At 70.4% G+C, this 226,217-nt stretch carries 212 protein-coding genes, 4 tRNA genes and 2 pseudogenes (2 of these 218 cut by a window edge); 130 read left to right on the forward strand and 88 right to left on the reverse strand.

Features of this window, described 5'->3' with window-relative positions; translation table 11 throughout:
• A protein-coding gene (locus DEJ49_RS20820; RefSeq protein ID WP_150185518.1) for an HAD family hydrolase crosses the window boundary here: on the reverse strand, positions 1-226 show its 5' end (the start). The gene continues 728 nt to the left of window position 1, outside the view; only the first 226 of its 954 coding nucleotides appear in the window; the start codon lies at positions 224-226; its stop codon lies off the left edge, out of view.
• Positions 227-329: 103 nt separating this feature from the next.
• On the opposite strand from DEJ49_RS20820, the gene DEJ49_RS20825 reads away from it, so the two are divergent.
• The 7 genes from DEJ49_RS20825 (at position 330) to DEJ49_RS20855 (ending at position 8,006) form a co-directional block, all read left to right on the forward strand.
• Positions 330-605, forward strand: a complete 276-nt coding sequence (locus tag DEJ49_RS20825; protein ID WP_150185519.1) for a glutaredoxin family protein — start codon at positions 330-332, stop codon at positions 603-605.
• A gap of 326 nt (positions 606-931) precedes the next feature.
• Positions 932-1,687: a redox-sensing transcriptional repressor Rex gene (locus DEJ49_RS20830; protein WP_150170720.1), complete on the forward strand. Its 756-nt coding sequence runs from the start codon at positions 932-934 to the stop codon at positions 1,685-1,687.
• On the forward strand, positions 1,684-3,210 hold the full coding sequence (locus DEJ49_RS20835) for a glutamyl-tRNA reductase (RefSeq protein ID WP_150185521.1): 1,527 nt from the start codon (positions 1,684-1,686) through the stop codon (positions 3,208-3,210). Before DEJ49_RS20830 ends, DEJ49_RS20835 begins: the two co-directional genes overlap by 4 nt.
• Positions 3,207-4,166, forward strand: coding sequence for a hydroxymethylbilane synthase (gene hemC / locus DEJ49_RS20840; RefSeq protein WP_150185522.1), 960 nt, complete (start codon positions 3,207-3,209; stop codon positions 4,164-4,166). Before DEJ49_RS20835 ends, hemC begins: the two co-directional genes overlap by 4 nt.
• Positions 4,163-5,818: a uroporphyrinogen-III synthase gene (locus tag DEJ49_RS20845; protein WP_150185523.1), complete on the forward strand. Its 1,656-nt coding sequence runs from the start codon at positions 4,163-4,165 to the stop codon at positions 5,816-5,818. The genes hemC and DEJ49_RS20845 overlap by 4 nt, the downstream gene beginning before the upstream one ends.
• Positions 5,819-5,944: 126 nt before the next feature.
• Positions 5,945-6,934, forward strand: a complete 990-nt coding sequence (gene hemB, locus DEJ49_RS20850) for a porphobilinogen synthase (protein ID WP_150188359.1) — start codon at positions 5,945-5,947, stop codon at positions 6,932-6,934.
• Between the two features lie 91 nt (positions 6,935-7,025).
• Positions 7,026-8,006, forward strand: a complete 981-nt coding sequence (locus tag DEJ49_RS20855; RefSeq protein ID WP_150185524.1) for a zinc-binding dehydrogenase — start codon at positions 7,026-7,028, stop codon at positions 8,004-8,006.
• Positions 8,007-8,023: 17 nt separating this feature from the next.
• Here the strand turns inward: DEJ49_RS20855 and DEJ49_RS20860 are convergent, their stop codons facing one another.
• Positions 8,024-8,497 (reverse strand): carboxymuconolactone decarboxylase family protein, encoded by a 474-nt coding sequence (locus tag DEJ49_RS20860; protein ID WP_150185525.1) that lies wholly within the window; start codon positions 8,495-8,497, stop codon positions 8,024-8,026.
• Positions 8,498-8,601: 104 nt separating this feature from the next.
• Positions 8,602-8,817, reverse strand: a complete 216-nt coding sequence (locus DEJ49_RS20865; RefSeq protein WP_150185526.1) for a hypothetical protein — start codon at positions 8,815-8,817, stop codon at positions 8,602-8,604.
• Positions 8,818-9,002: 185 nt separating this feature from the next.
• Here DEJ49_RS20865 and DEJ49_RS20870 point away from each other — a divergent pair, with 185 nt between their 5' ends.
• A complete protein-coding gene (locus tag DEJ49_RS20870) occupies positions 9,003-10,268 on the forward strand; it encodes a helix-turn-helix domain-containing protein (RefSeq protein ID WP_150185527.1) in 1,266 nt (421 codons plus the stop codon).
• A gap of 99 nt (positions 10,269-10,367) precedes the next feature.
• The gene (locus DEJ49_RS20875; protein WP_150185528.1) at positions 10,368-11,600 is read left to right on the forward strand and encodes a PLP-dependent aminotransferase family protein; all 1,233 of its coding nucleotides are present in this window, start codon (positions 10,368-10,370) and stop codon (positions 11,598-11,600) included.
• On the opposite strand, the gene argS is transcribed toward DEJ49_RS20875, so the two are convergent.
• Positions 11,578-13,338, reverse strand: a complete 1,761-nt coding sequence (argS, locus tag DEJ49_RS20880; protein WP_150185529.1) for an arginine--tRNA ligase — start codon at positions 13,336-13,338, stop codon at positions 11,578-11,580. The genes DEJ49_RS20875 and argS overlap by 23 nt on opposite strands.
• A gap of 145 nt (positions 13,339-13,483) precedes the next feature.
• Between argS and lysS the strand changes: the two genes are divergently transcribed.
• The gene (lysS, locus tag DEJ49_RS20885) at positions 13,484-15,265 is read left to right on the forward strand and encodes a lysine--tRNA ligase (protein WP_150185530.1); all 1,782 of its coding nucleotides are present in this window, start codon (positions 13,484-13,486) and stop codon (positions 15,263-15,265) included.
• A gap of 88 nt (positions 15,266-15,353) precedes the next feature.
• Positions 15,354-15,563 carry a hypothetical protein gene (locus DEJ49_RS20890; protein ID WP_150185531.1) on the forward strand — a complete coding sequence of 70 codons (210 nt, stop codon included), beginning with the start codon at positions 15,354-15,356 and terminating at the stop codon, positions 15,561-15,563.
• Positions 15,564-15,596: 33 nt separating this feature from the next.
• Here the strand turns inward: DEJ49_RS20890 and DEJ49_RS20895 are convergent, their stop codons facing one another.
• From DEJ49_RS20895 to DEJ49_RS20905, 3 genes are all read right to left on the reverse strand, one after another.
• The gene (locus DEJ49_RS20895; RefSeq protein WP_150185532.1) at positions 15,597-16,949 is read right to left on the reverse strand and encodes a DUF2637 domain-containing protein; all 1,353 of its coding nucleotides are present in this window, start codon (positions 16,947-16,949) and stop codon (positions 15,597-15,599) included.
• 230 nt (positions 16,950-17,179) lie between these two features.
• Positions 17,180-18,067, reverse strand: coding sequence for a DUF3558 domain-containing protein (locus tag DEJ49_RS20900; RefSeq protein WP_150185533.1), 888 nt, complete (start codon positions 18,065-18,067; stop codon positions 17,180-17,182).
• Between the two features lie 143 nt (positions 18,068-18,210).
• Positions 18,211-19,170, reverse strand: a complete 960-nt coding sequence (locus tag DEJ49_RS20905) for a DUF3558 domain-containing protein (RefSeq protein WP_317850459.1) — start codon at positions 19,168-19,170, stop codon at positions 18,211-18,213.
• A gap of 180 nt (positions 19,171-19,350) precedes the next feature.
• On the opposite strand from DEJ49_RS20905, the gene DEJ49_RS20910 reads away from it, so the two are divergent.
• Positions 19,351-20,544: an RtcB family protein gene (locus DEJ49_RS20910; protein ID WP_150185534.1), complete on the forward strand. Its 1,194-nt coding sequence runs from the start codon at positions 19,351-19,353 to the stop codon at positions 20,542-20,544.
• 3 nt (positions 20,545-20,547) lie between these two features.
• Here DEJ49_RS20910 and DEJ49_RS20915 read toward each other — a convergent pair whose 3' ends face one another.
• The 5 genes from DEJ49_RS20915 to DEJ49_RS20935 form a co-directional block, all read right to left on the reverse strand.
• Positions 20,548-20,757, reverse strand: coding sequence for a hypothetical protein (locus DEJ49_RS20915; RefSeq protein ID WP_150185535.1), 210 nt, complete (start codon positions 20,755-20,757; stop codon positions 20,548-20,550).
• Positions 20,758-20,759: 2 nt separating this feature from the next.
• The gene (locus DEJ49_RS20920) at positions 20,760-21,530 is read right to left on the reverse strand and encodes an SDR family NAD(P)-dependent oxidoreductase (protein ID WP_150185536.1); all 771 of its coding nucleotides are present in this window, start codon (positions 21,528-21,530) and stop codon (positions 20,760-20,762) included.
• A gap of 59 nt (positions 21,531-21,589) precedes the next feature.
• On the reverse strand, positions 21,590-21,925 hold the full coding sequence (locus tag DEJ49_RS20925; RefSeq protein WP_150185537.1) for a YnfA family protein: 336 nt from the start codon (positions 21,923-21,925) through the stop codon (positions 21,590-21,592).
• A 75-nt stretch (positions 21,926-22,000) separates the two neighbouring features.
• Positions 22,001-22,519, reverse strand: coding sequence for a GNAT family N-acetyltransferase (locus DEJ49_RS20930; protein ID WP_150185538.1), 519 nt, complete (start codon positions 22,517-22,519; stop codon positions 22,001-22,003).
• Positions 22,516-23,403, reverse strand: coding sequence for a helix-turn-helix domain-containing protein (locus DEJ49_RS20935; RefSeq protein ID WP_150185539.1), 888 nt, complete (start codon positions 23,401-23,403; stop codon positions 22,516-22,518). Before DEJ49_RS20935 ends, DEJ49_RS20930 begins: the two co-directional genes overlap by 4 nt.
• 89 nt (positions 23,404-23,492) lie before the next feature.
• Here DEJ49_RS20935 and DEJ49_RS20940 point away from each other — a divergent pair, with 89 nt between their 5' ends.
• The 3 genes from DEJ49_RS20940 (at position 23,493) to DEJ49_RS20950 (ending at position 25,926) form a co-directional block, all read left to right on the forward strand.
• Positions 23,493-24,143, forward strand: a complete 651-nt coding sequence (locus DEJ49_RS20940) for a TIGR03086 family metal-binding protein (protein WP_150185540.1) — start codon at positions 23,493-23,495, stop codon at positions 24,141-24,143.
• A gap of 89 nt (positions 24,144-24,232) precedes the next feature.
• Positions 24,233-25,336: an LLM class flavin-dependent oxidoreductase gene (locus DEJ49_RS20945; protein WP_150185541.1), complete on the forward strand. Its 1,104-nt coding sequence runs from the start codon at positions 24,233-24,235 to the stop codon at positions 25,334-25,336.
• Positions 25,333-25,926 (forward strand): FMN reductase, encoded by a 594-nt coding sequence (locus DEJ49_RS20950; protein ID WP_150185542.1) that lies wholly within the window; start codon positions 25,333-25,335, stop codon positions 25,924-25,926. The genes DEJ49_RS20945 and DEJ49_RS20950 overlap by 4 nt, the downstream gene beginning before the upstream one ends.
• A 27-nt stretch (positions 25,927-25,953) precedes the next feature.
• Here the strand turns inward: DEJ49_RS20950 and DEJ49_RS20955 are convergent, their stop codons facing one another.
• Positions 25,954-26,391 (reverse strand): hypothetical protein, encoded by a 438-nt coding sequence (locus tag DEJ49_RS20955; RefSeq protein WP_016640275.1) that lies wholly within the window; start codon positions 26,389-26,391, stop codon positions 25,954-25,956.
• 335 nt (positions 26,392-26,726) lie between these two features.
• Between DEJ49_RS20955 and hemL the strand changes: the two genes are divergently transcribed.
• The 10 genes from hemL (at position 26,727) to DEJ49_RS21005 (ending at position 36,618) form a co-directional block, all read left to right on the forward strand.
• The gene (gene hemL, locus DEJ49_RS20960; protein WP_150185544.1) at positions 26,727-28,052 is read left to right on the forward strand and encodes a glutamate-1-semialdehyde 2,1-aminomutase; all 1,326 of its coding nucleotides are present in this window, start codon (positions 26,727-26,729) and stop codon (positions 28,050-28,052) included.
• The gene (locus DEJ49_RS20965) at positions 28,049-28,741 is read left to right on the forward strand and encodes a histidine phosphatase family protein (protein WP_150185546.1); all 693 of its coding nucleotides are present in this window, start codon (positions 28,049-28,051) and stop codon (positions 28,739-28,741) included. Before hemL ends, DEJ49_RS20965 begins: the two co-directional genes overlap by 4 nt.
• A 214-nt stretch (positions 28,742-28,955) precedes the next feature.
• Positions 28,956-30,176 carry a hypothetical protein gene (locus tag DEJ49_RS20970; protein WP_150185548.1) on the forward strand — a complete coding sequence of 407 codons (1,221 nt, stop codon included), beginning with the start codon at positions 28,956-28,958 and terminating at the stop codon, positions 30,174-30,176.
• A gap of 89 nt (positions 30,177-30,265) precedes the next feature.
• Positions 30,266-30,901 (forward strand): TlpA family protein disulfide reductase, encoded by a 636-nt coding sequence (locus DEJ49_RS20975; RefSeq protein ID WP_150185550.1) that lies wholly within the window; start codon positions 30,266-30,268, stop codon positions 30,899-30,901.
• Entirely contained in the window at positions 30,901-31,665 is a 765-nt protein-coding gene (locus DEJ49_RS20980; RefSeq protein ID WP_150185552.1) for a cytochrome c biogenesis CcdA family protein, read from the forward strand. The genes DEJ49_RS20975 and DEJ49_RS20980 overlap by 1 nt, the downstream gene beginning before the upstream one ends.
• 3 nt (positions 31,666-31,668) lie before the next feature.
• Positions 31,669-33,384 carry a cytochrome c biogenesis protein ResB gene (locus tag DEJ49_RS20985; RefSeq protein ID WP_150185554.1) on the forward strand — a complete coding sequence of 572 codons (1,716 nt, stop codon included), beginning with the start codon at positions 31,669-31,671 and terminating at the stop codon, positions 33,382-33,384.
• Positions 33,381-34,478 (forward strand): c-type cytochrome biogenesis protein CcsB, encoded by a 1,098-nt coding sequence (gene ccsB, locus DEJ49_RS20990; protein WP_150185555.1) that lies wholly within the window; start codon positions 33,381-33,383, stop codon positions 34,476-34,478. Before DEJ49_RS20985 ends, ccsB begins: the two co-directional genes overlap by 4 nt.
• Positions 34,479-34,560: 82 nt before the next feature.
• Entirely contained in the window at positions 34,561-35,148 is a 588-nt protein-coding gene (locus DEJ49_RS20995; protein ID WP_150185557.1) for an RNA polymerase sigma factor, read from the forward strand.
• Complete coding sequence (locus DEJ49_RS21000; RefSeq protein ID WP_150185559.1) at positions 35,145-36,056, forward strand: CU044_5270 family protein; 912 nt, start codon at positions 35,145-35,147, stop codon at positions 36,054-36,056. The genes DEJ49_RS20995 and DEJ49_RS21000 overlap by 4 nt, the downstream gene beginning before the upstream one ends.
• A gap of 52 nt (positions 36,057-36,108) precedes the next feature.
• The gene (locus DEJ49_RS21005; protein ID WP_150185561.1) at positions 36,109-36,618 is read left to right on the forward strand and encodes an SRPBCC domain-containing protein; all 510 of its coding nucleotides are present in this window, start codon (positions 36,109-36,111) and stop codon (positions 36,616-36,618) included.
• Here the strand turns inward: DEJ49_RS21005 and DEJ49_RS21010 are convergent.
• Positions 36,605-37,552, reverse strand: coding sequence for an isopenicillin N synthase family dioxygenase (locus DEJ49_RS21010; RefSeq protein WP_150185563.1), 948 nt, complete (start codon positions 37,550-37,552; stop codon positions 36,605-36,607). The genes DEJ49_RS21005 and DEJ49_RS21010 overlap by 14 nt on opposite strands.
• A gap of 122 nt (positions 37,553-37,674) precedes the next feature.
• Between DEJ49_RS21010 and DEJ49_RS21015 the strand changes: the two genes are divergently transcribed.
• Positions 37,675-38,640: a DMT family transporter gene (locus DEJ49_RS21015; protein ID WP_223832923.1), complete on the forward strand. Its 966-nt coding sequence runs from the start codon at positions 37,675-37,677 to the stop codon at positions 38,638-38,640.
• On the opposite strand, the pseudogene DEJ49_RS21020 reads toward DEJ49_RS21015, so the two are convergent.
• Positions 38,543-39,433: pseudogene (locus DEJ49_RS21020) on the reverse strand (LysR family transcriptional regulator); the annotation flags it as partial. The gene DEJ49_RS21015 and the pseudogene DEJ49_RS21020 overlap by 98 nt on opposite strands.
• A 5-nt stretch (positions 39,434-39,438) precedes the next feature.
• The gene (locus tag DEJ49_RS21025; protein WP_150185564.1) at positions 39,439-39,783 is read right to left on the reverse strand and encodes a PLD nuclease N-terminal domain-containing protein; all 345 of its coding nucleotides are present in this window, start codon (positions 39,781-39,783) and stop codon (positions 39,439-39,441) included.
• An 89-nt stretch (positions 39,784-39,872) separates the two neighbouring features.
• On the opposite strand from DEJ49_RS21025, the gene DEJ49_RS21030 reads away from it, so the two are divergent.
• From DEJ49_RS21030 to DEJ49_RS21040, 3 genes are read left to right on the forward strand one after another with little or no spacing between them, the layout of a single operon-like run.
• Positions 39,873-41,333, forward strand: a complete 1,461-nt coding sequence (locus DEJ49_RS21030) for a menaquinone biosynthesis decarboxylase (protein ID WP_150185566.1) — start codon at positions 39,873-39,875, stop codon at positions 41,331-41,333.
• A complete protein-coding gene (gene mqnP / locus DEJ49_RS21035) occupies positions 41,330-42,232 on the forward strand; it encodes a menaquinone biosynthesis prenyltransferase MqnP (RefSeq protein ID WP_150185568.1) in 903 nt (300 codons plus the stop codon). The genes DEJ49_RS21030 and mqnP overlap by 4 nt, the downstream gene beginning before the upstream one ends.
• A gap of 25 nt (positions 42,233-42,257) precedes the next feature.
• On the forward strand, positions 42,258-42,932 hold the full coding sequence (locus tag DEJ49_RS21040; protein WP_150185569.1) for a UbiX family flavin prenyltransferase: 675 nt from the start codon (positions 42,258-42,260) through the stop codon (positions 42,930-42,932).
• On the opposite strand, the gene DEJ49_RS36760 is transcribed toward DEJ49_RS21040, so the two are convergent.
• Positions 42,929-43,051: a hypothetical protein gene (locus DEJ49_RS36760; RefSeq protein WP_263398811.1), complete on the reverse strand. Its 123-nt coding sequence runs from the start codon at positions 43,049-43,051 to the stop codon at positions 42,929-42,931. The two genes, DEJ49_RS21040 and DEJ49_RS36760, sit on opposite strands and share 4 nt — an antisense overlap.
• A gap of 133 nt (positions 43,052-43,184) precedes the next feature.
• On the opposite strand from DEJ49_RS36760, the gene DEJ49_RS21045 reads away from it, so the two are divergent.
• From DEJ49_RS21045 to DEJ49_RS21080, 8 genes are all read left to right on the forward strand, one after another.
• The gene (locus DEJ49_RS21045; RefSeq protein WP_150188362.1) at positions 43,185-43,643 is read left to right on the forward strand and encodes an Lrp/AsnC family transcriptional regulator; all 459 of its coding nucleotides are present in this window, start codon (positions 43,185-43,187) and stop codon (positions 43,641-43,643) included.
• A gap of 100 nt (positions 43,644-43,743) precedes the next feature.
• Positions 43,744-44,907, forward strand: a complete 1,164-nt coding sequence (gene mqnE / locus DEJ49_RS21050) for an aminofutalosine synthase MqnE (protein WP_150185571.1) — start codon at positions 43,744-43,746, stop codon at positions 44,905-44,907.
• Between the two features lie 23 nt (positions 44,908-44,930).
• Positions 44,931-45,455, forward strand: coding sequence for a GNAT family N-acetyltransferase (locus DEJ49_RS21055; protein WP_150185573.1), 525 nt, complete (start codon positions 44,931-44,933; stop codon positions 45,453-45,455).
• Positions 45,456-45,548: 93 nt separating this feature from the next.
• On the forward strand, positions 45,549-45,854 hold the full coding sequence (locus DEJ49_RS21060; RefSeq protein ID WP_150185575.1) for a DUF4229 domain-containing protein: 306 nt from the start codon (positions 45,549-45,551) through the stop codon (positions 45,852-45,854).
• Between the two features lie 372 nt (positions 45,855-46,226).
• Positions 46,227-47,630, forward strand: a complete 1,404-nt coding sequence (locus tag DEJ49_RS21065) for a dicarboxylate/amino acid:cation symporter (protein WP_223832924.1) — start codon at positions 46,227-46,229, stop codon at positions 47,628-47,630.
• Positions 47,631-47,881: 251 nt separating this feature from the next.
• On the forward strand, positions 47,882-48,655 hold the full coding sequence (locus DEJ49_RS21070; protein WP_150185576.1) for a hypothetical protein: 774 nt from the start codon (positions 47,882-47,884) through the stop codon (positions 48,653-48,655).
• Between the two features lie 4 nt (positions 48,656-48,659).
• Positions 48,660-49,352, forward strand: a complete 693-nt coding sequence (locus DEJ49_RS21075; RefSeq protein WP_150185578.1) for a hypothetical protein — start codon at positions 48,660-48,662, stop codon at positions 49,350-49,352.
• Positions 49,353-49,508: 156 nt separating this feature from the next.
• Positions 49,509-50,168: a TetR/AcrR family transcriptional regulator gene (locus DEJ49_RS21080; RefSeq protein WP_150188363.1), complete on the forward strand. Its 660-nt coding sequence runs from the start codon at positions 49,509-49,511 to the stop codon at positions 50,166-50,168.
• Here the strand turns inward: DEJ49_RS21080 and DEJ49_RS21085 are convergent.
• The gene (locus DEJ49_RS21085) at positions 50,125-50,970 is read right to left on the reverse strand and encodes a MaoC/PaaZ C-terminal domain-containing protein (protein WP_150185580.1); all 846 of its coding nucleotides are present in this window, start codon (positions 50,968-50,970) and stop codon (positions 50,125-50,127) included. The genes DEJ49_RS21080 and DEJ49_RS21085 overlap by 44 nt on opposite strands.
• A gap of 1,152 nt (positions 50,971-52,122) precedes the next feature.
• Positions 52,123-53,445 (reverse strand): 3-oxoacyl-ACP reductase, encoded by a 1,323-nt coding sequence (locus DEJ49_RS21090; RefSeq protein WP_150185582.1) that lies wholly within the window; start codon positions 53,443-53,445, stop codon positions 52,123-52,125.
• 72 nt (positions 53,446-53,517) lie between these two features.
• On the opposite strand from DEJ49_RS21090, the gene DEJ49_RS21095 reads away from it, so the two are divergent.
• Positions 53,518-54,816 carry an acetyl-CoA C-acetyltransferase gene (locus tag DEJ49_RS21095; RefSeq protein WP_150185584.1) on the forward strand — a complete coding sequence of 433 codons (1,299 nt, stop codon included), beginning with the start codon at positions 53,518-53,520 and terminating at the stop codon, positions 54,814-54,816.
• Between the two features lie 107 nt (positions 54,817-54,923).
• Positions 54,924-56,492: an alpha/beta hydrolase gene (locus tag DEJ49_RS21100; RefSeq protein WP_223832925.1), complete on the forward strand. Its 1,569-nt coding sequence runs from the start codon at positions 54,924-54,926 to the stop codon at positions 56,490-56,492.
• 23 nt (positions 56,493-56,515) lie between these two features.
• On the opposite strand, the gene DEJ49_RS21105 is transcribed toward DEJ49_RS21100, so the two are convergent.
• The 8 genes from DEJ49_RS21105 to DEJ49_RS21140 form a co-directional block, all read right to left on the reverse strand.
• Complete coding sequence (locus tag DEJ49_RS21105; RefSeq protein ID WP_150185586.1) at positions 56,516-57,541, reverse strand: transaldolase family protein; 1,026 nt, start codon at positions 57,539-57,541, stop codon at positions 56,516-56,518.
• Positions 57,542-57,627: 86 nt separating this feature from the next.
• Positions 57,628-58,638: a ketoacyl-ACP synthase III family protein gene (locus DEJ49_RS21110; RefSeq protein ID WP_150185588.1), complete on the reverse strand. Its 1,011-nt coding sequence runs from the start codon at positions 58,636-58,638 to the stop codon at positions 57,628-57,630.
• Between the two features lie 38 nt (positions 58,639-58,676).
• Complete coding sequence (locus tag DEJ49_RS21115) at positions 58,677-59,798, reverse strand: VOC family protein (RefSeq protein ID WP_150185590.1); 1,122 nt, start codon at positions 59,796-59,798, stop codon at positions 58,677-58,679.
• Positions 59,799-59,832: 34 nt separating this feature from the next.
• On the reverse strand, positions 59,833-60,618 hold the full coding sequence (locus DEJ49_RS21120; RefSeq protein ID WP_150185592.1) for an SDR family oxidoreductase: 786 nt from the start codon (positions 60,616-60,618) through the stop codon (positions 59,833-59,835).
• Between the two features lie 101 nt (positions 60,619-60,719).
• Positions 60,720-61,817 carry a zinc-dependent alcohol dehydrogenase gene (locus tag DEJ49_RS21125; protein WP_223832926.1) on the reverse strand — a complete coding sequence of 366 codons (1,098 nt, stop codon included), beginning with the start codon at positions 61,815-61,817 and terminating at the stop codon, positions 60,720-60,722.
• 16 nt (positions 61,818-61,833) lie between these two features.
• Positions 61,834-62,253 carry a hypothetical protein gene (locus tag DEJ49_RS21130; RefSeq protein ID WP_223832927.1) on the reverse strand — a complete coding sequence of 140 codons (420 nt, stop codon included), beginning with the start codon at positions 62,251-62,253 and terminating at the stop codon, positions 61,834-61,836.
• On the reverse strand, positions 62,250-63,056 hold the full coding sequence (locus DEJ49_RS21135; RefSeq protein WP_150185593.1) for a cupin domain-containing protein: 807 nt from the start codon (positions 63,054-63,056) through the stop codon (positions 62,250-62,252). Before DEJ49_RS21135 ends, DEJ49_RS21130 begins: the two co-directional genes overlap by 4 nt.
• The gene (locus tag DEJ49_RS21140) at positions 63,049-64,359 is read right to left on the reverse strand and encodes a sedoheptulose 7-phosphate cyclase (RefSeq protein WP_150185594.1); all 1,311 of its coding nucleotides are present in this window, start codon (positions 64,357-64,359) and stop codon (positions 63,049-63,051) included. The genes DEJ49_RS21135 and DEJ49_RS21140 overlap by 8 nt, the downstream gene beginning before the upstream one ends.
• Before the next feature lie 202 nt (positions 64,360-64,561).
• On the opposite strand from DEJ49_RS21140, the gene DEJ49_RS21145 reads away from it, so the two are divergent.
• From DEJ49_RS21145 to DEJ49_RS21160, 4 genes are all read left to right on the forward strand, one after another.
• Positions 64,562-65,473, forward strand: coding sequence for an NADP-dependent oxidoreductase (locus tag DEJ49_RS21145; RefSeq protein WP_150185595.1), 912 nt, complete (start codon positions 64,562-64,564; stop codon positions 65,471-65,473).
• 6 nt (positions 65,474-65,479) lie between these two features.
• Entirely contained in the window at positions 65,480-66,721 is a 1,242-nt protein-coding gene (locus DEJ49_RS21150) for an MFS transporter (RefSeq protein ID WP_150185596.1), read from the forward strand.
• Between the two features lie 88 nt (positions 66,722-66,809).
• Positions 66,810-68,450 carry an FAD-binding oxidoreductase gene (locus DEJ49_RS21155; protein ID WP_150185597.1) on the forward strand — a complete coding sequence of 547 codons (1,641 nt, stop codon included), beginning with the start codon at positions 66,810-66,812 and terminating at the stop codon, positions 68,448-68,450.
• 135 nt (positions 68,451-68,585) lie between these two features.
• Positions 68,586-69,389, forward strand: a complete 804-nt coding sequence (locus DEJ49_RS21160; RefSeq protein WP_150185598.1) for an alpha/beta fold hydrolase — start codon at positions 68,586-68,588, stop codon at positions 69,387-69,389.
• A 108-nt stretch (positions 69,390-69,497) separates the two neighbouring features.
• Here the strand turns inward: DEJ49_RS21160 and DEJ49_RS21165 are convergent, their stop codons facing one another.
• From DEJ49_RS21165 to DEJ49_RS21185, 5 genes are all read right to left on the reverse strand, one after another.
• The gene (locus DEJ49_RS21165) at positions 69,498-69,947 is read right to left on the reverse strand and encodes a MarR family transcriptional regulator (RefSeq protein ID WP_150185599.1); all 450 of its coding nucleotides are present in this window, start codon (positions 69,945-69,947) and stop codon (positions 69,498-69,500) included.
• 199 nt (positions 69,948-70,146) lie between these two features.
• Entirely contained in the window at positions 70,147-71,325 is a 1,179-nt protein-coding gene (locus DEJ49_RS21170) for an acyltransferase family protein (protein ID WP_150185601.1), read from the reverse strand.
• 42 nt (positions 71,326-71,367) lie between these two features.
• Positions 71,368-72,639, reverse strand: a complete 1,272-nt coding sequence (locus DEJ49_RS21175; RefSeq protein WP_150185603.1) for an MFS transporter — start codon at positions 72,637-72,639, stop codon at positions 71,368-71,370.
• Between the two features lie 135 nt (positions 72,640-72,774).
• Positions 72,775-74,079 (reverse strand): sulfotransferase family protein, encoded by a 1,305-nt coding sequence (locus DEJ49_RS21180; RefSeq protein ID WP_223832928.1) that lies wholly within the window; start codon positions 74,077-74,079, stop codon positions 72,775-72,777.
• A gap of 84 nt (positions 74,080-74,163) precedes the next feature.
• A complete protein-coding gene (locus DEJ49_RS21185) occupies positions 74,164-74,775 on the reverse strand; it encodes a TetR/AcrR family transcriptional regulator (protein ID WP_150185605.1) in 612 nt (203 codons plus the stop codon).
• A gap of 244 nt (positions 74,776-75,019) precedes the next feature.
• Here DEJ49_RS21185 and DEJ49_RS21190 point away from each other — a divergent pair, with 244 nt between their 5' ends.
• Positions 75,020-76,216, forward strand: a complete 1,197-nt coding sequence (locus tag DEJ49_RS21190; protein ID WP_150185607.1) for a transposase — start codon at positions 75,020-75,022, stop codon at positions 76,214-76,216.
• 39 nt (positions 76,217-76,255) lie between these two features.
• Here the strand turns inward: DEJ49_RS21190 and glpX are convergent, their stop codons facing one another.
• The 4 genes from glpX to DEJ49_RS21210 form a co-directional block, all read right to left on the reverse strand.
• Positions 76,256-77,293: a class II fructose-bisphosphatase gene (gene glpX, locus DEJ49_RS21195; protein WP_223833206.1), complete on the reverse strand. Its 1,038-nt coding sequence runs from the start codon at positions 77,291-77,293 to the stop codon at positions 76,256-76,258.
• Positions 77,294-77,523: 230 nt separating this feature from the next.
• On the reverse strand, positions 77,524-78,312 hold the full coding sequence (locus DEJ49_RS21200) for an SDR family NAD(P)-dependent oxidoreductase (RefSeq protein ID WP_223832929.1): 789 nt from the start codon (positions 78,310-78,312) through the stop codon (positions 77,524-77,526).
• Between the two features lie 72 nt (positions 78,313-78,384).
• Entirely contained in the window at positions 78,385-79,083 is a 699-nt protein-coding gene (locus DEJ49_RS21205; protein ID WP_150185611.1) for an HAD family hydrolase, read from the reverse strand.
• A 105-nt stretch (positions 79,084-79,188) separates the two neighbouring features.
• The gene (locus DEJ49_RS21210) at positions 79,189-79,818 is read right to left on the reverse strand and encodes a ScbR family autoregulator-binding transcription factor (protein WP_150185613.1); all 630 of its coding nucleotides are present in this window, start codon (positions 79,816-79,818) and stop codon (positions 79,189-79,191) included.
• A gap of 115 nt (positions 79,819-79,933) precedes the next feature.
• On the opposite strand from DEJ49_RS21210, the gene DEJ49_RS21215 reads away from it, so the two are divergent.
• Positions 79,934-80,995, forward strand: coding sequence for a ScbA/BarX family gamma-butyrolactone biosynthesis protein (locus tag DEJ49_RS21215; RefSeq protein WP_150185615.1), 1,062 nt, complete (start codon positions 79,934-79,936; stop codon positions 80,993-80,995).
• Between the two features lie 149 nt (positions 80,996-81,144).
• On the opposite strand, the gene DEJ49_RS21220 is transcribed toward DEJ49_RS21215, so the two are convergent.
• From DEJ49_RS21220 to DEJ49_RS21235, 4 genes are all read right to left on the reverse strand, one after another.
• Complete coding sequence (locus tag DEJ49_RS21220; RefSeq protein WP_411757182.1) at positions 81,145-82,032, reverse strand: aminoglycoside phosphotransferase family protein; 888 nt, start codon at positions 82,030-82,032, stop codon at positions 81,145-81,147.
• A 38-nt stretch (positions 82,033-82,070) separates the two neighbouring features.
• Positions 82,071-83,165: a molybdopterin-dependent oxidoreductase gene (locus DEJ49_RS21225; protein WP_150185617.1), complete on the reverse strand. Its 1,095-nt coding sequence runs from the start codon at positions 83,163-83,165 to the stop codon at positions 82,071-82,073.
• Positions 83,162-83,350, reverse strand: a complete 189-nt coding sequence (locus tag DEJ49_RS36010; protein ID WP_190329396.1) for a hypothetical protein — start codon at positions 83,348-83,350, stop codon at positions 83,162-83,164. The genes DEJ49_RS21225 and DEJ49_RS36010 overlap by 4 nt, the downstream gene beginning before the upstream one ends.
• Positions 83,351-83,470: 120 nt before the next feature.
• On the reverse strand, positions 83,471-84,676 hold the full coding sequence (locus DEJ49_RS21235; protein ID WP_150185620.1) for a lipase family protein: 1,206 nt from the start codon (positions 84,674-84,676) through the stop codon (positions 83,471-83,473).
• A gap of 188 nt (positions 84,677-84,864) precedes the next feature.
• Here DEJ49_RS21235 and DEJ49_RS21240 point away from each other — a divergent pair, with 188 nt between their 5' ends.
• Together DEJ49_RS21240 and DEJ49_RS36460 are read left to right on the forward strand one after the other, a co-directional pair.
• A complete protein-coding gene (locus DEJ49_RS21240; protein WP_150185622.1) occupies positions 84,865-85,374 on the forward strand; it encodes a hypothetical protein in 510 nt (169 codons plus the stop codon).
• 273 nt (positions 85,375-85,647) lie between these two features.
• Positions 85,648-85,941, forward strand: a pseudogene (locus DEJ49_RS36460) (tetratricopeptide repeat protein); the annotation flags it as partial.
• Positions 85,942-86,378: 437 nt separating this feature from the next.
• Here DEJ49_RS36460 and DEJ49_RS21250 read toward each other — a convergent pair.
• Positions 86,379-87,530, reverse strand: coding sequence for an AraC family transcriptional regulator (locus DEJ49_RS21250; protein ID WP_150185626.1), 1,152 nt, complete (start codon positions 87,528-87,530; stop codon positions 86,379-86,381).
• Positions 87,531-87,658: 128 nt separating this feature from the next.
• Between DEJ49_RS21250 and DEJ49_RS21255 the strand changes: the two genes are divergently transcribed.
• Complete coding sequence (locus DEJ49_RS21255; protein WP_150185628.1) at positions 87,659-89,455, forward strand: AMP-dependent synthetase/ligase; 1,797 nt, start codon at positions 87,659-87,661, stop codon at positions 89,453-89,455.
• Between the two features lie 12 nt (positions 89,456-89,467).
• Here the strand turns inward: DEJ49_RS21255 and DEJ49_RS21260 are convergent, their stop codons facing one another.
• Together DEJ49_RS21260 and DEJ49_RS21265 are read right to left on the reverse strand one after the other, a co-directional pair.
• Positions 89,468-89,782, reverse strand: coding sequence for an AzlD domain-containing protein (locus DEJ49_RS21260; RefSeq protein ID WP_150185629.1), 315 nt, complete (start codon positions 89,780-89,782; stop codon positions 89,468-89,470).
• A complete protein-coding gene (locus DEJ49_RS21265) occupies positions 89,779-90,552 on the reverse strand; it encodes an AzlC family ABC transporter permease (RefSeq protein ID WP_150185631.1) in 774 nt (257 codons plus the stop codon). Before DEJ49_RS21265 ends, DEJ49_RS21260 begins: the two co-directional genes overlap by 4 nt.
• Positions 90,553-90,648: 96 nt before the next feature.
• On the opposite strand from DEJ49_RS21265, the gene DEJ49_RS21270 reads away from it, so the two are divergent.
• Positions 90,649-91,218, forward strand: coding sequence for a helix-turn-helix domain-containing protein (locus DEJ49_RS21270; RefSeq protein WP_150185633.1), 570 nt, complete (start codon positions 90,649-90,651; stop codon positions 91,216-91,218).
• 122 nt (positions 91,219-91,340) lie between these two features.
• Here DEJ49_RS21270 and DEJ49_RS21275 read toward each other — a convergent pair whose 3' ends face one another.
• The gene (locus DEJ49_RS21275; protein WP_006138897.1) at positions 91,341-91,544 is read right to left on the reverse strand and encodes a cold-shock protein; all 204 of its coding nucleotides are present in this window, start codon (positions 91,542-91,544) and stop codon (positions 91,341-91,343) included.
• Between the two features lie 354 nt (positions 91,545-91,898).
• Between DEJ49_RS21275 and DEJ49_RS21280 the strand changes: the two genes are divergently transcribed.
• Positions 91,899-92,735, forward strand: coding sequence for a menaquinone biosynthetic enzyme MqnA/MqnD family protein (locus DEJ49_RS21280; RefSeq protein WP_263398829.1), 837 nt, complete (start codon positions 91,899-91,901; stop codon positions 92,733-92,735).
• A gap of 206 nt (positions 92,736-92,941) precedes the next feature.
• A complete protein-coding gene (locus DEJ49_RS21285; protein WP_150185635.1) occupies positions 92,942-94,567 on the forward strand; it encodes a protein kinase domain-containing protein in 1,626 nt (541 codons plus the stop codon).
• Here the strand turns inward: DEJ49_RS21285 and DEJ49_RS21290 are convergent.
• Together DEJ49_RS21290 and DEJ49_RS21295 are read right to left on the reverse strand one after the other, a co-directional pair.
• Positions 94,539-95,162: a hypothetical protein gene (locus DEJ49_RS21290; RefSeq protein ID WP_150185637.1), complete on the reverse strand. Its 624-nt coding sequence runs from the start codon at positions 95,160-95,162 to the stop codon at positions 94,539-94,541. The genes DEJ49_RS21285 and DEJ49_RS21290 overlap by 29 nt on opposite strands.
• A gap of 31 nt (positions 95,163-95,193) precedes the next feature.
• The gene (locus DEJ49_RS21295) at positions 95,194-99,978 is read right to left on the reverse strand and encodes an FtsK/SpoIIIE domain-containing protein (protein ID WP_150185639.1); all 4,785 of its coding nucleotides are present in this window, start codon (positions 99,976-99,978) and stop codon (positions 95,194-95,196) included.
• Between the two features lie 315 nt (positions 99,979-100,293).
• On the opposite strand from DEJ49_RS21295, the gene DEJ49_RS21300 reads away from it, so the two are divergent.
• The gene (locus DEJ49_RS21300; RefSeq protein ID WP_150185642.1) at positions 100,294-100,593 is read left to right on the forward strand and encodes a WXG100 family type VII secretion target; all 300 of its coding nucleotides are present in this window, start codon (positions 100,294-100,296) and stop codon (positions 100,591-100,593) included.
• 170 nt (positions 100,594-100,763) lie between these two features.
• Here the strand turns inward: DEJ49_RS21300 and DEJ49_RS21305 are convergent, their stop codons facing one another.
• The 13 genes from DEJ49_RS21305 to DEJ49_RS21365 all read right to left on the reverse strand — a co-directional run bounded on the left by DEJ49_RS21305 (position 100,764) and on the right by DEJ49_RS21365 (position 114,471).
• The gene (locus tag DEJ49_RS21305) at positions 100,764-101,333 is read right to left on the reverse strand and encodes a hypothetical protein (protein WP_150185644.1); all 570 of its coding nucleotides are present in this window, start codon (positions 101,331-101,333) and stop codon (positions 100,764-100,766) included.
• Entirely contained in the window at positions 101,330-102,034 is a 705-nt protein-coding gene (locus DEJ49_RS21310) for a hypothetical protein (RefSeq protein ID WP_150185646.1), read from the reverse strand. Before DEJ49_RS21310 ends, DEJ49_RS21305 begins: the two co-directional genes overlap by 4 nt.
• Positions 102,034-102,618 (reverse strand): hypothetical protein, encoded by a 585-nt coding sequence (locus DEJ49_RS21315; protein ID WP_223832931.1) that lies wholly within the window; start codon positions 102,616-102,618, stop codon positions 102,034-102,036. The genes DEJ49_RS21310 and DEJ49_RS21315 overlap by 1 nt, the downstream gene beginning before the upstream one ends.
• A 26-nt stretch (positions 102,619-102,644) precedes the next feature.
• Positions 102,645-103,772, reverse strand: coding sequence for a hypothetical protein (locus tag DEJ49_RS21320; RefSeq protein ID WP_263398812.1), 1,128 nt, complete (start codon positions 103,770-103,772; stop codon positions 102,645-102,647).
• Between the two features lie 95 nt (positions 103,773-103,867).
• Entirely contained in the window at positions 103,868-104,182 is a 315-nt protein-coding gene (locus tag DEJ49_RS21325) for a type VII secretion target (RefSeq protein WP_150185649.1), read from the reverse strand.
• A 743-nt stretch (positions 104,183-104,925) separates the two neighbouring features.
• A complete protein-coding gene (locus DEJ49_RS21330; protein ID WP_223832932.1) occupies positions 104,926-105,972 on the reverse strand; it encodes a hypothetical protein in 1,047 nt (348 codons plus the stop codon).
• Positions 105,973-106,013: 41 nt separating this feature from the next.
• A complete protein-coding gene (locus DEJ49_RS21335; RefSeq protein WP_150185651.1) occupies positions 106,014-106,688 on the reverse strand; it encodes a hypothetical protein in 675 nt (224 codons plus the stop codon).
• Between the two features lie 433 nt (positions 106,689-107,121).
• Positions 107,122-107,751: a hypothetical protein gene (locus tag DEJ49_RS21340; protein WP_150185652.1), complete on the reverse strand. Its 630-nt coding sequence runs from the start codon at positions 107,749-107,751 to the stop codon at positions 107,122-107,124.
• On the reverse strand, positions 107,748-108,443 hold the full coding sequence (locus DEJ49_RS21345; protein ID WP_223832933.1) for a hypothetical protein: 696 nt from the start codon (positions 108,441-108,443) through the stop codon (positions 107,748-107,750). The genes DEJ49_RS21340 and DEJ49_RS21345 overlap by 4 nt, the downstream gene beginning before the upstream one ends.
• A 422-nt stretch (positions 108,444-108,865) precedes the next feature.
• Complete coding sequence (locus tag DEJ49_RS21350; RefSeq protein ID WP_150185654.1) at positions 108,866-110,215, reverse strand: putative T7SS-secreted protein; 1,350 nt, start codon at positions 110,213-110,215, stop codon at positions 108,866-108,868.
• Between the two features lie 49 nt (positions 110,216-110,264).
• A complete protein-coding gene (locus DEJ49_RS21355) occupies positions 110,265-110,561 on the reverse strand; it encodes a hypothetical protein (RefSeq protein WP_150185655.1) in 297 nt (98 codons plus the stop codon).
• A 135-nt stretch (positions 110,562-110,696) separates the two neighbouring features.
• Positions 110,697-112,208 carry a hypothetical protein gene (locus DEJ49_RS21360; protein WP_150185656.1) on the reverse strand — a complete coding sequence of 504 codons (1,512 nt, stop codon included), beginning with the start codon at positions 112,206-112,208 and terminating at the stop codon, positions 110,697-110,699.
• Positions 112,198-114,471, reverse strand: a complete 2,274-nt coding sequence (locus DEJ49_RS21365) for a hypothetical protein (RefSeq protein ID WP_150185657.1) — start codon at positions 114,469-114,471, stop codon at positions 112,198-112,200. Before DEJ49_RS21365 ends, DEJ49_RS21360 begins: the two co-directional genes overlap by 11 nt.
• A 619-nt stretch (positions 114,472-115,090) precedes the next feature.
• Here DEJ49_RS21365 and DEJ49_RS21370 point away from each other — a divergent pair.
• Both DEJ49_RS21370 and DEJ49_RS21375 read left to right on the forward strand, forming a co-directional pair.
• Complete coding sequence (locus DEJ49_RS21370) at positions 115,091-115,669, forward strand: DinB family protein (RefSeq protein WP_150185658.1); 579 nt, start codon at positions 115,091-115,093, stop codon at positions 115,667-115,669.
• Positions 115,670-115,779: 110 nt separating this feature from the next.
• A complete protein-coding gene (locus DEJ49_RS21375; RefSeq protein ID WP_150185659.1) occupies positions 115,780-116,421 on the forward strand; it encodes a hypothetical protein in 642 nt (213 codons plus the stop codon).
• Between the two features lie 129 nt (positions 116,422-116,550).
• On the opposite strand, the gene DEJ49_RS21380 is transcribed toward DEJ49_RS21375, so the two are convergent.
• Complete coding sequence (locus DEJ49_RS21380) at positions 116,551-117,429, reverse strand: S1 family peptidase (RefSeq protein ID WP_150185660.1); 879 nt, start codon at positions 117,427-117,429, stop codon at positions 116,551-116,553.
• 509 nt (positions 117,430-117,938) lie between these two features.
• Between DEJ49_RS21380 and DEJ49_RS36015 the strand changes: the two genes are divergently transcribed.
• From DEJ49_RS36015 to DEJ49_RS21430, 10 genes are all read left to right on the forward strand, one after another.
• On the forward strand, positions 117,939-118,121 hold the full coding sequence (locus DEJ49_RS36015) for a hypothetical protein (protein WP_190329397.1): 183 nt from the start codon (positions 117,939-117,941) through the stop codon (positions 118,119-118,121).
• 382 nt (positions 118,122-118,503) lie between these two features.
• Complete coding sequence (locus DEJ49_RS21390; RefSeq protein WP_150185661.1) at positions 118,504-119,220, forward strand: hypothetical protein; 717 nt, start codon at positions 118,504-118,506, stop codon at positions 119,218-119,220.
• Between the two features lie 17 nt (positions 119,221-119,237).
• Positions 119,238-120,074, forward strand: coding sequence for a hypothetical protein (locus DEJ49_RS21395; RefSeq protein ID WP_150170901.1), 837 nt, complete (start codon positions 119,238-119,240; stop codon positions 120,072-120,074).
• Entirely contained in the window at positions 120,071-121,381 is a 1,311-nt protein-coding gene (locus DEJ49_RS21400; RefSeq protein WP_150185662.1) for a CpaF family protein, read from the forward strand. The genes DEJ49_RS21395 and DEJ49_RS21400 overlap by 4 nt, the downstream gene beginning before the upstream one ends.
• A gap of 7 nt (positions 121,382-121,388) precedes the next feature.
• Positions 121,389-122,462, forward strand: a complete 1,074-nt coding sequence (locus tag DEJ49_RS21405) for a type II secretion system F family protein (RefSeq protein WP_223832935.1) — start codon at positions 121,389-121,391, stop codon at positions 122,460-122,462.
• On the forward strand, positions 122,459-123,388 hold the full coding sequence (locus DEJ49_RS21410) for a type II secretion system F family protein (RefSeq protein WP_190329398.1): 930 nt from the start codon (positions 122,459-122,461) through the stop codon (positions 123,386-123,388). Before DEJ49_RS21405 ends, DEJ49_RS21410 begins: the two co-directional genes overlap by 4 nt.
• An 85-nt stretch (positions 123,389-123,473) precedes the next feature.
• The gene (locus DEJ49_RS21415; protein WP_150185664.1) at positions 123,474-123,719 is read left to right on the forward strand and encodes a hypothetical protein; all 246 of its coding nucleotides are present in this window, start codon (positions 123,474-123,476) and stop codon (positions 123,717-123,719) included.
• 151 nt (positions 123,720-123,870) lie between these two features.
• Positions 123,871-124,248, forward strand: coding sequence for a TadE family protein (locus DEJ49_RS21420; RefSeq protein WP_223828450.1), 378 nt, complete (start codon positions 123,871-123,873; stop codon positions 124,246-124,248).
• A complete protein-coding gene (locus tag DEJ49_RS21425) occupies positions 124,248-124,685 on the forward strand; it encodes a TadE/TadG family type IV pilus assembly protein (RefSeq protein WP_150185666.1) in 438 nt (145 codons plus the stop codon). The genes DEJ49_RS21420 and DEJ49_RS21425 overlap by 1 nt, the downstream gene beginning before the upstream one ends.
• Positions 124,682-125,164 carry a TadE/TadG family type IV pilus assembly protein gene (locus DEJ49_RS21430; protein WP_150185667.1) on the forward strand — a complete coding sequence of 161 codons (483 nt, stop codon included), beginning with the start codon at positions 124,682-124,684 and terminating at the stop codon, positions 125,162-125,164. The genes DEJ49_RS21425 and DEJ49_RS21430 overlap by 4 nt, the downstream gene beginning before the upstream one ends.
• Before the next feature lie 27 nt (positions 125,165-125,191).
• On the opposite strand, the gene DEJ49_RS21435 is transcribed toward DEJ49_RS21430, so the two are convergent.
• Both DEJ49_RS21435 and DEJ49_RS21440 read right to left on the reverse strand, forming a co-directional pair.
• Positions 125,192-125,545, reverse strand: a complete 354-nt coding sequence (locus DEJ49_RS21435) for a hypothetical protein (protein WP_150185668.1) — start codon at positions 125,543-125,545, stop codon at positions 125,192-125,194.
• Positions 125,546-125,562: 17 nt separating this feature from the next.
• A complete protein-coding gene (locus tag DEJ49_RS21440; RefSeq protein ID WP_190329400.1) occupies positions 125,563-128,676 on the reverse strand; it encodes a DUF6531 domain-containing protein in 3,114 nt (1,037 codons plus the stop codon).
• A gap of 240 nt (positions 128,677-128,916) precedes the next feature.
• Here DEJ49_RS21440 and DEJ49_RS21445 point away from each other — a divergent pair, with 240 nt between their 5' ends.
• The 6 genes from DEJ49_RS21445 (at position 128,917) to DEJ49_RS21470 (ending at position 138,434) form a co-directional block, all read left to right on the forward strand.
• Positions 128,917-131,997 (forward strand): bacterial transcriptional activator domain-containing protein, encoded by a 3,081-nt coding sequence (locus DEJ49_RS21445; RefSeq protein ID WP_150185670.1) that lies wholly within the window; start codon positions 128,917-128,919, stop codon positions 131,995-131,997.
• Positions 131,998-132,056: 59 nt separating this feature from the next.
• Positions 132,057-132,785 (forward strand): prepilin peptidase, encoded by a 729-nt coding sequence (locus DEJ49_RS21450; protein WP_150185671.1) that lies wholly within the window; start codon positions 132,057-132,059, stop codon positions 132,783-132,785.
• A gap of 80 nt (positions 132,786-132,865) precedes the next feature.
• A complete protein-coding gene (gene mqnC, locus DEJ49_RS21455) occupies positions 132,866-134,065 on the forward strand; it encodes a cyclic dehypoxanthinyl futalosine synthase (RefSeq protein ID WP_150185672.1) in 1,200 nt (399 codons plus the stop codon).
• 17 nt (positions 134,066-134,082) lie between these two features.
• Complete coding sequence (locus tag DEJ49_RS21460) at positions 134,083-134,682, forward strand: imidazolonepropionase-like domain-containing protein (RefSeq protein ID WP_150185673.1); 600 nt, start codon at positions 134,083-134,085, stop codon at positions 134,680-134,682.
• A gap of 349 nt (positions 134,683-135,031) precedes the next feature.
• A complete protein-coding gene (locus DEJ49_RS21465; RefSeq protein ID WP_150185674.1) occupies positions 135,032-135,727 on the forward strand; it encodes a demethylmenaquinone methyltransferase in 696 nt (231 codons plus the stop codon).
• 199 nt (positions 135,728-135,926) lie between these two features.
• Positions 135,927-138,434 (forward strand): zinc-ribbon domain-containing protein, encoded by a 2,508-nt coding sequence (locus DEJ49_RS21470; RefSeq protein ID WP_150185675.1) that lies wholly within the window; start codon positions 135,927-135,929, stop codon positions 138,432-138,434.
• A 113-nt stretch (positions 138,435-138,547) separates the two neighbouring features.
• Here DEJ49_RS21470 and DEJ49_RS21475 read toward each other — a convergent pair whose 3' ends face one another.
• On the reverse strand, positions 138,548-139,099 hold the full coding sequence (locus tag DEJ49_RS21475; protein WP_223832936.1) for a GNAT family N-acetyltransferase: 552 nt from the start codon (positions 139,097-139,099) through the stop codon (positions 138,548-138,550).
• A 97-nt stretch (positions 139,100-139,196) separates the two neighbouring features.
• Here DEJ49_RS21475 and DEJ49_RS21480 point away from each other — a divergent pair, with 97 nt between their 5' ends.
• The gene (locus tag DEJ49_RS21480) at positions 139,197-140,483 is read left to right on the forward strand and encodes a geranylgeranyl reductase family protein (protein ID WP_150185676.1); all 1,287 of its coding nucleotides are present in this window, start codon (positions 139,197-139,199) and stop codon (positions 140,481-140,483) included.
• A gap of 79 nt (positions 140,484-140,562) precedes the next feature.
• On the forward strand, positions 140,563-140,892 hold the full coding sequence (locus tag DEJ49_RS21485; protein ID WP_150185677.1) for a putative quinol monooxygenase: 330 nt from the start codon (positions 140,563-140,565) through the stop codon (positions 140,890-140,892).
• A 101-nt stretch (positions 140,893-140,993) separates the two neighbouring features.
• On the opposite strand, the gene DEJ49_RS21490 is transcribed toward DEJ49_RS21485, so the two are convergent.
• The gene (locus DEJ49_RS21490; protein ID WP_150185678.1) at positions 140,994-141,812 is read right to left on the reverse strand and encodes a C40 family peptidase; all 819 of its coding nucleotides are present in this window, start codon (positions 141,810-141,812) and stop codon (positions 140,994-140,996) included.
• Between the two features lie 729 nt (positions 141,813-142,541).
• Here DEJ49_RS21490 and DEJ49_RS21495 point away from each other — a divergent pair.
• The 15 genes from DEJ49_RS21495 to recQ all read left to right on the forward strand — a co-directional run bounded on the left by DEJ49_RS21495 (position 142,542) and on the right by recQ (position 160,763).
• A complete protein-coding gene (locus DEJ49_RS21495; protein WP_003992243.1) occupies positions 142,542-142,901 on the forward strand; it encodes an NADH-quinone oxidoreductase subunit A in 360 nt (119 codons plus the stop codon).
• Between the two features lie 21 nt (positions 142,902-142,922).
• The gene (locus DEJ49_RS21500; protein ID WP_150170935.1) at positions 142,923-143,477 is read left to right on the forward strand and encodes a NuoB/complex I 20 kDa subunit family protein; all 555 of its coding nucleotides are present in this window, start codon (positions 142,923-142,925) and stop codon (positions 143,475-143,477) included.
• Positions 143,474-144,196, forward strand: coding sequence for an NADH-quinone oxidoreductase subunit C (locus DEJ49_RS21505; RefSeq protein WP_150185679.1), 723 nt, complete (start codon positions 143,474-143,476; stop codon positions 144,194-144,196). Before DEJ49_RS21500 ends, DEJ49_RS21505 begins: the two co-directional genes overlap by 4 nt.
• Positions 144,196-145,530 carry an NADH-quinone oxidoreductase subunit D gene (locus DEJ49_RS21510; RefSeq protein ID WP_150185680.1) on the forward strand — a complete coding sequence of 445 codons (1,335 nt, stop codon included), beginning with the start codon at positions 144,196-144,198 and terminating at the stop codon, positions 145,528-145,530. The genes DEJ49_RS21505 and DEJ49_RS21510 overlap by 1 nt, the downstream gene beginning before the upstream one ends.
• Entirely contained in the window at positions 145,527-146,378 is an 852-nt protein-coding gene (gene nuoE / locus DEJ49_RS21515; RefSeq protein ID WP_150185681.1) for an NADH-quinone oxidoreductase subunit NuoE, read from the forward strand. The genes DEJ49_RS21510 and nuoE overlap by 4 nt, the downstream gene beginning before the upstream one ends.
• Positions 146,378-147,739: an NADH-quinone oxidoreductase subunit NuoF gene (gene nuoF, locus DEJ49_RS21520; RefSeq protein WP_150185682.1), complete on the forward strand. Its 1,362-nt coding sequence runs from the start codon at positions 146,378-146,380 to the stop codon at positions 147,737-147,739. Before nuoE ends, nuoF begins: the two co-directional genes overlap by 1 nt.
• Entirely contained in the window at positions 147,736-150,249 is a 2,514-nt protein-coding gene (locus DEJ49_RS21525; protein WP_150185683.1) for an NADH-quinone oxidoreductase subunit G, read from the forward strand. Before nuoF ends, DEJ49_RS21525 begins: the two co-directional genes overlap by 4 nt.
• Positions 150,250-150,287: 38 nt before the next feature.
• Positions 150,288-151,628 carry an NADH-quinone oxidoreductase subunit NuoH gene (gene nuoH / locus DEJ49_RS21530; protein ID WP_223833207.1) on the forward strand — a complete coding sequence of 447 codons (1,341 nt, stop codon included), beginning with the start codon at positions 150,288-150,290 and terminating at the stop codon, positions 151,626-151,628.
• Entirely contained in the window at positions 151,621-152,280 is a 660-nt protein-coding gene (nuoI, locus tag DEJ49_RS21535; RefSeq protein WP_150185684.1) for an NADH-quinone oxidoreductase subunit NuoI, read from the forward strand. The genes nuoH and nuoI overlap by 8 nt, the downstream gene beginning before the upstream one ends.
• A complete protein-coding gene (locus DEJ49_RS21540) occupies positions 152,277-153,116 on the forward strand; it encodes an NADH-quinone oxidoreductase subunit J (protein ID WP_150185685.1) in 840 nt (279 codons plus the stop codon). The genes nuoI and DEJ49_RS21540 overlap by 4 nt, the downstream gene beginning before the upstream one ends.
• Positions 153,113-153,412 carry an NADH-quinone oxidoreductase subunit NuoK gene (gene nuoK / locus DEJ49_RS21545; protein ID WP_003974374.1) on the forward strand — a complete coding sequence of 100 codons (300 nt, stop codon included), beginning with the start codon at positions 153,113-153,115 and terminating at the stop codon, positions 153,410-153,412. The genes DEJ49_RS21540 and nuoK (DEJ49_RS21545) overlap by 4 nt, the downstream gene beginning before the upstream one ends.
• 14 nt (positions 153,413-153,426) lie before the next feature.
• On the forward strand, positions 153,427-155,373 hold the full coding sequence (gene nuoL / locus DEJ49_RS21550; protein WP_150185686.1) for an NADH-quinone oxidoreductase subunit L: 1,947 nt from the start codon (positions 153,427-153,429) through the stop codon (positions 155,371-155,373).
• A 5-nt stretch (positions 155,374-155,378) separates the two neighbouring features.
• Complete coding sequence (locus DEJ49_RS21555; protein ID WP_150185687.1) at positions 155,379-156,950, forward strand: NADH-quinone oxidoreductase subunit M; 1,572 nt, start codon at positions 155,379-155,381, stop codon at positions 156,948-156,950.
• Positions 156,947-158,596: an NADH-quinone oxidoreductase subunit NuoN gene (nuoN, locus tag DEJ49_RS21560; RefSeq protein ID WP_150185688.1), complete on the forward strand. Its 1,650-nt coding sequence runs from the start codon at positions 156,947-156,949 to the stop codon at positions 158,594-158,596. Before DEJ49_RS21555 ends, nuoN begins: the two co-directional genes overlap by 4 nt.
• Positions 158,597-158,765: 169 nt before the next feature.
• Entirely contained in the window at positions 158,766-160,763 is a 1,998-nt protein-coding gene (gene recQ / locus DEJ49_RS21565) for a DNA helicase RecQ (RefSeq protein ID WP_150185689.1), read from the forward strand.
• A gap of 55 nt (positions 160,764-160,818) precedes the next feature.
• Here the strand turns inward: recQ and DEJ49_RS21570 are convergent, their stop codons facing one another.
• The 4 genes from DEJ49_RS21570 to fahA form a co-directional block, all read right to left on the reverse strand.
• Positions 160,819-161,427, reverse strand: a complete 609-nt coding sequence (locus tag DEJ49_RS21570; RefSeq protein ID WP_150185690.1) for a Uma2 family endonuclease — start codon at positions 161,425-161,427, stop codon at positions 160,819-160,821.
• Positions 161,428-161,552: 125 nt separating this feature from the next.
• A complete protein-coding gene (locus DEJ49_RS21575) occupies positions 161,553-161,945 on the reverse strand; it encodes a GntR family transcriptional regulator (RefSeq protein ID WP_150185691.1) in 393 nt (130 codons plus the stop codon).
• On the reverse strand, positions 161,942-162,751 hold the full coding sequence (locus tag DEJ49_RS21580) for a hypothetical protein (protein ID WP_223832937.1): 810 nt from the start codon (positions 162,749-162,751) through the stop codon (positions 161,942-161,944). The genes DEJ49_RS21575 and DEJ49_RS21580 overlap by 4 nt, the downstream gene beginning before the upstream one ends.
• Before the next feature lie 170 nt (positions 162,752-162,921).
• The gene (fahA, locus tag DEJ49_RS21585) at positions 162,922-164,211 is read right to left on the reverse strand and encodes a fumarylacetoacetase (protein ID WP_150185692.1); all 1,290 of its coding nucleotides are present in this window, start codon (positions 164,209-164,211) and stop codon (positions 162,922-162,924) included.
• A gap of 319 nt (positions 164,212-164,530) precedes the next feature.
• On the opposite strand from fahA, the gene DEJ49_RS21590 reads away from it, so the two are divergent.
• The gene (locus DEJ49_RS21590) at positions 164,531-165,361 is read left to right on the forward strand and encodes an HAD family hydrolase (RefSeq protein ID WP_150185693.1); all 831 of its coding nucleotides are present in this window, start codon (positions 164,531-164,533) and stop codon (positions 165,359-165,361) included.
• A gap of 10 nt (positions 165,362-165,371) precedes the next feature.
• Here DEJ49_RS21590 and DEJ49_RS21595 read toward each other — a convergent pair whose 3' ends face one another.
• Together DEJ49_RS21595 and DEJ49_RS21600 are read right to left on the reverse strand one after the other, a co-directional pair.
• On the reverse strand, positions 165,372-167,363 hold the full coding sequence (locus DEJ49_RS21595; protein ID WP_150185694.1) for a CocE/NonD family hydrolase: 1,992 nt from the start codon (positions 167,361-167,363) through the stop codon (positions 165,372-165,374).
• Positions 167,364-167,391: 28 nt separating this feature from the next.
• Positions 167,392-168,906 carry a peptide MFS transporter gene (locus DEJ49_RS21600; RefSeq protein WP_150185695.1) on the reverse strand — a complete coding sequence of 505 codons (1,515 nt, stop codon included), beginning with the start codon at positions 168,904-168,906 and terminating at the stop codon, positions 167,392-167,394.
• A gap of 315 nt (positions 168,907-169,221) precedes the next feature.
• On the opposite strand from DEJ49_RS21600, the gene DEJ49_RS21605 reads away from it, so the two are divergent.
• From DEJ49_RS21605 to DEJ49_RS21620, 4 genes are all read left to right on the forward strand, one after another.
• Entirely contained in the window at positions 169,222-170,232 is a 1,011-nt protein-coding gene (locus tag DEJ49_RS21605) for a polyprenyl synthetase family protein (protein WP_150185696.1), read from the forward strand.
• A gap of 267 nt (positions 170,233-170,499) precedes the next feature.
• The gene (locus DEJ49_RS21610) at positions 170,500-171,798 is read left to right on the forward strand and encodes a LolA family protein (RefSeq protein ID WP_150185697.1); all 1,299 of its coding nucleotides are present in this window, start codon (positions 170,500-170,502) and stop codon (positions 171,796-171,798) included.
• A 217-nt stretch (positions 171,799-172,015) separates the two neighbouring features.
• Complete coding sequence (locus tag DEJ49_RS21615; protein WP_150188374.1) at positions 172,016-172,984, forward strand: ABC transporter ATP-binding protein; 969 nt, start codon at positions 172,016-172,018, stop codon at positions 172,982-172,984.
• Positions 172,971-173,903 (forward strand): ABC transporter permease, encoded by a 933-nt coding sequence (locus DEJ49_RS21620; RefSeq protein WP_150185698.1) that lies wholly within the window; start codon positions 172,971-172,973, stop codon positions 173,901-173,903. The genes DEJ49_RS21615 and DEJ49_RS21620 overlap by 14 nt, the downstream gene beginning before the upstream one ends.
• Positions 173,904-173,938: 35 nt before the next feature.
• Here DEJ49_RS21620 and DEJ49_RS21625 read toward each other — a convergent pair whose 3' ends face one another.
• The 4 genes from DEJ49_RS21625 to DEJ49_RS21640 all read right to left on the reverse strand — a co-directional run bounded on the left by DEJ49_RS21625 (position 173,939) and on the right by DEJ49_RS21640 (position 177,978).
• The gene (locus tag DEJ49_RS21625; RefSeq protein ID WP_150185699.1) at positions 173,939-174,532 is read right to left on the reverse strand and encodes a flavodoxin family protein; all 594 of its coding nucleotides are present in this window, start codon (positions 174,530-174,532) and stop codon (positions 173,939-173,941) included.
• 123 nt (positions 174,533-174,655) lie between these two features.
• The gene (locus DEJ49_RS21630) at positions 174,656-175,612 is read right to left on the reverse strand and encodes a M28 family metallopeptidase (protein WP_150185700.1); all 957 of its coding nucleotides are present in this window, start codon (positions 175,610-175,612) and stop codon (positions 174,656-174,658) included.
• Positions 175,613-175,957: 345 nt separating this feature from the next.
• Positions 175,958-177,439, reverse strand: coding sequence for a hypothetical protein (locus DEJ49_RS21635; RefSeq protein ID WP_223832938.1), 1,482 nt, complete (start codon positions 177,437-177,439; stop codon positions 175,958-175,960).
• An 86-nt stretch (positions 177,440-177,525) separates the two neighbouring features.
• Positions 177,526-177,978: a VOC family protein gene (locus DEJ49_RS21640; RefSeq protein WP_150185701.1), complete on the reverse strand. Its 453-nt coding sequence runs from the start codon at positions 177,976-177,978 to the stop codon at positions 177,526-177,528.
• Between the two features lie 280 nt (positions 177,979-178,258).
• Here DEJ49_RS21640 and DEJ49_RS21645 point away from each other — a divergent pair, with 280 nt between their 5' ends.
• Positions 178,259-179,299, forward strand: a complete 1,041-nt coding sequence (locus DEJ49_RS21645) for a hypothetical protein (protein WP_150185702.1) — start codon at positions 178,259-178,261, stop codon at positions 179,297-179,299.
• A 92-nt stretch (positions 179,300-179,391) separates the two neighbouring features.
• Here DEJ49_RS21645 and rarD read toward each other — a convergent pair whose 3' ends face one another.
• Both rarD and DEJ49_RS21655 read right to left on the reverse strand, forming a co-directional pair.
• Entirely contained in the window at positions 179,392-180,324 is a 933-nt protein-coding gene (gene rarD, locus DEJ49_RS21650; protein ID WP_411757243.1) for an EamA family transporter RarD, read from the reverse strand.
• Between the two features lie 175 nt (positions 180,325-180,499).
• Complete coding sequence (locus DEJ49_RS21655) at positions 180,500-181,369, reverse strand: SDR family oxidoreductase (protein ID WP_150185704.1); 870 nt, start codon at positions 181,367-181,369, stop codon at positions 180,500-180,502.
• Positions 181,370-181,470: 101 nt separating this feature from the next.
• On the opposite strand from DEJ49_RS21655, the gene DEJ49_RS21660 reads away from it, so the two are divergent.
• Positions 181,471-181,842: a winged helix-turn-helix transcriptional regulator gene (locus DEJ49_RS21660; RefSeq protein WP_150185705.1), complete on the forward strand. Its 372-nt coding sequence runs from the start codon at positions 181,471-181,473 to the stop codon at positions 181,840-181,842.
• 37 nt (positions 181,843-181,879) lie between these two features.
• On the opposite strand, the gene DEJ49_RS21665 is transcribed toward DEJ49_RS21660, so the two are convergent.
• The 5 genes from DEJ49_RS21665 to DEJ49_RS21685 form a co-directional block, all read right to left on the reverse strand.
• On the reverse strand, positions 181,880-182,971 hold the full coding sequence (locus DEJ49_RS21665; RefSeq protein ID WP_150185706.1) for a 2-oxoacid:ferredoxin oxidoreductase subunit beta: 1,092 nt from the start codon (positions 182,969-182,971) through the stop codon (positions 181,880-181,882).
• Positions 182,964-184,895, reverse strand: coding sequence for a 2-oxoacid:acceptor oxidoreductase subunit alpha (locus tag DEJ49_RS21670; protein WP_150185707.1), 1,932 nt, complete (start codon positions 184,893-184,895; stop codon positions 182,964-182,966). The genes DEJ49_RS21665 and DEJ49_RS21670 overlap by 8 nt, the downstream gene beginning before the upstream one ends.
• Positions 184,896-185,461: 566 nt before the next feature.
• Entirely contained in the window at positions 185,462-186,121 is a 660-nt protein-coding gene (locus DEJ49_RS21675) for a response regulator transcription factor (protein WP_317850484.1), read from the reverse strand.
• 394 nt (positions 186,122-186,515) lie between these two features.
• A complete protein-coding gene (locus DEJ49_RS21680) occupies positions 186,516-187,880 on the reverse strand; it encodes a sensor histidine kinase (protein WP_150185709.1) in 1,365 nt (454 codons plus the stop codon).
• A gap of 160 nt (positions 187,881-188,040) precedes the next feature.
• Positions 188,041-189,243 (reverse strand): sensor histidine kinase, encoded by a 1,203-nt coding sequence (locus DEJ49_RS21685; RefSeq protein WP_150185710.1) that lies wholly within the window; start codon positions 189,241-189,243, stop codon positions 188,041-188,043.
• A gap of 220 nt (positions 189,244-189,463) precedes the next feature.
• Here DEJ49_RS21685 and DEJ49_RS21690 point away from each other — a divergent pair, with 220 nt between their 5' ends.
• The 15 genes from DEJ49_RS21690 to DEJ49_RS21760 all read left to right on the forward strand — a co-directional run bounded on the left by DEJ49_RS21690 (position 189,464) and on the right by DEJ49_RS21760 (position 202,627).
• Positions 189,464-189,853, forward strand: a complete 390-nt coding sequence (locus tag DEJ49_RS21690) for an NADH-quinone oxidoreductase subunit A (protein ID WP_150185711.1) — start codon at positions 189,464-189,466, stop codon at positions 189,851-189,853.
• Positions 189,844-190,503 carry an NADH-quinone oxidoreductase subunit B gene (locus DEJ49_RS21695; protein WP_411757183.1) on the forward strand — a complete coding sequence of 220 codons (660 nt, stop codon included), beginning with the start codon at positions 189,844-189,846 and terminating at the stop codon, positions 190,501-190,503. Before DEJ49_RS21690 ends, DEJ49_RS21695 begins: the two co-directional genes overlap by 10 nt.
• Positions 190,500-191,636, forward strand: a complete 1,137-nt coding sequence (locus DEJ49_RS21700; RefSeq protein WP_190329402.1) for an NADH-quinone oxidoreductase subunit C — start codon at positions 190,500-190,502, stop codon at positions 191,634-191,636. The genes DEJ49_RS21695 and DEJ49_RS21700 overlap by 4 nt, the downstream gene beginning before the upstream one ends.
• Entirely contained in the window at positions 191,633-192,601 is a 969-nt protein-coding gene (locus tag DEJ49_RS21705; RefSeq protein ID WP_150185712.1) for a complex I subunit 1/NuoH family protein, read from the forward strand. The genes DEJ49_RS21700 and DEJ49_RS21705 overlap by 4 nt, the downstream gene beginning before the upstream one ends.
• Positions 192,601-193,182, forward strand: a complete 582-nt coding sequence (locus DEJ49_RS21710) for a NuoI/complex I 23 kDa subunit family protein (RefSeq protein ID WP_150188377.1) — start codon at positions 192,601-192,603, stop codon at positions 193,180-193,182. The genes DEJ49_RS21705 and DEJ49_RS21710 overlap by 1 nt, the downstream gene beginning before the upstream one ends.
• On the forward strand, positions 193,179-193,754 hold the full coding sequence (locus tag DEJ49_RS21715) for an NADH-quinone oxidoreductase subunit J (RefSeq protein WP_190329403.1): 576 nt from the start codon (positions 193,179-193,181) through the stop codon (positions 193,752-193,754). Before DEJ49_RS21710 ends, DEJ49_RS21715 begins: the two co-directional genes overlap by 4 nt.
• The gene (nuoK, locus tag DEJ49_RS21720) at positions 193,754-194,161 is read left to right on the forward strand and encodes an NADH-quinone oxidoreductase subunit NuoK (RefSeq protein ID WP_150185713.1); all 408 of its coding nucleotides are present in this window, start codon (positions 193,754-193,756) and stop codon (positions 194,159-194,161) included. The genes DEJ49_RS21715 and nuoK (DEJ49_RS21720) overlap by 1 nt, the downstream gene beginning before the upstream one ends.
• Positions 194,158-196,167 carry an NADH-quinone oxidoreductase subunit L gene (locus DEJ49_RS21725; RefSeq protein WP_150185714.1) on the forward strand — a complete coding sequence of 670 codons (2,010 nt, stop codon included), beginning with the start codon at positions 194,158-194,160 and terminating at the stop codon, positions 196,165-196,167. The genes nuoK (DEJ49_RS21720) and DEJ49_RS21725 overlap by 4 nt, the downstream gene beginning before the upstream one ends.
• A gap of 6 nt (positions 196,168-196,173) precedes the next feature.
• On the forward strand, positions 196,174-197,871 hold the full coding sequence (locus DEJ49_RS21730) for an NADH-quinone oxidoreductase subunit M (protein WP_150185715.1): 1,698 nt from the start codon (positions 196,174-196,176) through the stop codon (positions 197,869-197,871).
• Positions 197,868-199,409, forward strand: a complete 1,542-nt coding sequence (locus DEJ49_RS21735) for an NADH-quinone oxidoreductase subunit N (RefSeq protein ID WP_150185716.1) — start codon at positions 197,868-197,870, stop codon at positions 199,407-199,409. The genes DEJ49_RS21730 and DEJ49_RS21735 overlap by 4 nt, the downstream gene beginning before the upstream one ends.
• Positions 199,410-199,557: 148 nt before the next feature.
• A complete protein-coding gene (gene htpX / locus DEJ49_RS21740) occupies positions 199,558-200,421 on the forward strand; it encodes a zinc metalloprotease HtpX (RefSeq protein ID WP_150185717.1) in 864 nt (287 codons plus the stop codon).
• Positions 200,418-200,813 (forward strand): YccF domain-containing protein, encoded by a 396-nt coding sequence (locus DEJ49_RS21745; RefSeq protein ID WP_150185718.1) that lies wholly within the window; start codon positions 200,418-200,420, stop codon positions 200,811-200,813. Before htpX ends, DEJ49_RS21745 begins: the two co-directional genes overlap by 4 nt.
• A 408-nt stretch (positions 200,814-201,221) precedes the next feature.
• The gene (locus DEJ49_RS21750; protein WP_150185719.1) at positions 201,222-201,656 is read left to right on the forward strand and encodes a barstar family protein; all 435 of its coding nucleotides are present in this window, start codon (positions 201,222-201,224) and stop codon (positions 201,654-201,656) included.
• 54 nt (positions 201,657-201,710) lie between these two features.
• The gene (locus DEJ49_RS21755) at positions 201,711-202,241 is read left to right on the forward strand and encodes an SMI1/KNR4 family protein (RefSeq protein WP_150185720.1); all 531 of its coding nucleotides are present in this window, start codon (positions 201,711-201,713) and stop codon (positions 202,239-202,241) included.
• Positions 202,242-202,360: 119 nt separating this feature from the next.
• On the forward strand, positions 202,361-202,627 hold the full coding sequence (locus DEJ49_RS21760; protein ID WP_150185721.1) for a GlsB/YeaQ/YmgE family stress response membrane protein: 267 nt from the start codon (positions 202,361-202,363) through the stop codon (positions 202,625-202,627).
• A gap of 92 nt (positions 202,628-202,719) precedes the next feature.
• On the opposite strand, the gene DEJ49_RS21765 is transcribed toward DEJ49_RS21760, so the two are convergent.
• Positions 202,720-203,208 carry a YajQ family cyclic di-GMP-binding protein gene (locus tag DEJ49_RS21765; RefSeq protein ID WP_055564526.1) on the reverse strand — a complete coding sequence of 163 codons (489 nt, stop codon included), beginning with the start codon at positions 203,206-203,208 and terminating at the stop codon, positions 202,720-202,722.
• Between the two features lie 197 nt (positions 203,209-203,405).
• Here DEJ49_RS21765 and DEJ49_RS21770 point away from each other — a divergent pair.
• Positions 203,406-203,487, forward strand: a tRNA-Tyr gene (locus DEJ49_RS21770).
• A gap of 86 nt (positions 203,488-203,573) precedes the next feature.
• Here the strand turns inward: DEJ49_RS21770 and DEJ49_RS21775 are convergent.
• Positions 203,574-206,294: an NACHT domain-containing protein gene (locus DEJ49_RS21775; protein ID WP_190329404.1), complete on the reverse strand. Its 2,721-nt coding sequence runs from the start codon at positions 206,292-206,294 to the stop codon at positions 203,574-203,576.
• A gap of 197 nt (positions 206,295-206,491) precedes the next feature.
• On the opposite strand from DEJ49_RS21775, the gene DEJ49_RS21780 reads away from it, so the two are divergent.
• On the forward strand, positions 206,492-206,704 hold the full coding sequence (locus tag DEJ49_RS21780) for a hypothetical protein (protein WP_150185722.1): 213 nt from the start codon (positions 206,492-206,494) through the stop codon (positions 206,702-206,704).
• Positions 206,705-206,772: 68 nt separating this feature from the next.
• Here the strand turns inward: DEJ49_RS21780 and DEJ49_RS21785 are convergent, their stop codons facing one another.
• Together DEJ49_RS21785 and DEJ49_RS21790 are read right to left on the reverse strand one after the other, a co-directional pair.
• On the reverse strand, positions 206,773-207,429 hold the full coding sequence (locus tag DEJ49_RS21785; RefSeq protein ID WP_150185723.1) for an SDR family oxidoreductase: 657 nt from the start codon (positions 207,427-207,429) through the stop codon (positions 206,773-206,775).
• Between the two features lie 160 nt (positions 207,430-207,589).
• The gene (locus tag DEJ49_RS21790) at positions 207,590-208,885 is read right to left on the reverse strand and encodes an amidohydrolase family protein (RefSeq protein ID WP_150185724.1); all 1,296 of its coding nucleotides are present in this window, start codon (positions 208,883-208,885) and stop codon (positions 207,590-207,592) included.
• A 243-nt stretch (positions 208,886-209,128) separates the two neighbouring features.
• On the opposite strand from DEJ49_RS21790, the gene DEJ49_RS21795 reads away from it, so the two are divergent.
• The 8 genes from DEJ49_RS21795 to DEJ49_RS21830 all read left to right on the forward strand — a co-directional run bounded on the left by DEJ49_RS21795 (position 209,129) and on the right by DEJ49_RS21830 (position 214,023).
• Positions 209,129-209,201, forward strand: a tRNA-Thr gene (locus tag DEJ49_RS21795).
• Positions 209,202-209,249: 48 nt separating this feature from the next.
• Positions 209,250-209,322, forward strand: a tRNA-Met gene (locus tag DEJ49_RS21800).
• A gap of 88 nt (positions 209,323-209,410) precedes the next feature.
• Positions 209,411-209,575 carry a 50S ribosomal protein L33 gene (gene rpmG, locus DEJ49_RS21805; RefSeq protein WP_004571794.1) on the forward strand — a complete coding sequence of 55 codons (165 nt, stop codon included), beginning with the start codon at positions 209,411-209,413 and terminating at the stop codon, positions 209,573-209,575.
• A gap of 103 nt (positions 209,576-209,678) precedes the next feature.
• Positions 209,679-210,143, forward strand: a complete 465-nt coding sequence (locus DEJ49_RS21810; RefSeq protein WP_150185725.1) for a MaoC family dehydratase N-terminal domain-containing protein — start codon at positions 209,679-209,681, stop codon at positions 210,141-210,143.
• Between the two features lie 4 nt (positions 210,144-210,147).
• Complete coding sequence (locus DEJ49_RS21815) at positions 210,148-210,576, forward strand: MaoC family dehydratase (protein ID WP_150185726.1); 429 nt, start codon at positions 210,148-210,150, stop codon at positions 210,574-210,576.
• Positions 210,577-210,747: 171 nt separating this feature from the next.
• Positions 210,748-211,305 carry a TetR/AcrR family transcriptional regulator gene (locus DEJ49_RS21820; RefSeq protein ID WP_190329405.1) on the forward strand — a complete coding sequence of 186 codons (558 nt, stop codon included), beginning with the start codon at positions 210,748-210,750 and terminating at the stop codon, positions 211,303-211,305.
• Positions 211,306-211,378: 73 nt separating this feature from the next.
• Entirely contained in the window at positions 211,379-212,845 is a 1,467-nt protein-coding gene (locus tag DEJ49_RS21825) for an MFS transporter (RefSeq protein WP_190329406.1), read from the forward strand.
• Between the two features lie 59 nt (positions 212,846-212,904).
• Positions 212,905-214,023 (forward strand): UDP-N-acetylmuramate dehydrogenase, encoded by a 1,119-nt coding sequence (locus DEJ49_RS21830; RefSeq protein WP_411757244.1) that lies wholly within the window; start codon positions 212,905-212,907, stop codon positions 214,021-214,023.
• A 17-nt stretch (positions 214,024-214,040) separates the two neighbouring features.
• Here the strand turns inward: DEJ49_RS21830 and DEJ49_RS21835 are convergent, their stop codons facing one another.
• Positions 214,041-214,679: an NAD(P)-dependent oxidoreductase gene (locus DEJ49_RS21835; protein ID WP_150185728.1), complete on the reverse strand. Its 639-nt coding sequence runs from the start codon at positions 214,677-214,679 to the stop codon at positions 214,041-214,043.
• 88 nt (positions 214,680-214,767) lie between these two features.
• Here DEJ49_RS21835 and DEJ49_RS21840 point away from each other — a divergent pair, with 88 nt between their 5' ends.
• Positions 214,768-215,370 carry a TetR/AcrR family transcriptional regulator gene (locus DEJ49_RS21840; protein WP_150185729.1) on the forward strand — a complete coding sequence of 201 codons (603 nt, stop codon included), beginning with the start codon at positions 214,768-214,770 and terminating at the stop codon, positions 215,368-215,370.
• Positions 215,371-215,373: 3 nt separating this feature from the next.
• Here the strand turns inward: DEJ49_RS21840 and DEJ49_RS21845 are convergent, their stop codons facing one another.
• Both DEJ49_RS21845 and DEJ49_RS21850 read right to left on the reverse strand, forming a co-directional pair.
• Entirely contained in the window at positions 215,374-216,432 is a 1,059-nt protein-coding gene (locus DEJ49_RS21845) for an adenosine deaminase (protein ID WP_190329408.1), read from the reverse strand.
• Positions 216,433-216,556: 124 nt separating this feature from the next.
• The gene (locus tag DEJ49_RS21850; protein WP_150185730.1) at positions 216,557-217,783 is read right to left on the reverse strand and encodes a pyridoxal phosphate-dependent aminotransferase; all 1,227 of its coding nucleotides are present in this window, start codon (positions 217,781-217,783) and stop codon (positions 216,557-216,559) included.
• Positions 217,784-217,964: 181 nt separating this feature from the next.
• Between DEJ49_RS21850 and DEJ49_RS21855 the strand changes: the two genes are divergently transcribed.
• From DEJ49_RS21855 to rpoB, 10 genes are all read left to right on the forward strand, one after another.
• Positions 217,965-218,037, forward strand: a tRNA-Trp gene (locus DEJ49_RS21855).
• A gap of 107 nt (positions 218,038-218,144) precedes the next feature.
• Positions 218,145-218,432: a preprotein translocase subunit SecE gene (gene secE / locus DEJ49_RS21860; RefSeq protein WP_150185731.1), complete on the forward strand. Its 288-nt coding sequence runs from the start codon at positions 218,145-218,147 to the stop codon at positions 218,430-218,432.
• Positions 218,433-218,509: 77 nt separating this feature from the next.
• A complete protein-coding gene (gene nusG, locus DEJ49_RS21865; protein ID WP_150185732.1) occupies positions 218,510-219,412 on the forward strand; it encodes a transcription termination/antitermination protein NusG in 903 nt (300 codons plus the stop codon).
• A 167-nt stretch (positions 219,413-219,579) separates the two neighbouring features.
• Complete coding sequence (gene rplK, locus DEJ49_RS21870; protein WP_030782612.1) at positions 219,580-220,014, forward strand: 50S ribosomal protein L11; 435 nt, start codon at positions 219,580-219,582, stop codon at positions 220,012-220,014.
• Between the two features lie 88 nt (positions 220,015-220,102).
• Entirely contained in the window at positions 220,103-220,825 is a 723-nt protein-coding gene (gene rplA, locus DEJ49_RS21875; RefSeq protein WP_055564539.1) for a 50S ribosomal protein L1, read from the forward strand.
• A gap of 157 nt (positions 220,826-220,982) precedes the next feature.
• Positions 220,983-221,879 (forward strand): hypothetical protein, encoded by an 897-nt coding sequence (locus tag DEJ49_RS21880; RefSeq protein WP_150185733.1) that lies wholly within the window; start codon positions 220,983-220,985, stop codon positions 221,877-221,879.
• Positions 221,880-222,000: 121 nt separating this feature from the next.
• The gene (locus DEJ49_RS21885; protein WP_223832940.1) at positions 222,001-222,990 is read left to right on the forward strand and encodes a hypothetical protein; all 990 of its coding nucleotides are present in this window, start codon (positions 222,001-222,003) and stop codon (positions 222,988-222,990) included.
• A gap of 262 nt (positions 222,991-223,252) precedes the next feature.
• Positions 223,253-223,783, forward strand: a complete 531-nt coding sequence (gene rplJ / locus DEJ49_RS21890; protein ID WP_062780303.1) for a 50S ribosomal protein L10 — start codon at positions 223,253-223,255, stop codon at positions 223,781-223,783.
• 113 nt (positions 223,784-223,896) lie between these two features.
• Positions 223,897-224,280: a 50S ribosomal protein L7/L12 gene (gene rplL / locus DEJ49_RS21895; protein ID WP_150171067.1), complete on the forward strand. Its 384-nt coding sequence runs from the start codon at positions 223,897-223,899 to the stop codon at positions 224,278-224,280.
• Positions 224,281-224,854: 574 nt separating this feature from the next.
• On the forward strand, positions 224,855-226,217 hold the beginning of the coding sequence (rpoB, locus tag DEJ49_RS21905) for a DNA-directed RNA polymerase subunit beta (protein WP_150185734.1). 2,123 nt of this gene lie beyond the right edge of the window; the window shows 1,363 of its 3,486 coding nt (coding positions 1-1,363); it begins with the start codon at positions 224,855-224,857; the stop codon falls past the right edge of the window.

Consider the following 226,217-nt stretch of genomic DNA (forward strand, 5'->3'; position numbering starts at 1 on the left):
TCACGGTGTTGTCGAGGTCGAAGAAGGCGGCGGCCTTGTCGTCGCCCACGACGGGGAACTCCGGTTCCCGCTCGCCTTCGTCGGGCGCGGCCTGCGCGGCGAGGGCGTCGAGCTCCTCCTGCTCCTGGGAGGACTTGCGCGCTGCCTCAGCCGAGGCCTCGCCTGCCAACACGCTCCGCGCCGTGGCGGAGCGCCTACGGGGGGTGAGCCATCCGAGAGCGGCCATGCCGTGAGCATAGCCAGTTTGTTCGGTGGTTCCGGAGTCGGGTGGAATCGGGCCTGTGAACTCTCCGTGTCCGGGCCGTTGGAGGGCGGGCGAGAATGGCGGCATGAGCCCGATTTTTCGCCGTACGAAGAGAAAACCGCAGGAGCGTCTTGTCACCCTCATCGGGAAGCCGGGGTGCCATCTGTGCGATGACGCACAGTCGGTGATCGAGAAGGTCTGCGGGGAGCTCGGCACTCCGTGGGAGAAGAAGGACATCACGCAGGACGAGGAGCTCCATCGGGCCTACTGGGAGCAGATCCCGGTCGTTCTGGTGGACGGGGAGCAGCACACCTTCTGGCGCGTGGACGAGGCGCGGCTGCGTCGCGAGCTGGCGGAGTAGGGCCTGTGCCGGAGTCCCCGGGGAGCTCCGGCACTGACCGACCAGTCCAAAGTGCCCGCGAAGTCGATTACCCTTTAGGGCGGTTTTGGTCTCGGGGGCGACGATCGTGAGGAGAGTGTGCGGTTTTGCCCCCATCAAATGAGCAACGATGCCGCCCGCGCGCCGGTTCCACGATCGTGCGCCGGGAGCGCGTGACCCCGGTCACGTTGGCCGGGCAAATCGGACACCATCTTTGTGCACGCGTTCACAAAGACATAGCCTGCATTCGACGGGGCGGTCTGGGGACGAGTGACCGCCTGCAGCCCCGCTCTACCCGCAGGAGCACCGTGGCAACTGGCCGAACTCACCGACCGGCGACCCGCAGCCGAGGGATTCCCGAGGCCACCGTCGCCAGGCTTCCGCTGTACCTCCGAGCCCTCACCGCACTGTCGGAGCGCTCGGTGCCCACGGTCTCCTCCGAGGAGCTCGCGGCCGCCGCGGGGGTCAACTCCGCGAAGCTGCGCAAGGACTTCTCGTACCTGGGTTCCTACGGGACGCGCGGCGTCGGCTACGACGTCGAGTATCTCGTCTACCAGATCTCCCGTGAACTGGGCCTCACCCAGGACTGGCCGGTCGTCATCGTCGGCATTGGCAACCTCGGTGCCGCGCTCGCCAATTACGGCGGGTTCGCCTCGCGCGGGTTCCGTGTCGCCGCGCTCATCGACGCCGACCCCGCGATGGCGGGCACCCCGGTCGCCGGCATGCCGGTGCAGCACACCGACGAGCTCGAGAAGATCATCAGCGACAACGGCGTCTCGATCGGCGTGATCTCGACGCCCGCCGGCGCGGCCCAGCAGGTCTGCGAGCGGCTCGTCGCCGCCGGTGTGACCTCCATCCTGAACTTCGCGCCGACGGTCCTTTCCGTGCCGGACGGCGTCGACGTGCGCAAGGTCGACCTCTCCATCGAGCTGCAGATCCTCGCCTTCCACGAGCAGCGCAAGGCCGGTGAGGACGCCGCCCCCGAGGGCCCCGTCCCGCCCGTCTCCGCCAAGCAGCAGCGCAAGGGACCCGACGGGGACGTCCCCGCCGTGATGCCGGCATGAGTCTCCTGGTCGTGGGGCTGAGTCACCGCAGCGCCCCGGTGAGCGTCCTGGAGCGCGCCGCGCTGTCCGTCGACGCGCAGGCCAAGCTCCTGCAGGACACCCTGGCCGCCGAGCCCGCCGCCGAGGCGGCCGTGCTCGCCACCTGCAACCGCATCGAGCTCTACGCCGACGTGGACAAGTTCCACGCGGGCGTCGCCGAGCTGTCCACGCTGCTCGCGCAGCACAGCGGCGTCGGCCTGGAGGAGCTCACCCCTTATCTGTACGTCCACTACGAGGACCGCGCCGTCCACCACCTGTTCTCGGTGGCGTGCGGACTCGACTCGATGGTCGTCGGCGAGGGACAGATCCTCGGCCAGATAAAGGACGCCCTGGCGCGCTCGCAGGAGCTGCACACCGCGGGCAAGCTCCTCAACGACCTCTTCCAGCAGGCCCTGCGGGTCGGCAAGCGCGCCCACTCCGAGACCGGCATCGACCGGGCCGGACAGTCGCTCGTGACCTTCGGCCTCGAACAGCTCGCCGCGGGTGCGCCCGTGGAGGCCTGGGCCGAAGGCAAGCGCGCGCTGGTCATCGGCGCCGGTTCGATGTCCTCGCTGGCCGCCGCGACGCTCGCGCGCGCGGGCGTCCGCGAGCTGGTCATCGCCAACCGCACCGAGGAGCGGGCCCGGCGCCTCGCCGAGATCCTCGCGGACTCCGGCACCGACGCCCTGGCACGCGCCGTCCCCATGGCCGACGTGGGCGACGAACTGACACGTGCCGACGTGGTCGTCTCCTGCACCGGCGCGACCGGACTCGTCCTCACGGCCGAGGCCGTCGCCGCGGCGGTGGGCCGTGCGACCCCGGCACCGGCCGTGCGGGACACCCCCGCGCCCGCCGCGGACCATGCCGATGTCACCGGAGGCGACGCCACCGGCTTCGAACAGCACGCCGCGTGGCTGGAGAAGGCACAGGGCGAGGGCCCGGCGCCGGCCGCCGCGCGGGACGGCGGCGCCCCCGACGGGCGTACGACGTCACTCGCACTCCTCGACCTCGCCATGCCGCGCGACATCGACGCCGCCGTCCACCGCATCGACGGGGTGCGCCTCGTCGACATCGAGTCGCTCGCCGAGGCGTCCGCGGACGCCCCGATGGCCGACGACGTGGAGAAGGTCCGCGGCATCGTCTCCGACGAGGTCGCCGCCTTCGGCGCCGCCCAGCGCGCCGCGCACATCACGCCGACCGTGGTCGCCCTGCGCACCATGGCCGCCGACGTGGTGGCCGGCGAGATGGCCCGGCTCGAAGGACGTCTGCCGGGCCTGGAGGACAAGCAACGCGCGGAGATCACGCAGACCGTCCGCCGCGTCGTCGACAAGCTGCTCCACGCACCCACGGTGCGGGTCAAGCAGCTGGCGAGCGAGCCCGGCGGCGCCGGGTACGCGGACGCGCTGCGCACGCTCTTCGACCTCGACCCGCAGACGGTCGCGGCGGTCAGCAGGGCTGACCACATGAACAACGAGAACGACGACCCGAATAGAGGCCGGGCATGACCGAGAGGGCCTATCGACTCGGGACCAGGCGCAGCAAGCTGGCCATGACCCAGTCCGGCCACGTGGCCGAGGCTGTCCAGAAGCTGACGGGGCGACCCGTCGAGCTCGTGGAGATCACGACGTACGGCGACACCTCGCGCGAGCACCTCGCACAGATCGGTGGCACCGGCGTCTTCGTCGCCGCGCTGCGCGAGGCGCTGGCCAGTGGCGAGGTCGACTTCGCCGTCCACTCGCTCAAGGACCTGCCCACCGCGCAGCCCGCCGAGCTCACCCTCGCCGCCGTGCCGGTCCGCGAGGACCCGCGCGACGCGCTGGTGGCGCGCGACGGCCTGAAGTTCGCGGAGCTGCCCGACGGCGCCCGCGTGGGCACCGGTTCGCCGCGCCGCATGGCGCAGCTGAACGCCTACGCGCGCAGCCACGGCATGTCCATCCGGACCGTGCCGATCCGCGGGAACGTCGACACCCGCATCGGATACGTGCACAAGGGTGAGCTCGACGCCGTCGTCCTCGCCGCCGCCGGACTCAACCGCGTCGGCAGGGCCGACGAGGTGACCGAGCTCCTGTCGGTCGACACCGTTCTGCCCGCCCCCGGCCAGGGGGCACTGGCGGTCGAGTGTGCCGCGCACAACGCGTCACTCGCCGCCGCGCTCGCCGAGCTCGACGACCCGTACACCCGGGTCGCCGTGACCGCCGAGCGGTCCCTGCTCGCCGCCCTGGAGGCCGGTTGCAGCGCACCCGTGGGAGCGCTGGCCGACGTCCTGGCCGACGGGCAGATTGTCAAGGAGATGCGCCTGCGCGGCGTCGTCGGTACGACCGACGGCTCGTCGCTGGTGCAGCTGTCCACCACCGGTCCCGTGCCCGAGACGGAGACCCAAGCCATGGCGCTGGGCCGCGAACTCGCGGCCGAGATGCTCGCCAAGGGCGCGGCCGGTCTGATGGGGGAGCGAGCACTTTGAGCCCCACCTCGAACCTTCCCGGCCTTCCCGCACACGGGCACGTCACCTTCCTCGGTGCCGGACCCGGAGATCCGGGACTGCTGACCCTCCGCGCCGTCGAGGCGCTGGCCCGAGCGGATGTGCTGATCGCCGAGCCGGATGTGCTCGACGTCGTCCGCGTGCACGCCAGGGGAGGTGTGGACACACCCCAGCCTGCGGCTGACGACACGTCAATGAACGCCGACGCGACGCCGTTCCGAGCTGCGGCCAATCTTGTCATGGAGGCCGCGAGGGGCGGCAGGCGGGTCGTGCGTGCGGTGAGCGGCGACCCGGGCCTCGACACGTACGCGGCCGAGGAGATGCTGGCCTGCGCCGCCGCCGGCATCCCCTTCGAGGTCGTGCCCGGCATCGCGGCCGCCGTCGGTGTGCCCGCGTACGCGGGTGTGCCGCTGCGGGACGCGCAGGGCACGGACGTCCGCTTCGTCGACGCCCGTACCGCGTCCGACCGCTGCTGGAGCGAGGTCGGCGTGTCCGACGGGACCGTCGTCGTCTCGACGGCCCTGGACTCCGTGGCCGCGGCCGCCGGTGAACTGGTCGCCGCGGGCCGCAAGCCGGACACCCCGATGACCGTGACCGTCGCCGGTACGACGACGCGCCAGCGCACCTGGACCGCGACGCTCGGCACCATCGCGCAGGTCCTCAAGCAGGCGAAGGTGCTGCCCTCGCCGGACGGCGGCAGGCCCGTCATAGCCGTGGTCGGCGAGTGTTCGGCCCCCGCCCAGCGCGACCAGCTGTCGTGGTTCGAGTCGAAGCCGCTCTTCGGGTGGCGCGTCCTCGTGCCGCGTACGAAGGAACAGGCGGCCTCGCTCTCCGACCAGCTGCGGTCCTACGGCGCCGTGCCCCACGAGGTCCCGACCATCGCGGTCGAGCCGCCGCGCACGCCCCAGCAGATGGAGCGCGCGGTCAAGGGCCTGGTCACCGGGCGGTACGAGTGGATCGCCTTCACGTCCGTCAACGCCGTCAAGGCGGTGCGGGAGAAGTTCGAGGAGTACGGGCTCGACGCGCGTGCCTTCGCCGGGATCAAGGTCGCGGCCGTCGGTGAGCAGACCGCCGCCGCGCTGGTCGCCTTCGGTGTGAAGCCGGATCTGGTGCCGAGCGGTGAGCAGTCGGCCGCGGGGCTCCTGGAGGACTGGCCGCCGTACGACCCGGTCTTCGACCCGATCGACCGGGTGTTCCTGCCGCGGGCCGACATCGCCACGGAGACGCTGGTCGCCGGGCTGATCGACCTCGGGTGGGAGGTCGACGACGTCACCGCGTACCGGACGGTGCGGGCGTCGCCGCCGCCGGCGGACACGCGCGAGGCGATCAAGGGCGGTGGCTTCGACGCGGTGCTCTTCACGTCGTCGTCGACGGTGCGGAACCTTGTCGGGATCGCCGGGAAGCCGCACAACGTGACCGTCATCGCCTGCATCGGGCCTGCCACCGCGAAGACCGCGGAGGAGCACGGGCTGCGGGTGGATGTGATGGCTCCTGAGCCGTCCGTGCACAAGCTGGCCGAGGCGTTGGCGGAGTTCGGTACGGCTCGCCGGGCGGCGGCGCTTGAGGCGGGTGACCCCGTCACTCGGCCCAGTGAGCGTCGGCCCGGGTCCCGTAGACGGCGTGCGGCACCCTGAGAGCCCGGCACCGTTGATCACCGGCTTCGCCGAGTTCGTCCTCAAGCGCCGGACGGGCTGAATATGTCCCGGCCCCGGCTGAGTTCCTCGGCCGGGGCCGGAACATTTCGTGAGGTGAGAGAGACAGTGACGAAGTACGGATCGTTTCCCGGGGCGCGGCCTCGGCGGCTGCGGACCACGCCCGCCATGCGGCGCATGGTTGCCGAGACGCGGCTGCACCCGGCCGATCTGATCCTGCCCGCGTTCGTGCGCGAGGGGATCAGCGACCCCGTGGAGATCGGGGCCATGCCCGGTGTCTTCCAGCACACCCGCGACAGCCTGAAGAAGGCCGCCGTCGAGGCCATGGAGGCCGGGGTCGCCGGGATCATGCTGTTCGGTGTGCCGGAGGAGTCCAAGAAGGACGCCGTGGGCACGGCGGGCACGGACCCGGACGGGATTCTGCAGGTCGCGCTCCGTGACGTGCGCGACGAGGTCGGCGACGACCTCATCGTCATGTCGGACCTGTGCCTCGACGAGACCACCGACCACGGTCACTGCGGTGTCCTGGACGACCAGGGGCGCGTGGACAACGACGCGACCCTGGAGCGCTACGCGGAGATGGCGCAGGTGCAGGCCGACGCGGGCGCGCACGTGGTGGGCCCGAGCGGCATGATGGACGGTCAGATCGGTGTCATCCGTGACGCGCTGGACCAGGTCGGCCACGAGGACGTGTCCATCCTCGCGTACACCGCGAAGTACTCCTCGGCCTTCTACGGCCCGTTCAGGGAGGCCGTCGGGTCGTCCCTGAAGGGGGACCGCAAGACCTACCAGCAGGACCCGGCGAACACCCGCGAGTCCCTGCGCGAGCTGGCGCTCGACCTCGAAGAGGGCGCCGACATGGTGATGGTGAAGCCCGCAGGCCCCTACCTCGACATCCTCGCCCGGATCTCCGACGCGGTCGACGTGCCGGTGGCGGCGTACCAGATCAGTGGCGAGTACGCGATGATCGAGGCCGCCGCCGAGCGGGGCTGGATCGACCGGGACCGGGCGATCATGGAGTCCCTGACGGGGATCAAGCGCGCGGGCGCCAACATGATCCTCACGTACTGGGCGACCGAGGTCGCCCGGCAGCTCTGAGGTTTCCGTCAAGCGCCCTTGACCTCAAGTTTGCTTGAGGTCGGAGGGTGGTGTGCATCGACGTACGTTTCCACGTTCCGAGGAGCACACCATGCGCGCTGTCGTCCTGCACGAGTTCGGTCCCGCCGAGAACCTGCGGTACGAGACCCTGCCCGACCCCGTCGCGGGGCCCGGGCAGGTCCGGATCGCCGTGAGGGCGGCGGGAGTTCACTTCGTCGAGACCGTCATGCGCCGGGGCGAGGCGTCCGACATGGCGCCACCGCTGCCCGAGCTGCCCGCGGTCTTCGGCGGCGAGGTCGCGGGGACGGTGGAGTCCGTGGGGCCCGGCGTCGACACCGCGTGGCTCGGGCGTGCCGTCGTCGTCCCGCGTGCGGTCCCGGGCGGGTACGCCGAGCTGGCCGTCGCCGACGTCGAGCAGGCACACATCGTCCCCGACGGGCTCGGCTTCGAGACCGCCGTGACCATGGTGATGACCGGGGCCACCACCATGGGGCTGCTGGCAGTGGCCCAACTCCGTGCCGATGACGTGGTGTTGGTGACCTCCGCCGCCGGGGGCGTGGGGCGGCTCGTCGTCCAGTACGCGCACGCCCTCGGGGCGACGGTCGTCGGCGCGGCGGGCGGGCCCGCCAAGGTCGACGCCGTACGTGCGCTCGGCGCCGACATCGCCGTCGACTACAACCGGCCCGGCTGGGAGCGCGAGGTCGCCGAGAGGCTCGGCGGCGGGCGGCGCGTCACCGCCGTACTCGACGGGGTGAGCGGCGAAAAGGGCGCTGCCGCCTTCGAGCTGATCGCCGACGGCGGGCGGTACGTCGTCATCGGCTGGTCGTCGCAGAACGCCTTCGAACCGGAGGCGGCAGTGCTGCGGGAGCGGGGCATCACCTTCACCAACGCGCTGCTGCGGTTGATCGAGAACCCCGGCGACGGCCCGGCGCACGAACGGCGCGCCCTGGAGGCCGCCGCCAAGGGGGAGTTGGTGCCCGCCGTCCAGACGTTCCCCCTCGACCGGGCGGCCGAGGCGCACGCCGCCATCGAGCGGCGCGAGACGACGGGCAAGGTGGTGCTGGTCCCGTAGCGGACGCCCGTGCCGGATCAGCCGAACTGGCCGGGCCGGTAGTCGCCGGCGGGCTGCTGCAGCATCACGTTCAGACGGTTGTAGCTGTTGATGAGGGAGATCAGCAGCGTCAGGCCGGCGAGCTGCTCCTCGTCGAAGTGCTTGGCGGCGTTCGCCCAGACCTCGTCCGGGACCCCGCCCGCCGCGTCGGCGATGCGAGTGCCCTCCTCCGCCAGCTCCAGGGCGGCGCGCTCGGCGTCGGTGAAGACCGTGGCCTCGCGCCACGCGGCGACCAGGTGCAGGCGCGTCGCGTTCTCACCGGCGGCGATCGCCTCCTTGGTGTGCATGTCGAGGCAGAAGCCGCAGCCGTTGATCTGGCTCGCGCGGATCCTGACCAGTTCCTGCGTGGTGGCGGGCAGCCCCGTCTCCGAGACGATCCTGTCGACCGCGGTGAGGTGCTTCACGGCCTTGCCTGCGGACGGGCTGGCGAAGACGTTCAAACGGGCTTCCATGATGTGCTCCTGTGCCGTTGGCCGGTGTTTCTCGGTCGTACACAGTGAGGACGGACGAGCCCGGCCGGAATGTGACAGGGACGGGTGTGACCTGCGTTACGCCCTCACCCGCACACCGGATTCCGTTCGGTGCGCCGGTTGGAGCCCGGGAGCGGAACCGTGCTGTGCTGGTCCGTCGGCCGCGTCACGAGCGTCGCGGCGCCCTCGTCCCGCGTGCCGGTTCCGTCGGTGCAGCCCGTCAGGGAGAGGACGCCGATGGCCAGCGCCGTGACCGTGACGCTGCGGACAGCGGGGGCGATCCGGGAACCGGTGAGGGGCATGGCTGGTCCTTACTGTGTGCCGGATGCGGCGTGTTTGGATGGCCTGGAGGGCACAGCCTGTGCCGTCGCGGGCCCTGAGTGCCACGCCTGTGGGGGAGTTGGGGACGCTGGAACGTCCGCACCGGCTCTGAGCTGGGGGAACGACGTCCCCTTGGAACGCGTGAATGGAATGGTGGAGGGCGGAGATGGCGACTCTCGCGGAGCTGCTGCGGGAGCTCAAGGAGCGGTCCGGGCTCAGTTACGGAGTGCTGGCGAAGCGGCTCCACATGAGCACGTCGACGTTGCACCGGTACTGCAACGGGGACGCCGTGCCGACCGAGTTCGCTCCCGTGGAGCGGTTCGCCCGCCTCTGCAAGGCGTCCCCGGAAGAGCTCGTCGAAGTCCACCGGCGGTGGATCCTCGCGGACGCCTCGCGGGGCAAGAAGGCGACGGAACCGGAGCGCGCGGAACCCGGTCCTGAAACCCCCGCCCGCGAGCCCGAGTTGGTCGCCGACCGGCCGCGGTCCTCCCCGGCGTCGCGCAGGCGGCGCCCTCTCATCCTCGCCGCCGCCGTCGCCGCGGTCGTCGGCATCAGCTCCGTCGCCCTCGCCATGAACGGCGACAGCGACGACGGCAAGAAGCGGGACACCGGCGCGGCGGCCTCGCCCCGCCCCGGCGACTCGCCCGACGACGCCCCCACCGGCAAGAGCAAGGGCAAGGACAAGGGCGACGACGACAAGAAGAAGGACGACGACAAGAAGAAGGACGGCGCCTCCGCCTCGCCCTCCAAGGGCAGCCACCCCGACCCCGAGGCCTCCCGCGGCCCCGGCAAGGGCCCGGCCTCCGCGGGCGGCAACGGCGGCAGCGCCTTCGACGTACCGGTGACGGTGCGCACCAGGCCGTACGCCATGGACGACCCCTGCCTGCAGGACTTCCTCGTGAACCGCAAGGCCTCCGAGGTGCCGGAGCAGCCCGCCGTGCAGGACGCGGCAGGCTGGGTCGGTGACCTCGGCGCCGTCCCGGCGGGCCGGCAGCTCATCGAGGTCACCGTGCAGGGCACGGGCGACGAAACCGTCGTCCTGCAGGACATGAACGTCCGGGTGCAGAGCACCAGCGCGCCGCTTGCCTGGAACAACTTCCAGATGGCGACCGGCTGCGGCGGCGACGTCGACCCCAAGTCCTTCTCCATCGACCTCGACGACGCATCGCCTCAGGTCAAGCCCAGGTCGGGCCAGCGCGACTTCCCGTACAAGGTCAGCGAGAAGGACCCCGAGGTCTTCTTCATCATCGCCAATACCGATCTGCACGACGTGCGGTGGTACCTGGAGCTGGAGTGGTCCAGCGGCAAGCGGCACGACTCCCTGCGCATCGACGACCAGAGCAAGCCGTTCCGCACCAGCGGCAAGAAGGGGCGCCCCACGTACGGCTGGCCGCCCGGCTACGACAAGTGGATCAAGCAGCCGAACGGCTGACCCGGCACGGCCGCGTCCGCATCCCGGAATGGCGTGTGTGGCCCGCACCTGCGTGCTTAGGGTGCGGGCACAGCCGCCAGAGCCGAAGGAGCCGTCGCCGTGACCGTCACCGAGCCCTCCCGCACCGCAGCCCCCCTGCCGCCGCTCGCCGCGCGCGCCGCGGCCGTCGGCGGCTCACCGGTACGGGACATCCTCGCGGTCACCGCGCGGCCCGAGGTCATCAACTTCGCGGGCGGCCTCCCCGCCCCCGGCCTCTTCGACGGCGAGGGCATCGCGGCCGCGTTCCGCGCGGTCCTCGAAGAGACCCCCGAGCGGGCGCTCCAGTACGCGACGACCGAGGGCGAGCCCGCCCTGCGTACCGCCATAGCCGCCCGTACGACCGCCCGGGGCCTGCCGACCGACGCCGACGACGTGCTCGTCACCACCGGATCGCAGCAGGCGCTCTCGCTCCTCGCGACCGCGCTCGTCGAGCCCGGCGACACCGTCCTCGTCGAGAACCCCTGCTACCTCGCGGCCCTCCAGGCCTTCGCGTTCGCCGGGGCCCGCGTGGTGCCCGTGCCCTGCGACGAGGCCGGCATCGACCCGGCCGCCCTCGACGACCTCGTCGCCCTGCACCGCCCCAAGCTCCTGTACACCGTCCCCACCTTCCAGAACCCGACGGGACGCACCCTGCCCGCCGACCGCCGCGCGGCGATCGCCCGGGTCGCCGAGCGGCGCGGACTGTGGATCGTCGAGGACGACCCGTACGGCGAGCTGCGCTTCGAGGGGGAGCGGGCGCCGTGGATCGCCACCTACCCCGGCGCCGGGGACAGGACCGTGCTCCTCTCCAGCTTCTCCAAGGTCATGGCGCCCGGCCTGCGGCTCGGCTGGCTGCGCGCCCCCGCCGGCCTCCTGCGCGCCTGCGCCGTCGCCAAGCAGGCCGCGGACCTGCACACGCCCACCGTCAACCAGCTCGCCGCGGCCCGCTACCTGGCCGACCGGGACCTGGACGCGCACGTCGCCCGCGTGGCCGGCGTCTACCGCGAGCGGCGCGACGCGATACTCGCGGGCCTCGCGGACGCGCTCCCCGACGGGTCCTCCTGGATCCGCCCCGAGGGCGGTATGTTCGTCTGGGCGAAGCTCCCCGACGGCCACGACACGACCGAGCTGCTGCGCACGGTCATCACGCACGACGTGGCCTACGTGCCGGGCGCCCCGTTCTTCGCGGCCGAGCCCGACCGGGCGACCCTCCGGATGTGCTTCGTGACGCAGACACCGGAGGAGATCGCCGAGGGCTTGCGGCGCCTGGAACGGGCGCTCGCGGAAGCCGTCAGAGGCGCTCGGGCGTCCTGATGCCCAGCAGCGCCATGCCCTGGTGCAGGGTGCGGGCCGTGATGTCGCACAGGAACAGACGGTTCTCGACCTGCGCCGGGGTCTCGGCCTTCAGGACCGGGCACTTGTCGTAGAACGTCGTGTACAGCGACGCAAGCTGGTACAGGTACGCCGCCAGCTTGTGCGGCGCGTACTCAGCGGCGGCCTCCGCGACCGTGTCGCCGAACGCGTCCAGGTGCAGGCCCAGCGCCCGCTCCGCCGCGGCGAGTCCGAGCTCCGGGTGCGCGGTGGGGCGCGCGCTGTCGCCCGCCTTGCGCAGGATCGACTTGATGCGCGCGTACGCGTACTGGAGGTAGACCGACGTGTCGCCGTTCAGGGAGACCATCTGGTCGAGGTCGAACTTGTAGTCACGGTTCGCCGACGTCGACAGGTCCGCGTACTTCACGGCACCGATGCCGACCTGGAAGGCCCGCTCCTGGATCTCCTCCTCGGTGAGGTCGCGCGCCTTCTCCCGCACGACGTCCGCCGCGCGCTGCACCGCCTCGTCCAGGAGGTCCTCCAGGCGCACCGTCTCGCCCGCACGCGTCTTGAACGGCTTGCCGTCCGCGCCGAGCACCGTGCCGTAGCCCATGTTGTGCGCGGTGACGTCGTCGTTCAGCCAGCCCATCCGGCGGGCCGCCTCGAAGACCATCTTGAAGTGCAGGGACTGGCGTACGTCCACCACGTACAGCAGCGTCGTCGCGTCCAGGTCGACGACCCGGTTGCGGATCGCCGAGAGGTCGGACGCCGCGTAACCGAAGCCGCCGTCCGCCTTCTGCACGATCAGCGGGACCGGCTGGTCGTCCTTGCCGCGGATCTCGTCGAAGAACACGACGAGCGCGCCCTCGGAGCGGACGGCGACGCCCGACTCCTCCAGGAGACGGGCGGTCTCCGGCATCATGTCGTTGTACGCGGACTCGCCGACGATCTCGTCGTCGCGGACCTCCATGTCCAGCTTCTCGAAGACCGAGTAGAAGTAGACCTTCGACTCGTCGACGAAGCGCTGCCACAGGTCGAGCGTCTCCTCGTCGCCGGACTGCAGGGCGACGACCCGCTTGCGGGCCCGCTCCTTGAACTCCTCGTCCGTGTCGAAGACGGCACGCGACGCCTTGTAGATCCGGTTCAGGTTCGACATGGCCTGCTCGCCGTCGACCTCGTCGGCCGGTGCCAGCTCGCCCGGGTTCTCGATCAGGTACTGGATGAGCATGCCGAACTGGGTTCCCCAGTCGCCGATGTGGTGGCGGCCGATCGTCTTCTCGCCGGTGAAGTCCAGCATGTGGCGCAGCGCGTCACCGATGACGGCGGAGCGCAGGTGGCCGACGTGCATCTCCTTCGCCACGTTCGGCTGCGCGTAGTCGATCACCGTCGTGCCCGCGGCGGGGTTCAGCGGCACGCCGAGCCGCTCGCCGTCGGCGGCACGGGCCGCGAGGGTCTCCGTGATCGCCTTGTCGGTGACCGTGACGTTCAGGAACCCGGGGCCCGACACCTCGACGTCGGCGAGCAGCTCGCCGTGCGTGATCCGCTCGACGACCTGGGCGGCCAGCTCACGCGGGTTCGCCTTGGCCTTCTTCGCGAGCGCCAGGATGCCGTTGGCCTGGAAGTCGGCCCGGTCGCTACGTCGCAGCAGCGGGTCCGCGGCGCCGGCCTCCGGCAGGGCAGCCGAGAGGGCGTCCGCGAGGCGCTGGTGGACGGAAGCGGTGAGGGACGTGACCGAGGCCATGAATGGGTGCCGTTCTGCTCGGGTGCCTGGGCGTGCTGAAGCTACGAAAACCGAGTATCCCACGCGGTGAAAAGCGGTTTTCGCGGTTAGGGGACGACCTGGGAGAATGGCTCCGTCAAGCGGTACTCACGTAGAGAAGAAAGGCGTGCCGATCGTGGCTCAGAGCACCGATACCACCGACTGGGTCTCCCGCTATGCGGATGAGGTCATCGCCGAGTCGGAGCGTCGTGCCCCGGGCGCGAAACAGGACGGCACCGCCGCGCCGGTCGTCGTCGTGGCCTCCGGACTCTCCCCCTCCGGCCCCATCCACCTGGGCAACCTCCGCGAGGTCATGACCCCGCACCTGGTCGCCGACGAGATCCGCCGCCGCGGGTACCAGGTCCGCCACCTCATCTCCTGGGACGACTACGACCGGTACCGCAAGGTCCCGGCCGGCGTCCCCGGCATCGACGAGTCCTGGGCCGAGCACATCGGCAAGCCCCTGACGTCCGTCCCGGCGCCCGCGGGCTCCGCGTACCCGAACTGGGCCGAGCACTTCAAGGCCGCGATGACCGCGTCCCTGGACGAGCTCGGCGTCGAGTACGACGGGATCAGCCAGACCGAGCAGTACACCTCCGGTGCCTACCGCGAGCAGATCCTGCACGCCATGAAGCACCGCGGCGACATCGACGCGATCCTCGACCAGTACCGCACCAAGAAGGACCCCGCCAAGGCCGGCAAGGGCAAGCAGCAGCAGAAGCCCGTCGACGAGGCCGAGCTGGAGGCCGCCGAGGGTTCCGGCGCGGCCTCCGAGGACGACGGCAGCGGCGGCACCGGCGGGTACTACCCGTACAAGCCGTACTGCGGCCAGTGCGAGAAGGACCTGACGACCGTCGTCTCCTACGACGACGAGACCACCGAGCTCGTCTACACCTGCACCGCGTGCGGCTTCGGCGAGACGGTCCGGCTCAGCGAGTTCAACCGCGGCAAGCTGGTCTGGAAGGTCGACTGGCCGATGCGCTGGGCGTACGAGGGCGTGATCTTCGAGCCGTCCGGCGTCGACCACTCGTCCCCGGGCTCCTCCTTCGTCGTCGGCGGCCAGATCGTGCGCCAGATCTTCGACGGCGTACAGCCCATCGGCCCCATGTACGCCTTCGTGGGCATCTCCGGCATGGCGAAGATGTCGTCCTCCAAGGGCGGCGTACCGACCCCGGCCGACGCCCTGAAGATCATGGAGGCGCCGCTGCTCCGCTGGCTGTACGCGCGCCGCAAGCCCAACCAGTCCTTCAAGATCGCCTTCGACCAGGAGATCCAGCGGCTCTACGACGAGTGGGACAAGCTGGAGGCGAAGGTCGCCGACGGCTCGGCGCTCCCCGCGGACGCCGCCGCGCACTCACGCGCGGTCCGCACGGCCGCCGGTGAGCTGCCGCGCACCCCGCGCCCGCTGCCGTACCGCACGCTGGCCTCCGTCGCCGACATCACCGCCGGCGCCGAGGACCAGACCCTGCGCATCCTGCGGGACCTGGACCCCTCCGACCCGATCACGTCCCTCGACGAGACCCGGCCGCGCCTCGACCGCGCCGAGAACTGGATCACCACCCAGGTCCCGGCCGAGGCCCGCACCATCGTCCGCTCCGAGCCGGACACGGAGCTCCTCGGCTCCCTGGACGACGCGGGCCGCGAGTCCCTGCGCCTCCTCCTGGAGGGCCTGGACTCCCACTGGTCCCTGGACGGCCTGACCCACCTCGTCTACGGCGTGCCGAAGGTGCAGGCGGGCTTCTCCGCGGACGCTACGGCGAAGGAACTCCCGGCGGAGATCAAGGTCGCCCAGCGCTCCTTCTTCGCCCTGCTCTACCGCCTCCTGGTCACCCGCGAGACCGGCCCGCGCCTGCCCACGCTGCTCCTCGCGGTCGGCGCGGACCGCGTACGCAAGCTGCTCGGCGCGTAGCCCCCCGGACGAGCTGCATCCTTCGGACTACCTCCGGTTCGGCCGGAGGCAGGACGTGAACGGCCGATTCCCGGCCGATGGTGGACGCATGAAAGAAATCATCGCCATCGTCGGCTGGGTCGTCGGCATCCAGGGAGCACTGGGCGTCGCGGGACGCACCTTCGGGGACGAGCCCTGGGGGATGCTGAAGAAGTGGTGGGACGTGCCCACGCCCCTCTACGCCGCGCTCATCGTGGTGGGCGTCGTGCTCGCGGTCTACGGGGAGACGGCGAAGAAGAGGCAGAGGGCACGGGCCTGAACCCGCGCCCTCCCTGACCTGCTGCTGGGATGACTACGCGATGTGGTCTTCCATCAGCTCGTTGTCCAGGCGGGCCGTGAACCGGTCCATGTAGTTGTTCAGCTCACGGGACTGCAGGCGCAGCCCGAACGCCGCCTCCGCGTTCGCCGCGAACGCGCCAGGCGTCGGCATGCCCTCACCCTCTATCGAGTGCCGGAACACCTGGTACAGGTCCTCGTCCGAGGGGGCCGGAGCGGGGGCGGGGCCCTGGACGGGCGCCTGGGGCTGGTGCTCCGCGCCCTCGCCGAGGGGGCGGGTGCCGCCCGCGCCGTTCGGGACGGGGAACGGCAGCTGTTCCTCCTGCTGCGCGCCCTGCGCGTGGGGCTGCCCGTCGGGCGACTGCTGCCGCTCCTGCTCCGCGTACCACTCGTCGTACGGGGCCACCGGGGCGTACGACGCGTTGTGCGCGGCGAACCAGGGGCTCGCGTGGTTCGCGACCGGGAGGGCTTCCTCCGGGGACGCGGACTGCTCCGTTTCCGTTTCCGGCTCCGGCTCCGGCTGGGCGGGGACGGTGGCGGTGTCGGGCTCCCGCTCCGGGGCCGCCGGGAGTTGGGGCTGCTGCGGGGCCTCCGCCTCGGGTGCCTTCGTCATCGAGACCTGCGGGACCTGAGAGGTCTGCGAGACCTGCGACACCTGCGAGGTCTGGGGGGCCGGCGGGAGCAGGACCGGATCGATGCCCGCCGCCGCCAGGCCCGCCGGAGCCGTCTCGGCGAGCGGGACGCCGTAACGGGCAAGGCGCAGCGGCATCAGCGACTCCACCGGCGCCTTGCGGCGCCAGCCGCGGCCGAAGCGGGCCTGCAGGCGCGCCTGGTAGACGAGGCGCTCCTGTTCGAGCTTGATGACCTGCTCGTACGACCGCAGCTCCCACAGCTTCATGCGGCGCCACAGCTTGAACGTGGGGACGGGGGAGAGCAGCCAGCGCGTCAGGCGCACGCCCTCCATGTGCTTGTCGGCGGTGATGTCCGCGATCCGGCCCACCGCGTGCCGCGCCGCCTCGACGGCCACCACGAACAGCACCGGGATCACCGCGTGCATGCCCACGCCCAGCGGGTCGGGCCAGGCAGCCGCGGCGTTGAACGCGATCGTCGCCGCCGTGAGCAGCCACGCCGTCTGACGCAGCAGCGGGAAGGGGATGCGGAGCCAGGTCAGCAGGAGGTCCAGGGCGAGCAGCACGCAGATGCCCGCGTCGACGCCGATGGGGAAGACCACCGAGAAGTCGCCGAACCCCTTCTCCTCGGCGAGCTCGCGCACGGCCGCGTACGACCCCGCGAAGCCGATCCCGGCGATGACGACCGCTCCGGCGACGACCACTCCGATGAGTATCCGGTGCGTGCGTGTCAGCTGCATCGCGGCCACCCGCGAACCCCTCCCTGTGCAAGACCGTGTGTCGGCTTGTAGCGGCTAGTGGCGCCGTGCGGCGCCGTATTGCGAGCGACAGCCTGGCACATACGTCCGGAACGCTGTGTGCCGGTACGCGTGCCGTTACGTGCCCCGGTACGCCGGGAGCCCGGCCCGTGAGGGGCCGGGCTCCGTCAACCTGCCTGATGAGGGCGCGTGTTGGGCGATGTGCGGGAGCGTCAGGACTTGGCGCTGCTGTGGCTCTTCTTCTTGTCGTCGGAGCCGTCGTCGGACTTCTTGTCGTCCGACTTCTTCTCGTCCGACGTGCCGTCCTCGGACTTCTTGTCGTCCGTCTTCGGCTTCTCGCTCGCGCCCGACGAGGCCTTCCCGCCGCCCTCGTTGGCCGCGACGACCGCCTCGGCGGCCTCCTTCGCTGCCTGCTGCGCGTCCTTGCCCAGCTTGCCCGCGTCCGGCGTCTTGTCGCCCGCGAGGCCCGCGCCGTTGAAGTCGACGGTGACGACCGCGTTCTCCACGCGCGTCACGAACGTCTGCTGCTTGAAGGTGTCCTTGTCCTTCTTCAGGTCGTACCGCACGAGCGTCGCCTGCTGGCCGACACCCTGCACCGGCTCCGCCTTGACGTTCTTCGCGTCCTTCGTCGCCTGCGCGTCGGCGACCTGCTTCGCGAAGCTGTCCTGCGCGCGCTTGGCACCGCTGCCGAGCGACGCGTCCGACTCGAAACGCATCAGCGAGACGCGCAGCCAGCGGAACTGCGAACCGTCCACGCCGTTGTTGTCGAGGCTGTCCCAGGAGCAGCTGCCGCGCAGCGCCGTGTCGCTGGACGTGCCGGCCTTGCCGGACTTGTCCTTCGCCTTCGGCACCAGGTTCTCGAGCGTCTTCTTCGACAGGACGTCGCAGGGCTCCGGCAGCTTGGCGTACGCGGCCTCCTCCACGCTCGCGGCCTCGTCGCCGGACTTGGCCGACGCCGAGGACTTGGCGCCCGAGTCCTTCTTCGACGCGTCGGATCCGGAGTCGGAGGAGCAGCCGGCGACGAGGATCACCGGTACGGCGGCCGCGCAGACGAGGAGGCGGCTGCGGAGCTGTCGCTTTCGCTGTGCAGGTCGGTGCATGGTTCCTTCACTCTGTTCGTCTCGTGACGTCCAGTTCGTCTCGTGACGTCGTCGGGTCCGAGGGGCCACGGTACGCGCATGGGGCGGCGGACGACTCCGCTTCGGGGGGCGGGGGCCCCGCCCGTACCCGCCCCGGCCACCTGCTACTCGTCGAACTCGCCGGCCAGGCTGTCCGCCAGGTCCTGCGCTTTGTCCTGCATTTCCTTGCTGTCGGGGACGTCCGTGCGCCGGCCCGGCTGCTCGTCGTACTCGATGGTCACGATGACGTTCGACGTGCGGAACACCACAGTCACGGTGCGGTGACGGGAGGCGGAGGTGGCGGTGGTGAGGACGTCGTCGAGGAACGCCTCGTCACCGAGGTCGGAGAGGGTGCGGGGCTCCAGGCCGGGGGGCGGGGTCACGGGCTCGGAGGTGGCGGTGCCGTCGAGGAGGGCGCCGGAGTCCCGCGGGGCCTGAGCAGCGCCCTCGCGCTTGCCCTTGCGGCTGCTCTTCTCGCCGCCGCGGTTGTCGTCCGAGCGGGCGTTCTTGCCGCCCTGGGGCTTGGCACCGGCCTTGTCGCCGGCTTCCTCGCCCTTGCCGCCCTTGTCCGTGGCGGAGCTCTTGTCCCCGTCCGGCTCCTTCGTGCTCTCCGTGGGCGCGTCGGACGGGCGGGAGAGGCCGGCCTCGCGCAGCTTCGTCGCGTAGACCTCGGCGGCGCGGGCGTCGTCGCTGACCGAGCCGTCGTACGACACGACGCGCTCGAAGTCGATGAGCAGGTGGTGCGAGGCGCCGGTCGACTCGATCTTCCAGTTGCAGCCCACGCGGCGGTCGGTGTCGTACGTCACCGTGGGGGTGCCCTCGTACGCCTTCTCGCGCTGCTCGGGGTCGTCCATCTCCGGGATGCCGGGCAGCATCGCGTCGAGGGCGTCCTCGCCGACCGCGCCGCAGGGCTCCGGGAGGGTGCGGTACTTGCCGGGCTGCGCCGAGGCGTTCGAACTGGCGCTGCCGCCCGGCTTGGAGTCGTCGCTCCCGTCACCGCTGCCGGACCCGCCGCTGCAGCCGGTCAGCACGACCGCGAGGAGCGCGGCGACGCCCGGTACACAGGCCTTGGCCTTCAGCTGCACCGTATGGCTCCTCTCGCCTGGCTCTGCCTGGTTAATGGGTTGCCGCTGGTGGGCGGCCGGTGGACACAATGTGTATCGCACGCGCTGCCGTGGACGCCGGTCCGTCACCCCTTTCGTTGACCTTGGCGCCGGTATTTGCGCTTCTAGGCTTGTAGTTGTTTTCGGGGGAATGAGGACGTTATGTCGTATGTAGAGGTTCCCGGGGCGAAGGTCCCGATACGGATGTGGACGGATCCGGCCACGGTCGAGGACTCGGCGATGCGCCAGCTCCAGAACGTGGCGACGCTGCCGTGGATCAAGGGCCTGGCGGTCATGCCGGACGTCCACTACGGCAAGGGCGCGACGGTCGGCTCGGTGATCGCCATGCGCGGCGCGGTCTGCCCGGCGGCGGTCGGCGTCGACATCGGCTGCGGCATGTCGGCGGTCAAGACGTCCCTGACCGCGAACGACCTTCCGGGTGACCTGTCCCGCCTGCGCTCGAAGATCGAGCAGGCGATTCCGGTGGGGCGGGGCATGCACGAGGACCCCGTCGGGCCGGGGCGCTTCCATGGGATGGCCACGGCTGGGTGGGATGACTTCTGGGGGCGGTTCGAGGGGGTCGCCGAAGCGGTCAAATTCCGTAACGAACGTGCCTTGAAGCAGATGGGAACGCTCGGATCGGGCAATCACATGATCGAGTTCTGTCTCGATGCGGAAGGTGCGGTGTGGCTGATGCTGCACTCCGGCTCCCGCAACATCGGCAAGGAACTCGCCGAGCATCACATCGGCGTCGCCCAGAAGCTCTCGCACAACCAGGGGCTGGTCGACCGTGACCTCGCGGTCTTCGTCTCGGACACGCCCCAGATGGCGGCATACCGGAACGACCTCTTCTGGGCTCAGGAGTACGCGAAGCACAACCGCGCGATCATGATGGCGCTGTTCAAGGACGTGGTCCGCAAGGAGTTCAAGAAGGCCAAGCCCACGTTCGAGCGGGAAATCTCCTGCCACCACAACTACGTGGCGGAGGAGCGGTACGACGGCGTCGATTTGCTGGTCACCCGCAAGGGGGCCATCCGCGCTGGGTCCGGCGATTACGGGATCATTCCCGGGTCCATGGGCACCAGTTCGTACATCGTCAAGGGCCTCGGCAACGAGAAGGCCTTCAACTCGGCCTCTCACGGCGCGGGGCGGCGTATGAGCCGTGGCGCGGCGAAGCGGCGCTTCACGGTCAAGGACCTGGAGGAGCAGACGAGGGGTGTCGAGTGCCGTAAGGACTCGGGAGTGCTGGACGAGATCCCGGCGGCCTACAAGCCGATCGAGCAGGTGATGGAGCACCAGCGCGACCTCGTGGAGGTCGTGGCGAAGCTGAAGCAGGTCGTCTGCGTGAAGGGCTGACCGTCACTTCGCGTGGGTGACCGCGTAGATCATGATGAACGCGACGATGTGGATGCCGAAGAGGAAGTACGCCAGGTACCACCAGACCAGGCGTTCGTTCTTCGCCTCTTCGGCGAGGGTGCGGGACTCGTGTTCGTGGGTGAGGCGTTCCAGGGGGTCGGGGGAGTCCGCGGAGTACGCGGGGCGGCCGGGGTCGTCGCCGGGGAGGCGCATCGTCAGGACTCCCTGTGGACCTTGCTGTTGGAAGCCTGGGCGCGGGGGCGGACCACCAGGAGGTCGATGTTGACGTGCGGGGGCCGTGTGACCGCCCACGTGATCGTGTCGGCCACGTCGTCCGCGGTGAGCGGCTCGGCGACGCCCGCGTAGACCTTCGCGGCCTTGTCGGCGTCGCCGCCGAAGCGGGTCAGGGCGAACTCGTCCGTCTTGACCATGCCGGGGGCGACCTCGATGACGCGGACCGGCGTGCCGACGATTTCCAGGCGGAGGGTCTCGGCGAGTACGTGCTCGGCGTGCTTCGCGGCCACGTAGCCGCCGCCCCCCTCGTACGTGCCGTGCCCCGCGGTCGACGAGAGGACGACCACCGTGCCGTCGCCGCTCGCGGTGAGGGCGGGGAGGAGGGCCTGGGTGACGTTGAGCGTGCCGATGACGTTCGTCTCGTACATCTGGCGCCAGTCCGCCGGGTCGCTGCTCGCCACGGGGTCCGCGCCCAGCGCGCCGCCCGCGTTGTTCACCAGGACCGCGATCCTGCGGAACGCGGTGGCGAACTCGTCGACGGCCGCGCGGTCGGTGACGTCGAGCGCGTACGCGACCGCGTCGTGACCGGCGTCGGTCAGCTCGGCGGCGAGCGCCTCGATGCGGTCCTTGCGGCGCGCGGTGAGGACGACGCGGTAACCCGCGGCGGCGAGGCCGCGGGCGGTGGCGGCGCCGATACCGCTGCTCGCGCCGGTGACGATCGCGATGCGGGTGGCTGCGGCGGCGGCGGTCATGGGCGCTCCTCGGGCGGGCAGGCAGTCAGGCAGTGGTTCGGTCAGGATATGTGTGCGGTTCAGCGGCCCCTCGGCGCGTACATGATTACGGCCATACCCGCGAGGCAGATCAGTGCCCCCGCGATGTCCCACCGGTCGGGCCGGTAGCCGTCCGCGGCCATGCCCCAGGCGATCGAGCCCGCGACGAAGATTCCGCCGTACGCGGCGAGGATGCGGCCGAACTCGGCGTCGGGCTGCAGCGTGGCCACGAAGCCGTAGATGCCGAGCGCGAGCACGCCCGCGCCGATCCACGCCCAGCCCTTGTGCTCCCGTACGCCCTGCCAGACGAGCCAGGCGCCGCCGATCTCGAAGAGCGCGGCCAGGACGAAGAGTGCGGCGGAGCGTGCGATGAGCATGGTCGACAGGGTGGCAGACGGGGGTGCGTCGTGCGGGCGTCGTACGTGCGTCATAGGTGCGTCGTGCGGACGGTGTCAGCGGTCCGCGCTCAGCGTCACCCGCCAGTCGTTGCACGCGTGCCAGTTCCCCTTCGGGTACTCGACCGTCGACTCGCCCCGCAGCGTGAAGCCCGCCTTGCGGCACACCGCGTTCGACGCGCCGTGGTCCGTCGCCGGGAACGCGTGCAGGTGCGCGTGGCGGCCCGCCATCCTCGCCGCCTCGATGACGAGCCGCGCCGCATCCGCCGCGACGCCCACGCCCTGGAACTCGGGCAGGACGCCCCACCCCGTCTCCCAGACCTGCTCGCCCTGCCAGGTCGTCTCCCAGTACCCGATGGAGCCCGCGGTGCGTCCGTCCAGCGTGATGCGGAACATCTGGCCCTTGCCGTCGCCGAGCGCGAGGTAGCGACGGTGGCGGTCCGCGACCTTCTCGTCCGTCTCGGGGCCGCCCAGGTGTGACGTCATCTCGGGGGTGTTGAGACGGTGGAGGAGTGTCAGGCCGTCCTCCTCGGACCAGGGGGCGAGCCGCAGGTCTCGTGCCGGTGATCGCTTCATGTCCCCACGGTAGGCGGGGGGTCTGACAGTGGCCCGTACGCCGTCGGCGGTACGCCCACCGTCGCCGTGAAGTCCCGTACGAGGTGCGCCTGGTCGGCGTACCCGAGCGTGGCCGCCAGGTCCGCCCAGTCCACGTCCCGCTCCGACTCGGCCCGCTCCAGGGCCTCGTGGATGCGGTACCGCAGGATGATCCATTTCGGTCCGACGCCGACGTACGCGGAGAACAGGCGTTGCAGGGCCCGCACCGACATGCCCTCCGCGCGCGCGAACGCGTCCACGCGCCGGATCGAGCGGTCGCCTCGGATGCGGTCGACGAGGCGCGTGGCCAGGTCCGCCTGCGGGTCCCGCGCGGGGGCGAGGTTCAGCAGGAACGTGTCGAGTGCCGCCACGCGCGCGTGCTCATCGGCGGGGGAGAGGACCTTCGTCACGGCTCCCGCAGCCTGCTCAACCGTGTGCGGGAACACCTCGTCCAGGGGGAGCCTGTGGCCCGTCAGGTCCGACAGGGGGAGGTCCGGTGCGAACGGGCGGAACGCGCCGGGGCGGAACTGCACCCCGCACACCCGCCCGCGCCCCTCCAACTTCTGCGTGAAGAGGCCCGGGCCGATGCCGGCGACCTCGCCGAAGGCGGTCTCGCCGTCCGCGGTGCCGACGGCTTCGGCCGCGTACCGCTGGAAGACGACGTTCACCGACGGGTGCGGGACGACGTGCGTGGCGTAGGGCTCGGGCAGGTCCCAGTCGATCAGCCAGTAGTGCTCCACGTAGGGGCGGAGCGCCTCGGCGGCGGCATGGCGTCGGAAGCGGACCCTGGAGAAGAGACCGGACGCGTCCACGATCCCTCGCGTGTCGCGGCGGGGGCCGTCACCGGCTGCGGGCGCGTCTGGCATGGAGGGATGGTAGAGCCCGCGGGGTCCGGCCGCCCGGAGTGTCGCGTTTCTTCAAGCCGTGGGTTCCCTCCCCTTCGTACCGTCGTCCCATGGACACTTCACGTACCCCCTCTGCCCCCTCCGGCCTCAGGATCAGCGAGCTGCTGGCCCTGGCCGTCGAGCGCGCGGCCCCCGTCGTGCGCGCCCTCCCCGGCGACGCCGGGCGCCTCGGCGCGCCCACCCCGTGCGCCGACTACGACGTGCGCGCGCTGGTCAATCACCTCTTCCACGTCGTCGTCCAGTTCCAGGAGCTGGCGGCCAAGCGCGCCTCGGACTTCTCCGAGACACCCGACTATCTGGCGGAACACGGCGCCGACTGGCGCGAGCGCCTCCTGGGCGAGGCGGAAAGGCTCGTCGTCGCCTGGGGCGAGCCCGGCGCCGACGAGGGCACCACCGGCGCGATGGACATGCCGGCCGAGACCGTCGGCTGCATGGTGCTGCTCGACCTGACCGTGCACGCGTGGGACCTGGCGCGGGCCACCGGGCAGGAGTACGCGCAGGGGGACCCGGAGGGTGACCCCGTCGTCACACGGCTCACCGCCGCCGTCGAGGCCATGGCGCCCATGGCCCGGAAGATGGGCGTCTTCGGAGAGGCCGTCCCGGTGGACGAGGCCCGTGCCTCCGCCTTCGAGCGGCTCCTCGCGTCGACGGGGCGCGATCCGTACTGGATGCCCGGCCGGGTGCGGGCCGCTCGGGAATAGCGAGGGCCGCACCCCTGTTCCGTGGGTATAGTTGAACCGTCAACAACCACGCGGAACAGACACGCGGACCCGCGGAGAGTGAGCCAGCCATGCAGTTCGGGATCTTCAGCGTCGGCGACGTGACCACCGACCCGACCAACGGCCGCACGCCGTCCGAGGCCGAGCGGATCAAGGCCATGGTCGCCATCGCGCTCAAGGCCGAGGAGGTCGGCCTCGACGTCTTCGCGACCGGCGAGCACCACAACCCGCCCTTCGTGCCGTCGTCCCCGACCACGATGCTCGGCTACATCGCCGCGCGGACCGAGCGCCTCGTCCTCTCCACCTCGACCACGCTCATCACCACCAACGACCCGGTGAAGATCGCCGAGGACTTCGCGATGCTCCAGCACCTCGCGGACGGCCGCGTCGACCTGATGATGGGCCGCGGCAACACGGGACCGGTCTACCCGTGGTTCGGCAAGGACATCCGCCAGGGCATCAACCTCGCCGTCGAGAACTACGCCCTCCTGCGCCGCCTCTGGGACGAGGACGTCGTCACCTGGGAGGGCAAGTTCCGTACGCCGCTCCAGTCGTTCACCTCGACGCCCCGGCCGCTCGACGGCGTCGCGCCCTTCGTCTGGCACGGCTCGATCAGGTCCCCGGAGATCGCCGAGCAGGCCGCGTACTACGGAGACGGCTTCTTCCACAACAACATCTTCTGGCCCGCCGAGCACACCGCGAAGATGGTCGAGCTGTACCGCTCGCGGTACGCGCACTACGGGCACGGCACGCCCGAGCAGGCGATCGTCGGCCTCGGCGGCCAGGTGTTCATGCGGAAGAACTCCCAGGACGCGGTCCGCGAGTTCCGCCCCTACTTCGACAACGCGCCCGTCTACGGACACGGCCCCTCGCTGGAGGAGTTCACCGCGCAGACCCCGCTCACCGTGGGCTCCCCGCAGCAGGTCATCGAGCGGACCCTGGCCTTCCGCGACACCGTCGGCGACTACCAGCGGCAGCTGTTCCTGATGGACCACGCCGGACTGCCGCTGAAGACCGTCCTGGAGCAGCTCGACATCCTCGGCGAGGAGGTCGTCCCCGTGCTGCGCGAGGAGTTCGCCAAGAACCGCCCGGCCGACGTCCCGGACGCGCCCACGCACGCGTCGAGGACCGCCGCGGCCCAGCAGGCCACCGCACAGGAAGAGGTCAGCGCATGAAGCTCGTCGTCGTCTCCGCGGGGCTGAGCGTGCCCTCGTCCACCCGGCTGCTCGCCGACCGGCTCGCCGCGGCCGTCGGACAGCACGCCGACGTCAGCGTCGAAGTGGTCGAACTGCGCGACCTCGCCGTCGAGATCGCGCAGAGCCTGACCACGGGATTCCCCGGGCCCGCCCTGGACGCCGCGGTCGGCGCGGTGCGCGGCGCCGACGGCCTGATCGCCGTCACGCCCGTCTTCTCCGCGTCGTACAGCGGTCTCTTCAAGTCTTTCTTCGATGCGGTCAGCGGGTTCGACAAGGACGCGCTGGCGGGGACGCCGGTCCTCGTCGCCGCGACGGGCGGCACGGCGCGGCACTCCCTCGTCCTGGACCACGCCCTGCGGCCCCTCTTCGCCTACCTGCGGGCCGTCGTCGTACCGACCGGCATCTACGCGGCGTCCGAGGACTGGGGCGCGGAAGGCCTCGCGGAGCGTCTCGACCGGGCGGGCGCGGAGCTCGCGCGGCTGATGCGGCCGACGTCCGGGGGCGCGTCCGCCGACATGCCGGTCGTCGTCCCGTTCGAGCAGCAGCTCGCCGCGCTGCGGCAGCGGTAGCCGAAGTCGAAGTCGAAGTTGCAGACGTCAGGGCCACACCAGGCAGTACGCCTGGTGGCCCGCGTCGTGCAGGCGGTGGCTGAAATCCTGCCATTCGTGCAGGAGTTGGTACACGTTGAAGGCGTCGCGCGGGCCGCCGCGGTCCGGGACCGTGGACCAGATGAACGCCGCGGCGCCCACCGACTCCTCGCCGATGCCGCGCAGCGGGTCGACGACGGTCATGGGGAGCTTCACCACGGCGTAGTCGGGGTGGAGGACGACCAGTTCGAGCGGGGGGACCTTGTGCAGGGGTATGCCCTCGATGCCGGTCAGGACCATCGCGGCCATCGTCTCCGGCTTGATCTTCGTGAACATGCCGCCCATGCCGAGCTCGTCCCCGCCGAGCTCCTCGGGCCGCATCGAGATCGGCACGCGGGCGGCGGTCGCGCCGTCCGGGGCGCCGAAGTACTTGTACGTCACCCCCACCCCGCCACTCCTGCTGCTCACCCGGTCCCGCCTGGACTCACCGGAAGCGCCGGGCGTCTGGTCGGACGCCTGCGCCGGATCCGCTTCCGCTTCGCGTCGGTGCTTGCCCCGCCGGGCACGCCGGGGGCCCAGGCCGTCGGTCCCCTCGCCCAGTCCGCCACCGCGATGCATATCTCCACCCGACTGCTTTGCCAGGGCGGCACGGCCCTGTCTTTTCTAGGCCTCGCGGCCCCCGCCACGCAACCCGATCATCGTGTCAGTGACCTCCCCCACGCTCACCCGCTAAAACGTGGAGTGAAACACCTGTCCGCAGGATGTCCGCGCCCTCTGACACCATGGCTCGTGTGAGCTTCCCGTATAGCGCCCCAGTTTCGCAGACTCTTTTCGACCGTGCGGCGGCCGTGACGCCCGGCGGTGTGAACTCTCCCGTGCGCGCGTTCCGCGCTGTGGGTGGTACGCCCCGTTTCATGGTGTCCGGTGCCGGTCCGTACCTGACTGATGCCGACGGCCGCGAGTACGTCGACCTCGTGTGTTCGTGGGGTCCGATGATCCTCGGGCACAGCCACCCCGAGGTGACCGCCGCCGTGCAGGAGGCCGTCGCGCGCGGCACCTCCTTCGGTACGCCCGGTGAGGGCGAGGTCGCGCTCGCCGAGGAGATCGTGGCCCGCATCGAGCCCGTCGAGCAGGTGCGGCTCGTCTCCAGCGGCACCGAGGCGACCATGTCCGCCATCCGGCTCGCGCGCGGCTTCACCGGCCGCGCCAAGGTGATCAAGTTCGCGGGGTGCTACCACGGGCACGTGGACGCGCTGCTCGCCGCGGCGGGTTCGGGCGTGGCGACGCTCGGCCTTCCGGACACCCCCGGGGTCACCGGCGCGCAGGCGGGCGACACCATCGTCGTGCCGTACAACGACCTCGAAGCGGTGCACGAGGCCTTCCACAAGCACCCCGGTGAGATCGCGTGCGTCATCACCGAGGCGGCGCCGGGCAACATGGGCGTCGTACCGCCGCAGCCGGGCTTCAACGCGGGCCTCAAGGCCGCCTGCGCCAAGAACGGCGCCCTCTACATCTCCGACGAGGTGATGACCGGCTTCCGTACGTCGAAGGCCGGCTGGTTCGGCGTCGACGGCGTGGAGCCCGACCTGATGACCTTCGGCAAGGTCATGGGCGGCGGCTTCCCCGCAGCGGCCTTCGGCGGCCGCGCGGACGTCATGGCGCACCTCGCCCCGGCGGGCCCCGTCTACCAGGCGGGCACGCTGTCCGGTAACCCGGTCGCGACGGCCGCGGGCCTCGCGCAGCTGCGGCTCCTCGACGACGCGGCGTACGAGAAGGTGAACGCCGTCTCCGCGGAGATCCGTTCGCTCGTGACGGAGGCGCTGGGCAAGGAGGGCGTCGCCCACCGGGTGCAGAACGCGTCGAACATGTTCACCGTCTTCTTCACCGACCGCGAGGTGCGGAACTACGAGGACGCGAAGGCGCAGGAGTCCTTCCGCTTCACCGCGTTCTTCCACTCGATGCTGGCCCAGGGTGTCTATCTGCCGCCGTCGTCCTTCGAGTCCTGGTTCGTGTCCACCGCCCACGACGAGCGGGCGATCGAGCGGATCGCCGCCGCCCTGCCGGGTGCCGCGCGCGCGGCCGCGGAAGCCACGGAGGTCTCCGCATGACCGGCACCCCGGCGGGCGACGAGCTGACCGTCGTCCATGTGATGCGCCACGGCGAGGTGCACAACCCGGACGGGATCCTGTACGGGCGGCTGCCCGACTACCACCTGTCCGAGCTGGGCCGCCAGATGGCGGACCGGGTCGCCGAGCACCTCTCCCAGCGCGATGTCACGCACGTCGTGGCGTCGCCGCTGGACCGCGCCCAGGAGACGGCCACGCCGATCGCGAAGGCGCACGGCCTGGACCTCGCCACGGACGCCCGCCTCATCGAGGCGGCCAACGTGTTCGAGGGCAAGACCTTCGGTGTCGGGGACGGCGCGCTGAAGAACCCCGACAACTGGAAGCACCTCGTCAACCCCTTCAAGCCCTCCTGGGGCGAGCCGTACGTCGAGCAGGTCGTACGGATGATGGGCGCCCTGGACGCGGCGAAGGACGCGGCCCGCGGGCACGAGGCGGTGTGCGTCAGCCACCAGCTGCCGATCTGGATCGTGCGCAGCTTCGTGGAGAAGCGGCGCCTGTGGCACGACCCGCGCAAGCGGCAGTGCACGCTCGCGTCGCTGACGACGTTCACCTACCGCGGCGACAAGATCGTCTCGGTGGGATACACCGAGCCCGCACGGGATCTGGTGCCCGCGCATCTCCTCGCCGGTGCCAAGCCGGTGAAGGGCAAGGGCAAGGCATTCGGCGCCTGAGGGCACTCGCTTTTCCCTTTGGGGCAACTCGGTGCATCCCCCATTATCGACGTCGCGTAGTCACGCAGCGACTCTATGTCCCCTTCCGGTAAAACAAGATAAATAACCGCGATTTACCGGAACCGCGGTGATCGTCGCGCCCTCTAACTGGTCGTCCGTCTTGCATGGCAGATAGAGCAGGGCCGGACCCAAGGGCGCGACGATTGGGGATGGAATGCGCGACATCAGCCGCAGGGGAATACTCGGACTCGGAGCCGGTACGGCCGCCGCTTTCGGGCTCGCGGCATGCGGCTCCGGGGGCGGCGGCGATGCGTCGGGGCCCGCGGGAAAGGCCGGGGACGAGCAGGGCGGCGCGAGCAAGCAGCCCGCCAAGCCGATCGGTGACGGCTCGACCTCGTACACCGGCAAGCAGCCCCACCAGCCGGGCAAGCCCGTGCCGCTGCAACCGGGCGAGACGCCGCCGCAGTTCGTGATCTTCTCCTGGGACGGTGCGGGCGAAGTGGGGAACGGTCTGTTCCCGCGCTTTTTGAAGCTCGCCAAGGAGCACGACGCGCACATGACGTTCTTCCTCTCCGGGCTTTATCTGCTCCCGGAATCGAAGAAGCGGATGTACCGTCCGCCGAACAACAGCGTCGGCGCTTCCGACATCGGATATCTCACCGACGGTCACATCAAGGACACTCTGAAGTACGTGCGTGAGGCATGGCTCGACGGCCATGAAATCGGCACGCACTTCAACGGCCACTTCTGCGCGGGTACGGGAACGGTCGCCAACTGGACGCCCGCACAGTGGCAGGACGAGATCGACCAGGCCAAGTCCTTTGTGAAGAAGTGGCGTACGAACACGGGTTGGACCGATCTGCCTTCGCTGCCCTTCGACTACGACAAGGAACTCGTCGGCGGCCGCACCCCGTGTCTGCTCGGCCAGGACAACCTGCTGCCGACGGCGAAGAAGCTCGGCTGGCGCTACGACGCGTCCTCGCCCGGTGGTCGCCAGCGCTGGCCCCAGAAGAAGATGGGCATCTGGGACCTGCCGCTGCAGGCGGTGCCCTTCCCGGGGCACTCCTTCGAGGTCCTGTCGATGGACTACAACATCCTCGCCAACCAGTCGAAGAACTCCACGAAGGCCCCTTCGTACAACTACCCGGGCTGGCGCAAGCAGGCCACGGAGGCGTACATAGCCGGCTTCAAGCGGGCCTACGAGTCCAACCGCGCCCCCTTCTTCATCGGCAACCACTTCGAGGAGTGGAACGGCGGCATCTACATGGACGCCGTGGAGGAGGCCCTCAAGCACATCGCGGGCAAGAAGGACGTGCGCCTCGTCTCGTTCCGCCAGTTCGTCGACTGGCTCGACGTGCAGGACCCGAAGGTCCTCGCCAAGCTCCAGGGCCTGGAGGTCGGCCAGCAGCCGGCGGGCGGCTGGAAGAGCCTCTGAGACGGGCTCCCGGTCCGCTCTGAAGAGGGGACTTCGTTCGGTGGAGGGGGTGCGGAAGATCCACGAAATGGACATGCGAAACTTTTCACATGAGTGTCGCCTGCCGCGCCCCACACCGCATCGATAGCAGCAATCACCGTCGCAGCCGCGCCGCCCTGCTCGCCGCAGGTGCCGTCGTCGCCGCGCTGACACTGTCCGCCTGCGGCTCCGGGGGCACGTCGGGGGGTTCCGGCAACACCAACTTCGTCGCCGGGTCCGACGGCATCGCCACCGTCAAGAAGGCGGACCGCAAGTCCAGCCCCTCGCTCGACGGCGAGACCCTCGACGGCAAGAAGCTCAACATCGCCGAGGACTACAAGGGCAAGGTCGTCGTCATCAACGTCTGGGGCTCCTGGTGCGCGCCGTGCCGGGCCGAGGCGCCGAACTTCGTGAAGGTCGCCGCGGAGACGAAGGCCAAGGGCGTCGAGTTCGTCGGCATCAACACGCGTGACCCGCAGCGGGGTCCCGCGGTGCAGTTCGAGAAGGAACACAAGGTTCCCTATCCGAGCCTGCACGACCCGATGGGCAAGCTGATGCTCCGCTTCCCCAAGGGCTCGCTCAACCCGAACTTCATCCCCTCCACGCTCGTCATCGACCGGGACGGGAAGATCGCGGCGCGCTCGCAGCAGCCGCTGAACGAAGAGAAGCTGCGGAAGATGATCGACCCCGTGCTCGCGGAGAAGTGATGTCGACGCTCGCGGCTATCAGCGGACCGAACCAGACCGTGATGAGCGGCGCGCTTCTGCTGGCGTTGCCCATCGCCCTGCTCGGCGGTCTCGTCTCCTTCTTCTCGCCGTGCGTGCTCCCGCTCGTGCCCGGCTACCTGTCGTACGTCACCGGCGTCAGCGGCCAGGACATGGCCGAGGCCAAGCGAGGCCGGATGGTCGCCGGCTCCGGCCTCTTCGTGCTCGGCTTCACCGCCGTCTTCGTCTCTTACGGAGCACTGTTCGGAGAGTTCGGGCGGACCCTGCAGGAGAACCAGAGCATCGTCACCAGGATCCTCGGCGCGGTGATGATCCTGCTCGGGTTCTTCTTCATGGGGCTCATGCCCAAGGTCTCCCAGCGGGAGTTCCGCTTCCACAAGAAGCCGGCAGTGGGCCTGGCGGGCGCGCCGATACTGGGCGCCTTGTTCGCCGTCGGTTGGGCCCCCTGCGTCGGCCCGACACTCGCCGCCGTCAGCGTGCTCTCCCTCAATGAGGCGAGCGCGGGACGTGGGGCTCTGCTGAGCGTCGCGTACTGTCTGGGGCTCGGCGTCCCGTTCATCCTCGCGGCGGTCGCCTTCCGCAAGGCGCTCGGCGCCTTCGGCTGGGTGAAGCGGCACTACGTCTGGGTGATGCGCATCGGCGGCATCATGATGATCGCGACCGGTCTGCTTCTCGTCACCGGTGTGTGGGACAGCATGGTGCAGCAGATGCAGGTCTGGACCAGCGGCTACACGGTGGGGATCTGAACCATGAGCAAGACCGAAGCTCCTGACAGCGCGACCGGGACCACCGAGGACCGGAAGGACTACGAAGCCGCGGGCGCCAAGCTGTCGACCGCCCCACGCGACCGCGACGACGCGCCCAACCTGCCGCGGCTCGGTGTCATCGGGTGGATCCGCTGGTTCTGGCGGCAGCTCACCTCGATGCGCGTCGCGCTCATCCTCCTGCTGCTGCTCTCCCTCGGCGCGATCCCGGGATCCCTGATCCCGCAGAACAACGTCGACGAGCTCAAGGTCCAGGACTTCATGGACCGGCACACCACGCTCGGGCCGTTCTACGACAAGCTGCAGCTCTTCGACGTCTACAGCTCGGTGTGGTTCTCCGCGATCTACATCCTGCTGTTCGTCTCCCTCATCGGCTGCATCGTGCCCCGCACCTGGCAGTTCGTCGGCCAGCTCCGCGGCCGCCCGCCGGGCGCACCCAAGAAGCTGACCCGGCTGCCCGCGTACACGACGTGGCGCACCGAGGCCGAGCCCGAGCAGGTGCACGAGGCCGCGCTCGCGATGCTCAAGCAGCGCCGCTTCCGCGCCCACACCGCCGGTTCCGGCGCCGGCAGCTCCGTCGCCGCCGAGAAGGGCTACCTGCGCGAGGCGGGCAACCTGCTCTTCCACATCGCGCTGATCGTGATGCTGATCGCGTTCGCCGCCGGGCAGCTCTTCAAGTCCGAGGGCGGCAAGCTGGTCATGGAGGGCGACGGCTTCGCGAACACCCTCAGTCAGTACGACGACTTCAAGTCCGGCAGCCTCTACGACACCGACGACCTGGCGCCCTTCAGCTTCAAGCTCGACAAGTTCGTGGGGACGTACGAGGAGTCGGGCCCCAACCGCGGCACGGCCCGCACCTACCGCGCGGACGTCACCTACAGCGAAGGCGCCGACGGCCCCGAGAAGAAGAAGTCCATCGAGGTCAACGAGCCGCTGGAGGTCGACGGCTCGAAGGTCTACCTGATCGGGCACGGCTTCGCGCCCGCCGTCACCGTCCGCGACGGCAAGGGCAAGATCGTCTACCAGGCGTCCGTGCCGGTGCTCCCCATCGACCAGAACGGCACCTCGACCGGCGCCATCAAGGTCATGGACGGCTACCGCGACAAGAACGGCAAGCCCGACCAGCTCGGCTTCAACGCCTTCTTCGTGCCGACCTTCGCCGGTGTCGGCAAGGGCCAGATGTTCTCGCAGTTCCCCGCCGCGAACTACCCGGTCCTCGCCCTGTCCGCGTACCACGGCAGCCTCGGCGTGAACGCCGGTGTCCCGCAGAACGTGTACCAGCTGGACACCCGCAAGATGACGAAGTTCAAGGACGCCAAGGGCGAGCTGCTCAAGCAGCGGCTGCGCCCCGGTGAGACCATGAAGCTCCCCGACGGCGCGGGTTCGATCACCTTCGAGAAGGACCTCAAGGAGTGGGCGACGTTCCAGATCTCGCAGCAGCCCGGCACCGGGTGGGCACTGGGCGGGGCGATCGCCGCCGTCGCGGGCCTCGCGGGATCCCTGTTCATCCAGCGCCGCCGTGTCTGGGTGCGGGCGGTCAAGGGCGCCGACGGCGTCACCGTCGTCGAGATGGCGGGCCTCGGCCGCAGTGAGTCCGCCAAGGTCCCCGAAGAGCTCTCCCAGCTCGCCGCCCACCTGCACGATCAGGCGCCGACCGCGCCCGAACAGGACCCCGAACCTGCCGAAGGGGCTGAGAAGTGAATCTCGCCACCACCCTGGCCGCCGAGCCCAACGAGAATCTCGCGCACATCAGCAACGTGCTGATCTACTCCGCGATGGCCGTCTACCTCCTGGCGTTCTTCGCGCACATGGCGGAGTGGCTCTTCGGCAGCCGCAGCAAGGTCGCCCGCACGGCGGCGGCGCTCACGCCCGGCAGGAAGACGGCCGCCGCGGCCGCGCCCGCCGTCACCGCGCAGGCCAAGGGCGGCACCGCCACCCTGGAGCGCCCCAAGGTCGTCACCCGGTCCGTGACCGGCACCCGTGACGTGCCCGACGGGCCCGGCGCCTCCGCGGGCGACGAGAAGGGCGACCTCTACGGCCGTATCGCCGTGTCCCTCACGGTCCTCGCGTTCCTGCTCGAGTTCGGCGGCGTGCTCACCCGCGCCCTGTCGGTGCAGCGCGCGCCGTGGGGCAACATGTACGAGTTCAACATCACCTTCTCCACCGTCGCCGTCGGTGTGTACCTGACGCTGCTCGCGCTGAAGAAGCCCATCGCCTGGCTCGGTCTGCCGCTGGTCACCTCGGTCCTGCTGGACCTCGGTCTCGCCGTCACCGTCCTGTACACCGACAGCGACCAGCTGGTCCCCGCGCTGCACTCGTACTGGCTGTGGATCCACGTCTCCACCGCGATCTTCTGCGGCGCGGTCTTCTATGTCGGGTTCGTCTCGACGATGCTCTACCTCTTCCGCGACAGCTACGAGACGAAGCTGGCGGGCGGCGGGCAGCCCGGCAAGTTCGCCACGTCCGTCCTGGAGCGGCTGCCCTCGGCGGCGTCGCTCGACAAGTTCTCGTACCGGCTGAACGCCGCGATCTTCCCGCTGTGGACGTTCACGATCATCGCGGGCGCGATCTGGGCGGGCGACGCGTGGGGCCGCTACTGGGGCTGGGACCCCAAGGAGGTCTGGTCCTTCATCACGTGGGTCGCCTACGCCGGTTACCTGCACGCCCGCGCCACGGCGGGCTGGAAGGGCCGCAAGGCCGCCTACCTGGCCCTGATCGCCTTCGGCTGCTGGCTGTTCAACTACTACGGCGTGAACATCTTCGTCACCGGCAAGCACTCGTACGCCGGAGTCTGAGCGACGCACACCGCCTGAAGAAGCCGGTTTCCGTGACCCAGGTCACGGGAACCGGCTTCTTCCGTTCGGACAGGTAGAGGGCGTGGACACGAATCAGGGGGAACTACAGGCACGGCACGGAGCGCTGCGCGGCCGCATCAGGGACGGGGACCCCGACGCGTTCGGCGACCTCTTCGACGCGTACGCGCGCGCCGTCTACAACCACGCCTACCGGCTGACGGGCGACTGGTCGGCCGCCGAGGACATCATGTCCCTCACCTTCCTCGACGCGTGGCGGCTGCGCGGGCGCGTCGACGCGGACGGCGGGTCGCTGCGGCCCTGGCTGCTCGGCGTCGCCACGAACGTCACCCGCAACACGCGCAGGGCCGCACGCCGGCACGCGGCCGCCGTCGCCCGTCTGCCGCGGGACGAGGTCGTCGCCGACTTCGCGGACGAGCTCGCCGGGCGCATCGACGACGGGGAGCAGCTCTCCCTCGTCCGCACGGCCCTGGCGGAGCTGCGCCGCGCCGAGCGGGAGGTGCTGGCGCTGTGCGTGTGGTCGGGGCTCGACTACGGGTCGGCGGCCGCCGCGCTCGGCATCCCCGTCGGCACGGTGCGCTCCCGGCTCTCGCGGGCCCGCGCGAAACTCACAAAAGCGGTGAAATCGCCGATCAGGGAGGGAATCCGATGAACGAGCTTCCCGAGCGCGACCTTCCGCCGGGACGTCATCACCTGCTCAAGGAGCACCTGGTGACCGAGATCCGGCAGAAGCGGGACGAGAAGACGCCCAAGGTGTGGTTCCGCCCCGCGCTGGTGGCGGGAGCGGTCGCCGCGACGGTCGTGGCGGGCGTCCTGGTCGCCTCGCCGTTCGGCGACCGGGCGGCGCAGGCGGACCCGCCGTCGAAGGAGACCGTGCGGATGCTGGAGTCGATCGCGGCGGCGGCGGAGGCGCAGCCCGCGCCAAAGGGGCTACGGGACGACCAGTTCGTGTACATCAAGAGCAAGGGCGCCTTCATGGCGGGCGGTGACGACGGGCCGATGAGACTCGAACCCGTCCACACCCGTGAGTTCTGGCTTTCGGTGGACGGCCGGCACGACGACATGTTGAACGAGCCCGAAGGCGGCTTCCAGAACGAGATCCTGAAGCACGAAGGGTCCTCGCTGCCGTCGGACACCAACTACCGCAACCTGCAGAAGCTGCCCACCGGCCCGGCCGACATGCTCGACTGGATTCACCGGGAGGCCGACGGCGACACCACCGCCGACCAGGCCGCCTTCGTGCTGGTCGGCGATCTCTCCTACGAGTCGCTGATGCCACCGAAGCAAGCGGCAGCGCTCTACCTCGCGGCGTCCAGGATTCCCGGCGTCCAGCTGATCGACGACGCGGTCGACGCCGAAGGGCGGCACGGCGTCGCCATCGCCCGCGAGGACCAGGGCGAGCGCCAGGAACTGATCTTCGACAGGGAGACCAAGCGGTTCCTCGGCGCACGGGAAGTGGCGGTCGAGGACCTGCCGTACGGTCCGAAGAAGGGCGATGTGCTCGGTCACAGCGCGATCCTGGAGCGCGCCGTCGTCGACAAGCTGGGCGAGCGCCCGTAAGTACGCCCGTGTCAGGAGTGCGGAACCGGTCCCGCCGGGCCACGCTTGGGCCATGACCGCGACGATCGGACAGGGCACGAGCCGCACGGACGGCTCCACCCAGCACCTCCAGTACGAACTGCACCTTCCCCACCCCGTGGACAAGGTCTGGGCGGCGGTGGCCACCCCCGGCGGGCTGCCGGGGTGGCTCGCCGCCGCCGACGTGTTCGAGCCCCGGCTCGGCGGCGCCGTCACCCTGCGCTGGCTCAACGGCGGCGAGGACGCCACGCACTCCGGGCGTGTCACCGCCTGGGACCCGGGCGTCGTCGCCGAGTACACGATCGACCTGCACGGCCGGTGCCGGTTCCACCTCGAACGTGTCGGGGCGGCCGGCACCACGCTGCGGTTCACCAACGAGTTCGAGGGCGACGACGCGCTGCGGCTCGACTGCCTCGCCGGCTGGCACGACCACTTCGGGCTGCTCTCGGACGCGCTGGACGGCCGCCCCAAGGACTGGTCGACGTGGACGACGGCCCGCTGGCAGGAGCTCCGCGACATGTACGAGACGGCTACTCCACGGTGATCGCGTCCAGTTGGGCCCGCAGGTACACGTGCGAGTCCACACCGCGTACGTCGGTGCCCGGATCGCACTCGTAGAAGTACACGAGGGACATCAGCTCCTCGGCGGGCAGGTCGGCCGGTGGGGGCAGGACGCGGTGGCGGCCCGACTGCCAGCGGCCGGCGGTCCAGCGGGCCATCAGGTCGCCGATGTTGACCGTGAACGCCTCCGGGGCGAACGGGGCGTCCTGCCAGCCGTCTTCGTCAGTGAAGACCTGGAGACCGCCCCGGCCCGCCTCGCGGTCGAGGACCGTGACCGTGCCGAAGTCCGTGTGCGGGCCGATGCGGAACTGGCCCGGCTCCGGCTCGCCCACGGTCTCGCGGCCCGGATACCAGTTGATGTTGAAGCCCCACGTGGGGTGCCCGGTGTGGCGGGTGAAGTAGTCCTCCGGCTCGCCCAGCGCCACGCCGAGGAGTCCGAGGAGGCGGTCCGAGAGCGTCCGCATCTCCCGCAGATACGTCGTCACCAGGGCCCGCAGTTCCGGCGTCTCCTCCGGCCACGTGTTCGCCGCGAACCACTCCGCGTCGACCGCCGCGTTCCCCGTCGGCTCGTCTGCGGCGAAGGACAGCGACTCCTTGAGGTCCGGGGGAGCGGCCGTGCCCTCCGCGTAGCTGTTCGCCTCGGCGCCCGGCCCCAGCCAGCCGCGACCGCCGACCTTCACCGCGTACGGACGCTTGGCGCGCCGGGGGAGGTGGAAGAAGCCGCGCGCCGAGGAGCGGATCGCCGCACGCAGCGCGGGGTCGACGCCGTGCCCGGTCACCAGGAGGAAACCGGCGCCGCGCAGCGCCTCGTCGACGGTCCGTGCCGTCCGCGCGCGGGCGTCGGCGTCGTCGGAGAGCCAGGGGCGCAGATCGATGGTCGGGATGCGGGACGCGCTGCTCGCGGATGCGCTGCTCATGCTCTGCATCGTGCCCGCCCGAGCCCCCTGTCAGGCCTCATCGACAGCACCGATGGAGCCATCGGAAGGACGCCCCACTGGCGCGTGGACCAGCGCATACGTCCGCTCGTAGCTTCATGGACATGACCTCCACCAAGCTCTCCGAGCGCACGGGCACGGCCCAGCTCACCGCCGCCATGATGTTGTCCGGCACCCTCGGCATCTTCGTCGTCGAGTCCGGCGCCTCCGCCTTCAACGTCGTCTTCTTCCGCGTCCTGTTCGGCGCCCTCGCCCTCGGCGCGTACGCGTTCGCCCGCGGTTACTTCCGCGACCACGGACTCACCCTCAAGAAGCTCGGACTCGCCGCGCTCGGCGGGGTGTTCATCGTCTTCAACTGGGTGTTCCTCTTCAAGGCGTACGAGGCCAGCTCGATCTCCCTGGCCACCGTCGTCTACCACACGCAGCCGTTCTTCCTGGTGCTGCTCAGCGCCCTCGTCCTGCGCGAGCGTCTGTCCCGCTCCCAACTGGGCTGGCTGGTGGCCGCGTTCGCGGGGCTCATCCTGGTCTCGGGGGTGCGGCCGGGTGACGCGGGATCGCTCGCGGGCATCGGCCTCGCGCTCGCCGCCGCCGTCCTCTACGCCCTGTCCACCCTCGTCACCAAGCGCGTCACCGGCGTCCGCCCGCACCTGATCGCCCTCGTCCAGGTCGTCGTCGGCATCCCGCTGCTGCTGCCCTTCACCGACTTCGGCGCGATGAGCGGCACCGGCGCCGGATGGGCCTGGCTCGCCGGACTCGGCGTGATCCACACCGGCCTCATGTACGTCCTGATGTACGCGGCGTACGCCAAGCTCCCCACCGCCAAGATCGCCGTGCTCGCCTTCACCTACCCGGCCGTCGCGATGGTCGCCGACTGGGCGGTCTACGGCCACCACATCGGGCTCGTCCAGGCCCTCGGCGTCCCGCTCATCGTCGCCGCGAGCCTCAAGGTCACGCTGGCCCGGACGGCGAACCCTGCTCCCGCACGAGCCGCACGGCCTGCTCGACGAACAGCCGCACCTGCGGAGCGAGACGCTTCCCCGACCGCCACGCGAGCTGCGTCCACAGTGTGAACGGCGGCTCCCAGTCCAGCCGGACGAGCGTGCCGGCCGCCAGCTCCCTGGCCACTGTCACGGCCGGCAGCAGAGCGACACCCAGACCGCCCGCCACCCCCTGCTTCGTCGCCTCGATGGTGCCGAACTCCATGAAGGGGGGTGGCGTGCCGGTCTGTTCGCGCAGTTCCCCCTCGAAGAGGTCCCGGTACGGACAGCCGGGCTCGGTGCCGACGAGCTGCGCCGAGGCCAGGTCCTCCGTGGTGAGGGCGGCCGCGCCGCGCGCCGCGAGCGGATGGGCGGGCGCGCAGACCAGGACCAGCGGCTCCCGCGCCAGAACCTCGGTCTCCAGACCCTGGTGCTCGGTCTCCGGCTCCATCAGGAAGCCCACGTCGTACGTCCCCTGCCGCAGCGCCTGCCGGGTCTCGTCGCCCAGCGTGGGGCGCAGCGAGAGCCGCACCTTCGGATAGCGGTGGTGGAAGAGTTCGAGGAGCGGCGGCAGCCGGTAGGACGTCAGCGACTCCATGGTGCCGACCGCGATGGCGCCGGAGGGTTCCTCGGCGCCGACGACGGCGGACCGTGCCTCGTCGGACAGCTCGATGATCTGCCGGGCGTAGGGCAGCAGCCGCTCGCCCGCCTCGGTGAGCCGGATGCGGCTGCCGAGCCGGTCGAAGAGCTCCGTGCCGAGGGAGGTCTCCAGGGCGCGGATCTGGCTGGTGACGCTGGACTGCGCGTACTTCAGCTCGGTGGCGGCGCGGGTGAAGCTGAGGACGGTGGCGACCTTCTCGAAGGTCACGAGCAGCCGCAGTTCCACGGCCGTCAGCCCTCGCTGCCCTTGTCGCGCCTGTTCTCGTCGGGCTCGTTCTCGTCGCGTTTGTTCTCGTCCGGGGTCTCGTCCCGCAGGGACTTCAGGAACTCCGGGTTGTCGTCGGGCGCGACCCAGCGGGTCCTGCCGCCGCCTCCCGCACCGCCCGGCGCGTGCCGCTTCTTGCCGGTGACGAACCAGGCGATGGGGCCGAGCAGCACCTCTCCGAAGAGGAGCACGATGATGACCCACACCACCTTGGGCAGATGCCTGACCTCTTTCTCCGGAGTGTTCAGGACATCGATGAAGGCGTAGATCCACACCGCCAGGACCAGCAGGAACGGCAGATACCTGAGCATGGTGGCGCGATCCCCCAAGCGGTTGCGGCGGGTGGCGTGCGTGCCCCCGGTGACGGGGCCAGGGTAACCGGTGCCGGATACTGGAACGCATGGCTTACGACGATCTTCGCTCCCTGCTCCGGGCACTGGACCGCGAGGGCGATCTCAAGCGCATCAAGGCCGAGGTCGACCCGTACCTGGAGGTCGGTGAGATCGTCGACCGGGTGCAGAAGGCCGGCGGTCCCGCGCTCCTCTTCGAGAACGTCAAGGGCTCGGCGATGCCCCTGGCGATGAACGTGTACGGGACGGACCGCCGCCTCCTGAAGGCGCTCGGCCTGAAGTCGTACGACGAGATCAGCGAGAAGATCGGCGGCCTGCTCAAGCCGGAGCTGCCGCACGGCTTCGTCGGGGTGCGCGAGGCGTTCGGGAAGCTCGGCGCGATGACGCACGTACCGCCGAAGAAGGTGAAGTCCGACAGCGCGCCCGTGCAGGAGACCGTCCTCACCGGCGACGACGTGGACCTGGAGCAGCTGCCCGCGCTCTTCACGTGGCCCGAGGACGGCGGTTCCTTCTTCAACCTGGGCCTGACCCACACCAAGGATCCCGACACCGGCGTCCGCAACCTGGGTCTGTACCGCCTGCAGCGCCACGACAAGCGCACCATCGGCATGCACTGGCAGATCCACAAGGACAGCCGCAACCACTACCAGGTGGCCGCCCGCAGGGGCGAGAAGCTGCCGGTCGCCATCGCCTTCGGCTGTCCGCCCGCGGTGACGTACGCCTCGACGGCGCCGCTGCCCGGTGACATGGACGAGTACATGCTGGCCGGGTTCATCCAGGGCAAGCGCGTCGAGATGGTCGACTGCAAGACGGTGCCGCTCCAGGTCCCCGCGCACGCCGAGGTCGTCATCGAGGGCTGGCTGGAGCCGGGTGAGATGCTCCCCGAGGGCCCCTTCGGCGACCACACGGGCTTCTACACGCCGCAGGAACCGTTCCCCGCACTCAAGATCGACTGTGTGACGATGCGGAAGCGGCCGCTGCTCCAGTCCATCGTGGTCGGCCGCCCGCCGACGGAGGACGGCCCGCTGGGCCGCGCGACGGAGAGGTTCTTCCTCCCTCTCCTCAAGGTGATCGTCCCGGACATCGTCGACTACCACCTGCCGGAGTCGGGCGGCTTCCACAACTGCGCGATCGTCTCGATCGACAAGAAGTACCCGAAGCACGCGCAGAAGGTCATGCACGCGATCTGGGGCGCGCACATGATGTCCCTGACGAAGCTGATCATCGTGGTGGACAAGGACTGCGACGTGCACAACCTGCACGAGGTGTCCTGGCGCGCGCTCGGCAACACGGACTACGCCCGCGACCTCACGGTCGTCGAGGGCCCCGTCGACCACCTCGACCACGCCTCCTACCAGCAGTTCTGGGGCGGCAAGGCGGGCATCGACGCGACGAAGAAGCTGCCCGAGGAGGGCTACGTACGCGACGGCGGCTGGCCGAACATGGTCGAGTCGGACCCGATGGTCGCGGCGAAGGTCGACCGTCGCTGGAAGGAGTACGGACTCTCGTGAGTTCAGCATCAGCCGCGATCCCGCAGCCGGGGCGCACCAAGGCCTTTCTTCGGCTCGTGATGATCGAGCACTCCGTGTTCGCGCTGCCGTTCGCGTACATCGCCGCGCTGACCGCGATGTTCCGGCTGGACGAGAACATCCACTGGGGGCGGCTGCTCCTGGTGACGGTGTGCATGGTGGGGCTGCGGACGTTCGCCATGGCGGCGAACCGGATCATCGACCGCGAGATCGACGCCCGCAATCCGCGCACCGCGCACCGCGAGCTCGTCACGGGCGCGGTGTCGGTGAAGTCCGCGTGGACGGGCGCGCTGATCGCGCTCGCCGTGTTCCTCGGCTCCGCGGCGCTGCTCAACCCGCTCTGTCTGGCGCTCGCGCCCGTCGCGGTGGTCCCGATGGTCGTCTATCCGTACGGCAAGCGGTTCACGAACTTCCCGCAGGCGATCCTCGGTCTCGCCCAGGCGATCGGCCCGATCGGCGCCTGGCTCGCGGTCACCGGCGAGTGGTCCTGGCAGGCGGTGATCCTCGGGCTCGCGGTCGGCGTCTGGATCGGCGGCTTCGACCTGATCTACGCCTGTCAGGACGTGGAGACGGACCGTGAGGTCGGCGTGAAGTCGGTGCCCGCGCGGTTCGGCATCCCGGCCGCGATCTGGGGCGCCCGCGCCTGTCACCTGGTGACCACGGCGCTCTTCGTCTGGTACGCGGCGGTCACCGACGCGGGTGCGTTCTTCTGGCTCGGCATCGCGGTCGTCGCCGGAGCGTTCGTCTACGAGCACTCGATCGTGCGCCCGCACGACCTGTCCCGTCTGAACCGTGCCTTCTTCCAGGTGAACGGATTCATCGGGATCGCCCTGTTCGCGTGCGCGCTGCTCGATCTGCTCGTACGCGGCCTCACCGTGTGAACGGCCCGGGGATAGGCTTCACAGCGTGAACCCAGGAGATACAGAGCGTAGGCCTTGGATCGTGGGGGTGTCGGGTGCCTCGGGCACTCCGTACGCCGCCGCCGTGCTGCGTGCGCTGCTCGCGGCGGGGGAGAGCGTGGACCTCGTCGTGTCCCGGGCCTCACGTCTGACGCTGCTCGACGAGACGGGGATCGCCTTCCGGGACGCGCACTGGCGGGACGATCTGCGGCAGTGGCTGGCGCGCGGCGCGGACGGCAAGCCGGGGGTGTTCGACCCGGACGTGTCCGACGTGCGGTACTGGTCGGCCGGTGACCTGGCGGCGGGGCCGTCTTCAGGCTCGTACGCGACGAAGGGGATGCTGATCGTGCCGGCGTCCACGGCGTGTGTGGCCGGGGTGGCGCTGGGGCTCTCGAAGGATCTGCTGCAGCGGTCGGCGAGCGTGACGCTGAAGGAAGGCCGACGGCTCGTGGTCTGCGTACGCGAGACGCCGCTGAACGGACAGACGCTGAAGCACTTGGTGAGCCTGGACGAGGCGGGCGCGATCGTGCTGCCCGCCTCTCCGGCGTTCTACGCGGGGGCGACGCACATCCAGGATCTGGTGGACTTCGTCGCCGGGCGGGTGCTGGACGCGGCACGGGTGCCGCACAGCCTCTACCGCCGGTGGGAGGGAGAGCTGGGCTCCGGCTCCCAGGGGGGTTAGCGCTTCTTGGCGGCGCGCTTCGCGCGGGCCTTGGGCGCGGCGGTCTTGTGGGCACGCGAGCGGTTGGCCATGTCCTGGAGCTCGCGCATGCGGGCGTAGGCCATCTCGATCGAGTACACGGGTGACTCACTCCTGAAGGATCGTCGTTGATCGGCTGAGATTGAGAAAGATTCACAGGGGCTAGACCCTGTTACGCCTTAGATTCTACACATAGACTCGCGGTATCGCTGAATAATGAAAGGCATCGCACCTATGGACGCCGTGGACAGGCAGCTCATCCAGGCTTTGCGGGAGAACGGACGGGCGTCGTACGCCGAACTCGGCCGGCTCGTCGGCCTCTCCGGGCCCAGCGTCACGGACCGGATCAACCGCCTGGAGGCGGCCGGTGTCATCACGGGTTACCGCGCGACCGTCGACTCCGCCTCGCTCGGCCTCGGCGTCATCGCCCTCATCGGCATCTCGCTCTCCGACGCCGCCGACCACGAGGACGTGGCACGGCGCCTGAAGGACCTGCACGAGATCGAGGACTGCTGGTTCATCGCGGGCGACGACTCGTACATGCTCAAGGTCAGGGCCAGCGACGTGGACGGCCTGGAGAAGACGATCCGCCGCCTCAGCGGCACGCGGGGCGTCTCCCGCACGCGGACCACCATCGTGCTCTCCACCAAGTGGGAGAACCGGGTCGGAGAGCTGCCCGAAGGGGAATCCTAGGCGCGGAGCGCCACGTCTGGGGGCACCTCCCGCCCGAAGGGTGGGGGAGTACCGTTGGCGTGAGTTTGTGGCAGGTCGTAGGGAGAGGTAAGGGCGAGGCATGGACGCAGGGCTCAAGCGCGATCTAGAGGACAAGGTCCGGGCCGGTGAGCGGTTGTCCCGCGAGGACGGCATCGCGCTCTACGAGTCGGACGACCTGGCCTGGCTCGGCGGGCTCGCCCACGAGGTGCGCACCCGCAAGAACGGCGACGTCGTGCACTTCAACGTCAACCGGCACCTCAACATGACGAACGTGTGCACCGCGTCCTGCGCGTACTGCTCGTTCCAGCGCAAGCCGGGCGAGAAGGACGCGTACACGATGCGCATCGAGGAGGCCGTCCGCCTCGCCAAGGCGATGGAGGGCGAGAACCTCACCGAGCTGCACATCGTCAACGGCCTGCACCCCAACCTGCCGTGGCGCTACTACCCGCGCTCGCTCAGCGAGCTCAAGAAGGCGCTCCCGAACGTCTCCCTGAAGGCCTTCACCGCCACCGAGATCCACCACTTCGAGACGATCTCGGGGATGCCCGCCTCCGAGATCCTCGACGAGCTGATCGAGGCGGGCCTGGAGTCGCTCACGGGTGGCGGCGCGGAGATCTTCGACTGGGAAGTGCGCCAGCACATCGTCGACCACCGCACCCACTGGGAGGACTGGTCGCGCATCCACCGCCTCGCGCACGAGAAGGGTCTCAAGACCCCGAGCACGATGCTGTACGGCCACATCGAGGAGCGCCGTCACCGCGTCGACCACGTCCTGCGCCTGCGTGAGCTCCAGGACGAGACCGGCGGCTTCCAGGTCTTCATCCCGCTGCGCTACCAGCACGACTTCGTCGACATGCAGGACGGCAAGGTCAGGAACCGCCTCCAGGCGCGCACGAAGATGGCGTCCGGCGCGGAGGCGCTGAAGACCTTCGCGGTGTCGCGGCTCCTCTTCGACAACGTCCCGCACGTCAAGGTCTTCTGGGTCATGCACGGCCTGCACACCACGCAGCTCGCCCTGCAGCACGGCGCGGACGACATGGACGGCTCGGTCGTCGAGTACAAGATCACGCACGACGCGGACAACTTCGGCACGCCGAACAAGCTGACCCGCGAGGACCTCCTCGACCTGATCCGCGAGGCCGGGTTCCGCCCGGTCGAGCGGAACACGCGGTACGAGGCGATCCGGGAGTACGACGGGCCCGACCCGCTGCTGCGGGAGACGCCGCAGGCGATGCGGGTCTGAGGACGGGGCCGGGGATTTCGTCCATGTCGCTCGCTTTTCGGTTGGATCCGCCGGTGGATGCTGCGCTGCGCGACGGTGTCCTCGCCCTGTGGGCCGACGTCACCAACGCCGGCGGGGCCGTCGGGTTCGTGCCGCCGACGACGCCCGAGGAGATACGGCCCGAGTTCGTCCGGCACCTCGCCGCGATGAGCGAGGGCCGGACCCGGCTCCTCGTGGGGTACGACGAGGACGGCGCCGTCGCCGCGACCGCGTTCCTCACCCACAACACGCACCGCCTCATGCGGCACTGGATATGGCTCTACACGGTCATGGTCCACCCCCGGCACCAGGGCAAGGGGTACGGCCGCGACCTGATGGCGGCCGTCGAGGACGCGGCCCGCACGCTGGACGGCACGGACGCGATCCGGCTCACCTGCCGGGGCGGCACGGGCCTGGAGCACTTCTACGCGTCCTGCGGCTACAAGGAGGTCGGGCGGGTGCCCGGCGCCATACGGGTCGCGCCGGGCGACGACCGCGACGACGTCGTGCTGCTGCGGCAGCTGTCGTAGGGATGCCCCCCTTGCCGGGGGCCGAGTTCTCCGTGCTTCACTGGAGAGGCTCGTCCTACTCGGGCCCATTTCGGAACGGAAGAGTGGATTGACATGCTCCGCTACACGCTGATGCGCCTCGGGATCTTCGTGGGTTGCTTCTTGGTCGTCTGGGGCCTCGTCTACTCGGAGATCCTGCCGCGCGGCCTCGGTGAGTCCAACCTGCTCTGGGTGCTGCTGCTCGCGCTGGTCATCTCCGCGCCGATCAGCTTCGTGGTCCTCCGCAAGGAGCGGGACCGCGCCTCGGAGACCGTCGTCGCACGCGTGGACCGCGCCAAGGCGAACCTGGAGGCGAACCGCAGCCAGGAGGACGAGGCGGACGACGTGGCGCGGGCGCGGGCGCAGGCGCAGGGTTCGTAAGGCGCGCGTTCGTAAGTTACGTCACACACTTTCGGGGACCCCGGTTCCGGAGCACCGCTCCGGGGCCGGGGTTCCGTGCGTTGTGGGGCGTCGTGGGGCGCTTGTGCTGCGCGGTCCCTCCTCTTACCTCAAACAAGACCTTTGATGTTCTCAAAGCACGAGTGTTAACGTATTCGACATGAAGACAGCAGCAGCGCACCACAACGCCATGAGCGTCCCGCTCGTGGCGCGCCTGCATGTCGACCTCTGCCGCTGCATGTCCGCGGCCTGTCACATCTGAAAGTGACCCCGCTGCAGTGGCGCCGCTGACCCTTCGCGGTCGCCGCTCCCGTACGTCCCCCTCCCCCTGACTTTCCTCACCGGAGTGTGTCCGTGTCCGCGAATTCCGCGACGCCCGCCGACAAGGCCGGCCAGACCGAGAAGCCCCAGTCCGGCTTCCGGATACCCAAGTTCCTCAAGATCCCGTTCTGGGCGCAGATCCTCGGCGGCCTCGTGCTGGGCGTCCTGCTCGGCTGGCTCGCCCGCAGCCAGGACATCTCGTGGCTGGTCACGACCCTCTCCAAGGTCGGCGACACCTTCATCGGCCTGCTGAAGCTCGCGGTCGCCCCGCTCGTCTTCTTCGCCATCCTGGTGTCGATCACCAACCTGCGTAAGGTCAACAACGCCGCACGGCTCGCCACCCGCACGCTGCTCTGGTTCATGATCACATCGCTGATCGCGGTCGCCATCGGCCTCGCCATCGGCCTGCTCACCAACCCCGGCTCCGGCACCGGCCTCACCCCGAAGGACGGCAAGGCCCCCGACCACACGGGCTCCTGGATCGACTTCCTCACCGGGATCATCCCGACGAACGTCGTCACGCCTTTCACGGATCTGAACGTCCTGCAGATCGTCTTCATGGCCGCCGTCGCCGGTATCGCCGTGCTGAAGATCGGCGACAAGGCGCAGCCGATCCTGGAGCTGAGCGAGTCGGTGCTCGCCCTCCTCCAGAAGGCCCTGTGGTGGGTCATCAAGCTCTCCCCGATCGGCACCATCGGCCTCATCGGCTTCGCCATCGCGGACTACGGCTGGAACCTCATCAGCAAGTACGCGACGTTCACCGCCGACATCTACATCGGCTGCGCGCTCGTCCTCTTCGGCGTCTACCCGCTGCTCCTCGCGTTCGTCGCCAAGGTCAACCCGCTCCAGTTCTTCAAGGGCGCCTGGCCCGCGATCCAGCTGGCCTTCGTCTCCCGCTCCTCGGTCGGCACCATGCCGATCACCCAGAAGGTCACCGAGCGCCTCGGTGTCCCGAAGGAGTACACGTCCTTCGCCGTGCCCTTCGGCGCCACGACCAAGATGGACGGCTGCGCCGCGATCTACCCGTCGATCGCCGCGATCTTCGTCGCGCAGATCTTCGACGTGAACCTGGGCATCAAGGAGTACCTGCTCATCGCGTTCGTGTCCGTCGTCGGCTCGGCCGCGACGGCGGGTCTGACCGGCGCCACGGTCATGCTGACGCTGACCCTGTCGACGCTCGGCCTCCCGATGGAGGGCGTGGGCCTGCTCCTCGCCATCGACCCGGTCCTCGACATGATGCGCACCGCGACGAACGTCGCCGGCCAGGCGCTGGTCCCGGTCATCGTCGCGGCCCGCGAGAAGATCCTCGACCGCGAGGCGTACGAGCGGGCTTCGGCGTCGTCGCTCGAGGAGTTCGACGCGGCGGACTCCTCGTCGGAGTCGTCCGACTCGATGGAGGACGCGCGGCCGTCGCGGAAGGTGCCTGCGGCCGCGTGAGGCGGTTCGAGGCGCTGCGTTTCCTCGCGCCCCTTTGACCCTTGTCGGTCATGAGAACCCCACCCCGGAACAATTCCGGAGTGGGGTTCTTTTGTTTCTGTGCACGGCCTTGACGGCCTCAAAGGTGGGTTTACGATGACCCTCATCAGCGGCCTGAATCAGGCTCAGTTCAGGCTCGGATCAGTTCTGATCCGTAGCTTTGCGCGGGGGGTCGCCCCGTCTTTTACCCGGAATGCGACAGAGGGGGCGTCATGACGTCTTCCGACATCGAGGTCGAGGCAAAACAGAAAGCAGCGGACGCGCTCCAGTTCATCGACAGCCTGGAACTGGACCAGCCCGAATTGCGCTACGTGCCACCCGGCTTGGCGCTGCAGGAAGAGGAGTCCGCCGCGGTCGTCGCGGGCAGCATCGTCGCCTTCACCGACGGCCTGAACGGGCAGCAGAAGTCCGACGTGCTCAACGCGACGCTGCTGGCCCAGCTCGCCGCCAACAAGAAGTTCGACCGCGACGAGAACACGAAGAAGTGGTACGAGTACTACCGCTCCGTCCTCGAGCAGGTCGGCTGGGTCGTCCCCTCCTTCAACTTCGCGAAGCTCACGGTCGCGGGGTCCCGGTTCACCGTCGACCGCGCGGTCATCGCGCTCCTCCAGGCCATCGCGTCCCCCGGCGAGATCTCCGTCGCCAAGGCGGCGATCGAATCGCTCAAGTCCTTGCAGGACAAGGACCGTCGCGTCGTCCTCTTCGAGAGCAACGCGCACAGCGACAAGCTGGGCAACTTCCAGATCGCGGCGTGCGGCGTCTCCTCGGGGGACACCGTGGTCATGAAGATCGGCATGTTCTACTTCAGCACGACGGAACGCGTCACGCGCGTGCTGTTCTTCAGCTTCCCGCGCGCCAGCACGACGATGCAGCAGGCCCGTCAGACGATGACACTCAACGAGGACGTGTACGCGCAGGTCCGCGAGGCCGTCATCAAGAAACTCGGCGACAAGGCGAGTCAGTTCATCGACGACCTGGAGATCTAGGGCCGTGGCCGAGGACCGGGACGGTGAGTCCGCGGCGGTCGTCGACTGCGGCAGTCTCGTCGTCCTGGCGGCCGGGCTTTCCGGGCGGCACCGACAGGACGTCCTGTATTCCTTTCTGCTCGCCCAGCTGGTGGCCGACAGGAAGTACAAACGGCATGCCGATCCTATGCGTTGGTATATGTCCTACGGGGAAACCCTGGAAAGGATCGGCTGGGTCGTCGAGGAACACGAGGGATTTTCGCGCCACCGCTCTGACGAAGTCCCGTACCGTGTCGACTCTTTGATACGGGAAACGCTGGCACGGGTCGCGGACGAACGAATTTCGAATGCGGCGGTGGCCGCGGTCCGTACGCTTGCCGCCGCCGACCCGGTGGACCGCGCCGCGGAACTCTTCGAGCAGCAGACGCACTTCGGGCGCGCCGGTAATTTCCAGGTCGGGGTTGCGGAGGAAGTGGGCGGAGGGGGTGGAGGTGGGGGTGTTGTCGTCGTTCGGGTGGGGCGGGTGTGGTTCCGGGCCGTCGACGACGCCACTGAGCTCGTACGGCTGTTGCACGCGGAGTTCCGCGCCGCGGACGAGGTCGTCCGCGGGGCGCAGGTGCTGCACCTGAACGAGGACGTGCACGGGCCGCTCCGTGACGAGATCGCCGAGAAGCTCGGGGCGAGGGTGGAGGTGCTGATCGCACCGGTGGGCGGCTAGCTTCCGTTAATCGTGCGCCGGTTCCCGGTGACCGTACGCTGACGTGTGAACGGACAGCGTGGGAAGGCGGGGGCCGGGGTGGGCGAGAAGCGACGGCAGAAACAGCCGAGGGAGCCGGAGCGGCCGAAGCAGGCGAAGCAGGCGAAGCAGACGAGGATGCCTCGGGCCGTGCGTGAGCAGCAGATGCTGGACGCGGCGGTGCGGACGTTCGGGCAGCGGGGGTACCGGGCCGCGTCCATGGACGAGATCGCGGAGCTCGCCGGCGTCTCCAAGCCGCTCGTCTACCTGTACCTGAACTCGAAGGAAGAACTCTTCAGCGCGTGCATCCGCCGGGAGGCGGCGGCGTTGGTGGCGGCGGTGCGGGGTGCGGCGGGGCCGGGTGCGGCGGGGCGGGGTGTTGCGGGTGGGGCCGCGGTGCCCGCTGACCGTCAGTTGTGGGACGGGCTCACGGCCTTCTTCACGCACACCGCGGAGCGGCCCGACGGGTGGGCCGTGCTGCACAGCCAGGCGCGGACGCAGGGGGAACCGTTCGCGGCGGAGGTCGCCGCGATGCGCGAGGAGATCGTCTCGTTCGTCACCTACCTGATCGCGGAGGCGGCCCGGTCCGCCCACGGTGACCCGTCCCTGCCCGAGCGGGAGGTCGCCGGTCTCGCGCAGGCGTTGGTCGGCGCGGCGGAGTCCCTGGCGGGGTGGGCCAACGTGGAGGGTTCCGTCTCCGCGAAGGAGGCGGCGGCGACGCTCATGAACTTTGCGTGGGCGGGGCTCGGTGGCCTCATGGAGGGCCGTCGCTGGGTGCCGGTCCCGTCGTCCCCGTGAGGTGCGGTCTGCCCTGGGGGCCGCGGAGTTCGAAGGTGTGGGGCGTGGGGGTGGAGTAGGTGACGGTGGAGGGGAGTGGGACCGGGGCCTTGAAGTCGATGCGGGTGTGGGTGGGGGCGGACGCCCTCTGCGTGCCTTGCTCCGCCAGGCAGCGGGCGGCGGTCCACATGCCGTGGGCGATCGCTCGGGGGAAGCCGAAGGGGCGGGCGGTGAGGGCGTGCAGGTGGATGGGGTTGCGGTCGCCGCTGACGGAGGCGTAGCGGCGGCCGAGGTCGGCGGGGAGTTCCCACGTTTCGCCGTTGGGTGTGGGTGTGGGTGTGGGGGTGGGTGCGGGGGCCGAGGCTGAGGTGGTGGGCGGTGCCGTTTTGTGGCGGGCGAGGTAGGTGCTGCGGGACTGCCAGAGGAGCTCGCCGTGGGCAGTGGAGGCCTCGGTGAGGAGGGTGGCTTCCGTGCCGCGGCGGTGGGGGGTGAGCGCGGTGGTGAGGACGGTGAGGTGCAGCGTTTCGGTAGGTGTGATGGGGCGGTGTTGCTCGATCTCGATGCGGGTGTGTACGAGGCCGAGGAGGGGGAGCGGGAAGTCTCGCGCGGTCATGAGCCGCATGCTGAGGGGGAACGCGAGGACGTGGGGGTAGGTGGGCGGGAGGAAGTGTGGTTCCGGCTCGAAGCCGCAGATGCGCTGGTAGGCGGCGAGGTGGGCGGGGTCGGGGGTGCGGGTGGTGGTGAGGCGGGTCGTGGGGGGTGGGGTGAGGGTGATTGGGCGGGGGCGCCTGAGGGCGGCTCGGAGGAGGGCTAGGGCGGTCATTACGTCCTTCCGGTGGTGGGGGCTGGTGCGCCTGTGCTCTGTCTGTGGGGGCGGGGCCGCGGGGGTATGTGCGTACTCGCCATCCCTGCGCCGCGTCGGACTCTTCCGGCGGTCATGGTTCGCTCGGTGCTCCGTGCGCACATACCCCCACGTCCCCTCTCGTCTCGTACGCGGCTGCGGTCCGGTGGGGGCGGGGGGCAACCACCGGGCCCACCGGATGCTGAGGTTCCGCACCCACCTGCCGGTGAACTACGGCAGACACCCGACCCACCCGCCCCGCTCCGATGGGCACTGACATTTCCCGCCCGCCTAGCCCGGTGGGCCACGGCAGGCACCCAACCCACCCGCCCTGCCCCGGCAGGTACTGATGCTTCCCACCCACCCTGGCCCGATGGACGCCGAGGCTCCCCGCCCACCCAGCCCGGCGGGCTACCGCAGGCACTCAACCCACCCCCTCTGCCCCGGTAGGTACTGAGGCCTCCCACCCACCCTGGCCCGATGGACGCTGACGCTTCCCACCCACTCTGGCCCGATGGGCGCTGAGCCCTCCGCCCGCCCTGGCCCGATGGACGCCGGGGCTCCCCGCCCACCCCAGCCCGGCGGGCTACCGCAGGCACTCAACCCACCCCCTCTGCCCCGGTAGGTACTGAGGCCTCCCACCCACCCTGGCCCGATGGACGCTGACGCTTCCCACCCACTCTGGCCCGATGGGCGCTGAGCCCTCCGCCCGCCCTGGCCCGATGGACGCCGGGGCTTCCCACCCGCCCAGCCGGGGGGGGGTTACGGCAGGCACCCCGCCCCCCCCACGCCAGTGGGTACTGCACCCCCAGCGCCCGCCCTGGCCCGATGGACGCCGGGGTTTCCCACCCACCCTGCCGGGGGCTACGGCAGGCACCCCGCCCCCCCCCCCACGCCAGTGGGTACTGCGCCCCGCCCACCCCACGCCAGTGGGTACTGCGCCCCCACCCACCCCCACCCCCTGCCCCACCCGAGTGAGCACAGCTCCCCCACCCACCCACCCGCCCCTACTCCCGCCGGACGTCGCGGGGCAAACGGGTGGGTGGGTGGGAGTGATCCGCCGCGGAGCGGCGGGGTTGGGGCTCCTGCCCGGGCTGGGCGGTGCGGGGGGAATTCGTGAGGGAGACGGTGCCGTTAGGCGCCGAGGAGGCTTTGGGCGCAGACTCGGATCGTTTGGGCGTTGAGGCCTCCCTGGGCCAGCCAGGACGCCGTCTCGGCGACGTCGACGGGGAGGCCCCCCTGGGAGAGGGAGTTCATGCGGCGGCCCGCTTCGCGGATGAGGAGAGGAACCGCCGCAGTCATCCTCGTCTCGATGAACCCCGGCGCCACCGCGTTCACCGCCACCCCGTGCTCCGCGAGCGCCCGCGGCCCGAGGGCCCGGACGAGACCGATGACGCCCGCCTTGCTCGCCGCGTAGTTCGTCTGGCCCGCGTTGCCCGCGATCCCGGCGATGGAGGCCGTGGCGACGACGCTGCCCCCGCGGCGGATCGTGCCGGTCTTGAGGAGCGTGTCGGTGACGGTGAGGACGGAGGCGAGGTTGACGTCGAGGACCGACGTCCAGCGGTCGCGGTCCATGTTGGCCAGCTTGCGGTCCCGCGTGATGCCCGCGTTGTGGACGAGGACGTCGAGGCCGTCGGGCAGCGCCGCCGCGATCCGTTCGCCCGCGTCGGGCGCCGTGATGTCGAGGGGGAGTGCCGTGCCGCCGTCGAGGCGGTCGGCCAGGCGGGCCAGGTCCGGCCCGGCGGACGGTACGTCGAGGAGCGTGACCCGCGCGCCGTCCCGGGTGAGGACCTCCGCGACCGCCGCGCCGATGCCACGGGCCGCGCCCGTGACGAGGGCGGTGCGGCCCGCGAGGGGCCGGTCCCGGTCGGCCGGGGCGGCCACGGTCTCGGCGGGGCCGGTCTCGATGACCTGGCCGGTGACGTACGCCGACTTGGGGGAGAGCAGGAAGCGGAGCGTCGATTCGGCGGTGGCTATCGGGCCGCTGACGCGGACGAGGTTGGCGGTGCGGCCGCGGCCCAGTTCCTTGGCGAGGGAACGCAGAAAGCCTTCCAACGCCTGTTGCGCCGCAGCCTGGTGGTGGTCTGCCGGGTCGGGCGGTGCACCGAGAATCACGATGCGGCCGTTGTCGGCCACGTCGCGGACCACCGGGTGCAGCGCCTCGTACACCTCGGTGAGGGCCCGGATGTTGGTGACGGCTGTGGCGTCTACGACAACTGCCTTGGGGCGGCGCGATGTTGTGCGGAGCGTGAGTGGCGTGGATGCCAGGAGGGTTTCCAGGTCCGTGGTGTAGGGCGAGGGCGAGGGTGTGGGGAGGGGCGGGAGCAGCAAGTCGCCTGTCAGGGACGGGTTTTCGGGTGACCAGCGGTGCAGCTGGGCGGGGCGGGGCAGGCCTAGGCGGCGGGTGAGGAAGCGGCCGGGGCCGGTGGCGGTGAAGGTCAGGTAGCGGTCGGCCATTGTCCAACTCCCAGCTCGGTCGTAAATTTACTTCGGAGTAAGGTTACTCAAGGGTCAGGAGTTGGTCGAGACATGAGTCTTCCCTCTGTGCGCCGCGTCGCCGTCCTCGGCGGCACCCGGATTCCGTTCGCCCGGTCCGACGGGCCGTACGCCACCTCGTCCAATCAGGACATGCTGACCGCCGTCGTCGACGGGCTCGTCGAGCGGTACGGGCTGCGGGGGCAGGGCGTGGTCGGGGAGTTCGTCGCCGGCGCCGTGCTCAAGCACAGCCGGGACTTCAACCTCGCCAGGGAGGTCGTCCTCGGGTCCGCCATTGATTCCCGTACACCCGCCTTCGATCTGCAACAGGCGTGCGGGACAGGGCTGCAGGCCGTCGTCGCCGTCGCCAACAAGGTCATGCTCGGGCAGGTCGAGTCCGGCATCGCCGGCGGGTCCGACACGGCGAGCGACGCGCCGCTCGGCGTCAACGACGAGCTGCGGCGGGTGCTGCTCGCGGCCCGGCGCGCCAAGACCGTGGGCGGGCGGCTCCGGGCCCTCGGCGGCGTACGGCCGCGGCACCTCGTGCCCGACATCCCGCGCAACGCCGAGCCGCGGACCGGGCTCTCCATGGGCGAGCACGCCGCCGTGACCGCGCGGAAGTGGGGGATCACGCGGGAGGCGCAGGACGAGCTCGCCGCCCTCAGTCATCAGCGGCTCGCGGCGGCGTACGACCGGGGGTTCCTGGACGATCTCGTCGTGCCGTATGCCGGGCTCACGCGGGATCAGAATCTGCGGCCGGGGTCGTCCGTGGAGCAACTGGGGCGGCTCAAGCCCGTGTTCGGGGTGGCGGACGGTGGGGCGACCATGACCGCCGGGAACTCCACTCCGCTCACGGACGGCGCGGCCGTCGTGCTTCTGGGGAGCGATGAGTGGGCCGCGCGGCACGGTCTCGAACCGTTGGCCCACCTCGTCGCCTGTGAGACCGCCGCGGTGGACTTCGTGCACGGAGATGTCGCCCAGGGCGGAGGCGGGGGTGAGGGCGGGGACGGGCTGCTCATGGCGCCCGCTTACGCCGTGCCCCGCATGCTGGAGCGCGCCGGGCTCGGCCTTCAGGACTTCGACTTCGTGGAGGTGCACGAGGCCTTCGCCTCGCAGGTCCTCGCCACGCTCGCCGCCTGGGAGAAGCAGGGGCTCGGCACGGTGGACCGGGACCGGCTGAACGTCGCCGGGTCCTCGCTCGCGACCGGGCACCCCTTCGCGGCCACCGGCGCGCGGATCGTCGCCACGCTGGCCAAGCTCCTCGCCGAGCGGGGACGGCCGGGGCGCGGGCTCATCTCCATCTGCGCGGCGGGCGGGCAAGGGGTGACCGCGATCCTGGAGCGGCAGCAGTGACCCGACGTGGGGAGTGTTACGGAGGGTGAGCGCGGGTCTGCGCCGAACGGGCGAGGTGCGTGGGGCGCGCTTAGGGTGAGCCGAGGGGCACACCCTGGGAGGTTGCCGTGCGCGGAGCTTGTGCAGTCGCCGGCGTCACCGTGCTGGTCGTCGTGGGAGCGGGCATGGCCGCGGGCGACGACAGCGGGCGGCCCGATCTGGCGCGCTACTACACGCAGAAGATCGAATGGGGCCCCTGCAAGGGCGACACCGAGGCCATGGTGGAAGGCACGGGCGGCGCCAAGGACGTCCGGTGCGGGCACGTGAGCGTGCCGCTCGACTACGCGGACCCCGGCGCGGGCGACGTCGACGTCGCGATGATCCGGATGCGGTCCAGCGCGAGCGGCAAGCCGCGCGGCTCCCTGCTGCTGAACTTCGGCGGGCCCGGCGGACCCGGCGTCTCCGCGCTCGCCGGGGCCCAGAAGGACTTCGGCTTCCTCAGCAAGGACTACGACGTCGTCTCCTTCGACCCGCGCGGCGTCGGCCTGAGCGAGCCCGTCAGCTGCGGCGACGCCGACCGGAGCACGGATCCCTCGTCCGGCGGAACGGGCGGCACCGGGGACGCGGCCGCCGTGCTCGCGGAGATGCGCAAGGTCGCCGCGGAGTGCGCGAAGAAGTCGGGGCCCGTCCTGCCGCACATGGGAACCGTCAACGTCTCCCGTGACCTGGACGTCATGCGTCAGGCCCTCGGCGACAAAAAACTCAACTACCTGGGGTTCTCGTACGGCACGCGGCTCGGAGCCGTGTACGCCGCGCAGTTCCCGAAGAACGTCGGGCGGATGGTGCTCGACGGCGTCGACACGCTCACCGAACCCGTCGCCGAGCAGTCCCTCGTGACCGCCGAGGGCCGCCAGACCGCGCTCGACAACTTCCTCACCTGGTGCACCGGGAACGCGGGCTGCGTCTTCGGCACGGACTCGCGCAGCGCCCGCAAGGGCATCGTCCGGCTCATCAGGGACATGGACCAGATGCCGCTGCGCTCCATGGACGGTGCCCAGTTCACCGGGCAGGACGTCGTCGGCGTACTCGGACAGGCCCTGTACAGCAGGCAGGCGTGGCCCGCGCTGTCGCAGGCGCTGGGCGCGCTGCTCGCGGACGGCGATCCCCGGGCGCTGATCCGGATGAGCGGGGGGCTCGCGCACACGCCGGTCCCGGCGGGTGGCCTGTTGGCAGGGGAAGACGTGCCCGCCGACAACATGGCCGCCGCGCTCATGGGCGTGAACTGCGCCGACGACCCCGACCGGCCCGACGCCGCGGACATAGAGAAGGAAGTCGGCAGGCTGCAGAAGCAGTTCGACGACGCGTCGCCCGTCTTCGGCAAGTCGATGCTGATGCCCGTCCTGCTGTGCTTCGGCCGGCCGGCCGGGACGCGGTACATCCGTGAGGACGTACGTGACGTGAAGACGCCGAAGCTGCTGCTCGTCGGCACGCGCGGCGACCCGGCCACGCCCTACCGGTGGACGGAGGAGACCGCGCGCCGACTCGGCCCGCAGGCCGTCGTCCTCGACAACAAGGGGGACGGGCACACCGGTTACCTGGGCTCCACGTGCGTGCAGGACAAGGTGAACGGGTTCCTGCTGTACGGGGAGACGCCCAAGAACGGGGAGTCCTGCGCGGCCGACGACGGCGGACGGTGACGGCGGGTCACCGTGGTGGGTGGTCAGGCCGGGGTCAGCCGCCTGTGGGGGTGGTGCGTCGCGCGGTGCGGGCGGGCGGTCGCGCGGGGTGCCGCTGTCTCCGTGCGCTTCCGCTGTGGGTTTCGCGTCACCGTCTCCACCGAGATGCCGAACCAGTCCAGGTACGCCAGCGTCCGTTCCGCGTCGGCGTAGTGCCGCCACACCCGGTCGCCGCTCACCGTGCCCGCCTCCGCCAGCGCCCGCGCCGCGGCCGGGCGCATCGCCGTGGCCGTGCCCCTGGTCACCAGCTCCTGCACGTAGTGCGCCGAGCGGTACGGGGAGGCGCCGCCCGTCACCCACAGCAGCTTCGGCTCCGGGGTGCCCGCGGCCGCGAGCGCTCCCCAGCGCGCCGAGGAGAACGTCATCTCGTGCGTACGGTGCGCCAGGCGGGCGCATGCCAGGCCGGCGCGGCCGCGGAGCGCCTTGGCCTCGTCGGAGCCGATGAGGTCCAGGCGGGCGTCCACGTGGCGTTCGACGCCGGTCACGTCGAAGGAGAGGAAGGAGGCCGTGCGGGTCGGCCCTTCCGGCGTGGACAGCGCCGACAGGAGGGCCGTGGCCGCCTGGCCGTACCGGCGCGGGGAGCACACCCCTGACACCTCGACCGCGACGTCCAGCGCGAACAGTGCCCGCAGGGTCGCCGTGTCGGCCGCCTCCGCGGGGAGGCGTACGACGAGGTTGGGGCGGTCGACCGCGTCGCGCAGGGCGCGGGCCCGCGCGGTCCAGGCGTCGGCGTCACTCGTCGGGGCCGGGGGGAGGGGGGCGGAGACGAAGCCCTTCGTTCCGCCGCTCGCGCGGTGGTGCGGGAGCAGCTGGTCGCAGGCCCGCCTGAGCTCGTCGGCCGGGGCGTCGCCCGCCGCGGGATCGTCCTGCGGGGCGCCCATGCGGGCCCCGGCCAGCTCGCCCTGCGCGAGCGCGCGGCGGACCTCGCGCGCCGCGCCCTCGGCCGTGGCCGACACGTCGATCCATACGTCGACGCCCTCGGCCCGCAATCGCTTCCAGGCGTGATTCATCGCCCCCACCCTCTCCCCGTGTCCCTCGTGTCTCTCGTGTCTCTCGTGTCGAATGTCGTCATGCGCCGTCACGCGTGTCACCGGAGTCAGCTCCGCTCCAGGACCGCGCAGGTCCAGCTGAAGCCCGCGCCCACCCCCACGAGCAGCACCCGGTCGCCGCTCTTCAACGTGTCGTCCTCCAGGAGCTTCGCGACGCCCGCCGCCTGGTCACCGGCGCCCAAGTGGCCGACGGTCAGACCGAATTCCTGCAGCGTCACCTCCGGCTGGATGCCGAGCGGCGCCAGGCACTGGAGGCGGGAGAGCCGGGCGCCGAAGAACGGGACGACCACGGCCGTCATCTCGTGGATGTCCGCGTCGGCCTCCGCCAGGCACGTCTTGACGGCGCACATCATGCCCGTCTCGTTGCGCGTCGTGATCTCCTCCTGGGAGCGCCCGCGCAGGAAGCCCTTCTTGCGCGCCACCAGGTCGAGCGGGCCCGCACCGCTCCCGCTCGGCAGGAACGGCTCCTCGCCCCGGTGCAGGCCCTCCAGCATCGGCTGCGAGTACGACGACGTGGCGACCAGGCGCAGCGCGCCCGGCGTGGTCGACAGGACGACGGCCGTTCCCGCGTCGCCGAACGCGAGGCCCCGGTCGGTGCTCCAGCGGGGGAACGCCGGGTCCGCGAACCGGTCGCCCGTGGTGACCAGCGCCGCCCGCGTGGCGGGGATCGCGGTGAGGCGGGCCGCCGCGTTCTCCAGGGCGCTCATCCCGCCGTTGGACATCTGCCGCAGCTCGTACGACACACAGTCGCCGTGGCCGAGCACCCGGTCCTGGACGTACGCGGCCGTGTTCCAGAACTCCAGGCCCTGGTACCAGCAGTCCGCGTGGATGAGCAGCCCCACGTCCTGCGCGTCCCTGCCGCTGCGCGCGAGCGCCGTGCGGCCCGCGGCGACGGCGAGCTCGGGCCCGCTGCGCCCGTCGCTCACCGACACGGAGCGCTGCTCGCTCCGCTCGACCTCCTCGGCGGGCAGCAGACCGAGGTCCACCGCCTCCTGACCGGTCTGCGGCGCCCCGAACTCGGCGGCCGCGCTCTCCACGTAGATGTCGGTCCAGCGCATTCCCCCACCCCTTCTCTCTCGCTCGTCCGGCGCGCCGGTCAGCGGTTGGTCCACCGCGGGCTCGGGCCGAACCTGCGGGCCGCGGTGTGCTGCTCGTACGGCATGCCGGGCGGCATGTTGAGCACCTCCAGCTGGAATCCGCCGACGCCGCGGAAGTAGACCCAGCGGTCGCCGTGGATGGGGCCGCCGTCCTCGATGAGCTGCGGCTCGCCGAGCACCTCGGCGCCGTCCGTCGCCGCGAGCCACGCGGCGGCCCGCTCGACGTCGTCGACGAAGAACGCCAGGTGGTGGCCGCCCACGTCGCTGTTGCGGGGGCGTTCGGTGCGGCGGCCCTCGATCTCGTGGCTGCTGAGCTCGACGGTGGTGACCGGGCCGAGGCGGATCGCCGCGGTGTCCTTGCGGAAGGCGGTCGGGACCGCGTACTGGCGCTGTGCCGTCTCCGCGTCCACCGATTCGCTGGTGCGGTAAGCGAGTTCGCCGCCCATCGGGCCCGTGAAGAAGGCGACGGCCTCGTCCAGGTCGGCCACCGAGTAGCCGACGTGGCCGATGCCGAGGGCGCCGGGCAGGCCGCGCGGCCAGTCGGCGGCGGGGCGGTAGACGCGTGCCTCCGTCTCCTTCTCGTACGGCAACTCGGCCGCGAGTTCACGGAGTTCCAGGCGCATGCCCCAGTCGGTGAGCAGGTGGATCCAGCGGTTGCCCGCCGCCGGGCCTCTCGTGACGGTCCGCGGCTCGCCCAGGACGCGGACGTGCGGGGACCGTGCGGCCTCGGCGAGCGCCACGTCCAGGTCGCTCACGTGGATGCCGATGTGGTGGCCGCCGACGTCCGTGAAGGCCGGTGCCTGCGTGCGCTGTTCGGGCGCGGTGTACTGGAAGAGCTCCAGGTTGCTGTCCGGGCCCAGGCGCAGCATCGCGATGTGCGTGCTGGCCCGCGGGTGGACGCCCAGCTGGCGGGCCATCCAGTCGCTGTCCGGCTCCTCGACCGGGCCGAGCCGGTAGAGGACGTCGGCGCCGAGCACCGTGGTGCAGAAGTCCACGGCCGCGTCCAGGTCCGCGACGGTGTAGGCGTAGTGGTCGACGTTGCGGGCGGTGGGGATGGAGAGGGTGCCGGCGGACCGGTCGGTCGCGGTGGCCCGGGTCTTCGGCGGGGCTGTGGGTGACATGCTCTGCTCCAGGGGTGAGGGCGGGCGGCCGGGGTCAGACCGTGCCGGCGTGGGCGGCGTTGGCGACGGCCGCGGAGAGCGCCATGCCGCCGTCGACGAGGATCGACGTGCCCGTGGTGTAGGCGGCGGCGGGTGAGGCCAGGTACGCGACGAGGGCGGCGACCTCGTCGGGGCGGCCGGGGCGGCCCGCGGGGATGGCGGGACGGGCGATGTCGGCGGCGTCCAGGCCGGCCGGCACGTTGTTCATCGGGGTCGCGGTCTCGCCGGGGGCCACGGCGTTGACCGTGATGCCGTGCGCGGCCAGGTCGAGCGCCATGGCCTTGGTGAGCGCGCCGAGGCCGCCCTTCGCGGCGCAGTAGGTGCTGCCCTCGCCGATCGGGATGTGCTCGTGGATGCTGGTGATGTTGATGATGCGGCCGCCGCGGCCCTGCGCGATCATGCGCTCGGCGGCGACCTGGCTCAGCCGGAACGGGCTGGTCAGGTTGACGTCGAGGATGCGCTGCCAGGCGTCGAGGGTCTCCTCGACGACCGAGGCGCGGCGGTTCAGGCCCGCGTTGTTGACCAGGACGTCGATGCCGCCGAACGCGTCGACGCGGTCCCGCAGGGCCTCGCCCGCGGCGGCGGGGTCGGCCAGGTCGAGCCCGAGGGTCTCGGCGCGTACGCCGTGCCGTGCGGCGAGCCCGTCGGCGATCTCCTTGGCGGCGTCCGCCTGCCGTCCGTAGCCGACGACCAGGTCGTGGCCTGCCGCGGCGAGCGCCTCGGCCACGGCCGCGCCGATGCCCGAACTGGCGCCGGTGACAACGGCGATGGGGCGGTTCATGGGGTTTCCTTTCCAGAAGTGGGGCGGGACGGGGTGGGGCCGGGGGCCCCTGACGCAGCCGGGGGAGGAAGCGTCAGGGGCGGTTGCCGGCCACGTCCCCTTCAGGGGCGGGGAGTCAGCGACAGGGCCACCTTGGGAGCGGCCCGACGCCCCCTCTCGAGGAGCTCGAAGGCCTGGTCGACGTCGGCCAGCTCGAAGACGTCGGCGATCATGCCCTTCGCCGAAAGGACGCCCTCGGAGAAGAGCCGCAGCGCGCGCTCGTAGTAGTCGAGCCCGTGCCGTACGCCGGTCATGGTGACGCCGCGCAGCACCAGCTCCGAGGCGTCGACGGCCGGTAGCGGGTCGTTGGGCACGCCGACCGCCGCGATCCGGCCCCCGACGTCGGCGACCCGCAGCGCTTCGAGGAGCGCGGGCACCGCGCCGGACGCCTCGATGACGACGTCGTAGTCGCCGTCACGCGCCTCACCGGGCAGGAAGGCGTGTTCCGCCCCCATGCGCAGCGCGGCGCCGATGCCCGCGTCGTCGATGCCGACCACGTCGACCGTGCCCGCGACGCGGCGCGCCATCTGCACGGCGAGCAGGCCCATCGTGCCGGTGCCGAAGACGAGGACGCGTTCGCCGGGGAAGACCCCGACCTTGTCCAGCGCCGCCAGCACCGTCACCGCGGGTTCCGCGAGGGCCGCCGCGAAGTCGTCGACGCCCGGCGGGACCTTCGTCAGGGACTGGGCGGGGAGCCTGATGAACTCCGCCGCCGCGCCCTGCTGTCCGTAGAGGCCGACCTCCTTGAGCTGCGAGCACTCGTTGCGGTGGCCGCGCTGGCAGGCCCGGCAGCCCCCGCAGGAGAGCATGGTCTGCCCGACGACGCGGTCGCCGATCTCCAGCTGCCGCGAGTACTGGCAGTTCCCGGCGATCGCCACCACGCGTCCGACCCACTCGTGGCCGAACACGTGGGGCATGGTGGCCCTGCCGTCCCGCACGTAACTGGCCGTGCCGTGCAGGAGTTCGAGGTCCGTGCCGCAGATGCCGACCGTGGTGGGGGCGACCAGGACATAGCCGAGCTCGGGGCCCGGTATCTCCACCTCCACCTGGCCGACCTTGTTGACGTCCATGACCGCGGCGGCCTTCATGGAGCCGTTCGGCCAGCGGCCGCACAGGAGGTCGTCCGTGGGCGGCAGCACTTTTTCGTGGTGATCAGCCAACGTGTCTGCTCCTCAATCAGCGCCCGTCTTCGGTCGGCGGGCGGAAAATCGGGGTCTGCTCGCGCGTCGGCAGCTCCGGCACCCGCACGGGGAGCAGGGAGGCGACATCGGCGGGCAGCACGCGTACGGCGAGGAGGTCGAGCCCCTCGGCCCCGGCGGTGACCGTCACCGCGGCGCGCGCCTCGACGAGCAGCGCGCCACCGGCGTCGAGCACGCGCCCGGCACTGTCACCGGCCGCCACCGACGCCGACCCGGCGACTGCGTACAGCGCGGCCTCGGTGCCGTGGGCCGGCTCGTGCGCCCAGGTGGCGCCGGGGGAGAGGCGGATCTGCTCGAAGGACTCGCACTCGCTGTGCAACATGCCGCGGCGGGCGAGGCAGCGCCAGGTGCCGCTGTTGCCGCGCAGGGAGGGCGGGGCGGGTTCGCTGACGATCACAGGGCGGACCCCGGCGACGCGACGGCGACCTCGGCGTGGAAGAACTCCAGGCCGTTTCCGCGGTCCGCGCCGATGCGGGCGCGGGTGCCGAGCGGCAGCGTGACGGCCGTGCCCGGGTTGAGCTCCGCGGTGTCGCTGCCGTTCTCGACCCAGCCCGTGCCGGAGAGCACGAACACCATGTGCTCGCGCCCGTCGGCCGTCAGCTCGACGGTGCCGGCGGCGTCGACCGTCTCCAGGGCGAGCGTGCGCAGCGGCCCCGTGAAGACGCCGGCGGGGGAGACGGTGCGCTCGGCGCGCAGGTCGTGAAGGCGTGCGGTGGGCACGGGGGGCTCCTCCTCGGAGGCGACGGGGGTGGGGGCGGGCGCGGTCGCACCGAGCGCCTCGCTGAAGCGGGGCGACCGCATCTCGATGACCAGCCAGGCCAGGTCGCTGTCGCCCGTGTTGCGCAGGCCGTGGACGGTGCCGAGGCCGGTGAGGACCATCGAGCCGGGCGCGATCGGGTGGGCGGTCCCGTTCAGGTAGATCTCGCCGGTCCCGGAGAGGATGAAGTAGACCTCCTCGGTCCGGGTGTGCAGGTGCTCGCCGCTGACGCCGCCCGGCGGGACGCACGCCCACTCGACGGCCTCCCAGCCGCCGCGCAGGTCCGCGCCGGACGCGAGGGCCTTCCAGCGGGTCACGCCGGTGGTGCCGTGCACGCCGTGGATGTGGGCGGCGCCGCTGACGTCGCCGACGATCACGTCACCGCCGTCGTACGCGGAGAGGGTGTGCGCCTCGGGAGCCGGTGCGTACGCGGTCTCAGACATGCTGACCCTCCACGAGGTCACGGCCGCGCCCGCGTCCCGCGACCCGCAGCTCGGCCACGGCGTCCAGGAGTTCCTGCTCGGTGACGTCGTTGACGAAGGTGACGTCGCCGATGCCCACGGGGAGCGGCAGGCGCTGCTGGCCGTTGCGGTGGCGGACGGTGTCGAGGAGTGCGGCCGTCAGGAGTTCCGGCTGGTCCAGGAGGTCGTCCCAGGCGGGGAGTTCGAGGCCGTGCATCACGTCGTAGACGCGTCGCGCGTCCGCGTCGTCGATCAGGCCGCGGCGGCGGGCGAGTGCGGTGGTCAGCGCCATGTCGACGCAGACGGCCTCGCCGTGCAGGAGTGCGGGCAGGGCGCGCATCTCGACGGTGGGGCTGAAGGTGTGGCCGTAGTCGACCGAGCGCTCCAGCTTGGTCTCCCACAGGTTGGGCTGGAGCTCTTCGAGCATGCCCTGGATGGCGCGGTGCACGACCTCGCGTGCGGCGTCCTCGCCCGCCTCGCTCTCGCCCTGGAACTTCTCGTTCAGGAGGAGCGGTCCGTGGCTCTCCAGGACGTCGAAGAGGCGGGCGTCCTTGATGAGGGCGATCTTGAGGATCTCGGCCAGGCCGTTGCCGATGTGGCGGCGGTCGAGCGTGGCGAGGAAGGTGCGGTCCAGGAGGGTGAGGTCGGCGGGGAAGTAGGTGCCGAGCCGGTTCTTGTGGCCGTTGAAGTTGACGCCGGTCTTGGCGCCGACGCCCGCGTCGACCAGGCCGATGAGGGTGGTGGGGACGCGGATGAACGGGGTGCCGCGGCGGTAGAGGCTGCTCGCCAGGCCGACGATGTCCATGAGGACGCCGCCGCCGATGACGATGAGGGGCTCCCGGCGCCGGTCCACGCCGAACGCGTCGAGTTCCTCGACGATGCGGGCCGCGGTCTCGAAGCTCTTGACGGTCTCGTCGGCGGGGACGACGCAGATGACGTGCTCGACGTCGTGGTAGTCGAAGTAGGCGCGGATGCGGTTGCCGTGGAGCAGGTCGACGTCGGAGTCGAGCACGACGAACCGGCGCAGGCGCTTGCCGGGGGCCGCGGCCGGTTCCAGGAGATCCGTGCGCTCGAAGTCGAACAGGCCGTCGGCGACGCGCACTTCGTAGCTGACGGGCTTTGCGGTGCGGACGACCCACGAGTCGACGCGCTCGCTGTAGGCGTACAGCCCGGCGCCGGGCTGAGCCGCGACGGCTGCGTCACCGGCGGTGCCGGCCGCCCCGTACCCGACGGTCTGGACGCGCTCGCTGGGTCGGCCCAGAAGCGCCGAATTGTTCCCGGACACAAGTCACCTCAACTGGTTCGGAGTGAGCCTCTCGGCTGTGGAGAGCGACTTAATCTATGCATTCTCAAGCAATCAATGGCAAGCGCGATCGGCCATTTCCTGGACTTGGCGAAGTAGGAGTGCGTAGCGCTCAGAGGTGGGAGCGGAGAACAGAACGACTGCTACGTTCTGCCGTAATCACATAACTCGCAGGAGGATCTACGTGCGTGCCAGCACCCTGCCCCGATACGGGGGCCCCGAACTGCTGACCGTGGCCGAGCTGCCCCGCCCCACGCCGGGTCCGGGTCAGATCCTGGTCCGCGTCGCCGCGTCGGCCGTGAACCCGGTCGACCTGGAGGTCCGCTCGGGTTCGCATGCCCGGAACGTCGGCCACGGCTTCCCGATGGTCCTCGGCTGGGACCTCTCCGGCGTCGTCGAGGAGTGCGGCCCCGGCGTGGACCGCTTCGCCGCGGGGGACCGGGTCGTCGCCATGTCGGCGCAGATGGCCACCGGGGTCGGCACCCACGCGCAGTACGTCGCGCTCGACGCGGACCTGGCCGCCGGGGCCCCGCGCACCGCCGAACTCCGCGACGCCGCCGCGCTCCCGCTCGCCGGGCTCACCGCCCACCAGGCGCTCGAAGCCCTCGCACCGCAGGACGGCGGCACCCTGCTCGTCACCGGCGCGACCGGCGCCGTCGGCGGGTTCGCCGTCCAGCTCGCCGTCGCCCGCGGCCTCAAGGTGCTCGCGTACGGGCGGCCCGGCGACGCCGACCGGCTGCACGCGCTCGGCGCCCACGAGGCGTACTCCGACGAGCGGCCCGTGCCGCCCGGCGCCGCCGACAGCCTCCTGGAGACGGCCGGACTGCCCGGCTCCGTCGCCGGGGTGCGGGACGGCGGCCGCGCCGTCTCCATCGTGCCGACGGCACCGCCCGTCGCCGAACGCGGCATCGACGTACGGATGTCGTTCGTGGAGCAGGACGGCCGGCGCCTCGAAGAGCTGTCCGCCCTGGTGGACGAGGGCGTGCTCACCCTGCGGGTCGCGGAGACGTTCCCCCTCGCCGAGGTGGGCGAGGCGCACCGGCGGCTCGCGGCGGGCGGCTCCCGCGGCAAGCTCCTCATCTCTCCCTGGGAGTGAACAGCCATGCCGTTTGCCCTCTTCCCCCTGATGCTCTGCGTCTTCAGCGTCGGCAGCGCGGAGCTGGTCGTCGCCGGTGTCCTGCCGGCCATCGCCGGCGACCTGGACGTCTCCCTGTCCGACGCGGGGCTCCTCGTGACGGCCTACGCGCTCGGCGTCGTGGTCCTCGGCCCGCTCGTCACCCTCGCCGGCAGCCGGGTGCCCCGCACCCCACTGCTGCTCGGCCTGATGGGGCTCTTCACGGCGAGCAACGTGCTCGCCGCGCTGGCCCCCTCGTACGCGGTCCTGATGACCGCACGCGTGCTCTCGGCGATCACCCACTGCACGCTGTTCGCGGTCTGCATCGTCGTCGCGGGATCGCTGGCGGAGAAGGGCAAGGAGGCCTCCGCCGTGTCGAAGGTCGCCGTCGGGCTCAACCTCGCCACCGTGCTCGGCGTGCCGCTCGGCGTCCTCCTGGAGGAGCACTTCGGCTGGCGCTCCGCGTTCTGGAGCATCGCGGGCCTCAGCCTGCTCGCCCTCGCCCTGGTCGCCTGGCGGCCGCCCGTCGCTCCTGTGCCGGGCGCGGGCGGGTCCGACGGCGTGGGTGCCGGTGGCGTCGGGGCCGAGCTGCGGGTGCTGCGCAACCGCACGGTCCAGATCGCCATCCTGCTCACGGCGCTCGCCATGGCGGGCGTCTTCACCGCGTACACCTTCGTGAACCCGATCCTCACCTCGATGGGCGGGTTCGCCGACTCCACGGTGAGCTGGCTGCTGCTGCTCGTCGGCTGCGGCTCACTCATCGGCAACCTCATCGGCGGCAAGCTCGCCGACCGCGCGCTGATGCCCTCGCTCGTCGGCGTCCTCGCGGTGCTCGGCGCCGACCTCGCCCTGATGGCGCTCGGCGGCGACGTGTCCTGGCTCCTGCTCGTCCTGCTCGTCGTCTTCGGCGCCGCCTACTTCGCCGTCATGCCGGGGCTGCAGGCCCGCATCCTCAAGGGGGCCGGGGACGGCGCGCCCACGCTCGCCATCGCCATCAACATCGGCGCGTTCAACATCGGCATCGCCTTCGGCGCCTGGTTCGGCGGACAACTCCTCGGCTGGGACCTCGGGTTGCGCGGCGTCATCGCCGCGTCCGCGGTCCTGTCCTGGCTCGCCATGTCCCTCGCCGCCAACGAGCTCAGGAAGGACCGGCGCGCCGAGCGCACCACCGGCATCCCCACGGCCGCCGACCCCGCCCCCGCCACGCGCGTACCCGCCACGGCCGACTGAGGCCGACCCACCCAGAACGGCCCGCGGTCCGCGGCCCGACCTGCCGCAGCAACCACCTGTGGCACCCGACTTCTCTGGAGTAGCACTGATGAGTGAGCTCACCCGGCGCAAGGTCCTGCGGCGTTCCGCCGCGGCGGGCGGCGTGGCCCTCGGCGCGACGGTTCCCGCCGCGGGCCTCGCCCAGGCCGCGCCCGCCAGGTCCACGACCGTCCGCGCCGCGTCCGCCACCGCCCCGTCGGCCGTCACCGTGCGGCCCGACGACGCCCGCTACCCGGAGCTGATCCGCGGCACCAACCAGCGCTGGGTCGGCAGCCCCGACTACGTACGCCTCGTCACCAGTGCCGACCAGGTCGTCGACGCCGTGAAGGAGGCCGTCGCCGCGGGCAAGCGCGTCGCGGTGCGCAGCGGCGGCCACTGCTACGAGAACTTCACCACCAGCTCCGACATCAAGGTCGTCATCGACCTGTCGCAGCTCGCGTCGGTGACGTACGACGCCGCCCAGCGGGTCTTCGTGGTGGAGCCCGGCGCCTGGCTCTCCGACGTCTACAGCACCCTGTTCAAGCGGTGGGGCGTCACGCTGCCCGGCGGCTCCTGCCCGTCGGTGGCGGCCGGCGGCCACATCGTCGGCGGCGGCTACGGCGCGCTGTCCCGCCTGTTCGGGCTCACCGTCGACCACCTGCACGGCGTCGAGGTCGTGACGGTGGACAAGGACAAGACCGTGCGCAAGGTCGTCGCCACCCGCGACAGCACCGACGCCCGCCTGCGCGACCTGTGGTGGGCGCACACCGGAGGAGGCGGCGGCAACTTCGGCATCGTCACCAAGTACCTGCTCCGCACCCCGGGCGCCACAGGATCCGACCCGGCGAAGCTCCTGCCGAGCCCGCCCGCCGAACTCCTGACGTCCACCGTCACCTGGTCCTGGGACGGGCTGACGCAGACGGCCTTCAAGCGCCTGGTGAAGAACTACGGCGACTGGTTCGTCGCCCACGGCGGCCCCGACGCCGCCCACCTCGACCTGTTCAGCCAGCTCAAGGCGGCCCACAAGGCGGCGGGCGCGATCACGATGGTGACGCAGCTCGACGCCACCCGCTCCGGTGCCGAGGCCGACCTGGACGCGTTCGTTGCCGCCGTCGGCGCGGGCGTGCCCGTCACACCACAGGTCAGCACGCAGCGGCTGCCGTTCCTGCACGCCACCAAGTGGCCCGGGTTCGCGGGCGGCGACCCGACGCTGCGCTTCGAGGACAAGTCCGCGTACATGCGGGCGAGCTTCCCCGACGACCAGCTGTCCGCCGCGTACCACCACCTGACCCGCACCGACTACACCAACCCGGCGGCGCTGCTGCTCATCGCGGGGTACGGCGGCCGCGTCAACGCCGTCGCGCCGGACGCGACCGCGGTGGCGCAGCGGGACTCGGTGATGAAGCTGCAGTACCTCGCGTTCTGGCAGGACGCCGCCGAGGACGAGCGGCACCTGGCGTGGGTGCGCGAGTTCTACCGGGACGTCTACGCCGCCTCCGGCGGTGTCCCCGTGCCGGGCCGCGTCAACGACGGCTGCTTCGTCAACTACGCCGACGTCGACCTCGGCGACCCGGCGCACAACACCTCGAAGACGCCGTGGCACGCCCTCTACTACAAGGACAACTACCCGCGCCTGCAGCGCGTGAAGGCCACCTGGGACCCCCGCGGCATCCTGCGGCACGCCCAGTCCGTCGAGCCCTCCGCGGGCTGACCGGCCGCCCCCCCCTGATCTCCGCGGTCCCTCCCCGGGCCGCGGCGCCGCGCCGGCCACTACCGGCGCGGCCTCCCCCCTCCCGCAGAACAGCAACGCGAACACGACGAGAACGACGAAAACAAGGAGAAAGCGATGCCTTTCGCTTCGACGCACGGCTCCAAGGTGGAGTACTTCGAGACCGGCACGGGCCCCGGCCTCGTCCTGGTCCACGGCACCGGCGGCGACGCGGGAACGTACGACCAGCTGCGGGACACCTTCAGTGACCGCCGCACCGTCGTCGTCCCCAACTACTCGGGCAGCGGCGCCACCGAGGACGAGGGCGGCCCGCTCACCCTCGACCTGCTCATCGCCCAGATCGACGCGGCGATCGAGGACAGCAGCGCCGAGGGCCCCGTCGACCTGGTCGGCTGGTCGCAGGGCGCGCTCGCCGTCGCCGCCTACGCGGCCACGCACCCGGAGAAGGTGCGCCGTCTGGTCCTGCTCACCGGCTGGATCAAGAACGACGCCCGCCAGCAGCTCTACTTCGACCTGTGGCACCGCCTCGACCAGCTCGACCACGAGACGTTCGGCCGGTTCCTCCAGCTGAACGGCTGGACCACGGCGCAGGTCAATTCCTTCGGCGTCGCGGGCGTGGAGGAGATGGTCTCCGGCGGCGTCCCCGCGGGCATCGGCCGGCAGATCGCGCTCAACCTGGAGCTCGACATCACCGAGCACCTGCCGAAGATCACCGCGCCGACGCTGGTGATCGGCGCCACGCACGACAACATGATCCCGGTCCAGCACTCCCGCGCGCTGCACGCGGCCATCAAGGGCAGCCGGTACGCCGAGCTGGACGCCGGACACTTCGCGGTCTTCGAGAAGCCCGCCGAACTGGCCGAGCTGATCGGGGAGTTCCTCGCGGAGGACGAGGCGAAGGGCGGGACCGAGGCGGCCTGAGCCGGCCGCGGCGCGCTTGCGTACGTCCGAACAGAGCCCGGTGGGGGGCGGTGAGAGCCGCCCCCCACCGGGCTCTGTCGCGTGTTCCCGCCAGCGCCAGCGCTACCGCTACCGCGCCGGAGACGACGGAGCGTGCCGGAGCCGGTTCACCAGCGACGCCGTCTCCGGCTCGAAGGAGGCCATGTCGAGGGCGAGTGACAGCTCCTTGGCGAACGTGCCCTGCGCCTGGGCGACCAGCTTCTTGCCCTCGGCGGTGAGGTGGGCGAACATCACCCGCCGGTCCTCCTCGCCGACCGTACGGGCGACCAGGTCCTCGTTCTCCAGGCGGGTGACCAGACGGCTCATCGTGGACTGGCTCGACCCCACCGAGTCGGCGAGCTCCTGCATCCGCAGCGCGCCGCGCCCGAGGACCGAGAGGGCCGTGAACTCCGACGCCGTCACACCGTGTTGGCGCTGGAGCTTCTTGTCGAGTGTCGTGCTCACCCCGTTCACCAGGAGCAGCAGCTGCCTCCACAGTTCGAGTTCGCCGTTGAGCCGTCCGCGCGCGGCAGTCGCCATGCCGTCCTTCACCGTCCTGTTCTCGCCTGCGCCCGAACCCCGGCCCCCTTGGAAGCGGCTCGGCGCCCCACGGTGTCGTCACAGCAGTGTGAAATACTTGCCTTTGCAAGCATAGGTCAAGGTGCGTCACGAGACCAGCATGTGGACGCACGCAAGAGCCGGCGCACCCCCGGGCGGGGCGCGCCGGCTCTCGTCGTCGCTACGGGCGCCGCGCGGCGCGGGGCTTGGCGAACCGGCGCATCATCGGCATCTCGACGCCCTTGTGCAGCAGCCACGCGAAGGCCATGCACACCACGAAGTACAGGGCCATGACGCCCATGCCCCCGGCGAACCCGAACTGCCGTGTCTCGCCGATCAGCGAACGGACGTGCACCAGCAGGACGTTGTGCACGATGTAGAAGGCGAACGACACCTCGCCGAGCCACACCATCACGCGCCCGCGGAACGGCGAGCGGTCACCGCGCAGGTCGGTGGCGGCGACGGCGGGGATGAGCAGGGCGAAGGGGATGAGCGCCGCCGCGTTGAGGCCGAAGAGCCACGGGGTGGCGTTGGCGGCCGCGTAGCCGACGACGACGAGACCGCAGGCGGGCAGCATGCCCAGGTTGATCCAGCGGCCGGTCATGAGGATGCGCGCCATGACGATGCCGAGGACGAAGTCGAGGGTGCGCACCGGCGGCAGCATGTAGACGGCCCAGTACTGGACCTCGGAGACCGGGAAGCCGTTGGACATGGTGCCGTCGGGCAGCAGGAGGTAACCGAGCGCCGGGATCGCGGTGATGGTGGCGATCAGGCCGCCCGCCCACGCCCACAGCCGCTCGGGCCGTATCGCGGAGATCCAGCGGTGCAGCTGGGGGAAGCAGAGGTAGAAGAAGACCTCGCAGGAGAGCGACCAGCTGGGCGGGTTGATGCTCAGGTACGTGTGGTAGTCCGGGATCCACGTCTGCAGCAGGAGCAGGTTGGGCAGCCACTGCTGCCAGGTCGCCGTCGCCGCCGCGAAGAGGACCATCGCGCCGATCCAGCCGACCACGTGGCTGGGGTAGAGCTTGACGAGGCGGCGGCGCCAGAACCTGCGGGGCGTGTCGTCCGGGCGGGCGGAGTACGTGAGGATGAAGCCGCTGAGCAGGAAGAAGAACGTGACGCCCATCCACCCCGTCTTGCTGGCGGCGGCGTGGAAGAAGTCCGAGACGTCGCCGCTGAAGGGGTTCAGGGGCGGTTCGGTGGTCAGGGACGCGTGGAAGAGGAAGACCATGACCGCCGCGATGAAGCGCAGGCCGGTCAGCGAGGGGAGCCGGGCGAAGCCGGCGGGTCTGGTGTCCGGGTCGGGGGCTGTGCCGGTCGTACTCGCCGTACTGCTGAGGGGTGCGACGTTCGTCGCCATGGAGACCTCCGTGAGTGAATAGATTGCATCCTGATGCAAGGACTAGGGCTGTCGTCTCGCGCCTGCCGCCAGCTCCCGCTGGATCTCGTCGAACGAGCGGTTCTTCGTCTCCGGGACCGTGCGCACCACGAAGACCAGCGCCGCGCCGCAGACCGCGGCGAAGAACCAGAAGACGCCCGCCTCGCCGAACAGGTCGGCGGCGGGCAGGAAGAGCTGGCCGACGACAAAGTTGGCGGACCAGTTGACGAGGACGCACAGTGCGACCCCCTTGGCCCGTACGTCCGGCGGGAAGACCTCGGCGGCGAGGATCCAGAACACCGGCCCGATGCCGACCGCGAAGGCGGAGACGTACAGCCCCATGGAGACGAGACTGACCGCGTGCGAGGCCCCGCCGAACGCGCCGTTCAGCGCGCACCCGAGCGGCACGAGCGCCGCCGCCATGCCCACCAGGGAGAGGACGAGCAGCGGCTTGCGGCCCGCCCGGTCGACCAGCGGGATCGCGGCGACCGTCATCAGCAGGTTGGCCACGCCGATGGCGACCGAGTACATGATCGAGTTCGTGGCGGGGAGCCCGGCGCGCTGCATGATGCTGGGGGCGTAGTAGATGATCGTGTTGATCCCGGCGAACTGCTGCACCGCACCGATCGTGACGCCGATCAGCAGCGCGCGCCGTACGACGGGCTCGGCGAGCATCCCGCGCAGGGAGCGGTGGCTCCCGCCGTCCTCCACGGGTGCCGTCACCCCGCCCCGGCGGCGCCGCTCGAGCCACACCGGGCTCTCGGGGACGAAGAAGAGGCCGACCAGCATCAGGACGGACGGGATCAGACCCGCGCCGAACATCGCGCGCCAGTTGGCGTCTTCGGCGAACCAGAGGTTGATCAGGTACGAGACGAGGATGCCCGCGGTGAGCAGGATCTGGTTCACCGTGATGAGGCGGCCGCGCAGCCGGGGCGGCGCCACCTCGGCGAGATAGAGCGGGACGAGCGAGGAGGCGGAACCGACGGCGAGGCCGAGGATCACGCGTGCGGCGACCAGGGTCCAGAAGCCGGTGGCCAGGGTGGCGAGCAGCAGCCCGAGCGTGAAGGTGGCGGCGATGACGATCAGCGTCCTGCGCCGTCCCCAGCGGTCGGCGGGCCCGCCGCTCCACAGGGCGCCTGCCGCCGCGCCGAGCAGCAGCGAGGAGATCACCGCTCCTTCCTGGAAGGACGTCAGGTGGAAGTCCTCCTTGAGGAACAGGAGCGCTCCCGAGATGACGCCCGTGTCGAAGCCGAAGAGCAGCCCGCCCAGGGCGACGACGCCGACGGTGAGCGCCAACCGCCAGGTAGGAATGGCTGATTCCAGTCCTTGGGGAGTCTCAGGACCCGGCGGGGCCAGGGCCCTCGCCTCGTCAGATGTCACGGTCACCGACGGCACTCGCTTTCTTCGGTCTGTGTACGTGAGACGGGTGTGTCACACGCCGTACCTCGTCCGGTACACCGCGAAGCGGCTGTGCAGCTCGCGGCGTGAGAGGTCGAACTCGGCGGGCTGGAAGGGGCGTGCGCGGCGGGCCTCGCGGACCGTCCCCGCGACGAACGTCGTCACGACGCGGTCGAACATCGGCGTCGCCGTCACACCCGCGAAGGCGAGCACGGCACGCACCTGCCCGGCCGGGTCCGCCACCAGGTCGTCGAAGCGCAGGTCGAGCAGGCGCCCGCGCGGGACGTCGAGCCGGGCCCGCTCGGACGCCACGAGGTGGCGCTCGACGCGGTCGGCCCACTCCTGCCCGACGGGCCGCACCTGACGTGCCGTGCGGCCGCGCAGCGCCGTCGCGATCCCGGCGCAGGCGGCGACGGTGTCCGCCGGATCGCGGTGCACCTGGACGACCTTGGCGTCGGGGTAGACCCGCAGGAGCTGCTTCAGATGGCGGGCGTGGAAGGAGTCGCGCAGGACCAGGCGGGAGGCGGGGATGCGCCAGGTGAGGGCCTGGAGCTGGGCGCGGTGGAACGCCAACGCCTCGGTCGGGTCCGCCGTCTCCAGCCACGACGCGTACCCGGGCACCCGCCAGGAGAGCGTCGCCGCCATGCCGTGGAAGGCGTTGCCGAGCAGCCGGTGGCAGCCGCCGGGCCGCGTGGCGCCGACGAGCAGTCCGGAGCCGCGCCCGGCCGTGGCGAGGGCCGCGTCCCGCGCGATGCCTCCGGCCCGGTCGAGGGCGGCGCGCCGCTGGCGGATCGTGGTGGGACGGCCCGCCGGGTCGTGCAGTTCCGCGAGGGTCGGGGCGTCGAGTCCGGGGTGCTCGGCGAGGGCGTTGTGCAGCATCGCCGCGCCGCTGCCCGGCAGTCCGGTGACGAAGACCGGGGCGCGGATGTCGCTCAGGGCGATCTCGGGCCGGTCCCGCAGCAGCCGGATCATCTGTTGCTGCTTCAGGAGGGCCGCCACGAGCGTGGAGCGTGCGGCCGCGCGGCCCACCGCGTGCAGGTCGGCCTCCGTGTCGAGGGAGTGAAGGAGACGGCCGAGCGCGGGCAGGAAGCGCAGCCCGACGGCGTCCGTGCCGCTGTCCTCGCGCACCCGGTCAAGGAGGTCGTCCATGGCGAGCACATCGCGGTCGCGCCGGCCGGGGCGCCTGCCGGGCACCCCGTGTGCCGCCGTCCGCGGCAGGCCGTCGGCGGCCCGTCGCGGGCGGCCGGTGCCGCGCCCCCAGACGGGGCCGCCCCCGGTGCCGCCCCAGGGAACGGCCGACTCGCGTGCGAGGACAGCGGGTTCACTCCGTCTGCTCACCGAATCGCCTTCCTGATACGAGCGTCACTCACCGCTCCCGCCCCCGCTCCTGTGATGTCTTCGCGTACGTGTCCGCGCCCGGCCTCAGTGCTTGGACAGCCCCGGCAGGACGAGCGCCCAGAGGCGGGCGAGGTGCCGCTCCACGCTGTCGTCGCCCTCGCCCTCGCCCCTGCTCGCGGCCCGCGGTCCGTGGAGCCGCTCCCGCAGCCGGGACTCCGCACCCGCCAGGAGGTACTCCGCGAGGAGCACCACGTCGTGTTCGGCGACGGCGGGGCCGAGTCCGGCGCCGCCCGCGCGGTCGAGGGTCTCCGCCACCGCGGGCAGCCAGAGCCCGGACCACGTGCCGTCGCCGTCGGGGACCTCGCGCCACAGGCGGACGGCGGCCCGCACCACCTCGTCCTCCTCGAGGAGCCGCGCGAGCGCGAGAGTGAGGGTGACAACGGTGTCGAGCGCCGGTTCGGTGCCCGTGCCGGACTCCGCCACGCACGCCCGGACCGTCGCGTCGCCGCGTGTCCGCACGGCCTGCGCCAGGCCCGCCTTGGACGAGAAATGGAAGGTGAGGGCGCCGACCGAGATGCCGGCGGCCCCGGCGACCCGGGTGAGGGACGTCCCCTCGTACCCGGTGTGCTCGAACTCGTGGGCCGCCGCACGGACCAGCGCCTCCCGGGTCCTCGCGGCCCGTTCCTGCTTCACCATCTCGCCCTTCCCTGTCCCCGGAGCCGGACAGTCCGCTCCGGTCGTGCACGCCTCAGCCACTGTGGGCACTGGGCGCGTCGCCGACAACGCCGACTTCCGAAAGTCGCCCCTCGTGCCGCACGGCAGGGTCCGGACTTGGCCAAGTAGCGGGTTTTCGCACACTCAACGGCACCCGGGGCTTCAAAAGAAAACGAACGTTCTCTATTCTTGAGGGGGTCAGGCGCCACGACGGGGAGGGAATGCCATGACAGAGCTCCAGGACCACCGGCTGCCCGAGCTGATCGCGGACGGGTCGATCACCTCGTACGCGGAGACCGTCTTCGGACATCTGCGCCGCGCGGACCAGCGGCGCTGGGCCGCCGCCTACGTACTGGGGCTGCTCACCACCCCCGGCCGGAAGTCCGTCAAGCGGCTCGCGGCACAGCTGCACGCGGGCCCCACGGCCGCCCAGTCCCTGCACCAGTTCGCCAACGCGAGCCCCTGGGAGTGGGACCCGGCGCGGCACGAGCTGCTGCGCCTGGCCGAGCGCCGCACCCGGGTCCGTGCCTGGACCGTCGGCGTCGCGGTGCTGCCCAAGCGCGGCAGCCACTCCTGCGGCGTGCACCAGCGGTTCGAGCGGGCCACGGGCCGCACCGTCAACTGCCAGATGGGCATAGGGCTCTTCCTGTCCTCGGACACCGCGCACGTTCCCGTGGACTGGCGGCTGCGGCTCCCCAAGGAGTGGGACGAGGACGAGGAGCTGCGGGCGCGCACACGCATCCCCGACACCGCCCGGCACTGCTCTCCCACGGAGCACGTCCTGGACCTCGTCGACTCACTCGCCCCGCACTCCGGCCGCGAACCCGTCCCGGTGGTCGCCGACACGAGCCACCACCCGACGTCGGGCGCGTACCTCGCCACGGAACTGACCGCGCGCGGACGCCACAGCGTGATCGCCGTGCCGCACGGCCTGCGGGTCGTACCGGAGGGCCAGCGCGTACTCGCCCCCGGCGCCCCCGACGGCGTCCTCACCGCGGGGCGGCTCCTCCAACTCCTCTCGCCCAAGGGGGCGGTGTCGGCCGCGGTCGACTTCCGGCACGGCGCGCCGCGCGCCGACCGGCTGGTCTCCGCGCTGGTGCGGCTGCCCGGGCGGCGCGGCGTCTCCCCGGGTGTCTACCGGGTCTTCGCGCGGCGCCGCCCGGGGTCCCCGGGCGTGGGGCGCATCTGGCTGACCAGCCTGGTCAACCCGCGGCTGCACGACCTGCTGCCGCTGGTGCAGGCGCACTCCGGCACGGTCTCCGCCCTCGCGGACCTCACGGAGAACTACGGCCTACGCGACTTCGAGGGCCGCTCGTTCCCCGGCTGGCACCACCACATGACCCTGGCGTCCGCGGCGTACGCGTACCGGCGGCTCGTCGCGGGGGCCCCGGGGGAGCAGTGGCCGCAGCGCCGCATCGCGTGAGGAGCGCGGGAGCGCGCCCGAAGCCGAGTTGACCTGCCGTCAGCTCGCGCGGTCGAAGTCGATCGCGCTGTACGCGCGCAGCTTCGTGAGCCGGTGCGTGGAGTCGATGCGGCGGATCGTACGGGAGCGGGAGCGCATCACCAGGGACTCCGTGGTGGCGCTCGCCGCGCCGTAGCGCACGCCGCGCAGCAGCTCGCCGTCGGTGATGCCCGTCGCGACGAAGAAGACGTTGTCGCCCTTGACCAGGTCGTCCGTGGCCAGGACACGGTCGAGGTCGTGCCCGGCGTCGACGGCGCGCCGGCGCTCCTCCTCGTCCCTCGGCCGCAGCTTGCCCTGGATGGTGCCGCCCAGGCACTTGATGGCGCAGGCCGAGATGATGCCCTCCGGGGTGCCGCCGATGCCGAGCAGCAGGTCGACGCCGCTGTCCTCCTGGACGGCGAGGACGGACCCCGCGACGTCGCCGTCGGAGATCAGCTTGATGCGGGCGCCCGTCGCACGGACCTCGTCGATCACTTCCCGGTGCCGCGGCCGGTCCAGGACGACGACGGTGACGTCCTCGGGGGCCAGGTTCTTCGCCTTGGCGACGCGGCGGACGTTGACCGAGGCGGGTGCGTCGATGTCGACGTAGTCCGCGGCTTCGGGGCCTGTGACCAGCTTGTCCATGTAGAAGACGGCCGACGGGTCGAACATGGCGCCGCGGTCGGCGGCGGCCAGCACGGCGATGGCGTTCGGCATGCCCTTGGCGGTCAGGGTGGTGCCGTCGATCGGGTCGACGGCGATGTCGACCTCGGCGCCGGTGCCGTCTCCGATGCGCTCCCCGTTGAAGAGCATCGGGGCCTCGTCCTTCTCGCCCTCGCCGATGACGACGACACCGTTCATCGAGACGGTGGAGACGAGGGTCCGCATGGCGCGCACGGCGGCACCGTCGGCGCCGTTCTTGTCGCCGCGGCCGACCCAGCGGCCCGCGGCCATGGCGGCGGCCTCGGTGACCCTGACGAGCTCCAGGGCGAGGTTGCGGTCGGGAGCCTCCGCGGCTACCGCGAGCGGGGAGGACGTCGGGACGGGGGAGGTGAGCAGAGGCACGGGTGAGCCCTTCCGGATCCGTGAACGGCCAGCTTCCATCCGGACGTTACGTTCCCCGCCCGCTCGGGCGCCCGCCCTGCCGCCCGAACCCCCACGCCTTTGGCAACTCCCCGAGGCCACGCCGCCCTCGGCACACGCGGGCCGGGACACCCCCCTCCTGTGCCCCGGCCCGCACGTGAGGCAGCCGTACGACAGCCATACGGCCGCCCGGCGACAGCCGTGCCTCAGGCTGCCGTCCACCCGCCGTCGACCGGCACGGAGCCGCCCGTGACGAACGACGACCGGTCGCTGAGCAGCCACGCGGCGGCCTGCGCCACCTCCACCGGGTCGGCCATCCGCTTCTGCATGGAGCGGGAGACGAAGCTCTCCTCCAGGGACGGCGTGTCCGTGAGCACCTGGTCCATGAGCTCCGTCCGGGTGCTCCCCACCACCAGGGCGTTCACCCGGATCCCGCGCCGCCCGTACTCGTCGCCGCCCGCCTTCGTCAGGCCGAGCACCGCGTGCTTCGCCGCGATGTACGACGCCGTGGCCCCCGTCGCGACCACGCCCGCCGCGCTGGACGTGTTGACGACGGCGCCTCCGCGGCCGTCCGCGAGCATCGCGGTGATCTGCGCCTTCATGCAGTTCCAGACGCCGCGTACGTTGACGTCGATCACCTGGTCGAAGACGGCGTCGTCGGTCTCGTGCAGCGGCGTGCCCGCGGTGGCCCACCCCGCGTTGTTGAACCCGCCGTCCAGCCGGCCGTACGTCTCCACCGCCGCGTCGACCACCCGCCGTACGTCCGCCGGGACCGTCACGTCCCCGGCGACCGCGAGGGCCTGCCCGCCGCCCTCCGCTATCTCCGCGGCGATCTTCTCGATCAACTGCTCACGGCGTGCCGTGAGGACCACGGCGGCGCCCTCGGCGGCGAACAGCCGTGCCGCCGCCGCGCCGATGCCGCTCGAAGCGCCGGTGATCATGATCGTCTTGTCGGCCAGCATGCCGTCTCTGCCGGGCGTCGTGGTGTCGTTCATCGTCTTGCCGTCCCCCTGGTTGTGGTGGTGCGTGTGGTGGTGAGTGTGTGGTGCGTGTGGTGGTGCCGAACCTTAAAGTGTGACGTCCGCGGGCCAGACAGTGCCCGCCGCGGCCTCCGCGTCGAGGGTGCGGAGGAGCTCCTCGTCGACCGCGTCCAGCGAGTCGACGATGTGCCGGACCGACAGCTCCTCCATGAACGTGCGCTGGAAACTGCAGGGATGGCCGATGAACGGCACGCCGAGCCCCTTCGCCGCCTCGGCGACCCGGGCGACGTCGTCCACGAACAGCACCTCGTCGAGGCCCAGCGAGAACACGTCCTCGGCGATCTCCTTGATGCCGGGGCGGAACGAGTCGGTGCAGACGTAACCGGGGCCGTCGAAGAGGTGCGCCCACTGGCCCAGGTGCGTGTCGAAGTGGGGCTTGCTCAGGCCGCCGTAACAGACCACCTGGAGGCCCAGGCCGCGTATCCGCCCGATCAGTTCGGCGGCGCCCGGGTTCGGCCGCACGGGGTGCTCGGCGACGTAGCGATCGCGCTCGGCGAAATAGAGTTCCAGCGCCTCGTCGCCCGTGATGTCGAGGCCGGCCGCGCGGGCCATCTCGCCGCCCGCGACGCGGCGCGGCTGGGACAGGATGCGCCGCTCGGTCGCGGCGTCGTACACGCCTCCGCGGCTGGTGATGAAGTTGCCGATGACGGGGCTGAACGTGTCGTTGAGCAGAACGCCGTCGATGTTGAGCGCGACGAGGCGCAGTCGGTCGAAGTGCTGGTGCATGAAACGTCCTTGGCTGCGGATCGGGCAGGTCGGTGCTGCGGTGCTGCGGTACTCGGTGCTGGGGTACTCGGTGCTGCGGTGCTGCGGGGGTCGGAGGGGGCGCCGTCAGGCGTTGACCGCGGCCTCCCTCGCCTCGCTCACGTCGATGCTGTCGGCGGCGTTCCCCGTGGCGATGGCGGGCATGAGCAGCCGCCACATGGCGCGGGTCCGCTCGGGCAGGTCCTCGCGGCCGCTCGCGAGCAGGGAGTACGCCTGGAGGCCCGTACACGCGGACACGATGAACTCGGCGAGCGTGCGGACGTCGACGTCCGGGCGGACGTCGCCCCGCGTGCGCCCGTCGGCGAGGCACTCCTCCATGATCCTGGACCACTCCCGGTAGGGCGTGGCGTCGTCGAGTCCGAAGCCGGTCTGCTCGCTGGTGAGCCGGACGCCCGCGCGCAGCATCGGGTCCGTCTGGAGCTTGTGCGCCCACACGAACGTGATGTCCACCAGGCGCTGCAGGCCCTGCGACTTCAGGGCGGGCACGATGCTCGCGGGCTGGGCGCGCATCACCGCCAGGGCCAGCGCCTCCTTGTTGGGGAAGTGGAAGTAGACGGCTCCGAGCGTCACACCGGCGCGGTTCATGATCTCCCGCATGCCGGCACCGCTGTACCCGCGTTCGTCGAAGACCTCAGCGGCGGCGCGAAGGATTTCCTCGCGCGTCTTCTGTGCCCGCTCCTGCTTCGGTTCCGGCATCCGGACGCCCTCTCTCGACAAACAAAAAGAACGCACGTTACTTTACGCGTCATGGTTCTGGGTGACCAGAGCTCGCGCACTTCGATCGGGCATCACACATCCCTGGGGGGGACCCATGCCTTTCGTTTCGCATGCACAGAACGCCGCGCAGACCACTGCGCCGGCCACCGCACAGGCCACCGCGCAGGTCGCTGCGCCGACCGCCGCACCATCGGCCGCGTGGACCGTCGCACGGACCGCGCCGACGGCCCGACTCCGGCACGTGCCGCAGGAGTTCGTCCACAAGCGGGTCGGTGCCGAAGTGCTGCTCACCGGCTGGGCGCCCGCCGGTGAGGACCGGGTGACGGTCACCGCCCGGTGGCCGCGCGGTCACGCCTTCTACGCGCCCGTCAGCGGACGGCACGACCCGATGCTGCTCGCCGAGACGCTGCGGCAGAGCATCCCGCTGATCTCGCACGCCCTCTACGACGTGCCGCTCGGCCACCACCTCATCTGGCAGCACTTCACCTTCGAGGTGGCGTCCGGGGCGATGTTCCTCGACGTCGGCCCGATGAACGTCGAACTCCGCATCACCTGCGGCGACATCGCCCGGCGCGGCGGCCGGCTCGCCGCGCTCACGATGGACATCGAGATCCTGCGCGACGGCCGGCGCCTCGGCACCGCGCACACGCGGTTCAGCAGCCACGCACCGGCGATCTACCGCAGACTCCGCGGCGACCGCTGCACGCCTCCCGGCGACACGGCCCCGTTCGCTCCCGCGGTGCGGCCCGCCCTGGTGGGCCGCGTCCACGCCGAGGACGTCGTGCTCGCCCCCGCTCCGATGCCGGTACCGGCACCGATACCGGTACCGGCGCCGCACCAGTGGCAGCTCCGGGTCGACCAGACACACCCCATCCTGTTCGACCACCCCGTCGACCACGCGCCGGGCATGCTGCTGCTCGAAGCGGCGCGCCAGGCGGCCCACGCCGTCCAGAGCCCCCTGGGCGGAGCCGTCTTCCCGATCCGCTTCGAGTCGGCGTTCTTCCGCTACGTCGAGTTCGACGCGCCCTGCCTGATCACCGCCCACGTAGAGCCGACGGCGTACCCGGAAGGCCACTTGAGCGTCTCCGTCACGGCGCTGCAGGAGGACAACGAGGCCTTCTCCTGCCGCGTGACCCTGGCCCGCGCCACCCCGTGACCGCGCCACACGCGCCAGCGTGACCCACCGGGCCCGGCAAAACACAGACCCGCCGGGCCCGGCACCACAACGGGCCGGCACGCACATGCCCCCGGAACACCCGGAGGCAAATCGCCCACTTTCGAGGACCTCGTCGACGCCATGCTGGGCTACCGCCCGATCAGCCTCTGAATCGTGGCCCGGCCCGCATGGCCCCACGTCACCTTTCCGCCGGGCAGCCCCCGTTCGCCGTTGCGGCCGACGTCGATGAGGGCGAGGGACTGGAGGGCCGCCCACCCCTTCGCGCGCCGGATCATCGCGTCGTCGGCGCGTCCGTACGCCGAGAAGAAGCGGGGCGCGGCCCCGCCCGGCAGGAGCAGCCACGCCGCGCCCAGGTCCGTCGCCGGATCGCCCGCGCAGAGTTCCCCGAAGTCGAGGACGCCGGTGAGGGCGCCGTCGGAGACGACGACGTTCGCGGGGTGCAGGTCGCAGTGCAGCCAGCTGGGCGGCCCCTGCCACGCGGGCGCCGCGACGGCGTCCTCCCAGAGGGCGCGCAGCGCGTGGAGGGCGTCCGCGTCGTCCGGACCGACGCCGATGTCGTCGGGCGACAGATCCGCGAGGCGTCCGGGGAAGTCGTCCGCGAGGGGCGCCAACGGGCCGCCCCGCCCCTGGTGCCGCGGTGCCGCCGCGGGCGCGGCCACGTGCAGCGTCCGCAGGAACGCACCCAGGGCATCCGCCGCCTGGGCCCCACGGCCGACCGGCGTGCGGTCCGCCGGCGTGCCCGGCACCCAGGCCGTCACGGTCCACGGCTCCGGGAAACGGGTGGACGGCACACCGAGGCGCAGGGGCGTCGGCACGGGAAGGGGGAGGTCCGTCGCCATGGCGGGCAGCCACCGGTACTCCTTGCGCAGGAGGCCGGGCGCACGCTCCGTGCGCGGCATGCGCAGCGCCAAGTCGTCGCCGAGACGCCACAGTTCGTTGTCCCAGCCCCGGGCGGCGCGACGGATCTCCAGGTGCGCCAGGTCCGGGTGCTGCTCCTTGAGGAGGGCGCGCAGCAAGGGTTCGGTGAGCTGGATCTCGGGGGCCTTGATGACGATTACTCCTCGACGGCCGGGGCGTACGGGTGAGGCGGGCGGCGGTTCGCGGGGGCGCCCACCGTGAACCGGACCTCGTGCTCGGAGTTCCGCGCGCCCGGCGGCGGCTGGACGCGGCCCGCCGCGTCCGTCGCGCGCGAGCGGACCGTGTGCGGGCCCGGCGCGAGCGTGCGGCGCAGGGAGAAGCCCTGCCAGGCCGGGTCGGCGCCCGGGACGTCGAGGGTGGCGGGCTCCCACGGGCCGCCGTCGAAGGAGAGGTCGAGGCGGACGACCGCAGTCGTGCTCCACGTACGCCCTCTGAAAGTCCAGCCCGTGTAGGGAAGTTCGGCATCGCCCTCCGGTGAGAGGATCTTGCTGTTGACGTCCAGCGCGCGGACCGGCTGCGGGGTGTCGTGCCCCGGGAGCCTCCGCGTGTAGAAGGTCGTCGTGAACATGTGCTCCGGGCGCTCGTCCGTCAGGACGATCCGGGTCAGCCACTTCACGGAGTTCGTGCCGAACATGCGCGGGACCACGGCCCGCAGCGGATATCCGTGCCGGACGCGCAGCGGCTCGTCGTTCATGCCGTGCGCGAGGAACACGTCGCGGCGGGCGGTCTCCAGGGGGAGGTCCTTGACGTACGAGAGTCCGTCCTCGCCCTGGAAGGAGCCGGTGTCCGCGCCCTCGAAGAGCACGTGCCGGGCGGCGGGCAGCGGTCCCGCGCGGTCCAGGAGCGCGGCCAGCGGCAGCCCCGTCCACTCGATGTTCGTCACCGCGCGCGTGGGCGTATCCGGCCGGAACGGGCTGCCGAAGCACTCGTGGACGGCGGTGAGCCGGTCGGACGGCAGACCGAGGAGCGTCGCGAGGTCGAGGCGCAGGGGGCGCTCCACCAGGCCCTCGACGGTCAGGGTCCAGGCCGCCGGGTCGATGTCGGGGAAGCCGCCGAGGTGGGTACGGACGAAGACGTTGTCGACCGGAGTGATGAAGTCGGGGCCGGGGTCCGGATCGCCGTGCGAGGGGTCCTCGGGCGGCGGCGCAAGCGGAGGCGTGGAGGCGGAGGTGGGGACGGCGGCGGCGGAGGCAGAGGTGGAGGCAGAGGTGGACGAAGGCGGCGCGGTCATCTGGCGGCTCCCTTTCCGGGGCTACCGGGGCTACCGGGGCTTCGGGGGCCTCCGGGGCAGCCGGGGCCGTCGGGTTCGGCGCCGGGCTCCGTCCCGCCGTGGTGCGGCGCCGCGTCGGACGCCTTCATCGCCAGGACGAACAGGGCGAGCATGGCCAGGGACAGGGCCGTGGGCGCGATGAGCATGACGAGAATTCCCCCCGGTTTCTCGAAGTCGTGCAAACCTCAAGATCCTAGGGGGAGTTCCCGGTGACGTCCCACTCTTTTTACGCCCGGTCGTGCCGCGCGGGTCCCGAAACCCGCCCCTCAGCAGTTGCCGCGTGCCACCTTCCCCGCGAAGCGGTCCGCCAGCCACTGGGCCGCGTAGGGCGAGTGTGTGATCACGGCGCTGACGTGGTCGCCGGCGGGTACCGTGTGCCACTCGACGTTCGCGCCCTGGGCGCACCAGTCCGCGCGGACCTTCCGGCCCACGGCGTACGGGATGAGTTCGTCGGCGAACGCGTGGTACTGGTACACGGGCGCGTCCGGCCTGGCACCGCCGACCCGGGACTCGGTCAGGCGCTGCTTCCAGTCGGGCTGTTCCAGGGGGTTCTTCGTCGTCATGGACGCGATCGTCTTGAACGAGCCGAGCACCGAGCCGTCCGCCACGCAGGATTCGCGCAGGGCGCCGATGAGCTTCTTGCCCTCGGGGTTGAGGTAGGAGTCGAGCTTCAGCTCGGGGAAGGCCGCGTTCTGGCCGATCGCCGCCATGAAGATGAGGCCCGAGCCGTACAGGCCGTCGTTGAACTTCGCGACCTTCAGCAGGTCACCGGGTACGCCGCCGGTCGCCGTGCCCTTGACGTCGAGTTCGGGGGCGTACGTGCCGTGCAGCTCGGCCGCCCACGACGACGCCTGGCCGCCCTGCGAGTACCCCATGATGCCGACCGGTGTGTCCCTGCCGAGCCCCGCAGCGGGCAGCCGGATCGCGGCGCGGGCCGCGTCCAGCATGGCCTGGCCCTCGGCGCGGCCCACGGTGTACGTGTGGTCGCCCGGCGTGCCGAGGCCTTCGTAGTCGGTGACGGCCACCGCCCAGCCGCGCAGGGTGAGCTGCTGGATGAGGTTGCCCTCCAGGGTGGTGCCCTGGGGGAAGCCCGCGCTGGGCGCGCAGCGGTCGGCGACCCCGACGGTCCCCACGGCGTACGTGATCAGGGGGCGGGGGCCCTTCCTGCCGTCCTGGGGCACGATGACCGTGCCGGACACGGTGTTCGGCTCGCCCGTGGCGGTGGTCGAGCGGTAGTGGATCTTCCAGGCCTTGGTGTTGGTCGGCTGGTTGGGGAGCGGGTGGAAGCTGCTCGGCTCGGAGGACACGATGTCGCCGGGGGAGTCGGCGGCGGAGGCGGTCGAGGGGGCCGCGGGGGTGGTCGTGGGGGTGCCGGTGGGCGCGGTGGCGTGTGCCGCGGTGAGCGGGGTGATGGCCGACAGGCCGAGCGCGGCCACCACGGCCCACGCTCGGACGCTGGTACGTGTGTGCATGCGGCTCTCCCAACTTTCCTCAGGGGCAGGGGTGTTCTGTCAACGACCGTAGAGAGCGGCGGGTAATCGCCGGGATGACCGGGACGCTCACCTTCGTTGACCTCGGCTCGCAGGTATCCAGGCCGCCGCCTCGGCGCTACGTTCCCAGAGGGGGAGCCGCGGGGCTCGGAGCGATGGGGGTGTGGCGCATGCGGGACGCCATGACGGCACCGGTGGCGGCGGAGGGCACGGCCGCCGTCGTGCGGGCCGCGGGGACGGGGGCGGGGCGGAGGCGGGGCGGGGCCGTGCGGGGACAGGTGGCCCGGCGGTTCGACCGCGACGACCCGGGGTGCGAGCGGGCCCGCCCGAACGGGACGGACGCCGACCTCACGGGGGCGGAGGACGACCTGACGCGGCGGTGGTGCGGCGACGACCAGACCTCCCGGCGCACGCGCTCCGCACTCGCGCTCGACGCCCTGGAAGACCCGGACGACGGCGTACGCCGGGCGCCCGCCGACGGCCCGCGGAGGCGCGCGAAGGACCTGCGACCCACCCTCGCGCCGGGCGGCCCCATCATCGGAAACCTGACGGCACCCGGCCTCGGCGGCCGGGCCGTCCTCGGCCCCGTCGTGCACCACGGCGGCTCGATCACCATCGGCGAGATGCACGGGGACCTGCGTCCGGACCGCCCTTCCCCGCCGGATCCGGCCGAGGGCTGAGCGGACCGGCGGGCACCAGGCCGTTCACACGGCACAGCCCGCACACCGTCGGAGCGCTGCCCCAGGAGCCGAGCAGCTCCCAGGCCCGCGGCGTGGGCAGACGCCTCGCACGCCGCCCCCCGCACCCCCCACTTGCCGCATCACATCGACCACACCCCCGGGGTCCCCCATCAGGCCCTACGCGTCCACCAACTGGTCCAGCGCAGCATCCGCGGACGGCAACCGCGCACCGGAAACAGCACTCCACCACCCGACCCCGAACGGAGCACCGCCATGTCGGAAGAGACCAGCCAGTCGCGGCCCGCTCGTCTGGAGCAGGCCCTCGCCTGTTTCTACGAGGCGCGCGGTCTGACCGACCCGGAGGAGTCGCCGGGCGTCTACGGGATCATCCTGCACGACATCGCCGACACCTACCGCGACGCCCACGACCTCAAGGAGGCCGTCGAGCACTTCCGGCAGGCGGTCTCGTACAAGCAGCAGGCCGACAATCCGAGCGACCTCGCCACGACGATGACGGCGCTCGCCAACACGCTGGTCTCGATGGGCGAGCGGACCGAGGCGCGGGACGTCCTCGAACAGCTCTCCGCGGAGGTGCCGAAGATCGGGAACACCGAGCGGCGGGCCGCCGTCCTGCACAACATGGCCCTCACCTACGAGGAGTTGGGCCGCATGGGCGTCGAGCGGGCCTACGCCGACGCCGTGTCCGCCTGCCGGGCGGTGCTCGCCCTGATCGACGGCGCATCCGACCCGGGCTGGTACGCGTCCGTGCTCAAGGACATGGGCGACGTCTACGACGCGCAGGACATGCTGCCGCAGGCCCACGCCGCGTACGAGGAGGCCGTCCGCTACACCCGCCGCATGGAGTCCACGTCCGCCTCGCTCATCACCGTCCTGATCGCCCTCGGCCGCACCAGCAGGCGGCTCGGCAAGCAGGAGGGGGAGACGACGGTGTCCGGGGACGGCGGCGCGGCGGTCAACGGCGCGCGCCTCGACGCCGCGCGGTCTCAGCCGCGCGAGGCCTCCGCGGAGACCCCGTCGGACGCGCCCCCACCGCCGCAGGGCCCGCCGCCGCAGGGCCCGCCACCGGAAGGCCCGCCGCCCGAGGCCGAGGCAGAGGCGTCCGGCGAGGAGTCGTAGGAACAAGAGGCAGACGGGCGTTCCGTCTCCGTGCGGTACGCCCCCGGCGTCGTGCCCGTCCAGCGGCGGAACGCCCGGTGGAACGCCGTGTCCTCGGAGAACCCGAGCCGCGCCGCGAGCTCCGCGATCGGCTCGTGGCCCTCCACCAGCCCCGCGATCGCCGCGTCACGCCGCACCGCGTCCTTCAGCTGCTGGTACGACGTGGACTCCTGGGCGAGCCTGCGGCGCAGCGTCGCCGGGCTCACCGCGAGGCGGGCCGCGATCTCGCCGAGTGAGGGCAGCCGCGGCGAGGAGCGCAGGGCGCGGGCGAGGACGCGGCGCACCTGCTCGGCGACCGTCGTGCCGTACTCGCGGCGGCTGAGGAGTTCGAAGGGGGCCCGGCGCAACATCTCGTCCAGCGCGTCCTCGTCCCTGACGAGCGGCGCGTCCAGCCAGTGCGGCGCGAATCCCGCGCCGGTCCGCTCGGCGCCGAACCGCACGGGGCACCCGAAGAGCAGCTCGTACTCGTCCTTGTGCGGAGGCGGCGGGTGCCCGAACTCGGCCCAGCGCAGCGGAATGCGGCGCCCGATCAGCCAGCTGCACAGCCGGTGCCAGATGATGACGAGGCACTCGGCGAGGAAGTAGTCCTGTTCCAGGTCACTGCGCACACCGAACACGGCGTCCCCGCCGCGCCGTTCGAGGACGAGATCGGGCCCGCCCGGGAACAGGCCGTAGAACGTCGCCCCCCGCTCCACCGCCGCGCCCAGATCACGGCAGCCCAGCGCGGCCTGGCACATCATCGCGAACGTCCCCGGCCTGCTGACGGCGGAGCCGAGCCCAAGGAACTCGTCCTGCGTCGCGCGGTACAGCTCACGGAAGAGCCGGGCGAACTGGGGCGCCGTGACCCGCGCCCGGTCGTCCCCGAGGAGCAGCGGCGGTATCTGCGCTCCCCGCAGCAGCGGCACCGTGTCCACGCCGTGCCGCTCGGCGCCGCGCAGCACGGCCCGTACGTGGTGCACGGTGATCGTCCGCCTCGCCATGCCACGACGTTAGCGCCGGGAGGCCCGCCCCAGAACACCGCGGTCCGAGAACGGCTGAGCGCCCCGGCCAGTGGTGCTGACGTTTCCCGTCATCCCCGGGGCCGTGCGGGCTCCCTAGCGTCGTACGCATGCAGCAGACGCGGAAGGACCCGACAGAGCCGCCGCCCGAACTGCCGCGCACCCTCGCGCTCCTGGCCGAGTGGGTGGCGGAGCGCCACACCGAGCTGCCCGCCCTGCGCTTCCGGCGCGACGGGCAGTGGGCCGAGATGTCGTACGAGCGACTCCGCGACGCCGCACGCCGCGTGGGGCGGCAGCTGCTCGCGCTCGGGGTTCCGCCGGGCGGCCGCGTCGCGGTCCTGGCCGAGACGCGGCCCGAGTGGACCTGCACGCATTTCGGCGTCCTCGCGGCGGGCGCCGTCGTGGTGCCGGTCTATCCGACGGCCGGGGACGACGAGGTCGCGTGGGTCCTGTCGGACTCGGGCGCGGAGGTCGTGATCTGCGAGGACGCGGCGCAGGCGGCGAAGGTGGAACGGCTGCGGGACCGGCTCCCCGGGCTGCGCCACGTGCTCCGCATGACGGAGATGCCGGACGCACTCGGCGATCCGAACGATCTGGCTGATCTGAACGATCTGGACGCGCTCCTGGAGCGTACGACCGGGTGCCGGCCCACGGACCTCGCCACCATCATCTACACGTCAGGCACCACGGGACCGCCCAAGGGCTGTCTGCTCACGCACGGCAATTTGCTCGCCGTGCAGGAGGCCACCCTCCCGCTCGTGGACGGCGGCCCCGGCGAGTCCACGTACCTCTATCTGCCGCTCGCCCACCTCCTCGCCCAGCTCATCGAGTTCACGACGCTCATCGCGGGCGGCACGCTCACCTACTTCGGCGGACGCATCGAGGACGTCGTATCCGAACTCGCCGAGGCGCGGCCCACGCATCTGCCGTCCGTGCCGCGGCTGTTCGAGAAGGTGCGGTCCGTGGTGCTGTCCCTCGCCGAGGCGGAGGAGGGCGGGCGCGAACGGTTCGACGAGGCCGTCCGCATCGGCGTCCTCGCCGCCGACGGTGCCCTGCCCGACGAGCTGCGGGACGCGTACGAAGCGGCCGACAAGGCGCTCTACGGCCTGGTCAGGCAGGCGCTGGGCGGCCGGGTCCGGTGGGCGCTGACGGGCGGGGCGCCCATCGCGCCGGACACCGTCGACTTCCTGCGGGCCTGCGGCATCGCGTTCTACGAGGGGTACGGGATGACGGAGTCGGCGGGCGTCCTCACCCTCAACCACCCGGGGTCGGTGCGGTACGGGACGGTCGGCAGGCCCGTCGACGGCGTGGAGCTGCGCATCGCCGACGCCGGGGAGATCCTGGCCCGGGGCGCCATGGTCTTCCCCGGCTACCACAACAACCCCGAGGCCACCCGCGACGTCCTCGACGCCGACGGCTGGCTGCACACGGGCGACCTGGGCGCGCTCGACGAGGACGGGTTCCTCACGATCACCGGCCGTAAGAAGGATCTCATCATCACGTCCGGCGGCAAGAACCTCACCCCCGCCCTGACCGAACTCGCCATCCAGACCTCACGGTTCGTCTCCCGCGCCGTGATGGTCGGCGACCACCGGCCCTACCCGGTCGCCCTCGTCACACTGGACACGGAGGAGGTCACGGGCTGGGCGGCACGCGAGGGCGTGACTCTGACCGTCCCGGCCTCCCGCGATCCGCGCGTGCGCGCCCTGGTCCAGGAGGCCGTGGACGCCGCCAACGCCACGGCCTCGCGGCCCGCCCGCATCCGCGACTTCACCGTCCTCGACGAGGACTTCACGGTGGCGGACGGTCTGCTCACACCGAGCCTGAAGGTGCGCAGGAAGGCGGTGACGGAGCGGTACGCGGAGGAGGTGGAGGAGCTGTACGAGCGGGGGCGCGGGCCCCAGTAGGGGCATCGACGGCTACTGCACCCCGGCCAGCCGCAGCAGCGCCGTCGTCGCCGCCGCGCCCACCACGACCACGGCGAACGGCGCCCTGCGCCAGGCGAGCACCCCGCCGGCCAGCACCCCGGCGGGCCTCGCCCACCCCGCGAAGGCCTGCCCCTCGGTGAGCGCACCGGTGGCGAGCAGCGCGACGAGCAGCACGGTGGCGCCGACGGTCAGCAGTTCCTGGAAGCGGGCGGGGAGTTCCACGCGCCCGTGCAGGACGGGACCGGCGAGCCGGAAGACGTACGTTCCCGCGGCCAGGGCGAGGACGCAGGCGAGCGTGGCGTTCATGAGGCGCTCCTTGAGGAGGCGGTACGGCCCGTACGGGGACGGCGCGGTCCGCGGCGGGCCGCGAGCAGCCCCAGGAGGGCGAGGAGTACGGGCACGCCCGCGGGCAGCAGCGGCGCGGCGACCACCGCGACGACCGCGCCGGCGGCCGAGGCCCGCCGTGCCGCGCTGTCACCGCGCAGGGCGGGCAGCACCAGCGCGAGCAGCACCGCGGGGAACGCGGCGTCGAGCCCGAACCGGTCGGTGTCGCCGAGAGCGGACCCGGCGAGGGCGCCCGCGAGCACGGAGAGGTTCCACGCGACGAACAGGCCGACGCCGGATATCCAGAACGCCGCCTTGCGCTGCCTGCGGCCCTCCTGGGCGAGGACGAACGCGGCGGTCTCGTCGGTGACGAGGTGGGCGCCGATGAGCCGCGCGGTCCAGGACCGGCCGAGGTCGTCGGCGAGTGCGAGACTGAACGCGGCCGTACGGGAGTTGAGCAGCAGCCCGGTCGCGGCGGCGGCCACGGGTCCGCCGCCCGCGGTCAGGACGCCGACCGCGCTGAACTGGGCGGAGCCCGCGTACACGAGCAGCGACATGAGGACCGGCACCCACACGGGCAGCCCTCCGCCGACGGCGATGGCGCCGAAGGAGACGCCGACGACGGCGTCGGCGAGCCAGACGAGGGCGATGTCGCGCAGGACGCCGGGCGGCAGGTCGGAGAAGCGGACGAGGCCGGCGGACCCCTCGCCCGTTCGGCAGGACGGGTCATCTGTTCGGTGTGGCGAACGCATGCGTCGTAGGATGGGCGCAGGGGATCACGTTCGTCAAGCCGAACGATCGGTCCCCTCTGCCGAACGTACGGGGAAGAGGGCGAGGAGAAGCAGCCGATGACCGACGGGTCCGAGGGATCCCGCATGCCGCGCGAGTGGGTGGCAGCGGCGCTGCGCCGTGAGCGCACCAGGGCGGGGCTCTCCCTCTCCGAGCTGGCCAAGCGCGCGGGCATCGCGAAGTCCACGCTGTCCCAGCTGGAGGCGGCCACGGGCAACCCCGGCATCGAGACGCTCTGGGCGCTGGCCGTCGCGCTCGGCGTGCCGTTCAGTGTGCTCGTGGAGTCGCCGGCGCCCGCGGTGACGGTGATCCGCTCGGGCGAGGGTCCGACCATGCACGCGGAGAACTCCTCGTACGCGGGCACGCTGCTCTCGGCGGGCCCGACGGGCGTCCGCCGCGACATCTACCACGGCGCGCTGGAGCCCGGCGCCCCCCGCGAGTCCGACGCGCACATCCCGGGTTCGGTGGAACACCTGGTCATCAGCACGGGCCGCCTCCTGGCGGGCCCCCGCGACGCAACGGTGGAACTGTCCCCCGGCGACTACATGTCGTACCGCGGCGACGTCCCCCACTCCTACGAGGCCCTGGAACCGAACACGACGTTCGTCATGATCATGCAGCACACCTGACAAAAGGCAGGAGCCCCGTCTTCCCCGCTTGCGCGGGGGAGCGGGGCTCCTTGGGTACTGCTATCAATCTCCGGATCTGGTCACCGGAGCAACCACACGCCCCACTCGCGTGGGGCGCCCGATTACATCGGGGTGACGTTCTCCGCCTGCGGGCCCTTCGGACCCTGCGTCACGTCGAAGGAAACGGCCTGGTTCTCCTCGAGGGAGCGGAAGCCGTTCGCGTTGATCGCGGAGTAGTGGACGAAGACGTCCGGGCCGCCGCCTTCCTGGGCAATGAAGCCAAAGCCCTTTTCAGCGTTGAACCACTTCACGGTTCCGGTAGCCATAAGCCCTCCTTGGGCCAAAGGGTTGCCCTGCTCCAGAACCAGCGATTGTTTAAACAACTGCATAAGTCTGAAAACGACGAGAGCCCGCGGAGTTACATGCTCCGCAGGCTCTGTACTGCAAGGGAAACCAAACTGCAACTTGCGGCGAGCTTAGCACGCAGGCAGGGGAATGCAATAGGGGGCAAGATCACGTCACCCGGAGGTTTGACACGTCCCCCAGTGGGGTTGACGGGGCGCGTCCCGGCCCCGGCGCCCCGACCGTACCGCAAGGGGGCTAGCCTCGCCGATGTGGACAATTCTCCCCTGAACGCCTTCGCGGGGGCAGGCGCCGAACAGCCGCACGACTCCCGTCGCATTCCCCGGCCGCGCGTCGGTCACATCCAGTTCCTCAACTGCATGCCCCTGTACTGGGGCCTCGCGCGGACCGGGACCCTCCTCGACTTCGAGCTCACCAAGGACACTCCCGAGAAGCTCAGCGAGCAGCTGGTCAGGGGCGAGCTGGACATCGCGCCGGTCACCCTCGTCGAGTTCCTGAAGAACGCCGACGACCTCGTCGCCTTCCCCGACCTCGCCGTCGGCTGCGACGGCCCCGTCATGTCGTGCGTGATCGTCTCGCAGGTGCCGCTGGACCAGCTGGACGGCGCCCGCGTCGCGCTCGGCTCGACGTCCCGCACCTCCGTGCGGCTCGCGCAGCTGCTCCTCGCCGAGCGGCACGGCGTGCGGCCCGACTACTACACGTGCCCGCCCGACCTGGGGCTGATGATGCGGGAGGCGGACGCCGCCGTCCTCATCGGCGACGCGGCGCTCCGCGCGAACCTCATCGACGGACCGCGCCTCGGCCTGGACGTGTACGACCTCGGGGAGATGTGGAAGGAGTGGACGGGCCTGCCGTTCGTCTTCGCCGTCTGGGCGGCGCGGCGCGACTACGCGACGCGCGAGCCGGAGGTCGTCCGCGCGGTGCACAAGGCGTTCCTCTCCTCCCGTGACCTCTCCCTGGAGGAGGTCGGCAAGGTCGCGGAGCAGGCCGCGCGCTGGGAGTCCTTCGACGCCGGAGTCCTGGAGCGGTACTTCACGACCCTCGACTTCCGCTTCGGCGGCGAGCAGCTGGCGGGCGTGACCGAGTTCGCCCGTCGGGTCGGCCCGACGACGGGCTTTCCCGCGGACGTGCGGGTGGCGCTCCTGGAGCCGTAATCGGGAATTCGCCGCCCACGTTCCCATTCCGGCCGCCCCGGAATAGCGCTGCCGTCGCAATAGTTCTTTGCGTCCGAATTGAGTAAGGCCGGCACCGTGCGGCCGGCCCTCTTCCAATAACTATGGGGACGGCTCGCGCACTACGCTGATCCGCGGTGCCGAGGTGCGCGAGGTGTCCGGCGCCGTGCCTGGGGGAGGCCAACGTCATGCATCCGCTCGAAGCCGACGAACCCACCGCGATCGGGCCCTACCGGCTGCTCGGCCGGCTCGGCTCCGGCGGCATGGGCCGGGTCTATCTGGGCCGCAGCGCGGGCGGCCGCACCGTCGCGGTCAAGGTCGTGCACCCGCACTTCGCGCTCGACGAGGAGTTCCGCGCGCGCTTCCGCCGCGAGGTCGACGCGGCCCGGCGGGTCGGCGGCGACTGGACGGCGCCCGTCCTGGACGCGGACCCGGACGCGTCCGTCCCGTGGGTCGCCACGGGGTACGCGGCAGGGCCCTCGCTCACCGAGGCGGTACGGGACGGCGGGCCGCTGCCCGAGCACTCCGTACGCGTCCTCGGCGCGGGCCTCGCCGAGGCGCTGGCACACGTGCACGGCCTGGGACTCGTCCACCGCGACGTGAAGCCGTCGAACGTCCTGCTCACCCTCGACGGCCCCCGCCTCATCGACTTCGGCATCGCACGCGCCACCGACGGCACCGCCTCCCTCACCTCCACCGGCGTCTCCATCGGCTCGCCCGGCTACATGTCGCCCGAGCAGATCCTCGGCAAGGGCGTGACAGGCGCAGCGGACGTCTTCTCGCTGGGAGCGGTCCTGGTGTACGCGGCGACGGGGGAGTCACCCTTCCCCGGCGACTCGTCGGCGGCCCTGCTCTACAAGGTCGTCCACGAGGAGCCCGAACTGGGCGCGCTGCGCGGCGACTTGCGCGACCTCGCGGCCGCCTGCCTGGCCAAGGACGCGGCCGCGCGCCCCGCCCCCGCCGAACTCGCCCGCCGTCTCGCCCCGCAGGGTGCGGCCCCGCTGGTGGCGGCGGGCTGGCTGCCGGGCCCGGTGGTGGAACGGGTGAGCCGGAGCGCGGTGCGGCTCCTCGACCTGGACACGGGGGCGGGGGCGGCGCCCGCTCCGCAGGACGCGCCCTCGGGCCCGGTGGCGTTCAACTCCCCATCGGTGGGCGGTTCGTTCGGCCCCCCGGACCCGTCGTACGCGCCTGCGCCGCCCCCACCCTCCGTGCCCCCCTCCGCCGCGCCCGGCAAGTTCTCCGTCTCCGTGGCCGCGACCTCCGTGCCCGAGGGCGCGAACGGGCGCGGCCGCAGGGTGAGTTGTACGGTCGCGCTCGCCGTGGCCGGAGCGCTGGCGGCCGTCACGGTCGGCTCGGTGTTCGTCCTCGGGATGCTGCGGCAGGACGACGACTATTCGGGAGCCGGTCAGCCGCCGGTGTCGTCCGGCAAGCCGAGCGCCCCGGGGGACTCCGCGGCCTCGGGCAAGGTTCCCGAGGCCTACCTCGGCACCTGGCGCGGCGACGCCGACGCGAGCGACGGGCGGGTCCCCCTCGGCACGTTCACGGTCACCCTGCGCCAGGCGAAGCCGGGGGGCCGGCTCGGCACGGTCCTGCAGCGTGACCCGATCGGCAACACGTGCAAGGACGTCCTCACCCTCAAGTCCGTCAAGAAGAAGGAGGTCGTGGCGGTCGGCAAGGGTGCGGAGGGCAACGGCGGCCAGTGCGCGCAGACACCCCACACGGTCCACCTGCGCCTGGACGGCAAGTCCCTCGTCTACACGTCGGACGACCCCGACGCGGGCGATCCTAGGGCGCGGCTGTCCCGGGTGGAGTGAGGGCGGCGCGGCGCCGCTTCACGTACCGGTGCACGAGCCAGCCGCCCGCCACCGCGCAGAAGACGGCAGCCGCGACGCCCGGCAGCCACAGGTAGGGGTACTGCTCGTGCACCCAGCAGGGCTCGCCGTGCGCGAAGCACTCCGGGCCGCGGCGGCGTCGCTTGGGCCTGGTCGCCCCGAAGCAGAGCAGGAGCAGCAGGCAGGTCAGCGCCACGCCGGGAAGGGCGGCTGCCGCCCATCCAGCCGACCGCACCGGTTCCTTCTTCCGGTTCGCCCGCGTCAGCGGCACGATGATCGCCGCGACGGCGGGCGGGGCGAGGAGCCCGATGGTGATCGCGAAGCCGTAGCCGCCGCCGGGCCAGCCGGGCGCGACCTCGCCCCACAGCGTCTCGCCCCAGGCCAGGTCCGCCAGGCCGAAGAGGACGGCCACGGCGAGGACGGCCAGGAACATCAGGATCCCGAAGCCCCAGCTGACCCGCTCCCCCTCCTCCGCCCCCTTCTTCTTCCGCTCCCCCGACCGGCCCGAGGTCCGCGCCCCGGGCACATGCTCGTACCGCAGCGCGGGCCCCGCCGCGCGCCGCCGGGAACTCCCCACGACGGCCTCCTCGTTTCCGTCAGGACATCCGCTACAGCGGAGTCGTCACCGTGGCGATCTCGCCCGTGCCGAGGTGCAGCATGCCCTTGCCCGGCGCCACCGGGCCGCCGACCATGCTCCGCGAGATCCGCAGCCCGATGAGCTCGCCGCTGGAGCTGTCCTGCGGCGAGAGCAGAATGCCGCGCCGCCCCTTCTTCGCGTCGACCTGCCACCCGGAGAACCCGCTGCAGACGTCCTCCTCGTCGCCGGCGATGACCATCGCGAGGCCCAGGTCGGTGCCGCGCTGGATGATCCGCTTGAAGTGGCTCGCCGCGTCCGCGTCCTCGAGGATCTCGGCGTCGTCGATGAGGACGACGACCGGGTCGTCCGTCGACGCGTCCGCCTCGTCGATGAGCTCCTCGAACTCGTCCTCGTCGATGTCGTCCCCGGTGAACACCTTCAGGACGCCCTCCGTGCCTTCCAGCGCACGCAGCGGCGACTGGCGCGGGGCGGCGACGATGAGACGTACACCCTGCGTACGGAACGAACGCGCCATGTTCATCAGGACCGTCGACCGTCCCGACTTGGCCGGGCCCGCGATGACGAACGCGGGCACGCCCTCCGCCAGGTCGGGCCCATGGCCCATGACCTCGTCGCCGCCGATGCCCACCAGCGCCCACAGCCTGGAGCGCGAGGCGTCCGGGTCGCGCAGCTCCCACGCCTCCTCGAAGGTGATACGGCTCGGCAGCGTGTCGACGCGGAACGGACGGCGGTGGCGCGGCACGTCCGCGTCGCGGGCCGCGGCCCGCTCGCCGATCGCGGAGATCGCCGCGGCCTGACCCTGACCCGTGGAGTCCTCGGAGAGCAGCGCGAACTGCGTCTCCGTGCCGCTCTCGTTCCTGAAGGCGCGGCCCGGCGCGATCTCCTCGGGGACCTTGCGGGCCGGGATGCCGAGCATGGAGAAGTCGGAGCGGTCGGCGAGGCGCAGGCCGTACTTGTCCTCGGTGAGGGAGGAGATGCGGCCGACCAGGAGCTGGCGGTCACCCGTCAGCACCATGTGCAGGCCGACGCTCGCGCCCTCCCGCATCATCGTCGTGATCTCGTCGGTGAGCGAGCCGTGGTCGATCTCGCCGAGCGTGGGCAGCCAGCCCTCCCAGCGGTCGAGGAGCACGACGATGTGCGGCAGCCGCTCGTCCTCGGCGGCGTCGGCCCGCTGCTCGCCGATGTCCGCGTACCCCTTGTCGGCCAACAGGTCCTGGCGGCGCGTGAGTTCGCCCTTGAGGCGGTTGATGAGGCGTACGACACGCTCGGTCTGGTTGCGGCCGACGACGGCGCCGCAGTGCGGCAGCCGGGTCAGCGCGTTGAGCGCGCCGTTGCCGCAGTCGATGCCGTAGAGGTGCACGTCGGCGCTGGAGTGGGTGCGGGCGAGGGAGCCCGCGATGGTCCGCAGGACCTGCGAGCGGCCGGAGCGCGGGGCGCCGCCGATCATCAGGTGGCCGAAGTGCGCGAAGTCCACGACGACGGGGCGGCGCGCCTGGTCGGCGGGGAGGTCCTCGATGCCGTACGGGGCGGGCGTGAGCGCGCCGGGGGCCGTGCGGGGCGCCGGGGCGGGGATCTCGTCGAGCAGCAGGGTCTCGCCGAGCGCGGGCAGCCACGGGCTGTGCTGGGCGGGGATGCCGAGGATCCTGTTGGCCTCGATGACCTCGTCGACGAGGACCTTCAGGTCGGTGATCTCCTCCTCCTCGCGGGCCTGCGCCTTCGGCTTCACGAGCGCGGCGCGGCCGAGGGCCGCCCAGTCCAGCGAGTCGACCCAGGGCGCGAGCAGCGCCGGATCGGCGGCGCCGGGGCGGCGGCCACCGACGCGGCCCGACTGGAAGGGCACCAGCGAGGCGTGCCCGAGACGCACGTACGCCCGTCCCGGGGTGTTCTTGGAGATGTGCCCGGCCTCGGGGGAGTCGATGACGTCGCTGGACTCGCCGCCGTCCGTCACGCGCAGCGCGATGCGGAGGTTGGTGTTGGCGCGGATCTCGGGCGACACGACACCGGAGGGCCGCTGCGTGGCGAGGAGCAGGTGAATGCCCAGCGAACGACCACGCTGAGCGATGTTGACCAGACCCGTCACGAAGTCGGGCAGGTCGCGCACCATGGAGGCGAACTCGTCGATGACGATGAGGAGTCGCGGCACGGGCGCGTGCGACGGGTCGCGCCGCACGAGGTCCTGGTAGTCCTCGATGTCCTTGGCGTCGGCGTCGGCGAGGATGTGCTCACGCCGCTTCAGTTCGGCGCCGAGCGATTCGAGTGCCCTCTCCACGAGGTGCGCGTCGAGGTCGGTGACCATGCCGACGGTGTGCGGCAGCTTCACACAGTCCTTGAACGCCGACCCGCCCTTGTAGTCGACGAGGACGAAGGTCATGTTCTCGGGCGTATTGGCGACGGCGAGCGCGGCCACGATGGTCTGCAGCAGCTCCGACTTACCGGAACCGGTGGTACCGGCGATGAGGCCGTGCGGTCCGTCCTTGCGCATGTCGATGCCGAAGGGCCCGTCGTACGACTCACCGATGACAGCCATCGTCGACTGCCCGCCCGCCTGCCACCGCGCCGTGATCGCCCCCGCCGTCGGCGGCTCCAGCTGCAGTACGTCGAGCAGCCGGCTGGACGCGGGCAGCGCGGAGTCCTCGGTCTCGCCGCTGATGTCGCGCAGCGGCGACACGGAGCGGGCGAGGCGCAGGCACCAGGCGGGCGTCACGAAGTCGGGCCGTACGTCGAGGAGCCGCTCGGCGCCGCTCATCTCGACGCGCAGCCGCAGCTCGCGCGGGCCGCCGGTCTGCTGCGGGTCGGGCGCGGTGGTGTGCCAGGCCTGGAAGGAGGGGAAGCCACCGGGGGCGTGCTGGGGCATGGCGGGCCCGTGGGGCGCGCTCTGCGGCGCCCCGCCGCGCGCATACGCGTTCGGGTCCGCCCCCGTCCCCGTCCCCGTCTTCGGCTCGGCGACCACGAAGGCCTGGCACTCACCGGGCAGGAACCGTTCTTCGGTGTCGAGGCAGAGCGCGTACATGTGCACGGCGGGCCCCTCGCGCAGCAGCCGCACCACACCGGGCAGCGACCGCAGCCGCCGCGACCCGTCCCACACCACGACGATGTCGGGATCGGAGAAGTTGGCCCCTTGGCTCTTGTTGTCCTCGACGGCCTTGACCCTCGCGTCGAGGATCTGGGTCAGCTCACCTATGCGGGCGCCGACGGTCTCGGCGTCCGTCCCGATGAGTACGTTGATGTCCTGGCCGCCGGAGGGCCGGGCGTGCGGCAGCCACCGCACCCAGTCCCAGCTCTCCTTGGACGTGGCCTCGGTCAGCACGTAGAACTGCACGTCCATGGGGCTGTGCAGGGTCGCGGTCTGCGCGACGGCCCAGCGCCCGAGCGCGGTGGCGGAGTCGTCGGGCCCCGCGATGCCGATGACACCGAGCCCCTTCAGCGGCAGCGCGACGGGCGCGTCCTCGATCTTCCACGTCACCTGCCGCCGGTGGTCGTCCTTCTCCGGGTCGTCGAGGACGACCTCGGAGGGCAGCTGCCCGGTCCCGAAGCGCAGCAGCAGATGGTCACCGTCGGTCCGCCGTCGCTCCCACAACCGCGTACGGGGCCCGGTGGCGAGGGCGAGCACGGAGGCGGGATCGGGCACGGCGTTACGCCGGTCGATCCGCTCGACCACCAGCGCGTCCTGCGCGTCCCGCTCGATCCGAGCCTTGGTCTCCTTGTACTCCTTGACCTGCTTGGCATGGGACTTGCGCCCGTGCTTCTTGTCCATGAAGTAGTTGCCGAACAGCATGATGGGACTGAGCCCCGCCATGATCAGGTAGTACCAGCGATTGAAGATCATCGCTGCGACGACGGCACCGACCAGCGGAAACAGTGCCATCAGCCACGGCAGCGGCCGCGCCTCGAACTCACGGGGCGGACTGGGCAGCCGAAAGGCGGTCTGCCGCTCGGGCGGCCGCAGCCGCGGAGGCCGGTTGTAGTCGAGCCCGGCACCGTCCTCGGACCACTTGAGGGCGGCGTTGGGAGGCGTATAGCGGACGAGCTCAAGCAGCGTATTGCCCACCGCGATCTGAGCCCCGAGCGGCCAAGCAACGGTATCGAGCCGCCCGTTGCTCCCCTTCGCCCCCTTGAGCAGCTTCGCCCGAGCCTCCTTGCGCTCCTTCCACTCCTTGCGCGCCTGCCGCTCCCGCTTCTCCCGTGCCTTGCGCTCCTTCTTGGACTCGCCTTCGAGGGGCGGCCCGGCCTCGACCGGCTCGTCCTCCTCCTTCTCCACCCCGAAGGGCGCACCGTCGAGAGTGACCCCCTCCTTCTCCTCGGGGGTTCCGTGGAGGGTGGCCTGGCAGGTGCCGTCGGTTGCGACTGACAACGTCAGGGCGCGGGCGGGCAGCTCCGGATCGTCGACACGGATGTACGAGGCGGGCCCGCTGCCGATGTCGTACCGCCCGATCCCGAGCCGGTGCACGGCGCCGGCGGCCGCCCCGCTCACGACGCGCAGCTCGACGAGCCCGGACGGCTCGCCGGGCAGGCACCCGGCGGGATCGTTGAGACTGACGACGGCACCTTCGCGCAGCGGCGAGGTGACGACGGTGGCGGAGGGGTCGACGGCGTACCCGTCCACGTAGATGACCGGCGCGCCACCGCCGGGCGCCTGCTGCCCGTGCCCGATCGGAATGATCTGCGCACCGCTGTGGCCGACCTGCCGGGCCAGTTCCACCGCGATGTCCTGCACGGTGGACTCGGGATCGGCGTCGAGAACCACGTCGGCGGAGTTCCCGCCGAACGGATCGACGACGGTCAGAGTCAGGCGCACGATCGTCCTCCCCGGAGCTGAACAATGCGCCTGACGATATCCGCTCCCCCCTTCCCACAGGCAACGCCCCGTACCCACCCGCACCCCGGAACCCCCCGCGCCACACGGCCCCTCCCTTCACATTTCTTCACATCTCTTCGCCCTCGGTTCTTCACATCGCTTCGCAGTCGCTCATAGCAGAGCTGTGACTGAACCGGGCTGCAATCCCTTCCGCCTCACCCGTAAGCTGCTGGCGCAAGAGCGGAAGATCACACCATCCGCGTTACGGGAGCCACGGGGGTTGGCCCTGCGGCGAGTTGATTGGGAGAGAGCCTCATGGCCAAGGACCTTGATGTCACATATCAGGACATGCGAGACGCGGCCAAGCATGTGGTCAAGGAGAAGGACAAGCTCAACGAGAAGCTGGACGGCCTGAAGAAGTACATCAAGCACCTCGTCGAGACGGGCTTCGTCACGAAGAGCGCGTCGAAGGCGTTCGACGAGAACTTCGACGAATTCGTCGAGGGCGCGAAGAAGACGATCGACGGCCTCGACGGCATGGGCGACTACCTGACCAACGCCGCGGACAAGTACGAGCAGATCGACGACGAGCTGGGCAAGGCTGCGCGCAAGTAACTGCGCTTGCCGCCGGCGGCGGGGCGACGGAGAACGCGTCGCCCCGCCCTGGCGTTGCGTCAGCCATCGCTCACCGTTTCGCTTCCCTCTTGGCGCAGCCGCGAGGCGTCACTTTGAAACGTGAAACGGTCGCACAACTCGGCTGCACCGGCTGTCCGCTGCGCCGTCCGTCACAGCCAGCGCACCGAATGCGCGATGGCCTCGCACAGTTCGCCCATAGGGCTTTTGATGCCGCTTATGGGGACGCTGAATGCCAGCAGCAGGTACCCCATCTCGCCCGGCACCTGGACGTAGAGGTCGATCGTGGTCGCCGTGGTGACGCGAATCGTCTCCCCGGCAGGCAGACTGATGACCGCGACTTCGGCTTTGTCGCCTTTGCGTTCGGCGAGTGTGGACGCAAAGTCCCGCGGAGCGGCGTAGAGGTCTCCGGGCATCGGCAGCAGAGACACCAACAAGGTCGCCGGTGTCGACACCACCGTGGTCGTTTCCGACTTGAGGAAGAGTTCCAGAGATCCATGCGACGCCCCGCTTTCCGCGGTGTTGCGCAAGGTGGACCACAGGCTTTGCCGCGCCTCCGCGGACATGCTGCGTTTCACGGCCTGCTGATCGACGAACGTCTTCAACTGAGAGCGCCAGCGATCGAGCGTGAGGTCGATGCGGAACCAGTCGCGGGGGACCAGCAGCCGGTAGTCCTCGGGCGGTTCAGTGCGTGCGGCCGACGGGTCGGTGGACGCGGTCACCCGTCGATCTCCAGCAGCCTGCCGTGGGTGTCCATCGGGTTGCCGACCGGATCGAACAGCGTGAGGCTCTTTGCGACCCCCGCGAACATCGAGGAGAAGACGTCCCACCCTTCCTGGGTCGGGGTGGTCATTTCCAGAACGACTGCGGTGCCGTTGAACAACGGTACTTGTACGTTGATGAACGACGTCCAGAACGGTTCATCGCGCCCAGACGGGGCAAGGGCAGCTTCGATGACCGCTTGACGCGTGCCAACCCACGACACAGCTGGACCGCAGGGCAGAAGGATCTCGTCCACATCGCCATGCCCCAGGGCGCGCAACGCCTTCACGGTGCTTTGCACCGGACTGAGACGGGCCTCCTCGGCCAGGTCGACGAGCGAGAGGTTCACATTTGCGGTGCAGCGAGTGCCGTCGACTTCGGTGATGACGAATCCCGCATACTGCACACCGGTTTCCACCAACTCGTCATACGTGGCGATGCACATGGCCGCCCACTGGTACTGCATGTCGGCGGTGCCTTTGGGAATGATCTCCTTGGCGAGCTCAATCAACTGGTCAGCGAGGTCCTCGATGGAATCCGCTTCCGTGGGGAGTTCGAAGAAGCCCTCGGGCATGACCCAACGGACGTTGACGAGTGCTCCGTCGGTACCGGTCGATATCTCGGAGGTAGTGGACACCTCGTCGGACGCCCCCACGTTCATCAAAACCTGTTCCTGTCCGGCAGTTCGAGTTCCTCGGCCTCCGCGTGGAAATTGGCGGCGAAGGGATAGGGGCCGTAGTGCGGGTAGAAGGCAGGCACGTCACCGCCGTTCTCGGCGGCGATGTGCATAATCTTGCGATAGGCGGCCGCCCTGGCGCGGACCTTCTGCCTCGGTCGGTTGCCCCACTGCCGGATGAGCGTGCCGACGAAGAACACGACGAGGCACGCGATGACGGCACCCGCGCCTGCGTAGAAGAGGGATTTGTTGCGGTCGGACTCCCAGTACTGGGCGTACGCTCCCCAGTAAGCGAAGGTGCCGAAGAGAATCAACGCAGTGGGCCAGGCGAGACGCTTTCCGGCATTGTGCAGCTGCGTCTCGTCGATGTGGCGCAGCCGCAGCATCTTCAGGACCGCTTCGTCGTCAAAGAAGTCGAACTGCAGCCTGCTGCCTTCGGTCCGGGCGGCCTCCGTGGCTGCTGGTACCGCAGCGATCACATCGCCGGGCACCATCTTTCTGATGATGCCTTCACGCGCCCTGTACTCCCACGGTCCAGGATCGCGATCTTTGTCTTCGTCGGTCGACACGAGAACCATTCTCCTTCGTTGTGGACTCAGTGCGCGAGCGCCGTGTGGAACGGCTTGGGCGACGGGGTGGGGGCCGGCTTCGGTGACGGCTGGGGGCTGGGGCGAGGAGTGTGCGTCGGTGCCGGCTTGGGATCACCGGGGTCTCCGGTCGCCGCACCGTCCTTACCCGTGAAAATCTTGTACAGCGCGCTGCCCAGACTTCCCGTCTTGATGCCTGCGGTGATGCGCTCCCCCTCCAGCGCGGGCTTGCCCGCCTTCGTGAGGACGAAATTGACGCCCTTGACCGCAATGCCGTTGAAGAACTTGTCGGCGACTCCGCCCATGGCGCCCGAACCACTGAAGCGGATGCCCCGCAGCTTCGACAGCCCTTTGAGCCCCTTGAGGGCCCCAAAACCCTTGAGGGCTCCAAGTCCGGGCATGACTCCCAGGACATCGAGGCCCAGCTTCAGCAGATTCAGCTTGCCACCGCGCGCGGTCATGTCATAGGCGTGTCCCGCCAGTGCGGCAGCGCTCGTGATCACGGCGAGGGCCGTGAAGATGGGCATGAGTACTTGGAGCGGTGGCACGAAGGCGCAGATCACCGCCAGAATGGAGAAGATCGCCGAAAGGTTGGAGAACCTGTCTGCCCAGTCGGCCAACCAGTTCATGAACCCACCGGGGTCACGTACCCCGTCATGATGGATGATGTTTTTGATGTGCTTCGCGGCTGCGCTCGCAGCGTCGTCGCGGATCTCTTTCGCGCGGTCGATCTCCCGTCGGCAGTCGCCCATGGTGGTGAGAGCCGCCGAACGTTTCTTCGCCTGCCGTTCGCGCTCGGTTGTGGACAAGTCCGATGAAGGTTTCCCTCCGGACGGCTGCATGGGGGAGTCCGTGTCGCCGAGGTCGCCCTCCACCGCGCGGAAGTCCTGCAGCGCCTTGTCCGCGATCTTCTGGGCGCGATGGAGTTCGCTCGCGTACTCCTTGGACTCGCCGCCTTCGACGACCTTCGTCCCCAGAGCCTTGGCGGCTTCGTCATAGCGCTCGAATGATCGCTTCAGGCGTCCCGAGGCGCCGTCGGCGATCTCATGAAAGGCGCGGCCGGCATCGCTGTCCCAACTGTCCACAGATGACAGAGCCTTGATGTTCCGAGCCTGCTTGTCGATCTCGTCGGCCATGTTCCGCAGCTTCTTGCCCAGCCGTGCGACTTCGTGCGGATCACCAGGTATGGGGTCGCCGATGTGCAGGGGCTCCCAATCGGTCGGTCGAGCGGTCACTTCTTCCCCTTCTTGGCGTCCTTGCGGGCCTTGCGAAGGGCCTCGGCCAGTTCGTGGTCCACTTTCTCGTACGTATCGGCTGCGGTATCGGTGAACTTGGCCAGCTGCTCGATGTCCTTCATCAGTTTCTTGCGCGTCTTCTTCCAAGTCTCCGAAAAATCATCAAAAATATCGCGGAGTTTCTCGCTGCCCAGGGCATTGTCGTATCCGTCCGCGGGATTGCTGTTGCTCTTGAATTCGCGGTGGATCCGGAAAAGTGACTCTGAGCACTCCCTGATGACGTCCAGATCGGCTCTCGTTCTTTCGCTCATCGAACTTCCCCCGTGCAGGTCAACGATCGGTGTGCGTCAAGTGTCGTGCGACGGCTATGCGGCGGGCGCGGAACCGTTCCGTCAGTGGTCGCCGGGCGGGGTGAGAGAGAGACCCTGCAGGCGCTCTGTTCTGCAGGCGAGCGCGGCGGCGGACATGATGCGGCGGTTCACGGTCGGGCTCCCGGTGGGGCGAGGCTGTCTTCGACAGACCGACGTTATCTGTGTGATTGCTGATTCGGCCAGAGACGAATATGGGGCAAGCTGTCGCATAGTTACTGAACGGATCGTTCTGTGACGCGAAAATCACGCACCTGATGCACCCCTTTCACTCAGGGGGAGCGGGCCTCGAGGCAGGCAAGCTGATACACGCCGTCGCCGTCGCCACCGGAGTGCGGAATGCGGGGGGGGGATCTGGCACATACCCGTGGGCCGCTGTGGTGCCGTTGCGCACACCTCCCTCCGCTGTGGACGACTCACGGCGACTCACGGCGACTCACGACGGGGCGCGACGAGGCACGGCGACTCACGAGGGCACCGGGCCATTGGTCTGTGAAGCTCTTCCTCGCTTCGCCAGGGACGTCCTCGGCGGCAGACTTGGCGGCGGACTCGGCGCGCGGGCCCGTGCCGACTTCGCCGCGAGCACCGTTTCGGTTGTTGTGGTGATTCGCAGCTGGTGGCGCCCCCTGCCGAGCCGCTGCGTGCGCGCTGCGGCCGGGGGCCCCATCGGCCAGGCCGGACGGGAATCAGCGGTTGATCGACTGGATCTCCTCGACGGTGACTTGCTGCACCGCCTCGATCTTGCCGTCAGGCATCGGCTCCGCCCCGGTTTGGCCCGTGCCCGTCCAGCTGATCTCCCAGGTGAGGGAGGCCTTGAGGGGGAACGTGGAGCCGGCGGACGAGCGGCCGTAGACGATGCCGCAGGGCGGGGTCTCCTTGGACTTGCCCTTCGCGTACGGCTCGCCGATCGTGTCGCCGACGATCAGACACTCACCGTTCGCGGGGAGCGTGGTCGCGTCCGCGGTGCCGGGGTCGAGCGTCAGCGACTTGGGCTTCGCGGTCGTCGTCGCCTCCAGGTGGAAGCCGGGGACGTCGATCGCCGCCGTCGCCTTCACGTCGTCGAAGGCCGCCTTGTCGAGCCAGGCCCACGTCGGCAGCTTCACCTTGGTCGCGCCGTCGGGGGCGAGGGCGACCTTGGTCTTCGGCAGCTCCATGTGCTGGTAGGCGAGCGCCGCGAGGATCTCCGGCTTGATGGCCTCCTCGTACTGGGGCGGCGGCGCCTCGCCGTTCTCGACCCAGAAGGGGATGTCACTGCACGAGGTCCGCTTGAGGTAGTCCGGCTCGTCGGGGTTCTCGACCGCCGCCCAGAACATCCCCTCGCCGTCCTTGTCGACGTTGTAGTCCTTGTAGCCGGGGGTGTCCGTCCAGCCGTAGTCGTCCTCGTAATGCCGCTGCAGCTCATTGATCGCCGCGCCCGCGTGCCCGGTCATCCCGGGCGCGCTCGCGGCGTCCTTGAGCTCCTTCGACATCTTCTTCTTGAATTCCTTGGCGCCGTACATGGGGGCGTACCAGCAGGGCGGCGGCGTCCAGTTGACGTCAGAGGACGTCACGTTTCCGCTGCTGCCGCCTTTGGCGACGGAGCCGGAGTAGGTGACTTTCGCGGCGGCGTAGATGCCGGTGCCGGATTTGTCGCTGCCGCCCTCTTCTGAGGTGTCGCCCCCCTTGCCGTAATCCACCGGGTCCGCCACGGCATGGGGAGCCGTGAGGGCCAGAGCGCCGAGGGCCAGGGCCACGGCCGTGACGCCTGCGGCGAATGAGACTCGACGTGGTCTGTTCACTGGCACTTCTCCGCCCCCGTCTCGACGAACACCTTGGACGCCTGCCACAGGCCCTTGCCCGTGGGGTACTTCACCATCACGATCTTGTAGTAGCCAAAGTCCTTGGCGCTGGGCTTGGTCTTCAGGACCTTGCCCGTCTTAAGCTCTTTTCCGTAGAACTTGCCGGTGTCCGCGCAGAACGCGACCTCTACTGAGTTGCCGTTGGGGGCGGACCGCGTGGTGGCCTGGTAGTGACGACGTGTCCCGGTCCCCGTCCAGCCGCCCTTGATCCACTCGTTGATCTGCACCTTGGCGTAGTGCAGGCCGTCGCCGGTTCCGTAGGCGGCGATGGCGGCATCCTTGGTCGACTGCTTGTCGACGCCCCGATAGATCGCCCGCATGAAGTTCGCGGCGTCATCCATCGCCGCCGCCGCGTTCTTGTCCTTCGGTTTGTCCCAGTCGAAGACGAGGTTCATGCTCTTCGGCAGCGATACGTCGACGCCGTCCGGCTTGTCCGCGGCAGGGGCGCCCGACGGGCCGGCCGACTTCTTCGGCTTCGCCGAGCCGTCGTCGGCTCCGGCGATCTTGTCGTTGTCCTTGGAGTCACTGTCGCTCCCGCCGCCGCATCCCGTCAGGAGCAGGGCAGCGGTCGCGGCGAGCGCGGCGGTGACGGGCAGGGTGCGGCGGTTCACGGTCGGCTCCCGGTGGGGCGAGGGGTGTCTCCAGCGTGCCGACGTTAACCGTGAGGTTCCGGGTTCCGCCAGCCGGAAGGACCTCAAGATCTCGCCGCGGCGCCTACGCCGGGCGATTTCCGCCGAGCCGCCGGGGGGTCGACGTCTTCCTCCACTCCCTCCACCTGCCTTTCACCACAGAGGACCTCGGCACGGGCCTCCGCTCCCTGCGCTACACGCAGCCTCCTGAAACGGAGACGCACGCGGACGCCGACGGTCGCACACTCGTCGCCGGTATGCGGTGCGCCTGACGCCACGACGGGACCGGATGCGACGTCGCGGTCATCGCGTCCGCCCCGACCCGCGTCGGGTTCTCGGCGTCATGGACGACCTCGATGATCTCGTACGATGGGTCGGGGTGCCGGGGCCGTCGTGAGCGTGGACGGCGGGGCGGTCAGGGCGTCCAGACGCTGAGCGTCCGTGCCAGGTTCTCCAGGTCCTCCGCCGCCCGCATGACATGCGCGATGTCCTCGGACGCCGTCCAGATGACGACGTCCGCGGCGTGTTCCTCGACCTGCCATGCGTAGCGCACGCAGGCCAGCAGGTGCGGGGAGTCCTCCTGCGGGACGTAGCGGAACGTGGTCATGCCCTTGCCGAGTCTGTCGGACTTGACCGTCTTCACGACCGGCGGCTCGACCGCACGCTTGTCATCCGCCTCGGTGAGGGCGCGCAGGGTCTCCTCGCGCGGGCCGGCCGCCGGGCCGAGTGCCGCGCAGACGGGGAGCGGGACGTCCGCCGGGTGGTCGAGGTGGAGGAAGAGCCAGTGGTCCGAGCCGGGTGGGGCGAGGGCCTCGGCGGTGCGCTGCAGGGTGCCTGCGACGAAGTCGACGCCGTCGGGGCCGGGGTCGAGGTCGAAGTCCTCCCACAGTTCCTCGGCGCTCTCACGGGCCCAGGCGCCAATGTCGTCCCACAGGTCGAACGGAGCGCTGAGGCCGGCTCTCGGCGGGACAAGGACCCAAGGGTCGGGGTCGATCTCTCCGATATCGAGGATGCTCCAGAAGTACTCTTTCGCTTCGTTGCTCATCCTCGGCTCCAGCGGAAGTTTGCCATCACAGCGTCGAACCACTCGACGAGTGCCTCGGCCAGCTCGTCACGTGGGTCCCCGCCCCCGACCGTCGAGAACGCGGCGACGAACCAGCGGTCCGGGTCACCCGGTACGGACACCATGTACTCCACCCGACGGGACGCGAGGTCCGCGCCCTGTTCCACTGAGGCGCCCGCCACGTGCTCGCGACGAACGGCAATTGCGCCATCGATCTCGCCCGAGCTCAGGTCGGCGTCTTCCACGCCGTCTCTGGAGAGCAGTTGGACGGCCACCTCGGTCGGTTCGGATGTGTCGCGCGACCGACCAGGAGCTCTGGGCACGAGGGATTCGGTCACGAGGATCGACGCGCCGATGTTGGCGTCACCCATCGGCCTCACCGGCAGGTAAAGGTCCAGTGCCTTGTTTTTTTGCGCATTGGCGACGGAAGCGCGAAAACGACGTTCCCATTCGCGTTTGTACGGGCCGATCTTGTCGGACGGCGCATCGGCGGGAATACGCGTATGCGCCTCCTCAATGATCCGTCGCACAGCGCTCTCAGTCCCTTGACGGAGGGGGATTTGAGCCCATTCGGCGGGAAGTATGAGGCGATAACCCGTTACTGGCTGGACTACTTTCTCGGCCTCGTCAGTACCGGCGGGCGTCGTGGTCGGTTCGTACTGCTTAGGCGGCACGCAGTCTTTCCTTGTGATTGAGGTGCCAGATCCCGATGAGACCGGCTACGCAAATGGCTACCGCGGCCCACAAAATCCACACGCCTGCCCCGACGGCGAAGAGCAGCGCGTACAAAAGGTATAGGAGTAGTGCCCATTTGATGAGCCCGCGCTCACTCCTGAGGGCGTCCCAGTCGTCCGGCCGCCGGAACAGATAGATCAGGGCAACCGGTACGAGCGCGTAAAGGGGCCATTCCCATGTCGGCCACGGCACCAGATACCTGTCGAAGAAATCCTTGGTAGCGGGAGCTGCGAACATTCGGAGCATGGAGAGCAGGAACACGCATTTGAACACGACGTTGCACCAGACCCTACGGCGCTGGCCCTCAGTTGACTGCCTGTCCGGTTCACCGCTATTGCAAGAATTCATCGATGTGCCCTTCTCACCACCGTGAAGCCACGGGTCGTGTCATGCGGTCCTTCATGCGGCTGTACTCGCCGTCGGAAATGCTGTCTCCGGCCTTGTCGCTGGTGTCAAGCGCGGTACTTACGCCCCACGAGGAGCGAACAACACCCGCGTGACGTTCCGCCTGAGTTGCGTTCTGCCCAAGCTGTACATTGTCGGGATACTGATCCCGCCACTTCCTGATGTCCTTCAACTGGCTGCCAAGTTCCGCGTCGCCCAGCACGCTTCTCTTCTCTTGTGCCGTGATCTGGGGCATTTCCGCGTCCCGTACCGCCTTACCGGCCTTCTTCCCCTCCGCGTTGGACCTTTGCAGCGCATTCAAGTGGCGCGCTCGGCTCTTTTTGCGGTCGTTGCCTGACCTGCCTCCGCCCTTCCTGCTATTCTTCTTTCCGTTGTCAATCGTGCTTTTGCGCGCTTGTTTCGCTGCTCCCTTGGTGGCGTCATCGGCCGTGCCCGCCGCGATCTTTCGTGAGCTCTGTTGAAGCGCCTTGATCGCCTTGCCCGCCTTGATCCCTTGCCGCGCGAGCTTGAGAGCACCGAGATCCATGAGGACGTCGAACCAGGATCCGTTGCCTGTGCTGGCTTGCACGAGGTGAATCGCGGCGACAATGCCGGTCAAGATGAGAGCGACGATACCGAGCCCGGGGAAGAGCAGTGCCGCCATGCCTATCGCCGTGGCGGCCCCGCTCAAAGCGTCAGCCAACGTGCCCAACCAGTCGGCGTCGGCGACCCACGCCTTGACGTCGTTCCACCAACTGTCTTCCATGTCGTCGTCGATGGACTTGCGGATCTTGCCGGCGTAATGGCTTGCGCGCTCCTCGTAGTCCCCGGCCGCGGAGTTGAGGCGCCCGCGGGCGTCCGACAGGTCTTCCTTGGCCTTTTTCAGGGCAGGGTCCATGGTGTCGGAGTCCTTGTCGCCCTTCTTGTCCTTCTCGTCGCCGTCCTTGGCCTTCTTGTCGGACTCCGGTTTGTTCTCGTGCGCGTCGATGATGCGCTGGGCATCCTTGGCGTCGTCCAGGGCCTTGTCCGCCCGCTTCTGGAACCCTTCCAGTTCCTCGGCCCAGCCGGACAGATGATTCTTGACCTCGCGGTAGCGGTCTTCCGCCTCGTCGAGTTTGCGGCCGAGTCCTCGGGCGTCCTCAGCCAGTTTGTCCGCGTACTGGCCTTTGAGGTTGTCGGCATCGGCCATCGCGTTGAGCGCCGCCGCCTGCGTGCGCAGGTACTCGGCGATCTTCTTCATGTGCTTTACCTGGCTGCGGACCCCCTCGGGATCTCCCGGCACAGGGTCGCTCTCGCGCAGTGGTTGCCAGTCCTTGGGCCGTGCCATGTATCCCCCGAAAGATTTGCTCGTCCGGTGCAGATGTGCCGCGCTGCGGCTACTTTTCCTTCTTCTTGCCGGTTTTCGACAATTGGTCTTCGAGCTTCTGGAAGGCGTCCCGAGTTCCCTCGACCTGCTTCCCGACCTCCTCAAGGTCTCCGAGCAGGCGTTTGCGGTTCTTGTCCCAGTTGTCAACGAAGTCGCCCATGGCGTCCTTTATGGAGGACGCGCCAACTGCTTCCTTTACGTCGTCCTTCCACTCGTCGAGGTTCTTGAACTCTTTCTCGATGGCGCTCAGTTGGTTTGCCGACTTGTTGAGCAGGTGGAAGTCGACGACCAGGTCGGATCCGGACATGTCTCCTCATTGTTTCGAATATTGTGCCGCGTTACGCGAGTGACTACCTAGCCGTGATCACTTCTGTGCTAACGGTTTTTGTCTTGTAAACTTCCTGGGCCAACCAGGAGTGCTTGATGACATTCCTTGTCATCTTCAGCTGCGCCCCCGTGAGAAGTCCCCTCGCCCCACTCGTCGGGCCAGCCCGTCATGCTCATCGGGGCTGCCACCACCCCAACCCCGCCTGTCGCCGCCGATGAGCGAGCCGTAGCCCGTCGCCGCCCACACGCTCGACTCGGTGGCCGCCTCGAAGTAGGGGATCGGGCGGCCGTCCGGGGACGCCGTGTCTGTGAGGACCTCCGGGGCGCGGTGTTCGCGGATCGCGCGGGCGCAGGCGGGGCAGGCGGCTACCCGTAGCTGGTCGCGGCGGCCCAGGGGGCGCCAGGTGAGGGTGCGGGCCGCGCGGCCGTGCAGGGGGTTGAAGAAGCAGAGGGGGAGCGGGTCCGGGGTGCCGTCCAGGGCGTCGCGGCCCTCCATGACCAGGGCGAGGACCCCGGCCAGGTCGGGCAGCCCGCGTGCGGAGTCGAGGACGGTGCCTGCGGCGGCGTACGCGTCGAGGGCCCGCTGGAGGCCCGGCGTCGCCCCGGCGTCCGCCGCCCGCGCCGCCTCGCCGAGCGCGAGGACCTCCGCCTCCGCGCGGCGGCGCAGCTCGGCCTCGTCGGCGGCGCGTGCCGCGGCGAACACGGCCCGGGGGAGGGCGAAGGGGGCAGCGGTTGAACCGGTGTGGCGGCGGCGTGCGGAGCGTACGAAGAAGGCGGCGAGGAGCGCGAGGGCGAGCGCCGGGACCCCGACGGCGGCGATGAGGGGCCAGGGGGGACCGCTGCCGTCCTCCCGGCCGCCGTCCGAGCCGCCGTCCCCGGCCAGGCTCTCGCGGCTCTCGTCCAACTTCTTCGACTGCTTCTCGTACTCCGCCTTGCCGTTGCCCCGCTCGATCACGGTGACCGCCTCGGCGGTCAGGTCCGCGAGGCTCGCGTCGTCCAGTTCGTCCATGAGGTCGACGGCGTCCGCGGCGTCCTCGGCCTGGTGTGCGTCGGCGGGCCACTCGTGGCCGCGGATCGAGCCGGGGAACTCGCCGTCGGTGGTGAGGAGGATCAGGTCGCCGTCCGCCGCAGGGGTGCCGTCCGATGCGGGGGTGCCGTCCGCGGCGGGGTCGCTGCCGTCCGCCGAAGCGTTGCTGTCCGCTGAAGCGTTGCCGTCCGCCGACGGGGCGCGGTCCTGCAAGCGGTCGCGTACGACGCCTGCGAGCGTGTCCGCGTCCCCGTTGTACGCATCACCCTTGGCCAGCGGTACGAGGACGACCTTGATGGGCAGGCCGGTGGCGTCGATCTGCCGGACGAGTTCCTTCTGGCGGGCGGGGGGAACGGCGGACGCGGCGTACGAAGGGTCGACGTACACCGGGGATTTCGTCAGGGCCCGAGCGATGGCTGCTCCGGGGGCGGTCGGTGCGGGCGGGGTGGTCGGTGCGGGCGGGGCAGTCGGTGCGGCCGACGCGGAGCCCGGGGACATCAGGAGGGCGAGGACGGCGCCGGTGGTCAGCGCCACGATGGTCGGCCCCGCCGGGCGGCGACGGGCCCGTGAAGCGGTCGGACGGTTCGGGTCACTGGACACCGGCGTACTCCCGTACCTGGCGGATGAATTGCGGAACACCCTTGCGTGCGGCGGGCATCGGGCCCTCGACGTCCTCGTACGGGACGCGGTCGGCGCCGCCGCCGCGCCCTCCGGCGGGCGACGGCAGCGTGAGGCGGCGCGTGTGGGCGAGGTCGGGCCGCTCGGTGACGAAGGCGCGGCAGTCGTCGCAGAGGGGGATGGTGCGGCGTCTGCTGTCCTCCGGCGCGTACTGGGCGTCGCGCCAGCCGGTGGCGGGACCGTGCAGCGGGTTGAGCGCGCAGCAGGGCTTGTCGGTGTCGTGGTTCGCGAGCGCGGCGCGTCCCATGCGGGCGAGCGTGACGGCGGCGGCGAGATCGGCGGCCGGCACGTCGTCGTCCACGCGCCCGTCGGGCCCGCCCGCGTCCCGGTCGGCGAGCAGCGTGGCGGTGTCGAGGCAGTCCCATACGCGGGTGCGGAGTCTTGAGGGAAGTGCCGCGTCGGGGTCGAACTCGCGGGACAGGGCGTCGAGTTCCTCGTGGGCGGTGCGGCGGAGGTAGGCGGGGGAGGGGGCGGTGGGCGCGTCGAAGCCGACGAGCGCGCCGCTCCGCCCCTGCCCCTGGCCCCAGCCCTGGCTCCGGCCCCGCCCCTGCCCCTGGCCCCGGCCCTGGCTCCGGCCCCGACCGTGACCCCACCCCTGGCCCTGACCCCGCCCCCGGCCCTCACCCCCACCCCTCTGACGGATGACGTGAATCCCCGGTGCGGCAGGACGCAGCCCCGGCACCACGCGCCCGACGATCCCGAGGACGGCGGCGACCGCGAGGAAGACGATCACGGCCCCGATCGCGCCCACCATCAGACCGGGCCAGAAGTCGGTGCTGAAGAGGCGGGGCAGGGCGGTGTCCTCGACGGGGTCGGGCACGTCGGTGCCGAGCGACGAGGTCTCGGGGGTGTCGGTGCGGGGCGAGTCGGCGAGGAACGTCAGGAGCCGGCCGAGGCGTTGGTGCAGCCGGTGGTCGTCGGAACGCTCGTCCGACGCGTCGTAGCTGATGCCGTCGGGCAGGTCGAGCGCGATGCGGTTCGCGTCGATGCGTACGTCGTACGTGACGACGTCGATGTCTCCCGAGATCGGATCGGCGACGACGTACACGCCGGACTTGCCGAGCCCGCGCTGGAGCGCGTCGGCGAAGGCCTCGGCGTCGCCGGCGGACTCGTCGTCGGGCATCTGAGGCACGAGGGCGAGGTATACGGCGCCGTAGTCGGCGTCCTTCATGCGGGAGCGGAGGCCGTCGAGTTGCCGGGTGGTGAGGGGCCGGGGGCTTTCGGGGTCGCTGTAGACCGGGTCGCGGCGCAGCCCGTCCGTGACGCGGTCGACGCGCGATGCCATGTCGGCGGCGGTGGGCGGGGGCGCGGCGCTGGAGGTGGTCTCGTCGAAGAGGGCGGTGGCGGTGAGGGCGACGGCTGCGGCGAGAACGAGGGCGAGGGCGGCCTCGACCCAGTGGAGTCGGCGGGGCCGGGGGCGGGGGCGGGGCGGTCCTTCCTCTCGCCCCTTGCTCAGGGAGACGACGTCGACGGCCGGCGTCCGCGGCCGCCGACGCCGCCACCACCGGCGTACGTATGGGGAGATCAGCAGCACGAGCAGCGGGAGGCCGGTCAGCGAGATGCCGGTGAGGAAGGACTGGTTGCGGCGGTCGGTGGGACCGATGTGCAACTCGTCGGGCTCCTCACCGCGTGCGCCGTTCGCGCCGTGCGACCCGTACTTGTCGCGGGCGGCCTCGGCCCGCCGCGCGGCTTTCTCCGGACTCAGCACGACGACGTCGGCGAACCGCTCGAAGCTGAGCAGAGGCCCGGCGTCGGACGGCAGTTCATAGAGCTGGACCGTCCAGGCGTCCTTGGCGGGCGCGCGTACGCCGAAGGCGACGGCCTGGGATACGGAGTACTCATCGACGAGCACGTACAGCCCGTCCCGGCGCAGCCGGTCGTGCACGGCACCGAGCAGCGCCTTGCTCTCCTTGGTGGCACCGGGTTCGGGCAACACGAGCACGTAGGTCCGCACACCGGTCCGCTTCCTGATCCCCTCGGCGACCTCGGCGTAGTCGGGGGTGGTGGAACGGGGGACGGCACGGGGGAGCTGATCGGTGACGTAGACGGGGTTCTTGCGGAGGTGGGCGGCGAGGGCGGCGGCTTGGGTGGAGTCCTGTGGGGACGGTTGGGGGGCGGCGGCGGAGGCGGGGGTGGCCGCGAGGAAGGGGAGGAGGAGAAGGGTGGTGAGGAGGGCGGTGAGCAACGTGGTCGAGGGGAGGCTGCGACGGCGTGCCGAGCGGGGACGGCTTCCCGCGACCTGAGGGCCCTTGGCTCCGCTACTGCGAGCGCACCTCACCCGGTCACCGTGAGCGGTCTCCGCCCCATCGCTGTGAGCGGTCCCCTCCCCCATGTTGTACGGGGCCCACGGGCCGTTTCCGTGAACGGTCCCCTCCCCGATGTTGTACGGGGCCCACGGGCCGTTTCCGTGAGCGGTCCCCTCCCCGATGTTGTACGGGACCCACGGGCCGTTTCCGTGAGCGGTCCCCTCCCCGATGTTGTACGGGACCCACGGGCCGTTTCCGTGAACGGTCCCCGCCTCGTTGCCGTGGCGAACCCGCTCGACCCACGCGCGCCCCGCACCCTTCGCTTCCAAGGCCACAGCGTCCCCCTCGTTCATTCGCCGCACTTTACTGTCGCGACGAGCGGAGGACCACGGGTCGCGGGAAGGGCGGTGCGAGGGTGGCGTGCGGGTGCTGGAACGGCGAACTGATCAGGCTCGAACAGCACCCATCGCGCCGCCCCGATCACTGGCGGCGGGGCTGGCGACGTTCGTAACGAGAATTTCCCGCGCGGCATCCGCCCGGCATCGGCATGATGGCCCGATGCCCGAAGAGATCCCCGCACCGCCCACTCCGCCCAGCGCCACCACATCCACCACCCCCACCCCCACCCCCCACAGAACCGACCCCCCGCACGCCGACGCCGACGAACGTGCCTCGCTCACCGCCTTCCTCCAGTACCAGCGCGAGACGCTCGCGATGAAGTGCGCGGGGCTGACCGGTGAGCAGCTCAAGGAGCGGGCCGTGCCGCCCTCGGACATGTCGCTGCTCGGGCTCGTCCGGCACCTCGCCGAGGTCGAGCGGTCCTGGTTCCGGAACGTGCTGAACGGCGAGGCCGCGCACGCCCATTGGCAGGGGAGGGTCCCGGGGGAGCCCGCCGACTTCGACGTGGTGGACGCGGATCCCGACGAGGCGTTCGAGACGTGGCACGCGGAGTGCGCCCGCTCCCGCGGCATCGTGGCGGCCCTGAACCGCGCCGGCTCCCTCGACATCACCGTCGACTTCCGCGGCGACACGTACTCGCTGCGCTACATCCTCACGCACATGATCGAGGAGTACGCACGCCACAACGGGCACGCCGACCTGCTCAGGGAGCGGATCGACGGCGCCACCGGGGAGTAGGTCCGGAAAACCGCCCCCGTAGGCTGACGGCCGGAACAGTCGGACCGGGGGACGGGCCGAGAACAGTCGGGCCGAGAACAGTCGGACCGGGGACGGAGAGGGTGCCAGTCATGGCCCGCTACACAGCACCGCAGACCATCGCGCGCGGCGGCTTCAGCATCAAGGTGCCGGAGACGTGGTGGGAGTTCGACGTGCGCCCCGAGTCGCGCGACGCCGCCATCCGCCAGATGATCAACGACCGCGTCCGGGCCCGCCCGGAGCTCGCCCCGCACCGGGAGACGTTCGAGGCGTTCCTGCGCAAGGCGTCGAAGGACGCGTGGCAGTCCGGCGCGCTGTACTGCGGCTGCATGGCGGAGAGCTTCGGCGGCGATACGCCGGTGACGGGCTCGGTCACCGTCTCCCTCGTCGGCGCCCGCACGCCGGACGGCGACGTCCTCCCCACCGACCCGGACCGCATCGTCGCCCAGCTCGGCGTCCGCGAGGCCAAGCGGGAGGGGGACGCGTGGCGGAAGGTCGAGACGGTCGACATACCGGGCGTCGGCCTCGCCGCCCGCACGTACGGCATCGAGGACGTCTCCGTCCCCGGCGACGAGCGCACCATCCGCGTCGTCCTCATGCAGACCTTCATCCCGGTCCCCGGCCAGGAGGGAAAGGTGGCCCTGGTCTCCGGCAGCAGCCAGCTCCTCGAACTCGCGGACTCGTTCTTCGACATCTTCGACGCGGTGACGTCCACGTTCCGCTTCGTGGAGTGAAGAACTGAGTGGAGCCCCGGAGCCCCGGAGCCACGTCATCTGCGGAGCGCCCTCGGCAACGCGGGCGAGGACTGGTACCGCTGATGCGGCCCGGGGCGCCACGGACTCGCGCCCCGGGCCCACCCACAGTCAGCGGCGCTTCATCGCCCGCTTGATCTTCTTCCCCGCCGCCGACTCGTCCAGCGTCTTCCACAGCTTCGCCGAGCTGAGCGACGTGTAGACGCCGGGGGCGCCCTGCGCGCCGCAGCCGTCGCCGTAGGAGACGACGCCGATGAGGATCGGGGCCTCGCGGCCGGGGACCTTGCGGAAGATGGGGCCGCCGCTGTCGCCCTGGCAGGAGTCCTTCGTCTCGACGCCGGCGCAGAAGTTGACCTTGGCGTCGTACTCCTTGTAGCTCGTCCTGCACTCGGCGTGGGACAGGATCGGGACCTTCACCTGACGCAGGCGGTCGGGCGTGTGCGTCAGGTCCGTGTCCGTGTTGCCCCAGCCCGCGACCGTCGCCTTCTGGCCCGGGCGGATCAGGGCGTCCGTGCCCTGCGTGGGGAGCGCCACGGGCGAGATGCCGCGGACCGGCTTCTCCAGCTGCAGGAAGGCGACGTCGTACGCCTCCTTGCCCTTGAGGTAGCGCGGGTGCACGACCACGCCGCCCTTGGCGATGTTCCGTATCTGGCCCTGCCGGGAGGACAGGACCGTGCGGCCCACGGCCACTTGGAGCGTCTTCGGCTTGACCGGCTTGCCCGCGTCGTCGACCAGGCAGTGCGCCGCCGTCACCGCCGTGTCGGGGGTGACCAGGCTCGCGCCGCAGAACTGACGGTCGCGCGCGCCGCCAGGTCCCTTCTCCAGGACCGCCGTCATGAACGGGTAGGCGTCATTGGGCACTTCGGTGCCGCCGATGATCGCGTGCGCCGAGGGCGCGGAAGTGGCGACCAGCGCCAGCGCCGCGCCTGTCGCGGCGATACCGGCCGCTACGGAGGACTTGCGCGTGGGGGTTCGCAGGGTGGTTCTCATGGGGGGTACGTCTCTTTCGTACGTCCGTGTGACAGGAATGACGAATCACTTGGCGCGCGAAAAGTCTGTACCTGAGAGCCGCGTCAACCGGGGCTGACTGCCGTGCATTTACTCAGCTGTTCAACCATCCCAGCCATCTCAGCCGCCACAGCCGGCTCGGACATCTCGACCCTCTCGAGCCGCTTCCCTCGCGCCGAAAAGAGAGAGGGGGAATGCGTCCGGAGGGTTCATTCTTTTCGTTCCTCGGAATCCTCCGCGTACAACATCCGGAGGAGGGCGGTAAGTTCGGGCGCCCGTGCGCCCGTGCGCTCGCCGCCTGCGCCGCCGCGAGTGCCCGTACGCACGCCAGTGCCTCCTCGCGCAACGCCCGCTTCTCGTTGCCCTGCCGATAGCCCGCCTCGTCGTGCCGGCCGCCCTCGTCCGCCCTCGCCTCGTATCGGGATACAGCCGCTGATTTCGCAGGAATCGGGACATTGGGGCTGAGTGGGTCGCTCCCGGGCCGAGGTGGCGTGCTCCCCGTCCCACCGTCCGAGCGCCCCCGCCCCGCGGACCGCCTTCCGGCGTTCCCGCAGGAGCGCCGCCGTCGCCGCGTCGTCCGTGTGGTCGAAGCCGTGCCGGGCGCCGATGTCGCGGGCGGCCGCGAGAAGTCTCGGCTGCGCAACCAGAGTTGCGTGGGTTATGGGGAGGAGTGACGGGTGTTCCGTGGGTGTGTCCAGGGTGGCCTCGTGGGCCTTGGCGCGTGGGGAACCGGCCCGGTCCTCCGAAGCGTCGTCCCGGAGGCTGACGGATCGTGGCACAGGCTACGACGCGCGCCACAAGCGCCGCACGCGGCGCCCCGCGCACCACAAAAGACACCGGAACCGAACCCCCGGGATCGCGCGTGGATAACGATGAGAGCTGTGAGGTTCGCGATCTTTAACGCGCCTTGAGGGGCTTATGTGCTGCTGATACGGTGCGATGACTTGACATCGGACCTGGGACTGAATAGCCCGTCCGAGACCGGGTGAGAAACCCGCGAGTGTCACAAATGACGATATTTGACCGAATCTTCTTGGGTGTGCGGGGAGCAGTTGCGTGAAGATCCAGGAGCGTACGGGGGCGGGCAACAACCGTTCTGCCGCACCGGCTCAGCCGGGAGTCGGTGAGCGCCTTCCCGCGCCGCCTCGCGAGCGCAAACCGGCACTTGCCGCGCTGGCCGTCCTCCTCATCCTCGTCGGCGCCCTCGGCGCGACCGTGCTCGTGCTGCGCGCGGGCGACCGGATCGAGGTCGTGAAGGTGACCAGGCCCATCCAGGCCGGTGAATCCGTCGACGAGAACAAGAACATCACCGGCGTGATGGTCGCCAAGGACGACTCCATCAACTACATCCCGTACGAGCAGCGCGGCGCGCTCAGCAAGCTCAAGGCCAAGAACACCATCCCCGGTGGCGTCGTCGCCGTCGGCGAGATGTTCGGTGCCAAGGCCGAACTGCCCGCCGGCAAGGCCTCCGTCGGTCTCTCCCTGAAGGAGGGCCAGTACCCCTCCGACATCAAGAGCGGCGACACCGTCGCCGTCTACCCCGTCGTCTCCGGCACCTCCACCGGCAAGGGCTCCAGCGGCAGCGGCTCCGCGAGCGGCACGCCCCTCGTCGCCGACGCCAAGGTGAACAACGTCGCGTCCAAGAGCGACGCCACCGTGAGCACCGGCAACCTCAACATCACCCTCGTCGTCCCGCAGGAGGAGGCCGCGGCTCTGGCGAGCGCGGCGTCCGAGGGCAAGGCCGTCGTCGCCCGCGTCTCCGACGCCGACTAGAGGCGAGTACAAGAGACATGGCGCTCATCGCTCTCGCCGCCGACAAGGGTTCGCCCGGCGTCACCACCGCGGCCGTCGCGCTCGCCGCCGTCTGGCCGCGCCGCGTGCTGGTCGCGGAGACCGACCCGGCCGGCGGCGACCTGGTCTACCGCAGCGCCGCCGCGCACGGCGGACCGCTCAACCCCAACACCGGCATGCTCTCCATCGCCGCCACCGCACGCCGTGGACTCGTGCCCGACCAACTCTGGGACCACACGCAGCCCTTGAGCGGCGGCCTCGAAGTCCTCGTCGGCCTCGGCATCGCCGAGCAGGCCGCGGGTCTCGCGGGGCTCTGGCCCACCCTCGGGCGCGCCTTCTCGCAGCTCGCCGACTCCCCGAACGCGCCCGCCGACGTGATAGCGGACTGCGGCCGGATCAGCGGCGACGGCCCGGTCGTCGAGCTGTTCCCGCACGCGGCGCTCGTGCTCCTCGTCTCGCGCACCGAGCCCGAGGCCATCGCCCGCGTCCGCGACCGCGCCGCCGCCCTCGCCACCAAGCTGCACGGCGGCCCGAGGGGTGCCGCTTCCCTGGCGCAGCCGCTCATCGGCGTCCTCCTGATCGCCGACCCCTCGACCTCGGCGAAGCTCGTCCACCAGGTCAACGACATGCTGATGGCCGCGCAGACCGGCGCGCGCGTCGTGGGCACCCTCGCCGACGACCCCGCGGGCGCCGACCAGCTGGCCGGGCGCCGCCGCGGCCGGCTCGACAAGTCGCTGCTCATCCGCTCCGCGCGCAAGGTGACCGTCGACCTGTACCAGCAGTACGGCGCCGCCTGGACCAACCCCGTCGCGCAGCAGCCCGGGACGGGCCGATGAGCGCACCCGTCGATCACCAGCTCGTCAAGCGGTTCCGGCAGGACGCCGGTGACCGCATCGCCGAGCAGCGCCGCCTCGACCAGGTCTCCGGCGTCACCCCGATGTCGGGCGAGGACGAGCGGCACTACGCCCGCGCCGTCATCGCGCAGATCCTCGAGGAGTACGCGCGCACGGAGATCAACGCCGGGCGCACCCCCCTCGACGCGGAGACCGAGGAGCAGTACGCGGCGGCCGTGCACGCCGCGCTCTTCGGTGTCGGACGGCTCCAGCCGCTGCTCGACGACCCCGAGGTCGAGAACATCGACATCAACGGCTGCGACCAGGTGTTCGTCGGATACGCCGACGGCCGCGAGACCAAGGCCGACCCGGTCGCCGAGACGGATGAAGAGCTCGTCGAGCTCATCCAGGTGCTCGGCGCGTACTCCGGTCTGTCGTCACGCCCCTTCGACTCCGCCAACCCGCAGCTCGACCTGCGTCTGCCCGACGGCTCACGTCTGTCGGCCGTCATGGACGTCACGCGCCGCCCCGCCCTGTCCATCCGCCGCGCGCGCATGGGCAAGGTCTTCATGTCCGACCTCGTCGGGAACGGCACGCTGACGCCCGAGATCGGGCACTTCCTCGCCTGCGCCGTCCGCGCCCGCAAGAACATCATGATCGCGGGCGCGACCAACGCGGGAAAGACGACGCTGCTGCGCGCCCTCGCCAACGAGATCCCGCCGCACGAACGCCTCGTCACCGTCGAGCGCGCCCTGGAGCTCGGCCTCGACCAGTTCGCCGACCTGCACCCCAACGTCGTCGCCTTCGAGGAGCGCCTGCCCAACTCCGAGGGCCAGGGCGAGATCTCGATGGCGGAGCTCGTGCGCCGTTCGCTCCGCATGAACCCCTCCCGCGTCATCGTCGGTGAGGTCCTCGGCGACGAGATCGTGACCATGCTCAACGCGATGTCGCAGGGCAACGACGGCTCGCTCTCCACGATCCACGCCAACAGCTCCAGCGAGGTCTTCAACCGCATCTCGACGTACGCGCTGCAGGCCTCCGAGCGGCTTCCCATCGAGGCGAGCCAGATGCTCGTCGCGGGCGCCGTCAACTTCGTCGTCTTCATCCAGCGGCGCAACAACTACCAGTCCGGCGGCAAGCTCCAGCGCATGGTGACCTCCGTCCGCGAGGTCAACGGCGTCGACGGCCGCGTCCTGTCCAGCGAGGTCTTCGCGGAGGCCCCCGACGGACGCGTCGTCGCCCACGCGCCGATCGCCTGCATGGACGAGCTGGCCGCGTACGGCTACCGCCCCGCCGGGCAATGGGGGTGAGCACGACATGACGCACGACATGGCGCACGACATGAACGCACTGGCCGCTCTCGACGGCCTCGGCTCCATGGGCGGCGTCTTCTCGCTGCCCGTCCTGTACGCGCTGGCCTGCGGCGTCGCCGCGGGCGGCGGACTCGCGCTGCTCGTGGTCGCGATCCGCGGCCTGCCCGCCAAGCCCGCGCACGAGAAGCACCGGGCGAGCGAGCGCGCGAGCGAACTCGTCCGCTTCGTGGGCCGGCGCGGCTCCGCCGCCATCGGCGTCGGCCTGGTCGTCCTGCTCCTGACCCGCTGGGCCGTCGCGGGCATCGCGGCCGGCATCCTCGTCTTCTTCTGGGACAAGCTGTTCGGCGGCGCGGCCGAGGAGCGCGCGCAGATGAAGCGCGTCGAGGCCCTGGCCGCCTGGACGGAGTCGCTGCGCGACACCATCGCGGGCGCCGTCGGCCTGGAACAGGCGATCCCCGCGTCCGCGCGGGCCGCCGCCCCGGTGCTCCGCCCCCACCTGGACGCGCTCGTCGACCGCCTCCGTGCGCGCACCCCGCTCCCCGAGGCCCTCCAGATCCTGGCCGACGAGATCGACGACGCCTCGGCCGACATCATCGTCGCCGCCCTGATCCTCAACGCCAAGCTGCGCGGCCCCGGCCTGCGCCAGGTCCTCGGCGCGCTCGCCAAGTCGGCGCGCGAGGAGGTCGACATGCGCCAGCGCGTCATGGCGCAGCGCGCCTCGACCCGCCGCTCGGTGCAGATCGTCGTCGCCGTCTCCATCGCCTTCGTGCTCGGCCTGTCCATCTTCAACCGCGAGTTCGTGGAGCCGTACGGCACGCCCGTCGGTCAGCTCGTCCTCGCCATGGTCTGCGCGCTGTTCGCGCTCGGCTTCTGGTGGCTGCGGAAGCTGTCGACGGTGGAGACGCCGGACCGCTTCCTGGTCAAGGACGAGCCGGGCGTCCAGTTCGTACGTCCCCGGGGCCCCGGCGGCGCACCCGTGCCCGGCGGCCCCGAGCAGGCACCGCAGTTCGGCCGCCCCGGCGCCGCCCCGCAGACCCTGCCGGGATACTCCAACCCGTCCGAGGGGGTACGGCGATGAGCCTGACCATGCCGGTAGTGATAGGCGCGATCCTCGGCCTCGGCATCTTCGTCCTCATCCGCGCCCTGATGCCGTCGAAGCGCAGCGCGGTCGCGACCGTCGCGCGCATCGACGCGATGCGGGCGCGCGGCGCGGCGTACGAGTCGCAGCGGGCCACGACGGACACCGAGAACCCCGGCAGGTTCGGGACGATGCGCGGCCGCGTGGGCCGGCGGGTCGCCGAGTTCTACCTCCAGCAGGGCTGGGAACAACGCTCGCTCCGCGCGGACCTCGCGGTCCTCGACCGCAGCTGGGAGAAGTTCCTGGCGACGAAGGTGCTGCTCGCCGCGGCCGGCGTGTTCTTCGGCCCGTTCCTCTTCGCGGTGATCTACACGCTCGGAGTCGGCCGCAGCCCGATCATCCCCGTGTGGCTCGCGCTCATGTTCGGCGCGCTCTTCTTCTTCCTGCCGGACCTGGAAGTACGCAGGGACGCGGCGGACAAGCGGCGCGACCTGCGCCGTGTCATCGGCGCCTATCTGGACCTGGTGTCGATGAGCCTCGCGGGCGGCCGCGGTCTCCCCGAGGCGCTCATGGCGGCGGCGGAGGTCTCCGACGGATGGGCGACGCAACGTATCCGAAGCGCTCTGGCCGACGCCCGCATCACCGGCGTCAGCCAGTGGCAGGCACTCGGCTCGCTCGGCGAGGAACTCGGCGTCGAGGAGCTGAAGGACCTGTCGGCGTCCCTGGCGCTGGTGGCGGACGACGGCGCGAAGGTGCGCGAGTCCCTCGCCTCCCGCGCGGAGACGATGCGACACCGCGAACTGGCCGAGATCGAGGGCAGTGCGGGCGAGAAATCCCAGTCGATGCTGGTCGCGCAGTTGCTTCTGTGCGCGGGCTTCCTGGTCTTCCTCATCTTCCCGGCGGCGATGCGCGTGTTCCAGGTCTGACGCGCGTGTTCCAGGACCAGGTGGCGTCGGCGACAACGGGGGCCGGCGCTTCTTCCCCCCACCAACTCTGAGAGGACTACTCATCATGAACGGACGGAACTTCAGTCACCCGGCTGTCGACTTCCTCGTGGCCTTCCTCAAGGGCCGCGTGGAGCGCGCCCGCTCCGGAGAGCTCGACCGCGGCGCGTCCGCGGTCGAGTGGGTCATCATCTCGGCGGTCGTCGTGGCGATCGTCGGCGTGGTGGCCGCGGTGATCAACGCGGCGCTGAAGGGCGGCGCGGACAAGGTCAGCGACTGCATCAAGGGCGCGGACGCGGGCAGCACCTGCTGACGACGGACGGTTATCTGGCTGCGGCATCGTGAAAGGCGACGGGGTTCGAGTGCGGGAGTCCGGCAGATCGCGCGGATCGCAGGGCCTACGGGGCCTGCGGAAGTGGATACGCCGCAGGGTGGAGGCCGCCTCCGCCCGCGGCGAATCCGGCATGACCGCGATCGAGTTCGTGCTGCTCACCCCGGTGCTGTTCTTCATGATCTTCGCGACGGTGCAGTTCGCCCTGTACTTCTTCGCGGACCACGTCGCCCAGGCGGCGGCGCAGGCGGGCGCGCGCAAGGCCCGCGCCACGGCCGACGAGAACGCGGGCGGCTGGCGGGGCGAGGCACGTGACGTGGCCGACGCGTACATCCGCCAGCTCGGGCCGAAGCTCGTGCTCGGCCCGGACGTGAAGACGATCCAGCCGGAGCAGAACACGGTCGGCGTGGAGATCACGGCACGGGTCCCCACGGTCTTCCCTGGCCTGGACCTGGACGTGCACGCGCGGTCGGCCGGTCCCGTCGAGCGGTTCGTGGAGGACAACGGCTGATGCGGGACGTATGCCTTCGCCTGCGCGCCGTTCGGCTGCGCGACGACCGGGGCCTCTCCACGGTCGAAGTGGTGATCCTGGCCCCGGTGATGATCCTCCTCATCCTGGTCCTGGTGGCCTTCGGCCAGCTCGTCGACGGCCGCGGAGCCATCGACGGTGCCGCACGCGACGCGGCCCGCGCGGGCTCGATCCAGAAGGAACACGGCACGGCGCTGGCGGAAGCGCGTGCGGCGGCGCGGGCCGACCTGGCGGATGTCTGCTCGGGCCCGGTCTCGGTGGTCCAGAAGAGCAAGGGCTTCGACGAGAAGGTCGACCCGTTCTTCACGGTGGAGGTCAGCTGCGAGGTCAGGGGCCTGGCCATGCTGGGCCTGGACATCCCGACGACGCTGGAGGCCACCTTCAGCTCCCCGCTCGACCCGTACCGGAGGCAGGCGTGACGCGCCGCACGGCCACCGCTGCCACCGCCGCGGTACGCGACTGGGTCGCGTCCCGCCGCGTCCGCCTCGACGACCGGGGCTCGGGCGCGGGCGCGGTCATCATCTTCGCGATCGTCTTCCTCGCGCTCGCGGCGTTCGTCATCGACGGCGGCCTGTCCATCTCGAAGCGGGAACGCGCCGCGGACATCGCGGAACAGGCCGCGCGCTACGCGGCCCAGGACCTCGACCTCGAAGACATCTACGAGGGCGTCAAGGGCGCCCCCATCAACTTCGAGAACTGCGACGCGCGCGTGGCGGCATACGTGGCGGAGGCGGGCCTCAAGGGCGCGGACGTCGCCAACACCCACTGCGTGACGGCGAACGAACAACAGGTCGAGGTCGAGGTCCAGATGACCTACAGCCCGGTGTTCACGGGAATGTTCTACGGCGGGGACGTGACGGTGAAGGGACGGGCGGTCGCGGAGAACGAGGTGGGCTGAGCCGCGACGTCAAGGCGCCCCTCACGACTACTTGTCGCCCCCACCCTTCCCACCCTTTTCGCCCTTCCCTTCCTTCTCCTTGACCGCGTCGTTGATTTTCTTCGTCAGGTCGTCCTCGAGCTTCTTGAACTCACGGACCACCGCGTCGGACAGATCGGCGAGCTGGTCGAGTTGCTGACCGATGTCCTCCCGCCCGTCCTCCCAGTTGGACTCGAAGTCCTCCAGGGAGTCGTACACGCCACCGTCACCGATGTCGTCCTTGTAGGACTCGAAGGTCTTCTTCGTACGGTTCATCCGCGTCTTGATGGAACGCAGCCTGCTCCCGTAGTCCTCGAGATCGGTGAGCGGAATGGAAAGGTCACTCTTGCCCTTGGCGCCCATGTTTGTTGTCCCCTCCCTCAGGTGCCTGAACAGCTTAGGTGTCGGGCGGTTTCCGGGTCGTAGTAGTCGGAGCCGGTGTAGTGCAGGCCCGATTCCGGGTCGAAGTACTGGCCGGGGGAGCGCAGGGGGGTGTATGCCGTGCTGTTGGCCGGCCAGGCTGTCGTTCCCCAGAAGGTGCTGCGGGTTCGCCACGTGATCGTGCCGTGGTCGTCGACGAGTTCCGTGGGTGTGCCGGTCCGGTCGGTGACGATCGTGAAGGAGCGGGAGTCGACCGTGTGGATGCGTTCCGACTGGGCGATGGGGTCGTCGCCCTCGTAGTCCCAGGTCAGGCTCACCGGGTGTGGCAGGTTCCGGTCCGTCGTCGTCTGTTCGCAGAGCGCCGTGCCGTCCCAGGTGAAGTCGGTTCGCTCGGCCACCCCGTCATCGCCGGGTGCCAGTCGTTCTTTCGTGGTGCGGCGGCCCAAGGGGTCGTACGTGTAGCGCCAGCGCGTGCCGTCCGGGGTGACCACCGAGGTGAGGCGGTCCTCCGCGTCCCACGTGTACCGCCACGACAGGCCCGGCTTCCGGCGCAGGATCACGCGGCCCTGGGCGTCGTATTCGTAGCGCGTGCGGCCGGCTTGGACGAGGTCGGTGCCGGAGTACGCACGGGGGCCCGTGGACTCGTGGCCGGGGTGGATGTCGGGCCAGGCGGCGTACGTCTGGTTGCCCGCGGGGTCGTAGGCGTACGTCTCCGTCCAGTCGTGGGCGTACACGGCCGTGACCCGGCCCGCCGGGTCGAGGTCGAAGTGGCGTCCGCCGGAGAGGTGGTCGCCGAGGGCGGTGACGGCTCCGTCGGTGCGGTAGGTGTACGTGCGGTGCTGGACCGGGCTGCCGTCCGGTGCCGTCACCGTTTGGGTCGTGAGGCGGCCGACCTCGTCGTAGGCGCGCTCCAGGGTCACGCACGTGTCGGCTCCGGCGCGCCGGACCACCTCCCTGCCCGCCGCGTCCCGCTCGAACTCCACGGTCCCGCCGCCGGACGTGGTGAGCCGGGCGCGGCGGCCCGCCGCGTCGTACTCCCAGCTGCTGGTCGCCCCGGTCGGAGTCGTGCGTCCCGTACGACGGCCCGCCTCGTCGTACGCGTACGTGAGCGGCCCGCGTCCCTCGACCGTCTCGGAGAGCAGGCGGCCCGAACCGTCCCGCTCCAGGGTGAGCCGGCAGTCCGGGCCCGCCGCGCCGACCAGGTTGCCGAGCACGTCGTACGCGAAGGTGGTGACCGCCTCGGCGGTCTCCTTGCGGACCAGCCGGTCCGACGCGTCGTAGGAGAAGGAGATCGACTCCCCGGCGGCGTTCGTCCGTCGCACCAGGCGTCCCGCGGCGTCGTACGCGTAGGACAGGGTGCGGCCGTCGAAGTCGGTCTCCGCGACCATGCGGCCCGCCGCGTCGTACTCGTACGTCCAGGACAGGCCCCGCGGGTCGTCGACCTGGGTGAGGCGCAGGGACGCGTCGTGGTCGAAGTGGTGGCGTGCCCCGTCGGCGCCGACGCGCGCGGCGAGCAGGTCGAAGTGCGTGTACTCGAACGACGAGACCTGGCCCAACTGGTCGGTGTGGGCGATGCGGTTGCCCTCGCCGTCGTACGTCCAGGTCTCCACCGCGCCGTCAGGGGTCGTGCGCCGGACGAGTCGGCCCTCCGTCGACCACGCGAAATGAGTGGTGTGGCGGAGGGGGTCGGTGACGGACGTGGGGCGTCCCAGCGCGTCGCGCTGCCAGACCGTGACGGCGCCCAGCGGATCCGTGACCTTGAGCGGCAGACCCGCGCCGTCGCACCGCAGCGTGGTCGTGTTGCCGGCTCCGTCGGTGACCGAGAGAGGGTGCCCCGCGGGCGTGTAGGCGTGGTGGACGGTCACACCGGACGGCTCGGTGACCGACGTGCGGTTGCCGCGCTCGTCGTACCCGTACCGCCACGTGGTGCCGTCGGGCAGGTCGACGGCCGTCTTGAGGTTCAGGTCGTTGTAGGCGAAGCGGATGACGGCGCCGTCGGGCCGTGTCACCTCGGTCGGCAGGCCCAGTTCGTTGTTGACGTACGCCGTGGTGCGGCCGAGCTGGTCCGTCGTGGCGGCGACGTGACGCAGCGCGTCGTACGCGGTCGTGACCGTGCCGCCGAGCGGGTCGGTCTCGGCGACGACCAGGCAGTGGTCGTCGACGGCGAAGCGCGAGGTGGCGCCCCCGGCCGTGGTGACCTCGGTGACGCGGCAGCCGGGCCGGTCGGGGTCGGGGGCGTCGTACGTGAAGGTGTGGGCCAGGTGCCCGGCCATGCCCCGCTGGGCGACACAGCGGTCCTGGTCGTCGTAGGCGTACGTGTAGCGGCTGTTGTTCGTGTCCTCCCACGCTGTGAGGCGCAGCCGTTCGTCGTACGTGAACCGCGTCGGCAGACCGGAGGAGTCGGTGACGGCGGTGAGGTTGCCGTCGGTGTAGCCGTACCGCTTGACGACGAGGTCGTCGCCGCTGCCGTCTACGGCGGCGCCCGCCACGCCGATCGCGGTGACGCGCCCGTCCTCGACGGTCAGCATCACGTAGTAGCCGCCGCTGTGGAGGATCGCGCGCGGGGCACCCTCCGTGTCGTAGTCGAAGTCGACGGTGTTGCGGTTGCGGTCCGAGACCATGGTCAGCAGGGCCACGCCGTCCTCCTCGCGGGGCGCGGCGAAGCGGCGGGCGACGCCGGTGACCGGGTCGGTGACGCGGTAGCCGCCGTCGGCGAGGCGTTTCAGGGGCCATCGGGGGCCGGACTCGGGCAGTACGAGTTCCGTGGGCGTTGCCGTGGATTCCGTCGGGTGCGGGTACGTGAGGAGCATGCCGTCCTCCGTCACGAACACGACCCCGTCCTCGTCGACTTCGAGGCGCTGGTCGATCGTGGAGGTCCACATCGGCCCGAACCAGCCGCCGGACCGGTAGCCCGAGGCGACCCGCCGGGTGAAGTCCAGCGGCAGCGTGCCCGGCAGCGAGAGGTCCGTCTCCTCGCGGAACATCTGGCCGGTGGCGACATCGACCGCTTCGCCGCAGCACTTGATCCTGCTCCTGACGCGGTCGTACGCGCCCCGCTGCCCCTCCTTGACCGCGGTACGGGCCGACTTGAATCCCCTGAGCCCGTCCTTCAACCCCTGAGCCCCTTTCCGAGAGCGGCCGCCTTCAACAGGCCGACCTGGTCCTTCGCATGCCATGCATGCCGCATGATCCTTCACATCATGTGTCGGTACCGGGCGGGCCCCGGGATCCGTACCGGAACTGTGACGGGGACGCCTGTCTGACGTCCGACCCCTTCCGTAACATCACCTCAGTAGTCTCACCCGACCCCTCTGACCATCCACTCCTCCCCACAGGACACCAGGACACCTGCCATGGCGCGCACCACTTCACGCTCGACGAGCCCGCCGAACCCGCAGTCTCCGCGGAACCGGACGCCGCAGCCGTTGCCGCGGCGCCGGCGCACCGTCGGGGACTTCGTCAAGGCCTTCCTCGCGTTCGTAGCGCTCGCCGTGCTGCTCGTCGGCGTGCCCGGAGCCCTCGTCGTCTTCGTGGGGTGGCCGCTGCCGGGCGGCACGCCCTCGATGAGCTGGCTGCAGCAGGAGATCACCGTCAGTACGTTCATCAACGTACTGACCGTCGTCGTCTGGTTCGCCTGGGCGCAGTTCACCGCCTGCGTACTCGTCGAGATAAAGGCCGCCGTCTCCGGAGTCGGCATCCCGGGCCGGGTGCCGGGTGCGGGCGGCAGCCAGATGCTGGCGCGGCAGCTCGTCGCCGCCGTACTGCTCGTGGGCGCCACCGCGGCCAGTTTCGCGCCGGGGCTCTCGCAGTTCGGGCAGTCCCTGGAGGGCAACCAGAAGCCGGCGTCCGCCGCGAGCGCCCAGCAGACCCCCGGTCTCTTCGGGCAGGAGCAGCAGGCCGCGGCGTCCGCAGCCGACGCGCTGGCCGCGCAGGCCGACCAGGCCGCCGCGCACGCCGACGGGGGCGGTTCCACCGCCAAGGACGGGGACACGAAGTACTACCGGATCCAGCCTCCCGAGGGGCGCCACCACGACTCCCTGTGGGAGGTCGCGGAACGGCACCTCGGCGACGGCCGCCGGTACAAGGAGATCTACCAGCTCAACAAGGACCGTGAGCAGCCCGACGGTTCGAAGCTCAGCGAGGCGAGCCTCATCCGGCCCGGCTGGATCATGGAGATGCCCGCGGACGCGCACGGCGGCGAGCTCGTCGAGATGCCCGACGAGGCGCCCAAGGTCTCCGAGGACGTCAGGGAGCAGATCTCCGACTACTCGAAGACGGGCGACCGGCACCAGGGCGGCGGCGAACAAGGCGGTCAGGGCGGACAGCAGGGCAGCGGCCGGGAACAGGGCGGCGGCAGCTCCGTCGACCACGACACCGCCCACATCGTCCTCCCCGAGCAGCGCCCCGCCGCGCCGGAGAAGCCCGCCATGCCGCAGGCCCCGGCCACCCCGGAGACCCCGGCCACCCCGGACGCGCCCGCCGCCGAGGCTCCCTCCGCCACCACCGGAACCGGCTCCGAAGGCTTCGACTTCGGGCTGCCCGAGGCGCTCCTCGGCGCCCCCCTCCTGGCCGCGGGCCTGCTCGGCGCCCTCGGCCGCCGGCGCCGCCACGCCCTGTGGCAGTCGGCCATGGGCGCCGTCGGCGGGCGCGGCGGCATGCAGCCGCCGACGCCGACCGGCGCCGCGGCCGACGTGCAGGACGCGCTGCTCGTGGGCGCCGACCCCGAGGGCGTACGCCTCCTCGACCGGTCCCTGCGCGGCCTCGCCGCCTCCCTGGCCCAGGAGAACCGCCCCCTGCCGACCGTGTACGCGGCCTGGCTGACCAACGGCGACCTGCACCTGCAGCTCGCCGCGCCCGCCGGACGCCCGCCCGCGCCCTGGCAGCTGGGCCAGGACCAGACGTTCTGGGTGCTGTCGCGCACCGACGCCGAGCGGTACGAGGACGTGGACACGGCCGCGCCCTACCCCGGCCTCGTCTGCCTGGGCACCCTGGACGACTCGCGGCTCCTCCTCAACCTGGAGGCCGTGCCCGGCATCGTGTCGCTGAGCGGCACCGCCGCCGACCGCGCCGCCGTCTTCGCGTCGGTCGCCGCCGAACTCGCCACCAACGGCTGGTCGGACCGCATGACCATCACCGTCGTCGGCTTCGGCCAGGACCTCACCCCGCTCGCGCCCAACCGCCTGCGCCACCTGGAGGACGTCGAGGCGCTCATCGAGACGATGGAGGCCGAGACGCGGCAGCGGCGCGGCGCGCTCGGCGCCGCCGGGCACGACTCGGTGCTCACCGGCCGCACAGGACCCGCCCAGCACACCCGCTGGGCCCCGCACCTGGTGCTCCTGGCCGCCGAGCCGAGCGCCGAGGACGCGGTCAAGCTCGCCGAACTCGCCGCGGACGCGAGCCGCCTCGGCATCGGCTACCTCGTCGGCGCGGACTCCGGTGACCTGCCCGGCGCCGCCTGGGAGATGGAGATCACCCGCGACGGCAAGCTGCTCGCGCCGCTGCTCGGGCTCGAACTGGCCGCGCAGGCGCTGCCGGAGGCCCAGCAGCGCGCCGTCGTCCAGCTGTTCACGGACGCCGACCCGGAGGGGTCCGGCAACCCCACGGGCCCCGGCGACGGTCCCACGGGCGCCGCGCCGCCGTTCCTCGTCGACGTCACCGAGCAGGGCCGCCCCGCGGTCTACGCCCGCCTCGTCGGTACGTACGAGATCATCGGCCTGGAGACCCCGGACGGCGAGCGCAGCGCGCTGCTGCACGAGGCGCTCGCCCTGTTGCTCCTGCACCGCGAGGGCGTGCACCCCCGCGTGCTCGCCTCCGCGCTGTGGCCGCGCGGCGTCACCGACGACGTGCGGGACGCGCTCCTCGACCGGCTGCGCGACTGGCTCGGCAACGAACCCGACGGCTCGCCCCGGCTGCGCACCGACGGCACCGGCAGGCTCACGCTCGCCAAGTCCGTCGTCTCCGACCTGGACGTGCTGCGGTCGCTCTACCACGAGGCGACGCAGGGGCGCGGTGCCGGCAACCGCGCGGTGCGCGGCCGGATGCTCACCGACGCGCTGGTCCTGGTGCGCGGCCCGCTGCTCGCCGACCGGCCGCGGGGGCGGTACGGCTGGCTCACGCACGAGATCATCGACGCGCAGCTCCCGCTGCTCGTCGCCGACATCGGGCTCGCGCTCTCCGAGTTCCACCTGGAGAAGGGCCGCGCGGAGAAGGCGATCGAGGCGCTCAATGCGGCGCTGGGCTCGGCGCCAGGCGACGAACGGCTCTGGAACGAGCTGCTCCGCGCCACGCACGCCACGGAGGACCCGGCCCGCCTCCAGCAGGTCGCCGCGGACCTCATGGCCCGCAGCGGGGCGCGCGGCCTGCCGCCGCGCACGGAGGCACTCCTCGACGAGCTGCTGCCGACGTGGCGCGAGGGCGTCACGGCGGCGAGCTGAGCGTACGAGAAGTTCTACGAGAAGCCCTGCGAGAAGCCCAGCGAGGGAAGCTGTAGCCGTTGCTGTTGACACTCATCCTGGGAGGCGCCCTGTGGGGCGCCTTCGCGGGCCTCTTCGTGCCGCGGGCGGCGTATCGCCTGTCGGTGCCGCCGGGCGAGCCGTGGCGCGCGGCGTGCCCGCAGGGGCACCCGCTCGGGCGATGGCTGGGACCGGCCCGCTGCGGACAGGAGGGGCACACGGCCGTATACGGCCCCCGTACCTCCGCCACGACTGCTGCCACCGCCCTGGTGTGCGCCGCGCTGGCCGCGACCACGGGCACGCGCCCCGAGCTGGCGGTCTGGCTCCTGCTGGCTCCTGTCGGTGTACTCCTCACCCTGGTCGACTTCACCGTGCACCGCCTGCCGGACGTCCTGACACTCCCGCTGGCGGCGGCGTCGCTCGCGCTGCTGGGAGCGGTGACACTCGTCCCGGAGCAGGCGGGCTCCTGGCGAACAGCCCTCTACGGATCATGCGCCCTCGCGGCCGCGTACTTCCTCCTCTTCCTCATCAACCCCAACGGCATGGGGTTCGGCGACGTGAAGCTGGCGCTCGGCCTGGGCGCCGTGCTCGGCTGGTACGGCTGGGGCGTCCTCCTCATCGGCACCTTCGCGGGCTTCCTGCTGGCCTCGCTGTACGGAGCGGCCCTGGTCGTCGCCCGCCGCGCGAGCCGCAAGACGGCGATCCCCTTCGGCCCCTTCCTGATCGGCGGCGCCTTCGTGGGTTTGCTGCTGGGGGGCTACACCGCCTGACGTCGGACGTTCCCGGGCCCTGGCGTACGCTGGCGTGGTCCGTCCACAACCCTTACGAAACTTACGAAAGGGACGCCCCGGTGACCGAGAAGGCCGACCTTCAGTCCGTCCTCGACCGCGCCGCCGCAGGTGGGCGGATCACCCCGGAAGAGGCGCTCGACCTCTACCGCGACGCTCCGCTGCACGCCCTCGGCGCCGCCGCCGACGCCGTGCGCCGCCGTCGCTACGCCGGTACGGAGCACATCGCGACGTACATCATCGAGCGCAACATCAACTACACGAACGTCTGCGTGACGGCCTGCAAGTTCTGCGCCTTCTACGCCGCTCCGAAGGACACGAAGAAGGGCTGGAGCCGCGACCTCGACGACATCCTGCGCCGCTGCGCGGAGACCGTCGAGCTGGGCGGCACCCAGATCATGTTCCAGGGCGGCCACCACCCGGACTACGGCGTCGAGTACTACGAGAAGCACTTCTCCGCGATCAAGGAGAACTTCCCGCAGCTGGTCATCCACTCCCTCGGCGCGTCCGAGGTCGAGCACATGGCCCGCATCTCCAAGGTCTCCGTGGAGGAGGCCATCCAGCGCATCAACGCGGCGGGCCTCGACTCCTTCGCGGGCGCCGGCGCCGAGCTGCTCCCGGCCCGCCCCCGCAAGGCCATCGCGCCCCTCAAGGAGTCCGGCGAGCGCTGGCTGGAGATCATGGAGATCTCCCACAACCTGGGCGTGGAGTCCACGTCGACGATGCTCATGGGCACGGGCGAGACGAACGCCGAGCGCATCGAGCACCTCCGGATGATCCGCGACGTGCAGGACCGGACGGGTGGCTTCCGCGCCTTCATCCCGTACACGTACCAGCCCGAGAACAACCACCTCAAGGGCCGCACCCAGGCGACGATCTTCGAGTACATCCGCATGATCGCGATCGCCCGGATCTTCCTCGACAACGTCGCGCACATCCAGGGCTCCTGGCTGACGACCGGCAAGGAGGCGGGCCAGCTCACCCTCCACTACGGAGCGGACGACCTGGGCTCGGTCATGCTGGAGGAGAACGTCGTCTCGTCGGCGGGCGCCAAGCACCGCAACAACCTGCGCGACATGATCGACATGATCCGCACGGCGGACCGCGTCCCCGCGCAGCGCGCTACCACCTACGAGCACCTGGTCGTGCACGACGACCCGGCGAACGACCCGGTCGACGACCGTGTGGCCTCGCACATCTCCTCCACGGCGATCGAGGGCGGCACGGCCCACCCGGAGCTCAAGCTCCTCGCCTCGAACTGAGCGCGGCGAGACCTGCCTTGCGCACTCTCCACGTCGCCGAGCACTCCCCGGAGACGGCGGTCCTGGTCTCCGGCGCGAGCGTCGCGGCGGTCGGTCCGTACGACGACCTGGCCGCGGCGCACCCGTCGGCCCGCACGCGCCGCTGGCCCGGCATCCTCACCCCCGGCCTCCTGAACCCCTACGCGCCCGAACTCCTCGAGGCGACGTACCACCCCGACCCGCGCGAGGCCGACACGCTCGGCGTCGACCCCATCGGCGGCGAACGCGCCCGCGCGCTCTTCGCCACGGACCCCGCCCGCCTGGGAGCGAGCGCCCGCCGCGGCGTCCAGCGCCTCCTGGCACACGGCACGGTGGCGGTGGCCGGCACCCTCCGCACCCGCCCCGCCCTGGACGCGGTCCGCAGAGCCCCCCTGGCCCAGGGCCAACGCCCCCCAACCCTCCCGGGCCCCCCATCCCTCTCCCCGACCCCCCTGATCCTCCTCCCACCCCTCTCACCGAACTCCCCGGCCCGCTTCGCGATCTTCGACGTACGGGACCGCCAAGACCTGGTGAGCCGGGGCGCGGGCACGTGCGTGGCGACGGTGCTGGAGGGCCGCTTGGTGTACAGGGCACGCTGAAAGCCGCAACGGCGCCGGGCGAGGCGGACTATTCAGGGGCGCGGGGAACGGCGCGAGAACCACAACGAACCCGCACTCGCGAAGGCGCCCCGGCGGGGCAGACGCGAGGGCGTGTCTTAAGGGGCGCGGGGAACTGCGCGAGAAACCACAACGAACCCGCACCCGCGAACGCGCCCCGGCGGGGCAGATGCGAGGGCGTGTCTTGAGGGGCGCGGGGAACTGCGCGAGAACCACAACGAACCCGCACCCGCGAACACGCCCCCGCAGGGCAGACGCGAAGGCGAACAGCCCGCCGCAGGCGAAAGAGCCCGCCGCCAAGGCAGAAGACCGGCCTGACACAATGGGCCGGGTGACCCGAGCCACCTTGGACAAGCAGCCGCACGACGTCGCCACCATGTTCGACGACGTCGCAGAACGCTACGACCTCACCAACGACGTGCTCTCCCTCGGCCAGACCCGCCTCTGGCGCAAGGAAGTCGCAAAGGCGGTCGACGCCCGCCCCGCCCAGAAGGTCCTCGACCTCGCCGCCGGCACGGCCACCTCCTCCCAGCCCTTCGCCCAGGCCGGCGCCTACGTCGTCCCCTGCGACTTCTCCCTCGGCATGCTCCGCGTAGGAAAGCAGCGCCACCCCTGGATGCCGTTCACCGCGGGCGACGGCATGAAGCTGCCGTTCAAGGACGACTCCTTCGACGCCGTCACGATCTCCTTCGGCCTGCGCAACATCCAGGACACGAGCGCCGCGCTCCGCGAGATGTACCGCGTGACGAAGCCCGGCGGCCGCGTCGTGATCTGCGAGTTCTCGCACGCGACGTGGGCCCCGTTCCGCACGGTGTACGAGGAGTACCTGATGCGCGCGCTGCCCCCGGTCGCCCGCGCGGTCTCCTCGAACCCGGACGCGTACGTCTACCTCGCGGAGTCGATCCGCTCCTGGCCGGACCAGCCGGAGCTGGCCGCCCTGCTGCAGGACGCGGGCTGGTCGAAGGTGGCCTGGCGAAACTTGACGGGCGGCGTAGTGGCATTGCACCGCGGCTTCAAGCAGAGCTGATCAGGCGGCGCCGACCAAGCAGCGCTGATCAGGCAGCGCCCTTTCATAACGCTCCAGTTGAGACTCGGAAGCCACGGACCCGAGGGAACCGGCCACCGGGCAAGATGTGTCCGTTGATACGACCCTGCCGTTTATTTATACGGCGCTTATGGGCCGGTCCGCATTCCTTGCCGAACTCCTGAGCCGACGGAGCGTCTTGATGGCGTCGTACTGCCCACACTGTGGGGTGCCCACCCCGGATGAGGCCCGCTTCTGCATGAAGTGCGGCCGCGAACGCCTCCCGGCGCCAGAGGCGAAGGAAACCCCGAAGCAAACCCCACCCGCACCGGATATCCCACCCGCACCGGATACCCCACCCGCCCCAGATACCCCACCGCCCCCCACCCAGCCCCCAGCACTCGCCCCCGCCATCCCCACCACCCCCACCACGCCCTCCCCCCTGGCCGCCTTCCTCACCCGCACCTTCCGCGGCGACTGGGCCGGATCCGTACAGGCCGCGCTCTGGCCCGTCGTCCTGCTGCTGGCCGGCGCCGCCGCGCTCGCGACCCCGGCGTACGGCCAGGACGACGACGCGGTCTTCGGCTTCACCGACCGGCTCCGCATCGCCCTCGCACTGCTGCTCCAATCGGTCGGCGGCGGCTTCGAGTTCACGGGCCGCGAGGAGGGACCGGACTTCGGCTCGGATTACGGAAGCGACGGCCTGAGCCTGGGCTCCGGCTCGGGCTCCGACTCCACGGCGACGACCGTGGAAGGCACCGCCTCCCTGCACCTGATCCCGCTCACCATGACCGTGCTGTGGATCGTGGCGCTCTACATCGGCGTACGCGTGCTCAGGACCCGCATCGCCACCCGGGGCGCGGCCCAGAACGGCGCCACCACCCCCACCGCAGGCCTCGAAGCCGCCGTGCGTGTCGCCCTGTTGGTGACCGTCGGCGTACTCGCACTCGCGCTCTTCGCGCAGCCCGAGATCGAGGGCGTGCAACTCTCGTCGTCACCCGTGCTCGCCGCGCTCGGCGCACTCCTGCTCGGACTCGCCGTCTCCAGCGCGGTGTTGCTCCGCGTGGACGCGACGCTGTGGGCGAGGGTGACCGCGCGGCCGGGAGCACAGACGTTCATCCGGGCGACGGGCACCGCACTGCGCGCCCTGGCCGTCGTACTCGTCCTGTGCTCGGTCGTCGCCTTCATCAGCCTCGCCCAGGTGGACGACCTGTCCGAGATCGCGGACCTCGACGAGTCCGGCATCTCACCACTCCTGGTCGCGCTGCTGATCCTGCCGAACCTCGCGGTCACGGCACTCGGCATCGGCTGGGGCGCGGGTGCGGAGGCCTCGGTGCGCGGCAGCACCTCGATGTACGGGAGCCGGCGCGAGAGCGGGTCGTTCGGGCTCTCCGAACTCGGTGACGTCACCAACGACTGGGCGATCGTGGGCGCATTGGCACTCGGACTCGTCTGCGCGCTGACGCTCGGCGTGCTCGCCGCGCGGCGCTGCGTGGGCCGAGGTGAGCAGCTCCTCGCCGCGGGCGTCTTCTTCGTTTTCGTCCTGCTGCTCGCCGGGTTCAGCGGAATCGGCGTCGAGGTGTCCGGGCAGGCGTTCGACAGCGGTTCGGGATTCGGCGGATCGAGCAGTGGTGGGGGCGGTGGCGTGGAGGCGGGCCTGAGCGTCCCGGAGATGCTGCTGTTCGGCCTGCTGTGGATCTTCCCCGCGGCTCTGCTGGGCCCGTACGTACTCCAGATGACGGGCCGACAGACCACACCGCCCACCCCTCCGCCCACCCCTCCGGCGTACGCCCCACTCCCAACAGCCCCCCAGACCCCCCAGCCCCAGACCCCTCAGCTCCAGTCCCCCCAGCCCCAGACCCCTGAGCCCCAGACACCCCCGCCCTTCACACCCCCGACGGCCCCCACCCAAACGGCCGCCGCCCACACCCCCCACCCCAGCCACCCCAGCCCCCCGAGCCCTCACCCCGCCGCCCCCGCCAAGCCGCACAACCGGGCCACCGTCTGGGTGGTCACCATCGTCGTGGCCCTCGTCGTCGGAGGCGGCGCGACCGCCGGCGCGCTGCTCTGGCGGGACAAGGGCGACGACAAGGCAACCAACGCGGACACCGCGAACAAGGACAAAAGGCCCGCGGTCAACCGCTCCGAAGCCCCGACCGGTGACACGACCGGTGACCCGTCCGGCGACCCGAGCAGTGGCCCGACCGTCGACCCGACCCCGGCAGCCTCACCCGACCAGGGCCCCGTCCCCGAAGGCGCCGAACGCATCACCGACCCCGAAGGCTTCTCCTTCGCCGTGCCCGAAGGATGGTCCCGCCAGCCCGTCAACCCCGAGCGACCCGGACAGATCACCTATGCCGGGTCGACGGGGCGCGAGGAGTTCCTCGTCGGCGTCGTGACCGATGCCCCCTACACCTCGTACGAGAACTTCAAGAACATCGAGCGGCACACCAAGGCCGCGCCGGACAAGTCGGACTACGACCGCGTCCGGATGGAGAAGAACACCTTCCAGGGGCGTGACGGGGCGATCTGGGAGTACACGTACACCGACAAGGGCGGCCGTACGATCCACGCCCTCAACCAGAGCTACATCGCGGCGGACGGCACGGAGTACGCGATCCAGCTCTCCTGGCGCGAGGACTTCTGGCCCGCGGGCGAGGGCGCGAAGACGCACACGGCCGCACTGGACACGTGGCGCCTCACCGACTGACCTAAGTAGGCACCAGGCTTGCTGCAGGCTTGCTGGAGAGCGGGCCTGCACCAGTCCTGAAACGCAAGCCCGCACCAGTCCTCAGGGCAAGCCCGCGTAAGCCCGCACCAGTCCTAGAGCGTGAGCCGGAAACAGTGCGAAGTCCGCCGCGACGACTCGACCCCAGGCACCCGCGGGGGAGTCGTGAACGACTCGGCGAGCTCCATGCCGAGCCGCCGCGCCACCGCGATGGACCGTTCGTTCCCGGTGTCGATCATCGCCACGACGCTCGGCACGCCCGCCGCCCGTACCCGTTCGACGGTCGCCTCCGCCGCCGCGGTCGCGTACCCCTTGCCCCAGGCGGCGCGGCCGAGCCGCCAGCCGATCTCTATCTCGCCCACAGGTCCCCACGTCCTGGGCCAGGGCTGGGCGCCGGTGAAGCCGATCGGCTCACCGGCCGCGTCGAGCATGGTCCACAGGCAGTAGCCCAGTTCGGCGTCGTGTCTGCGCTGGCGGGCGGTCAGCTCCTCGTACATGGAGAGTTCCGCCGACGACCCGCCGAAGAACTCCATGACCTCGGGATCGTCGAAGAGCCGGTGCCAGGCAAAAGCGTCCTCATGTGTGGGGACGCGCAGCTCCACGGCGGGGAGGAGCGGCGCGGGCAGGGTATCGGTCTGCTCGGTCACGTGTGGCCCTTCGGCTGGCTGATCAGTACCGCCTCATAGACTGCCCATATACCGTGCCGGTCGGCACACAGATTTCGAGCCTTGGGGAGAACCCGCCGTGACCGAGCCCCTCTCCGAACACACCGCGGACGTAATTGTCGTCGGCGCAGGACCTGCCGGTTCGACGACGGCGTACTACCTGGCGAAGGCCGGTCTCGACGTACTCCTCCTTGAGAAGACCGCGTTCCCACGGGAAAAGGTCTGCGGTGACGGGCTCACGCCCCGCGCCACCAAGCAGCTGGTGTCCATGGGAATCGACATCTCCGAAGAGGCGGGCTGGCTGCGGAACAAGGGCCTGCGCATCATCGGGGGCGGCGTGCGGCTCCAGCTGGACTGGCCGGAACTCGCCTCTTACCCGGACTACGGCCTCGTACGGAAGCGTGACGACTTCGACGAGCAGCTCGCGCGGCAGGCACAGAAGGCGGGCGCACGCCTGTACGAGCGGTGCAACGTCGGCGAGCCCGTCATCGACGACCGCACCGGCCGCATCACCGGTGTGCACGCCAAGATGGGCGAGGAGAAGACCCCGGTCACCTTCCACGCCCCGCTCGTCGTCGCGGCCGACGGCAACTCCTCGCGGATCTCGCTCGCGATGGGCCTGCACCGCCGCGAGGACCGGCCGATGGGCGTCGCCGTCCGCACGTACTTCACCTCGCCCCGCCACGACGACGACTACCTGGAGTCCTGGCTGGAACTGTGGGACCGCCGCGGGCCCGGCGAGGACCGCCTCCTGCCCGGCTACGGCTGGGTCTTCGGCATGGGCGACGGCACGTCCAACGTCGGCCTCGGCATCCTCAACTCCTCCAAGTCGTTCCGCGAGCTGGACTGGCGCGAGGTCCTCAAGGCCTGGTGCGCCTCGATGCCGGAGGACTGGGGGTACACCCCGGAGAACATGACGACGCCGATCCGTGGCGCCGCCCTGCCGATGGCCTTCAACCGCCAGCCGCACTACACGAAGGGCCTGCTGCTCGTCGGTGACGCCGGCGGCCTGGTGAACCCCTTCAACGGCGAGGGCATCGCGTACGCCATGGAGTCCGGCCAGATCGCGGCGGACGTCATCGCGCAGGCACACGCGCGTGCCACCCCCGCACAGCGCGAACTGGCGCTGCAGAACTACCCGAAGACGCTCAAGGAGGTCTACGGCGGCTACTACACGCTGGGCCGCGCCTTCGTGAAGCTCATCGGCAACCCGAAGGTCATGAAGATCGCGACCCAGCGCGGTCTGACCCACCCGATCCTGATGCGGTTCACGCTGAAGATGCTGGCGAACCTGACGGACCCGATGGGCGGGGACGCGATGGACCGCATCATCAACGGGCTCAGCAAGGTGGCACCGAAGGCGTGACCCCAGGCTCAAGGGCCTACCAGGCCCTGAAGGCCTAACCCCGGTGGGCGGTCCGCACAGTACGGTGCAAAATGGACGCATGATATTTATTGCCGTCAAGTTCACCGTCCGCCCCGAGCACAGCGAGAGCTGGCTCGAGCGGACCGCCGCATTCACCGCCGCCACGCGCGCGGAGCCGGGCAACATCTTCTTCGAGTGGTCCCGCTCGGTGGAGGACCCGAACCAGTTCGTGCTCCTGGAGGCCTTCGCCGACGGGGACGCGGGCGCCGCGCACGTCAACTCCGACCACTTCAAGGCCGGTCTGGAGACGATGGGCGGGCTCATCGCGACCGTGCCGCAGATCGTGAACACCGAGATCGAGGGCGACGGTTGGTCCGAGATGGCGGAACTGAAGCCGAAGGGCGCGTGAGCCGACCGCTGGAGAACGCCTGAGAAGGCGTCTCAGGGCAGACCAAGGGCCGGAACCCCTCCAGGGGGGTTCCGGCCCTTGGTCGTGGCTCTAAGAGGCCGTCAGAGGACGCGCACGGCGCCCGAGGCCGGGTAACCCGACAGGTCCTGGATGACAACGCCCTTGCCGGGGTTGGCGGCGTCCAGGTACTGGCCGTTACCGATGTACACACCGACGTGGTACGCGGAGCCCTTGCCGCCCCAGTACAGGATGTCGCCGACCTGGAGGTTCGAGGTGCCGACCTCGGTGCCCATCGTCGACTGGTCCTGCGAGACGCGGGGAAGGTCCACACCCGCCTGCTTGAACGCGGCCTGCACGAGGCTGGAGCAGTCCCAGGCGTTCGGGCCCGAGGCACCCATCACGTAGGCGTCGCCCAGCTGGGCCTTGAGGAAGCTGATGACGCTGCCGACGCTGCCGCTGGCCGGGGCGACGGAGTCGGAGGCGCTCGTGGAACCGCCACCGGACTGCGTGGAGAGGTTCGTGCGCTCGGCGGAACGCGAGGCGCGCTCCTCCTCGGCCTTCTTCTTCGCGGCGGCCTCGGCCTTGCGCTCGGCCTCGGCCTTCTTCTCCGCCTTCGCGAGGTCTTCCTTGGCCTGCTTGGCGGCCTTGGAGGCTGCGGCGTCCTGCTCGGCGCGCGACTCGTAGGTGTCGGCTGCCTGCTGCGTGGCGTCCGCCGACTGCGCGATCTGAGCGGACAGATCGGTGGAGAGGGTGGGCATCTCGATGGTCTCGGACACCGGCTCGGCAGCGTTGGCCGTACCGGCCGCCGCGGCCACTGCCAGGGTGCTGAGGACGCCACCGGCAACTCCGGCACGCAGGGCAATCTTCGAGGCGCTGCGACGAGGCTTCCGGTGGCTGGGTATGTGAGCGGTGTGGGACATGAGAACAACTGCTAGCAGGGACCCACGGTTCCCTTCAAGAAACGTGTGCTGCGCCACAGTTGCGGATTCTGAGCCCGAATCCCGGGCGTGTCGCTTCTTATTGACGCCGTAACGGGCAATGCGGACACCGCTGATCACGCCTGTGATCATGAGTTTTCTGCGATACGCCCGAATTGCCCTCGGTCTACCACCCGTTGAGTCCGTTGGCCAAGCCCGGCTTATTCACGGAAGTTGCCGGTGTGGCACAGGTCACAGCATGGGCTCCAGGGGATCTCCCTGAGATCTCGCTGAGACATCCCTGAGATCTCGGGCCGCCGCTCGTGAATCCGTGCACGCGTCCACATGTGTCCACACCCCTGCCGCCAAAGTGTGAACGCGGCTCCACTACCAAGCGATCCCGTCCAGCGCCAATTTGCTTGCAGGTGCCATCGCTTGATAGTGCGACACGTCCTCGACCAGCGATGACGCGCTGAGATGTCACCTCTAGTGATCACTCAGGCGCTTCGCGTACGAAGATCACCGCTCATCCGACTTCATGATCCTTCGTCAGGTGGTGGAGATCACAAAGCCGTTGTCGTACCCCGTGTCGCAGATCACAGACCGCCGGGCATAGGATGCGGGGCAGTTGGGCTTGTGACCTGCTTCACATGTAAGCGATCTTCGATGGGGAGCAGGGCGCCGTCCGACGCAACCGCCAACAGTCAGTGCCGACTGAGAGGAGCGAGGAGCGTGAACGCCTATGCGCCCATCCTCGTGCTGGGAGCCCTCGGGGCAGGCTTTGCGATCTTCTCCGTGGTCATGGCCACGCTTATCGGTCCAAAGCGGTACAACCGCGCAAAGCTAGAGGCCTATGAGTGCGGCATCGAGCCGACGCCGACGCCGGCAGGCGGCGGGCGATTCCCCATCAAGTACTACCTGACGGCGATGCTCTTCATCGTCTTCGACATCGAGATCGTCTTCCTCTATCCCTGGGCCGTCACCTTCGACGCGCTGGGGATCTTCGGGCTCGTGGAGATGCTGCTCTTCGTGCTCACCGTCTTCGTTGCGTACGCGTACGTATGGCGGCGCGGCGGCCTGGAATGGGACTAAGGGTCTGAGGGGTCAAAGAGCATGGGAATCGAAGAGAAGCTGCCGAGCGGGTTTCTGCTGACCACCGTCGAGCAGGCCGCGGGCTGGATGCGGAAGTCCTCCGTCTTCCCCGCCACGTTCGGCCTCGCCTGCTGCGCCATCGAGATGATGACGACCGGTGCCGGGCGCTATGACATGGCGCGCTTCGGCATGGAGGTGTTCCGCGGCTCACCGCGCCAGGCCGACCTGATGATCGTGGCGGGCCGGGTGAGCCAGAAGATGGCGCCGGTGCTCCGCCAGGTCTATGACCAGATGCCCAACCCCAAGTGGGTCATCTCCATGGGTGTTTGCGCGTCATCGGGTGGAATGTTCAACAATTACGCCATTGTGCAGGGAGTCGACCATGTCGTCCCGGTCGACATCTATTTGCCCGGCTGCCCGCCGCGCCCCGAGATGCTGTTGGACGCGATCCTCAAGCTCCACGAGAAGATCCAGAACACCAAGCTCGGCGTGAACGCGGAAGAAGCTGCCCGTGAGGCGGAGGAGGCGGCCCTCAAGGCGCTCCCCACCATCGAGATGAAGGGGCTGCTGCGGTGAGCGACGCCCACGACGAGCACCTGAACGGCAACGGCGTCCCCGCGCCACGCGACGAGGCCGGCGAGGTCATCGGCGTACGCAAGGGCATGTTCGGCGCCAACAATGGCGGCGACACGTCCGGCTACGGCGGGCTCGTACGGACCATCACCCTGCCCGGCGCCTCCTCGCGCCCCTACGGCGGCTGGTTCGACGAGACCGCCGACGAACTCGAGGGCGCCCTCGAGGAGCAGGGCCTCGTCCCGGAGAACGCGATCGAGAAGACGGTCGTCGACCGCGGCGAGCTCACCTTCCACATCGAACGCGAGCACCTCGTCCGCGTGGCAAGGACCCTGCGCGACGACCCGGCCCTGCGCTTCGAGCTCTGCACGGGCGTGAGCGGCGTGCACCTCCCCGGCGACAAGGGCCGCGAGCTGCACGCCGTCTACCACCTGCGCTCGATCACCCACAACCGGCTGATCCGGCTCGAAGTCGGCGTCCCCGAAGCCGATCCGCACGTGCCCTCACTGGTCGCGGTCTACCCGACCAACGACTGGCACGAGCGCGAGGCGTACGACTTCTTCGGCCTGATCTTCGACGGCCACCCGGCGCTCACGCGGATCATGATGCCGGACGACTGGCAGGGCTTCCCGCAGCGCAAGGACTACCCCCTCGGCGGCATCCCCGTCGAATACAAGGGCGCCCAGATCCCGGCTCCGGACCAGCGGAGGTCGTACAGCTGATGTCTGCCACTCAGGGAACTTCCCACGCTTCCCCCCGCGAGACGACCGAGGGGACCGTATATACGGTCACCGGCGGCGACTGGGACGAGGTCGTCCAGTCGGCGGCCAAGGCCGACGACGAGCGCATCATCGTCAACATGGGCCCCCAGCACCCGTCCACGCACGGTGTGCTCCGGCTCATCCTGGAGATCGAGGGCGAGACCGTCTCCGAGGCCCGCTGCGGCATCGGCTACCTGCACACCGGCATCGAGAAGAACCTCGAGTACCGCACGTGGACGCAGGGCACGACGTTCGTCACGCGCATGGACTACCTGACGCCGTTCTTCAACGAGACGGCGTACTGCCTCGGGGTCGAGAAGCTCCTCGGCATCGAGGACCGGATCCCGGACCGCGCGTCGGTCATCCGCGTGCTCCTCATGGAGCTCAACCGCCTCTCCTCGCACCTGGTGTGCATCGCCACCGGCGGCATGGAGCTCGGCGCCACGACGATCATGATCTACGGCTTCCGGGATCGTGAACTCGTTCTCGATGTCTTCGAGCTCATCACCGGCCTGCGCATGAACCACGCGTACATCCGGCCCGGCGGACTCGCCCAGGACCTGCCCCCCGGCACGGTCGACCAGCTCCGCGAGTTCGTGAAGACAATGAAGAAGAACATCCCGGAGTACGACAAGCTCGCCACCGGGAACCCCATCTTCAAGGCCCGCATGCAGGACGTCGGCTACCTCGACCTCGCCGGCTGCATGGCCCTCGGCGCCACGGGCCCGGTCCTGCGCTCGGCGGGACTCCCGCACGACCTGCGCAAGTCCCAGCCCTACTGCGGCTACGAGAACTACGAGTTCGACGTCCCGACCGCCGACACCTGCGACTCCTACGGGCGCTTCCTGATCCGCCTGGAGGAGATGCGGCAGTCGCTGCGCATCATCGAGCAGTGCATCGACCGGCTCGCCCCCGGACCGGTCATGGTCGAGGACAAGAAGATCGCCTGGCCCGCCCAACTGGCCCTCGGCCCCGACGGACTCGGCAACTCGCTCGACCACATCAAGAAGATCATGGGCACCTCCATGGAGTCCCTCATCCACCACTTCAAGCTGGTGACCGAGGGCTTCCGGGTCCCGCCGGGCCAGACGTACACGGCGGTCGAGTCGCCCAAGGGCGAACTCGGCGTGCACGTCGTCTCCGACGGCGGCACCCGCCCCTACCGGGTCCACTTCCGCGACCCGTCCTTCACCAACCTGCAGGCCATGGCGGCCATGTGCGAAGGCGGCCAGGTCGCCGACGTCATCGTCGCCGTCGCGTCCATCGACCCCGTGATGGGAGGCGTCGACCGGTGACCACCACTCCTTCGGAACAGGGCACGGGCGTCAGCCTGGGCATGCCCCAACTCCCCGCCCCCGACTACCCGGCCGACGTACGGGCCCGCCTCGAGGTGGACGCCAAGGACGTCATCGCGCGCTACCCGGACTCCCGGTCCGCCCTCCTCCCGCTGCTGCACCTGGTGCAGTCCGAGGAGGGCCACGTCACGCGCACGGGCATGCGGTTCTGCGCCGAGATGCTGGGCCTGACCACCGCCGAGGTCACGGCCGTGGCGACCTTCTACACCATGTACCGGCGCAAGCCGTCCGGCGACTATCAGGTCGGCGTCTGCACCAACACGCTGTGCGCCGTCATGGGCGGCGACGCGATCTTCGAGGAACTCAAGCAGCACCTCGGCGTCGGCAACGACGAGACGACCGAGGACGGCAAGGTCACTCTCGAGCACATCGAGTGCAACGCCGCCTGCGACTTCGCCCCCGTGGTGATGGTCAACTGGGAGTTCTTCGACAACCAGACCCCCGAGTCCGCGAAGCAGCTCGTCGACGACCTGCGCGCGGGCGTCCCGGTCGAGCCCACGCGCGGGGCGCCGCTCTGCACGTACAAGGAGACCGCCCGGATCCTGGCGGGCTTCCCCGACCAGCGGCCCGGCGCCGTCGAGGCGAGCGGCGGCGCGGGCCACGCGTCGCTCATCGGACTCCGCCTGGCCAAGGGCGAGGAGCCGCAGCCGCGCGTGGTCCACCCCCGCACGGGAGGCCCGCAGGACGAGGCCCCCGCCGAGCACCTCAGCTCGCACGACGCACCGCAGGAGACCTCGGCGTCCGACCCGGCGCACCCGGCAGGGCCCGCCGCCGAGGAGGGGGAGTGATGACCTTGGCAGCCGAGATCGACAACGAGACCAGCCCGGAGAAGCTGCTCGCACCGGTCCTTTCGGCGTTCTGGGACGAGGAGAAGTCCTGGACGCTGGAGACCTACCGACGACACGAGGGGTACGAAGGCCTGCGCAAGGCGCTCGCCATGGCCCCGGACGACGTCATCGCCTACGTGAAGGACTCCGGCCTCCGGGGCAGGGGCGGCGCGGGATTCCCCACCGGAATGAAGTGGCAGTTCATTCCGCAGGGAGACGGCAAGCCGCACTATCTAGTTGTCAACGCCGACGAATCGGAGCCGGGGACCTGCAAGGACATCCCGCTCCTCTTCGCGAACCCGCATTCCCTCATCGAGGGGATCGTCATCGCGTGTCATGCGATCAGGTCGTCGCATGCCTTCATCTATCTGCGGGGTGAGGTCGTCCCCGTCCTGCGGAGGCTGCACGAGGCCGTCCGCGAGGCGTACGCGGCGGGCTACCTCGGGAAGAACGTGCTGGGCAGCGGACTCGATCTCGAACTCACCGTGCACGCGGGCGCGGGTGCGTACATCTGTGGTGAAGAGACCGCACTGCTCGACTCGCTCGAAGGCCGCCGCGGCCAACCGCGACTGCGTCCCCCTTTCCCTGCCGTCGCGGGCCTCTACGCGTGCCCCACTGTCGTGAACAACGTCGAGTCCATCGCGTCCGTTCCCGCGATCCTCAATCGGGGCAAGGACTGGTTCAAGTCGATGGGCAGCGAGAAGTCCCCGGGCTTCACGCTCTACTCGCTGAGCGGGCACGTCACCAACCCCGGACAGTACGAGGGACCGCTCGGCATCACGCTGCGCCAGCTGCTCGACATGAGCGGCGGCATGCGCGCCGGACACCGCCTCAAGTTCTGGACGCCGGGCGGCTCGTCGACGCCGATGTTCACCGACGAGCACCTCGACGTCCCCCTCGACTACGAGGGCGTCGGCGCCGCCGGATCGATGCTCGGCACCAAGGCGCTGCAGTGCTTCGACGAGACGACGTGCGTCGTGCGGGCCGTGACCCGCTGGACCGAGTTCTACGCCCACGAGTCCTGCGGCAAGTGCACGCCCTGCCGCGAAGGAACGTACTGGCTGGTGCAGTTGCTCCGCGACATCGAGGCCGGCAAGGGCGTCATGGCCGACCTCGACAAGCTGAACGACATCGCCGACAACATCAACGGCAAGTCCTTCTGCGCCCTGGGCGACGGCGCGGCCTCGCCGATCTTCTCCTCCCTCAAGTACTTCCGCGAGGAGTACGAGCAGCACATCACCGGCAAGGGCTGCCCCTTCGACCCGGCCAAGTCGACTCTCTGGGCCGACCGGCCCGCTGAAAGCGCGCAGGTGAACGCATGACAGTGACCACCAACAACGCTCCCTCCGGGGGCGGGGAGGCGGCGGTTCCGCCCGAGGATCTCGTCTCGCTGACCATCGACGGCATCGAGATCAGCGTCCCCAAGGGGACGCTGGTGATCCGGGCGGCCGAGCTGCTCGGCATCGAGATCCCGCGGTTCTGCGACCATCCGCTGCTCGACCCCGCGGGCGCCTGCCGCCAGTGCATCGTCGAGGTGGAGGGCCAGCGCAAGCCGATGGCGTCCTGCACCATCACCTGCACCGACGGCATGGTCGTGAAGTCGCAGCTGACGTCGGCCGTCGCCGAGAAGTCGCAGCGCGGTGTGATGGAGCTGCTGCTCATCAACCACCCGCTGGACTGCCCCGTCTGCGACAAGGGCGGCGAGTGCCCGCTGCAGAACCAGGCGATGCAGGTCGGCGACTCGGACACCCGCTTCGAGGGCAAAAAGCGGACGTACGAGAAGCCGGTGCCGATCTCCACCCAGGTGCTGCTCGACCGTGAGCGGTGCGTGCTCTGCGCGCGCTGCACCCGCTTCAGCAACCAGGTCGCGGGCGACCCGATGATCGAGCTCATCGAGCGCGGCGCCCTCCAGCAGGTCGGCACAGGCGAGGGCGACCCCTTCGAGTCGTACTTCTCCGGGAACACCATCCAGATCTGTCCGGTCGGCGCGCTGACCTCGGCGGCGTATCGCTTCCGCTCCCGCCCCTTCGACCTGGTGTCGTCGCCCTCGGTGTGCGAGCACTGCGCGGGCGGCTGCGCGACGCGCACGGACCACCGGCGCGGCAAGGTCATGCGGCGGCTCGCCGCGGACGACCCCGAGGTCAACGAGGAGTGGATGTGCGACAAGGGACGCTTCGGCTTCCGGTACGCGCAGCGCCCCGACCGGCTGACCACGCCCCTGGTGCGCAACGCGTCGACGGGTGAGCTGGAGCCGGCGAGCTGGCCCGAGGCCCTGGAGATCGCGGCCAATGGTCTCGCCGCGGCGCGCGGCCGGGCCGGGGTCCTCGTCGGCGGCCGCCTCACCGTGGAGGACGCCTACGCGTACAGCAAGTACGCGCGCGTGGCGCTCGACACGAACGACATCGACTTCCGCGCGCGCGTGCACAGCAGCGAGGAGGCCGACTTCCTCGCGGCGCGGGTCGCGGGCCGGGGCAGGGACCTCGACGGGACCGGCGTCACGTACGCCCTCCTGGAGAAGGCGCCCGCCGTCCTGCTCGCCGGGTTCGAGTCCGAGGAGGAGGCGCCCGGCGTCTTCCTGAGGCTGCGCAAGGCCTGGCGCAAGCACGGCCAGCGCACCTTCTCCCTCGCCCCGTACGCGACCCGTGGCCTGGAGAAGGCGGGCGGCACCCTGCTGCCCGCGGCGCCGGGCACCGAGACGGAGTGGCTTGACGCGCTCGCCGCGGGCGTCGGCCTGGAGGCTCCGGGCACCGACGCCTCCGAGGCACTGCGCGCCGAGGGCGCGGTCATCGTCGTCGGTGAGCGGCTCGCGGCCGTGCCCGGCGGACTCACCGCCGCCGTGCGGGCCGCCACGGCGACCGGCGCCCGGCTGGTGTGGATCCCGCGCAGGGCCGGGGAGCGTGCCGCCGTCGAGGTGGGCGCCCTGCCGTCGCTGCTGCCCGGCGGTCGTCCGGCCACCGACCCGCGCGCGCGGGACGAGGTCGCGGCCGCCTGGGGCGTCGCCGAACTCCCGCACCGCTACGGCCGCGACACCGGACAGATCATCGAGGCCGCGGCGACCGGCGAGCTCGGTGCCCTCCTGGTGGCGGGCGTCGAGGTCGCCGACCTGCCGGACCCGGCACGCGCGCGTGCGGCGCTCGACGAGGTCGGCTTCCTGGTCTCCCTGGAGCTGCGGCCCAGCGAGGTGACGGACCGGGCCGACGTGGTCCTGCCCGTCGCCGCCGTCGCGGAGAAGCCGGGCACCTTCCTCAACTGGGAGGGCAGGGCGCGGATGTTCGACGCCGCGCTGAAGCCGGACCAGATGACGCGCAGGCTGGCGCCCACCGACGCACGCGTGCTGCACATGCTCGCCGACGCGGGCGACATCCACCTGGGCCTGCCCGACCTGCTGACCCTGCGCCGCGAGCTGGACCGGCTCGGCGGCTGGGACGGGCCGCACGCCACCGATCCGCTGGAGACCGGCACCCAGCCGCCGCGGCCCGCCGCCGGCGAGGCCGTCCTCTCCGGGCACAGGCTGCTGCTCGACCAGGGCCGCCTCCAGGACGGCGACGAAGCCCTCGCCGGTACGCGGCACGCCGCCCGCGCGCGCGTGTCCGCGGCCACCGCGGCGGAGGCGGGCGTGAAGGACGGCGACCTCCTGTCGGTCGCCGGACCGGCGGGTACGACCGAACTCCCGCTGCAGATCACGGAGATGCCCGACCGCGTGGTCTGGCTGCCGCTGAACTCGACCGGGGGAGGCGTCACGTCGGACACCGGCGCCCGCCCCGGCGACCTCGTCCGCATCGGCCCGGCGGTCCTGCCGGAGCCCACTGAGGCCCCGGAGGTGACGTCGTGACGCACACCCTGGTGCCGCTTGCGGCGGAAGACCTGTCCATGTTCGGCCGCGACCCCTGGTGGCTGGTCGCCTTCAAGGCGGTCTTCTGCTTCGCGTTCCTGATGGTGACGGTCCTCCTCGCCATCGTCTGGGAGCGCAAGGTCGTCGCCTGGATGCAGCTGCGCATCGGCCCCAACAGGAACGGCCCCTGGGGTCTGCTGCAGTCCCTCGCGGACGGCGTCAAGCTGATGCTCAAGGAAGACGTGATCGTCAAGCGCGCGGACAAGGTGGTCTACGTCCTTGCCCCGGTCATCGCGGCGATCCCGGCCTTCATGGCGATCGCGGTGATCCCGTTCGGGCCCGCGGGCAACGAAGTCTCGATCTTCGGCCACCGTACGACGATGCAGCTCACCGACCTGCCGATCGCGATGCTCTACATCCTCGCGGTCGCCTCCGTCGGCATCTACGGCATCGTGCTCGCGGGCTGGAGCTCCGGATCGACGTACCCGCTCCTGGGCGGTCTGCGCTCCTGCGCACAGATGATCTCGTACGAGATCGCGATGGGCGCGGCGTTCGCCTCCGTCTTCCTCTACTCCGGGTCGATGTCGACGTCGGCGATCGTGGAGGCGCAGGCGGACCGCTGGTACGTCCTGCTGCTCCCCGTCTCCTTCATCATCTACATCGTCACGATGATCGGCGAGACGAACCGTGCGCCGTTCGACATGCCGGAGTCCGAGGGCGACCTCGTCGGCGGCTTCAACACCGAGTACTCGTCCATCAAGTTCGCGATGTTCATGCTCGCCGAGTACATCAACATGGTCACCGTCTCGGCGGTGTCGGCCACGCTCTTCCTGGGCGGCTGGCGGGCGCCGTATCCGATCAGCACGTTCTGGGAGGGCGCGAACCACGGCTGGTGGCCGATGCTCTGGTTCGTGATCAAGGTCCAGCTGCTGCTGTTCTTCTTCATCTGGCTGCGCGGCTCGCTGCCCCGCGTCCGCTACGACCAGCTGATGAAGCTCGGCTGGAAGGTCCTGATCCCGGTCTCCGTGGTCTGGCTGATGCTGGTCGCCACGGTCAGGGCGATGCGGAACGAGGACTACGAATTCACCTCGATCGCGCTCTACGTCGGCGGCGGGGTCATCGCGCTGCTGCTGCTCTCCGTCGTCGTCGACATCTTCCGCGACAAACGCGAGAAGGAAGCCGCCGCCGCGGAGGAGGAGAAGCCGGTCGCCTTCGACCCCATGGCGGGCGGATTCCCCGTGCCGCCGCTGCCCGGCCAGAGCCTGCCACCCGTCCCGCGCCGACGCTCGCGCCAGGAGCGGGAGTTGATTGTCAGTGGTGGACCGGATACTCAAAGTGACGGAACCCGAAGTGATGGAAAGGAGGCGTCCGATGGCTGAGTCGAACCAGGAGTCGCACGACTCGAACCAATCGAATCAGGGGTTCCAGAACCCTGTCGCCGGCTTCGGCGTGACCTTCAAGGCCATGTTCAAGAAGCGGCTGACCGAGCAGTATCCGGAGCAGCAGAAGACCACTGCCCCCCGCTTCCACGGCAGGCACCAGCTGAACCGCCATCCGGACGGCCTGGAGAAGTGCGTCGGCTGTGAGCTCTGCGCCTGGGCCTGTCCCGCGGACGCCATCTATGTGGAGGGCGCGGACAACACGGACGAGGAGAGGTACTCGCCCGGCGAGCGGTACGGCCGCGTCTACCAGATCAACTACGCCCGCTGCATCCTGTGCGGCCTGTGCATCGAGGCGTGCCCCACGCGCGCGTTGACGATGACGAACGAGTTCGAGCTGGCCGACAGCAGCCGCGAGAACCTCATCTACACCAAGGAACAGCTGCTCGCCGGCCTCGAAGAGGGCATGGTCGACTCGCCGCACGCGATCTACCCCGGCACGGACGAGCAGGACTACTACCGAGGCCTGGTGACCGAGGCCGCCCCCGGGACCGTGCCCCAGGTCGCCCTCTCCAAGGGGGAGACCCCGCAGGAGGCGGCCTCGGACTTCGGGGACGGCGAGCCCGCCTCGGAGAAGGTGGTCGGCCGATGACGCAGCTCGCCGCCTACTCGACCTCGACCGGCGAGGCCTTCCAGTTCTGGGTGCTCGGCACGGTCGCGGTGATCGGCGCCCTGTGCACCATCCTCATGAGGAAGGCCGTGCACAGCGCGCTCTGCCTGGCCGGGACCATGATCATCCTCGCGGTGTTCTACCTGGCCAACGGCGCGTACTTCCTGGGCATCGTCCAGATCGTCGTCTACACCGGCGCGATCATGATGCTCTTCCTCTTCGTCGTCATGCTCGTCGGCGTCACCGCGGCGGACTCCCTGAAGGAGACCATCAAGGGACAGCGCTGGCTGGCACTCCTGTGTGGCCTCGGCTTCGCGGTGCTGCTCTTCGCGGGCATCGGGAACGCCTCCATGAAGGAGTTCAACGGCCTCGGCAAGGCGAACGCCGGCGGCAACGTGGAGGGCCTCGCCGGGCTCATCTTCACGAAGTACGTCTTCGCCTTCGAGATCACCGGCGCCCTGCTCATCACGGCGACGGTCGGCGCGATGGTGCTCACCCACCGCGAGCGCACGGAGCGCGCCAAGACCCAGCGCGAACTGTCCGAGCAGCGCGTGCGCGAGGGCAAGCACCTGCCGCCGCTGCCCGCCCCGGGTGTGTACGCACGGCACAACGCCGTGGACATCGCGGGCCTGCTCCCCGACGGCACCCCGTCGGAGCTCACGGTCAACAAGACGCTGCGTGACCGCGGCCAGATCCGCGACGTGTCGAACGAGGCGCTGGACGACCTGCGGGCGCTTGAGCAGCGCTCCACCGACCGTCTGGAGCGGCCCGACCTGCGGAGCGGCGACATCGGGCGGACCGAGGAGGCGTCGAAGTGAACCCCGTCAACTACCTGTATCTCGCGGCCCTGCTGTTCACGATCGGCGCGACCGGCGTGCTCATCCGGCGGAACGCGATCGTGGTGTTCATGTGCATCGAGCTCATGCTCAACGCCTGCAACCTCGCGTTCGTGGCCTTCTCCCGGATGCACGGCAACCTCGACGGCCAGATCATCGCGTTCTTCACGATGGTCGTCGCCGCCGCGGAGGTCGTGGTCGGGCTCGCGATCATCGTGTCGCTGTTCCGTTCCCGCCACTCGGCCTCGGTCGACGACGCCAGCCTGATGAAGCTCTGAGGGGTCGCTGAATCGTGGAGAACTTGATTGCGCTGCTCGTCGCGGCGCCTCTGCTCGGAGCGGCCGTACTGCTGTGCGGCGGGCGGGCACTGGACCGCGCGGGCCACTGGCTCGGCACGCTGCTCGCGGCCGCCTCCTTCGTCATCGCCGTGGTGCTCTTCTCGGACATGCTGGGCAAGGGCGCCGAGGAACGCTCCCTGTCGCAGCACCTGTTCAGCTGGATCCCCGTGGAGGGGTTCCAGGCGGACGTCGCCTTCCAGCTCGACCAGCTGTCGATGACGTTCGTCCTGCTGATCTCCGGTGTGGGCACCCTGATCCACATCTACTCGATCGGGTACATGGAGCACGACGAGCGGCGCCGCCGCTTCTTCGGCTACCTGAACCTGTTCCTCGCGGCGATGCTGCTCCTGGTCCTCGCCGACAACTACCTGCTCCTGTACGTCGGCTGGGAGGGCGTGGGCCTCGCCTCGTACCTCCTGATCGGCTTCTGGCAGCACAAGCCCAGCGCGGCCACCGCCGCGAAGAAGGCCTTCCTGGTCAACCGGGTCGGTGACGTGGGCCTTTCCATCGCCATCATGCTGATGTTCACCACCTTCGGGACGTTCGCCTTCGGGCCCGTCCTGGAGGCAACGGGTGACACGTCGGAGGGCAAGCTCACCGCCATCGGCCTGATGCTGCTGCTCGCCGCGTGCGGCAAGTCGGCGCAGGTGCCGCTGCAGTCCTGGCTCGGCGACGCGATGGAGGGCCCGACCCCCGTCTCGGCCCTGATCCACGCCGCGACGATGGTGACCGCGGGCGTCTACCTGATCGTCCGCTCCGGCGCGATCTTCAACGGCGCGCCGGACGCACAGCTCGTCGTCACCGTCGTCGGAGCGGTCACGCTCCTGTTCGGTGCGATCGTCGGTTGCGCGAAGGACGACATCAAGAAGGCTCTCGCCGGATCGACGATGTCCCAGATCGGGTACATGATCCTGGCCGCCGGGCTCGGTCCGATCGGCTACGTCTTCGCGATCATGCACCTGGTGACGCACGGCTTCTTCAAGGCCGGCCTCTTCCTCGGCGCCGGATCGGTCATGCACGGCATGAACGACGAGGTCGACATGAGGAAGTACGGCGGCCTCAGGAAGTACATGCCGGTCACCTTCGTCACCTTCGGCCTCGGCTACCTCGCGATCATCGGCTTCCCCGGCCTGTCCGGCTTCTTCTCCAAGGACAAGATCATCGAGGCGGCGTTCGCCAAGGGCGGCACGGAGGGCTGGATCCTCGGCTCGGTGGCGCTCCTGGGCGCGGCCATCACCGCGTACTACATGACGCGCGTGATGATCATGACCTTCTTCGGAGAGGAGCGCTGGCGCAACCGGCCCACGGCCTCCCCGGTGCAGCCGGACGTCGAGCCGGCCGCGGAGACGCAGGGCGCGCACGACGAGCCGCACCCGCACGAGTCCCCGAAGTCCATGACGATCCCGATGATCGTGCTCGCCTTCGGGTCGGTGTTCGCGGGTGGCTTCTTCAGCATCGGCGACCGCTTCATGCACTGGCTCGAGCCGGTCACCGAGCACAGCCACGGCGACTCGCCGCTGAGCGCCGCCACGGTCACGGGCGCCACCATGGTGGTCCTCGTCATCGGCGTCGCCCTCGCCTACGTGCAGTACGGGCGCAGGCCCGTCCCGGTCACCGCCCCGCGCGGCTCGGTGCTCACCCGCGCCGCCCGCCGCGACCTCCTCCAGGACGACTTCAACCACGTCGTCCTGGTGCGCGGCGGCGAGCACCTCACGCGGTCCCTGGTCTACGTGGACCACACCCTGGTCGACGGCGTCGTCAACGGCACGGCGGCCTCGGTCGGCGGCCTCTCCGGGCGGCTGCGCAAACTGCAGAACGGCTACGCCCGCTCCTACGCGGTCTCGATGTTCGGCGGCGCTGCGGTGCTCATCGCCGCGACCCTGCTGATGAGGGCGGTCTGATACCGATGTCCTTTCCCCTGCTGACAGCGACGGCGGTCCTGCCCGCGGCCGGCGCGATCGCCACGGCAGCCGTCCCGGCCGCCCGGCGGACCGCCGCCAAGTGGCTCGCGCTGCTCGTCTCGCTCGCCACGCTCGGTCTCGCGCTGACCGTGCTCGTACGGTTCGACCCCGACGGCGACCGCTATCAACTGACCGAATCGCACGCCTGGATCAAGGAGTTCGGGGTGCGGTACGAGCTGGGGGTCGACGGCATCGCCGTCGCACTCCTCGCGCTCACCGCGCTCCTGATCCCGTTCATCATCCTGGCGGGCTGGCACGACGCCGACCCCCTGGAGACCAAGTCGTCGCGCTGGCGTCCCACCCAGGGCTTCTTCGCCCTGATCCTGGCCGTCGAGGCGATGGTGATCATCTCCTTCGAGGCCACGGACGTCTTCCTCTTCTACATCTTCTTCGAAGCCATGCTCATCCCGATGTACTTCCTCATCGGCGGCTTCGGGGACCGCGCCCACGCGGGCACGGACGAGAACGCCTCGGCGCAGCGCTCGTACGCGGCCGTGAAGTTCCTCCTCTACAACCTCGTCGGCGGCCTCATCATGCTGGCCGCCGTAATCGGGCTCTACGTAGTAGCGGGAAACTTCTCCCTCCAGGAGATCTCCGCCGCGCGCGCGGACGGCTCGCTCGACATGGCGACCAACACGGAGCGGCTGCTCTTCCTCGGCTTCTTCTTCGCCTTCGCGGTGAAGGCGCCGCTGTGGCCGCTGCACACCTGGCTGCCGAACGCGATGGGGGAGTCCACCGCCCCGGTCGCCGTCCTGATCACCGCGGTCGTGGACAAGGTCGGCACGTTCGCGATGCTGCGGTTCTGCCTCGGGCTCTTCCCGGAGGCGAGCGACTGGGCGACACCGGTCGTCCTCGTCCTCGCGCTCATCAGCATCATCTACGGAGCGCTGCTCGCGGTAGGCCAGCGCGACATCAAGCGCCTGGTGGCGTACGCGTCGATCTCGCACTTCGGCTTCATCATCCTCGGCATCTTCGCGATGACCTCGCAGGGCCAGTCCGGCGCGACGCTCTACATGGTCAACCACGGCATCTCGACGGCCGCGCTGATGCTGGTGGCCGGTTTCCTGATCTCGCGGCGCGGCTCGCGCCTCATCGCCGACTACGGAGGCGTGCAGAAAGTCGCGCCTGTGCTCGCCGGCACCTTCCTGATCGGCGGCCTGGCCACACTCTCACTGCCCGGCCTCGCTCCGTTCGTCAGTGAATTCCTGGTCCTGGTCGGCGCGTTCGCCCGCTATCCGGTGGTCGGGATCATCGCGACCGTCGGCATCGTGCTGGCCGCGCTGTACACGCTCGTCCTGTACCAGCGGACGATGACGGGACCCGTGAAGGCGGAGGTCTCGGCCATGCCCGACCTGCGGGTGCGTGAACTGGTCGTCGTCGCTCCGCTGATCGCCCTCCTGATCGGCCTCGGCGTCTACCCGAAGCCGCTCACCGATCTGGTGAACCCGGCGGTCGAGCACACGATGTCCGACGTACAGAAGAAAGACCCCAAGCCCGATGTGGAGGCGGCCAAGTGAGCGCAACAGCCGTCCACAGCCTGTGGACAATGGCGGCCGACCCGGTCGACAAGATCGACGCGCCCACCATCGAGTACGGGCAGCTGTCGCCGGTGCTGATCGTCATCGGCGCGGCCGTCATCGGAGTGCTCATCGAAGCCTTCGTGCCGCGCAAGACCCGGTACTACGCCCAGCTGTTCCTCTCCGTGGTCTCCCTGGCCGCAGCCTTCGCCGCGGTCGTCGGACTCGCGGCCCGCGGCTTCGGCACCACCAAGGCACAGATCGCCGCGATGGGCGCCATCGCGGTCGACGGACCCGCGCTCTTCCTCCAGGGCACGATCCTGCTCACCGGAATCGTCGCGATCTTCACCTTCGCGGAGCGGCGCCTCGACCCGGTGGCGCACGGCAACCGCGTCGACTCGTTCGTGGCGCAGGCCGGGTCCGTTCCGGGCAGTGAGGGCGAACAGGCCGCCACCAAGGCCGGTTTCGCCACCACCGAGGTGTTCCCGCTGGCGCTCTTCGCCATCGGCGGCATGCTCGTCTTCCCGGCGGCCAACGACCTCCTGACGCTCTTCATCGCGCTGGAGGTCTTCTCCCTGCCGCTGTACCTGCTGTGCGCCCTCGCCCGCCGCAAGCGCCTCATGTCGCAGGAATCCGCCGTCAAGTACTTCCTGCTCGGCGCGTTCGCCTCGGCGTTCACACTCTTCGGCATCGCCCTCCTCTACGGATACGCGGGTTCCGTGTCGTACGCGACGGTCGCGGACGTCGTCGAGGGCAACGTCAAGACCGTGGACCCGGCGCTCGCCGACACCATGGGCAACGACGCGCTGCTCCTGATCGGCGTCGCGATGGTGGTGATGGGGCTGCTCTTCAAGGTGGGCGCGGTGCCGTTCCACATGTGGACCCCGGACGTCTACCAGGGCGCCCCGACGCCGGTCACCGGCTTCATGGCGGCGGCGACGAAGGTGGCCGCGTTCGGCGCCCTCCTGCGCCTCCTCTACGTAGTCCTGCCCGGTCTGCGCTGGGACTGGCGGCCGGTCATGTGGGGCGTCGCGGTCATCACGATGCTGGGCGGCGCGATCATCGCGATCACGCAGACCGACATCAAGCGGCTCCTCGCGTATTCGTCCGTCGCGCACGCCGGCTTCATCCTCGCCGGTGTCATCGCCACCACCCCGGACGGCATCTCCTCCGTCCTCTTCTACCTGGGCGCCTACTCCTTCGTGACCATCGGCGCCTTCGCCGTCGTCACGCTGGTGCGGGACGCGGGCGGCGAGGCCACGCACCTCTCCAAGTGGGCGGGGCTCGGACGCCGGTCCCCGCTGGTGGCCGCGGTCTTCGCGGTCTTCCTCCTCGCCTTCGCCGGCATCCCGCTGACCTCCGGGTTCGCCGGGAAGTTCGCGGTCTTCAAGGCGGCGGCGGAGGGCGGCGCGGGCCCGCTGGTCGTGGTCGGTGTGCTGTCGTCGGCGATCGCCGCGTTCTTCTACATCCGCGTGATCGTCCTGATGTTCTTCAGCGAGCCGAAGGCGGACGGCCCCACCGTCGCCGTGCCGTCGCCGCTGACGATGACGGCGATCGGCGTGGGCGTCGCGGTGACGCTGGTGCTCGGTGTGGCCCCGCAGTACTTCCTGGACCTGGCGAACCAGGCGGGAGTCTTCGTCCGCTGACCCGATCCGTTCGTACGCAGCGCAGGCCGCCGCCCGGCATCCCGAGAAGGGGTGCCGGGCGGCGGCCTGTGGATAACTGTCCGGGGTGTCGGTGGGGAGCCCTATCGTGGAGGCAGTGGTCGAGGCAGGACGTACGGCGGGGGACAGGGCGATGGATGGGATCAAAGGCATGAGCGAGGTGACGGCGCCGGTACAGGCGCCGGGCGCGGCGACCGGCACCGTGACGGAGAGCGACGCGCTGCGCACGCTCCACCGCGTCTTCGGGTACGACGCTTTCCGCGGCGAGCAGGAATCGGTCATCGACCACGTGGTGGCGGGCGGGGACGCCGTCGTCCTCATGCCGACCGGCGGCGGCAAATCCCTCTGCTACCAGATCCCGGCCCTGGTCAGGCCCGGCACCGGCGTCGTGATCTCCCCGCTCATCGCGCTGATGCAGGACCAGGTGGACGCGCTGCGGGCGCTCGGTGTGCGCGCCGGGTTCATCAACTCCACGCAGGACTTCGACGAGCGGCGCGTCATGGAGGCGGAGTTCCTCGCGGGCGAGCTCGACGTGCTCTATCTGGCGCCGGAGCGGCTGCGCCTGGACGCGACCCTGGATCTCCTCGGGCGGGCCAAGATCTCCGTCTTCGCCATCGACGAGGCGCACTGCGTCGCCCAGTGGGGCCACGACTTCCGCCCCGACTACCTGGCGCTGTCCCTCCTCGGCGAGCGCTGGCCGGACGTCCCCCGTATCGCCCTGACCGCGACGGCCACCGACGCCACGCACCGGGAGATCACGCAGCGGCTCGGCATGCCCGATGCCCGGCACTTCGTGGCGAGCTTCGACCGGCCCAACATCCAGTACCGCATCGTGCCGAAGGCCGAGCCGAAGAAGCAGCTCCTCGCCTTCCTGAAGGAGGAGCACGCGGGCGACGCCGGGATCGTCTACTGCCTGTCGCGCAATTCGGTGGAGAAGACCGCCGAATTCCTCTGCAAGAACGGCATCGAGGCCGTCCCGTACCACGCGGGCCTGGACGGCGGCACGCGCGCGGCGCACCAGTCCCGCTTCCTGCGGGAGGACGGCCTCGTCGTCTGCGCGACGATCGCCTTCGGCATGGGCATCGACAAGCCCGACGTCCGCTTCGTCGCCCACCTCGACCTGCCCAAGTCGGTCGAGGGGTACTACCAGGAGACGGGTCGCGCGGGCCGCGACGGGCTGCCCTCGACGGCCTGGATGGCGTATGGGCTGCAGGACGTCGTGCAGCAGCGGAAGCTGATCCAGGGCGGCGAGGGGGACGAGGCGTTCCGGCGCCGGGCCTCCTGCCATCTGGACTCGATGCTGGCGCTCTGCGAGACAGCCCAGTGCCGCCGCGCGCAGCTCCTGACCTACTTCGGCCAGGAGGCGGGCGCGGAGTCCTGCGGCAACTGCGACACCTGCCTGACCCCGCCCGAGACCTGGGACGGCACGGTGGCGGCGCAGAAGGTCCTCTCCACGGTCGTGCGCCTGCAGCGCGAGCGCAAGCAGAAGTTCGGCGCGGGTCAGATCATCGACATCCTGCTCGGCAAGAAGACCGCGAAGGTCATCCAGTTCGACCACGACCAGCTCTCGGTCTTCGGCATCGGCGAGGAGCTGGCGGAGGCCGAATGGCGTGGCGTGATCCGCCAGCTGCTCGCGCAGGGCCTGATCGCGGTCGAGGGGGAGTACGGCACGCTGGTGCTCACCGAGACGAGCGGCTCCGTCCTCGGCCGCGAGCGCGAGGTGCGCCTGCGCAAGGAGCCGAAGCGGGCACCGGCGGCGCGGGCGTCCAAGAGCGACCGCAAGGCGAAGTCGGCGGCAGCGGTCGCCGAGCTCCCCCAGGAAGCGGTCCCCCTCTTCGAGGCCCTGCGTGCCTGGCGTGCGTCCCAGGCAAAGGAACAGGGCGTCCCCGCGTACGTGATCTTCCACGACGCCACACTCCGAGAGATCGCCACGCTGCGTCCCACGTCCGTGGGGGACCTGGCGGGCATCAGCGGAGTCGGCGAGAAGAAGCGGGCGACGTACGGCGAGGGCGTGGTCGGAGTCGTCGCGGAGTTCTTGGGCGGGGCGCCTGCGCCGAGTGGGGCGGTGAGCGGGACGGCTGCGGGGCCCGAGGCGCCATTCAGCGACGAGGTGGAGCCGGACTGGGGGGACGAAGAGCCGGACTGGTGAATGTCTCGAGGTCCCTCGGTCGGCTCCCGGGACGGGAGTCGATCAGACGGTCTGCCTACGGGGATGGCGGTGCTGACCGCCGAGCTGTGATCGCGGTGAGGTCGAGATCGATGGTGAACGGGACGCTTACCTTGAGGACGTCGTGGAAGATGCCGGTCGGCGCGTACATGCGCGTCGCAGGTTCGAGTTCAAAGACGTAGACCACGGGACGGCCCTTGTCGTTCTCCACGCGCCAGTAGTGGCGGATGCCCGCCTTGGCGTACTTGAGCGGCTTGGCCTCTCGGTCGCGGGCCTCGGAGTCGGGCGAAACGACTTCGATGGCCAGCACGACGGTCTCCGCGGGGACGCGTGTCTGTCCGGGGTCCAGGATCTCCTCGGCGGGTACGACCACGACGTCGGGCTCGGGTCGGTTCTGCTGGTCGATGTCGATGGTGAATTCGCGGAGGACTTCGAGACCTGCCGGGGCAGCGTCTTCGAGTCGCCTTTCGAAGAAGCTGACTGATCGTGCATGAAAGATCGTTTGCGGACTCACGAAGACGAGGCTCCCGTCGATCAGCTCCGTGTGCGGAGGCAGATTGGGAAGCCGGTCCAGGTCGTCGGCGGTCCAACCACCCTCGGGAGGGACCGGCCACGTGGGCCCGGAAGCCTCGGGTTCGACGCTCATCAGTGCTCCCATGGGGTGGAGTCTCACCGGCCCGACCAGCGTATCGGGCGGGAACCCGTAGAGGTCTGCACGTACGTGTGAACGAGTGTCGGTACCTTGACTCCTTCCAGAGGCCTCCGTCGAGGTCACATGGCGTCCAGCGCCTCCCTCACCGCCCGCAGGGTCGCCGCGTCGTCGGCTCCGAGCGAGCGGGCGTCGGTGACGAACTGTGCCGCCAGCGCGGCGAGTTGCCCGCGGTCAGGAGTGGCCGTGCCCGCCGGAAGCGGGGCGACCCTCGTGCCGGCGCCGCGGCGCGTGTGGATGAGGGAGGCCGCTTCCAGCGCGCGATAGGCGCGCGCCACCGTGCCCGCCGCCAGACCCAGGTCGGCGGCGAGTTGGCGGACGGGCGGGAGGCGTTCGCCCTCGGGGAGGCGGCCCGTGGTGATGAGAGCGGAGAGCTGGGCCCGGATCTGTTCGTAGGGCGGGACGGGGCTCGTCGTGTCGACCCGGACGGCGGGGCCTCTGGCCGGGCCCGTCATCGGCGGCCCGCCCTGGGAGCGACGATCGTGGTCAGGGACCACGTCATCGTGGACGCCGCGGACAGGGCCACGGGGACCAGTATCCAGGCCGACCCGGACGCGCCCACGCAGTCGAGTCCGAGGAGCGCGCCCGCGGCGAACGTCGTCGTCCCCAGCAGGGGAGTGGAGACCAGCAGACCCCAGGCCGCGGTGATCGCGAGCGCCCGGTCGCGGCGTGGCTGTTCCTCCGAGGGGCGGCGGGCGATGCGGCGCAGGGACCAGGCGCACGCGGCCGTGCCGAGGGCGAGCGAGGCCAGGACGGGGGCTCCGTAGAAGAGGCCGGGCCAGGGGCCGACGGTCTGGGTCATGCCCTGACAGGTGGCCGAGAGGGTGCGACCGGCTCGGCCCTGGTCGTCAGGGGAGGCCATGACGGCGGCCGCTATGAGGAGAGTGAGGAGCGTCAGCACCTGTGCGATCAGGAGGCGGGTCGTCCGGGGCGGTACGTAGTCCCGGGCTCTGCGCGGGGTGAGGCCGGCGCTGCGGATCGGGTCGCGGGGCGGAGGCGTGAGGGCGTCGCCGAGCAGTACTCCGGCGACGGCGCAGAGGCCGAACGCGGGGATGGCGTACAGGATCCCAATGCCCAGGCCGTCGTCGCGGGACGCCACCGCCCAAGCCGCGGCGGCGCCCGCGGCGAGGCCGGCCCAGCGGGCGTACAGATCGGCGCGGGCGCGCGCGACTGCCTCTGGTGGGAGGGGCGGGAAGGGCGAGAGTGGTGGCGCGGTGCGGGTGCTGACGGCCGTGGCGGCGGTCGTGTCGGTGTCGTGCATGGCTGAACCCCCGAGTGAACGGTGCCGGGTGGTCGGGCCCGGACCTGTACTCAGCGCCCGTTTGCATCAAGCGCTGAGTACAAGTTCACCTCACTCGGGGGCTTGTGTCAAGCAGTTGATACAAGTTCCCGGGGTGTGGATCAGCGTGCTGCGGATCAGCGTGTTTCGGATCAGCGTGCTGCGGCGATCCGGCCCGTCACCTCGCCCAGTCCGATCTTCGTGCCGTTCGGCCCCGGCGCCCACGCCGAGAGCGTGACCACGTCGCCGTCCTCCAGGAACGTCCGCTTGCCGCCCGGAAGTTCGAGGGGGTCGCGGCCGTTCCAGGTCATCTCGATCAGCGAGCCGAACTGGCCGGGCTCGGGACCGCTGACCGTGCCCGAGCCGTACAGGTCGCCGGTGCGCAGCGAGGCGCCGTTGACCGTCATGTGAGCGAGCTGCTGCGCGGCCGTCCAGTACACGGTGGAGAACGGCGGCTCCGAGATGACCTGGCCGTTCAGGGTGACCGTGATGCGCAGGTCGTAACCGCCCGGCTCGTCCGCCGCGGACTCCGCGGAGTCGTCCAGGTAGGGCAGGAGCTGGTGCGTGCGCTCCGGCGGTGCGATCCGCGCCGAGTCCAGCGCTTCCAGCGGGGTGATCCACGCCGACACCGACGTGGCGAACGACTTGCCGAGGAACGGACCCAGCGGAACGTACTCCCAGGCCTGGATGTCGCGTGCGGACCAATCGTTGAGGAGGGTCAGCCCGAAGACGTGCTCCCGGAAGTCCGCGAGGGGGACGGCGGTGCCCTGCTCCGAGGAGGCGCCGACGACGAAGCCGACCTCCGCCTCGATGTCGAGCCGGACGGACGGGCCGAAGACGGGAGCCGAGTCCGCGGGAGCCTTGCGCTGACCCGTCGGGCGGACGACGTCCGTACCGGACACGACGACCGTGCCGGACCGGCCGTGGTAACCGATGGGCAGGTGCTTCCAGTTGGGCGTCAGCGGTGACGGCGCGTCCGGCCGGAACATCTGTCCCAGGTTGGAGGCGTGGTGCTCGGAGGCGTAGAAGTCGACGTAGTCCGCGACCTCGAAGGGCAGGTGCAGGGTCACGTCGGACAGGGGGTGCAGCAGCGGGCGTACCGCCTCGCGGTGGGAGGGCACCGTCACCCAAGCCGTCAACGCGCGCCGCACGTCCGACCAGGCCCTGCGGCCCGCGGCGAGGAGCGGGTTCAGCGTGGTCCGGGCGAGGAGCGAGACGTAGGGGGAGCCGAGCGCGGCGGCCGCGGCGCCCGCGTCCAGGACGTGCGAACCGAGCCGTACCCCCACCCTGCGTCGGCCGTCCGCCTCCCCGGCCAGGGAGAACACGCCGTAGGGAAGGTTGTGCGGACCGAAGGGGTCGCCCTCGGGAAGTCCGAAGGGATCGCCTCCGGGAAGGTCGGCGGAGTCACCGGCGGCCGGGTCGAGCGGGGTCTGCTCGGACATGCGTACCTGCCTCGCTTTCCATAGGGATGTGCCACACGTTACGTGTGGATACCCCGGTTGCGGCAGTGTCCAAAGAGTCAGTGATATGCGGATAAGGCCCGCTGAACCCTGCAATGCCGGTTTGGCGGGTGCGCACTTGGCGTTCGCATATGACTACCCGGCATGGGCGGGGCGGCATAGTCGGAACGAGGCATGCCGGAATGTAATCCTCCACTTTTCGGTGAACCGACGGGCCCCCGGTACGGCCCGCCTCACCCGCCCGTATGCGCACCTTGCCAAGCAGCTTCCGGCCGGGCCCAGGATCCGTATTCTCTGGATCATGTCCGCCTCCCTCGCATATGCACTCATCGCCACTGACCTGGACGGGACGCTGCTGCGCGGCGACGACACGGTCTCGGACCGGTCGCGGCGGGCATTGGCCGCCGCCGGCGGGGCGGGCGCCCGGCACCTCGTGGTGACAGGCCGACCGGCCCCACGCGTGCGGCCCCTCTTCGACGAACTCGGGTACGACGGCCTGGCCGTGTGCGGTCAAGGAGCCCAGCTGTACGACGCCGGCGCGCACCGGATGGAGTGGTCGGTGACCCTCGACCGCGAGCTGGCCGAGGTGGCGCTCGGGAAGATCGAGGCGGAGGTCGGGCAGGTCCACGCGGCCGTGGACCAGGACGGCGTGGAGGGCCTCACGCTCATCGAGCCGGGGTACGAGATGCCGCACCCCACGCTCCCCGCCGTGCGGGTGCCCGGACGGGACGTGCTGTGGGAAGAGCCCATCAGCAAGGTGCTGCTGCGCCATCCGACGCTCGCCGACGACGAGTTGGCGGCGGTTGCGCGGGGCGCGGCGGGCACGCTCGCGTCGGTGACCATGTCCGGGCCCGGCACGGTGGAGCTCCAGCCGTGCGGGGTGACCAAGGCGACCGGGCTCGCGCTGGCCGCCGAGCGGCTCGGCCTGACGGCCGCCGACACGATCGCCTTCGGGGACATGCCCAACGACATCCCCATGTTCCTGTGGGCCGCGCATGGAGTGGCCATGGCCAACGCCCACGGGGAACTGAAAGCGGTGGCCGATGAGTTGACCCTCTCGAACGAGGACGACGGCATCGCCGTCGTCCTCGAACGTCTGCTGGGAATCCAGCCCTCCCGGCGCAGGCCCTAGCCCACCGGCCCTAGCCCGCCGTCCGTCGGATGCGCTTCTCCCACGTGCGGTGGAAGACGACCTCGTCGCCGTCCTTGCACACGACCTCGTTCGACGTGATGAAGTCCGCCGCGTCGCAGGTGATCTCCGAGCGTGTCTCCACGCGCGTGTCCCAGCCGAGGTCGGGCCGGTGCAGGCGGATCGTCCAGTCCGAGCGGGCGCGGGCGCTCAGCGGGTCGTTCTCCTGGATCGTGTACGTCTCCAGGGCGTCCTCGGTGAACTCCAGCCCGTCGGGGTACACGCGCGTGCCGCCGTACCGCGGGTCGACCTCGAGCCGCCATTCGCCCTTGGCGACATCGCGTACGACCAGACGCTCGGGCCGCTGCTCGTCCAGGGTTGCCGGATACACCACGCCCAGCGGCTCGGACTGCTCGGCGGGTTCGAAGGTGATCGTGGGGTCCAGGTCGCCGTCGCGCACCGGCAGTTCCAGGGCGCTGCCGACCGGCTCCAGGGTGAAGCCCACGGAGTCGGCCTGCGGCCAGATCCAGGGCCAGTAGGCCGAGGACACCGCGAGCCGGATGCGGTGGCCCGGCGGGAAGGTGTGGCCGATGCCGTTCAGCTCGAACGTGACGTCCTCGGTGGCGCCGAGGGGCCAGGCGTCCGCGCGGTCCCTGCCGTTCCGCGCGGAGAGGTTCAGGACGCCCCGGGTGACGAGGGTGGACGAGCCGTCCGGCGCGACGTCGCAGAGCCGGGCGACGGCCTGGCCGTACGGCACGTCCATCCGCAGCCGCAGGGTCACCTTGGGACGCCCCAGGATGCGTACCTGCGCGGGGACCTCGAACTCGAAGCACGCCGACTTCGCGTCCTCGTCCCGCTGGTCAGGCGGCAGGTCCGCGTCGTTGCCGAAGGGGAAGTAGCGGCCCGCGTCCAGGCCCGTGTGCTGGGGGGAGGCGACGACTACGGGGGTGCCCTGGAGCGCGTACGGGACGGGGGTGACGTTCGGGGACGGCCAGGAGGGGTCGCCCACCCAGCCGCCGGACAGCTCCCGGTAGACCGTCGCAGGCGGGTGGGAATCGCTGATCCAGGAGCGGAGCTTCGGCTCGGCCATCACTCCGGAGTCGATGCCTTTGAGGTGGTGGTCCCACCAGCGCAGGGTCTCCTGGAGGAAACCGATCGAGGGCCCCGGCGGCAGCCCGCGGTCGGGGTACTGATGCGACCAGGGGCCGATGAGGCCGCGCACCCGGTCGTCGGGAAGGTGCTCGACGAGGCGCAGGACGGTGTCGCGGTACGGGTCGTGCCAGCCGCCCACCGCGAGGACCGCGGCGCCGATCGCGGAGTAGTCCTCGCAGACGCTGCCGTGCCGCCAGTAGTCGTCCCGGGTCTGGTGGTCCAGCCAGGTGTGGATGAAGGGCTCCACGGCCGCGAGGCGTGTCAGCCACATCTCGCGCCAGGCGTCGCCCACGAAGTACGGGTCCGGCGGCCGCGAGACGAAGGCCAGCATGGTCGCCGCCCACGCGTGCATGTCCACCGCGAGAACGGACCCGCCCATGTAGTGCACGTCGTTGTCGTAGCGGTCGTCCGCCGAACAGACCGTGACGATCGCCTTGAGCGGCTCGGGGGCGAGCGCCGCGATCTGGAGGGAGTTGAAGCCGCCCCAGGAGATGCCGAACATGCCGACCTTGCCGGTCGACCACTCCTGGGCGGCCAGCCAGTTCACGACCTCGACGCCGTCGGCCAGCTCCTGCGCGGAGTACTCGTCGGTGGGCAGACCCTCGCTGTTTCCGTGCCCGCGGACGTCGACGCGCACGGAGGCGTAGCCGTGGCCCGCGTACCAGGGGTGCCGCTGCCAGTCCCGGGGCGCCGTCCAGTCGCTCAGGCGGTAGGGGAGGTATTCGAGGAGCACGGGGACGGGTTCGTCGGTCACGGGACGCCACACGCGCGCGTAGAGCGTGGTCCCGTCGGCGAGGGGTACGCGAAAGTCCTCGCGGGTCGTCTCGTACGGGTAGGAGTCGCGGATCTGCATGAGTGGAACCTCAGTGGACGGGGTGTCCTCAGTGGACGGGGTGCATGGTGCGGCGCAGCCACGGCGCCAGGGCGACGACGGCGATGCCCGCGATCACGGCGACGGCGCCGTTCACGCCGAAGTACGCGGGATTGGAGACCTCTCCGTAGACCTTCACGACCTGCGCCTGGATGCCGTTGGCGAGCGCGAGGGAGAGGAACCAGAGGGCCATGGTCTGGCTGGCGAAGGCCTTGGGGGCGAGCTTCGTCGTCGCCGACATCCCGGACGTCTCCAGGAGGATGTCGCCGAGCCCGAGCAGCAGGTACGAGCCGACGATCCACCAGGCCGCCATCTTGTACGTGTCGTCGGCGTGCCCCGAGGTGGGCAGCACCATCAGGAGGAACGACAGGCCGCCCAGGATCACGCCGAACGCGATCTTGTTGGACGCGTGCGGCTGGCGCGGGCCCATCCGCGCCCAGACGGCGGCGACCACCGGCGCGAGCGCCACCTCGAAGGCGCCGAGCGCGGACGCGTACCAGCTGGCCGGGAAGTGGTAGCCGAGGATCGACGTCTCCGCGTTCGACGCGGCGAGGAGCATCATCGTCGAGTACGCCTGGAAGAGGATGAAGTTGAAGACTACGGAGGCGAGGAAGAGGACTACGTAGGGGCGCAGCCGGCGCCGTTCGTCGCCCGTGACGCGCGGGCTGCGGAACATCACCGCGAAGTAGACGACCGGTGCGATCACCGAGATGAGGGTGAGCAGGTCGACGAAGCGGTCCATGGTCAGCCAGCCCACGGCCGCGAGCAGCCCCGCGAGCGCGGCGACGGCGGCACAGCCGACGACGATCATGAGGACGGCCCGGCGCATCGCGTCCCTGGGGAGCGCGAACTCGGCGGAGGCCTTCCGTCCGGCGAGGTGGCGCCGGCCCAGGACGTACTGGACGAGGCCGAAGGTCATGCCGATGGCGGCCGCCGAGAAGCCCCAGTGCCATCCCTTGTGGTCGCCCAGCCAGCCGGTGATCAGCGGGCCCGCGAAGGCGCCCACGTTGATCGCCATGTAGTACAGCGCGAAACCGGCGTCGCGCCGCTGGTCCTCGGTGCGGTAGAGCTTGCCGACCATGGAGGCGACGTTCGGCTTGAGCAGGCCGGTGCCCGCGCTGATGAGTCCGAGGCCCACCCAGGTCATCGTCGCCGTCGGCACGGCCATCGAGTAGTGCCCGCAGGCGATGAGGACGCCGCCCCACAGCACCGCCCGGTAGGAGCCCAGAATGCGGTCGGCGAGCCAGCCGCCGGCCACGGAGACCAGGTAGACCAGAGTGCCGTACGCCGCTGACACCGACGCGGCCGTCCCGGCATCCATCCCCATGCCGTCGTTGGCGACGGAATCGGCGAAGTAGAGGACCAGGATGGCCTGCATGCCGAGGAACGAGAAACGCTCCCAGACCTCCAGGCCCGAGAGCGTGAGCAGGCCGCGCGGCTGCCCGAAGAAGGCGTGGTCGTCGCCCGGCGCGGGGTCACCGGGCGGCTCGGCTGGCGGCTCGTACTCGGCCGTAGTACGGGACAAAGGGTCTTCTCCCGATCGTTACGGTTGTTGTGGTGCAGGAGGGGCTTGTGGGTCGTATGTACTGATCAAGAACATACCGGTGACCTTCGGCCACCGCGCGGGCTGGTCTGCCGGGCCGGCCACGGAGGCCTCAGTACCCTGCCGACCTGGGCCGCGACGTGCGACGGGCGGGCAGGTGCTCGCCGTGATCGAAAGTCGACCGGATACGCTGACTTGAGTGATGGCAGCGACACATCGACAAACCCGTGTCATCGAACAAGAACCAATGATCGACCGAGTTGGCCGTGTGATCGTCAGCAGACAGGAGAACCTCTCGTGACCGTCGTCGGGCCTTTTGGGCTGAGCGTGCGGGACCAGGCTCTCGAAGCCGATGTCCAGGTCGGATTGGCGGCTGTCGAGGAGGGACTGCTCGAAGCCACCAAGAGCGAGGTGCCCTTCATCACCGAGGCCGCCCAGCACCTCGTCCGTGCCGGGGGCAAGCGTTTCCGTCCGCTGCTCGTGATGCTCGCTGCCCAGTTCGGCGACCCGTACGCACCGCGTGTGGTGCCCTCCGCCGTTGTCGTCGAACTGACGCACCTCGCGACGCTGTACCACGACGACGTCATGGACGAGGCGGACGTGCGCCGCGGCGTCGCCAGCGCCAACCAGCGCTGGGGCAACTCCGTCGCCGTCCTGACCGGCGACTTCCTCTTCGCCCGCGCCTCCTACATCCTGGCCGACCTCGGCCCCGAGGCCGTCCGCATCCAGGCCGAGGCGTTCGAACGCCTGGTCACCGGTCAGATCCTGGAGACCGCGGGCCCCGCCGAGGGCCGCGACCCGGTCGACCACTACCTGGACGTGCTCAGGGGCAAGACCGGCTCGCTGGTCGCCGTGGCCTGCCGGTTCGGCGCGATGATGTCCGGCGCCGACGAGACCGTCGTCGACGTCCTCACGCAGTACGGAGAGCGGCTCGGCGTCGCCTTCCAGCTCGCCGACGACGTGCTCGACATCGCGTCCGACTCGCACGAGTCCGGCAAGACGCCCGGCACCGACCTGCGCGAGGGCATCCCCACGCTGCCGGTCCTGCGGTTGCGCGAGCGGGCCGCGCGGCTCGGTCTCGCCGAGGACCTCGCGCTGTGCGAGCTCCTCGACTCGGACCTCACGGACGACGCCCGGCATGCGGAGGCCCTCCACAGGCTGCGTGCGCACCCCGCGCTGGAAGACGCCCGCAGGGACACGGTGTGCTACGCGGAGGGTGCACGCGCCGCTCTGGGGCCGCTTCCCGAGGGCGACGCCAAGGCGTCCCTGCTGGAGCTCTGCGACCTGGTGGTGCACCGGGCGGGCTGAGCCCGCCGACGGGCACGCGGTCCCGGAACAACTGCCGAGCGGCGGTGCCGACCCCCTACGGGATGGGGGAGGTGCCGCCGTTTCATGTCATCCCAGGGCAGTACGTGGAGTTGCGCCCGGGGTCTGACGCTTCTCGTTGGCCGATTTGGTCGGATGGAGTCCAGCGAGAACAACCACTCCTGACCAATTCGGGTGAGAATGGCGGCACAGGGTGGACGCAGGCACGTACAGGTATGGCCGCCGCCGACCACGGAGGTAAGGCAGACAATGGCACCGTACGAACCGGAGAAGGACACCAGCGAGGCCGGGGAGCTGCGTGCCGGCCGCCGCAAGGCGGCCCGTTACGCGGTCCCGATCGCGGTGGCGGGGGTGGCGGCGGCGACCATCGGGCTCGTCCCGGCGCTCGCCACGTCGGGCGACCCGGACCTGCCGAAAGTCACCGCGCAGGAGCTCATCGAGAAGATCGCCGCGTCGGACACGCAGCAGCTGTCCGGCAACGTCAAGATCAGCACCGACCTGGGGCTGCCGTCGATCGGCGGCATGGCGGGCGGCTTCGGTGGCGGCGGCGGTGCGGACCGGGGCGAGGACGGCGACGGCAAGGGCTCGGCGGCCGACCCCAAGAGCAAGCTGATGGAGCTGGCGTCCGGCACGCACACGCTGCGCGTCGCGGCCGACGGCCCCGACAAGCAGAAGGTGTCCGTCCTCGGGGACGCCTCCGAGTACAGCGTGATCCACAACGGCGACGAGGTGTGGGCGTACGACAGTGCGTCGAACGAGGCCTATCACGCCACGGAGAAGGGCTCCTCTTCAAGTACAGGGTCCGCTTCAGAGAAGGGCTCCTCTTCGGAGAAGGGCGACAAGGGTCATGAGACCGGGCCGGGGGCCAAGGATGTTCCTTCCACCCCCGCGGACTTCGCCGAGCAGGCCCTGAAGGCGGTCGACGACACCACGTCCGTGAAGGTCGACGGCACCGCGCAGGTCGCAGGACGTGACGCGTACCGCCTGGTGATCAAGCCCAAGCAGTCCGGCTCGACGGTCGGCCAGATCACGGTCGCGGTGGACGAGAAGACCGGCACGCCGCTCAAGTTCACCCTGACCCCCGCCTCCGGAGGCGCGGCCGTCGTCGACGCGGGCTTCACGAAGGTCGACTTCGACAAGCCGTCGGCGTCCACCTTCGACTTCACGCCCCCGAAGGGCACGAAGGTCACCGAGGCCGACGAACACGACAAGGAAGGCCGCGACTTCCGCGACAAGGGCGGCAAGGACGGCCAGGAGTTCGACAAGGGCGACCTCAACGAGCCGAAGATCATCGGCGAGGGCTGGAGCACCATCGCCGAGCTGAAGCTGCCGGGCGGCCAGGGCCTCCCGACGGCCGGTTCGGGCGATGTCCCGCCGGACGCGCAGAAGCTGCTCGACTCGCTGGGCGACCAGGTCGACGGCAAGTTCGGCTCCGGCACGGTCTTCTCGACCCGCCTGATCAACGCCCTCGTCACCGACGACGGCACCGTCTACGTAGGAGCGGTCACGAAGGACGCGCTGGTGAAGGCGGCGAACGACGCGCACTGAGGCGGCACGCGCGGCACGTCTCGCGCGTTGACGTAGGGAACGGCGGATGGAAGGTGTCTGTCGGCGCATGCCGGGGCACCTTCCATCCGTCTCGTCGCACGTGGGCAAGAGGGAGGGCAACGTGCCGGGTACCAACGGCAGCTCGGTCGGCGCGGTGGGCTCGGTGGAGCGCGCGGGCTCGGCGGAGCATGCGGACCCGAGAGGGCGCGCGGACTCGATGGGGCACGCGGACTCGGTGGGGCACGTCATCGAGACGCACGCGCTGACCAAGCGCTACGGAAAGCACCTCGCCGTCGACCGGCTCGACCTCACCGTCCCCGTAGGCAGTGTTTTCGGCTTCCTCGGGCCGAACGGCTCGGGCAAGACGACCACGATCCGCATGCTGATGGGCCTCATCGAGCCGACGTCCGGCCGCGCCCAGGTCCTCGGCCACCCCATGCCGCGCTCCACGCGCAGCGTGCTCCCGCACGTGGGAGCACTCATCGAAGGACCCGCCCTATACGGCTTCCTGTCGGGTCGCGACAACCTCCTGCGGTACGACTCCGCGGACCCGACCGCCGACCCGCGGACGCGCCGCGCACGAGCCGAGGCGGCGCTGGACCGGGTCGGGCTCACCGCGGCCGCCGGCAAGAAGGCGAAGGCGTACTCCCTGGGTATGAAGCAGCGGCTCGGGCTCGCGGCCGCGCTGCTCCAGCCGCGCAGGCTCCTCGTCCTCGACGAGCCGACCAACGGCCTCGACCCGCAGGGCATGCGTGAGATCCGCACCCTGGTGCGGGAGCTGGCGGCGGAAGGCACGACCGTCTTCCTCTCCTCGCACCTCCTCGACGAGATCGAGCAGGTCTGCACGCACGCGGCCGTGATGACGCGGGGCCGGCTCATCACCCAGGGGCCTGTCGCCGAGCTCGCGGCCGGTGCGCGCGGCAGGCTCGTCGTGACGACACCGGACGCGGGCGACGCGGCGCGCGTCCTGAAGGAGCACGGCGTGACGGACCTCGTCGTGACGGAGGACCGTGTCACGGGCGAACCACCGGGTCAGGACGGGTCTGGCCAGGAAGTGGAGTTGGCCGAGTTGAACGCGGCACTGGTCGGGGCGGGCGTCCGCGTCCGCGGCTTCGGACTCGAACGGGCCTCTCTGGAGGATGCGTTCGTGGCACTGACGGGGGAGGGGTTCGATGTCGCGGGTTGAGACGGTCGGGGCGACCGGGGCCGTGGAAGGCGAGAGCACCTCTGAAGCGGCGTCGGCAGGCACCGCGCGGGAGGCGCGGTGGATCTGGACGCTGGGCCTCTTCCGCAGCGAACTCGGGATCACCTTCCGCCGCTGGCGGACCCTCGCACTGCTCGGCGTGCTGGCCGCCGTGCCGATCCTCGTCGGCATCGCCGTCAAGATCGAGACCAGCGACGGCTCCACGATCGGCGGGGGCGGGGACGAAGGCGGACCCGCCTTCATCGCGCAGATCACCAACAACGGCCTGTTCCTGGTCTTCACGGCCCTCGCCGCGACCCTGCCGTTCTTCCTGCCGATGGCGATCGGAGTCGTCGCGGGGGACGCGGTCGCGGGCGAGGCCAGCGCGGGCACCCTGCGCTACCTGCTGGTCGCGCCCGCGGGGCGGACCCGGCTGCTCCTCGTGAAGTACGCGACCACGCTGACGTTCTGCCTGGTCGCGACCCTGGTCGTGGCCACGTCCGCGCTCGCGACCGGCGCGCTGCTCTTCCCGCTCGGCGAGGTCACCACGATCTCGGGCACCCGTATGAGCTTCGGCGAAGGGCTGCTGAGGGCCCTGATGATCGCCCTCGTCGTCGCCGTGTCACTGGTCGGCGTGGCGGCGCTCGGCCTGTTCGTGTCGACGCTCACGAGCAGCGGCATCGCGGCGATGGCGACGACTGTCGGCCTGCTGATCACGGTCCAGATCCTGGACCAGATCCCGCAGCTGCACGGCCTCCACCCGTACTTCTTCTCGCACTACTGGCTGTCCTTCGCCGACCTGATGCGCGAGCCCGTCTACTGGGACGACATCATCAAGAACCTGCAGATGCAGGGGCTGTACGCGGCCGTGTTCGGCTCGGCCGCGTGGGCGCGGTTCGGAGCGAAGGACGTGTTGGCGTAGGAGCGAAGCGCTATGGCTTGCGGTTCTCTTCCGCCTCAGTTGTCGTAGGGGTAGCGGGCCAGCGGCGGCTCCTGGGCGAAGAACGCCTTGGCGCGCGTCAGGGCCTCGGTGTCCTCCAGGACGTGGCCGGGCCGAGTGCCGTTGCCCAGCAGGACGCCGCCGAAGTGCATGGGGAAGAAGGCGGCCGTGTTGCGGAGCGTGCCGATCAGCGGCTCGGCGACCTCCTCCTCGCGGTGGGCGAGCGCCGTGACGCCCCACAGGGTGCGGCCCTTGAGGGTGTCCTGGAAGGAGATCTCCGGCGTCTCCAGCCACGCGTCCCAGTAGTCGAGGTATCGCTTCACGGTGGCCGAGAGCGAGTACCAGTACAGGGGCGACACGATGACGATGTCCGTGGCCTCCAGAGTGGCGTCCAGGAGCTCCGCTTCGTTGTCGCCGACGGGGCGGGGGCGCGCCCGTGGGCGGGTGTCGTCGTGGCGCCGGTCCTCGAAGTCGGGCAGCGGCAGATCCGCCAGGTTCAGCCAGCGCTGCTCGACGTCGGAGGGGAGCTGCTCGGCCGCCTTGCGGGCCAGGATCTCGGAGTTGCCCTCGGGGCGTGCGCTGCCGAGGACGAAGAGGAATTTGCGGGTCATGGGATCCCCCTGGACGCAGTTGCTTGCACGTGCACTATATGCACGCGCAAGCACTGCGGTCCAGGGGGATCATCCGCTCAGGGACGGCCTCTCGCCGGCGTTGTCACCGGTGTGCGGTCGTGTCTACGAAGACAGCCCCCACACCGCGTACGCGACCGCGTCGCTGTTGCGGTCGAGCGCGGTCCCGTCGATGTTCGACACACCGTCGCAGGACGAGTGGTAGCACTTGTCGAACGCCTCGCCCGCAGTCCCGCCCCACTTCTCCGCCTGCTCGGCCGACTTGGTGGTCTCGGCGCCGCTGAACAGCCCGCCGACCGGTACGCCCGCCTGCTGGAACGGCGCGTGGTCGGAGCGTCCGTCGCCCTCGTCGTCCGGCTCCGTGGCGACGTTCTTGCCCGCGTAGTAGTCCTTGAAGGTCTTCTCGATCGTGGGGTCGTCGTCGTAGACGAAGTAGCCCGCGTTCGGGGAGCTGAGCATGTCGAAGTTCAGGTAGGCGCTGATCTTTGAACGGTCGCCGCCGGCCAGGCTGTCGACGTAGTGCGAGGAGCCGACCATGCCGATCTCCTCGGCACCCCACCACGCGAAGCGCAGGTGCTTCGTGGGCTGGTACTTCTCCCGGGCCACGGTGAGCGCGGTCTCCAGGATGGCGGCCGAGCCGGATCCGTTGTCGTTGATGCCGGGCCCGTCGGAGACGCTGTCGAGGTGGGCGCCCGCCATGACGACCTGTCCGTCGTCGCCGCCGGGCCAGTCGGCGATGAGGTTGTAGCCGGTCTTGCCGCCCGCCGTGAACTCCTGGACGGAGGTGGTGAAACCGGCTCCGTCGAGCTTCTTCTTCAGCTGGTCGACGGATGCTTTGTATCCGGCGCTGCCGTGCGCCCTGTTGCCGCCGTTGGCGTCCGCGACGGACTGGAGGTCGGCGAGGTGGGCCTTGACGTTGTCGACGGAGATGTCGGGGGCGGCGGCCTTGGGGGCGGCCGTCTTCGGCGCGGGCGCCGCGTTGGATATCGCGGTGGTCGTCAGGAGTCCGGCGACGGCTATGGCTGCGGCCGCGGCGGTACGTCCGGGAACGGAGAGTTTCATGTGGGGGGCTCCGGTTTCCGTGGTTGTCGTGCGAACTCGTGCGCGGGTTCCGTGGGTTGGGGGTTGGAGTGGGGGGTTGTGAGTCGCGCATGAGTTCGGAGTTGCCTGATGGTGCGGGTGTGACTGAGGCGACGTCAAGACCGCAAAACGGGCGCGGGGTTCCGGATAGCGTGCGTTGGGGGTGGCGTAGGGCGCGGTGGGTCGCTTGGTTGGGCGGTGCGGGTGCCGGTTTGTGCGGTTGCTCGGTTGTCTGTGCGGCTGCTGACGCTCGTCTGTCTGTGCGGTGCGGGTGCCGGTCTGTCTGTGCGGTGCGTGCGATCAGGGCGGCTCGTGCCGTGTCGGCGTCTACGGGCGTACGTGGACGACCCATCCCGGCGCGTAGGTGTCGGGCACGCGGTGGCGGGGCCAGGAGCGGGCCCAGGGCGGAGGTTCCGCTTCGCGCAGGACCAGGGCGGTGGGGCGGCGCGGCGCGTCACCCGCGCGGCCAGGAAAACAGCCCGCTACGTAGGCGACGGGAATGACCGAGGTGTTGCCGCGCAGGACGCAGGGAGGGTGCGTTCCGCTCCGGGGGCTCCTGTCGGTGTGCGGTCCCCCTCCGACGCCGTGCTCGTGCAGGACTTCGGCGACGAGGGCCCAGTCACCGCGGGCGCCCGCCTGGATCCCGGCGTTGGTGTGGGCGAGGGGGAGTTGGACGGCGAGATGCCCGGCGAGGGCGAGCCCCAGGGCTGTCAAGCCGATACGAGGTCGATGGGACGCCCGGGTGACGTCTACGAGCGCGAGCACGCCGAGGGCGGCGGCCGGGGTGAGCAGGGCGTGGGTGGGGGCGAGGAAGCGCGGGGCGGCGTAGGGGACGAGGGCGAGGTAGGGGAGGGCGACGGACAGGGCGGCGACCGTGGCGAGCAGGCACGCGCGGAGGGGTGTGGTGCCGGGCCGCGGGAGTCCGCCTTGGTGCTCTCGGCGCGTGTCTCGGTTTCCGGCACGCACGCTCCAGAGACCGGCCGACACCAGCAAGGGCAGCACGAGCCACCACTCGGCCGAGAGTGGGCGGACCGTGTCGCCGTCGCAGGGGCGGCAGAGGAGTGGCCCGTCCATGACGGTGAGGTGATGGACGAGGGAGAGCAGAGGGCGCAGGTCCCCCTGCACTTCACTGGCTGCCGTCAGTCGTGCGCGGACCCCGCCGAACCGGGCGTACGCCTCGACGATCCACGGCAGCGCACCCGCCCCGAGCCCGCCGAGTACGGCAAGGACGCGGCTCCGACTCCGCCAGGTCGGCACCAGGAGGGCGGCGGCCAGGAGAGGTACGCCCAGGGCGACACCGTCGTTGGGCCGCATCAGGGTCGCCAGGGCGAGGCCGCCGACGACTCCGGCGCACGTCACGGGGGACTGGCGTGACCGCAGGAAGAGCCCGACCGCCCCGACGGCACCCATGGCGGTGTAGTGGTTGGGCATCGCAGCGCTCGCGTAGAACAGCACGAACCAGAGTCCGCCGTACAGCGCGGCGGCGACCGCGGCCGCGGAGGTGCGGCGCAGGAGTCGCACCCAGGGCCGGAACCCCAGGTAGAGAGCGGTGGTCGCGAGCAGCGTCAGCCACATCCTGAGCAGCACGACGGAGTCGCTCCACGCGGCCACCGGCGCGATGAGGAGCGGCACGCCCCGCGTACGGGGCGCGCTGAACGGCGTGGCGGGGGCGTACGGCGAGAAGCGGCTCGCGTAGACGGTCTCGTCCCAGCCGAGGGGCAGGGTGAGCGGTACGAGGACGAGGGACAGCACGGCGAAGGCACCGCAGACGCCCAGGAGGAGGTTCTGGGCGCGTGACTGCGGTGCCATGCGACGGCCTTCCTGGTCAGGCGTGCCGGGGCGTCACCTGTGCGGCGGTCGCCGCGTCAGTGGAAGCGGCGTCGGCGGACGCCGCGTCAGTGGACGCAGAACTCGTTCCCCTCCGGGTCCGTCATGAGTACCCACTCGCCTCCCGGCTCCTTGACGTGCCGTTCCACGGCGGCGCCGAGCGCCTCGAGGCGGGCCACCTGCTTGTCACGGGTCCCCGGCTCGCTGTGCACGTCGATGTGGAGCCGGTTCTTGCCGGTCTTGGCCTCGGGCACGCGTTGGAACAGGATCCTGCGGCCGAGGCCGGTACCGCTTCCCTCGTCGTACGGGTCGTCGGGGTGCCGGACGGCGATCAGGTCCCGCCAGGCGCGGCGGCCGCGGAACTCGAGGGTCGCGGCTTCGGGTGCGGCGCCGAGACCGAGCAGGCGCTCGATCAGCGCGCTGTTGTCCTCGACTTCGTAGCCCAACGTCTCGGCCCAGAAGGCGGCTTGGGCGTGCGGGTCGGCGGCGTCGATGACGAGCTTCCAGTGCAGGGTGGTCATGGTAACCAGTTATACCGGTTACTCGGGTCCCCTGCACGTATTTGCGATGAACTGCCGCCACCTAAGGGTTGGTTGAGGGGTGGTTCGGGGTGATCCCGGATCGTGCTGAAGCGAGGCAGGCGTCACTCTGGAATCACGCGGAAGTCCGGAGACGGATCGCCGGGTCGGCGAATCATCGAAGCGCCGAATCATCAAGACGCCGAATCATCGAGGCGCCGAAGCGGCGAAGCGCCGAATCGCAGGGAGGGGGTGCAGGACCATGAGGCACGGTCGATCACTCGTGCGCGCCGCAGACGCGGCCACCTACGTCAACGTCTTCGCCCTGACCGGAATCGCCACGGTCCTCGTCACCCGCGCCTTCCTCGCGCAGGCGGGCTATCCCAAGCTGGGCGGGGGCGGCGACAGCTCGCTGCACATCGCCCACATGCTGTGGGGCGGGCTGCTGATGATGGCGGCGATCCTGCTCACGCTCGGCTTCCTCGGCAGAGGGGCCCGGCTCACCGGCGCCTTCGTCGGCGGCATCGGCTTCGGTCTCTTCATCGACGAGGTCGGCAAACAGATCACGGACGAGCCCGGCTACTTCTACCGACCGGCTGCCGGGGTCATCTACGTGAGCTTCGCGCTGCTGCTGCTCCTCACCCACCTCATACGCCGCCGTGCCGCGCAGAGCACCGGCCTCGACGCGCGACAGCGCTCCGTGAACGCGGCCGACCTCGCGTTGGCCGGCGTCGCCGACGGCCTCACCGCCGAGCAGCGTCGCGCGGCGCTGCGACTCGTCGAGGACTCGGACCGCGAGCTGGACGCGGCGCTCGCCCGGCTGATCGCCGCCGTACCCGAGCGCCCGCCCGCGGCGCCCGCGTGGTGGCGGAGGTGGGCGTCGGGCGTGGGGCGCGCACTGCGCCGGCTGGCGCGGACCCGGATCGTGCTCGCGCTGGCCGTGTTCTGCCTGTTGACCGAAGCGCTGCTGTTCTCCGTCTGGATGTCCGTGGACCTCTTCGGCGGGCAGCTGGCGCGGGAGCCACAGCCGGGCGCCCACCTCGCGGTCGCGCTCACCGAAGTCGTCTCGGCGGTCCTGGGGCTCATCGGGCTGATGCGTCTGCGCGGTGACCGGGCGACGGCTTTCCGGTTCTTCCGGGCGGCGTTGCTCGCGGACATGTTCATCGGCCAGATATTCAAGTTCACGATGGACCAGTTCGCCGCGGTGGTGGAGCTGGGCGTGGACCTGACCCTGCTCTGGGTGATATCCGCGTCCCTGACCGCGCGGCGCACCCCGGCCCCGGCTTATCCGGCCCCCGTTGCTGCGGCGGCCCGCGCGGCGTAGGCATCACGGACGGCGGCGAGCTGGTCCTGGCGTTCCCACGACGGGACCGGGGCCTGGACCCGGGGCTTGGCCCATGAGCGCGAGCCCAAACCTCAAACCGCCGCCCCCCGCTCGGAGGTTCCTCCCGCCTCAACCGGCGTGGCCGTGGCCGCGGCCGTCGCCGTCGCGGCCACCCGCGCCGCCGCGAGGCGTGACGCGTTGCGGCGAGCTGTGCGGAGGGCGTCCCAGGTCAGGAGGGAGAGGGCGAGCCAGACCAGAGCGAAGCCCGCCCAGCGCTCGGGGGGCATGGCCTCGTGGAAGTACAGGATGCCGAGAAGGAACTGGAAGACAGGAGCGAGATATTGGAGGAGGCCCAGCGTGGAGAGCGGTACACGGATCGCCGCCGCTCCGAAGCAGACCAGGGGCGCGGCGGTGACCACGCCGGTCGCCGCGAGCAGCGCCGCGTGCCCCGCACCCTCCGTGCCGAAGACGATGTCGCCCTGCGTGGCGAGCCACACCAGGTAGCCGACGGCCGGCAGGAACTGGACGGCGGTCTCGGCGGCGAGGGACTCCAGGCCGCCGAGGTTGACCTTCTTCTTCACCAGGCCGTAGGTCGCGAAGGTGAAGGCGAGACAGAGGGAGATCCACGGCGGCCTGCCGTAGCCGAACGCGAGGACGAGCACCGCGGCGAAGCCGACGCCGACCGCCGCCCACTGCACCGGGCGCAGCCGCTCGCCGAGGAGCAGGACGCCCATGGCGATGGTGACCAGCGGGTTGATGAAGTAGCCGAGGGAGGCTTCGACGACGTGGCCGGAGTTCACGGACCAGATGTAGACGCCCCAGTTGACGGTGATGACCGCCGCGGCGATCGTCACCAGTCCCAGCCTGCGCGGCTGGCGGAGCAGCTCGCGCGCCCAGTCCCAGCGGCGGATGACGAGCAGCGCGGTGCCGACCACCACGAGGGACCAGGCCATCCGGTGGGCGAGGATCTCGACGGCGCCGGCCGGTTTGAGGAGCGGCCAGAAGAGAGGGACGAGGCCCCACATTCCATAGGCGGCGAAGCCGTTCAGCAGCCCGGCGCGCTGCTCGCTCTTTACCGACTTCCCGGCTGCTCCGCTGTCCACGGCTCCTCCTCGCTGCACGGCAGTCCCACTGCTGCCGCACTGAAGGTAGCGCCGCGAGCCCCCACCTGTCATGCCCGTAAACGGGAGACAGTCATGACTAGCGGTTCAGGCCTTCGAGCGCCGCCGCGACGGCCTCGGAGATCGGTGTCGTGGGACGGCCGATCAGCCGTGCCAGCTCCCCGGTCGTTCCGGCGAGACGGCCGCGCGCGATCGCCGCGTCCACGTCGACGAGGACCGCGGCCAACGGCTCCGGCAGCCCGGCACCGGTCAGCACGGCGAGGTGCTGCTCGGCGGGGACGTTCGCGTACGAGATGTCCTTGCCGGTCCGGGCGGCGATCTCCGCGGCGTACTCGGCGAAGCTCCACGCGACGTCGCCGCTCAGCTCGTACACCTGGCCCTCGTGGCCCTCGCCGGTCAGGACGGCGACGGCGGCCGCGGCGTAGTCGGCGCGGGAGGCGGAGGCGACCCGGCCCTCGCCCGCGGAGGCGACGACGGCGCCGTGCTCCAGGACCGGGGCGAGGTGCTCGGTGTAGTTCTCGTGGTACCAGCCGTTGCGCAGGAAGGTGTAGGGCAGGCCGGAGTCGAGGATGAGCTGCTCGGTGACCTGGTGTTCGGCCGCCAGCTCGAAGTCGGCGTCGGGGCCGCCGAGGATGCTCGTGTAGGCGAGGAGCGCGACGTTCGCCGTGCTCGCGGCGTCGACGACCGCGCGGTGCTGGGGCACACGCTGCCCGATCTCGCTGCCGGAGATCATCAGGACCCGGTCGCCGGCGGCGAAGGCGCCGGCGAGGGTCTCGGGGGCGTTGTAGTCGGCGATCCGCAGTTCGATGCCGCGCTCGGCGAGGTCGGCGGCCTTGGCCTTGTCGCGGACGACGGCCGCGATGTCCCCGGCGGGGACCTGGGCGGCGAGCAGCTGCTCGACGACGAGACGGCCGAGGTGTCCGGTGGCTCCGGTGACGACGATGCTCATGTCTGGAATCTCCTGGTGAGTGGCGGTTCGCTCGATCTGCCACTCACTCTAAGAGGGGCGCTAACTTTCCGAAAGTACCCACTTCAAAGTAAGGTACTGGCATGGATGTAAGTACTTGGAACGTCGCGGGTGAGGAGATGTGTCCTCATCGGCTCGTCCTGGAGCATGTGACGAGCAGGTGGGGCGTCCTTGTCCTGATAGCCCTGGAGGAGCGCTCGTACCGGTTCAGCGAGCTGCGGCGGCACGTCGGTCGCGTCAGCGAGAAGATGCTGGCGCAGACCCTGCAGACCCTGGAGCGCGACGGTCTCGTGCACCGCGATGCCAAGCCGGTCATCCCGCCCCGCGTCGACTACTCCCTCACGGAGCTCGGACGTGAGGCGTCGGCGCAGGTCAGGGCTCTCTCGGCCTGGACGGAGCGGCGCATGGACGACGTTCAGGAGGCGCGGCGGGCATACGACGAAGCTCGGTCCTGAAGGGTCAGGACCGGGCCTCGTACCGGAGAAGGTGGGACTAGCCGACGACCGTCCATGTGTCGCCGCCGGCGAGCAGGGCGGCCAGGTCGCCCTTGCCGTTCTGCTCGATGGCGGTGTCGAGCTGGTCGGCCATGAGCGTGTCGTAGACCGGGCGCTCGACGTTGCGGAAGACGCCGATCGGCGTGTGGTGCAGCGTGTCCGGGTCGGCGAGCCGGGAGAGCGCGAAGGCCGTGGTCGGCGACGTGGAGTGCGCGTCGTGGACCAGGATGTCGCCCTCGTTCTCCGGCGTGACGGCGACGACCTTGAGGTCGCCGGTCACCGCGTCGCGTACGACGCCCTTCGAGCCTTCGGTGCCGAAGCGGATCGGCTGCCCGTGCTCGAGGCGGATCACCGCCTCCTCCGCCTGCTGCTTGTCCTTGAGGACCTCGAAGGCGCCGTCGTTGAAGATGTTGCAGTTCTGGTAGATCTCCACGAGGGCGGTGCCGGGGTGCTCGGCGGCCTCGCGCAGCACCTCGGTGAGGTGCTTGCGGTCGGAGTCCACCGTGCGCGCCACGAACGACGCCTCGGCGCCGATGGCCAGCGAGACCGGGTTGAAAGGCGCGTCCAGGGAGCCCATCGGCGTCGACTTCGTGATCTTGCCGACTTCCGACGTGGGGCTGTACTGGCCCTTGGTGAGGCCGTAGATCCGGTTGTTGAAGAGCAGGATCTTCAGGTTCACGTTGCGGCGCAGGGCGTGGATCAGGTGGTTGCCGCCGATGGACAGCGCGTCGCCGTCACCGGTGACCACCCACACGCTCAGATCCCGCCGCGAGGACGCGAGGCCGGTCGCGATGGCCGGGGCACGGCCGTGGATGGAGTGCATCCCGTACGTGTTCATGTAGTACGGGAAGCGGGAGGAGCAGCCGATGCCCGAGACGAAGACGATGTTCTCCTTCGCCAGACCCAGCTGCGGCATGAAGCTCTGCACCGCGGCCAGCACGGCGTAGTCACCGCAGCCGGGGCACCAGCGCACCTCCTGGTCGGACTTGAAGTCCTTCATGGACTGCTGGGCCTCGGCCTTGGGCACCAGGGAAAGCGCTTCGATCGTGCTCCCGGTCCCCTCCGGCCCGGCCGTTTTCGTGTCAGCCATCGATGGCCTCCTTGAGAGCCGTGGCGAGCTGCTCGGCCTTGAACGGCATTCCGTTGACCTGGTTGTACGAGACTGCGTCCACCAGATACCGCGCCCGGATCAGCGTGGCGAGCTGACCGAGGTTCATCTCGGGGATCACCACCTTGTCGTAACGCGCGAGGACGTCGCCCAGATTCCGCGGGAACGGGTTGAGGTGGCGCAGATGGGCCTGCGCGACGGACTCACCCGCGGCGCGCAGCCGCCGGACGGCCGCGGTGATCGGCCCGTACGTCGAACCCCAGCCGAGGACCAGCGTGTCGGCGTCCCCGCCCGCGTCGTCGACCTCCACGTCGGGCACGACGATCCCGTCGACCTTGGCCTGCCGGGTGCGGACCATGAAGTCGTGGTTGGCCGGGTCGTACGAGATGTTGCCCGTGCCGTCCTGCTTCTCGATGCCGCCGATCCGGTGCTCAAGGCCCGGCGTGCCCGGGATCGCCCACGGGCGGGCCAGGGTCTGCGGATCGCGCTTGTACGGCCAGAAGACCTCGGTGCCGTCGGCCTCGGTGTGGTTGGTCCCGGAGGCGAACTGGACGCGCAGGTCGGGCAGTTCGTCGACCTCGGGGATGCGCCAGGGCTCCGAGCCGTTGGCGAGGTAGCCGTCGGAAAGAAGGAACACCGGCGTCCGGTACGTCACCGCGATCCGGGCCGCCTCCAGCGCCGCGTCGAAACAGTCCGCCGGGGTCTTCGGCGCCACGATCGGCACCGGCGCCTCGCCGTTGCGCCCGTACATCGCCTGGAGCAGGTCGGCCTGCTCGGTCTTCGTCGGCAGTCCCGTGCTCGGCCCGCCGCGCTGGATGTCGACGATCAGCAGCGGCAGTTCGAGACTGACGGCCAGGCCGATGGTCTCCGACTTGAGCGCCACGCCGGGACCCGACGTCGTCGTCACCGCAAGCGACCCGCCGAACGCCGCGCCCAGCGCCGCGCCGATGCCCGCGATCTCGTCCTCGGCCTGGAAGGTCCGCACACCGAAGTTCTTGTGCTTGGACAGCTCGTGCAGGATGTCCGAGGCCGGGGTGATCGGGTAACTGCCCAGGTAGAGCGGCAGATCCGCCTGCCGGCCCGCCGCGATCAGACCGTACGACAGGGCCAGGTTGCCGGAGATGTTGCGGTAGGTGCCGGTCGCGAACGCCTGTGCGGCCGGGGCGACTTCGTAGGAGACCGCGAAGTCCTCGGTCGTCTCGCCGAAGTTCCACCCCGCGTGGAACGCCGCGATGTTCGCCTCGGCGATCTCCGGGCGCTTGGCGAACTTGGCTCGAAGGAACTTCTCGGTTCCCTCGGTCGGCCGGTGGTACATCCACGAAAGGAGGCCGAGCGCGAACATGTTCTTCGAGCGCCCGGCGTCCTTGCGGGAGAGGTCGAACTCCTTGAGGGCCTCCACGGTCAGCGTGGTCAGCGGCACGGGGTGCACGCTGTAGCCGTCCAGGGAGCCGTCCTCCAGCGGGGAGGTCGCGTAACCGACCTTCTGCATGGCGCGCTTGGAGAACTCGTCGGTGTTCACGATGACCTCGGCGCCGCGCGGCACGTCACCGATGTTCGCCTTCAGCGCTGCCGGATTCATCGCCACCAGTACGTTCGGGGCGTCGCCCGGCGTCAGGATGTCGTGGTCGGCGAAGTGCAGCTGGAAGGACGACACGCCCGGCAGCGTCCCTGCGGGCGCACGGATCTCGGCGGGGAAGTTCGGCAGCGTCGACAGGTCGTTGCCGAAGGACGCCGTCTCCGAGGTGAACCGGTCACCCGTGAGCTGCATACCGTCACCGGAGTCCCCCGCGAAGCGGATGATCACTCGGTCCAGACGCCGCACGTCCTTGTCACCTGCGGGCTTGCGTTGCTCTCCGACGACAGCCCCGTCGGCCTGCTCGGCTTGGCTACTGACCTGGCTGGTCACTGAACTGGACCTCCCTCGAGGCGACTGAGCGGATCGCCGGGACGACCGGCGCTCCCAAGGTCCACCCTACGTCTGTAAGGGTCGCCTTCCTGGGGTTGTTCGCATGGTGGATGAACTTCTGAGACACCGTGTTGCACTGCTTTGCCATGGTTTGCCTCGCCCCCCGGTCCTTCATGGATGACGCTCCCCGCTCATCCTTTGGTTCTAGGACTTGCGTCCCTGGGGCCTGCTTCCGGCCGTCTCCCGCCGCCTGCGACGATCAGTCACTCTCCGTGGCTTTCCCTGATCCCGCTCCTGATTCCGCTGCTGTCTTCCGACCTGACCGGTCCCGATTTTGCTGGTCGCGCATGTGCTCTGAACGGTGCGCTGTAGGCCCCGGGCGTGTCCGGCGGCGCCCCCCTATGGCCCTGACGGGGGGTCCGACGGCACCCGATCGGCGCTCCAGTGGCGCCCGACCGGGGCTGTGGTCACAGGCCCGGACCGGCGTATTCCGCTGGCTTCCGCGTGTATCTGACGCGTGCATCCACGCGTGCATCCATGTATGCATCTGACGGGGTGTCAGTTATTTATGAGTTGAGGTAAGTGAGGACCGCAAGCACACGGCGGTGATCCCCGTCGCTCGGCGAAAGTCCGAGCTTCAGGAAGATGTTGCTCACGTGCTTCTCGACGGCGCCGTCGCTCACGACGAGCTGGCGGGCGATCGCCGAGTTGGTCCTTCCTTCGGCCATGAGGCCGAGTACCTCGCGTTCGCGTGGAGTAAGCCCCGCGAGCACATCTTGCTTTCGGCTGCGGCCGAGGAGCTGCGCGACGACCTCCGGGTCGAGCGCCGTGCCGCCGTCCGCCACGCGCACCACGGCGTCGACGAACTCCCGCACCTCGGCGACGCGGTCCTTGAGCAGATAGCCCACGCCGCGGCTCGAACCGGCGAGCAGTTCGGTGGCGTACTGCTCCTCGACGTACTGCGAAAGGACCAGGACCCCGAGGCCGGGGTGCTGGTGACGCAGGTACACGGCGGCGCGCACGCCCTCGTCGGTGTGGGTCGGCGGCATCCGCACGTCGGCGACGACCACGTCGGGCAGTGTGTTCTGCGCGGCGAGATCGGTGATCGTCTTGATCAGGGCGTCGGCGTCTCCCACGCCGGCGACCACGTCGTGCCCGCGGTCGGTCAGCAACCGGGTCAGGCCCTCCCTGAGCAGCACTGAATCCTCGGCGATGACCACCCGCACTTTGTCCTCCACTTTTCGGCCCCCCGGCACGTTTGGCCCCCCGGCGCCGACGCTTGGCGCCGAACACTCGGCACCCCAGTATCGCGCGCCCAAGGGGCGTCTGTGGTGCGGGGCCGTGGGGGGATGTGCGTACTCGCCATCCCTACGCCGCGTCGGGCGTCTCTGCACGTCATGGGTGGCTCGGTGCTCCGTGCGCACATCCCCCCACGTCCCCTCCGGCGCGCTCGCGGGTGCCGGGGCGTGGGGGTGCCGGGGCGTGGGGGTGTCGGAACGTGCGGGGCGGGGGCGGCTCCGGCTCTGGGGGGGGGGCTGGTGTGCGGCTCAGGGGCGGGCGAGGGCGGCACAGCTGCGCTCAGGCGCTGAGGTCATTTTCCGCTCAAGGCCAGAGGCCTGCTCACGCCTGGCGCCACGGGAGTTCCGCCGTGACCGTCGTCGGGCCGCCCTGCGGGGAGTCGACCACCAGGATTCCGTCGACCGCGTCGAGCCGCTCCGCGAGTCCCGCGAGGCCGGAGCCCGCCGACACGTCGGCGCCGCCCGTCCCGTTGTCGGTCACCTGGAGCATCAGCCGGTTCTCGGCCCGCCAGACGTCGACGCTCGCGTTCCGCGCCCTGCTGTGCTTGCTGATGTTCTGGAGCAGCTCGGAGACCGTGAAGTACGCGATGCCCTCGATGGCCGCCGCGGGCCGGCTCGTCAGGTCCACGTCCACCTGGACCGGCACCGTGCACCGGGCCGCCAGCGCGGAGAGGGCGGCGTCGAGACCGCGGTCGGTGAGGACTGCGGGGTGGATGCCGCGGGCCAGGTCGCGCAGCTCCTGGAGGGCCACCTTCACCTCGCCGTGCGCCTCGTCCACCATGCGCGCCGCCGCCTCCGGGTCCTCGGCCAACTTCTCCTTGGCCAGGCCCAGGTCCATGGCGAGGGCGACGAGGCGGGCCTGCGCGCCGTCGTGCAGATCGCGCTCGATGCGGCGCAGGTCGGCGGCCGCGGTGTCCACGACCACGCCCCGGTCCGACTCCAGCTCGACGACGCGCGTCGCGAGCCGCGAGGGGCCGAGCAGCCCGTACACCATCACGCGGTCCACGGTCGTCAGGGCCCGCAGGATCCACGGCGTGGCCAGCGTGACGAGGAGGCCCGTCGCGGCCGTGATGCCGATCTCGAAGGGGTTGTCGAGGTAGATGCGGTGCCCGTCGTCCCCGCCGTACAGCTGGATGCCGTCCTGCCCTCCGTACATCGGGAAGAGCCAGAACCACAGCGGGTACGTGAGCATCATCCAGCCGTACGCCCAGAAGACGATCGCCACCGTGAAGGAGAAGATCGACCACGGCAGCATCAGCAGCGAGTACAGGACGTGCCGCCAGGACGCGCCGCTCTTCAGGACCGCGCCCATGAACGCCATCGGACCGCCGCCCTTGGGGCGCAGCGGCTCCGGCGCGGAGACCTCAAGGCCGAGCAGGCCGCGCGCCCGCGTCCGCTCCAGGGCGCCGATGCCGCGGCAGCCGGCGAGACCGGCCGCGAGCACCGGGATGCCGATGAACGTGATCAGCAGGCCCACGCCGAGCGAGAGCATGGTGACGGCGAAGACGAAGGACGTGATGCCGATCGGCAGGCTCAGCATGGTGTAGCCGAACTCCCGCCACGTGCGGGCCTCGACCGGGGCGCGCAGTCCGGCGGGCAGCCGGTGTCGTCGCCGCTCCTCGACGTCGCTTCCCCGGAAGTCCGGCCGGTCCATGTGCGCGTACCCCTGTCCGTAATCCGTGGCCATCGCTGCCGTCCGTTTCTGCGTCTGTGTATTCCCGGGCTCGGGCGTGTATCCGGGCCCTGGACCCCTGGGTCGCGGCTGTCTGTCCGCCGTGCCTACAGACTCGTCGACACGGCGTTCCCGGGCCATGCAGCCGGTCGGCGTCTTGGACCGGGGGTTTTCCCTACCCCCGGACCTTGTGCGAGCCGGGCGCCGCGTCCGTCGAGCGGTCGCGCCACGGCAGCTCCGCCGTGATCGTCGTGGGGCCGCCCTCGGGCGACTCGATCACGAAGAGCCCGTCCACCGCGCCGAGCCGGTCGGCGAGCCCCGACATGCCCGTGCCGCCGTCGAGCCGCGCCCCGCCGCGCCCGTCGTCCCACACCTGGATGAGCAGCCGTTCGTCCGCCCGCCAGACGTCGACGCTCGCGTTCCGCGCCCCGCTGTGCTTGCTGATGTTCTGCAGCAGCTCGGAGACCGTGAAGTACGCGATGCCCTCGATGGCCGCCGCCGGGCGCGCCGGAAGGTCGGCGGTCACCTTCACCGGGACCGTGCAGCGCGAGGCGACCGAGGAGAGGGCGGCGTTCAGGCCGCGGTCGGTGAGGACGGCGGGGTGGATGCCGCGGGCCAGGTCGCGCAACTCCTGGAGGGCCAGCTTCACCTCGCCGTGCGCCTCGTCGACCATGGAGGCCGCGGCGTCGGGGTCCTCCAGAAGCTTCTCCTTGGCGAGGCCGAGCCCCATGGCGAGGGCGACGAGGCGTGCCTGCGCGCCGTCGTGCAGATCGCGTTCGATGCGGCGCAGGTCGGCGGCCGCGGTGTCCACGACCACGCCCCGGTCGGACTCCAGTTCGGCGATCCGCCGCTCCAACTCGTCGGAGGGCGAGAGGAGTCCGCGGACCATCGCCCGGTCCACGTTGGTGAGCCCCCGCACGATGAACGGCAGCACCGGCCAGAGCACGAAAAGCCCGGTGGAGACGACGGCGAAGGTCAGCACGCCCCAGGGCAGCCGGATGAACCCGTACAGCATGGTGCGCCAGCCCACCGGGTCCTTCAGGTTCGACCACAGCCTCCCGAGGAAACCCTGGCCCCGCCGCCCCGGCATCGGACTCGGCTCGTCCACCTGTACGCCCAGCAGTTTCCTGGCCCGCGCCCTCTCCACCCTGCCGAGGACGCGCGCGCCGAGCAGCCCCATCGCGAGCAGCGGCAGACCGATCACGGTCACCGTCATGGCGACGCCGACGGACACCACGCTCACCGCGTAGACGAACCCGACGATCCCCATCGGCAGGTTCACCAGGAGGTGGACGATCTCCTTCCAGGTGTACGTGTCGTACGCGAAGCGCGCGGGCGGCGGGCGGTCGTCGTGCAGAGGCATGGTGCGTGCGGTCATACGCGCTAGGGTGCCCGGCCCGCCGCCGCGGCGCCATGAGGGCGGCCGCCCGGACGGCCGGGGGATAACCCCACCCCGAGGGCGATCGATGCGTGACGCCCCGCTTACCGAATGCGTGACGCTCTGCTTACCGAACCTTTAGCAGGCCCTAGACTCCCGTGCGTACAGATCGTCGAAAAGGGCCAGGAAGGTCAAGGAGTCCAGGGAGTGAGGGGCTGACGTGCACGTGACGAATGTCGCGGCGAGCTACTACCAGTCGTACTCCGTCGTCGGACTGCTCGCCGTCGTCGGCGTGCTGTTCGTCGCAGTGGCCTTCGGCGCGGGGCGGCTGCTGCGGCCCGTGGTGCCGACCCCGGAGAAGCTCCTGACGTACGAGTGCGGCGTCGACCCCGTCGGCGAGGGCTGGGCCCACACCCAGGTCCGCTACTACGTCTACGCGTTCCTCTACGTGATCTTCGCCGTCGACTCGATCTTCCTCTTCCCCTGGGCGACGATCTTCGCCGCGCCCGGCTACGGCGCGACGACGCTCGTGGAGATGTTCGTCTTCCTCGGCTTCCTCGCCGTGGGCCTGCTGTACGCATACAAGAAGGGCGTCCTGACGTGGACGTGACCCCGGAGACCAACGGGCAGCCCGCACCGCAGCCTGTTGTGCCACCCGCTGCGCAACCCGCCGCGCAGCCCGTGCTGCTTCCCGAGCCGAAGCGGCTGGGCGCGCTCGCCCGGCTCGCCCCCGAACCCATGAAGGTGGTCCTCAACTGGGGCCGCCGCTACTCCCTCTGGGTCTTCAACTTCGGCCTCGCCTGCTGCGCCATCGAATTCATCGCCGCGTCCATGGCGCGGCACGACTTCATCCGGCTCGGCGTCATCCCCTTCGCACCCGGGCCGCGCCAGGCCGACCTGATGGTCGTGTCCGGCACGGTCACGGACAAGATGGCGCCCGCGGTGAAGCGCCTGTACGAGCAGATGCCCGAGCCGAAGTACGTCATCTCCTTCGGCGCCTGCTCGAACTGCGGCGGCCCCTACTGGGACTCGTACTCCGTGACCAAGGGCGTCGACCAGATCATCCCGGTCGACGTGTACGTCCCCGGGTGCCCGCCCCGCCCCGAGGCGCTGCTCCAGGGCATCCTCAAGCTCCAGGAGAAGATCGCGCGCGAGTCGCTGGGGGAGCGGTACGGCAACGGTTCCGGCGCCCGCCCCTCGGCGGCCGCCCTGCAGAGCGGCCTCGTGCGGCCGCCCGCACCGGGGGAGGGCACGGCATGACCGGCTGGCTGCCGAGCCCCGTCGAGGAGCTCTTCGGCGCGGAGGCGACGGCCGAGGAGTCGTACGACGTCCTGACGGTCGACGTCCCCGCGTCCTCCTGGGTCACGGCCCTCGACACCGCCCGCACCACGCTCGCCTGCACCTACTTCGACTGGCTGAGCGCGGTCGACGAACCCGGCACGGGCTTCCGCGTCGCCGCCCACGTGGTCGCGCTCTCTCCCGTACGCCGCCTCCTCATCCGCACGACGGTCGCCCACGACGCCCCGGTGCTCGCCTCCGCGGTCGACGTGTACGCGGGCGCCGCCTGGCACGAGCGCGAGACCCACGAGATGTTCGGCGTGACGTTCGAGGGCCACCCCGGACTGACCCCGCTGCTCCTGCCCGAGAGCTTCGAGGGCCACCCCCTCCGCAAGGACTTCGTGCTCGCGGCCCGCGTCGCGAAGGCCTGGCCGGGCGCCAAGGAGCCGGGCGAGTCGGAGCACGGCGGCCCGAAGCGCCGCCAGATGCTGCCGCCCGGCGTCCCCGACCCGAACGAGTGGGGCCCCCTCAAGGGCCAGCTCCCGGCGGCCCCGGCCCGCCCGGCCCGTGGCGCGGGCCGCGCGGCGGGTGCGGGGGCCGGTCCTCGTGCGGGCGCGGGTGCCGGTCCTCGTGCGGGCGCGGGTGCGGGTCCTCGTGCCGGTGCGGGTGAGCGCCCGCCCCGCAGGACACGCTCGGTCAGCCAGGGCTCGGTCAGCCAGGGCTCGGTCAGCCAGGGCTCGGCGAGCCAGGCGGTTCCCGAAGCGCAAGCGCAGCCCGAGGCGACGCAAGAGACCCCTGAGGCGACGCGACCGACTCCGGAGGCCCCTGCCCGCCCCGCGCGCCGCACCCGCAGCGCGAGCCAGGGCTCGGCCTCCCAACGAGCGGCCACCCCGGAACCGACAACTCCGGAACCGGCCGCCCCAGAACCGACGGCCGCCCCCGAGCCGAAGTCCGACGCCCCGTGGCACCACGCCCGTCCGGCGTTCGAGGACCCGGAACAGCCGAAGCGCAAGCCGCAGTCAGAGACCCCCCGAACCGGGGAAGCCGGAGACACCAGGGAAGCCGGAGAGACCGGAGACACCGGAGACACCGGCACCACCGGAGGCACCGAGTGAACGACGCCCTCGACGTCGCCCTGCGCCTCGTCATCGTCTTCGCCGTGTTCCTGGTCCTCCCCCTCGTCATCGGCCAGACCGAGCACAAGGTCATGGCCCACATGCAGGGCCGCCTCGGCCCGATGCACGCGGGCGGCTTCCACGGCTGGGCGCAACTCGTGGCCGACGGCGTCAAGTTCGCCCAGAAGGAAGACGTCGTCCCGGCCGAGGCCGACCGCCGTGTCTTCCAGCTGGCGCCCGCGATCGCCCTGCTGCCCTACCTCCTCGTCCTGATCGCCATCCCGATCGGCCCCGACGAGGGCGCGGTCGGCGAGGTCGTCGACGCGGGCATCTTCTTCGTGCTCGCGGTGATGGGCGTCGGCGTACTCGGCTCGCTCATGGCCGGCTGGGCCAGCGCCAACAAGTTCTCCCTCCTCGGCGGCCTCCGCACCGCCGCGCAGCTCCTCGCGTACGAGCTCCCGATGCTGCTCGCCGCCGCGTCCGTCGCGATGGCCTCGGGCACGGTCTCGCTGCCCGGCATCGTCGACGCCTTCGAGTGGTGGTGGCTGCCCTGGCAGATCGTCGGCGCGCTCGTGTTCTTCGTCGCGGGCCTCGCCGAACTCCAGCGCCCGCCCTTCGACATGCCGGTCGCCGACTCCGAGATCATCTTCGGCGCCTACACCGAGTACACGGGCCTGCGCTTCGCCCTCTTCCTCCTCGCCGAGTACGCCGGAATCGTCGTCCTGTGCGGCCTCACCACCGTCCTCTTCCTGGGCGGCTGGCACGGCCCGTGGGGCGCCGACGGCCTCGGCTGGGTCTGGACCCTGCTGAAGACGGCCGTCCTCGCCTTCGTCGTGATCTGGCTCCGCGTGTCCTACCCCCGTCTCCGCGAGGACCAGCTCCAGAAGCTCTCCTGGACCCTCCTCGTCCCGCTCGCCCTCGCGCAGATCGCGCTCACCGGAATCGTGAAGGTGGCGATCAACTGATGCCCCCGATCCCAGGCTCGGGCCTCGCCAAGGGCCTCGCCGTCACCCTGCGCACGATGACGAAGAAGACCGTCACCGAGCAGTACCCCGAGCACCAGCCCGAACTGCCGCCCCGCACCCGCGGCGTCATCGGCCTCTTCGAGGAGAACTGCACGGTCTGCATGCTCTGCGCCCGTGAATGCCCCGACTGGTGCATCTACATCGACTCCCACAAGGAGACGGTCCCGCCCGCCGCCCCCGGCGGACGCGAGCGCAGCCGTAACGTCCTCGACCGCTTCGCCATCGACTTCGCCCTCTGCATGTACTGCGGCATCTGCATCGAGGTCTGCCCCTTCGACGCCCTCTTCTGGTCGCCCGAGTTCGAGTACGCCGAGACCGACATCCACGAGCTCACCCACGAGCGCGACAAGCTCCGCGAGTGGATGTGGACCGTCCCGGCCCCGCCCGCCCTGGACCCCGCCGCCGAAGAACCGAAGGAACTCGCCGCCGCGCGCAAGACGGCCGAGAAACTGGCCGCTGCCCAGGAACTGGCCGCAGCCGAGGAACTCGCCGCGGCCGAGGCGAAGGGCGAGGAGTCGTGACCATCGCCACCGAGACAATCGCCGCCGAAACACAGGGCTTCCTGTCCCCGACGGGCGTCGAGATCGCCTTCCTGCTGGTCGGTCTCGTCACCCTCGGCGCGGCCGTCATCACGGTCACGACCCGGCAGCTGGTGCACGCCGCGCTGTGGCTGGTGGTCGCGCTCGGCGGGCTCGCCGTCGAGTACCTCCTCCTGACCGCCGAGTTCATCGCCTGGGTCCAGGTCCTCATCTACGTCGGATCCGTCGTCGTCCTCCTCCTCTTCGGACTGATGCTCACCCGGGCGCCCATCGGCCGTTCCCCGGAGGCCGATTCGGGCAACCGCCCGGTCGCGCTCGCGGTGGCCCTCGTCGCCGCGGCCGCCCTGGTCTGGGTCGTCGTGGACGCGTTCCGCACCACGGTGATCGACCTGGACGGCGCCGCCCATGGCTCCACCGACGTGACCGGCTCGATCCTCTTCCGGCACTGGGTGCTGCCCTTCGAGGCCCTCTCGGTCCTCCTCCTCGCCGCCCTCGTCGGCGCGATCGTCCTGTCCCGCAAGAACACCGCCCAGGACCAGGAGGAGAACAACTGATGCACCTCCACCTCGCCTACCCCGCGGTCCTTGCCGTCCTCCTCTTCTGCGTCGGCCTGTACGGCGTACTCGCCCGGCGCAACGCGATCCTGGTCCTGATGTCCGTCGAGCTGATGCTCAACGCCGTCAACCTCAACCTCGTCGCCTTCGACGTCTGGCTCCGCGACTCCCTCCACGCCGGCCAGGCCCTGACCCTCTTCACCATCGCCATCGCCGCCGCCGAGATCGGCATCGGCCTCGCGATCGTCCTGGCGGTCTACCGCAACCGCGGCAGCTCCGCCGTCGACGACCTCCGCGACACCGCCGAGCACCCGGACGACGACCCCGGCGACGGTGACGGCGACGACGGCCCGGGCGACACCGACGCAGAGGCCGCACCGGCGCAGAAGGCTGAGGCCACCGCGTGACCACGACCACCCTCGCCGTCCTCGTCCCCCTCCTTCCGTTCCTGGGCGCGGCCGCGGGCCTGCTCCTCGGCCGGCGCGTCCCCGGTCTCGTACGCCCCCTCGCGGTGCTGCCCACGCTGACGGCGCTCCTGCTCGCCGTGCTCGTGGCGGTCCGTCAGGGGGGCGGCGCCGGCGGCGGAACGGCTCCGGTCGACGCCGCCACCGAGCTCACCCCGACCGGCTCGGTCCCCATCGACCTCGCCCTGCACGTCGACGGCTTCGCCGCCCTCGTCGCCGTCCTGGTCGGCGTCGTCGCGTCGTGCGTGCAGATCTACTCGACGGGCTACCTTCGCGAGGACCCGCGCTACCCCTCGTACGCCGCACTCGTCTCCCTCTTCACCTCCGCGATGCTGCTCGTCGTCTACTCCGGCGACCTGATGGTGCTCCTGGTCGGCTGGGAGGTCATGGGCATCTGCTCGTACTTCCTGGTCGGCCACTACTGGGAGACCCCCGAGGCGCGCGCCGCCTCCCTCAAGGCCTTCCTCGTCACCAAGCTCGGCGACGTCCCCTTCCTGATCGGCCTGTTCGCTCTCGCCGCCGACACGGGCTCCTTCCGCATCACGACGATCCTGTCGACGGTCGCGGACAACGGCCTGGACCACCCGACGCTGATCGCCCTGCTGCTGCTCGCGGGCGTCGCCGGCAAGTCCGCGCAGTTCCCGCTCCACACCTGGCTGCCCGACGCGATGGCGGGCCCCACGCCCGTCTCCGCGCTGATCCACGCCGCGACGATGGTCGCCGCCGGTGTCTACTTCGTGGCCCGGCTCCTCCCCGTCTTCGCCCTCTCCGGCGCGGCCCTGGTCGTCCTCGCCGTCATGGCCGCCGTCACCATGGCCGGGTCGGCCCTCGCCGCGCTCGCCCAGGACGACATCAAGCGCGTCCTCGCGTACTCGACGATCGGTCAGCTCGGCTACATGACCGGTGCCCTCGCCGTCGGCGACCGCGGTGCCGCCGTCTTCCACCTCCTGTCGCACGGCGCCTTCAAGGCGCTCCTGTTCCTCGCGGCCGGCGTGATCATCTACGCCGCCGGCACCAACTCGCTGGCCGCCATGTCGCGCATGAGCGGCCTGCGCGACCGCATCCCCGACGCGTACTGGACGATGACCGTGGCGCTCCTCGCGCTCGCCGCGATCCCGCCGTTCAGCGGCTTCTTCTCCAAGGAGGCCGTGCTCGGCGCCGCCGAGCACACGGCCACCGGCCACGCCGAGTCCGTGCCCACCGCGGCGGGCTGGATCGTCCTCGTCGCCGGTCTGCTCACCGCCCTCCTCACCGCCGCCTACGCGACGCGTCTGTGGCTCCTCGCCTTCCACGGCCGGGGAGCGCAGGCCCCCGACCACGGGCGCCAGCCCGTCGCCATGACCGCCGTGCTCTGGGTGCTCGCCGTGCCCTCCCTCGCCTTCGGTCTCGCCGTCGGAGCCCTGCCGGACTGGTTCGACGGTCACTCGCTCGCCCCGACGCTCACCACCTCCGTGCTCGGCACGGGCGTCGCGCTCGTCGGCGGCCTGGTCACCTACGGCGCGTGGCGGCACACCACGGCACTCGCCGCCCGCGTCCCGATGGGCGCGGTCGCCGCGACCCCGGACGGCGACGGCGCCCAGGTCGAGGCGGAGGCCATCGCCACCCACACGCCCGCGTACGGAGACATCGCCTCGGCACCGGACCCGGCCGACCCCGGCCGTCTGCTGCTCGGCCCGCTGCACCGGCACGCGGCCGCCGGCTTCCACCTCGACGCCGTCTACACCGTGCTGTTCGTACGCCCCGTCCGCGCCGCGGCCAGCCTGGTCCGCTTCCTGGACCGCGAGGTCGTCGAGACGTACGTGCGCGGCGCGGGCGCCGCACCCCGCTGGCTCGGCGCGGCCGTCCGCCGCGTGCAGACCGGCAACGTGCAGACCTACCTGAGCGCGCTGCTCGCAGGCACGGTCGTCCTGGCCGTCGCCGCCGTCCTCGTCGCCACCGCCGGAGCGTGAGCAGCCGTGATCGGTATCAGTGAGTCCGTGATGCAGTTTCTTCTGGCGTTGATCGTCGTCGGTCCGCTCATCGGCGCCGTGGCCGCTCTGCTGCCCGCCCCGCCCGGGCTGAAGGGAAAGTCGCCCGACCAGGCCGTGCTGCGCCACGGCGTCACCGTGACCGGCGTGATCCTGCTCGCCGCGATCGTCCTCGCGCTCGGCTTCGACCACGACCAGCCGTCAAAGATGCAGGCCACGACCGATATCAGCTGGATCCCCGCACTCGACGTGCGCATCCATCTCGGCATCGACGGCATCTCGCTCCCCCTTCTGGTCCTGACCGCGCTGCTGACGTTCCTCTGCGCGCTGTACTCCTACTTCAAAATGCCGGCCGGGCCTTCCCCCAAGGCCTTCGTCGCACTGATCCTCATGCTCGAGTCCGGCACCCTCGCGACCTTCGCCGTCCTCGATCTGCTGCTGTTCTTCCTGGCGTTCGAGATGGTGCTCATCCCGATGTACTTCCTCATCGCCCGCTGGGGCGGTGAGCAACGGGTCCAGGCCGCCTGGAAGTTCATCCTCTACACGCTGCTCGGCTCCGTCGTCATGCTGCTGGGCCTGCTCCTCATCGGGCTCAAGTCCGGCACATTCGACATGGTGGCACTCGCCACTGACAACGGCCGGGGCCTGACCACATCCGTGCAGGTCATCGCGGTTCTGGCGATCGGGATCGGGCTCGCGGTCAAGACGCCGATGTGGCCGCTGCACAGCTGGCTGCCCGACGCCCACACCGCCGCGCCCACCGTCGGATCGGTGCTGCTGGCCGGTGTCATGCTGAAGATGGGTACGTACGGGTTCGTCCGGATCATCCTGCCCGTCGCGCCGGACGGAATGCGGGAGTTCGCCCCGTACCTCGCGGCCTTCGCGGTCGTCGGCATCATCTACGGATCCCTGGCCTGCCTCGCGCTCGCCAAGCAGGGCGCGAAGGGCGACCTCAAGCGCCTCATCGCGTACTCGTCCGTCGGCCACATGGGCTTCGTCCTGCTCGGCATCTCGACGATGAGCCCCACCGGCGTGAACGGCGCCCTGTTCGCCAACATCGCCCACGGCCTCATCACCGGCCTGCTCTTCTTCCTGGTCGGCGCGCTGAAGGACCGTACCGGCACGACCGACCTCGACACCCTCGCGCAGGGCTCCGGCGCCGCGCTCTACGGCAAGGCGCCACGCCTCGGCGGACTCCTCGCCTTCGGCGCCGTCGCCTCGCTCGGCCTGCCGGGCCTCGCCGGGTTCTGGGGCGAAATGCTCGCGCTGTTCGGTGCTTTCGAGCCCGCGGCGGACCTGAGCCGGCCCGCCTTCCTCACCTTCATGGCGATCGCCGCCTTCGGCACCCTGCTCACCGCCGCGTACATGCTCATCGTCGTACGCCGTGTCTGCATGGGCCCGACGCCGCGGCCCACGACCGAGGAGCCCCCGCACGGGGAGCTCGCCGCCGAACCCCTGCACGGCGGGTCCGCCGCGGCATCCGCGCACGGCGAGCCCGTCGGCGAACCCGCGCCCAGGGCCCTCGTCGGCGTCCGCGCCCGCGAGCTCCCCGACGTCCGCGGTTACGAGCTCGCCGCCTGGACCCCGCTCGTCGCCCTCACCGTCCTCGCCGGACTCTGGCCCGCGGCTCTCCTCGGCCTGACCGACCCGGCCGTGCAGAAGCTCCTCACTGGAGGCAAGTCGTGACCGTGGCCGCCGAAAGCGCCGCAAGCCTCGTCCAGTCCGTCGACTGGCTCGCGATCGCACCGCCGACCATCGCCGCTGTCGTCGGCCTCGTCGTGCTCGTCGCCGATCTCTTCTTGAAGGACGGCAAGAAGGCGCTCCTCGGCTGGATCTCCGTGGCGGGTCTGGCCGCCGCCGCGCTCGCCCTGCTGCCGCTCCTGAACGACGACCGTTCGACCTTCTGCCTCACCGGCGGCGGCACGCACGCGTGCAGCTACTCCGCCGACCGCTTCACCCTCGTCATCCAGCTCCTCGTGCTCGTCGGCGCCCTGCTCGCCGCCCTGCTCTCGATGAGCACCCTCAAGGACTCCGGCGACGAACTGCCCGCAGGGGAGTACTGGTTCCTGCTGCTGTCGTCCGCGGCGGGCGCCGCCCTGCTCCCCGCATCGCGGGACCTCGCGACGCTCGTCGTCGCTCTCGAAGTGGCCTCCCTCCCGGCGTTCGCCCTTGTCGGCCTCAAGCGAGGCGACAAGCGCTCCTCCGAAGCGGCCCTGAAGTTCTTCCTCTCCTCGGTCACCGCGACCGCGGTGAGCCTCATGGGCGTCAGCTTCGTATACGCGGCCACCGGCACCCTGCACCTCACGGAGATCGCCACTGAGCTGCAGGACCTGCAGAACATCGACGGCCAGCTGCACACCCTCGCGCAGACGGGCGTCGCCCTCACCCTCGTCGGCTTCGCCTTCAAGGTGGCCGCTGTGCCCTTCCACTTCTGGGTGCCCGACACCTACGTAGGCGCGCCGCTGCCCGTCGCCGCCTACCTCTCGGTCGTCGGAAAGGCCGTCGGCTTCACCGGCCTCATCCTCGTCACCGTCGTCGCCTTCCCGTCGTACGCGGACGTCTGGGGCCCGGCGCTCGCCGTCCTGGCCGCGCTCACCATGACCGCGGGCAACGTGGCGGCCCTGCGCCAGCAGGCCACGCGCGCGTACAGCGCGGTGCGCCTCCTCGCCTGGTCCTCGGTCGGCCAGGCCGGCTACCTCCTGGTGCCGATCGCCGCCGCCGGTTACGCCGACGACACCGCCGACGCCGAGAAGGCCATCGGTTCCACCGTCGCCTACGCCCTGATGTACGCGGCCGTGAACCTCGGCGCCTTCGCCGTGGCCGCTCTCGTCGGCCGCACGCAGCACCTGAACCGCGTCAGCGACTACCGCGGGCTGTACGCGCGCAAGCCCCTGGCCGCGCTCGTCCTCGGCTTCTTCCTGCTCTGCCTGGCCGGCCTGCCGCCCGGCATCATCGGCCTCTTCGCGAAGGTCACGGTCTTCTCGGCCGCCGTCGACGCAGGCCTGGGCTGGCTCGCCGTCGTGATGGCCGCGAACGTGGTGATCGCCCTCTTCTACTACCTCCAATGGACCGCGCTCCTGTTCCGCGCCCCCAAGGGGGAGCCGGTCGAACACCGCGTCCCCGCCCCGCTCACCGCGGCCATCGCGCTCACGGCGGTCCTCGGGGTCGCCCTCTCCGGAGCGCCCCAGCTGATCCTGAGGTTCTCGGACACCGGCCTGTTCTGAGCCGTCACCCGCGCGGCCTACATCGCTCATGCGTGCACAAGGGAACTAGTGCTCCCCGCCTGGCGTTGACCAGTACGGGAGGGTCCACTGAACAGTGGAAGCACCAGTCAGCAGAGGGTTCCCCCACGCACCACCAGGAGGGCGTACCGTGCACCGCCGGCACAACGGATTGAAGACCGCCGTACTCCTCGGGGGACTGTCCGCGCTCATCCTTGTCATCGGCAGTTTCTTCGGGCGTACGGGCCTGATCGTCGCGCTGTTCGTGGCGCTCGGCACCAACGCGTACGCGTACTGGAACAGCGACAAGCTCGCCCTGCGCGCCATGCGTGCCCGCCCGGTGAGCGAATTCGAGGCCCCCGAGCTCTACCGCATGGTCCGCGAGCTCTCCACCCAGGCCCGCCAGCCCATGCCCCGGCTGTACATCTCGCCCACCGAGGCGCCGAACGCGTTCGCGACGGGCCGCAACCCCCGCAACGCGGCGGTGTGCTGCACCGACGGCATCCTGCGGCTCCTCGACGAGCGCGAGCTGCGCGGCGTCATCGGCCACGAGCTCAGCCACGTCTACAACCGGGACATCCTGATCTCCTCCGTCGCGGGCGCCCTCGCGTCCGTGATCATGTTCCTGGTCAACTTCGCCTGGCTGATCCCCGTCGGCCGCTCGAACGACAACGACGGACCCGGCATCTTCGGGATGCTCCTGATCATGCTGCTCGGCCCGCTGGCGGCCTCCATCATCCAGCTCGCGATCAGCCGCTCCAGGGAGTACGAGGCCGACGCGTCCGGCGCACAGCTCACCGGCGATCCCCTCGCCCTCGCGAGCGCGCTGCGTAAACTCGAAACGGGGACGAAGCAGTTGCCGCTGCCGCCCGAGCCCCGTCTCGAGACGGCGAGTCACATGATGATCGCGAATCCCTTCCGTCCGGGACAGGGCATGTCCAAGATGTTCTCCACGCACCCGCCGATGGCGGAGCGCATCGCCCGACTCGAGCAGATGGCAGGTCGCCAACAGTGAAGACAATCCTCAACGTCATATGGCTCGTCCTCTGCGGCTTCTGGATGTTCCTGGGGTACCTCCTGGCGGGCCTGCTGCTCTGCATCACCATCATCGGCATCCCGTTCGGCCTGGCCAGCTTCCGCATCGGCCGCTATGCGCTGTGGCCCTTCGGGTACACGACGGTCGAGCGCCGCGACGCGGGCGCACCCTCGTGCGTGGGCAACGTCCTGTGGCTGATCCTCGCCGGCTGGTGGCTGGCCATCGGCCACATCGTCACGGGTGTCCTGCTCTGCGTCACGATCATCGGCATCCCTCTGGGCGTCGCCAACTTCAAGCTGATCCCCGTCTCGCTGCTGCCGCTCGGCCGCGACATCGTCCGCACCGACCAGCCGTTCGCCGCGCGCTACTAGGCCTGCGCCGGAGCCGAAGTACGCTCTCGCCGCGTACGACCCGGAGGTCGCCCCGTACGACGAGATCTGGGCGCTCTGCGCGGACGCGAAGCACCTGTTCGCCGACCAACTCCCGGACCGGCCGCACCGGCACGAAGAACGTGACGCCCCGTCGGACGCGCTGACAGAACCCCCGGTACGGCTGCTCGGCTGCGCACCGCGCGGGGCCCTCAGAGACGCGCTGGAGTCCGGCAGAGGCGACCTCGGTCACGACCGGGTGCTGCGCCTGGGGAGGCCGGGGCGGCCCCTGCGGCACGCCGTGGAGGGCGAAGTCGTCGCCTGGATCCCCTCCGCGCGCGGACGTGGCCTGGTCGACTTCGCCCTGGACCCCTGGACCCCTGGACCCTGCGGCCGTCACGCGCCGCCGGAATGGCCTGGGACGCCTGGTGGTCCGGCCGACCCACGGAACCCAACCTCTGGGCGCGCGACGGCACGGGCGCGGAGGGCCGGTCCCACTGGCTGGCCATCGCGCGCGAGCACGCGAAACAACACACCCCGGCCGACGCCCCCGACCCCACTTACCACCTCGACGGCCGCCACATCACCGATGAACCCGCCTTCTACCGCGCACTCGGCGAGGCGGTGCACGGCCCCGGAGGCTACGCCGGACGAAGCGCGGACACGCTCGCTGACTGCCTCCGCCGAACCACGGACACCCCGTCACCCCGCACCCTGGCCTGGCACACCGCGCACACGGCCCGAACCTGCCTGGGTGTCACGCCCCGCACCGACGACCGCACACGGACCTTCGAGGAACTCCTGTCCCTGCTGAGGCAGATGAACATCGAGATGGTCCTGGCCTAGCGGCCCGCCCGCCGCCCGGGCGGGATTGTCAGTGCCGTGGTCCACGATGAACTCATGACCGACGCCGAGCAGTTGCTGACCCGCATCGCCGCCGAGGCACGCGCCACCCGCCCCTGGGGCTGGGACTCCCTGCCCGCCCCCGTGGACGCGGACACGCTGGCCCGCGCGGAGGCGTCCCTGGGCTTCACCCTGCCGCCCCTGCTCGCCGCGCTCTACACCCGCATAGGAGACGGCGGATTCGGCCCGGAGTACGGCCTGTTGCCGCTGCTCGAAGGCAAGTCGTCCGGAGGCGAGCCGGCCGTCGTCGAGAAGTACCTCGCGATGCGCGAATCGGACTGGGGCTGGCCCGAGGGCGTGCTGCCGATATCCCACTGGGGCTGCGCGATGTACGCGTGCGTGGACTGCCGCACGGCCGACGGGCAGGTCCTGCTCTTCGAGCCCAACGGCGGCGACCCCCGGCATGCCTGGTTCGTCGACGCCCCGACCCTCACGGCCTGGCTCACCGCGTGGCTCGACGGCACGGGCTGGTACGAGGAGGAGAACGACGGCATGGACCTGGAGCCGTGGCAGGACACTCCCGGGTAGGACACCGGCTGTGGCATGCGCCGCACCTCACCGATCACCGCAACCGCGCCTCTCCGTAGTGACGTCCTACAGGGCAACAGCGCATCAAGCTCACCGCGCGGGAAAGGCCGGGTCATCACATGGGCATCATCAGCTGGGTCGTCTTGGGACTGCTGGCCGGAGCCGCCGCCAAACTGCTGCTGCCGGGACGCGACCCGGGCGGCTTCATCGGCACGACCGTCATCGGCATCGCGGGAGCCTTCGTCGGCGGCTGGATATCCGCTCGCTACCTCGACCGCCCGATCGCCGACGACTTCTACGACGGCGCCACCTGGGTGGCGGCCATCGGAGGCTCACTCGTCCTGCTCGTCGCCTACCGCATCCTCTTCGGACACTCACGGCGCTGAGACGCCGTCCCACGGTCTGCGGCCAGCAGCAAAGGGCGGGCGCCCCAGCCGGGGTGCCCGCCCTCAGTCGTCCGTACGACGGCGAACGCGACCTACCGGTAGTTCACGAACTGCACGGCGAAGTCGAAGTCCTGCCCCTTGAGCAGCGCCTGCACGGCCTGCAGGTCGTCCCGGCTCTTCGAGCTGACGCGCAGCTCGTCGCCCTGGACCTGAGCCTTGACGCCCTTGGGGCCCTCATCGCGGATGATCTTGGCGACCTTCTTCGCGTTCTCCTGGGAGATGCCCTCTTCGATCGAGGCGAAGATCTTGTACTCCTTGCCGGACAGCTGCGGCTCGCCCGCGTCCAGCGACTTCAGCGAGATGCCCCGCTTGATCAGCTTGGACTGGAAGATGTCGAGGATCGCCTTGACCCGCTCCTCGCCGTTCGCCTCCATCAGGATCTTCTCGCCGGACCAGGCGATCGACGCGCCCGTGCCCTTGAAGTCGTAGCGCTGCGAGATCTCCTTGGCGGCCTGGTTGAGGGCGTTGTCGACCTCCTGCCGCTCGACCTTCGAGACGATGTCGAAACTGGAGTCGGCCATGTCCTGTGGCTCCTTGTATCGGGGTATGCGTACTCAGCGGATACACGGCCGACTGACGCTGGCCGCATCCGCAAAGCCTAGCCATCGCCCCCGGATGGGGTGCCGATCAATCGGGTGGCGAAGCACCCCCGTGCATCAGGTATCGTTTACGTCGTTGCCACGGAGCGCCGCGAAAGCGGAGTGTGGGCAGCAAACCCGGCGGTGTGCCCGAGCGGCCAAAGGGAGCAGACTGTAAATCTGCCGGCTCAGCCTTCCCAGGTTCGAATCCTGGCGCCGCCACATGAAGGTAAACCCCCTCCGATCTGCGGAAACGTTGATCTGAGGGGGTTTCTTCGTATGCGGTCAGGGCGGGCCTCCGGGCAGCGTCAGGGCGGGCTCAGGCGGCCGCGTACGACCCTCGTGGACTCCGGGAGCAGGTTCCTGCCGATGAGCGTGGCCTCCTCGGGGACACGGAGCGTGAGCAGGCTGCGGACGCGTTCCAGGGTGCTGAGGTCGATGCTCGGGTGGAGCGTCTCGATGGTGAGCTCGCACAGCTTGGGGAAGAGGCCCAGCCAGTCCCACGTGGCCCCCATGTCGGCCTCCACCCACAGATGGGTCAGGCGCTGCCCCGGGCACGTCGCCACGAACTCGTCCACCGTGAACTCGCCGGTGATCTTGATGTGGGAGCGGCTGCCGTAGCTGCGGAGCGCGCGGAGCTCGCGCAGGTTCGACACGGGGAAGTAGAGACCGTCCTCGGCGAGGTGCGCGACCACCTCCTGGCCGTACAGGTCCGTCTCGTACCGGCCCCACGCGCGTGCCAGCTCATTTCGGACTCGCAGGTCCGGATGGTCGCGGTACTTGGAGAGCAGCTCGATCGCCGCGTCCGTCCCGAGCGGCGTCGCCGTGAGCACCGTGAAGTACGCCTCGTCGGCCGCCGCCCGGTACGCCTCCTCCTCAGCCGCGGCCTCCGCCCGCTGCAGCACCGTGGCGAACGGACCCGGGGCGCTCGGGAGCGGCGGCAGCTCCCGCGGGCCGGGCAGCAGCCCGAGCACGAAGGGCCCGATCGCCGTCAGCGCCCGCGCCTGGTCCGGCGAGCGGGGCGGGATGAGGGCGGCCGCGCGCTCCTGCACCTCCGCCCGGACCGCCGGCGCCAGCTCGGTCGCGTGCTCCAGGCAGGCCGCCGCCAGGAGGTGCAGGCGGTCCCTGCCCCGTCGCGAGGTGTCCTCGCGCCGGATCAGGCCCGTGAGGAGCCGCGTGCGCTCCGTGGGCCGCGCGTGGGCCACGGCCATCCTGATGACGTCCTCCCACTGGTCCAGGTGCGCGTTGGCGATCAGGAAGTCGAAGTCGAGCTCCTCGACCGCCGCCTTCGCCCCGAGGTAGTCCTGGAAGGTGCGGTGGACGAAGTCCATGGAGTCCGCGCTCGGCTCCCGGAGCAGGCCACTACGGACGAGCAGATGCTTGTAGACCGCCTCCGGAGTGCCCTGTTCGGCGACCTTCGGCATGGCGGGCAGGACCTGCCTCAACAGCTCCACCGCGTCGGTGTGGGTCATCTCCGAGCGGCCGTTGCGGATCATCCAATAGGCCAGCTTCTGGATCAGCTGGATGTGCTCGGCCTCGCTGACATGGATGGGCCCGCTCTTGTAGACACCGCGTTCGCGGTCACGCCGGAAGAGCAGCATCGAAAGGGCCGCGTCGTAGATCTCCTTGCGCCCTTCTGGCAGGTACCCGCGGCGGTCCTGGTGCAGCGCGCAGATCAGGCCGCACATAAGAGGGTTGGTCGCGAGCTGGCTCAGATCCTGCTGGGCCCGCACCGCACGCAGCAGTTCGGTCGCGTATTGGTCGCTGATGCCCGCCGCCTTGTGCCAGCGGTGGATGAACTCCGCGATGTCGTCGCGCTTCATGGGCGCGAGATCCAGCTCGGCGAAGTCGTCGTCGGTCAGCCAGCGTTCCCGCACGGCGGACGGCCGCGAGGTGACGAGCCAGCGGTTGTCGGGGTAGGCGCTCAGGAGCTCCCGCAGCCAGCGGCGGGCGTCGTTGCGGTCGTCCTCGGGGATCTCGTCGATCCCGTCGATCAGGATGAGCCCCCGCCCCGCCTGCAGCACCCTGTCGATCCACCCGTGCGGCTGGCTGCCTGCGATGGGGCAGTCCACTGCCGACAGGAACTTGTCGGGCGTCGGGAGAGGTGCGCCGCTGCGCGTGAGAGTGCGCAGAGGGAGGACGATCGGCACGAGACCGTAGAGGTAGAGCAGCTGCTCGTCGAGCGACCGCTTCGCCGTCGAAACCGCGAGCCATTGAATGAGGGTGGTTTTGCCGGATCCGGCGAGTCCGCGCAGGAGCACACGGCTGCGGCCCGCCAGGACGTGATCCGCCGGCACCAGGGATGGTGTGCCGCTCAGCCCGTCGGCTGCCGCGTTCAGCCGCAGATACGCCACGTCGAGCCGCCAGCTCTCCGGCGCGCCCGACAGATCGAGACCGAAGATGCTCAGCTTGCCGTGCTTGGTCGCGATGTAGTGCGCGTAACGGTCCTCGAAGGGGCCGTCGGCCGGGGACGGGGACCGGGTGATCAGGGAGTCGATCTTCCGGGTCAACTCCTCGATGCCGCGGCTCTGTTCCAGCAGGGTGCGCGGGACGAACGTGGAGCGCTGGGTGAAGAAGTTCAGGATGTGCAGGCAGGCCGTGTCGAGGACGCCCGCGTGCAGGGTCACCGCGTCGTGGGACAGGCCCAGCGTCGCCGTCCTGTTCTGCGCGCGCAGATGCTGGGAGAGCGCCAGATGGCCGAGGCGCACCGCCTGCACGTCGTCCATCTCGAGCGTTCCGAGGGACCGCAGCGAGTCGGTGACGGCGTGGATGACGGCCTGCTTCTCGAACGACGGAAGCAACTCCTCCACGCCTGTCGAGTGCGCGGCCCGCTTCACCAGCTCTTCCGCGATCTTGTACAGATCCTTGTCGGAGAGCGTGCGCTTCTCGCCGCGGAAGGAGACGAGGTGGGCCACTCGAACGGGCTTGTCGACCAGATCGGCCCCGGGACCCTCGGCCTGGAACAGCTTTCTGATCAGCGGCCCCACGATGCTCGACGCGAGCCGGGCTCCGATCACGGCGGGTTCCATGCGGGTCAGGATAGGGCTGCGCCCGTGCGTGGGGCGGCCAACTGGCGTCATCAGTGGCGTAGTTGGCGTATGCCTCGTTGACCTGCGGGAAGTGTGAGGAACCAGGCCGGGTTTTTTCGTACGTGCGTCCGGCGCGCGGCGGTACGTTCCGCGCGGGCCGACGAGCTTCAGGTGTCGGCGATGGGCACACTGATCACATGTCGTCCCGTCGCAGAAACTGCCCGGAGTGCCGCCGCGAGATCGCCGTCGTCGGCGGCCGCTTCGCCCGCCACGACCCGCCCGGCCCGCGCGCCACCGGCGACCTGGTCTCCTGCCCGGGGTCCCGCAGGCAGGCCCCCCTCGGCGCCGCACAACCGGCTCTGGACGGCTATGTGGTCCCGGACTGCCCCGGACAGCTCCCGCTGTTCTGAAGGGGCGCCGAGAGCGCTGAAGGGGCCTCAGAAGCCGTTGCCGGCACCTCTGGCGGCCTCGCCGCCCGTCAGTTGCCCGCTACCGACTTGACCGCCACCGACACCGGCACGGACCCGCTGACCAGTTCCAGCGTCAGCCCGGCCGTCGCCGGTGTCTCCGTGAGTTCCGCCAGGACCGCGGCCACGTCGTCCCGCGGAACGGGCCCGCGCCCGGTCGACGCCTCCAGGCGTACGAGGCCTGTGCCCGCGTCGTCCGTCAGCATCCCGGGACGCAGGATCGTCCAGTCGAGGCCGGCACGCGCGCGTACGTCCGCGTCGGCCTCGCCCTTGGCCCGCAGATAGGCGTCGAAGATCTCGTCGCCCTGGTGCGCGGGGTCGGCGCCCATGGACGACACGACGATGTAGCGCCGCACTCCGGCCCGTTCCGCCGCGTCCGCGAAGAGGACGGCCGCGTCCCGGTCCACGGTGTTCTTGCGGTCGGCGCCGCTGCCGGGCCCCGCGCCCGCCGCGAAGACGGCCGCGTCGGCGCCGCGCAGATGCCCCGCGACCTCGTCGACGGAAGCCGACTCCAGGTCGCACAGGACCGGTTCGGCACCGGCCCCGCGCAGATCGGATTCCTGCCCGGCGTTACGGATCAGCCCGGCGACTTCGTCACCGCGCGCGGCGAGCAGACGCTCCAGCCGCAGCGCGATCTGACCATGACCTCCAGCGATGACAATGCGCATACTCCCGACCGTACGGCAGGACGGAAGCAAGCGCTCAACACGCGCGCGGGGGACCACCGAACGAGCGTGGGGGACCACCGATGCGTCTCTACGCACCCTGGCCGCGCATCCCGCCACGCACTCCGGTGCACTCCGCGGCGCACCCTCGGCCAGAACGCCCTCAGTCCGACGGCTCGTCCCCCGCGGGCCGCCCCGGTACCGCCCCCGTCGACCGCCCCTGGCGGGGCAGGTCCAACGCCACCGCCGCCGCCGAGTCGCAGTACTCGCGCACCGCGCTGGTCCGCGCCACGACCCGGCCCCGGTGCACCACGATGCGGCTGTACGCGAGCGACAGCGCACCCGAGAGGCGGTCGCCGCGCACCGCCAGCAACTCGGCGGGGAAGCCCGCCTCCACCCGCACCTCCGGCAGCCCCATGGCCGCGCGCGCGGCCCCGCTCACCGCGCCGTACGCGTCCTCGGGCCGCAGCCCGCACTGCGACGCCAGCAAGTACGCGGCCTCCAGCGGGTCCCCGCGCCCCACCGGATTCGACACGTCCCGCATGGCGCCGCTGCCCGCGGCGACCCGCACCCCCGCCGCCCGCAACAGGCGCACCGGCGCCGTCCCGCGCCGCTCCGCGCTCCCGCAGCCGCCCTGGGGCAGACAGACCACCGTCACCGCGGCCGCGGCGAGTTGCTCGGCGGCGCGCGTAGCCACGTCGTCCGGCAGCCGCCCGAGGCCCGCGCACGGACCGAGCGTCACACCGGCCCGCAAGCCCCCCGCCATCGCCGCGAGCCGTCCCAGACGCGCCGGATCGTCACCATCCGTGTGCAGGTCGACGGGGCAGCCGTGCTCCGCGGCGATCTCCAGGACGGCCTCCGCGTACCCCGTGGGATCGGGGTCCAGATCGGGGCAACCGCCCACTACGGAGGCGCCCATTTTCACCGCGTCCCGCAGCATCGCGAGCCCGTCCGCGCCCGCGACGCCGGTCAGCAGCCGCGGCACGGCGACGGCGGTCAGGTCGACCAGGCCCCGGAGCGAGCGCCGCGCCTGCAGCACCGCTTCCAACGGACCGAGTCCCTGGACGTCGCCGATCCGCACGTGCGACCGCAGCGCCGTGGCGCCGTGTCCGAGCTGCAGCAGGGCCGCTTCGGTGGCGCGGCGCTGGACGTCCGGGGCGTCGTACGAGACCGGGCCCGGCGTGTCCGCCGACAGGGCCGTGTCGCCGTGTGCGTGCGGCTCGGCGGCCGCGGGCAGCAGGAGGTAGCCGGTGAGGTCCACGCGCGTGGTGTGGGCGCTCAGACTGCCCGCCGTGCCGACCGCCTCGATGCGTCCGCCGCCGAGCCGGACGTCCACGGTCCGGCCGTCGGTGAGCCGGGCGCCGCTGAGCAGCAGGGCACCGGAGTCGGCGGCGGGACCGGAGCCGGAGGGGCCGGAGGCGCCGGAGGAGTGGGGCTGCTGCGGCTGGCTGTCGGGCATCGCGCTCCTCGGGCTCGGGGGCGGCTGCAGTTCGTCGAGGCGTCAAGATCACGCAGCGCGCGTCGAGCCTAGGACGGTGAAAGGCCCGCTTCGAGGAGGAGCGGAATAGTCGTACCGGTGTGGTGCGAGTACCCGGACGGGGTGTGCATGGACCCCTGAGGCGGGTCGTTCACTGCCCTCGGACAGCCCCCGCGAAACGGATTTGGGCGATCGGCGACCAACCGTGTAATGTCTTCATCGCTCGCCCCAATAGCTCAGTCGGTAGAGCGTCTCCATGGTAAGGAGAAGGTCTGCGGTTCGATTCCGCATTGGGGCTCTGATGTTGAGTGATCCTCGCCTTCGGGCGGGGAGATCCCGGCATCGCAGCGGTGTAGCTCAGTCGGTAGAGCAAGCGGCTCATAATCGCTGTGTCACCGGTTCAAGTCCGGTCACCGCTACTAACGGTAGCCGATTGTGGGGTCGGTCCTTCGATCGGCTACTCTTTTATGCGTTCATCCGTCCATCCGTCCGTCAAGGAGCACTCACGTGGCTGCCACCGACGTCCGCCCGAAGATCACGCTGGCCTGCGTGGAGTGCAAGGAGCGGAACTACATCACCAAGAAGAACCGGCGTAACGACCCGGACCGTCTTGAGATGAAGAAGCACTGCCCGCGCTGCAACGCGCACACTGCGCACCGCGAAACGCGCTAAACACAGGCTCGTACACGAGGCCGTCCCCGATTGTTGGGGGCGGCCTCGCGTCGTGTTTGCGAAGCCATCCGCAACGAAACCAACCGCAGGAGGTGCCGAGTCCATGGCGCTCGACCAGTCCTTCGTGGGGCGTTCCTATCCCCCCACTGATCCTTATGAGGTCGGCCGGGAGAAGATCCGCGAGTTCGCCGAGGCCGTGGGTGACACCAATCCCGCGTACGCCGACACGGAAGCGGCCAAGGCGCTCGGTCACCCCGATGTGATCGCTCCGCCGACTTTTGTGTTCGCGATCACTTTCAAGGCCGCGGGACAGGTCATCGAGGACCCGCAGCTGGGTCTCGACTACAGCCGCGTCGTGCACGGCGACCAGAAGTTCGCCTACACCCGCCCGGTGCGCGCGGGCGACCGGCTCACGGTGACCTCGACCATCGAGGCCATCAAGTCGATGGCGGGCAACGACATCCTGGACATCCGCGGAGAGGTCCACGACGAGGCCGGCGAGCACGTCGTGACCGCGTGGACCAAGCTCGTCGCGCGGGCGGCGGAGACTGTGGCGGAAGGGGCCTGAGGCGATGACGGCGAAGATTGCGTACGGCGACGTCGAGGTCGGCACCGAGCTGCCGGCCCAGTCCTTTCCCGTGACACGCGCCACTCTCGTGCAGTACGCGGGCGCTTCCGGGGACTTCAACCCGATCCACTGGAACGAGAAGTTCGCGCGTGAGGTCGGGCTCCCCGACGTCATCGCGCACGGCATGTTCACCATGGCCGAGGCGATCCGCGTCGTGACCGACTGGGTGGGCGACCCGGGAGCCGTCGTCGAGTACGGCGTGCGCTTCACCAAGCCCGTCATCGTCCCGAACGACGACAAGGGCGCCACCATAGAGGTCAGCGCCAAGGTCGCGGCCGTGCTGGACGACAACCGCGTGCGCGTCGACCTGCTCGCGAAGAGCGGGGACCAGAAGGTCCTCGGCATGTCGCGGGCCGTCGTGCAGCTTGCTTGACGGCTGACGGCTGACGGCTGACGGCTGATGGCTGACGGCTTTACGGCGAGTGGCAGATAGCTGTTCGGGTAAGGGGCGTTCTCCATGGGAGGGCGCCCCTTACGCATGTCCTCAAAGGCTCACTCCCGGGACACGCTTGACGACTTAGTGATTGGCCACTAACTTACTCCCATGGTCAGGATGAGCGCAGAGGAGCGGCGCGAAAGCGTCATCCGCGCGGCGATGGTCGAGTTCGCCCGAGGTGGATACAACGGCACTTCCACCGAGGTGATCGCCAGACGGGTGGGTGTCTCGCAGCCGTATCTCTTCCGCCTCTTCCCGGGAAAGCAGTCCATCTTCCTCGCCGCCTCCGGGCGGTGCTGCCAGGAGGTCACCGAGGTCTTCCGCAAGGCGGCCGAGGGGCTGGAGGGCGAGGAGGCCCTGCACGCCATGGGCAGGGCCTATCAGGCCCTCATCGCCGAGGACCCGGACAAGCTCCTCATGCAGATGCAGATGTACGTCGCCGTGGCATCCGCGGAGGCGTCCGGCGACCGGGAGTTCGGTGACGCGCTGCGGGCCGCCTGGATGGAGATGTACGACACGGTCCGCCTCGCGCTGGGGGCGGACGTCGACGAGACGACGCAGTTCCTGGCGTACGGGATGCTGATCAACGTCCTGGTGTCGATGGGATTCCGGCCCGATCACCGGGTCTGGAACGGTTTCTACGAGTCGGCGCACCCCGCGGGGTGAGTCGCGCTGCGGGGCAGGGGTCTTCTTCTGTGCCCGCAGAAGTTAGTCATCAATAACTAACCAAGGGGGAGTAATGCCGAAGCAGGAAGCACAGGCAGAAGCGCGGACCAGGGAGACCACATCACGCGGGGGGATGGTCTGGGCCCTCGTCATCACGAGCGTCGCCGGCTTCATGGCCGCGCTCGACAACCTCGTCGTCACCACCGCCCTGCCCTCCATCCGCGAGGACCTCGGGGGCGCCCTGCACGACCTCGAATGGACCGTGAGCGCCTACACCCTCACCTTCGCCGTGCTGCTGATGTTCGGCGCGGCCCTGGGGGACCGGTTCGGACGCCGCCGGCTCTTCACGGTCGGCCTCGCGGTCTTCACCGGCGCCTCCGCCGCCGCGGCGCTCGCACCCGGTCTGGACGCGCTGATCGCCGCCCGCGCGGTGCAGGGCGTCGGCGCCGCGATCATGATGCCGCTCACGCTGACGCTGCTCACGGCGGCCGTACCGCAGGCCAAGCGCGGCATGGCGTACGGCATATGGGGCGCCGTCAACGGCCTCGCGGTCGCCAGTGGCCCGCTGATCGGCGGCACCCTCACCGAGCACGTCTCCTGGCAGTGGATCTTCTGGCTGAACGTTCCGCTGGGGCTCGCCCTGCTGCCGCTCGCCCGGCTCCGCCTCGCCGAGTCCCACGCCCCCGGCGCCCGCCTCGACGTGGTCGGCACGCTGCTCGCCAGCGGTGGGCTCTTCGGAATCGTGTACGCCCTTGTCCGCGGTCCCATCGACGGCTGGTCCAGCGCCACCGTCCTCGTCAGCCTGAGCGCGGGCGTCGTCCTCCTCGGCGGCTTCGTCCGGCACGGGATGCGCCACAAGGCGCCGATGCTGCCGATGCGCCTCTTCCGTAGTCGTGCCTTCGCGGGAATCAACGCGGCGAGCCTGCTCATGTTCCTCGGGATGTTCGGCTCGATCTTCCTGCTCAGCCAGTACATGCAGGGCGTCCTCGGCTACTCGCCCACCGAGGCGGGGCTGCGGATGCTGCCCTGGACCGGCATGCCGATGCTCATCTCGCCGCTGGCCGGGTACCTCTCCGACCGGATCGGTGGCCGCCCGGTCGTCGCCGCGGGCCTCTTCCTCCAGGCCGTGGGCCTGGCCTGGTACGCCGTCGTGGTGGCGCCCGACGCCACGTACACGGCCCAGCTGCCGGCACTGATCATCAGCGGCGTCGGGATGTCCCTGTACTTCGCGCCCGCCTCCAACCTGGTCATGTCCAGCGTGCGACCGCAGGAGCAGGGCATCGCGTCGGGCGCCAACAACGCGCTGCGCGAGGTCGGCGGCGCCCTCGGCATCGCCGTGATGTCCTCGATCTTCTCGGCGCAGGGCGGCTACGACTCCGGGTGGGACTTCGTGAACGGGCTCGAGCCCGCGCTCTGGGTGGGCTCCGCGGTGGTGGCCCTCGCGGCGGTCGCGGCGCTCTGCATCCCGTCGGGCCGACGCACGGCCGGAGGGTCCGGGGCGCCCGCCGCTGCCGCTCAGGACGAGCTGATCGCCGCCTGAGGGACGTACAAGCGCCTCTGAGGGACGTACAACAGCGTCTGACGGACGTACGACCGCGTCTGACCGACGTACGAGAACGGCCCCGCCCTGACCGGTGGGGCCGTTCTCGTACTCTTGAGCACGTGCAGGAACTCCACGATGCCCCGCTCGCCCCGCTGACCACCTTCCGGCTCGGCGGCCCCGCGACCCGTCTGATCACCGCGACGACCGACGCCGAGGTCATCGCCGCCGTCCGGGAGGCCGACGACTCCGGAACCCCGCTGCTGCTCATCGGCGGTGGCTCGAACCTGGTCATCGGCGACAAGGGCTTCGACGGCACCGCCCTGCGCATCGCGACCCAGGGCTTCGCGCTCGACGGCACGAAGCTGGAGCTCGCCGCCGGCGAGGTCTGGACCGACGCGGTCGCCCGTACCGTCGAAGCGGGTCTCGCGGGCATCGAGTGCCTCGCCGGAATCCCCGGCTCCGCGGGCGCGACGCCGATCCAGAACGTCGGGGCGTACGGCCAGGAGGTCTCCTCGACGATCACCGAGGTGGTCGCGTACGACAGGAAGACCCACGAGACGGTCGTGATGGCGAACGCCGAGTGCGACTTCTCGTACCGTCACAGCCGCTTCAAGGCCGATCCCGACCGCTTCGTGGTGCTGCGGGTCCGCTTCGAGCTCGAGGACGCGCAGGGGATGAGCGCGCCCCTGAAGTACCCCGAGACGGCACGCACGCTCGGTGTCGAGGCGGGGGAGCGGGTGCCGGCCGCGGTGGCCAGGGAGACCGTGCTCAAGCTCCGCGCGGGCAAGGGCATGGTGCTCGACCCTGAGGACCACGACAGCTGGTCCGCCGGGTCGTTCTTCACCAACCCGATCCTCACCGAGGAGGAGTTCGGTGCCTTCCACGCGCGCGTGACCGCACGCCTCGGCGCGGACGTCTCCCCGCCCGCCTTCCCGACGGGCGACGGCCGCGTGAAGACCTCCGCCGCCTGGCTCATCGACAAGGCGGGCTTCACCAAGGGCTACGGAGAGGGCCGGGCCCGTATCTCCACCAAGCACACGCTCGCGCTCACCAACCGCGGCGGCGCGACCACCGAGGACCTGCTGGAGCTGGCCCGCGAGGTCGTCGCGGGCGTGCGGGACGCCTTCGGAGTCACCCTCGTCAACGAGCCCGTGACGGTGGGCGTCAGCCTGTAGGACCACCGCGGGGCGGGTCAGTAGGCCACGCCCACGCCCCGCTTCACGGTCTCCCGGTCGTCGATCATGCCGAGCATCGCGTGCGCCACGTCCGCGCGCCCGATCATGCGCCCCGAACGCGGCGAGCCGCCCACCACCTTGCGGTAGCGGCCGGTGACGGGCTTGTTCGTCAGGCGCGGCGGACGGACCGCGGTCCAGTCCGTCGCGCTCGCCGCCAGCTCGGCCTCCATGGCCGTCAGGTCGGTGTAGACGTCCCTGAGGACCCGGCCGACCACACCCAGCAGGGCGCGGTCGAACAACGGCGAGTCCGCGGGCTCCGGGCCCACCGGGGCCGCGCTGACGACCAGCAGCCGCCGCGCGCCCTCCGCGTCCATAGCCCGCAGCACACCGCGCGTGAGCTCCGTCGCGAGGCCACGGGCCGCGTCCGCGCGGTTGCGGGCACCCAGCCCCGAAAGGACCGCGTCCCGGCCCGAGACCGCGGGGCGCACCGCTTCAGCATCCCGGACGTCCGCGCGGAACACCTCAAGCCCCTCGCCGGTCACCGTCAGGCGCGCCGGATCGCGTACCACCGCCGTGACCTTGTGCCCTGCCGTGAGCGCCTGCCGGACGATCTCCTGACCGATTCCACCGGTCGCACCGAACACCGTGAGCCTCATCGCGCACCCTCCCAAGGTGGGTAAGTATTCACTCACCCACTAGGGTGAGTAAGCACTCACCCCTCCGTCAAGTCAGGTTGGACGGCCCATGCAGCAGAAGCCCACGCGGGCCCGCATCCTCGACGCGGCCCACGAGCTCATGTTCACCCGCGGCCTGGCCCGCGCCACCACCAAGGAGATCGCCAAGGCGGCGGGCTGCTCCGAAGCCGCGCTCTACAAGCATTTCGCGAGCAAGGAAGAGCTGTTCGTGTGCGTGCTCAAGGAGCGGCTGCCCAGGCTGAACCCCCTCCTGAGCGAGCTCATCGAGAAGCCGGGGGAGCGCAGCGTCCTGGAGAACCTCACGGAGATCGCGAGGCTGGCCAGCGACTTCTATGCGGAGAGTTTCCCGATCGCCGCCTCCTTGTACGCGGAGACGCAGCTGAAGCGCCGCCACGAGGACTCCATGCGCGAGATGGGCACGGGCCCCCACATGCCCATCGAGGCCCTGGACGCCTATCTGCGGGCCGAGCGGGACGCCGGCCGGATCGCCCCCGACGCCGACACGTTCGCGGCCGCCTCACTCCTCATGGGCGCCTGCGCGCAACGGGCCTTCGCCTACGACGCCACGGTCGGCAAGCGGCCCCCGCAGCCCGTCGAGGAGTTCGCCGCGGCCCTCGCCCGCACGCTCCTGAAGGGCATCACGCGCGTGTAGGTCCTACGCGGTCAGCCACTCGTCCACCCCGGCCAGCATCTTCCGCTGTACGTCGACGGGCGCGGCCGAGCCGCGGACCGACTGCCGGGCGAGCTCCGCCAACTCCGCGTCCGTGAAGCCGTGGTGGGTGCGCGCGATGTCGTACTGTGCGGCGAGCCGCGACCCGAAGAGAAGCGGGTCGTCGGCGCCGAGGGCTATCGGCACCCCCGCCTCGAAGAGCGTACGCAAGGGGACGTCCTCCGGCTTTTCGTAGACCCCCAGGGCGACGTTGGACGCCGGGCACACCTCACACGTGACGCCCCGGTCCGCGAGCCGCTTCAGGAGCCGCGGGTCCTCGGCCGCCCGCACCCCGTGCCCGATCCGCGCCGCGTCAAGGTCGTCCAGACAGTCCCGCACCGACGCGGGCCCGGTCAGCTCGCCGCCGTGCGGCGCCGCGAGCAGACCGCCGTCGCGTGCGATGGCGAAGGCCCGGTCGAAGTCCCGCGCCATGCCGCGCCGCTCGTCGTTGGAGAGCCCGAAGCCGACGATGCCCCGGTCCGCGTACCGCACCGCGAGGCGCGCCAGCGTGCGGGCGTCCAGCGGGTGCTTCATGCGGTTCGCGGCGACCAGGACGCGCATCCCGAGGCCGGTCTGCCGCGAGGCGCTCTCGACGGCGTCCAGGATGATTTCCAGGGCGGGGATCAGACCGCCGAGCCGCGGTGCGTAGGACGTCGGGTCGACCTGGATCTCCAGCCACCCCGACCCGTCGCGCAGATCCTCCTCGGCGGCCTCCCGGACCAGGCGCTGGATGTCCTCGGGCTCGCGCAGACAGGAGCGCGCGGCGTCGTAGAGCCGCTGGAAGCGGAACCAGCCGCGCTCGTCCGTGGCGCGCAGCTTCGGCGGCTCGGCGCCGGTCAGGGCCTCCGGAAGACGCACGCCGTACTTGTCGGCGAGCTCAAGCAGGGTGGTGGGCCGCATCGACCCGGTGAAGTGCAGGTGGAGATGGGCCTTCGGCAGGTCCCGTACGTCCCGTACAGGCTCGTCTCGTACGTCTCGCACACGCTCGTCTCGTACACGCTCCATTCGAGGATCTTGCCGTATGCACCTGGTCTCCCGGTAGCGGCTTTCCCCCTTCGGGTCCCCGTCCGAACGAAGAAACGGGCCGTCTCTCCGAAGGAGAGACGGCCCGCACGTTTCGACGCAGCCCTCAGTCGCGGGCCTCGGCGAGCAGCTTCTGGATCCGCGAGACACCCTCGACGAGGTCCTCGTCGCCGAGCGCGTACGAGAGGCGGAGGTAGCCCGGCGTCCCGAAGGCCTCACCGGGAACGACCGCGACCTCGGCCTCCTCCAGGATGAGTGCGGCCAGCTCGACGGAGTCCTGCGGGCGCTTGCCGCGGATCTCCTTGCCGAGGAGGCCCTTCACGGAGGGGTACGCGTAGAAGGCGCCCTCGGGCTCGGGGCAGATGACGCCCGCGATGTCGTTGAGCATCCGCACGATGGTCTGGCGGCGCCGGTCGAAGGCCTCGCGCATCTTCTCGACGGCGACCAGGTCACCGGAGACGGCCGCGAGCGCGGCGGCCTGCGCGACGTTGGAGACGTTGGACGTGGCGTGCGACTGCAGGTTCGTCGCGGCCTTGACGACGTCCTTCGGGCCGATGATCCAGCCCACGCGCCAGCCGGTCATCGCGTACGTCTTGGCGACGCCGTTGACCACGATGCACTTGTCGCGCAGCTCGGGCAGGATCGCGGGGAGCGAGGTGAACTTCGCGTCTCCGTAGACGAGGTGTTCGTAGATCTCGTCGGTCATGACCCACAGGCCGTGCTCGACGGCCCAGCGGCCGATCGCCTCGGCGTCGGCCTCGCTGTAGACGGCGCCCGTCGGGTTCGACGGCGACACGAAGAGGACGAGCTTCGTGCGCTCCGTGCGCGCGGCCTCGAGCTGCTCGACCGAGACGCGGTAGCCGGTGGTCTCGTCGGCGACGACCGGGACGGGGACACCGCCCGCGAGACGGATCGACTCCGGGTAGGTGGTCCAGAACGGCGCGGGGACGATGACCTCGTCGCCCGGGTCGAGGACCGCGGCGAACGCTTCGTAGATGGCCTGCTTGCCGCCGTTGGTCACCAGGATCTGCGAAGCGTCGACCTCGTAACCCGAGTCACGGAGGGTCTTCGCGGCGATCGCCGCCTTGAGCTCGGGGAGGCCCCCGGCCGGCGTGTAGCGGTGGAACTTCGGGTTCTTGCAGGCCTCTACGGCCGCCTCGACGATGTAGTCCGGAGTCGGGAAGTCGGGCTCGCCCGCCCCGAAGCCGATCACCGGTCGGCCGGCGGCCTTGAGGGCCTTGGCCTTGGCGTCGACAGCGAGGGTCGCGGACTCGGAGATCGCGCCGATGCGCGCGGACACCCGGCGCTCGGTCGGAGAAGTAGCAGCGCTCATGGCCCCATCGTTCCAGACCCGAAACGGCCCCGGTGCGCGGGTTTCCAAGACCGTCGCGGCCCTTTCTGTTCGACGGGGCGCCGCAGAGCACGTACACTCACTGCTCGTTGGCCCTCACCGGCCGCTTTCTCTCAGCGCACTCCGTGCACATGGGCGGATGCGGTAGGTTGGGGGAAATCAAAGGGTCGTAGCTCAATTGGTAGAGCACTGGTCTCCAAAACCAGCGGTTGGGGGTTCAAGTCCCTCCGGCCCTGCTACACACTCCTTCGCCAGGATGTGTGCGCATGTACGTACTGCAATGCACCGCCGTGCGGCTCAACCGGGCGCGGCACGGCCACGACCCGGAATCAGGTGAGGACGAGTGACGGACGCCGTGGGCTCCATCGACAAGCCTGATGCCCAGGACGAGTCGACGGAGTCCAAGAAGAAGGCCCGCAAGGGCGGCAAGCGCGGTAAGAAGGGCCCCTTCGGCCGTCTCGCGCTCTTCTACCGTCAGATCATCGCGGAGCTCCGCAAGGTCGTCTGGCCGACTCGCAGCCAGCTCACGACCTACACCACAGTGGTGATTGTCTTCGTCGTCATCATGATCGGTCTCGTGACCGTGATTGACTATGGCTTCAGCCACGCTGTCAAGTACATCTTCGGCTGAGCCGAGAGCGAAGGGCGCCGTTCCCGGCGCCCCTTTCGCGCGTTCCACCCCTCTGTATCCAGGAAGAAGCAGCCACCGTGTCTGACCCGAACCTGAACGACGCCGTCGAGCCTCGCGAAGAGAGCGCGGAGTCCGTGGAGGACCAGCTCGACATCGTCGAGGCGGCGGACGCCGAGGACCCGGACCAGGCCGACGCTGCCGACGCCGCCGCGGGTGAGCCCGCCGAAGAGGCCGCCATCCACCTCGAGGGCGACGCCGAGGCCGTAGCGGAGTCCGAGGAGGACGAGACCGCTGCCGCCGACGTCGCCGACGAGGAGGACGCCGAGGCCGCCGCGGACGAGCCCGAGGAGGAGGCCGAGCCGGTCGACCCGATCGTGGCCCTCCGCGACGAGCTCCGCACCCTCCCCGGCGAGTGGTACGTCATCCACACCTACGCCGGTTACGAGAACCGCGTGAAGACCAACCTCGAGCAGCGTGCCGTCTCGCTGAACGTCGAGGACTTCATCTTCCAGGCCGAGGTGCCGCAGGAAGAGGTCGCGCAGATCAAGAACGGCGAGCGCAAGACCATCCGTCAGAACAAGCTCCCCGGCTACGTGCTGGTGCGCATGGACCTGACGAACGAGTCCTGGGGCGTCGTCCGCAACACGCCGGGCGTCACCGGCTTCGTCGGCAACGCCTACGACCCGTACCCGCTGACCCTGGACGAGATCGTCAAGATGCTCGCCCCGGAGGCCGAGGAGAAGGCCGCCCGCGAGGCCGCCGAGGCCGAGGGCAAGCCGGCTCCGGCCCGCAAGGTCGAGGTCCAGGTCCTGGACTTCGAGGTGGGCGACTCGGTCACCGTCACCGACGGTCCGTTCGCGACGCTGCAGGCGACGATCAACGAGATCAACGCCGACTCGAAGAAGGTCAAGGGCCTCGTCGAGATCTTCGGCCGCGAGACCCCGGTCGAGCTCAGCTTCGACCAGATCCAGAAGAACTGACGTTCCCTGGAACACACGCCTCCGAACAGGTCAGACAGGCTGTCAAAGCCGGTCTGACCTGCTCGGTTTTTAGCCGCGCGACTATACCCGTTATCGTTGTGCGGTATGCCTCCATCCGGATGACCGGATGGCCGGCTGAAAACTCTCACTAGGACCCGGAGAGAGCAATGCCTCCCAAGAAGAAGAAGGTCACGGGGCTTATCAAGCTCCAGATCCAGGCTGGTGCCGCCAACCCGGCCCCGCCGGTCGGCCCCGCGCTGGGCCAGCACGGCGTCAACATCATGGAGTTCTGCAAGGCCTACAACGCCGCGACCGAGTCGCAGCGTGGCTGGGTGATCCCGGTGGAGATCACGGTCTACGAAGACCGTTCCTTCACCTTCATCACCAAGACGCCGCCGGCCGCCAAGATGATCCTGAAGGCCGCTGGTGTCGAGAAGGGCTCCGGCGAGCCCCACAAGACCAAGGTCGCCAAGGTCACCGAGGCGCAGATCCGCGAGATCGCGCAGACCAAGATGGAAGACCTCAACGCCAACGACCTGGACGCCGCGTCGAAGATCATCGCCGGCACCGCCCGTTCCATGGGCATCACGGTCGAGGGCTGAGCCTCCTCCCCCGTCTGACCTTTCTCAGTGGTAGGGCCAAGCGCTGGCCCGAACCACGACTCCATACCTGAACAAACCAGGAGCAGAAGTGAAGCGCAGCAAGACTCTCCGCGCTGCGGACGCCAAGATCGACCGGGAGAAGCTGTACGCCCCGCTCGAGGCCGTCCGTCTCGCCAAGGAGACCTCCTCGACCAAGTTCGACGGCACCGTCGAGGTCGCCATGCGTCTGGGTGTCGACCCGCGCAAGGCCGACCAGATGGTCCGCGGCACCGTGAACCTCCCGCACGGCACCGGCAAGACCGCCCGGGTCCTGGTCTTCGCGACCGGTGACCGTGCTGCGGCCGCGGAAGCCGCTGGGGCCGACATCGTCGGCGCCGACGAGCTCATCGACGAGGTCGCGAAGGGCCGCCTGGACTTCGACGCCGTCGTCGCCACCCCGGACCTCATGGGCAAGGTCGGCCGCCTCGGCCGCGTGCTCGGTCCGCGTGGTCTGATGCCGAACCCGAAGACCGGCACCGTGACCCCCGACGTCGTGAAGGCTGTCAACGACATCAAGGGCGGCAAGATCGAGTTCCGCGTCGACAAGCACTCGAACCTGCACTTCATCATCGGCAAGGTGTCCTTCGACGACACCAAGCTGGTGGAGAACTACGCCGCGGCCCTGGAGGAGATCCTCCGTCTGAAGCCGTCGGCCGCCAAGGGTCGCTACATCAAGAAGGCCGCCATCACCACCACGATGGGCCCCGGCATTCCGCTGGACTCGAACCGCACCCGCAACCTCCTCACCGAGGAGGACCCGGCCGCCGTCTGAATCTGACGGCAGCCGCGTCGCGTACGCGTTCTGTGGACGGGCCCCGCAACCTTTCGAGGTGCGGGGCCCGTCCTGTTTGTGTACGGACCTTTCGGATACGTGTGTCAGTGGTCTGCGCTAGCGTGCAGGCTCCATGAATGCCAAGGGGTGGGACAACATGAACAGCACGACCATGCGCCGTGCCGGTCTCTCGATCGCGGTGGTCGCCGCGCTGACCGGCCTCACGGCCTGCGGTTCGGGTGACTCCTCCGACAAGGCCGACGGCGGCGGCAAGGACGAGGGCGGCATCAAGCTCAGCCCCATAGCCGCCCTGCGCACCGTCGAGAAGTCGACCGACAAGGCGGACACCGCCCGGGTCGACGGCACGACGACCATGGGCTCGCTCAGCTCCATGGACATGAAGGGCGTCATGGGCTGGTCCGACGGCATCACGGGCAACGTGACGGTGACCTTCACCGGCGGCTCCCAGGCCCAGCAGATGAAGCAGCTGGGCACGACGGAGCTCGACTACCGCTATCTGAAGAACGGCTTCTACGCGAACATGGGGGACAGGTTCGCGTCCCAGGCGGGCGGCGGCAAGCACTGGGTCGAGTACGACTACGACACGCTGGCGGAGCTAAGCGGCGCCGCGGGCGAGGCCTTCCAGGACCAGATGCAGAACACCACCCCGAACCAGTCCGTGAAGATGCTGCTGGCCTCCGGCGACGTGAAGCGCGTCGGCACGGAGGACGTCCGCGGCAAGAAGGCGGTCCACTACTCGGGCAAGGTCGACGTCGCGGACTTCACCGCCAAGAGCGCGGACCTCGACGAAGACAAGATGGCCGAGCTGAAGAAGCAGTTCGAGCAGGCCGGCCTGAGCACCGAGACGATCGACATCTGGGTGGACGAGGACGACCTGCTGGTCAAGAAGAGCGAGAAGGGTGAGACGAAGAACGGCACCTTCTCGCAGACGGCCTACTACAGCGACTACGGCACCGAGCTGAACGTGGAGAAGCCGCCTGCGTCGGACACGATGAGCTTCAAGGACCTCATGAACAAGCAGCCCGCCGTATGACCGCTGCGCCGCTCGCCGGATAACTCCTGCGCTTCTCGACCCACCCCTCGGGTACTCTCGGTCACACAAACATGTGTCGATCATGTGTTCTTTGTTCCAGGGTGTGCCAAGGGGTGGGGTCATGACTGCAGGTGTCGTACGGGGACGCAGAGGGCGTCAGCGGGTGGCGGGGGCCGTGCTCAGCACCGCGCTGCTCTGTGTCGGCGCGGTGGCGTGCGGGGGCTCGGACGACAAGTCCGACAACGCTGCCGACTCGGGGAAGCCCCAGTCGCGCTCGCAGGTGACCGAGGTCATCACGGCCGCGTACAAGAAGACCTCGGCCGCCAAGTCGGCCAAGGTCAAGATGACGATGTCCACCCCGCCCGGTGAGATGGGCAAGGCCATGGGCGGCGCCGGTGAGATGAAGATGACCGGCGTCATGGGCTGGGACCCGACCGTCATGGACGTGACGGTCTCGGGCTCCGCGCTCACCGAGGGTGACCCGGAGGCTCCGGAGAAGATCCGGATGCTCTGGAGCGACAACGTCATGTACATGAACATGGGCGCCAAGGCGGCCAAGGACATGGGCGGCAAGCAGTGGGTCAAGATGGATCTCAACGCCATCATGGAGAAGGCCGGTGACGACAAGCTCGCCAAGCAGATGACCGGCGGCCTGGACAGCATGAACCAGGACCCGGCGCAGCAGCTCGCGATGCTTCTCGACTCCCCGAACCTGAAGCACCTGGGCTCCGCGCAGGTCAACGGCGAGCAGACCCAGCGCTACAAGGGCCGCCTCACCGTCAAGGAGATGGCGGAGTCCAACAAGGGCCTGAAGGACGTGCTCAGCAAGAGCGAGCGCGACCAGCTGTTCAAGAACATCGAGAAGTCGGGCATCAAGGGCTACGACACCGAGGTCTGGGTCAACGAGGACGACTACCCGGTCCGCATGGACATCGACATCAAGACCCCCGAGGGCACGGTGAAGACGTCGCAGACCTTCTCCGACTACGGCGCGGCGACCAAGGTGACGCCGCCGGCGGCCAAGGACACCTTCGACATGATGAAGATGTTCGAGGAGCTCGGAAAGCTCGGCGAGGACAGCAAGGGCGCCGGTTCGGACAGCGCCTTCTGACCGGATTTGCTTGACGCGGACCCGTTCGCGTACTCTTCCACAGAAGCCAAAGACCGCTGGTCGTTGCCGTGTTCTCGCAAGAGGGTGCGGTGGCCGAAGGATCCGCTGAAACGGCGGACGACCCGCGCAGGTGACTGTGGATGTGCTCCTGAATCGTCATGCGATTCGGTTGAGCTCACGCCCCGTGCGCCTGCGCCGGGGCGTTTCGTTTTGTCGGCCCCTTCTGAGCGGTCCTCATCACCCGGAAGGAGGCCGACGCTCTATGCCGACGCCCGACAAGGCTGCCGCGGTAGCCGAGCTCACGGACAAGTTCCGCAGCTCGAACGCCGCCGTGCTGACCGAGTACCGGGGTCTCACCGTGGCCCAGCTCAAGCAGCTGCGCCGTTCGCTCGGTGAGAACTCCGAGTACGCCGTGGTGAAGAACACGCTGACCAAGATTGCGGCCAACGAGGCCGGGATCAACACGCTCGACGACCTGTTCACGGGTCCGACGGCGGTTGCCTTCGTCACCGGTGACCCGGTGGAGTCGGCGAAGGGTCTTCGTGACTTCGCCAAGGAGAACCCGAACCTCGTCATCAAGGGCGGTGTCCTTGACGGCAAGGCGCTGTCCGCCGATGAGTTCAAGAAGCTCGCGGACCTCGAGTCCCGCGAGGTTCTGCTCGCCAAGCTGGCGGGCGCCATGAAGGGCAAGCAGTCGCAGGCTGCCGCGCTCTTCCAGGCGCTTCCCTCGAAGTTCGTCCGCACCGCGGAGGCGCTTCGTGCCAAGAAGGCCGAGCAGGGCGGTGCCGAGTAATTCGGCTCGCGCATTGATCGACGCCCGCTAGGGCGCCGGTCGCAGCGGGCCGAACGTACGCCCGCCTTCATATACACCCGGCACCAGCCGAATTAGTGGAAGGATCGCCCATCATGGCGAAGCTCAGCCAGGAAGACCTGCTTGCCCAGTTCGAGGAGCTCACGCTCATCGAGCTCGCCGAGTTCGTGAAGGCCTTCGAGGAGAAGTTCGACGTCACCGCCGCCGCTCCGGTCGCCGTTGCCGCCGGTGGCGCCGCTGCCGCCCCGGCCGAGGCCGAGGCCGAGCAGGACGAGTTCGACGTCATCCTCACGGGCGCCGGCGAGAAGAAGATCCAGGTCATCAAGGTCGTGCGCGAGCTCACCTCCCTGGGTCTCAAGGAGGCCAAGGACCTCGTCGACGGCACCCCGAAGCCGGTCCTCGAGAAGGTCGCCAAGGACGCCGCGGAGAAGGCCGCCGAGGCCCTCAAGGGCGCCGGCGCCTCCGTCGAGGTCAAGTGACCTCACGAGTCGTCTGACTCTCTTCCCCGTTCGTACGGCTGAGGCTGTAACGCACGGGTCGCCAAAGGCGATCACCCATGTGGGTGGTCGCCTTTCGGCGTTCACGGGCGCCCCGCGGAGGGTGCCTTGCGATGTCGGTCCCGGCGAGTATGGTGATCTTCGTTGTGCCCTCGGGACGGCCCGTGACGGTGACGATCTCTGAGTGATGTCGGGGCAGGGGGGCCTTGACGAACCGCACGCAGCGCGCAATTCTCAGGACGCGTCGTCACAACGATCCGGATCCGAGGCATGGATCGGCGGCGAAGAGGGCAGTATCGATGTGCATCGAGGGCGTGGCTTGCAGCAGGGGTTGAGAACAACGAGGGTCTTCAAAAACCCGCACTGGACATCAGTGGGCCGAGTGGCTACACTGACCCTTTGCGCTGCCTGTTAGCTGCCTCCTGCCCGTCACCAGGGGCATGCCCTCGCTTGAGCACTGTGGATCCGAACCTCCCTGACCTGGGATGTCCGTCTCTGTGTCCAGCCTGGGACCGGTACGCGCGTAGTGAGTCCGAGCCCTCGGAAGGACCCCCTCTTGGCCGCCTCGCGCACTGCCTCGACCGCGAATACGAACAACGGCGCCAGCACCGCCCCGCTGCGCATCTCCTTTGCAAAGATCAAGGAGCCCCTCGAGGTTCCGAACCTTCTTGCGCTGCAGACCGAGAGCTTTGACTGGCTGCTCGGCAATGACGCGTGGAAGGCTCGTGTCGAGGCGGCTCTGGAAAGCGGACAGGACGTCCCCACCAAGTCCGGTCTGGAGGAGATCTTCGAGGAGATCTCCCCGATCGAGGACTTCTCCGGGTCGATGTCCCTGACGTTCCGCGACCACCGTTTCGAGCCTCCGAAGAACTCGATCGACGAGTGCAAGGAGCGCGACTTCACGTTCGCCGCCCCGCTCTTCGTCACCGCCGAGTTCACCAACAACGAGACCGGCGAGATCAAGTCTCAGACGGTCTTCATGGGCGACTTCCCGCTCATGACGAACAAGGGCACCTTCGTCATCAACGGCACCGAGCGTGTCGTTGTGTCGCAGCTGGTCCGTTCGCCCGGTGTGTATTTCGATTCCTCGATCGACAAGACGTCCGACAAGGACATCTTCTCCGCCAAGATCATCCCGTCCCGGGGTGCCTGGCTGGAGATGGAGATCGACAAGCGCGACATGGTCGGTGTCCGCATCGACCGCAAGCGCAAGCAGTCGGTCACCGTTCTGCTCAAGGCTCTCGGTTGGACGACCGAGCAGATCCTCGAGGAGTTCGGCGAGTACGAGTCCATGCGCGCCACCCTGGAGAAGGACCACACCCAGGGCCAGGACGACGCGCTGCTCGACATCTACCGCAAGCTCCGTCCGGGCGAGCCGCCGACCCGTGAGGCCGCTCAGACGCTGCTCGAGAACCTCTACTTCAACCCGAAGCGCTACGACCTCGCGAAGGTCGGCCGCTACAAGGTCAACAAGAAGCTGGGTGCGGACGCTCCGCTCGACGCGGGCATCCTCACGGTCGAGGACATCATCGCCTCGATCAAGTACCTGGTGAAGCTGCACGCCGGTGAGACCGAGACCGTTGGCGACAGCGGCACGTCGATCGTCGTCGAGACCGACGACATCGACCACTTCGGCAACCGTCGTCTGCGCAACGTCGGCGAGCTCATCCAGAACCAGGTCCGCACGGGTCTGGCTCGTATGGAGCGCGTCGTCCGCGAGCGCATGACGACCCAGGACGTCGAGGCGATCACGCCGCAGACCCTGATCAACATTCGCCCGGTCGTGGCGTCGATCAAGGAATTCTTCGGCACCTCGCAGCTGTCGCAGTTCATGGACCAGAACAACCCGCTGTCGGGTCTGACGCACAAGCGTCGTCTCTCGGCGCTGGGTCCCGGTGGTCTGTCCCGTGAGCGGGCCG

It is taken from the genome of Streptomyces venezuelae, from assembly GCF_008642335.1.
In the GTDB taxonomy this organism is placed as follows: domain Bacteria; phylum Actinomycetota; class Actinomycetes; order Streptomycetales; family Streptomycetaceae; genus Streptomyces; species Streptomyces venezuelae_F.

What these genes read in the sequence shown, in the direction of transcription:
- DEJ49_RS21845 (WP_190329408.1), bottom strand. Translation starts at nt 216,432, where the DNA reads ATGGAGCGTGTACGAGACGAGCGTGTGCGAGACGTACGAGACGAGCCT.
- DEJ49_RS20915 (WP_150185535.1), bottom strand. Translation starts at nt 20,757, where the DNA reads ATGCGCCTCCCCGGCGACGACCCCGGCCGCCCCGCGTACTCCGCGGAC.
- nuoH (WP_223833207.1), top strand. Translation starts at nt 150,288, where the DNA reads ATGTTCGGCCGCGACCCCTGGTGGCTGGTCGCCTTCAAGGCGGTCTTC.
- DEJ49_RS20925 (WP_150185537.1), bottom strand. Translation starts at nt 21,925, where the DNA reads ATGCTCATCGCACGCTCCGCCGCACTCTTCGTCCTGGCCGCGCTCTTC.
- DEJ49_RS20855 (WP_150185524.1), top strand. Translation starts at nt 7,026, where the DNA reads ATGCGCGCTGTCGTCCTGCACGAGTTCGGTCCCGCCGAGAACCTGCGG.
- DEJ49_RS20900 (WP_150185533.1), bottom strand. Translation starts at nt 18,067, where the DNA reads ATGCACCGACCTGCACAGCGAAAGCGACAGCTCCGCAGCCGCCTCCTC.
- DEJ49_RS21680 (WP_150185709.1), bottom strand. Translation starts at nt 187,880, where the DNA reads ATGGCCACGGATTACGGACAGGGGTACGCGCACATGGACCGGCCGGAC.
- DEJ49_RS21015 (WP_223832923.1), top strand. Translation starts at nt 37,675, where the DNA reads ATGACCTCCACCAAGCTCTCCGAGCGCACGGGCACGGCCCAGCTCACC.
- mqnE (WP_150185571.1), top strand. Translation starts at nt 43,744, where the DNA reads ATGGACGCAGGGCTCAAGCGCGATCTAGAGGACAAGGTCCGGGCCGGT.
- argS (WP_150185529.1), bottom strand. Translation starts at nt 13,338, where the DNA reads ATGGCCTCGGTCACGTCCCTCACCGCTTCCGTCCACCAGCGCCTCGCG.
- DEJ49_RS20895 (WP_150185532.1), bottom strand. Translation starts at nt 16,949, where the DNA reads ATGCAGCTGACACGCACGCACCGGATACTCATCGGAGTGGTCGTCGCC.
- DEJ49_RS21755 (WP_150185720.1), top strand. Translation starts at nt 201,711, where the DNA reads ATGACCGACGCCGAGCAGTTGCTGACCCGCATCGCCGCCGAGGCACGC.
- DEJ49_RS21320 (WP_263398812.1), bottom strand. Translation starts at nt 103,772, where the DNA reads ATGGCCGACGAGATCGACAAGCAGGCTCGGAACATCAAGGCTCTGTCA.
- DEJ49_RS21775 (WP_190329404.1), bottom strand. Translation starts at nt 206,294, where the DNA reads ATGGAACCCGCCGTGATCGGAGCCCGGCTCGCGTCGAGCATCGTGGGG.
- DEJ49_RS21155 (WP_150185597.1), top strand. Translation starts at nt 66,810, where the DNA reads ATGAGTGAGCTCACCCGGCGCAAGGTCCTGCGGCGTTCCGCCGCGGCG.
- rplL (WP_150171067.1), top strand. Translation starts at nt 223,897, where the DNA reads ATGGCGAAGCTCAGCCAGGAAGACCTGCTTGCCCAGTTCGAGGAGCTC.
- DEJ49_RS21825 (WP_190329406.1), top strand. Translation starts at nt 211,379, where the DNA reads ATGCCGAAGCAGGAAGCACAGGCAGAAGCGCGGACCAGGGAGACCACA.
- DEJ49_RS21700 (WP_190329402.1), top strand. Translation starts at nt 190,500, where the DNA reads ATGACCGGCTGGCTGCCGAGCCCCGTCGAGGAGCTCTTCGGCGCGGAG.
- DEJ49_RS21160 (WP_150185598.1), top strand. Translation starts at nt 68,586, where the DNA reads ATGCCTTTCGCTTCGACGCACGGCTCCAAGGTGGAGTACTTCGAGACC.
- nuoF (WP_150185682.1), top strand. Translation starts at nt 146,378, where the DNA reads ATGACCTTGGCAGCCGAGATCGACAACGAGACCAGCCCGGAGAAGCTG.
- DEJ49_RS21120 (WP_150185592.1), bottom strand. Translation starts at nt 60,618, where the DNA reads ATGAACCGCCCCATCGCCGTTGTCACCGGCGCCAGTTCGGGCATCGGC.
- DEJ49_RS21610 (WP_150185697.1), top strand. Translation starts at nt 170,500, where the DNA reads ATGGCACCGTACGAACCGGAGAAGGACACCAGCGAGGCCGGGGAGCTG.
- DEJ49_RS21260 (WP_150185629.1), bottom strand. Translation starts at nt 89,782, where the DNA reads ATGAACGCCACGCTCGCCTGCGTCCTCGCCCTGGCCGCGGGAACGTAC.
- DEJ49_RS21620 (WP_150185698.1), top strand. Translation starts at nt 172,971, where the DNA reads ATGTCGCGGGTTGAGACGGTCGGGGCGACCGGGGCCGTGGAAGGCGAG.
- DEJ49_RS21170 (WP_150185601.1), bottom strand. Translation starts at nt 71,325, where the DNA reads ATGGCGACGAACGTCGCACCCCTCAGCAGTACGGCGAGTACGACCGGC.
- DEJ49_RS21540 (WP_150185685.1), top strand. Translation starts at nt 152,277, where the DNA reads ATGACGCAGCTCGCCGCCTACTCGACCTCGACCGGCGAGGCCTTCCAG.
- DEJ49_RS21060 (WP_150185575.1), top strand. Translation starts at nt 45,549, where the DNA reads ATGCTCCGCTACACGCTGATGCGCCTCGGGATCTTCGTGGGTTGCTTC.
- DEJ49_RS21210 (WP_150185613.1), bottom strand. Translation starts at nt 79,818, where the DNA reads ATGCCGGAACCGAAGCAGGAGCGGGCACAGAAGACGCGCGAGGAAATC.
- DEJ49_RS21225 (WP_150185617.1), bottom strand. Translation starts at nt 83,165, where the DNA reads ATGACCGCGCCGCCTTCGTCCACCTCTGCCTCCACCTCTGCCTCCGCC.
- DEJ49_RS21655 (WP_150185704.1), bottom strand. Translation starts at nt 181,369, where the DNA reads ATGAGCATCGTCGTCACCGGAGCCACCGGACACCTCGGCCGTCTCGTC.
- recQ (WP_150185689.1), top strand. Translation starts at nt 158,766, where the DNA reads ATGAGCGAGGTGACGGCGCCGGTACAGGCGCCGGGCGCGGCGACCGGC.
- DEJ49_RS21165 (WP_150185599.1), bottom strand. Translation starts at nt 69,947, where the DNA reads ATGGCGACTGCCGCGCGCGGACGGCTCAACGGCGAACTCGAACTGTGG.
- DEJ49_RS21350 (WP_150185654.1), bottom strand. Translation starts at nt 110,215, where the DNA reads ATGGCACGGCCCAAGGACTGGCAACCACTGCGCGAGAGCGACCCTGTG.
- DEJ49_RS21710 (WP_150188377.1), top strand. Translation starts at nt 192,601, where the DNA reads ATGCCCCCGATCCCAGGCTCGGGCCTCGCCAAGGGCCTCGCCGTCACC.
- DEJ49_RS20935 (WP_150185539.1), bottom strand. Translation starts at nt 23,403, where the DNA reads ATGCCAGACGCGCCCGCAGCCGGTGACGGCCCCCGCCGCGACACGCGA.
- DEJ49_RS21300 (WP_150185642.1), top strand. Translation starts at nt 100,294, where the DNA reads ATGGCCAAGGACCTTGATGTCACATATCAGGACATGCGAGACGCGGCC.
- DEJ49_RS21595 (WP_150185694.1), bottom strand. Translation starts at nt 167,363, where the DNA reads ATGCAGATCCGCGACTCCTACCCGTACGAGACGACCCGCGAGGACTTT.
- DEJ49_RS21580 (WP_223832937.1), bottom strand. Translation starts at nt 162,751, where the DNA reads ATGCACGACACCGACACGACCGCCGCCACGGCCGTCAGCACCCGCACC.
- DEJ49_RS20950 (WP_150185542.1), top strand. Translation starts at nt 25,333, where the DNA reads ATGAAGCTCGTCGTCGTCTCCGCGGGGCTGAGCGTGCCCTCGTCCACC.
- rplJ (WP_062780303.1), top strand. Translation starts at nt 223,253, where the DNA reads ATGCCGACGCCCGACAAGGCTGCCGCGGTAGCCGAGCTCACGGACAAG.
- DEJ49_RS21135 (WP_150185593.1), bottom strand. Translation starts at nt 63,056, where the DNA reads ATGTCTGAGACCGCGTACGCACCGGCTCCCGAGGCGCACACCCTCTCC.
- DEJ49_RS21590 (WP_150185693.1), top strand. Translation starts at nt 164,531, where the DNA reads ATGTCCGCCTCCCTCGCATATGCACTCATCGCCACTGACCTGGACGGG.
- nuoI (WP_150185684.1), top strand. Translation starts at nt 151,621, where the DNA reads ATGGCTGAGTCGAACCAGGAGTCGCACGACTCGAACCAATCGAATCAG.
- DEJ49_RS21785 (WP_150185723.1), bottom strand. Translation starts at nt 207,429, where the DNA reads ATGCGCATTGTCATCGCTGGAGGTCATGGTCAGATCGCGCTGCGGCTG.
- DEJ49_RS21625 (WP_150185699.1), bottom strand. Translation starts at nt 174,532, where the DNA reads ATGACCCGCAAATTCCTCTTCGTCCTCGGCAGCGCACGCCCCGAGGGC.
- DEJ49_RS21660 (WP_150185705.1), top strand. Translation starts at nt 181,471, where the DNA reads ATGGATGTAAGTACTTGGAACGTCGCGGGTGAGGAGATGTGTCCTCAT.
- DEJ49_RS21630 (WP_150185700.1), bottom strand. Translation starts at nt 175,612, where the DNA reads ATGAAACTCTCCGTTCCCGGACGTACCGCCGCGGCCGCAGCCATAGCC.
- DEJ49_RS20910 (WP_150185534.1), top strand. Translation starts at nt 19,351, where the DNA reads ATGTCGTATGTAGAGGTTCCCGGGGCGAAGGTCCCGATACGGATGTGG.
- DEJ49_RS36010 (WP_190329396.1), bottom strand. Translation starts at nt 83,350, where the DNA reads ATGCTCATCGCGCCCACGGCCCTGTCCCTGGCCATGCTCGCCCTGTTC.
- DEJ49_RS21820 (WP_190329405.1), top strand. Translation starts at nt 210,748, where the DNA reads ATGGTCAGGATGAGCGCAGAGGAGCGGCGCGAAAGCGTCATCCGCGCG.
- DEJ49_RS21105 (WP_150185586.1), bottom strand. Translation starts at nt 57,541, where the DNA reads ATGAATCACGCCTGGAAGCGATTGCGGGCCGAGGGCGTCGACGTATGG.
- DEJ49_RS21185 (WP_150185605.1), bottom strand. Translation starts at nt 74,775, where the DNA reads ATGGTGAAGCAGGAACGGGCCGCGAGGACCCGGGAGGCGCTGGTCCGT.
- DEJ49_RS20970 (WP_150185548.1), top strand. Translation starts at nt 28,956, where the DNA reads ATGCGCGACATCAGCCGCAGGGGAATACTCGGACTCGGAGCCGGTACG.
- DEJ49_RS21490 (WP_150185678.1), bottom strand. Translation starts at nt 141,812, where the DNA reads ATGTCCCACACCGCTCACATACCCAGCCACCGGAAGCCTCGTCGCAGC.
- DEJ49_RS21325 (WP_150185649.1), bottom strand. Translation starts at nt 104,182, where the DNA reads ATGAGCGAAAGAACGAGAGCCGATCTGGACGTCATCAGGGAGTGCTCA.
- DEJ49_RS21445 (WP_150185670.1), top strand. Translation starts at nt 128,917, where the DNA reads ATGGCGCGCACCACTTCACGCTCGACGAGCCCGCCGAACCCGCAGTCT.
- DEJ49_RS21850 (WP_150185730.1), bottom strand. Translation starts at nt 217,783, where the DNA reads ATGAGCGCTGCTACTTCTCCGACCGAGCGCCGGGTGTCCGCGCGCATC.
- DEJ49_RS21555 (WP_150185687.1), top strand. Translation starts at nt 155,379, where the DNA reads ATGTCCTTTCCCCTGCTGACAGCGACGGCGGTCCTGCCCGCGGCCGGC.
- DEJ49_RS20835 (WP_150185521.1), top strand. Translation starts at nt 1,684, where the DNA reads ATGAGTCTCCTGGTCGTGGGGCTGAGTCACCGCAGCGCCCCGGTGAGC.
- DEJ49_RS21510 (WP_150185680.1), top strand. Translation starts at nt 144,196, where the DNA reads ATGTCTGCCACTCAGGGAACTTCCCACGCTTCCCCCCGCGAGACGACC.
- DEJ49_RS20825 (WP_150185519.1), top strand. Translation starts at nt 330, where the DNA reads ATGAGCCCGATTTTTCGCCGTACGAAGAGAAAACCGCAGGAGCGTCTT.
- DEJ49_RS21615 (WP_150188374.1), top strand. Translation starts at nt 172,016, where the DNA reads ATGGGGCACGCGGACTCGGTGGGGCACGTCATCGAGACGCACGCGCTG.
- DEJ49_RS21215 (WP_150185615.1), top strand. Translation starts at nt 79,934, where the DNA reads ATGCCTTTCGTTTCGCATGCACAGAACGCCGCGCAGACCACTGCGCCG.
- DEJ49_RS21395 (WP_150170901.1), top strand. Translation starts at nt 119,238, where the DNA reads ATGGCGCTCATCGCTCTCGCCGCCGACAAGGGTTCGCCCGGCGTCACC.
- DEJ49_RS21765 (WP_055564526.1), bottom strand. Translation starts at nt 203,208, where the DNA reads ATGGCCGACTCCAGTTTCGACATCGTCTCGAAGGTCGAGCGGCAGGAG.
- DEJ49_RS21010 (WP_150185563.1), bottom strand. Translation starts at nt 37,552, where the DNA reads ATGAGCAGCGCATCCGCGAGCAGCGCGTCCCGCATCCCGACCATCGAT.
- DEJ49_RS21080 (WP_150188363.1), top strand. Translation starts at nt 49,509, where the DNA reads ATGCCTCGGGCCGTGCGTGAGCAGCAGATGCTGGACGCGGCGGTGCGG.
- DEJ49_RS20945 (WP_150185541.1), top strand. Translation starts at nt 24,233, where the DNA reads ATGCAGTTCGGGATCTTCAGCGTCGGCGACGTGACCACCGACCCGACC.
- DEJ49_RS20985 (WP_150185554.1), top strand. Translation starts at nt 31,669, where the DNA reads ATGAGCAAGACCGAAGCTCCTGACAGCGCGACCGGGACCACCGAGGAC.
- DEJ49_RS21420 (WP_223828450.1), top strand. Translation starts at nt 123,871, where the DNA reads ATGACCGCGATCGAGTTCGTGCTGCTCACCCCGGTGCTGTTCTTCATG.
- hemL (WP_150185544.1), top strand. Translation starts at nt 26,727, where the DNA reads ATGGCTCGTGTGAGCTTCCCGTATAGCGCCCCAGTTTCGCAGACTCTT.
- hemC (WP_150185522.1), top strand. Translation starts at nt 3,207, where the DNA reads ATGACCGAGAGGGCCTATCGACTCGGGACCAGGCGCAGCAAGCTGGCC.
- DEJ49_RS21425 (WP_150185666.1), top strand. Translation starts at nt 124,248, where the DNA reads ATGCGGGACGTATGCCTTCGCCTGCGCGCCGTTCGGCTGCGCGACGAC.
- DEJ49_RS21340 (WP_150185652.1), bottom strand. Translation starts at nt 107,751, where the DNA reads ATGAGCAACGAAGCGAAAGAGTACTTCTGGAGCATCCTCGATATCGGA.
- DEJ49_RS21055 (WP_150185573.1), top strand. Translation starts at nt 44,931, where the DNA reads ATGTCGCTCGCTTTTCGGTTGGATCCGCCGGTGGATGCTGCGCTGCGC.
- DEJ49_RS20865 (WP_150185526.1), bottom strand. Translation starts at nt 8,817, where the DNA reads ATGCCCCTCACCGGTTCCCGGATCGCCCCCGCTGTCCGCAGCGTCACG.
- nuoK (WP_150185713.1), top strand. Translation starts at nt 193,754, where the DNA reads ATGCACCTCCACCTCGCCTACCCCGCGGTCCTTGCCGTCCTCCTCTTC.
- DEJ49_RS21370 (WP_150185658.1), top strand. Translation starts at nt 115,091, where the DNA reads ATGCCCGAAGAGATCCCCGCACCGCCCACTCCGCCCAGCGCCACCACA.
- DEJ49_RS21190 (WP_150185607.1), top strand. Translation starts at nt 75,020, where the DNA reads ATGACAGAGCTCCAGGACCACCGGCTGCCCGAGCTGATCGCGGACGGG.
- fahA (WP_150185692.1), bottom strand. Translation starts at nt 164,211, where the DNA reads ATGTCCGAGCAGACCCCGCTCGACCCGGCCGCCGGTGACTCCGCCGAC.
- DEJ49_RS21835 (WP_150185728.1), bottom strand. Translation starts at nt 214,679, where the DNA reads ATGAGGCTCACGGTGTTCGGTGCGACCGGTGGAATCGGTCAGGAGATC.
- DEJ49_RS21760 (WP_150185721.1), top strand. Translation starts at nt 202,361, where the DNA reads ATGGGCATCATCAGCTGGGTCGTCTTGGGACTGCTGGCCGGAGCCGCC.
- DEJ49_RS21045 (WP_150188362.1), top strand. Translation starts at nt 43,185, where the DNA reads ATGGACGCCGTGGACAGGCAGCTCATCCAGGCTTTGCGGGAGAACGGA.
- DEJ49_RS20965 (WP_150185546.1), top strand. Translation starts at nt 28,049, where the DNA reads ATGACCGGCACCCCGGCGGGCGACGAGCTGACCGTCGTCCATGTGATG.
- DEJ49_RS21415 (WP_150185664.1), top strand. Translation starts at nt 123,474, where the DNA reads ATGAACGGACGGAACTTCAGTCACCCGGCTGTCGACTTCCTCGTGGCC.
- DEJ49_RS21310 (WP_150185646.1), bottom strand. Translation starts at nt 102,034, where the DNA reads ATGAACGTGGGGGCGTCCGACGAGGTGTCCACTACCTCCGAGATATCG.
- rplK (WP_030782612.1), top strand. Translation starts at nt 219,580, where the DNA reads ATGCCTCCCAAGAAGAAGAAGGTCACGGGGCTTATCAAGCTCCAGATC.
- DEJ49_RS21200 (WP_223832929.1), bottom strand. Translation starts at nt 78,312, where the DNA reads ATGAACGACACCACGACGCCCGGCAGAGACGGCATGCTGGCCGACAAG.
- DEJ49_RS20930 (WP_150185538.1), bottom strand. Translation starts at nt 22,519, where the DNA reads ATGAAGCGATCACCGGCACGAGACCTGCGGCTCGCCCCCTGGTCCGAG.
- DEJ49_RS20890 (WP_150185531.1), top strand. Translation starts at nt 15,354, where the DNA reads ATGAAAGAAATCATCGCCATCGTCGGCTGGGTCGTCGGCATCCAGGGA.
- DEJ49_RS21880 (WP_150185733.1), top strand. Translation starts at nt 220,983, where the DNA reads ATGAACAGCACGACCATGCGCCGTGCCGGTCTCTCGATCGCGGTGGTC.
- DEJ49_RS21525 (WP_150185683.1), top strand. Translation starts at nt 147,736, where the DNA reads ATGACAGTGACCACCAACAACGCTCCCTCCGGGGGCGGGGAGGCGGCG.
- DEJ49_RS21085 (WP_150185580.1), bottom strand. Translation starts at nt 50,970, where the DNA reads ATGACCGCCCTAGCCCTCCTCCGAGCCGCCCTCAGGCGCCCCCGCCCA.
- rarD (WP_411757243.1), bottom strand. Translation starts at nt 180,324, where the DNA reads ATGTGGGGCCTCGTCCCTCTCTTCTGGCCGCTCCTCAAACCGGCCGGC.
- DEJ49_RS21570 (WP_150185690.1), bottom strand. Translation starts at nt 161,427, where the DNA reads ATGAGCGTCGAACCCGAGGCTTCCGGGCCCACGTGGCCGGTCCCTCCC.
- DEJ49_RS21240 (WP_150185622.1), top strand. Translation starts at nt 84,865, where the DNA reads ATGCGGGACGCCATGACGGCACCGGTGGCGGCGGAGGGCACGGCCGCC.
- DEJ49_RS21685 (WP_150185710.1), bottom strand. Translation starts at nt 189,243, where the DNA reads ATGACCGCACGCACCATGCCTCTGCACGACGACCGCCCGCCGCCCGCG.
- DEJ49_RS21005 (WP_150185561.1), top strand. Translation starts at nt 36,109, where the DNA reads ATGACCGCGACGATCGGACAGGGCACGAGCCGCACGGACGGCTCCACC.
- DEJ49_RS21235 (WP_150185620.1), bottom strand. Translation starts at nt 84,676, where the DNA reads ATGCACACACGTACCAGCGTCCGAGCGTGGGCCGTGGTGGCCGCGCTC.
- DEJ49_RS21375 (WP_150185659.1), top strand. Translation starts at nt 115,780, where the DNA reads ATGGCCCGCTACACAGCACCGCAGACCATCGCGCGCGGCGGCTTCAGC.
- DEJ49_RS21500 (WP_150170935.1), top strand. Translation starts at nt 142,923, where the DNA reads ATGGGAATCGAAGAGAAGCTGCCGAGCGGGTTTCTGCTGACCACCGTC.
- DEJ49_RS21030 (WP_150185566.1), top strand. Translation starts at nt 39,873, where the DNA reads ATGGCTTACGACGATCTTCGCTCCCTGCTCCGGGCACTGGACCGCGAG.
- DEJ49_RS21810 (WP_150185725.1), top strand. Translation starts at nt 209,679, where the DNA reads ATGGCGCTCGACCAGTCCTTCGTGGGGCGTTCCTATCCCCCCACTGAT.
- DEJ49_RS21435 (WP_150185668.1), bottom strand. Translation starts at nt 125,545, where the DNA reads ATGGGCGCCAAGGGCAAGAGTGACCTTTCCATTCCGCTCACCGATCTC.
- DEJ49_RS20940 (WP_150185540.1), top strand. Translation starts at nt 23,493, where the DNA reads ATGGACACTTCACGTACCCCCTCTGCCCCCTCCGGCCTCAGGATCAGC.
- DEJ49_RS21815 (WP_150185726.1), top strand. Translation starts at nt 210,148, where the DNA reads ATGACGGCGAAGATTGCGTACGGCGACGTCGAGGTCGGCACCGAGCTG.
- DEJ49_RS20975 (WP_150185550.1), top strand. Translation starts at nt 30,266, where the DNA reads ATGAGTGTCGCCTGCCGCGCCCCACACCGCATCGATAGCAGCAATCAC.
- DEJ49_RS21115 (WP_150185590.1), bottom strand. Translation starts at nt 59,798, where the DNA reads ATGTCACCCACAGCCCCGCCGAAGACCCGGGCCACCGCGACCGACCGG.
- DEJ49_RS21840 (WP_150185729.1), top strand. Translation starts at nt 214,768, where the DNA reads ATGCAGCAGAAGCCCACGCGGGCCCGCATCCTCGACGCGGCCCACGAG.
- DEJ49_RS20980 (WP_150185552.1), top strand. Translation starts at nt 30,901, where the DNA reads ATGTCGACGCTCGCGGCTATCAGCGGACCGAACCAGACCGTGATGAGC.
- DEJ49_RS21575 (WP_150185691.1), bottom strand. Translation starts at nt 161,945, where the DNA reads ATGACGGGCCCGGCCAGAGGCCCCGCCGTCCGGGTCGACACGACGAGC.
- DEJ49_RS21265 (WP_150185631.1), bottom strand. Translation starts at nt 90,552, where the DNA reads ATGCGTTCGCCACACCGAACAGATGACCCGTCCTGCCGAACGGGCGAG.
- DEJ49_RS21485 (WP_150185677.1), top strand. Translation starts at nt 140,563, where the DNA reads ATGATATTTATTGCCGTCAAGTTCACCGTCCGCCCCGAGCACAGCGAG.
- DEJ49_RS21780 (WP_150185722.1), top strand. Translation starts at nt 206,492, where the DNA reads ATGTCGTCCCGTCGCAGAAACTGCCCGGAGTGCCGCCGCGAGATCGCC.
- DEJ49_RS21400 (WP_150185662.1), top strand. Translation starts at nt 120,071, where the DNA reads ATGAGCGCACCCGTCGATCACCAGCTCGTCAAGCGGTTCCGGCAGGAC.
- DEJ49_RS21205 (WP_150185611.1), bottom strand. Translation starts at nt 79,083, where the DNA reads ATGCACCAGCACTTCGACCGACTGCGCCTCGTCGCGCTCAACATCGAC.
- DEJ49_RS21380 (WP_150185660.1), bottom strand. Translation starts at nt 117,429, where the DNA reads ATGAGAACCACCCTGCGAACCCCCACGCGCAAGTCCTCCGTAGCGGCC.
- DEJ49_RS21110 (WP_150185588.1), bottom strand. Translation starts at nt 58,638, where the DNA reads ATGCGCTGGACCGACATCTACGTGGAGAGCGCGGCCGCCGAGTTCGGG.
- DEJ49_RS21150 (WP_150185596.1), top strand. Translation starts at nt 65,480, where the DNA reads ATGCCGTTTGCCCTCTTCCCCCTGATGCTCTGCGTCTTCAGCGTCGGC.
- DEJ49_RS21885 (WP_223832940.1), top strand. Translation starts at nt 222,001, where the DNA reads ATGACTGCAGGTGTCGTACGGGGACGCAGAGGGCGTCAGCGGGTGGCG.
- DEJ49_RS21250 (WP_150185626.1), bottom strand. Translation starts at nt 87,530, where the DNA reads ATGGCGAGGCGGACGATCACCGTGCACCACGTACGGGCCGTGCTGCGC.
- DEJ49_RS21025 (WP_150185564.1), bottom strand. Translation starts at nt 39,783, where the DNA reads ATGCTCAGGTATCTGCCGTTCCTGCTGGTCCTGGCGGTGTGGATCTAC.
- DEJ49_RS21635 (WP_223832938.1), bottom strand. Translation starts at nt 177,439, where the DNA reads ATGGCACCGCAGTCACGCGCCCAGAACCTCCTCCTGGGCGTCTGCGGT.
- DEJ49_RS21000 (WP_150185559.1), top strand. Translation starts at nt 35,145, where the DNA reads ATGAACGAGCTTCCCGAGCGCGACCTTCCGCCGGGACGTCATCACCTG.
- DEJ49_RS21355 (WP_150185655.1), bottom strand. Translation starts at nt 110,561, where the DNA reads ATGTCCGGATCCGACCTGGTCGTCGACTTCCACCTGCTCAACAAGTCG.
- DEJ49_RS21095 (WP_150185584.1), top strand. Translation starts at nt 53,518, where the DNA reads ATGAGTCTTCCCTCTGTGCGCCGCGTCGCCGTCCTCGGCGGCACCCGG.
- DEJ49_RS21640 (WP_150185701.1), bottom strand. Translation starts at nt 177,978, where the DNA reads ATGACCACCCTGCACTGGAAGCTCGTCATCGACGCCGCCGACCCGCAC.
- DEJ49_RS21070 (WP_150185576.1), top strand. Translation starts at nt 47,882, where the DNA reads ATGACGTCTTCCGACATCGAGGTCGAGGCAAAACAGAAAGCAGCGGAC.
- DEJ49_RS21285 (WP_150185635.1), top strand. Translation starts at nt 92,942, where the DNA reads ATGCATCCGCTCGAAGCCGACGAACCCACCGCGATCGGGCCCTACCGG.
- DEJ49_RS21255 (WP_150185628.1), top strand. Translation starts at nt 87,659, where the DNA reads ATGCAGCAGACGCGGAAGGACCCGACAGAGCCGCCGCCCGAACTGCCG.
- DEJ49_RS21665 (WP_150185706.1), bottom strand. Translation starts at nt 182,971, where the DNA reads ATGGCTGACACGAAAACGGCCGGGCCGGAGGGGACCGGGAGCACGATC.
- DEJ49_RS21270 (WP_150185633.1), top strand. Translation starts at nt 90,649, where the DNA reads ATGACCGACGGGTCCGAGGGATCCCGCATGCCGCGCGAGTGGGTGGCA.
- DEJ49_RS21750 (WP_150185719.1), top strand. Translation starts at nt 201,222, where the DNA reads ATGGCCTGGGACGCCTGGTGGTCCGGCCGACCCACGGAACCCAACCTC.
- DEJ49_RS21090 (WP_150185582.1), bottom strand. Translation starts at nt 53,445, where the DNA reads ATGGCCGACCGCTACCTGACCTTCACCGCCACCGGCCCCGGCCGCTTC.
- DEJ49_RS21275 (WP_006138897.1), bottom strand. Translation starts at nt 91,544, where the DNA reads ATGGCTACCGGAACCGTGAAGTGGTTCAACGCTGAAAAGGGCTTTGGC.
- DEJ49_RS20920 (WP_150185536.1), bottom strand. Translation starts at nt 21,530, where the DNA reads ATGACCGCCGCCGCCGCAGCCACCCGCATCGCGATCGTCACCGGCGCG.
- DEJ49_RS21470 (WP_150185675.1), top strand. Translation starts at nt 135,927, where the DNA reads ATGGCGTCGTACTGCCCACACTGTGGGGTGCCCACCCCGGATGAGGCC.
- DEJ49_RS20870 (WP_150185527.1), top strand. Translation starts at nt 9,003, where the DNA reads ATGGCGACTCTCGCGGAGCTGCTGCGGGAGCTCAAGGAGCGGTCCGGG.
- DEJ49_RS21410 (WP_190329398.1), top strand. Translation starts at nt 122,459, where the DNA reads ATGAGCCTGACCATGCCGGTAGTGATAGGCGCGATCCTCGGCCTCGGC.
- DEJ49_RS21790 (WP_150185724.1), bottom strand. Translation starts at nt 208,885, where the DNA reads ATGCCCGACAGCCAGCCGCAGCAGCCCCACTCCTCCGGCGCCTCCGGC.
- DEJ49_RS21405 (WP_223832935.1), top strand. Translation starts at nt 121,389, where the DNA reads ATGACGCACGACATGGCGCACGACATGAACGCACTGGCCGCTCTCGAC.
- DEJ49_RS20860 (WP_150185525.1), bottom strand. Translation starts at nt 8,497, where the DNA reads ATGGAAGCCCGTTTGAACGTCTTCGCCAGCCCGTCCGCAGGCAAGGCC.